A 199,222-nucleotide genomic window follows, 5' to 3' on the forward strand; every position below is an offset into this window, starting at 1 on the left:
CGATGGTACTGCGTCTTAAGACGTGGGAGAGTAGGTCATCGCCAAACCTAATAAGTTCCTAGACTACAGTATCTCTCGACGATGATCAGTATAACAAAACCGCCGCAGCTCAAAGCTGCGGCGGTTTTGTGTTTGAGGGGGGGGAGTGATGCCCAATAACTGTCTACTTTCCGCCCTTCACTTGGCGCAATGGATCAGTAACTCTTTCGCAACTGCGTAGAGAGACTGATATGACGCCCCCCATTGAAAAGGCTGCCCCTTCTTCGTCCGAGCTGGACCCCGCCGCGATGTCTGCGATTCGGAATGTTATGGTAGATGCGGAGAGTGCTCCGGACCCACGCGCCGGTTCGGGGCCGGCAGAGCCGCCGGTGGCCCCTCGGCGGCCGGGGCGCGTGGCTTTTCCGGATTTGCCGGAGCCGGAAGCCGTTGACGTTAAAATTAGGAAGGGGTCACGCCGTAGGATTCGTGCGAAACGTCCTCCGGCCCGCGCGGTGATCCTCAGCCTCCTGGCGTTGGCGGTGGTTCTACGCCCTTGGTTGGTGTTCGGCGTGGTATTCGTCACAGTGTTTGTGGCGTTGGGGGTCTTCCTCGCCCTCGGTTATGACGGGTTTTGGCAGCGAGCGATGGCGCTTGGGCGCTGGTATGCCGCGCGGCGGCCCGAGCGTGCGGCGGCGCTTCATGCGCGTTTGGATGCTTTCGCCATGAAATGGGACGCCGTGCTCGACCGATTCCCCGAAGGCACCGTCGACGGGCTGTATCTTCCCGACTTTGGCGAGATGGCAGCGGCAGAGGCGCGGCATGACGCGGCGCTTGACCGCCGGTTCGATCGTCTGCGCGACCCGGAAGCCTGAGGCGCGCGCGAAGACGTCTTGAAACTATGGGGCGGACCCGTTACATCCGCCCAATCGGGCAACAGGGAAAGATGTCATGGCCACCACCAATCCGCTTCAGTTCATCCAGCAGGTTCGCACCGAAGTTGCAAAGGTTGTTTGGCCGACAAAGCGCGAAGTGATGCTGACCACGCTGATGGTCTTTATCCTTGCCGCGCTGACAGCTGTTTTCTTTGCAATTGTCGATATCCTGATCCGCGGCGGCTTGCAGCAGATCCTTGGGATGTTCGGCTGAGCACCGCCCGCATGGGTGATTTTATCTTTACACCCTTGAAACCTGCGTCTGCGCGGGCTATTGCGCAGACCTGACCTGAAAAGGGCGTGCGGCGATTCGAGTTGCGCGCCGATTTTTTGTTCAGATGTTGCGGGGCTTGGCCCCCGTGTTGATTGACGAATTTCATGCCGGGGCAGCCCGCATGGCAAGACAGGGACCAGAGTTCAGATGGCAAAACGGTGGTATTCGGTCAGTGTCCTGTCGAACTTCGAAAAGAAGATCGCCGAGCAGATCCGCGCGTCCGTGGCCGAGCAGGAACTTGAAGACCAGATCGACGAAGTGCTGGTGCCCACCGAAGAGGTGATCGAGGTCCGGCGCGGCAAGAAGGTGACAACCGAGCGTCGCTTCATGCCCGGCTACGTGCTGGTGCATATGGAGATGTCAGACGCGGGCTATCACCTGATCAACTCGATCAACCGCGTCACTGGCTTCCTTGGCCCGCAGGGCCGTCCGATGCCGATGCGCGATGCCGAGGTTCAGGCGATCCTGGGTCGCGTGCAGGAAGGCGAAGAAGCGCCGCGCACGCTGATCCACTTCGAGGTCGGTGAGAAAGTCAAAGTCGCCGATGGTCCGTTTGAGGATTTCGACGGCATGATCGAAGAGGTCGACGACGAGAACCAGCGTCTCAAGGTTTCGGTCTCGATCTTTGGCCGGGAGACCCCGGTCGAATTGGAATTCACTCAGGTCAATAAGCAGGTCTGAGTGTGCGGCGGGGTTCGCCCCGCCATCCCGGCACCTGAGGGCGCCGGTCATTGTGGGAGGGACGGGCGCCGCGGCGCCTAGGCCCGGACCACGCAACGAAGAACCCGCGGGGCGCGCCCCAAGGGTGTTGAAAGGAGAAGGCCAATGGCCAAGAAACTCGTCGGTACGATGAAGTTGCAAGTTAAAGCGGGTCAAGCAAACCCGTCCCCGCCCGTGGGTCCCGCCCTCGGTCAGCGCGGCATCAACATCATGGAATTCTGCAAGGCGTTCAACGCCAAGACCGCAGACATGGAGCCGGGCGCACCGTGCCCCACCGTGATCAGCTACTATCAGGACAAGTCCTTCACCATGGACATCAAGACGCCCCCGGCGTCCTACTACCTGAAGAAAGCTGCCAAGGTGAACTCCGGCGCGAAAACACCGAGCCGTGAGACTGTCGGCACCGTGACCACCAAGCAGCTGCGCGAGATCGCAGAAGCAAAAGCCGCCGACCTGTCCGCGAACGACGTGGAAGCGGCGATGAAAATCATCCTGGGCTCCGCGAAGTCCATGGGCATCGAGGTGAAGTAAGATGGCAAAACTTGGAAAACGCACCCGCGCCGCCCGTGAAGCTTTTGCTGGCAAAGAAGAGATCACCGTTGAAGAAGCGGTAAGCCTCATCAAATCGAACGCCAGCGCGAAGTTCGACGAGACCATCGAGATCGCGATGAACCTCGGTGTTGACCCGCGTCACGCGGACCAGATGGTCCGCGGTGTTGTCGGCCTGCCCAACGGCACCGGCAAAACCATGCGCGTTGCCGTCTTCGCCCGTGGCGCGAAAGCTGAAGAAGCCGAAAAGGCGGGCGCAGATATCGTTGGCGCAGAAGACCTGATGGAAACCGTGCAGTCCGGCAAGATCGACTTCGATCGTTGCATTGCGACACCCGACATGATGCCGATCGTTGGCCGTCTGGGTAAAGTGCTTGGCCCCCGCAACCTGATGCCGAACCCCAAGGTTGGCACCGTGACCATGGACGTCGCTGACGCCGTGAAAGCGGCCAAGGGTGGTGAAGTGCAGTTCAAAGCCGAAAAGGGCGGTGTCGTCCACGCAGGCGTTGGCAAACTGTCCTTCGACGAAGCCAAGCTGGTTGAGAACATCCGTGCCTTCGTCGGCGCCGTGTCCAAAGCCAAGCCGGCCGGTGCCAAGGGCACCTACATGAAAAAGATCAACCTGAGCTCCACAATGGGCCCGGGCGTGTCGGTCGCTGTCGAGAACGCGACTGCCGAGTGATCCCGTGGGGTGGGGGCCAGCCTCTCACCTTACGACCCGAGATTTGGCGGCTTCGGTCGCCAGATACGCAAGGACCAGAACATCGGTCCGCGCGTCTGTCCGAGACGGAGGGTTTGGGCTTTGGCCTGAATAATTCCTTCCTGAGATGGGAAACCGGAAATTCCTGCCTTCGGGCGGTTTTGGCCGGGACCCTGACATTGGACCCGAATGGGGTGCAGAAGACCGCATCCTGAACTGAGCCGGGGGGCAACCCCCAAATTTGGAGTGAAACTGTGGATAGAGCACAAAAAGAACAGTTGGTCGACGAACTCGGCCAAATCTTTGAAAGCTCTGGCGTCGTTGTGGTTAGCCACTACGTCGGTTTGACAGTTGCCGAAATGCAGGACCTTCGGGCGCGCGCACGCGCAGCCGGTGGGGCCGTGCGTGTTGCCAAAAACAGGCTCGCCAAGATCGCCCTTGAGGGCAAGCCATGCGAAAGCATTGCTGACCTTCTGACGGGTATGACCGTTCTGACCTACTCTGAGGATCCTGTGGCCGCGGCCAAGGTTGCTCAGGAGTTCGCCAAGGAAAACAGCAAGCTTGTTATCCTCGGCGGCGCAATGGGTGAGAACGCGTTGGACGCCGCCGGTGTCGAAGCCGTGTCGAAAATGCCTTCGCGCGAGGAGCTTATCTCCTCCATCGCGGGCATGCTCGGCGCACCTGCTTCGAACATCGCCGGGGCCATTGGCGCACCTGCAAGCAACATCGCATCCATCTTGTCCACCATCGAGGACAAGGCGGCTGCGTAAGGCAAATCGTCAAACTGGCGCACGGGTTGAACACGCGCGTTGGAACACACATATCGTAACGGAAAGAGCTAAACATGGCTGATCTGAAAAAACTGGCAGAAGACATCGTTGGTCTGACTCTGCTTGAAGCACAAGAACTGAAAACCATCCTGAAAGACGAGTACGGCATCGAGCCCGCCGCTGGCGGCGCAGTGATGATGGCCGGCCCAGCTGAAGGTGGCGCTGCCGAAGAAGAAAAGACCGAATTCGACGTCGTTCTGAAGAACGCCGGCGCATCCAAGATCAACGTGATCAAGGAAGTCCGCGGCATCACAGGTCTCGGCCTGAAAGAAGCCAAAGACCTGGTCGAAGCTGGTGGCAAGATCAAAGAAGGCGTAGACAAAGCCGAAGCCGAAGACATCAAAGGCAAGCTGGAAGCAGCTGGCGCCGAAGTCGAGCTGGCCTAAGCCAGAGGTGCGTGTCCTCACGCACCACGCATGAACAAGGGCTGGACGGGAATTTTCCTGTCCAGCCTGACCTGTTTTGACGAATGTTCCCCGCGGGAGCATTTCTCTGGAGAGGTCCAAGGTCGGAAGGGGTGCAGTGGGACGCATTCCAAGAATTGACCCGGATTTTCCGCTCTTATGGGCGCGCACCACGGCCCCGGTGGTTGATGCGCTCGGCGAGAGACACGAAAGGTGACACGACACATGGCACAATCCTTCCTTGGCCAGAAACGTCTGCGTAAATATTACGGCAAGATCCGCGAAGTGCTGGAGATGCCGAACCTCATCGAGGTTCAGAAATCCTCCTATGATCTGTTCCTGAATTCCGGCGACGCCGAGACCCCCACCGATGGTGAGGGGATCACGGGCGTTTTCCAGTCGGTCTTCCCGATCAAGGACTTTAACGAGACTTCGGTTCTCGAATACGTCAAGTACGAGCTGGAAAAGCCCAAGTACGACGTTGAGGAATGCCAGCAGCGCGACATGACCTACAGCGCGCCGCTGAAAGTGACCCTGCGCCTCATCGTGTTCGATGTGGACGAGGACACTGGTGCCAAGTCCGTCAAGGACATCAAAGAGCAGGACGTCTTCATGGGCGACATGCCCCTGATGACCCCGAACGGCACCTTCGTGGTCAACGGCACCGAGCGTGTGATCGTCTCCCAGATGCACCGCTCCCCGGGCGTGTTCTTTGACCACGACAAGGGCAAGACCCACTCCTCGGGCAAGCTGCTGTTCGCCTGCCGCATCATTCCCTACCGCGGCTCCTGGCTGGACTTCGAGTTCGACGCCAAGGACATCGTCTATGCCCGCATCGACCGTCGCCGCAAGCTGCCGGTAACGACCCTGCTCTATGCCCTGGGGCTGGACCAAGAAGGCATCATGAATGCCTATTACAACACCGTCACCTTCAAGCTGGAGAAGAACAAGGGTTGGGTTGCGCCCTTCTTCCCCGACCGCGTGCGCGGCACGCGTCCGACCTACGATCTGATCGACGCCAACACCGGCGAGATCCTCTTCGAGGCCGGCAAAAAGGTCACCCCCCGTGCGGTCAAGAAGCTCTTGGACGAAGGCAAGGTCAAGGAACTGCTGCTGCCCTTCGACCACATCGTCGGCAAGTTCGTCGCGCGTGACATCATCAACGAGGAAACCGGTGCGATCTACGTCGAGGCCGGTGACGAGTTGACGCTGGAATACGACAAGGACGGCACGCTGATCGGCGGCACCGCGAAGGAGCTGATCGACGCCGGCATCACCGAGATTCCGCTGCTGGACATCGACAACGTCAACGTCGGCCCCTACATGCGCAACACCATGGCGATGGACAAGAACATGAACCGCGACACCGCGCTCATGGACATCTACCGCGTCATGCGCCCGGGCGAGCCGCCCACCGTCGAGGCCGCGTCTGCGCTTTTCGACACGCTGTTCTTCGATTCCGAGCGTTACGACCTTTCGGCCGTGGGCCGCGTGAAGATGAACATGCGTCTGGCGCTCGACAAGCCCGACACGCAGCGCACGCTGGACCGTGACGATATCGTCGCCTGCATCAAGGCGCTGGTGGACCTGCGCGATGGCCGCGGCGACATCGACGACATCGACCACCTCGGCAACCGTCGTGTGCGTTCCGTCGGCGAGCTGATGGAAAACCAGTACCGCGTCGGCCTGCTGCGGATGGAGCGCGCGATCAAGGAGCGGATGTCTTCCGTCGAGATCGACACCGTGATGCCGCAGGATCTGATCAACGCCAAGCCCGCCGCGGCTGCGGTGCGTGAATTCTTCGGCTCCTCGCAGCTGTCGCAGTTCATGGACCAAACCAACCCGTTGTCCGAAGTGACGCACAAGCGTCGCCTTTCGGCGCTTGGGCCGGGCGGTCTGACCCGCGAGCGTGCAGGCTTCGAGGTGCGCGACGTGCACCCGACCCACTATGGCCGGATGTGCCCGATTGAGACGCCGGAAGGTCCGAACATTGGTCTGATCAACTCGCTGGCCACCTTTGCCCGCGTGAATAAATACGGCTTCATCGAAACGCCTTACCGCGTTGTCAAAGACAGCACCGTCACCGACGAAGTGCACTACATGTCAGCGACCGAGGAAATGCGTCATACCGTGGCGCAGGCCAACGCCAACCTCGACGACGACATGAAGTTCGTGAACGAGATGGTCTCGACCCGTCAGTCCGGTGACTACACGCTGGCGCCGACCGAGAACGTGGACCTGATCGACGTGAGCCCGAAGCAGTTGGTCTCGGTCGCTGCCTCGCTGATCCCCTTCCTTGAGAACGACGACGCCAACCGCGCTCTCATGGGCTCGAACATGCAACGTCAGGCCGTGCCGCTTCTGCAAGCCGAGGCGCCGCTTGTCGGCACCGGGATCGAAGAGGTCGTGGCGCGCGATTCCGGGGCGGCCTACACGGCACGCCGCGCGGGTATCATCGACCAAGTCGATGCCTCCCGTATCGTGATCCGGGCCACCGAAGACCTTGAGCTGGGCGACGCGGGCGTGGACATCTACCGCATGCGCAAGTTCCAGCGCTCGAACCAGAACACCTGCATCAACCAGCGTCCGCTGGTGAAAGTGGGCGAGAAGGTCACGAAGGGTCAAGTCATCGCGGACGGTCCGTCGACCGACATGGGGGAACTGGCGCTCGGCAAGAATGTCGTCGTCGCCTTCATGCCGTGGAACGGCTACAACTACGAGGACTCCATTCTGATCTCCGAGCGGATTTCCCGCGACGACGTCTTTACCTCGATCCACATTGAGGAATTCGAAGTCGCCGCACGTGACACCAAGCTCGGGCCCGAAGAGATCACCCGCGACATCCCGAACGTCGGCGAGGAAGCCCTGCGCAACCTCGACGAAGCCGGTATCGTTTATATCGGTGCGGACGTAGAGCCGGGCGACATCCTTGTGGGCAAGATCACACCCAAGGGCGAGAGCCCGATGACGCCGGAAGAAAAGCTTCTGCGCGCCATCTTTGGTGAGAAGGCCTCGGACGTGCGCGACACCTCCTTGCGGGTGAAGCCGGGCGATTTCGGCACCGTTGTCGAAGTGCGTGTCTTCAACCGTCACGGCGTTGAGAAAGACGAGCGTGCGCTGCAGATCGAGCGTGAGGAAGTCGAACGTCTGGCCCGTGACCGGGACGACGAGCTGGCGATCCTCGACCGCAACATCTACGCGCGTCTCAAGGACATGATCCTCGGCAAGGTTGCCGTGAAAGGCCCGAAAGGCGTGAAGGCGAACAGCCAGATCACCGAGGAACTGCTGGAAACCCTGACCCGCGGTCAGTGGTGGCAGCTGGCTCTTGAGGACGAGGATGACGCCAAGATCGTCGAGGCCCTGAACGAGCAGTACGAGATCCAGAAACGGACCTTGGATGCGCGTTTCGAGGACAAGGTCGAGAAAGTCCGCCGTGGCGACGACCTGCCCCCGGGCGTGATGAAGATGGTCAAGGTCTTCGTGGCGGTGAAGCGTAAGCTGCAGCCGGGCGACAAGATGGCTGGTCGTCACGGGAACAAGGGTGTGATTTCGAAAGTGGTGCCGATGGAGGACATGCCGTTCCTCGCCGATGGTACCCCGGTCGACTTCTGCCTCAACCCGCTGGGTGTGCCGTCGCGTATGAACGTCGGTCAGATCCTCGAGACGCATATGGGCTGGGCCGCACGCGGTCTGGGTCTGAACGTTGATGAGGCGCTGCAGGAATACCGCCGCTCGGGTGACCTGACGCCGGTGCGCGAAGCGATGCAACTGGCCTATGGCGAGGATGTCTACGAAGAAGGCATCACCGGCATGGACGAGGACACGCTGCTGGAAGCGGCTGACAACGTACGCCGCGGCGTGCCGATCGCCACACCGGTCTTCGACGGCGCCAAGGAAGCGGACGTGAACGACAGCCTCAAGCGGGCCGGGTTCGACACCTCCGGTCAGTCGGTGCTCTTCGATGGTCGGACAGGCGAGCAGTTCGCGCGTCCGGTGACCGTTGGCGTGAAGTACCTGCTGAAGCTGCACCACCTGGTGGACGACAAGATCCACGCGCGTTCGACCGGGCCGTACTCCCTCGTCACACAGCAGCCGCTGGGTGGTAAGGCGCAGTTCGGTGGCCAGCGCTTTGGTGAGATGGAAGTCTGGGCGCTTGAAGCCTATGGTGCCGCTTACACATTGCAGGAAATGCTGACCGTCAAGTCGGACGACGTCGCGGGCCGGACCAAGGTCTATGAAAGCATCGTCAAGGGCGAGGATAACTTCGAAGCGGGCATTCCGGAGAGCTTTAACGTTCTCGTCAAGGAAGTGCGCGGCCTCGGCCTGAATATGGAACTCCTGGATGCGGAGGAGGATGAGTGAGGTTTAAACGGAATTTTTTAAAAATTCCGGGCCGTTTTCTTTCAAAGAAAACGGCACCCCTCACTCCCAACGCACCCCTTTCAAGGATTTGAAAATGAACCAGGAACTGACAAACAACCCGTTCAACCCGCTGACGCCGCAAAAAGCGTTTGACGAAATCAAGGTCTCCTTGGCCTCGCCCGAGCGGATCCTGAGCTGGTCCTTCGGTGAGATCAAGAAGCCGGAAACCATCAACTACCGCACGTTCAAGCCCGAGCGTGACGGCCTGTTCTGCGCGCGTATCTTTGGCCCGATCAAAGACTACGAATGCCTCTGCGGCAAATATAAGCGCATGAAGTATCGCGGCGTCGTCTGCGAGAAATGCGGTGTGGAAGTCACGCTGCAAAAGGTCCGCCGTGAGCGTATGGGCCACATCGAGCTGGCCTCGCCGGTGGCGCACATCTGGTTCCTCAAATCGCTGCCCTCGCGCATCGGCCTGATGCTGGACATGACTCTGCGTGATCTGGAGCGCGTGCTCTACTTCGAAAACTACGTCGTGATCGAGCCGGGCCTCACCGATCTTCAATACGGTCAGATGATGACCGAAGAAGAATATATGGACGCGCAAGACGCCTATGGCATGGACGCTTTCACCGCCAACATCGGCGCCGAAGCGATCCGCGAGATGCTGGCGGCGATCGACCTTGAAGCCGAAGCCGAGAACCTGCGCGCCGATCTGAAAGAGGCGACAGGCGAGCTGAAGCCCAAGAAGATCATCAAGCGTCTGAAAGTGGTCGAGAGCTTCCTTGAATCCGGCAACCGTCCGGAGTGGATGGTCATGACCGTGATCCCGGTCATCCCGCCCGAGCTGCGCCCGCTGGTGCCGCTCGATGGTGGCCGCTTTGCGACCTCGGACCTCAACGACCTCTATCGCCGCGTCATCAACCGGAACAACCGTTTGAAGCGTCTGATCGAGCTGCGCGCGCCCGACATCATCGTGCGCAACGAAAAGCGGATGCTGCAGGAATCGGTCGACGCACTCTTCGACAACGGCCGCCGTGGCCGCGTCATCACCGGTGCCAACAAGCGCCCGCTGAAGTCGCTCTCGGACATGCTGAAAGGCAAGCAGGGCCGCTTCCGTCAGAACCTTCTGGGTAAGCGCGTCGACTTCTCGGGTCGTTCGGTTATTGTGACCGGCCCGGAGTTGAAGCTTCACCAATGTGGTCTTCCCAAGAAGATGGCCTTGGAACTGTTCAAGCCGTTCATCTATTCGCGGCTTGAGGCCAAAGGTCTGTCCTCCACCGTGAAACAGGCCAAGAAGCTGGTCGAGAAAGAGCGCCCCGAGGTTTGGGACATTCTTGATGAGGTGATCCGTGAACACCCCGTCATGCTCAACCGCGCGCCGACGCTGCACCGTCTTGGCATTCAGGCGTTCGAACCCGTCCTGATTGAAGGCAAGGCGATCCAGCTGCACCCGCTGGTCTGCTCGGCCTTCAACGCCGACTTCGACGGTGACCAGATGGCCGTTCACGTCCCGCTCTCGCTGGAAGCCCAGTTGGAAGCGCGTGTTCTGATGATGTCCACGAACAACGTGTTGTCGCCTGCAAACGGCGCACCGATCATCGTACCGTCGCAGGATATGATCTTGGGTCTCTACTACACGACCCTTGAGCGTGAAGGCATGGTTGGCGAAGGCATGGTCTTCGGCTCCGTCGACGAGGTGCAGCACGCCCTCGACGCCGGTGCGGTTCACCTGCACTCGAAAATCAAGGCGCGGATCAAACAGATCGACGCTGAAGGCAACGAAGTGATGATGCGCTTTGACACGACCCCCGGTCGTATCCGTCTTGGTGCGCTTCTGCCGCTGAACGCCAAAGCGCCGTTTGATCTGGTCAACCGTCTGCTGCGCAAGAAAGAAGTGCAGCAGGTCATCGACACCGTCTACCGTTACTGCGGTCAGAAAGAGTCGGTCATCTTCTGTGACCAGATCATGACCATGGGTTTCCGCGAAGCTTTCAAAGCGGGCATCTCCTTCGGCAAAGACGACATGCTGATTCCCGACACCAAATGGCCGCTGGTTGAAGAAACCCGCGAGCAGGTGAAGGACTTTGAACAGCAGTATATGGACGGCCTGATCACTCAGGGCGAAAAGTACAACAAGGTCGTCGATGCATGGTCGAAGTGTAACGACAAGGTGACCGAGGCGATGATGGGCTCCATCTCCGCGGTGACTCACCACGAGAACGGTTCCGAGAAAGAGCCGAACTCGGTCTACATGATGGCCCACTCCGGTGCCCGTGGCTCGGTCACGCAGATGAAACAGCTGGGCGGGATGCGCGGCCTGATGGCGAAGCCGAATGGCGACATCATCGAGACGCCGATCATCTCGAACTTTAAAGAAGGTCTGACCGTTCTCGAGTACTTCAACTCGACCCACGGTGCGCGGAAAGGTCTGTCGGATACCGCTCTGAAAACAGCGAACTCCGGTTACCTGACACGCCGTCTGGTGGACGTGGCGCAGGACTGCATCGTGCGCGAGCATGACTGCGGCACCGAAACCGCGATCACCGCCGAAGCGGCTGTCAACGATGGTGAGGTTGTCTCCTCGCTGGCCGAGCGTCTGCTGGGCCGTGTTGCGGCGGATGACATTCTGGTGCCCGGCACCGAGGATGTTCTGGTGCCCGCCGGCACGCTGATCGACGAGCGCATGTCGGATGCCATCGACGAGGCCGGGGTGCAGTCCGCACGGATCCGCAGCCCGCTGACCTGTGATGCCGAAGAGGGCGTCTGCGCCATGTGCTATGGCCGTGACCTCGCACGCGGCACGCTGGTCAACCAAGGTGAGGCCGTTGGCATCATCGCGGCCCAGTCGATTGGTGAACCCGGTACACAGCTGACGATGCGGACCTTCCACATCGGCGGTGTTGCGCAGGGTGGTCAGCAGTCCTTCCTTGAGGCCAGCCAGTCGGGCAAGGTCGCTTTCGAGAACGCACAGACGCTTGAAAACAGCGCCGGTGAAGTGCTCGTCATGGGCCGGAACATGAAGCTGTTGATCGTCGATGAGAATGGTGAGGAGCGGGCCAGCCACAAGATCGGCTACGGCACCAAGCTGCACGTCAAAGAAGGCGACGACGTGGCGCGCGGTGACAAGCTGTTCGAATGGGACCCTTACACCCTGCCGATCATCGCCGAGAAACCCGGTACGACCAAATACGTCGACCTGGTCTCGGGCATCGCGGTCAAGGAAGACACCGACGAAGCTACCGGCATGACCCAGAAGATCGTGATCGACTGGCGCGCGGCCCCCAAGGGCAACGAGCTCAAGCCCGAGATCATCTTGGTGGGTGAAGATGGCGAACCGGTCCGCAACGATGCGGGCAACCCGGTGACCTATCCGATGTCGGTGGACGCGGTTCTCTCTGTCGAAGACCAGACGCAGGTACAGGCCGGTGACATCATCGCGCGTATTCCGCGTGAAGGTGCCAAGACGAAGGACATTACCGGTGGTCTGCCGCGAGTGGCCGAACTCTTTGAGGCGCGTCGCCCCAAGGATCACGCCATCATCGCGGAAATCAACGGCTACGTCCGCTTCGGCAAGGACTACAAGAACAAGCGTCGCATCGCGATCGAAAGCGCGGATGATCCGGACGTGAAGGTTGAATACATGGTGCCCAAGGGGAAGCACATCCCCGTGGCCGAAGGCGACTTCGTGCAGAAGGGCGACTACATCATGGACGGCAACCCCGCACCGCACGACATCCTCGCGATCATGGGCGTTGAAGCCTTGGCCGAGTATATGATTGACGAGGTGCAGGACGTTTACCGCCTGCAGGGTGTGAAGATTAACGACAAACACATCGAAGTCATCGTCCGTCAGATGCTGCAGAAGTGGGAAATCCAAGAAAGCGGCGACACCACGCTGCTCAAGGGCGAACACGTCGACAAGCAGGAGTTCGATCAGGCCAACGAGAAGGCGCTCAAGAAGGGTGGCCGTCCTGCCAAGGGCGAGCCGATCCTGCTGGGCATCACCAAGGCGTCACTGCAAACCCGCAGCTTCATCTCGGCCGCCTCGTTCCAGGAAACCACGCGCGTGCTGACCGAAGCCTCGGTTCAGGGCAAGCGGGACAAGCTGGTCGGTCTGAAAGAGAACGTCATCGTGGGCCGTCTGATCCCCGCCGGGACCGGTGGCGCGACGCAGGCGATGCGCAAAGTGGCGACAGACCGCGACAACGTCGTGATCGAAGCGCGCCGCGAAGAGGCCGAAGCCGCCGCCCGTTTGGCCGCGCCGGAAGCCTCTGTGGAGGACGACATCATCGGTGGCGATGTGTTCAACACGCCGGTCGGTGACGACGAGAGCCGCGATTGATCTCAGCACCTTATTGAAAAACAAAAGCCCCCGCAGTGACGCTGCGGGGGCTTTTTTATGGGGTGGGCAAATGCCGCGGCCAGACACCACCCCGGGGGGCTGGTTTCTAAGGCCAAAGCCTTATATCCGCCACATAGTCCGAATAGGTTTGCAAAAGCTTAACCGTCGTAAGGTGCTTTGATGACGTCCCGCATTCTACATATCGACGACGACCCGATCGTTCTGGAACTGGTCAAGATGATCTTTTCCGACGACAGGTCGCTGAGCTTTGTCTCCTGTCTGAACGCCCGCGATGCGCTGGCGGTGGTCGATGATCTCAAGCCTGACCTGATCATCAGCGATATTTCCATGCCGGATATGGGCGGGTTGGAACTGGCCCATCGGTTTGGCGAGAATCCGGCCATCGCCGGGACGCCGATCATCTTTCTCAGCGGGCGCACCCGCGATCTTGAGGTCTATGACGCCTTCCGCGATCTGGCGGCCACGGTGATGCAAAAGCCGGTCGAGCCGGGGTTGCTGCGCAGCACTGTGCGTAATCTGTTGGCCAGCCAGCAGCAGCCGGTGGCGCAGGCTTCGAACCAGTAGAGCGCATCAATCTGGGCGGGGCGGGCCGCCGTTCTTGACAGCCCCCGTAGCCGCTGCCAGTCATTCGGGGGCGGCAGTGATATAAGCCGCACCATTTTTCCCGGAGCGCTTTCATGTCCCCCAATACCATCGGCGCGCTGCTGATGATCGCCTCGATGGCCTGTTTCACGTTTAACGACACGCTGCTCAAAATGACCGACGGGGCGCTGCCCCTGTTTCAGCTGTTGTTCCTGCGCGGGGTGACGACTTCGGTGCTGATCTTGGCCCTTAGTCGGCAGCTTGGCCGGATCGATTTTCGGCTTCATGCACGGGACTGGCAGGTCATCGGCCTGCGTTCGGTGGCCGAGATCGCGGCGGCATATTTCTTTCTCACCGCGTTGTTCAACATGCCCTTGGCGAATGTCACCGCCATCCTTCAGGTCGTGCCGCTTTCGGTGACGCTGGCGGCGGCGCTGGTGTTCCGGCAGGCGGTCGGCTGGCGGCGTTTGGTCGCCATCGGCATTGGTTTCTGCGGCGTGCTGTTAATCGTCAAACCGGGGGCGGAAGGGTTCAATATCTGGTCGATCTACGTTCTGATCGCCGTGCTCTGCGTGACGGTCCGTGACCTGTCGACCCGCGCCTTGTCACCGGCGGTACCCTCGATGACCGTGACTTTCGTGACCGCCCTGTCGGTGATGACGGCGGCGGGCTTGGCGTCGCTGAGCGCGCCTTGGGCGCCGGTGACGCCCTCGGTCGCGGCGCTGATTGGCGGCTCAGGGGTCTTTGTGCTAGGCGGCTATTTCTTTTCGATCCAAGTGATGCGGGTGGGCGATATCGGCTTCATCGCGCCATTTCGCTACACCGGCCTGCTCTGGGCGCTCTTGCTGGGCTGGGTCGTCTTTGGTGACTGGCCGGGGGCCATGACCCTCATCGGCGCGGGGATCGTGGTGGCCACGGGGGTCTTCACCCTCTACCGCGAGCGGAAGTTAAAGGTTCAGGCCGAGAAGACGCGCCGCACCTGAGCTTGATCGATAGCGAACCGTTCCTGAAACAGCGCTTCGCCTTCGGCATCCAGCGGGGCCACCTCTACATGCCGCGCGAGCCCCTGCCGCGAATCGTTCGAGCCGTTGTGGCTGCGCACGAACATCGCCGCATCGGGCAGGCTGACGCAGGGCATGAAGCGCGGCAGTTTCTCATGGGCGAAGTTCATGATGGTGAGCGGGCTGCCGCCCTTCACATACATCGCAAGTGCCGCGACATTGAGCGGACGGTACACTTCGGCGGCGCGGATGCCCTGCGGGCCGAATTCCGCGATGTAGCCCTTGGGCCAGTCAAAGGCGACGGAGCGCTGGCCTTTCAGCAGACCCGCGCTTTGCGCGACCGTCTGGCGCAGCCGCGCGATGAAGTCGACCGAGACCGCATCGTCATCGTCGTAGCGGAATTGCAGGCAGGGTTCGGCCGGGTTGATCCGCGCGGCGTTGAGCACCTCCTTCATCACCTCCCGATGATTGCGCGGCGGCTCACGGTGAATAACCGCCTGCGGCAGGTCGGCCAGCAGCGATTCGAGGCGTCGGGCGTGTTCGGTGGGAAACTGGTCGCCGATGACGAAGACGATCGAGAAGTCCGGGTCTGTCTGCGCTTTCAGGCAGGGCAGGGCGACGGTTTCGAGAAGGCGGAAACGTTCTTCGAGCCGGGCCGCGTCATAGAGATAGGCGATGCGTTCCTCGGTGGTTTCGTGGCCGACCTGAAAGCCGCCCAAGGCCGGGTAGGAAAAGCGGCAAAGGCCGATCGCTTGCATGAAGATTTCCTTTTGTCCTTCGCCGGACTATGGCGAGCGGGGCAGGGGCGTGGCAAGGGTGGAATGTGCGACCCGGGCCCGGAACCAACCCGCAGGCGCCGGGCCATCACCCGGCAAACCTCCGCGCCCCCACCGGGGCGCACCTGTTGACAGGCCCCGCGCAACGCTCTATACGCCCGCTATCTCGGAGGTGGAGGCCGCTCTGCCAGTCCGAATTCATAACTGAAGTGGTCACGATCCGGCCTACTACTGGCCCGATCCTCTGTTAACCCACCGCGTCGTTTTCCTCGGTACGGGAACGTTGCGGTCATTTTGCTTTGTGGACGCATGAAGTAACCGAAATTAGCCGCATGGGGGATCCCCCGTGTACACAATCTGAGCGATACGGGGATATAACCGGAATGCCAACGATCCAACAGCTGATCCGCAAGCCGCGGCAGCCGAAAGTCAAACGTTCGAAATCCATGCACCTGCAGGAGTGCCCGCAAAAGCGCGGCGTCTGCACACGCGTGTACACCACCACACCGAAAAAGCCGAACTCGGCGATGCGTAAGGTTGCCAAGGTGCGCCTGACCAACGGGTTCGAAGTGATCTCCTACATCCCGGGTGAGAGCCACAACCTTCAGGAACACTCCGTGGTTCTGATCCGCGGCGGTCGTGTAAAAGACCTTCCGGGTGTGCGTTACCACATCCTGCGCGGTGTTCTTGATACGCAGGGCGTCAAAGACCGTAAGCAGCGTCGTTCGAAGTACGGCGCGAAGCGTCCGAAGTAATCTCGCACCGGTGGGGCCCGTCCCCGCCGATCCACCCGATGTTCGGTGGGGCAGCGCCCCACCACCCGCCAAGAGGAAGACACTGACATGTCACGCCGCCACGCCGCTGAAAAACGCGAAGTCCTGCCAGACGCCAAATACGGCGATCTGGTTCTCACCAAATTCATGAACAACCTGATGATCGACGGCAAGAAATCTGTCGCCGAGCGTATCGTTTACAACGCGATGACCCGCGTCGAAGACAAGATCAAGCGCGCGCCGATCGAAGTGTTCCACGAAGCGCTGGAAAACATCCAGCCCTCCGTCGAAGTCCGCTCGCGCCGTGTGGGTGGTGCCACCTATCAGGTGCCGGTCGAAGTGCGCCCCGAGCGTCGTCAGGCGCTGGCGATCCGCTGGTTGATCAAGGCCGCCCGTGCGCGTAACGAAAACACCATGGAAGAACGCCTTGCCGGCGAGCTGCTGGACGCTGTGCAGTCCCGTGGTACCGCTGTTAAAAAGCGCGAAGATACGCACAAGATGGCCGACGCGAACAAAGCGTTCAGCCACTACCGCTGGTAATTTCAACGTCGCGCCCGGTTTCGGGCGCGATCCGTTCGTACTGATATTTTCGAGGAAGCAGCCCCATGGCACGCGACTATCCGCTCCAACGCTACCGCAACTTCGGCATCATGGCTCACATCGATGCCGGTAAAACCACTTGTTCCGAACGCATCCTGTTCTACACCGGCAAAAGCCACAACATTGGTGAGGTGCATGACGGCGCCGCAACCATGGACTGGATGGAGCAGGAACAAGAGCGCGGCATCACCATCACCTCCGCCGCGACCACCACTTTCTGGCAGCGTCAGGAAGAGCCCACAGCCGATGCGACATCCGACACCAAGTTCCGGATGAACATCATCGACACCCCCGGCCACGTTGACTTCACCATCGAAGTTGAGCGTTCGCTGGCCGTTCTCGACGGTGCGGTTGCCGTTCTCGACGCCAACGCCGGTGTTGAGCCGCAGACCGAAACCGTCTGGCGTCAGGCTGACCGCTACAAGGTGCCGCGTATCGTTTTCGTCAACAAGATGGACAAGATCGGCGCGGACTTCTTCAACTGCGTGCATATGATCAAGGACCGCACAGGCGCCACGCCTGCTCCGATCCAGATCCCGATCGGCGCAGAGAACGAGCTGGAAGGCATCGTCGACCTCGTGACCATGAAAGAATGGGTCTGGGCCGGTGAAGACCTCGGTGCCGCCTGGGAACAGCGCGAAATCCGTGACAGCCTGAAAGAGACCGCCGACGAATGGCGTGCCAAGCTCATCGAGACCGCGGTCGAGATGGACGACGAGGCGATGGAAAACTACCTGATGGACGGCGCCGAGCCGGACGTCGACACCCTGCGCGACCTGATCCGCAAGGGTACCCTGGCCATCAAGTTCATCCCCGTTCTCTGTGGCTCCGCCTTCAAGAACAAGGGTGTTCAGCCGCTCTTGAACGCCGTGATCGATTACCTGCCCAGCCCGCTGGACGTTGTCGACTACATGGGCTTCAAGCCGGGCGACGAAACTGAGACCCGCAACATCCCGCGCCGCGCGGATGACGACATGGCGTTCTCGGGCCTTGCGTTCAAAATCATGAACGACCCCTTCGTCGGCTCGCTGACCTTCACCCGCATCTACTCGGGCGTTCTGCGCAAGGGCGACACGCTTCTGAACTCGACCAAGGGTAAGAAAGAGCGCGTCGGTCGTATGATGATGATGCACTCCAACAACCGCGAGGAAATCGAAGAGGCCTTCGCGGGCGACATCATCGCGCTGGCGGGTCTTAAGGACACCACCACCGGTGACACGCTCTGCGCGCAGAACGATCCGGTCGTCCTCGAAACCATGACCTTCCCCGATCCGGTGATCGAGATCGCGGTCGAGCCGAAGACCAAGGCCGACCAGGAAAAGATGTCTGCAGGTCTGGCCCGTCTGGCCGCCGAAGACCCCTCTTTCCGCGTCGAAACCGATCTGGAATCCGGTCAGACTATCATGAAGGGCATGGGCGAACTTCACCTCGACATCCTCGTCGACCGTCTGAAGCGTGAGTTCAAGGTTGAAGCGAACATCGGTGCGCCTCAGGTTGCCTATCGTGAGACCATCAGCCGCGAAGCCGAAATCACTTACACCCACAAGAAGCAGTCGGGTGGTTCGGGTCAGTTCGGTGAGGTCAAGATGATCCTGACGCCGACCGAGCCGGGCGAAGGTTACTCCTTCGAGAGCCGCATCGTCGGTGGTGCCATTCCCAAGGAATACATCCCGGGCGTGGAAAAGGGTATCAAGTCGGTTCTGGACTCTGGTCCGCTTGCGGGCTTCCCGGTCATCGACTTCAAGGTTGCCCTGATCGACGGTAAGTTCCACGACGTTGACTCCAGTGTTCTGGCCTTCGAAATCGCCGCCCGTATGGGTATGCGCGAAGGCATGAAGAAAGCTGGCGCCAAGCTGCTGGAACCGATCATGAAGGTCGAAGTTGTAACCCCGGAAGAATACACCGGTGGCATCATCGGTGACCTGACATCTCGTCGGGGCCAGGTGCAGGGTCAAGATACGCGCGGCAACGCCATCGCGATCGACGCTTTCGTGCCGCTGGCCAACATGTTCGGCTACATCAACACCCTGCGTTCGATGTCGTCGGGTCGTGCGAACTTCACCATGCAGTTCGACCACTACGAACCCGTGCCGCAGAACATTTCGGACGAGATTCAGGCCAAGTTCGCTTAAGGAAATCGGCGCGTTGGAAACCGCGCGCCGACCCAAATCGTTGGGTGTGTGCTGCGCATACACCATTGAGAAAGACCAAAAGGAGCCAACACCATGGCAAAGGCAAAGTTTGAACGCACCAAACCGCACGTCAACATCGGCACGATCGGCCACGTTGACCACGGTAAAACCACGCTGACCGCGGCGATCACCAAATACTTCGGTGACTTCCAAGCGTATGACCAGATCGACGGCGCGCCCGAAGAGAAGGCCCGCGGCATCACCATCTCGACCGCGCACGTCGAGTATGAGACCGAGAACCGTCACTACGCCCACGTCGACTGCCCCGGCCACGCTGACTATGTGAAAAACATGATCACCGGTGCGGCGCAGATGGACGGCGCGATCCTGGTTGTGAACGCGGCCGACGGCCCGATGCCCCAGACCCGCGAGCACATCCTGCTTGGCCGTCAGGTTGGCATCCCCGCCATGGTCGTCTTCATGAACAAAGTTGACCAGGTTGACGACGAAGAGCTGCTCGAGCTCGTCGAGATGGAAATCCGCGAACTGCTGTCCTCCTACGACTACCCCGGCGATGACATCCCCGTTGTTGCAGGTTCCGCTCTGGCGGCGATGGAAGGCAACAAGCCCGAGATCGGCGAAGAGTCCATCAAGAAGCTGATGGCCGAGGTTGACGCCTACATCCCGACACCTGAGCGTGCCGTGGACCAGCCCTTCCTGATGCCGGTCGAAGACGTCTTCTCGATCTCCGGTCGTGGTACCGTTGTGACAGGCCGTGTCGAGCGTGGCGTGATCAACGTTGGCGACGAAATCGAAATCGTCGGCATCCGCGACACCAAGAAAACCACCTGCACCGGCGTGGAAATGTTCCGCAAGCTGCTGGACCGTGGTGAAGCTGGCGACAACATCGGCGCCCTGCTGCGCGGCGTTGAGCGTGACGGCGTTGAGCGTGGTCAGGTTCTCTGCAAGCCCGGCTCCGTGACCCCGCACACCAAGTTCGAAGCCGAAGCCTACATCCTCACCAAAGAGGAAGGTGGCCGTCACACGCCGTTCTTCGCGAACTACCGTCCGCAGTTCTACTTCCGTACAACTGACGTGACCGGCACCGTTCAACTGGCAGAAGGCACCGAGATGGTCATGCCCGGCGACAACGTGTCCTTCGGCGTTGAGCTGATCGCACCGATCGCCATGGAAAACGGCCTGCGCTTCGCGATCCGCGAAGGTGGCCGGACTGTTGGCGCGGGCGTCGTTTCCAAAATCACTGAGTGATTTTGAAACGGACCTGGTGGGCGGCAGTCGCTCCGCAGGAGCGATGAGAGCCCATCCCCTGGCCTGACCGGGGACCACGGTTCAGATATTCGAAAGGCCGCAGCTTTTGCTGCGGCCTTTTGCTTTGGCGGGAGAGGGGCCTTTGGCGTGCGCGTGATACTGGGGGAGACGGCGCGTTTTCCGGTTGTGATTGAACGCGGACGGGGTGCGCGGTCACGCCGGGGCGGCGTGACTTTGCGCACTGGTTCTAAAAACACGGGGGTTTTTAGAACCCTCTTGCCACTTGCTTTGATTCCCCCTATAGGACGCGCATCGAACCGGGGTGCGTCAGACGCGCCCCGTTTGATTTATTACCAAGGCGCGAAGAGGGGGCCGGATGAGCCTGCTTCCTCCAATCCGTTAGAATCCCAAAACAAGGGATATGCATATGGCCGTTCAAAGCCAGAACATCCGCATTCGCCTGAAGGCGTTTGACTACCGGGTGCTCGATGCCTCCACTCAGGAAATCGTCAGCACCGCCAAGCGCACAGGCGCTTCGGTTCGCGGTCCCATTCCGCTGCCGAACAAGATCGAGAAATTCACCGTTCTTCGTGGTCCCCACGTCGACAAGAAATCCCGTGACCAGTTTGAAATCCGCACGCATAAGCGTCTGCTGGATATCATCGATCCGACCCCCCAGACCGTGGACGCGCTGATGAAGCTCGACCTCGCCGCTGGCGTGGACGTCGAGATCAAGCTGCAATCGTAAAGCCGGGAGGGTAATCATATGTTGCGCTCAGGCGTTATTGCAAAAAAAGTCGGCATGACCCGGCTGTTCATGGAAGACGGCAAGCAGATCCCTGTGACCGTTCTTCAGTTGGACAAGCTTCAGGTTGTCGCACAGCGCACCGCGGACCGCGACGGCTACACCGCTGTTCAGCTCGGTGCCGGTTCGGCGAAAGCCAAACGTACAAGCCAAGCCATGCGTGGCCACTTCGCCGCGGCGAAGGTGGAACCCAAGCGCAAGCTGGCCGAGTTCCGCGTCGATGCGGACGCGATGATCAACGTCGGTGAGGAAATCACCGCTGACCATTACTTCGCCGGTCAGTATGTTGACGTTGCAGGCACATCGATCGGTAAAGGTTTTGCCGGTGCCATGAAGCGTCACAACTTCGGCGGTCTGCGGGCGACACACGGTGTCTCCATCAGCCACCGTTCGCACGGCTCCACCGGCCAGTGTCAGGATCCCGGCAAGGTTTTCAAAGGCAAAAAAATGGCCGGCCACATGGGTGCTGCCCGTGTCACCACGCAGAACCTCGAGGTCGTCAAGACCGACAGCGCGCGTGGCCTGATCATGGTCAAAGGCGCCGTTCCCGGCTCCAAAGGTGGCTGGGTCACCGTCAAGGATGCGGTCAAAAAACCGTTCCCCGAAGATGCGATCCTGCCCGCCGCTCTGAAATCCGCCGCTGACGAAGCTGCGAAAGCCGCCGAAGAGGCCGCCGCCGCAGCCGCCGCAGAGGCAGAAGCCGAAGCCAAGCGTTTGGCCGAAGAGCAAGCCGCACAGGAAGCTGAAGCGTTGAAAGCCGCAGAAGCCGAAATCGCAGCTGAAGGTTCGGATGCCGACAATTCCGATGCCGACGCTGACAAGAAAGAAGGTGACGCATGAAACTCGATGTCATCAAACTCGACGGTGGCAAAGCCGGGTCCGTAGACTTGGACGAAGCCCTGTTCGGCCTGGAGCCGCGTGCCGACATCCTGCACCGCGTCGTGCGCTGGCAGCGTAACAACGCGCAGCAGGGGACGCACAAGGTCAAGACCCGGTCCGAGACCAGCTACTCGACCAAGAAGATCTATCGCCAGAAGGGCACCGGCGGCGCACGTCACGGTGACCGCAACGCGCCGATCTTCCGCAAGGGTGGTATCTACAAGGGTCCGACCCCGCGCAGCCACGGCCACGAGCTGACCAAGAAGTTCCGCAAGCTGGGCCTGCGCCACGCGCTGTCCGCCAAAGCAAAAGCCGGTTCGCTGGTCATCATCGACGAAGCAACCTCCGAGGGCAAAACCGCCGCTCTGGCCAAGCAGGTCTCGAACCTGGGCTGGAAACGCGCGCTGGTCATCGATGGCGCTTCGGTCAACGAGAACTTCGCACAGGCCGCGCGCAACATCGATGGGTTGGACATCCTGCCGTCGATGGGCGCAAACGTCTATGACATCCTCAAGCGTGATACTCTGGTGATCACCAAAGCGGGGATTGAAGCATTGGAGGCACGCCTGAAATGAGCGCCAAGCATCAACACTACGACGTGATCCGCAAGCCGGTCATTACCGAGAAGGCAACCATGGCGTCCGAACAGAACGCCGTCGTCTTCGAAGTTGCGATCGAAAGCAACAAGCCGATGATCAAAGAGGCCGTTGAGGCGCTCTTTAACGTCAAGGTGAAGGCCGTGAACACGACCATCACCAAAGGCAAGGTCAAGCGTTTCCGGGGCCAAATGGGCCGCCGTAAGGACGTGAAAAAGGCCTATGTGACGCTCGAAGAGGGCAACACGATCGACGTCTCCACCGGGCTCTGATTGCCGGTTAGACATTTGGAAAAGGCCTCCGCATTGCGGGGGCCTTTTTCGTTTCGGGGATGCGCCGGGGCCCGGGACAAGCCGCAGGCGCCGGGCCATCGCCTGCCCGCCCGGACGGGTAGGCGATTTGGTGAGTCTGGACGTGACCTCGCAAAAGCACATCTCGGTTGTACCATAAAGTGGCACCAAGGTCCGTCAGATCGCCGACCCGCGGGCAGGCGCTGGCCCTCGGAGCATGCATGCCACCCCGGCCATGGACTAGCCACAGGCTCAACCCTCCCCCCAAAGCAGGCTGTTTCCAGCCTAAATGCCGCGACGTAACGGCAAAGGGTGACGCGGGCGTTGCTTGCGGCGTGCTTTCCTCTACAAGACCTCGGATAACGACAAAAAGCAGGTCCATGTCCCACGAAAAATCTACCTCCGGCGCGTCTGCGGACGTGTCGAACGCGCGCGACTGGGTGCGCGTGCTGGCCCGTTACCGCGAGCCGAGCACTTGGCGCAGCAGTTTTGAACTGGCGATCACGCTCGGTCCCTTTATCCTCCTTTGGGCGCTGGCTTGGTGGGCGCTCTCAGTCAGCGGCTGGCTGGCACTCGCGATCTCGCTGGTGAACGCGGGCTTCTTGCTGCGGCTCTTCGCGATCCAACACGACTGCGGCCATGCGGCCTTTTTCAGCAGTCGCCGCACCAGCGATTGGGTGGGCCGCGCGCTCGGGGTGCTGACGCTGACGCCCTATGACGTGTGGCGTCGCACCCATTCGATTCACCACTCTTCAGCCGGGAACCTTGGCCGTCGCGGCATTGGCGATATTCACACGCTCACGGTTGCGGAGTATCGCGCGCTTGGGCTGTTCGGGCGGCTGCATTACCGCCTGTATCGGAACCCGATCGTGCTTTTTGGTCTTGGGCCGACCTATCTCTTCTTCGTGCAGAACCGCGTGCCACTGGGACTGATGGCGCAGATCCGCTATTGGCTGAGCGCGATGGGCACCAATCTGACGATCCTCGCAGCACTTGCGGTGATCTTCTATTTCGGGGGGATCATGCCCATTCTGCTGATCTTCGTACCCAGCACCCTTCTGGCGGCCACGGCGGGCATGTGGTTGTTCTATGTGCAGCACCAGTTCGAGACGACCCATTGGGAAGAGAATGACGCTTGGGACCTGCATGACGCGGCCTTTCACGGCTCCTCGCATTACATCCTGCCGCGTCCCTTGCAGTGGCTGAGCGCCAATATCGGCATTCACCATGTGCACCACCTCTACAGCCGCATTCCCTTCTATCGCCTGCCGGAAGTGCTGCGCGATCATGTCGCCTTGGCGGAGGGGAACCGGATGACCATCCGCGAGAGCCTTGCCAACGCGCGGCTGCATCTGTGGGATGAGAAAAGCAAGCGCCTGTTGTCTTTCGCGCAGGCGCGCCGCGTCGCCTGAAGCCGCAGGATTTGGCTATGATCTAGGCCCCCGCTTTGGCGGGGGTCTTTGCATTTGGAGGGCTGTCATTACCTTCGCGCGATCTTCTCGGCTGCGCGTTCAATCATGCGGCGACCCCGGAAAAGTTCCGAAAAAAAGCCATCAATTTATTCGGAACAGAGCAGAAAGCTGCCGGTTGTCTCACCGTGGAAAACGGGGTGCTGCGCGCCTCACTTATCGTAAACGAACACGGGAGAGACCTAATGATCTATACCAAAACACTCATGGCTGGCGTATCCGCCGTTGCCCTTTTCGCGGCCGCTCCGGTTCTGGCGCAGGATGCGACAGAGAACGTCGAAGAGACCATCGAGCGCAACGCCGAAGTTGAAGCCGAGATGGAAGCCGAAGTCGAAGGTGGCGCAGCCGCGACCGCGAATGTTGCTGGCGGCCAAGTGGTTGTCGAGCAGGAAGACGCCGAAGTTGACGTGACCGTTCCCGAGCCCGATGTGAACGTCTCGCAGGACGCACCCGTTGTGACCGTTGAGCAGGGCCAGCCCGAAGTGAACGTCGCCGTTCCCGAGCCGACCGTTCGCGTGCAGCAGCAGGCCCCAATCATCACGGTAGAGCAGGCACAGCCGCAGGTTACCGTGCGCATCCCCGAGCCGGTCGTGACTGTGCAGGTCCCGAAGCCGCAGGTTGACGTGGACACCGGCGAGCCGATCGTTGATCTCGAGCAGCCCGAACCCGTCGTGAAGTTCGTGCGCCCCGAACCGAAAGTGACCATCGAAGAAGCCGAGCCGCGCGTGACCGTTGAGCAGGCCGAAGCCGATGTGAACGTGGCCGAATCCGAAGAAGCCCGCGTCGACGTTGAACAGCAAGAAGCAAACGTGAACGTGCAGCAGGGCGAAGACGCGAATGTTGTCGTCGAAGAAGCCGAAGCGCCGCAGGTCAACGTTGAAGGTGCCGAAGGCGCCGAGATCGACGTTGAGCAAGAGCAAGCGCGCGTGCTGATGGAAGACTTTAACGCGGATGAGCAGGGCAATATGGCCGAAGAAGACCGTGCCCGCTATCAGGAGAACGTGCAGCGTCTGCCGATCTTCAACCTGACCGCCGAAGAACTGACTGGCCGCAGCGTTGCAACCGAGACCGGTGAAGACGTTGGCGAAATCGACTTCATCGGCGTCCGTGGTGACACCGTTGTTGCGATCATCGGCGTCGGTGGTTTCCTTGGTATGGGCGAAAACGAAGTCGCCATTCCGGTTGAGAAGCTGATCATGCGTGAAGACGAAGTCATCGTTCCCGGCGTGACCGAAGAGCGTCTGGAAAGCATGCCGGAATTCAACGAAGCCGAAGTTGAAATCCTCGACCCCGGTATGCGTCTGGCCGAGAGCGTTGGCCTTGACTAATACCCGCTTTGGGTAACTGCTAATCCAATACAAGAAGGCGCTTCGGCGCCTTCTTTTCTTTTGTGCGGGGCAGGGGGAGGATTTTCGCAATGCCCACTGGACGGGCTGTTGCGAACCTGTTAGGTCGCCACATCGGCTCAGACCCCGGATTCGTCCGGGGTTTGGCTATTTGAACGATCCCGGTGGTTGGGATGCCTGCCTCGCAAGAGATTTAAACCCATCCACCACTCCCACAGGGGACCTTCGGGGCCCTATAACCAACGCGCTTTCACCTCGGTGCGAGCGTGCCTAGCAAACGGAAGACAGAGAACATGGCACTCAAGTCGTACAAACCGACGACGCCAGGCCAGCGTGGACTGGTACTGATCGACCGTTCGGAGCTGTGGAAAGGCCGCCCGGTCAAAGCCCTTACTCAGGGTCTGACCAAATCCGGTGGCCGGAACAACACCGGACGAATCACAATGCGTCGTACGGGTGGTGGTGCAAAGCGCCTCTACCGTATCGTTGATTTCAAGCGTAACAAGCTGGACATGTCCGCTGTTGTCGCGCGGATCGAATATGACCCCAACCGCACAGCCTTCATCGCACTGATCCAGTACGAAGACGGCGAGCAGGCCTACATCCTGGCCCCGCAGCGTTTGGCCATCGGCGACAAGATCATCGCCGGCGCCAAAGTGGACATCAAGCCCGGCAACGCGATGCCTTTCTCGGGCATGCCGATCGGTACGATCGTCCACAACATCGAGATGAAGCCCGGCAAAGGCGGTCAGATCGCCCGTGCCGCCGGCACCTACGCCCAGTTCGTGGGTCGTGACGGTGGCTACGCTCAGATCCGTCTGAGCTCCGGCGAGCTGCGTCTCGTGCGTCAGGAATGCATGGCCACCGTCGGTGCCGTCAGCAACCCCGACAACTCCAACCAGAACTACGGTAAAGCGGGCCGCATGCGTCACAAGGGCATCCGTCCCTCTGTGCGTGGTGTGGTGATGAACCCGATCGACCACCCGCACGGCGGTGGTGAAGGCCGGACCTCTGGTGGTCGTCACCCGGTTACTCCTTGGGGTAAGCCGACGAAGGGTGCCAAGACCCGCAACAAGAACAAAGCGTCCAGCAAGCTTATCATCCGCTCGCGTCACGCCAAGAAGAAGGGGCGTTAATCAATGGCTCGTTCAGTATGGAAAGGTCCTTTTGTTGACTCTTATGTCCTCAAAAAGGCAGAGGCTTCCCGTGAGGGCGGTCGTAACGAAGTGATCAAGATCTGGTCGCGCCGCAGCACGATCCTGCCCCAGTTCGTGGGTCTGACGTTCGGCGTCTACAACGGTCACAAGCACATTCCTGTCAACGTCAGCGAAGAAATGATCGGTCAGAAGTTCGGCGAATACTCCCCGACTCGGACCTACTACGGTCATGCCGCCGACAAAAAAGCGAAGCGGAAATAAGCCATGAGCAAGGATAAGAATCCCCGCCGCGTGGCAGACAACGAAGCAATGGCAAAGCTGCGCATGCTTCGTACGAGCCCGCAGAAACTGAACCTGGTTGCTGCCCTCATCCGTGGCAAGTCCGTGGACAAGGCGCTGACCGACCTGACCTTCTCCAAGAAGCGGGTCGCGCAGGACGTGAAGAAATGCCTTCAGTCCGCCATCGCCAACGCGGAAAACAACCACAACCTGGACGTCGATGAGCTGATCGTGGCCGAGGCCTATGTCGGCAAGAACCTGACCATGAAGCGCGGTCGCCCGCGGGCCCGTGGCCGGTTCGGCAAGATCATCAAGCCGTTTGCCGAGATCACGATCAAAGTGCGTCAAGTTGAGGAGCAAGCCTGATGGGTAACAAAGTCAATCCGATCGGTATGCGCCTTCAGGTGAACCGCACCTGGGACAGCCGCTGGTACGCCGACACCAAGGATTATGGTGATCTTCTGCTCGAAGACCTCGCGATCCGTGACTTCATCAAGAAAGAGTGCCACCAGGCCGGTGTTGCCCGTGTGATCATCGAGCGTCCGCACAAGAAGTGCCGCGTCACGATCCACACAGCACGCCCCGGTGTCATCATCGGCAAGAAAGGCGCGGACATCGAGACGCTGCGCCAGAAGATCGCCAAGATGACCAAGTCGGAACTGCACCTCAACATCGTTGAGATCCGCAAGCCCGAGCTGGACGCACATCTGGTTGGTGAAAGCATCGCACAGCAGCTGGAGCGCCGGGTGTCCTTCCGCCGCGCCATGAAACGTGCCGTGCAGAACGCCATGCGCATGGGCGCACTGGGCATCCGCGTGAACCTCGCGGGTCGTCTGGGTGGGGCCGAGATCGCGCGTACCGAATGGTACCGCGAAGGTCGCGTGCCGCTGCACACATTGCGTGCCGACATCGATTACGCGCATGTCGAGGCGGCCACCGCCTACGGCATCATCGGGATCAAGACCTGGATCTTCAAAGGCGAGATCATGGAACATGACCCCGCCGCGCGTGACCGCAAGGCACAGGAACTCCAAGACGGCCCAGCACCTCGCGGTGCCGGCGGTCGTCGCTAAGGGGGAATGACAAATGCTTCAACCAAAGCGTACTAAATTCCGCAAGCAGTTTAAGGGCTCCATCAAGGGTCTGGCGAAGGGCGGGTCCGACCTGAACTTCGGCACCTATGGCCTGAAGGCACTGCAGCCGGAGCGGGTTACCGCCCGTCAAATCGAAGCGGCACGCCGTGCCATGACGCGTCACATGAAGCGTCAGGGCCGTGTCTGGATCCGCATCTTCCCGGACGTTCCGGTGACCTCCAAGCCCGTCGAAGTTCGTATGGGTAAAGGTAAAGGTTCCGTCGACTTCTGGGCCGCCAAGGTCAAGCCGGGCCGCATCATGTTCGAGATCGACGGTGTCGGTGAAGACGTGGCGCGCGAAGCCCTGCGTCTGGCAGCCATGAAGCTGCCGATCAAGACCCGGGTTGTGGTCCGCGAGGACTGGTAAGCCCGTAGCCCCGCAAGGGGCGGCTGAGAGAAAAGAAACCCCCGTCGAGCGATCGGCGGGGGTTTTGTTTTGTCAGTCTTCGCGGTCCAGTGCGAGCCAGAGTTTCCCGTCCCGGTAGCCGCCTTTCACCAGATGGCCCGGGGTGCGGATCTCGGGGTGGGCCTCGCTCCAATCCCGGAACTGGTCCCTGCTGACGATCCGGCCGCGGTGATCGCGGGCCGCTTTCAAAATGTAGGGATCGGCGGGCGTGCCTTTCGGGACGACCATCACGCGGCTTGCGGGCAGGTCGAGCTGGCTGCTCAACGCCTTGTCATGTTGATACCGGCCAATGAGGCGGTATCCTGCGTTGGCGTCGAAGACCACGCAAGGTGATTGTCCGCGCGCGCGGAGTTCGTCCACTACCTCGCGCACAGCGCGAATGTCAGGTGCTCCGGTTTTCCAGAACATGACGTTGGAGCCGTCGACGATGACCCAGTCTTTGTGCCCCCGGCGGAGCGATCGCAGGAGGAGGATCGCGCTGGCGATGGCGCAGGGCAGGGCGATGAGCAGCAGGTCGCGGAATGTGGGGTACAGGAAGGCGGCGACCGTGGCGGCGGCTGAGGCGAGGAAGAGCAGGCGGAGAAACATGGCGATGCGAATGACCTTTTGAAAGCGTTCAACTGTCGGTCAAGTTTTCCATCAGGGCAAGAAGCCTGTCACTGCCACCCCGGCCCGATCCGCGCCGCAGGCGCCGGGCCATCGCCTGCCCGCCCGTCACGCCAGAAGCCGTGCCAGAATATACGAGGCGCACCTTTGGTGCGACCGGGTAGGCGATTTGGTAGAGTTGGGCGCAACTTCGCGGGCGCACATCACAGTTGAGATACAAAGTGGCACGAGGCACCGGCGGATCGCCGACCCGCGGGCAGGCGATGGCCCTCGCGTGCAGGCCGCAGGTGCCGAACCTCAGCTCTCCCAGTTGTAGTTAAAACTCACCGAAACCCGATCCTCCTCGATCATGTTCATCGGCACCTCGTGCCGCAGCCAGCTTTCCCACAGCAGCACGTCGCCCGCTTCGGGGGCCACATAGATGAAAGGCCGCAGTTCCTCGCGCGCGTCCTTCATCCGGCCCGGCGCGGCCATCATCATCGGCAGGCGCGGGTCTTCGAAACGGATCGCGCTGGCGCCCTCGGGCATGGTCACATAGGTCGTGCCTGAAATCACCGAATGCGGGTGGATATGTGAGGTGTGGATGCCGCCCTCGGGCAGGATGTTCAGCCACAGCGAGTCGAGCACCAATTTACGCTCACCAAGATCGAATTGCAGGTCCTTGGCAAAGGCCGCGACATGTTTGTCGAGCGATTTGACCAAATCCTTAAAGATCGGAAAGCGGTAGGGCAGGTCATCCAGCGAGGCATAGGAGGTGTAGCCCGCATAGCCATTCTCTTCGCACCAGTCCTGACCGGCCTCATCATCCTCGGCAATCGAGAAGCAAGAGGCTGCCAGTTCATCGGTGTCGATGGGCTTGCCGTGGTCCGACAGGGCGGCGTGATAGAGGCGGGTGGCGAAAAGCGATTTGATGTTTGACATAGCTCCTCCTTACGCCGAACATACCCCTATCGCCAGCCTATTTGCGCCAAAAGCGCAGATGCGGGTCAACGGGGGTTGCCATGTGGGACCTCAACGCGTATTGGCACCTTTCATCATGAACTCCACCAGAATCATGGTCACCCTAACAGGGGCCTACTGGTGATGTTGAAAGGAAGAGGCCGTGAAAGCCAGCGAACTGCATGACAAGACGCCGGACCAGCTCCGCGACGAGCTTGTGAACCTGAAAAAAGAATCCTTCAACTTGCGTTTCCAGCAGGCCACCGGCCAGCTGGAGAACTCCGCACGTCTGAAGACTGTTAAGCGTGACGTGGCCCGTGTCCACACCGTGCTGAACCAGAAAGCCGCTGCTGCGGCAGCCGAATAATAGGAGCCTGAAACATGCCCAAGCGTATCCTTACAGGCACCGTGACATCGGACGCCAACGCACAGACAGTTTCCGTTTCCGTAGAGCGCCGCTTTACGCATCCGGTTCTGAAAAAGACCATCCGTAAGTCCAAAAAGTACCGGGCTCACGATGAGAACAACACGTTCAAGGTGGGCGACACTGTGCGCATCATCGAATGTGCCCCCAAGTCGAAAACCAAACGTTGGGAAGTTCTGACTTCGGACAAAGCCGAGGCCTGAGCCCCTTAAACGAAACCCTGGGATGAGGGCCGCATCGCCCCCCAGAAGGTCGGGAGAAACCAAATGATCCAGATGCAGACCAACCTGGATGTTGCTGACAACAGCGGCGCGCGCCGTGTTCAGTGCATCAAGGTCCTGGGTGGTTCCAAGCGTAAATACGCGTCCGTCGGCGACATCATCGTCGTGTCGGTCAAGGAAGCCATCCCGCGTGGTCGTGTGAAAAAGGGCGACGTCCGCAAGGCCGTCGTCGTTCGCACCGCCAAGGAAGTTCGTCGTGAAGATGGCACCGCCATCCGCTTCGACCGCAACGCCGCTGTTATCCTGAATAACAACAACGAGCCGGTCGGCACCCGTATCTTCGGGCCGGTCGTTCGTGAGCTGCGCGCGAAGAACTTCATGAAAATCATCTCGCTCGCTCCGGAGGTGCTGTAATCATGGCTGCTAAACTTCGCAAAGGTGACAAGGTCATCGTCCTGTCCGGCAAGGACAAAGGCAAGACGGGCACCATCTCGTCGGTTGACCCCAAGTCGAACAAGGCCATCGTTGACGGCGTGAAAATCGCCATCCGCGCCACGCGCCAGACACAGACATCTCAAGGCGGCCGCATCCCCAAGGCGATGCCGATCGACCTGAGCAACCTCGCACTGGTGGATGCCAATGGCAAAGCCACCCGCGTGGGATTCAAAATCGAAGGCGACAAGAAAGTGCGCTTTGCCAAGACCACGGGGGACGTGATCGATGCTTGATACCGCAACCTACACACCCCGCCTTCAGGCCGAATACCGCGAGAAGATCCGCGCCGCCCTGAAAGAGGAATTCGGCTACAAGAACGACATGATGATCCCCAAGCTGGACAAGATCGTTCTGAACATCGGCTGCGGTGCCGAAGCCGTGCGCGACAGCAAAAAAGCCAAGTCGGCTCAGGAAGACCTGACCGCGATTGCAGGCCAGAAGGCTCTGACAACCGTGGCCAAGAAATCCATCGCTGGTTTCCGCGTGCGTGAGGACATGCCTTTGGGTGCGAAAGTCACCCTGCGTGGCGACCGTATGTACGAATTCCTTGATCGTCTGATCACGATCGCAATGCCCCGTATCCGCGACTTCCGCGGCATCTCGGGCAAGAGCTTTGACGGCCGTGGCAACTACGCCATGGGCTTGAAAGAGCATATCGTGTTCCCCGAAATCGACTTCGACAAAGTTGACGAGACTTGGGGTATGGACATCGTGATCGCCACCACGGCGAAAACCGACGCTGAAGCCAAGGCGCTGTTGAAAGCATTCAACATGCCCTTCAATTCATAAGCGCGGGAAGGATTAGAAATGGCTAAGAAATCCATGATTGAGCGCGAGAAGAAGCGCGAAGCACTGGTTAAGAAGTACGCTGACAAGCGCGCGGCTCTGAAAGAGATCGTGAGCGACGAAAGCAAACCGATGGAAGAGCGTTTCCGCGCTTCCCTGAAACTGGCGAAACTGCCGCGCAACAGCTCTGCTGTGCGTCTGCACAACCGTTGCCAGCTGACGGGCCGCCCCCACGCCTACTATCGTAAACTGAAAATTTCGCGGATCGCGCTGCGGGACCTTGGCTCTTCCGGCCAGATTCCCGGCATGGTCAAGTCGAGCTGGTAAGGAGCGCATCAGATGAACGATCCTATCGCAGATATGCTGACACGCATCCGTAACTCTTCGCTGCGCGGCAAATTCACCGTCATGACACCGGCTTCCAAGCTGCGTGCATGGGTTCTGGATGTGCTGGCCGACGAAGGCTACATCCGCGGCTATGAAAAAGTCACGGGCGCCGATGGCCACCCCGCCATCGAGATCAGCCTCAAGTACTACGAAGGCGAACCTGTTATTCGCGAGCTCAAGCGGGTTTCCAAGCCCGGTCGCCGCGTCTACATGGCCGTCAATGACATTCCCGTCGTCCGTCAGGGCCTCGGCGTGTCGATTGTCTCCACCTCCAAAGGTGTGATGTCGGACGCATCTGCACGGTCTGCCAATGTTGGCGGCGAAGTGCTCTGCACCGTATTCTAAGGAGAAGACAATGTCTCGTATCGGTAAGAAACCAGTCGCTATGCCTTCGGGTGTCTCGGCAGAGGTGAGCGGTCAGACCATCGAAGTGAAGGGCCCCAAGGGCACCCGCAGCTTCCGTGCCACTGATGACGTGAGCCTCGCGGTCGAAGACAACGCCATCACTGTGACACCGCGCGGCAAGTCCAAGCGCGCCCGTCAGCAGTGGGGCATGTCCCGCACCATGATCGAAAACCTTGTGACCGGCGTCACCACGGGCTTCAAGAAAGAGCTTGAAATCCAGGGTGTTGGTTATCGTGCGGCCATGAACGGCAACACGCTGAAACTGAACCTCGGCCTGAGTCACGATGTCGACTACGTTGCGCCCGAGGGCGTGACCGTGACGGCACCCAAGCAGACCGAAATCGTTGTGGAAGGCATCGACGAACAGCTCGTTGGTCAGGTTGCCGCGAACATCCGCGCATGGCGCAAGCCCGAGCCCTATAAGGGCAAAGGCATCCGCTATAAGGGCGAGTTCATCTTCCGCAAAGAAGGCAAGAAGAAGTAAGGAACGGATTGATGGCAAATACCAAACGACAGCTGTTCCTGAAGCGCCGCATGCGCGTTCGGAACAAACTCCGCAAAGTCAACGCCGGGCGTCTTCGCCTGTCGGTACACCGTTCGTCCAAGAACATCTCGGCCCAGCTGATCGACGATGTGAACGGCGTGACACTGGCCTCCGCCTCCTCCATGGAGAAGGATCTGGGCGTGGTTGGCAAAAACAACATCGAAGCAGCGACCAAAGTCGGTGCCGCGATTGCCGAACGTGCCAAGAAAGCCGGCGTCGAAGAAGCATACTTCGACCGTGGCGGCTTCCTCTTCCACGGCAAGGTGAAGGCTCTGGCCGAAGCCGCGCGTGAAGGCGGTTTGAAGATCTGATTGTGCGGTGCGTGGGCAACCACGCACCCGCTTTCATACGAAGGCTATGCCCCGTGCATAGCTCTCCTGCGAAGAGGGCCGGGAAGGCCCTCTCGATGATCCGGGGGCCATCGGCTCACCAGGATTGATCCTAAGGGCCGGTGAGGCCACAGAAAAAGGAAGATGCCAGATGGCAAGAGATGACAACCGTGGGGGCAACCGCCGCAACCAACGCGACGAGACCCCGGAATTCGCTGACCGTCTGGTCGCGATCAACCGCGTGTCCAAGACCGTTAAGGGTGGTAAGCGTTTCGGCTTCGCCGCACTCGTGGTCGTGGGCGATCAGAAAGGCCGCGTCGGCTTTGGTAAGGGTAAAGCGAAAGAAGTGCCCGAGGCCATCCGCAAGGCGACCGAGCAAGCCAAGCGTCAGATGATCCGCGTGCAACTGCGCGAAGGCCGCACCCTGCACCACGATATGCACGGTCGCCACGGCGCTGGCCGCGTCATCATGCGCACAGCACCTGAAGGTACTGGTATCATCGCCGGTGGTCCGATGCGTGCCGTGTTCGAGATGCTGGGCGTGAAAGACGTTGTGTCCAAATCGGTCGGTTCGCAGAACCCCTACAACATGATCCGCGCCACTTTGGACGGTCTGAAGAAAGAGCAATCGCCCCGTTCCGTCGCGCAGCGTCGCGGCAAGAAAGTGGCTGACATTCTGCCCAAGCGTGAAGACAACGTAGAGTCCTCCGCTCAAGTGGCTGAGGAGGCATAAGCATGGCCAAGACACTCGTAATCAAGCAGGTCGGTTCGCCGATCCGCCGCCCCGCCAAACAGCGCGCAACGCTGGTCGGCCTCGGCCTGAACAAAATGGGTCGCACCCGTGAGCTGGAAGATACACCTTCCGTGCGCGGCATGATCAACAAGGTCTCGCATATGGTCGAGATCGTTGAAGAGAAAGGCTGAACCTAGGTTTCAGCGGTAGGGTCGAAGACCACCCTACGAAAGCGCCTCGCAGGGACCTGCGGGGCGTTTTGCTTTGTGGCGCAGGGGCGTCGTTCCGTGGGATCGCAGGCCCGGAAACAAGCCGAAGGCGCCGGGCCATCGGCTGCGCGTACCGGCAGGCCGGCGATTTGGTTGGGCTGGGCACGACCTTGATAGAGTACACTATCGCTGCGCCATGAAGTGGGTCGGATAGCCGTTAAGATCGCCACCCCACGGGCAGGCGCTGGCCCTCGTGGCTGCGCAAAAAGCCCTAGGCGCCATGCCCCCCTTGTCACGCCCCCCGCCATCCCCTATACGCCCCCGGTGGCCCGTGTTGGGTCGCAATGGAATCGCAACGCCGCGTTTGGCCACTCCCGTCGCTGGGGGCCATTTCCGGCATAAGGAGAAGCGACATGAAACTGCACGAACTTTCCGACAACGAAGGCGCAGCCAAGAAGCGTATGCGCGTTGGCCGTGGTCCCGGCTCTGGCAAGGGTAAAATGGGTGGCCGTGGTATCAAGGGTCAGAAGTCCCGCTCGGGTGTGAGCATCAACGGCTACGAAGGCGGCCAGATGCCCATCTACCAGCGTCTGCCCAAGCGCGGCTTCAACAAGCCGAACCGCAAATCCTTCGCTGTCGTTAACCTGGGCCTGATCCAGAAATTCATCGACGCGAAGAAACTCGACGCCGGCAACACAATCGACGCCGCAGCACTGGTCGCGTCCGGTCTGGTCCGTCGTGAGCTGGACGGTATCCGCGTTCTGGCCAAGGGTGACATCACCTCCAAGATCGACCTGAACGTTGCTGGCGCTTCCAAGTCCGCCATCGAGGCGGTCGAGAAGGCAGGCGGCAAGGTGACCGTGACCGCCCCCAAGGCGGCCGAGGCATCCGAGTAAAGCGGCCTTAAGGCTTGTGAGCGGCGCGCGAGCCGCTTACATAACCTCAAGTTTTCCCGAACGCCGCCCGCCGGAAAACGGCCCGGGCGGCGTTTTCGCAACAAGAGAAGAGACCCCTCATGGTATCTGCCGTCGAAAACATGGCCGCGAACACGAGCTGGTCCGCATTGGGCAAGGCAACAGACCTGCGCAACCGGATTCTGTTCACGCTCGGGCTGCTTATCGTTTACCGCCTTGGCACCTTCATTCCGGTTCCCGGCATCGACGGTGGCGCGCTGCGTGACTTTATGGAGAGCGCAGGCCAAGGCATCGGCGGCATGGTGTCGATGTTCACCGGCGGCGCGCTTGGCCGGATGGGGATCTTCGCTCTGGGCATCATGCCCTATATCTCGGCCTCGATCATCGTTCAGTTGCTGACCTCCATGGTGCCTGCGCTGGAACAGCTCAAGAAAGAGGGCGAGCAGGGGCGCAAGAAGATTAACCAATACACGCGCTACGGCACCGTGGCGCTGGCGACTTTGCAGTCCTATGGCCTTGCCGTGAGCCTTCAGGCCGGTGACATCGTGGCCGATGGCCAGATGGGTTTCGGCTTTATCGCGGCCTGTATGATTACCCTCGTGGGCGGCACCATGTTCCTGATGTGGCTGGGTGAGCAGATCACCGCACGCGGCATCGGCAACGGCATTTCGCTGATCATCTTCGTGGGCATCATCGCTGAGGTTCCCGCCGCCATCGCGCAGTTCTTCGCCTCGGGCCGTTCGGGCGCTATCAGCCCCGCCGTTATTGTGGGCGTCTTGGTCATGGTGATCGCGACGATCATGTTCGTGGTCTTCATGGAGCGCGCCCTGCGCAAGATTCACATCCAATACCCGCGCCGCCAAGTCGGCATGAAGATGTACGACGGCGGCACCAGCCACTTGCCGGTGAAGGTGAACCCGGCGGGCGTGATCCCGGCGATCTTCGCCTCCTCGCTGCTGCTGTTGCCGGTCACCGTCAGCACCTTCTCGGGCAATTCCACCAGCCCGGTGATGTCTTGGCTCTTGGCGAACTTCGGCCCCGGTCAGCCCCTTTACCTGCTGTTTTTCGTGGGCATGATCGTCTTCTTCGCCTATTTCTATACCTTCAACGTCAGCTTCAAACCCGATGACGTGGCCGACAACCTGAAGAACCAGAACGGCTTCGTGCCCGGCATCCGCCCCGGCAAGCGTACCGCCGAGTATCTGGAGTATGTGGTCAACCGCATCCTCGTCCTCGGCTCGGCCTATCTGGCGGCGGTCTGTGTTCTGCCTGAGATTCTGCGCGGCCAGTTCGCCATTCCCTTCTACTTCGGCGGCACCTCGGTGCTGATCGTGGTCTCGGTCACCATGGACACGATCCAACAGGTTCAGAGCCATCTGCTGGCGCATCAGTATGAAGGTCTGCTTGAGAAGTCTCAGCTGCGCGGCAAGGGCGCGGGCAAAGGCAAAGGTACACGCAAGAAACGGAGCCCCGTACGTCGATGAATATTATCCTACTCGGGCCTCCGGGCGCAGGCAAAGGCACCCAAGCACGTTATCTGGTCGAGACCCGCAACATGGTTCAGCTGTCCACCGGCGACATGCTGCGTGAAGCCAAGGACAGCGGCACAGAGATGGGCAAGATCGTGGCCGACGTGATGGACCGCGGCGCGCTCGTCACCGATGAGATCGTCATCGGTCTGATCCGCGAGAAGCTCACCGACAAGGCTGAGCATGGCGGCTTTATCTTCGACGGCTTCCCCCGTACGTTGGCGCAGGCCGATGCGCTGGCCGATCTGATGGCGCAAGAGGGCCAGACCCTCGACGCTGTGATCGAGATGAAGGTCGACGATGAGGCGCTGGTCGCGCGCATCACCGCCCGTTCCACCTGCGCAAGCTGTGGCGAGGTTTACAACGACCTGACCAAACCGATCCCCGAAGATGGTAAATGCACCAACTGCGGCGGGACCGAGTTCAAGCGCCGCGCCGACGACAATGAGGAAAGCCTCAAGACCCGTCTGATGGCCTATTACAAACAGACCTCTCCGCTGATCGGCTACTACTATGCCAAAGACATGCTTAACGGCGTGAACGGTCTGGGCCAGATCGAAGAAGTGCGCGGCGCGATCGCGCAGGTTCTCGACAAGTGACTTCCCGGCGGCGCGGGGCAGAGGGCGCTGTCCTTTGCCTTCGCGCTGCCGATCAGCCTTGAGTTTTGAGCGGGCCTTGACGCCCTCAGAAAAACCTCATAGTCACCCCTATCTCGTAAGAGAATCAAATTGCGGCGAGGGTTTCGCCCGACCCCGCAAGATCACCTGATCAGCCTTAGCCCGATGGTCTTACCGCCTCGGGCTTGTGTTGTGAAAAAAGGGTCTGGAATCACGGACCCGCAACGAAAAGGAATAGCTAACGTGGCACGTATTGCCGGCGTAAACATCCCGACTGCAAAGCGGGTTCCCATCGCCCTCACCTATATCACCGGTATTGGCAGCTCCTCCGCCAAGGCCATCTGCGAAGCTGTCGGCATCGACGAGACCCGCCGGGTCAACGAACTGTCTGACGCCGAAGTTCTGGCCGTGCGTGAGCACATCGACGCCAACTACACCGTCGAAGGCGACCTGCGTCGTGACACGCAGATGAACATCAAGCGCCTGATGGACCTCGGCTGCTACCGTGGCCTGCGCCACCGTCGCAACCTGCCGGTTCGCGGTCAGCGTACCCATACCAACGCACGCACACGCAAAGGCCCCGCGAAGGCCATTGCTGGCAAGAAGAAATAAGGGAGGGTCCGATCAATGGCACGCGATAAGACACGCACCAAGCGTAAGGTCTCCAAGAACATCGCCGCAGGCGTGGCGCATGTGAACTCGAGCTTTAACAACACCAAGATCCTGATCTCGGACGTGCAGGGCAACGCGATCTCCTGGTCGTCCGCTGGCACCATGGGCTTCAAAGGGTCGCGCAAGTCGACACCCTATGCCGCCCAGATGGCCGCCGAAGATGCGGGCCGCAAGGCGCAGGATCACGGCGTCAAGACGCTGGAAGTCGAAGTGCAGGGCCCCGGTTCGGGCCGCGAGAGCGCCCTTCGCGCCCTGGCTGCCGCCGGTTTCAACATCACCTCGATCCGTGATGTGACCCCGATGGCCCACAACGGCTGCCGCCCGCCCAAACGCCGCCGCGTTTAAGCCGGGACTGTTTTACATGGGGTCGCGCCTTGCGTGCGGCCCCATACCGCTTTTCAGAAACCTCGAGCGTTTGTGTCATTTGGACATGAGGCACAAACAAGGATGGAGGGACGCATGATCCACAAGAATTGGGCTGAATTGATCAAGCCGCAACAGCTTGACGTCAAACCGGGCAACGACCCGGCCCGTCAGGCAACCGTCATGGCCGAACCGCTGGAGCGGGGCTTCGGTCTGACCCTCGGCAACGCGCTGCGCCGCGTGCTGATGTCCTCGCTGCAGGGCGCGGCGATCACCTCCGTGCAGATCGACAACGTGCTGCACGAGTTTTCCTCCGTCGCCGGTGTGCGCGAAGACGTGACCGACATCATCCTGAACCTCAAGGGCGTCAGCCTGCGCATGGAAGTTGAAGGCCCCAAGCGCCTGTCGATCTCTGCCAAGGGTCCGGGTGTCGTCACCGCCGGTGACATCTCCGAATCCGCCGGCATCGAGATTCTGAACCGCGAGCATGTGATCTGCCACCTCGATGACGGTGCGGATGTCTACATGGAGCTGACCGTCAACACCGGCAAGGGCTATGTCTCCGCCGACAAGAACAAGCCGGAAGACGCGCCCATCGGTCTCATCCCGATCGACGCGATCTATTCGCCGGTCAAGAAGGTCTCCTACGACGTGCAGCCGACCCGTGAGGGCCAGGTGCTGGACTATGACAAGCTGACCATGAAGGTCGAAACAGACGGCTCCATCACGCCGGACGACGCCGTGGCCTTCGCCGCGCGCATCCTGCAGGATCAGCTTGGCATCTTCGTCAACTTCGACGAGCCGGAATCGGCGTCCCGTCAGGACGACGACGACGGTCTCGAGTTCAACCCGCTGCTGCTTAAGAAGGTCGACGAGCTGGAGCTTTCGGTCCGTTCGGCGAACTGCCTGAAGAACGACAATATCGTCTACATCGGCGACCTGATCCAGAAGACCGAAGCCGAGATGCTGCGCACCCCGAACTTCGGCCGCAAGTCCTTGAACGAGATCAAGGAAGTGCTGTCGGGCATGGGGCTGCACCTCGGGATGGACGTCGAAGACTGGCCGCCAGAGAACATCGAAGACCTCGCCAAGAAGTTCGAGGATTCGTTCTAAGATACGGTGCCCGGAAACTTTCAAAGTTTCCGGGGCCGATTTCTTTTAAAGAAATCGGGTGCCGTTACGACCGGGCGCACGCCCCAAGGAGAGCTCGTGACACGCATCGCGGGCCAGACAAAGCAAAACCGCCCGTAGAGGGCATCACCATTGGAGTAAGACAATGCGTCACGCACGTGGATACCGCCGCCTGAACCGTACACATGAACACCGCAAGGCGCTGTTCTCGAACATGGCAGGCTCGCTCATCGAGCATGAGCAGATCAAGACCACCTTGCCTAAAGCCAAGGAACTGAAGCCGATCATCGAAAAGATGATCACGCTGGCCAAGCGCGGCGACCTGCACGCCCGCCGTCAGGCCGCGTCGAAGCTGAAAGAAGACCAGTATGTCGCCAAGCTGTTCGACGTGCTGGGCCCGCGCTACAAAGACCGTCAGGGTGGCTACGTCCGCGTTCTGAAGGCCGGCTTCCGCTATGGTGACATGGCGCCGATGGCGATCATCGAATTCGTCGACCGCGACCGCGACGCCAAGGGTGCCGCCGACAAGGCGCGTCTGGCCGAGGAAGAAGCGGCGGAATAAGATCCCCGCCATGGTTATTCGGAAAGCCCCGCCCTCGGCGGGGCTTTTCTTTTGCAGGGGAGAGTGACGGAAAACGCAGTTGCACCGGCCCCACTCCCTGCGCATATCTGGGGCATGAGAACCCTTGCCCTGATCCTCATGCTACTGGTCGCGCCCGCGATGGCGCAGCAGGTTCCAAGCTCCGCCGCACAGATGCAGTTGAGCTTTGTGCCGCTTGTCAAAGAGGCCGCGCCGGCGGTGGTTAATATCTACGCCCGCACCATCACCAAGGCCCGCCGCACGCCGCTGCAGGCCGATCCCTTCTTCGAACGCTTTTTTCGCGATCCCTTCTCCGAGCGGCCCCGGGTGCAGAACTCGCTTGGCTCCGGCGTGATCCTCTCGGCCGACGGGATCGTCGTGTCGAACTACCATGTCGTCGGCACCGCCACCGACATCCGCGTGGTGCTGAACGACCGGCGCGAGTACAGCGCCCGGGTGCTTCTGGGCGATGCCGACAGCGATCTGGCGATCCTCAAACTCGAAGGCGCGGAGGGGCTGCCGTTTCTTGAGTTGCGCGACAGCGACGCGGTAGAGGTGGGCGAGCTGACGCTGGCCATCGGCAATCCCTTCGGCGTGGGCCAGACCGTCTCGAGCGGGATCGTCTCGGGGCTGGCGCGCTCCGGCGCCGCGGGCGGGGGCGGACAGGGCTATTTCATCCAGACCGACGCGCCGATCAACCCGGGCAATTCCGGCGGGGCGCTCATTGACATGGGCGGACGGCTCATCGGGGTGAATACCTCGATCCTGACGCGCTCGGGCGGCAGCAACGGCATCGGTTTTGCCATTCCCGCCGATCTGGTGGCCGCCTTCGTCGCACAGGCCCGCGCCGGGGAGGCCGCTTTCCAGCGCCCCTGGGCGGGACTTTCGGGCCAGCCGGTCGATGCTGACATGGCCGGGCCCTTGGGGCTGGACCGTCCGGGCGGGATCATCGTTTCCGGGCTGCATCCCGCCAGCCCCTTCAACAGCGCGGGGCTAAAGGTCGGCGACGTGATCGTCAGCGTTGACGACCAGCCGGTGAACACGCCCGCCGAGATGATCTACCGCATGTCGGTGGCAGGTCTGGGTCATTCCGCCCGCGTGGGCGTCATGCGCGAAGGGCGGCTGCATGAGGTGACTGTGGCCCTGGTCGCCGCGCCCGACGTGCCGGACCGGGCCGAGGTCACCTTGGGCGCGCGCAGCCTGCTGCCGGGGTTGAAAACGGCGCGGATCAACCCGGCGGTCATTGCCGAGATGAACTTGCCCTTGGAAAGCGCGGGCGTCGTAGTGCTCGACGCCGGGCGTTTCGGCCCGCGCGTGGGGCTCAGGGACGGCGACGTGATTGTCTCGGTCAACGGCGTGGCGGTAGCAGATACCGCCGCCCTCGTGGCGCTGCTCTCGGGGCAGGTGCGCCGCGTCCAGATGGTGATACAACGCGGTGATCGGCGCATGGCGCTGCGGTTCAGGGGGTAGCGTGGCGGATTTGTTCGGAGAGACGGAAGAGGCGGAAGAGGGCGGCCACCGCCCCTTGGCCGACCGGCTGCGGCCGAAGTCGCTTGGCGAGGTGATCGGGCAGGAAAAGGTGCTCGGCCCCGATGCGCCGCTTTCGGTGATGTTGGCCGCCGGGGCGCTGTCTTCGCTGATCTTCTGGGGGCCGCCCGGTGTGGGCAAGACCACGATCGCGCGGCTGCTGGCGGATGAGACCGATCTTCATTTCGTGCAGATCAGCGCAATTTTTTCGGGCGTGCCGGAACTGCGCAAGGTTTTTGACGCGGCCAAGATGCGCCGCCGTCAGGGGCAGGGAACGCTGCTCTTCGTCGACGAAATCCACCGTTTCAACAAGGCACAGCAGGACGGCTTCCTGCCGCATATGGAGGATGGCACCATCCTTCTGGTCGGCGCCACCACGGAGAATCCGAGTTTCGAGCTCAACGCCGCTGTGCTCAGCCGCGCGCAGGTGCTGGTGCTGGAGCGCCTGCCGCATGACGATCTGGAACGCTTGGCGCAGCGGGCGGAACGCGAGCTGGGCAAACCCCTGCCGCTGCAACCCGAAGCGCGTGAGGCGCTTTTGGAGATGGCCGATGGCGACGGGCGGGCGCTGCTCAATCTGATCGAGCAGGTGACCGCGTGGAAAGACGATGCCCCACTCGACAAGGCGGGCCTGTCGAAACGCCTCATGCGCCGCGCGGCGCAATACGACAAGTCGGGGGATTCGCATTACAACCTCATCTCGGCCCTGCATAAATCCATGCGCGGCTCGGACCCGGACGCGGCGCTTTACTGGCTGGCCCGGATGCTGGAGGGCGGCGAGGACCCGCGCTACCTGATGCGGCGCATTACTCGGATGGCGGTGGAGGACGTCGGCCTTGCCGATCCGCAGGCGCAGGCCTTCTGCCTGCAGGCATGGGAGACCTACGAGCGCCTCGGCAGCCCCGAAGGGGAGTTGGCCATCGCGCAGGCGCTGACCTACATCTGCCTCGCGCCGAAATCCAACGCCGTCTACAAGGCCTACAAGGGCGCGCGGCGTCTGGCGCGCAGCACCGGGTCGGAGCCGCCGCCGAAACATATCCTCAACGCGCCCACGAAGTTGATGAAGGACCAAGGCTACGGCACGGGCTATGCCTATGACCACGATGCCGAGGACGGGTTCTCGGGGCAGAACTACTTTCCTGACACGATGGAGCGGCCGAGCCTTTACGAGCCGGTCGAACGCGGTTTCGAGCGGGAGTTGAAAAAGCGGCAGGATTACTTTGCCGGGCTGCGCGCAAAGCGGAAAACTTGACTCCGGGCCGCGCAAGCGCGATGGGGTGTCGATGATGAAAACACTGATCATGGTGGCGCTCGGCGGCGCTCTGGGCGCGTCACTGCGCTACCTTGTCGGTCTGGCCGTCGGGTTTCCGCTGGGCACGCTCGCGGTCAACGTCGCAGGCTCGCTCGCCATCGGGTTGGTCTGGGTCGCGCTTGCCGACAAGGCGCTGCTGCTGCCCTTCCTGATGACCGGGCTGCTGGGCGGTTTCACGACCTTCTCGGCGTTTTCACTCGACACGTTGCGCCTGCTTGAGGCAGGCCGCGCCGCTGTCGCATTTTCATATGTGGGGGCCTCGGTGATCTTGTCGCTGGCCGCCTGTTTGCTGGGCCTCTGGTTGGCCCGAGAGGTATTGGCATGAGCCGCGTACAGACAGTGACCGTCGCCGAGGGTGATGGCGACCAGCGGCTCGACCGCTGGTTCAAGCGGATGTTTCCGCAGATCAATCAGGGCCTCATCGAGAAGATGTGCCGCAAAGGCGAGATCCGTGTCGATGGGGGCCGGGTCAAGGCCAACACGCGGCTCGAGGCGGGCCAGCAGGTGCGCGTGCCGCCGCTGCCCGATGCCGCGCCGCCCCCGCCGCCCAAACGGACACGCATCACCGAGGCGGATGCCAAGATGATCCGCAACTGCGTGATCTACCGCGACGACCATGTCATCGCGCTGAACAAGCCCGCCGGGCTGGCGGTGCAGGGCGGCTCCGGTCAGGCCGACCGCCACGTCGACGCGCTGTCCGAGGCGCTCATTTTCGATGCCGAGGAAAAGCCGCGCCTCGTGCACCGACTCGACCGCGATACCTCGGGCGTGCTGCTCTTGGCGCGCACCCGTGCGGCGGCCAAATCGCTGACGGCGGCAATGCGGCACCGCGAGACGCGCAAGATCTACTGGGCCATCGTCGCGGGCGTGCCCACGCCGTATTTGGGCGAGATCAAATACGGTCTGGTCAAGGCCGGCGGCCATGGCCGCAAGGGCGAGGGCGAAAAGATGATCGCCGTGCACCCGCGCGACATGGACGACACGCCGGGCGCGAAACGCGCGCATACGCTTTATGCAACGCTCTTCCGCGTCGGCTCGCGCGCGTCTTGGGTGGCGATGGAGCCGGTCACGGGCCGCACCCACCAGCTGCGGGCGCATATGGCCGAGATCGGGCATCCGATCGTCGGTGACGGCAAATACGGCGGCTCGGGGCAGGAGAACCTCGGCGACGGCTGGGGCGCGCAATTGGGCGGGATCATCTCGAAGAAGCTGCATCTGCACGCGCGGATGATGCGTTTCGAACATCCGCACACGCGCAAGGTGGTGACGATCACCGCCGAACTGCCCGACCATATGGCGCATAGCTGGGACACCTTCGGCTGGACCGAGGATCTCGCCGAAGAAGACCCTTTCGAGTCGCTGCAATGAGCAAACCGCTCCGTTTGGTGATTTTTGACGTCGACGGCACGCTGGTCGACAGCCAAGGCGATATCGTCGCGGCGATGACGGCGGCCTTCGCGGCTGTGGAGGCGCCCGCGCCAACGCGGGCCGAGATCCTGTCGATCGTCGGCCTATCGCTGGATGTGGCGGTGACGGTGCTGGCCCCCACGCGCCCGGCGGGGGATCACCTTGCGATGGTTGAAGCCTATAAGGCTGCCTATATGACACTGCGGGCCGAGGCGGGGGTGGCGCAATCCTCGCCGCTTTACCCCGGCGCGGTTGAGACGTTGCGGCGTCTTCACGCAGAGCCGGAGGTGCTGTTGGGCGTCGCCACGGGCAAGTCGAAACGCGGGTTGGATAAGCTGATCGCCGGTCACGGGCTGGAGGGGCTTTTCATCACGCAGCAGGTGGCGGATTTTCATCCCTCCAAGCCACATCCGTCGATGATCCAACAGGCGATGGCCGATGCCGGGGTGGGGCCTGAGGCCACGGTGATGATCGGCGACACCTCTTTCGACATGGACATGGCCGCCGCTGCCGGGGTGACCGGGATCGGCGTCAAATGGGGCTATCACGGCCCGGAACGGCTGGCCGCCGCCGCGCATCTGGTCGAGAATTTCGCGGCGCTGCCCGCCCTGCTGGAACAAATCTGGAGCATTCCCGCATGAGTGACTGGAAAGCCAAACGCTTTTGGAAAGACGCCGCTGTGGTCGGGGTCGAAGACGGTTTCACCGTCGAGTTGGACGGCCGCCGGGTGAAAACCCCGGCCAAGCGCCCGCTGACCCTGCCCACCCGCGCCATGGCCGAGGCCGTGGCCGCCGAATGGCAGGCGCAGGAGAAACAGATTGACCCGCGTACCATGCCGGTGACCAAGACCGCCAATGCCGCGCTCGACAAGGTGGCGGTGCAAAAGGCCGAGGTCGTCGAGATGCTCGCGGCCTATGGCGACAGCGATCTTCTGTGCTACCGCGCCGACAGCCCCGAAGGTCTGGTCGCCCGGCAAGCGGCTAAGTGGGATCCGATGCTGGACTGGGCGGCGCAAACCCTTGGCGTGCGGTTGGAGACGCGGGAGGGCATCATGCATGAGCCGCAAGCGCCCGAAGCCCTGGCCGAGTTGCACCGGCGGACGGGGGCGCTCGATCCCTTTGAACTGGCGGCTTTTCATGACCTTGTGAGCCTCACCGGCTCGCTTATCCTTGGCTTTGCCGCGCTGGAACAGGCCTTTGACCCCGAGGAGATTTGGGCCCTGTCGCGGCTGGATGAGACATGGCAGGCCGAGCAATGGGGCCGCGATGACGTGGCCGAGCAAGAGGCCGAAATCAAGCGGCAGGCGTTTTTACATGCATGTGCAATAATAGTGCTTTGCAAAGCTGCTTAACTTGATAAAAGCTTTGCAACGCGATGTGAAAACCCGCCCTGATTTTGCCCATCGCGCCCTTGACCTTCAAACCTGAATCCGCCCACACTGCTTTTCATTGAGCAGGGGAAACCCTGCACAAGATCGCTTTCGGCGTCATCTGGCGTCGGATTAACCGCCAGTGAACGTGGCGGACTATCAGGAAGAGGTAAAAATGAAAAAAACCGTAATTTTTGGCGCGCTGACCGTTGCTGGCCTTGCGGCCGGTGCTGCTGGTGCCGCCACGCTTGATGACGTCAAAGCCCGTGGCAAGCTGAACTGTGGCGTGACCACCGGCCTTGCTGGCTTTGCCGCGCCGAACGCCAACGGCGAATGGGAAGGTTTCGACGTGGCCGTGTGCCGTGCCGTTGCCGCCGCCGTTCTGGGCGACAAGAACGCCGTGGAATTCGTGCCAACAACTGGCAAGACCCGCTTCACCGCGCTGGCCTCGGGCGAGATCGACTTCCTCGCACGGAACACCACATGGACCTTCAGCCGCGACACCGACCTGAAGTTCGACTTCATCGGCGTGAACTACTACGACGGTCAGGGCTTCATGGTCCCGAAAGCGCTTGGCGTTTCCTCGGCCAAGGATCTGGACGGCGCGACCGTCTGCATCCAAACCGGCACCACCACCGAGCTGAACCTCGCGGACTTCTTCCGCAAGAACAACATTAGCTACGAGCCGGTCCCCGTTGAAACCAACGCCGAAGGCCAGCAGCAGTACCTCGCCGGTGCCTGCGACACCTACACCACCGACGCATCGGGCCTTGCCGCGACACGCGCGACCTTCGAAAACCCCGATGAGCACGTGCTGCTGCCCGAAATCATCTCGAAAGAGCCGCTGGGCCCGCTGGTCCGCCACGGCGACAACGATTGGGGCGACATCACCCGTTGGGTGCTGAACGCGCTGATCGCTGCCGAAGAACTGGGCATCACCTCGGCCAACATCGAAGAGATGACCGGCAACACCAACAACCCCGAAGTTGCCCGCCTTTTGGGCACCGAGGGCACATTGGGTGAGATGATCGGCCTCGACGCCGACTGGGCCAAGCGCGCCATCATGGCCGAAGGCAACTACGGTGAGATCTTTGCCAAGAACATCGGCGAAGAGACACCGATCGGTCTGGCACGCGGGCTGAACGCCCAGTGGACAGACGGTGGCCTGCTTTACGCACCGCCCTTCCGCTAAATAGCGAAGCGAGGGGCGCGGGAATTCCTGCGCCCCTTGCGCCTCTGGCCGGTGGGGCTGCCTGCCTCTGGCCAACAAAAGCTCCCTACTGACAAGAAGAACGGTCAAAAAACGACTGACGAAACCCCAACGAGACAATAAAAACCCACGATCGAGATAAATCGATCTACGACCAAAAATGATTCGGCCAAGGTGCGCCAAATGCACCGATAAAAAACAAGCCGGAACACAGGGATACATACATGACGACATTCTCCGACCCTCCCAAGGCGTCGTTCCGGCCATCTATGCTGTTGAGCGACACCCGCTATCGGTCGATCACCTTTCAGGTGATCGCGCTGGCGCTGCTGGTCACGGCGATCTGGTATCTGGGATCGAACCTTGCCGCGAACCTGCGCGCTGCCGGGTTGAACATCTCTTTCCAGTTCCTCGGAAATCCGGCGGGCTATGACATCAACCAGACGCTGATCCCTTATACCAGCCAATCGTCGAACCTTCAGGCGGCTTGGGTCGGGATCATCAACACGCTGCTGGTGTCCTTCCTTGCCTGTGTCACGGCCACGATCTTTGGCGTCATCGCCGGGGTTCTGCGCCTCTCGAACAACTGGCTCGTGCGCAAGCTGATGGCCGGCTACGTCGAGATTTTCCGCAACATCCCGGTGCTGATCTGGATCCTGATCATCTACACCATCATGACCGCCGCGATGCCCGCGCCTTCGGCCTTCCGCGGTGACGATCCGGCCTCGACCATGATGCTGGGCTCTTTCGCCTTCACCAACCGGGGCGTCTATATTCCCGGGCCGGTCTGGGGGCCGGGGTCGATGATCGTGGTGGCGACCTTTGTCGCCTCGGTGATCGGCGTCTTTGCCTACCGCCGCTATGCGACCAAGCTGCTTTATGACACCGGTCGCCTGCTGCCGATGCTTTGGCCTTCGGTCGCGATCCTGTTGCTGCCGACGATCATCATGTTCTTCATCATGGGCATGCCGATCGGGCTGGATTACCCCGCGCTGAAGGGCTTCAACTTCCGCGGCGGCATCCAGATCGGCGCGCCGCTGATCGCGCTGTGGTTCGCCTTGTCGATCTACACCGGTGCCTTTATCGCCGAGAACGTCCGCGCCGGCATTCAAGCGGTCAGCAAGGGCCAGTCCGAAGCCGCTGCTGCCTTGGGCCTGCGGTCGGGCCGGATCATGAACCTTGTGGTGCTGCCGCAGGCGCTGCGGGTGATCATCCCGCCGCTCATTTCGAACTACCTGAACATCACCAAGAACTCCTCGCTGGCGATCCTCGTGGGCTATGCCGACATCACCGCGACGCTGGGCGGGATCACCCTGAACCAGACCGGGCGGGCGATCGAATGCGTGGTTCTTCTGATGCTCTTCTACCTCGTCATCTCGCTGGGCATCTCCATGGTGATGAACGTCTACAACAACGCAACGAAGCTGAAGGAGCGTTAAGCCATGTCAGACACACATGCTGAATCCATCGCCTTCGTGCGTGAAACCTCGCTGCCGCCTGCGGCCCCGCCGGATAAGGTCGGCGGCCCGTTGAAATGGGTGAAGGACAACCTGTTCCCGACATGGGCGAATGCGATCCTGACGATTGTGGCGCTCTATTTCCTCTATCTTCTGGTCTCCGGCTCTCTGCCGTGGCTGTTGAACGGCGTCTGGTCGGCGAGCAGCCTGTCGGAATGTCGCGAGATTTTGGACGGCGCGACCGGGGCCTGTTTCTCGGTGCTGAGCGAGCGTTGGCATCAACTGCTCTTTGGTTTCAAATATCCCAGCGATCAATACTGGCGTCCCACCCTCGCGCTGGTGCTGCTGTTCCTTGCCGCCGCACCCGTGCTCTTCATCGACCTGCCGCGCAAGCTGCTGCTTTTCACCGGCGTTTACCCGTTCCTCGCCTTCTGGCTGATCTGGGGCGGGCCGATCTGGGGGCCGATCTTCGCGCTCTTGGGCGTCGTGGCGGGCTATGTCGTCTATAGCCGCCTGGTGCAGAAGAGCTTTGCCATGGCGCTGGCGGGCGGCGTCGTCGCTGCGGTGATCGTCTGGTATATCGGCGGCTTCATTGGGGAGGCGCTGCGCCCTGCCTCGCCGCTGCTGCAAGCGATCCCCAGCCGTGACCTTGGTGGTTTCATGCTTAACATGATGCTGGGCATCACCTGCGTGTCGCTGTCGCTGCCCATCGGCATCGCACTGGCTCTGGGGCGTCAGTCTCACCTGCCGATCGTCAAGGGCATCTGCGTGGTCTTTATCGAATTCGTCCGCGGCGTGCCGCTGATCACGCTCTTGTTCGTGGCGAACGTAATGCTGGCCTATTTCTTCCCGCCGGGCTCGGGGGTGGACCTCTTCATCCGCGTGGTGATCATGATCACCATGTTCTCCTCGGCCTATATCGCCGAGGTGATCCGGGGTGGCCTCGCCGCGCTGCCGAAGGGCCAGTACGAGGCCGCCGACAGCCTTGGCCTCGACTACCCGCAGGCGATGCGGCTGATCATCCTGCCGCAGGCGCTGAAGATCTCGATCCCGGGCATCGTGAACATCGCGGTGGGCCTGTTCAAGGACACCACGCTGGTCTCGGTGATCTCGCTGTTTGACATCATCGGCATGATCCGCGGACCGATCCTCGCCTCGACCGACTGGAACGGCGTTTATTGGGAGCTTTTCCTCTTTGCTTCCGTGCTGTTCTTCATCGTCTGCTACGGCATTTCTCAATATTCGCAGTGGCTGGAACGCCGTCTTGCGACTGACCATCGTTAAGGGAGGGTTCTCGCATGGCTGAGACCGCACAAATGAAAGTATCCGACGAAGTCGCGATCCGCATCGACAACATGAACAAGTGGTACGGGGCCTTCCACGTGCTGCGCGACATCAACCTGACCGTGCATCGGGGCGAGCGGATCGTGATCTGCGGGCCATCGGGCTCGGGCAAGTCGACGCTGATCCGCTGCATCAACGCACTGGAAGAGCATCAGAAGGGCACCATTGAGGTCGATGGCACGCTGCTAAGCTCGGACCTCAAGAACATCGACAAGATCCGCTCAGAGGTCGGCATGTGCTTCCAGCACTTCAACCTCTTCCCGCATCTGACGATCCTTGAGAACTGCACGCTGGCGCCGATCTGGGTCCGCAAGACGCCCAAGAAGGAAGCCGAAGAAACGGCGATGCATTTCCTTGAAAAGGTGAAAATCCCCGATCAGGCCAATAAGTATCCCGGCCAGCTTTCGGGCGGTCAGCAGCAGCGTGTGGCGATTGCCCGTTCGCTCTGCATGCGCCCGCGGGTCATGCTGTTCGATGAGCCGACATCGGCCCTCGACCCCGAGATGATCAAGGAGGTGCTCGACACGATGATCGAGCTTGCCGAAGAGGGCATGACCATGCTCTGCGTGACCCATGAGATGGGCTTTGCCCGTCAGGTGGCGAACCGCGTGATATTCATGGACGAAGGCCAGATTGTTGAGCAGAACGAGCCGGAGGCTTTCTTCAACAACCCGCAAAGCCCGCGCACGCAGCTGTTCCTGAGCCAGATCCTCGGGCACTGAACCGCGTAAATCGGACCAAGGTAAAACCTGCGCCCCGGCCATTTGGTCGGGGCGTTTGCGTTTCAAACCAGTTGTTTGGGGACGGTGAAGGCGTGCAGCACTCCGCTGCTGGGGGCCACCTCGGCCCAGCTCTCAACCGCGAAATCCATCACCGTCGTCGCGCCCGAGGGGTAGCGATCAAAGGCTTCCTGTTCGGGCGGCTGCTGCAACAGCCCTGCGGCGGCGGCGGCGATGCCGGGGTTATGCGCCACCAGCAGCAGCGTGTTGCCTGTGCCGCGCTGGCGCAGGCTGGTGATGATCTGATCAGGCTCGGCGAGGTAAAGTTGGCGAAGGTACTCCACCTGACAGCCCTCAGGCAGCGCCAAGCGGGCGCAGGTTTCGCGGGTGCGGGCCGCCGTTGAGCAGAGCACCGCATCAGGCAGCAGCGCCTCTGCGCGCAGCCAGTTGCCGAGGGCTTGGGCCGCCCCGCGCCCGCGGGCATTCAGGGGGCGGTCATGATCGCTGGTCCCATGGGACCAGTCCGATTTCGCGTGTCGCATCAGGATCAGGCGGCGCATGTCGTTCCTTTCACTGCTCAGCCCATCATAGGCGCGAAGCAGGGGCAGGGGGCAAGCGCTTTGGGCCTAGCCCTTGCGAATGATGCTGCCCGCGCCGTGTTCGGTGAAAAGCTCCAACAGGCAGGCATTGGGCGCGCGCCCGTCGAGGATGACCGCCGCCCGCACACCGCCTTCGAGCGCGTCCAGCGCGGTTTGCACCTTGGGAATCATCCCGCCCGCAATGGTGCCATCGGAGATCATCTCGTTGATTTGGCTCGCCGTCAGGTCGGTCACAACCTCGCCGTTGCCGTCCTTGACGCCCGCCACATCCGTCAGCAGCAGCAAGCGGTCGGCCTCCAACGCGCCCGCGATGGCGCCAGCGGCGGTGTCGCCGTTGATGTTATAGGTCTCCCCCCTGTGGCCCATGCCGAGCGGCGCGATGACGGGAATGATGCCCTTGTCGGCAAAGTCCCGCAGGATGCGCGGGTTGACCTGTGTCGGGTTGCCCACGAGGCCTAGAGCGGGGTCTTCGGGGTCGCAAACGATCAACCCGCTGTCTTTTCCCGAAACACCAACCGCGCGGCCACCTTGCTCCGAGATCGCCTGCACGATCCGCGCGTTGACAAGGCCCGAGAGCACCATCTCGACCACTTCCATGGTCGCGGCATCGGTCACCCGTTTGCCGTTCACGAATTCGGATTTGATGTTCAACCGCGCCAGCATGTCGTTGATCATCGGGCCGCCGCCATGGACGATCACCGGGTTCACCCCCACCTGCCGCATCAGCGCGACATCGCGGGCAAATTCGTCCATCGCTTCGTCGCTGCCCATCGCATGGCCGCCCAGTTTGATGACCACGGTGGCATCGGCGTAGCGTTGCAAAAAGGGCAGAGCTTGGCTGAGGGTTTGGGCGGTGGCGATCCAGTCGCGGTTCATGTCTTGCGTTCTCATCTGTTGACCCATGGGAAGCCGATAGCGGCGGGAGGTGCTATACCAGCGTGGCGATGATGGCACGCAGCGTAGGGATGCCCCAGCCCTTTTCCGAAGATGTGACGACAATCTCCGGGTAGGCGGCGGGGTGTTTGCTCAGCGCGTCTTTCACCTGTGATAGGATCTTTGCGCGTTCGGCTTCTTTCACCTTATCTGCCTTGGTCAGCACGACCTGAAAGGTGACGGCGGAACTGTCGAGCAGGGACATGATCTCATCATCGACCTTCTTGACCCCATGGCGCGCGTCGATCAGCACGAAGGCGCGGCGCAGGGTCTGGCGGCCCGAGAGGTATTGTTTCAGCAGGCGCTGCCACTTCTCGACCACTGGCAGCGGCGCATTGGCATAGCCATAGCCCGGCAGGTCGACGAGGTAGTGCTCTTCCCCGGCGGTGAAAAAGTTGATCTCTTGCGTGCGGCCCGGCGTGTTCGACGCCCGCGCCAGCGCTTTCATCCCGGTCAGCGCGTTGATCAGCGTCGATTTCCCGACGTTGGAGCGCCCGGCAAAGCAGACCTCCATCCGGTCGGGGGGCGGCAGCCCGTCCATCGCCACCACGCCTTTGACGAATGTCGTCTCACCGGCGAAAAGCATCCGGCCCTTCTCGGCGCTCGGGGCGTCCGGCTCTTCGGCGATGGTGTAGTTCACTTGCATCAGATCAGCTCCAGTTCGTCGCCCACGGCGATCTCTCCGCCCTTGGTGACGGTCAGGGTAACACCGAAATCCCGGTGACCCAATTGGTCGAGTGCGGCGAGCGTGTCCACGTCGCGCGCGCCGGTGTCGGTGTTGACGGTGGTGGCAAGGCAGCGGGTGATGCGTTTGGAGACATGCAGCCGTGCTTCGCCGATTTTCAGATCGCACCCCAGCCAGTCGAACTCGGCCCAAGGGGCCGCACCGTCAAACCAGATGTTGCCGCGCCAGCGGGCGGTTTGCAGCGGGGCAGCTGCCAATTCTTCGACGGCGCGATGGGAGGTGAGGCTGTTGAGCGAGAGCGTCGGCTCTGCGCTGTCGGTATAGCCGCGGCCATCGAGACGGAGGATATCCACCGGGGCAGCGCGGCCTTCGGCCACCAGCGGGCGCACCCAGTCGAGGAAGGCAGCCTGTTCGCGATCCGGGTGGAAGGTGATTTCCCCGCGCGTCGGGTGGCGCAGGGTGAGCATCTCAGTCGTCTCATCCAGCTTGGCCGTGATCGCCTGCAACTGCGGCGAAGAGGCCCCCCGGGTGAAATTCAAACACCGCGCCCAGTCTCCCGGCGCGGCTTTGGAGGCGTCATGGGCCACGGCCCAGAGCCGGTCATAGGGCATGGATTGCCCGGCGCGCAGGGTCACACGCTCAACCGTCTCGCGGCCATGGGCCTTGAGCGGATGCCGGTTGAGCGCGGTGACCTGCATCACTTTTTCGACTTGCCCGATTTGGGCTTGGCATCCGCATTGGCGGCAGCGCTCTTGGGCGTGCGTTTGAAGCCGCCTTTGATGTTGCCCCAGAGGTCAGGTTTGTAACCCTGGCTGCGCATGATCAGATATTGCTGGGTGAAAGTGATCGTGTTGTTGGCGATCCAGTACACCACCAAGCCGCTCGCGAAACCGCCCAGCATGAACATGAAGACCCAAGGCATCCATGCAAAGATCATCTGCTGTGTCGGGTCGGTGGGCGCCGGGTTCAGCTTTTGCTGCAAGAACATGGAGATACCCAAGAGCAGCGGCAGGATGCCGATGAAGATCAGCGCCAGCATCGAACCCGGCTCGGGCGCGGCATAGGGCAAGAGACCCCAGAGGTTCATGATCGACGTCGGATCGGGCGCGCTGAGGTCTTGGAACGGGCCAAAGAAGGGCGCGTGGCGCAGTTCGATCGTGACGAAAATCACCTTGTAGAGCGAGAAAAAGATCGGGATTTGCAGCAGGATCGGCAGGCAGCCCGCAGCAGGGTTCACCTTGTTCTTCTTATAGAGCTCCATCATGCCTTGCTGCATCTTCTGACGGTCGTCGCCCGCTTCTTTCTTCAGCTTTTCCATCTCGGGCTGAAGCTCTTTCATCCGCGCCATGGAGACGTAGGATTTATAGGCCAGCGGGAAGAGGACAGCCTTGATCAGCAGCGTCAGGCCGATGATGGCGACCCCCATGTTGCCGATAAGTTTGTTCAGCTCATGCAGCAGCCAGAAGATCGGCTTGGTCAGGAAGAAGAACCAGCCCCAGTCGATGCTGTCGATGAATTTGGCGACGCCGGAAGACTGGTAATCCTGAAGGGTTTCCCACTCCTTGGCACCGGCGAAAAACTTGCTGGAGGTGCTCACGCTTTCGCCTGCAGCGACCGAGCGGGTCGGCTGGCGGGTGAAGGCGCGGTAGGTGTCCGCGCGTGGGTCATAGGTGAGCGCCTGTTCAAAGGTTTCGCCCGCGTCGGGGATCAGCACCGCCTGCCAATAGTGATCGGTAAAGCCGACCCAGCCCTCGGTGACGCCTTCGGTGACCACGGCGGGGCGGCCCCAGGTGCTGTTCACATCGGCTTCGGCGATATCGTCCCAATCGACTTCGGCAAGTTCACCATTGGCCATGGCCACGGCGCCTTCATGCAGGATGAAGAAGCTTTTCAGGTCTTCGGGCAGCCCGTGCTGCGCGATCATGCCGAAGGGGGCGAGGTTCACTGCGCCTTCGCCGTTGTTGGTCACGCTTTGGGTGATGTCGAACATATATTGGTCATCGACCGAGATGGTGCGGGTAAAGACCTGCCCGGCGCCATTGTCCCAAGTGAGGGTCACGGGGCTGTCGACGCCCAGCGTTTCGCCCTCGCTCAGGGTCCAAAGCGTGTCGACACCCGGGACGGCATCGGGGGCGAGGCCCGAACCGGCGGCCCAACCGTGCAGCGCATAGTAAGCATCGCTCGACCCTTCGGGGGAGAGCAGGGTCACGATTTCGGCATCCGCGTCGAGCGTGGTTTGGTAATCGTTCAGTTTCAGATCGTCGATCCGACCGCCCATGAGCGAGATGGAGCCGCTGACCTTGTCGGTCGCGATTGCCACGCGGGGCGCTGCTGCCAGTGCCGCGCGGCGGCCTTCGGGGGCGGCGCCTTCGCCATCTTCCGTGCCGGGCGCGGCCGCGGTATCGGCGGTGGAGGCGGGAACCGAAGTGCCTTCGACAGTCTCGCTGATCTCGGTACCGGGTTCCAATGCTGGGTCGGCTTCAGGGGGCGGGAACAGAAGGAACCACACGAGGATGACGGCAAAGCTGAGCGCCGTGGCAAGGATGAGATTCTTGTTCTGTTCGTCCATGGGGACCGCCACCTGATGTCTTTGAATATCACGGGGGTTCAACAGAGTGCGGGGCCAAAGGTCAAGTGGAATCGGGCGGGATGAAGGGGGATGCAGGGTGGTTTTGGTCCATCTGGCATGGGTTTTGCGGAGTTTCGCCGGGGGCGGTTGCGGGGGAGCGGTGGCCTCGGCATTGAACGGGGCAGGGGGCGAAGGGTGTGACCGTAATTCGGGGCGCGGGGTGTTCTCCTCTGCCTCGGGCCTCTTCGGCAGTCGCGACCTCCGTCGCTTAATGCCCCGGGCCGGTGCTAAGCACAGAGCCCGCTAGGTGGCACGCCCATTCATGATGCGCGGCACGTCTTGCAGTTTCGCGTTGTGGCGGGCGATCCAATCGAGTGTTTGCTCAAAGGGCATGGGGCGGGCGATGCCGAATCCCTGCACATGGTCGCAGCCGAGTTGGGCGAGTAAGACATGCTCCCCCACCGTTTCCACACCTTCGGCGAGGGTCTCAATGCCCAGTCGTTCGGCCATGGTGAGAATGGCGCTGATCATGCGCTGTTGGTCGGGGTCGCGGTCGGCCTTCATGACGAAAGAGCGATCGATCTTGATCCGGCTGACGGAGAAGCGGCGGATGGATGCGATGGAGGCATGGCCCGTGCCGAAGTCGTCAAGATCGATGCGGCAACCGAGCTTGCGCAGGGCATTGATATTGCGGGTGATCACATCGTCGGCAGTCGAGGCGACGACGGTTTCCAGCACTTCGATCGCGAGCCGGTCGGGGGACAGGTCGAACCGGTCCAGCTCCCAAGTGATTTTGTCGATGAGCCGGGGGTTGGCAAGTTCACCCCCGGCGAAATTCACCCCGATCTGCGGCACCACGGTGCCGGACCCATCCCAGGCTTTGAGGGCGGCGAAGGCGTGGTACATCATTACTTCGGCCAAACGCTCCAACAGGCCTGCCTCTTCGACGGCGGGCAGGAAATCCGAAGGGGGGATCATGCCCTGTACCGGATGGTTCCAGCGCGCCAAGGCTTCAAAGCCGGTGATTTGGCCTGTGTCGGTTGAGATTTGCGGCTGGAACCATGGTTGAATTTGGCCGCTGTCCAAGGCCTGCGCGACCTCTTCGCGCAGTTCGGCGCGGCTTTCGGTTTCCCGGCGCATCTGGTCGGAAAAGGCGCGAATGGAGGAGGGGCCACGCCGCTGCGCACTGCGCAGGGCGGTGGCAGCGGCGGCAAGCCATGCGGCGGCATCCCCGCCCGGGGTGCGGGTGTTAAGGCAAAAGCCGACGGAGGCCGTGAGGTAGATCGTAACCCCATCGATGAAAAATGGTTCTTCCAAAGCGGATTGTAGCCGCCCGGCCAGTTGAATGCAGAGTTCAAGGTCAAGCTGCCGTACCGGGGCCGTGCAGACGGCGAACCGCGCCTCTCCCATTTTGCCGATGAGATCATCGTCGCGCAGGGCGCCCTGCAATCGTTCGCCGCTTTGCGGCAGGACCGTGTCGGCGGCGGTTTGACCGTGGCGTTCGATGATTTGGTCAAGCCCTTCGAGCGCGATGAAACATGTGGCCGACAAACGCCCCCGCGAATGGGTGGTTTGAAAAACTTGTTCGGCCAACTCCTCAAAAGCGCTGCGTTGTAGGATGCCGCCGCGCGCGTCTTGGGGTGTCTGAGAATTCCCGCCAAAGCGCTGCCCCGCAAGGAAAAGAAGCGGCAGCGCAGCGGAGGCGGCGATCAGGGCCATTTCGCCGCCAATCCAAAAGGCCAGCAGCATCAGCGCGGGGAGGAAGGCCAAAGCAGCCTGACCGCTGAGCAAAGCGGCGAACGACTGCCGCAGCTGCGTGAGCCCGGAAAGCCGGTGAGTTGCCATCGCGATATCCCTTCCCAATACGCGCAATGCCTGCGCTGACGGGGGAGGGATATCGCCTTTAGGGTGTGCTGTGGGTTAACAGAACCCGCTTTTTTGCGGATTATTATCTAAAATTGTTCTTGCTCCGTACCCTCAACGTTCCGCATGAGCCCGGCGAAGTCGAAAAGCTTGGGATCCAGCAGGTGCGAGGGGCGGGCGTTCATCAGCGCGCGGAACATGACTTGCCGACGACCGGGGCTATTGGCCTCCCACCCGTCGAGAATCGCCTTTACCTGCTGCCGCTGAAGCCCGTCCTGCGAGCCGCAGAGATCGCAGGGAATGATCGGGTAGTTCATCGCCGTGGCAAAACGCTCGCAATCGCTTTCCGCGACATGGGCGAGGGGGCGGTAGACAAAAAGATCGCCTTCCTCGTTAACCAATTTGGGCGGCATGGTCGCCAGTCGTCCGCCGTGGAAAAGGTTCATGAAAAAGGTTTCGAGGATGTCATCCCGGTGATGCCCCAATACCACGGCAGAGCAGCCCTCCTCCCGTGCGATCCGGTAGAGATTGCCCCGGCGCAGGCGGGAGCAGAGCGCGCAGAAGGTCCGCCCGGCGGGGACCTTATCCATCACGATTGAATAGGTGTCTTGATATTCGATGCGATGCGGCACGCCCATCTTTTCAAGGAATTCCGGCAGCACGGTCGCCGGGAAATTTGGCTGCCCCTGATCGAGGTTGCAGGCCAAAAGCTCCACCGGCAGCAGGCCGCGCCATTGCAGCTCGTGCAGAACCGCAAGCAGGGTATAGCTGTCTTTGCCGCCTGACAGGCAGACCAGCCATTTCGGCTTGGGTGCGCCTTGGGCGGTCGGCTCAACCATGCTGTATTGATCAATCGCCTCGCGGGTCATGCGGACGATGCGTTTGCGCAGTTTCTTGAACTCGGTGCTTTGCGGTGCACCGGCAAAGAGGGGGTGAATCTCGTCGGTTTCGTCCAGCATCGTCGGTCTCTCACTATCAGCTTGGCTTCACCTAGGGCATTTTGCCCCTTTGCCGCAAGCGCGGCGCTAATCGGGAACGTTGTCGATCCCGCTTTGACCCCAAGGGTGGCAACGCGCGATCCGGCGGACGGCCAGCCATCCGCCCCGCAGCCCGCCGTGTTTTTGCAAGGCTTCAAGCGCATAGGCGCTGCAGGTGGGCTGATAGCGGCAGTTATGCCCGACCCATGGGCTGAAGATCAGCCGATAGCCGCGCACGGGCAGGGCAAGAAGCGCGGCCAAGGGAGTCATTTTCGGACCCCGTGCAGAATATCCAGCGCGCGGGCCAGATCGGCGAGCAATTGATCAAAGGGCAGGGTGGCTGTCGCCTCGCGCCGCCCGACAAAGACATAGTCCATGCCCGCGCGCCCGGCCTGCGGCAGGGTGAGCCGCGCGATCTCGCGCAGGCGGCGCTTGGCGCGGTTGCGGGCCACGGCATTGCCGACCTTCTTGGAACAGGTGAATCCCACGCGAATGGGCGCCGCGCTGGGCTCATCCTCCCGGCGGGGTCGCATTTGTAGAATGAAGCCGGGGGTGGCCACGCGTTTGGCGCGGCTGGCACGTTGGAAATCCGCCCGTTTGGTCAGGGTCTCCAGACGCAGAGAAACCGCCGGGGCAGGGTTCCCCTTCGTGGCGCAAGTGCCATTCAAGGGTGCCTCCGGCGGTGTCATATTCTGGTTCCGAAGATCGAGGGCGCTTATGCGCTCAGCGATTTCCGGCCCTGTGCACGGCGTGCATTGATGATCTTACGGCCGGCTTTGGTGGCCATGCGCGCGCGGAAACCATGGCGCCGCTTGCGCACGAGGTTCGAGGGTTGAAAGGTGCGTTTCATCGCTCCGTCTCCATCTAAAGCTGGCTGGGCACGGAATCACTTGAAGGTTCCACCGCGGCCAGCGTCAATTCAAGCCCGTCCTCTAATGCGGCGGGACGCGCAAGTCAAACCCCCTGACAGGGAAAAACCGCGCTTTGCAACAAAATGCCGGTTTGCGGGGCCGGAATTGTTTCAGTTCACCCCGTAACTTGGCAAAATCGCCCTTTCCCGCACAAGTCCCATCAAGCGCGCGTGAGGAGCCTGTTCCCGCGCCCCGCTTCACGCCATCATTGAGGAAAGCGAAATTGGTCTGATGCAGGCCCAAGGAAGTGTGAAAATGAGCCGCAATGACCAAAGTAAACCCGCGCTGATGCGCTATCTGCCCCTTGCGCTGATCGCCGTCGTCGCGGCCATCGGGGCCTTAACCCTGCGCGATTACCTGAGTTTCGACGCGCTGCGTGACAATCGCGAGGCAATGATCGCCTTTCGCGACAGCAACTACCTGTTGACCGCGCTTGTCTTTGTCGCCGCCTATGTCGTGATCGTGGCCTTTTCCCTGCCGGGGGCCACGGTGGCCACTTTGACGGGCGGCTTCCTCTTCGGGCTGTTTCCGGGCGTGCTTTATAATGTCAGTGCTGCGACCTTGGGCGCGGTGGTGATCTTTCTGGCCGCGCAATGGGGCCTTGGCGCACGGTTGAAAGAGCGGATGGACGCCTCTGAGGGCATGGTGCGCAAGATCAAGGCGGGGATCGACGACAACCAGTGGTCGATGCTCTTCTTTATCCGGCTGGTGCCGGTGGTGCCCTTCTTTGTCGCGAATCTGCTGCCGGCCTTTCTCGGTGTGCCGCTGTTTCGCTTCGTGATCTCGACATTTTTCGGAATCATGCCGGGGGCCTTGGTCTTTACCTCGGTGGGCGCAGGGCTAGGTGCGGTTTTCGCCCGGGGTGAGTCGCCCGACCTTGGGATTATTTTCGAGCCGCATATTCTATTGCCCATTCTGGGCCTTTGCGTGCTGTCGCTGCTGCCCGTGGCGATCAAGACATTTACCGGTAAGAAGGACCTGCTGAAATGACCAACCGTATCAAGACCGACGTTCTGATCATCGGCGCAGGCTCTGGCGGGTTGTCGGTGGCGGCGGGGGCCGTGCAGATGGGCGCGGATGTGACCCTGCTGGAAGGGCATAAGATGGGCGGCGATTGCCTGAACTATGGCTGCGTGCCCTCCAAGGCGCTGATCAAGACCGGCAAGACCGCCTATACCCAGCAACACAGCGCGCAATATGGGGTGGAGGCTGCCGCCGGGGTGGTCGACTACGCCGCCGCCAAGGATCACGTGGCCGATGTTATCTCGCAAATCGCGCCGGTCGATTCGGTTGAACGGTTTGAGGGCTTGGGCGTGCGGGTGATCCGCGAATACGGGCATTTCATTTCCGATAGAGAGGTGCAGGCGGGCGATACCATCATCACCGCGCGGCGCATCGTCGTGGCCACCGGCTCCTCTCCGCTGGTGCCGCCGATTCCGGGGTTGGAGGATGTGCCTTATGAGACGAATGAGACCCTCTTTGATCTGCGCGAGAAGCCCGAGCATCTGATCATCATCGGGGGCGGCCCCATCGGCATCGAGATGGCGCAGGCGCATGTGCGGATGGGCTGCAAGGTCACCGTGATCGAAGGCAGCCGCGCGCTTGGCAAGGATGACCCCGAGTTGTCCGAGGTGGTGTTGCAGACCATGCGGGACGAGGGGGTGGTTTTCGAGGAAGGCAGCGATGCGGCCAAGGTCAGCGGTGCGGCGGGGGCGATCACGGTCGAGACCAAGGATGGCCGCGTGATCAAGGGCTCGCATCTGCTGATGGCCGTGGGGCGCAAGAGCAACATCGACCGGCTCGATCTGGATAAGGCCGGGGTGGAGACCACCAAGGCAGGCATCAAGGTCGACGACAGCCTGCGCAGCAGCAACCGCCGGGTCTATGCCATTGGCGATGTGGCGGGCGGGCTGCAATTTACCCATGTGGCAGGCTATCACGCCGGGGTGGTGATCCGCTCGATCCTCTTTGGTCTGCCGAGCAAGACGAAGCTGCACCATATCCCATGGGTCACCTATGCCGCGCCGGAACTGGCGCAGGTGGGGCTGACCGAAGCGCAGGCGCGCGAAGAGCATGGCGACAAGCTGGAGGTCGTGCGGTTCCACTATAACCACAACGACCGCGCGATTGCCGAGCGTCAGACCAAAGGGTTCATCAAAGTCATGGTGGTCAAGGGCCGCCCGGTTGGCGCCAGCATCGTCGGCCATCAGGCGGGCGAATTGATCACCCTGTGGTCGCTTGCGCTGGTCAATAAGATGAAGATGAGCCAGATTGCTGCTATGGTTGCCCCTTACCCCACGATCTCGGAGATTAACAAACGCGCGGCGGGGGCCTATTTCAGCCCGCGCCTGTTCGAAAGCGCTCTGGTCAAAACGGTGGTGCGCGCCGTGCAGCGCTTTTTGCCCTGAGATCGCCCATGATCCACTCGCTTTCTGGCCGCCTGCTGATCCTCACTACCATCTTTGTGATGCTGGCCGAAGTGCTGATCTTTGTCCCCTCCATCGCGCGGTTCCGCGAGGAATATATGCTGACGCGGTTGGAGCGGGCGCAGATCGCCTCGCTGGCGCTTTTGGCAGACGACATGCTCGACCCGGAGTTGGAAGAGGAACTGTTGCGCAACGCCGAGGTGTTCAACGTGGTGCTGCGCCGGGATGAGGCGCGGCAATTGGTGCTGGCGTCGCCCATGCCGCGCATGGTGTCGCAGACCTATGATTTGCGCGATGCCTCGGCGACGGTCTTGATCCGCGATGCGATGCTGCGGCTGTTCCGCCCGGGGAATGAGGTGGTCCGCGTGATCGGCGCGCCGGTGCGCGAAGCGGGGCTGTTGATTGAGGTCACGATGGAGACAGCGCCCATGCGTGTCGCCATGCTCGACTACGGGATTCGCATCCTCATCCTCTCGGCGGTGATCTCGGTCATCACGGCGGTGCTTTTGTTCTTTGCCATGCGGGCCTTGCTGCTGAAACCGATCAAACGGGTCGCAGGACATATGCAGCGCTATGCCGCCGCGCCCGAAGATGCGCGGCGGATCATTGAACCTTCCGCCAGCGTGACCGAATTGCGCGAGGCCGAAGAGGCGCTTCAGAAGCTGCAAACCGACCTCACGCAGGCGCTTAAACAGAAAGAGCGTTTGGCCCAGTTGGGCAGTGCCGTTAGCAAGATCAGCCACGATCTGCGCAACATCCTCACTTCTGCCCAACTGTTCACCGACCGGATCGAAATGTCCGAAGACCCGACCGTCAAGCGGATGGCGCCCAAGCTTGTGGGGTCGATCACCCGGGCGGTGCACCTATGCGAATCGACGCTGGCCTTCGGCAAGGCCGAAGAACCGGGGCCGACGCTGACGCTCATGCCGCTCGAAGAGCTGGTGGAAGAGGTCATAGACGGCGAACGCCTTGCCGATCCCGAAAGCATCGTGCGCTTTGCCGCTGATATTCCCGCGAATCTCACCGTGCGCGCGGACCCTGAGCAAATGTACCGCGTGCTGGCCAATCTCATGCGCAACGCCCGGCAGGCGATCACCGCCACCGGCAAACCGGGCGAGGTCTATCTGCGGGCCGAGGATATGGGCGAGGCATGGTGCATCACCGTCAGCGATACCGGCCCCGGCCTGCCGCCCAAGGCGCGGGAGTATCTCTTCACCGCCTTTCAGGGCGGAGCGCGCAAGGGTGGCTCCGGTTTGGGGCTGGTGATCGCCTCCGAACTGGTGCGTGGCCACGGCGGCAGTCTTGCGCTGCGCAACAGCGGGCCGGAGGGCACGGTTTTTGACATAACACTCCCCAAGGGGGACGGCGCCCTGTAGATTTTTGAAGAAAATTGCATTTCCTTGAAACGAGGGCTTGCAACTCCCCGGGGCTAAGACTAAACCCCCGCTCAGTGGACCGATAGCTCAGCTGGATAGAGTACCTGACTACGAATCAGGGGGTCGGGGGTTCGAATCCTCCTCGGTCCGCCACTACCCAAAATTGAAGAACACGGCCCTTTCGGGGCGTCTTATCCGTCTCGCGGCGGGTTGTAGAAACCTGTGTCGCGGTAGGGCTGGTCAAAGGCGTGGTCCATCAGTTCCAGATGGTCTTGGCCGTAATACATGTCACCATTCAGAAAATAGCTGGGCGAGCCAAAGATGCCGCGGGCAATGGCCTCTTCAGTGTTTTGGGCGTGGATTGCCTGCACATTCTCTTCCATCGCCCGTGCGATCAGCCCGTCGCAGTCGGGATCGACCGCTTCAGTCGCGCGGCGCAGATGCGCGGGATTCGCGAGATCGATATCATCGCGCCAATGGGCCTGAAGAATCGCAAAGGAAAGCGCGTCGACATCCCGCCCCGCCTGAGCGGCGGCGATCAGGTAGCCGTTTGCAAGGTTCAGTGGGTTGTCGTGGTGGGTCGGGCGGTGGTTGAGAATTTCCAGGCCGCGATACTGCGCCCAACGCTCGATCTCTCGTCCAAAGAAATAGTCTATGTAATGGGGCGTGAAACCGCGGAAATGGCTGACACGGCCTGAGACGATCACGGGGGTGAGGTCAAAGGGGCGATGCACCAGCCGCGCACCGCGGGCCGCGCAAATCTTCAAGAGCTTGCGATGCCCCAGATAGGCATAGGCGGAATGGGCGGAATAAAAATATTCAATGGTGTCCAATGTCGGCTCCCTCCGGTTTTGCCAGCATCATGGCGGAAACCGGCGGGGAGACAAGGACGGGGGCCGAAAGCCGAGTGCGGAATAGCGGGGGGGCCGTAACGGGGCGCTTCTAACCGCGCTGACGCCTCAATACCGGCGGTTATGCAATCTGTTCGCGCGGGGGCGGGGGGCGATTGCGCGGACCTTTCGAGGCTGGGGGCGTTGCTTGGCCATGAATGCCAGTGCCGCCACCGCGGCCATGATCAGGATCAAGAGTTCGTAAGTCCACATGAGCCATTCCTCCTAGGGCATGTTCATAAGGTTAACCTTAGCGATGCCCGATGGGTTCCGTCTTGGCCGGGATGGTGGCGGCCTTTGGCCGGGGCCGCAAGTCAAAAAGGCCGCCGCATTTCTGCGACGGCCTTCTTTCGGCAGTGCCCGCTCCGGGCGTCAGCCCATTTGCCGCACCACGGCCATGGTGGCGATGGCGGGCAGAGTCAGCAGCGCTTTGACCTGTTCCACGCGGGTGGGGGTGTAATAGCCCTCTTCGTGCAGGATGTTGACCGTGGCGACCATCTTGCCGCCGATGATGATCGGCAGGTTCACGACCGAGGCGCAGCCCAAACGGCCGATCAGTTCCGCATCGGGAAAGACCGCGTCGATATCGGCCAAGGTGTTGGCTACAAAGCATTCCTGCCGCCCGTGGACCTGTTCGAACCAAGTGTCGATGGTGATCTCTTTGGTGCCGGAGGTTGGGTAATTCTCGGCGTCGTCGGTATAGACCCGCCGCGCCAGCATCGCGTCCATATCCGCGGTCATCACGGTAAAGAGTTTGGCCCCCACGGTGGCCTTGGTCAGCGCGCAGAGCGCGTCGAAGGCCTGTGTTTCGGTGGTCGCCTGCTCAAGCGCTGTCTGAAAGCGTTGCATTGCGTCGGTGGTATCGGTCATGGGGCTTCCTTGCGGTCTGGATTGCCGCCCGAGGCGGCGTAGAGGGCTTGGGTATAGGGATCGGTAAAGCTGCCGTCATGCAGCGCGCTGGCCGGGGCGATCTCAACCACGCGGCCTTTGTTCATCACCGCCATGCGGTCGCACATGAAACTGACGACGGGGAGATTGTGGGTGACCATCAGATAGGTCAGCCCCTGTTCGCGACGCAGCCGTTTCAGCAGGTTGAGGATCTCCGCCTGAACCGAGACATCCAGCGCCGAGGTCGGCTCATCCAGCAGCATCACCTTGGGCTCAAGCATCAGCGCGCGCGCGATGGCCACCCGTTGCCGCTGCCCGCCGGAGAGCTGATGCGGAAAGCGGAAGCGGAAACGTTTGTCGAGGCCGACGGCCTGCAGCATCTCCACGACGCGGGCGCTGCGGTTGCCAAGCCCGTGAATCATTAGCGGCTCGGAGAGCACCCCATCCACCGTTTTGCGCGGATGGAGAGAGGCATAGGGGTCTTGAAATACCATCTGGCATTGCCCGGCAAAAGCGCGGTCGACCTTGTGACCGCGCGGCTGGCCGAGTACGGAAATCTCACCGGTCCAATCGGGGGCCAGCCCCGCGATGGCCTTGAGCACCGTGGATTTGCCCGAACCGCTTTCGCCCACCAGCGCAAAGCTTTCGCCCTCCGCCACATCGATATTCACCCCGGTGACCACTTTGGTTTGCCCATAGGAGATGTCGAGGTTCTTGAGTGTAATCGCGCTCATGTGCCGCTCCATGCGCTGCGGTCGAGGACGGGCAGTTCATCGCGCGTCTCTTCCATTTTCGGAACCGCGGCCAAAAGGCCCTTGGTGTAGGGATGGCTGGCCTTGTGCAGATCGGCGGCGGCGCAGCTTTCCACCACCTGGCCTGCGTGCATCACAAGGATCCGGTCGCAATAGCGCGCCACGAGGTTGAGGTCATGGGAGATCAGGATCAGCCCCATGCCGTGGTCGCGCACCAGCTCGTCGATGAGGTCGAGCACCTGCGCCTGCACGCTCACATCCAGCGCCGAGGTCGGCTCGTCCGCGATCAGCAGATCGGGGCGGGGGATCAGCATCATGGCAATCATGATCCGCTGGCCCATGCCGCCTGAGACTTCGTGCGGGTAAAGGTCCATCACCCGCTCCGGCTCATTAATCCGCACCGATTCCAGCATCTCCAGCACCCGCGCTTTTACGTCGCGCCGGGCGAGGCGCTCGTGGGTCAGCAGCGCCTCGGCGATCTGCGCGCCCACGGTCATCACCGGGTTCAGCGAGAACTTCGGGTCCTGCATGATCATCGAAATCCGAGCTCCGCGCAGGTGGCGCATCTGTCTTTCCGACTGGCTTTGCAGGTCGATCCCGTCAAAGCGCATGACTTCGGCCTGCTGCCGCCCCGGATGACGCACAAGCCGCAGGATCGCCCGCCCGGTCATGGATTTGCCCGAGCCGCTTTCGCCCACGATGCCAAGCCGTTCACGGCCGAGGGTGAAAGACAGCCCCTTGACCACCTCGACCCGGCCCTTGGGGGTGGGGAAGCTGACGGAGAGGCTTTTAAGTTCCAGCAGGGGCGCGGTCATGATTTGCCTCCTTGTTTGGGGTCGAGCACGTCGCGCAGCCCGTCGCCCAAAAAGCAAAAGCCGAGCGAGACAAGGATGATCGCAAAGCCGGGCATCGTCGCCACCCACCATTGATCCAAGATGAAGGCCCGCCCGCGCGAGATCATCGCGCCCCATTCCGGCAGCGGCGGCTGCGCGCCGAGGCCCAGAAAGCCAAGGCCCGCGGCGGTCAGGATGATTCCCGCCATATCCAGCGTCACCCGCACGATCATCGACGAGGTGCACAGCGGCAGCACGTGGCGCGTGATGATCCGCCCATGCGAGGCGCCCAGCAGACGCATGGCCGAGATGAACTCGGAATTGCGGAAGGTCAGCGTCTCGGCCCGGGCGATACGCGCATAGGCGGGCCATGAGGTGATGGCGATGGCGATGATGGCATTCTCGATCCCCGGCCCGAGGGCGGCGACGAATGCCAGTGCGAGGATCAGCTTGGGCATGGACAGAAACACATCCGTCACCCCCATCAAGACCCTGTCGGTCCAGCCGCCGAAATAGCCCGAGATCGCGCCGATCAGCAGCCCCAGCGGGGCGGCGATGACAGCGACCAAGGCCACGATCATCAGGGTGATCCGCGCGCCATAGATCACGCGGCTGAAAATGTCGCGGCCCAACTCATCCGTGCCCATCCAATGCGCCGCCGATGGGGGCAGCAGCCGGGCGTCGAGGTTCTGCCCCAGCGGGTTTTGCGGCGCAATCCAAGGCGCGAAGAGCGCGGCCAGGATCAGCATCAGCAGGATCACCGCCCCCACCACCGCTAGCGGATTGCGCAGCAATTGCAGCAGCATGCGATAGGCATTGCCCATATTCGCCTGCAATTTCGAAGCGGGGGAGTCGTCCAAAAGCCAGTTTCTTGCGGTGGTCATGACGGCCTCCTAGCGGCTGCGCGGGTCAAGGATGCGGTAGAGCACATCCGAAAGTTTGTTAATCAGGATGAAGACCGCGCCGATCACCAGCGTCGCCCCCAACACGGCGTTCATATCGGCGTTGAGCAGCGCTACGGTCAGGTAGTTCCCGATGCCCGGCCAGCTAAAGACCGTCTCGATCATCACCGACCCTTCCAGCAGGGCGGCGTAAGATAGGCCGATCACGGTGATCAGCGGCACGCGGATCGGGCGGAACCCATGCACCCAAAGCACCCGCCATTCGGCCACGCCCTTGACCCGCGCGGTGGTGATGAATTCTTGCCCCAGTTGGTCCAACATGAAGCTGCGGGTCATCCGCGCGATATAGGCGAGCGAGAAAAACCCGAGGATCGCGGCAGGCAGGATCAGGTGATCCAGCGCGTTCCAGAAGATGTCCCACTCACCCGCAAGGGCCGAATCCACCAGCATCAGCCCACTGCGCGGCGCCACCATGCCTTCGTAAAAGATATCGACACGGCCCGGCCCAGCGACCCAACCCAGATTGGCGTAGAAGATGACAAGTCCGACAAGCCCCAGCCAGAAGGCGGGCACCGAGTAGCCCAGCAGCGCGAAGACGCGGATGATCTGATCCACCCAAGTGCCCTGCCGCGCGGCGGCCCAGACACCGCAGGGCACGCCAAGGCCGATGCCGATCAGGATGCCCAGTGTCGCCATCTCCAACGTGGCGGGAAAGACCTTGGCGAGGTCCTGCGCCACGGGCCGGTTGGTCGAGACGGAATGCCCGAGGTCGCCTTGGAACACATCGCCGACATAGGAGAAGAATTGCATGATCAGGGGCCGGTCCAGCCCCATCGCCACGCGGGCGGCGTCATATTGTTCTTGGGTCGCACGGTCGCCGACCACGGCCAGCACCGGATCAATCGGAATGACCCGCCCGATGAAAAATGTGATCGCCATCAGCCCGATGAAGGTGAGCAATGTCACAACGGCAAAACCGCCGAGAGAGGAGACCCCCTGCGCCAGCCTGCGGTCTTTTGTCATATTCGTATTCACGGGCCACGCCCTCCCTTCCTTCGCCGATGCCATTGATAAGCAAGCCATTTCCTGCGCCGACATGCGGCCTCAGGGTGCGGTGGCACCGTTCTGGATGCTTTGTGCATAAAACAAATTTCGCCATTTGCAAAAATTTTTTTGCCAGACAAAATAATTTTTTGTAACGTCGGCACAGAACAGGGGAGATGACCAAGATGCCGCGCGACAAAGCCAAGCCCGAGCCGAACCTCGGTGCCGCGATCCGCAAAAGGCGCAAGCAGATGCAGATGACGCTGCAAATGCTCTGCGACAAATCCGGTGTGTCGATGGGCTATCTCAGTCAGGTGGAGCGGGGCAATGCCACGCCGTCGCTCGGCACGCTGGCGCAGATCGCCGATGGGTTGGATGTGGCTTTGGAGTATTTTATCGCCGCGCCCAAACCCTCGGACGGGCTGACCCGTGGCAATGAGCGCACGCAGTTCGCGCTGGCCAATTCATCACTGACCTATGAAAGCCTTGCCGCCACTTTCCCGGGCGCAGAACTGTCGAGCTATCTGCTTCACGTCCCGCCCGGCTACGAATCCGAGACGGTGAGCCATGAGGGCGAGGAGATGGTCTTTGTCCTTGAGGGAGAGATCGAGCAGACCCTCGACGGGCAGAAATTCCGCATGAGCGCGGGCGACTGTCTGCATTACAGCGGCCAGCTTCCCCATGCTTGGGCAAACCGAACCGACACGACTGCGCGCATCCTCTGGACCGGCACCTTGACGGTGCTGAACCGGGCAGGGGCCATCGAGCTGCCTGAACTGATCAAGAAAGCCTAGGCGCGCTGGGCAGATGACATTCCAACTTCAACGATCCAACAAGGAGACGACCATGAAAACACTCAGATCAACCCTATTGGCAAGCGCGCTTGCGCTGCCCTTGGCCGCGCCGCTGGCCTTGGCCGACACGCCCGAAGGCGTGCTGGTCGTGGCGCAGAACGTCGACGATATCGTGGCGCTTGACCCCGCGCAGGCCTATGAGTTCACTTCCGGTGAATTGGTCACCAACCTCTATGACCGTCTGGTGCAATATGACGCCGAGGACACCACGGTTCTGGCGCCGGGGCTCGCCGCGGAATGGGAAGCCGACGCCGAGGCCAAGACGATCACCTTCACCCTGCGCGACGGCGCGACTTTCGCCTCCGGCAACCCGGTGACTGTGGATGACGTGCTGTTCTCTTTCGCACGCGTGATCAAACTGAACCTCACCCCGGCCTTCATCCTGACCCAACTGGGCTGGACGGCTGAGAACATCGACCAGATGGTTACGGCCGAGGGCAATACCGTCACCGTGAAATACGACGGCGATTTCTCCCCGGCCTTTGTGCTGAACGTGCTCGCCGCGCGCCCTGCCTCCATCGTCGACAGCGTGCTGGTGAAAGAGCATGAAGTCGACGGCGACATGGGCAATGCTTGGCTGAACGAAAACTCCGCCGGTTCCGGCCCCTTCAAGCTGGACCGCTATGCGCCTGCGCAAATGGTCCGGATGAGCGCGAATGAAGGCTATTTCAACGGCGCGCCCGAGATCGACAGCGTGATCATCCGCCATGTGGCCGAATCCGCCACCCAGCAGTTGCTGCTTGAGAAGGGCGATATCGACCTTGCGCGCAACCTGACGCCCGATCAGATCGCCTCCATCGACAATGCAGAGATCAAGGTCGAAACCTACCCGCAGGCGGCGGTGCACTTCCTGTCCTTCAACCAAAAGACCGAAAGCCTGACCCCGCCCGCGGTGTGGGAAGCCGCCCGCTATCTGGTGGATTACGAAGGCATGACCAATTCGATCATCAAGGGTCAAATGGACGTGCATCAGGCCTTCTGGCCCAAGGGCTTCCCCGGCTCGTTCGACGAGACGCCTTTCACCTACGATCCTGAAAAGGCGGAACAAATACTCGCCGATGCCGGGATCGAGACGCCGATCACCGTCTCGCTCGACGTGATCAACGCGGCGCCGTTCACCGACATGGCCCAGTCGCTTCAGGCGAGCTTTGCCGACGCGGGGATCAACTTCGAGATCCTGCCCGGCACCGGCAGTCAGGTCATCACCAAGTACCGTGAGCGCAGCCACGAGGCGATGTTGCTGTACTGGGGCCCCGACTTCATGGACCCGCATTCCAATGCCAAGGCTTTTGCCTATAACTCGGACAACTCCGACGACTCCTATGCCGCGACCACCACATGGCGCAACGCGTGGGCCGTGCCGGAAGAGCTGAACAAGCAGACCATGGCGGCGCTGTCCGAAGCCGACCCGGAAAGGCGGCTCGAGATGTACCGCGACCTTCAGCAGAAGGTGCAAAAGGACTCGCCCATCGTGATCATGTTCCAAGCAGCCTATCAGGTGGCGATGGATGATGACGTGACCGGCTATGTGAACGGCGCGACATCGGATTTCGTCTTCTACCGGTTGGTGGAAAAGGGCTGATCCCGCTTCCCTGATCCCTGCGCGGGCCGGGGGGCTCCCCTCGGCCCGCGCATCCCAATACCCTTTTTGAATACCAAGGTCTTTGCCCATGTCCGCTTCCTCCCCCTTCGATACCCGCCTTACCAACCTGCGCGCGCGCATGGCCGAGACGGGCACCGATCTTGTCGCCCTCGGCCCGTCGAGCCATATGGCCTGGCTGTCCGGCGTGCATCCCCATGGCGACGAACGCCCGGTGATGCTCTTGGTCAGCGCCGATTACGCAGGGTTTCTGATGCCCGCCCTGAACGCCGCCGCCGCGCGCAAAGACACCGATCTGCCATTCCACGCATGGAGCGACGATCAGGGGCCGGAGGCCGCCTTGACCGAACTGCTTGACGCCTGCGGCGCTACGGCCCCCGGGCTCTCGGTGGTGCTGGATGAGACCATGCGCACCGATTTCGCCCTGCGGCTACTGGATGCGCTCGATCATCCGCGACGCCGCTTTACCGATGACACCGTCGGTCTGCTGCGCGCCAGCAAGGACAGCGAAGAATATGCCGCGATCAAAGCCGCGCATCTGTTGAACGACAGCGCCGTTCGGGCCGCTTTCGCCGCGCTGAAAGAAGGCATTACCGAGCGTGAGGTCGTGGCGCTGATTCAGGACCACTACAAAGCCAATGGCGCGCACCTTGAATTCTGCTCGGTCTGTTTCGGCGAATCCGGCGCTTTCCCGCATCACTACCCCGGCGATACGGCATTGGCCCAAGGCATGGCCGTGCTGATCGACACCGGCTGCCGGTTAGACGGTTACCCCTCCGACATGACCCGCAGCGGCTTTTTCGGCACGCCGGATGCCGAGTATGAGGAGGTTTTCGCCACGGTCGAGCGGGCAGTACAGGCCGCGCTTGATGCTGCCCGCCCCGGCGTCGCGGCACGCGAGATCGACCGCGCCGCACGCGATGTGATCACGCAGGCGGGCTATGGTGCACACTTCCTGCACCGCACCGGCCATGGCCTTGGCATCGACATCCATGAGCCGCCCTATATCGCCGCGAATTCCGATGCGGTTCTGGCCGAAGGCAATGTTTTCTCAATCGAGCCGGGCATCTATTTGGAAGGCAAATTCGGCGTGCGTCTGGAAGAGATCGTGATCTTGCGCGCCGATGGGCCTGAAATCTTCTCGGAAATGCCGCGCGAGATGCAGCGCCGCGGCTAAAAAGGCGGCCAAAGCGGCGAAAATACGCGCGCTTTGGCCTGGAGGGAGACGGAGAGAGAGAAGAGAGTGGGGCGCGCGGTCAGGAGGTGCCGCGTGGCGTGTTTTCAAAGATGCTTTTCATATGGCTGTCGAACTCGTTCCAAGTGATGACAGCCCGGTTGCCCGCATGGCCGTGATAATAGGACCGGCCCGTCGAAGTGGGCAGCCCGGCCCAGATGCGGGCGAGGTTTTCCATGAAACGATGGCGGCTGATCTTGCCCTTCATGAAGGGAGTAAATCCTGCGTCTTCGAGCAATAGATCCGCCAACAGGTCTTGGACCTGCGGGGTGAACCGATCGCTCTTGCTCAGCCCCGCTTCGGCGACGAGCGTTTTCAAAGTGTTGGGGATGAACTGGTAGCGCCCGATGGCATGGGGCTGGCCGGGGGTCGCCTTGATCCAGCGATAGATTTCGCCGATGGTCATGCTTGTGGGGCGCTTGGGCGGCTTGATCCGCGCCCCATGTTGCACCGCATCATAGCCTTTCGCGCCGGCCTCGGCAGAGGCGATGACATGGCGCACCGCCGCCGATGGGCCGCCGCGCGTGGGCAGGGTCAGTTTGCGGGGGGCCTGTGCATGTTTGGCAGGGGTCTTGATCATGCCCCGGTTGAGGTGGATCCGCGCATCCGAGGCAGAGGGCGACAGGGCGAAGTTCAGGCCGGTGACGGCGATCTTGCGGCTGTCGAAACGGGCGAAATCATTTGCATTTGCCGCGCCGGAGAGGGTGGCGGCGATCAGGCAAAAGGCAGTGCTGGCAGCGAGCTTTTTCATCGGAGTTTCCCATCGGGCTGGAGGTTTGCATTGTCCCTGATCATGCGCCTCTAAAATCGATATTTCATTAATGCGGACAGCTAGTTAGCGTCTCGAAAGGATAGTCGGCCCGGCGCTTGGAGTAGGCCGGGTCGACTTTGGAGCGACGCCGCGCTCTGAAAGAGAAATGAGCCACGTTCCAGATGCGCTTGGAACGTGGCTCTCCCTCGGGGCTGAGTCTCCCGGTCAGCTTCCGAGGAATTGGTCGAACTGGGTCCAGAGTGAGTTGTCCAACAGCAGGTTGAACCGGAAATAGAACCCTTCGTCATAGAGGCTGCTTTGCCCTGCCACCCGGCCACGGGCCTTGTTGTAGCCGAGCGCCAGCAGGACACCTTCGCGCGGGGTGAAGCCAAATTCGGCGCCGATCCCGTTGGAAGAATTGCCCTCGCTGTCCCACAGATGCGTGGCGTTGAGGCCGAGTTGGAAACGGTCGTCGCCGAATTCGTAGTTCAGACCGCCTTGGATCAACTGCGTGGTGGTGTTGGCCCGCGCGCCGGCATTGGTGCCGATCTTCTGGTACTGGCCGGCATATTTGCCGTTGATCCGCAGGTCGGCGTCGATCTCATAATTCGCGTCGATCGACCACAGATGCGTTTCCGTGCTGGCGTGTTTCTCTTCCAGCCGGTGCTCGTACCAAGCCAGCACATCCAGGCGGGCGTTGTCCTTGGGGCGATAGGCGGCCCCGATGCGGGTGCGCATGCGGCGGGAGTTCTCGCCCTCGCGGCGGTCAAGCGCGGCACGGCTGCGGGCCAGAACGGTCAACTCAGGGGTGACATTGCCCGCGATGCCGAAGCTGGCGTAATGGGTCTTGCCGCTCTCTTCCCAAGTGGTTTCCAGTTCGGCATCGCCGACCCAGTCGCCATCCGCCGATTCCCAGCTTGTGCCGATGGCAAAGGAGGTGAGCTCCCCGTCATTGGTCTCAAGGTTGCGCGAATGCTCAAGATCGGCGCGCAGATTGGTGCTTTCGTTGATGTCCCAATCGACCGACAGGCCCTGAACCATGGTGGTGTCGCTGGTGCCGCTGGCCTTGGTCATCTCGGTCCGGCCGGTGACCCATTCGTTCATCGTATAGGTGAAGCCATAGGCCGCGCGGGTGACCAGAGCGTCGCTGCCGAACTGAAGCTCGATCTCGTTATAGACGCGCCAGCCGTTCTTGGGCTCGTCGTAAAGGCCGAGGGTCAGTTCGGTGGGAGCGTCACCGCTGAGCGGGGCGCGCAGCTTGGCCTCGATCACGGTGCCGGGGCGGGCCGCTGGGGTCCAATGCGCGCCGAGGATCAGGGCGGTGTCGGTCTCGCTGCCGCTGGCGGTGCGGTCCCGGCTGTACTCAAGGCCGATCTCGCCGCGCAGGGTCTTGCTCAGATGCCGGGAATAGATCGCGCCCACGGTCAGCCGCGTGCTGTCGTTGATCCGGTCGCGGGTGTATTCCGCGCCGAAGGCGATGTCGCTGCGCCGGTCGATCTCTTCGCCATAGCTCAGGCGGATCTGGGTGGTGCCGGGGCGGGCCAACCCGCCTTGAGCGTAGAAGTCGCGGCCCGTGTGGATCGCCTCGAAAGCGAAGTGGCGGGTTTCGGTCTTCAGCTCATAGGACAGGCGTGCAGCGTTGTCCTTGTCGCCCATGGCGTTCTCCGACCGGGCCACCTCGGCCTCCCACAGCCCGCCTTGGCGGTCTTCGTGCTGAAGGTAGGCAGAGTGCATCCGCTGGCGGGCCGCGTTGCCCAAGGGGGCGTCGGCATGGACCGCACGGGCGCCCACAGAGGTCCGCTCGGACAGGGCATAGTTCACCTCACCGCCATAGAGCCAATAGGCTTCGGCGCCCTCGGCCTCAACCTCATAGGTCACGCGGATCGACACGGGGTTGCCGTCAAGGTCGAACTGGCGCACCGGGCTGTCGAAGGTGATGGTGTTGCGGAAGAAGTCGAGCAGATAGTCAGTGCCGCGCAGCAGGGGCGTGGCCGACAGGATATCGCCGCCGTCTTCGTCCCGCACGAGGATCTCCACCCGCTCGGACCCTTGCACATAGCCGCTCAGGTCAAGGTCATAGGGGCCAGAGACGCCGCGCCCGCGGATTTCCTGAATCTGCTGCTCTTGCGCGGTCCGGGCTGCGAAGACGGTGACCGAGACGCGGTCGTTCTCCCAATGGCCCTTGGCGCCGGTGGCGACACGTTGCAATCCGCCCAGTTTCAGCGCGCTGGCCTCAGGCGCGATGGCGATATCGCCGTAGAGCACATAGGAGCGGCCTTTCTCTACCTTCACAAAAAGGTTGGACGAAGATTGCGCATCGGCCCCGCGTTCGGAATTGTCGCCGTAGACGGGGTAGTATTCCTCTCCCCGGATGTCGCGGAACAGGCTGTCTTCGGTGTCCCGGTCCGAGCTGTAGCGCAGGGTCAGCAGGGCGTCGCCACGGATCACCCCTTTGAGGTAAAGCTCACCCCGGACCCCGGTGGTGGTGTCTTCGAAAGCGCTGATGCGGTCTTCTTCGATGACGTTACCTGCATCCCCGCTCAGCGAAACCGCGCCTTCGATCACACCGATCAGCACACGTTCGTTCAGGTCGGGGGTGAAGGTCACCCGCGCCTCGGCCTCGCCAAAGGAGGAGCGCACGGTGATCAGATCGGGGCCGGAGGCCTGCGGCGGGATCAGGTTGAAGGTCGCCTCGCCATTGTCGAGATAGGCCTGCACGCCGGGCGCGCTGCTGCGGATGTCGGTCACATCCCAAAGCGACCGGCGAGCGGCGAGGGTCACGGTGCCCGATGCGGGCACCGGGCGGCCCCCGGCGTCAAGTACGCGCACCACGACCGGCACCACTGAGGCGGGATTGGCCGAAGCGGTTTCCGGCATCAGGATCTCGATCCGGGCGGGTTTGCCGGGGGCGGTCAGGCGCAGCTCTTTGCGGACACGTTCGATGCCGAAACCGTCACGGCCCACCAGCGTCAGGACGTTCTCGCCCGAGGCCAGTTTCACGGCCACATATTCCAGCGCCTGCACATTGTTTTTCGCCAGATTGGTGCGTTCGCCCACCCGGTCGCCGCCCAGCTCGCGCCCGTTCACCAGAAGCGACAGCGTGAGATCGGCCTTGCCCTTGATCCGGATGTTCTGCGTGGCGCGGGTAACGGAGGTGTCTTCGGCAAAGTCGACAAAGCCCGGCGCGCTATCGAGGTTCTGGATCATGCTGTCGAGCGATTGACGCTGGGCCGAGGCACGCGCCGCTTGCGCGACAGAGGAGGGTTCACGCCCGGCCTCTTCGCTTTGTGCCGCGATCATGCCGGGGGTCAGCTGAGTGGTGGTGGCGATGCCAGCCTCACCGCGCACGGAGCGGGTGCTGCTGCGCTGGCCGTCGATCGGCAGATCGGCTGAATTCATGCCGGGGGTCTGACGTTTGCCGGCGAAATGGTCGCGGCGTTTGCCGAGTTCCTCAAGCGCTTCGGGGGTGCATTGGGCCACGGCGAAGTTCTCGGTCCGCAACTCGCCCTTCTTCAGCGGCACGATGCGCGAGCCACCCCGGCGCAGATCGTTGGTGCGGGTCACCTGCACCGCGGTTCCGGCGGGAAGGGTTTCGGGCTGCACGAGGAACGCATGGGTGACCGGGCGCATGCCGTTTAGCGAATAAGCGCCATCGATATCGGTCACGACAAAGAGGCCCTCTTGGGTCACGATGCGGACACCGGGAATGCCCGGTTCATCCTCGACGCGGTCGCGCAGGCCGTTGCCGTTGCAATCCATGAACACGGCGCCCAGCACGGTGCCCTGGCGGGCAAAGACACCGCCCGAATTGTCGAGCCGTACCATGGCGCGGGCGGTCTGCGACTGTTGCAGTACCCCGGTACCTGCTTGGCGGCCCGACAGGATTGCGGTGTTCTCGTTGCGGCCTTCGCGGGCGGCAGCAGAGAATTGCATCACATAGGACAGCTCATGGCTGGAAAGCGGCTCCAACATGCCCACGTCAAAGCGCAGGTCGCCGTTGCCGATCTCCTGCGGATCGCCCAGCAGCTCACCATTCAGGGTTACCGTGCCGGGCACGAGGTTCACGCCATAGGCAGGCCGGTCAAGGATTTCGCCACCGATCAGCGCTTGGTGCATGTTGTTGGTGAAGCTGAGCGTATAGGTGACGAATTCACCGTGACCCACGCGGTCGAGGTCGGCGGCTTTGTCCAGCGCCAGCGGCGTGCCATAATTCGGATCAACCGGGATGTCGGAGACGAACAATGCGCCGCCTGCGTGACTGAACGCGCGGCCCCAACCGGCATCCATCACATTGCGGCCCATACCGGCATAGTCCAGACGTGCGGAGGGGAAGATCCATGCGGGCGCGTCCATCACGGCATAGCGGTAGTCGCCTTCGGGCATTTCGGAGAAGGTGAAAAAGCCGCGCTGGTCGGTCTGGGTGCGGGCCATTTCGTTGCCCGAACGGGCATCGACAAGCGCCACGGCCACGCCGTCAATCGGGGCGTTGGTGACGGAGTTGAACAGAAAGTTGCCGGGGTTGATCATCAGATCGTCCTCAAGCACCGCGCTGTCGCAAGTCGCTGTCGCGATGAAGCTATCGCCAAAGTCGGTGGCCATGACCTGATCCCCGGCAACGGCGGGAGACATCTGCGCCATCGGCAGGGCGGGGGTGAGGAAGACACCGGTGTTGGCCCCAGTCTCGGTCGCGATGATGGTTTCCACATCGCCGGTCAGCATGCTGCGGATGGTCACCGTCGTGCTGTCGACTTCGGCGCTGATGTTGCAGGCGCCCGAGGTGAGGCGCAGGCGGGTGTCGCTGCCCGGCGTGCCATAGGGCTGGTCCGCGCCGGTCTCAGGGTGTTCAAAGACCAAGGTGCCGACCGTCTCTGTATCGCGGTCATAGACCACGGTGTTGGAGGTCAGCAGCAGGGTGCTTTCTTGGTTGTTGTAAAACGCCGAGGCGGTGTTCTGCACCTCTACCTTGCCCAAGTCGGCAGGCACCCGCACCGAGAAGCTGGGATCGGTCGCATGGCCGACGGCGTAGTCGCCCTCATGAAAGAAGGCCACCGCATCCACGTCATGGGAAAGCCCGGCGGGGGCGACGCTGACATAGTGGTGGTCAGGCGCGCCGCGCATGTGAACCAGCGCGGTCATGGTGCCCGAATCCTGCACCGCGTGGAACACGGTGTTCAGCGGGATCGCATCGCGCAGCAAGACGCCGGTCCGGGGCGTACCGTCGATCACGATCGGCTGGCCCTCAATCTCAGGGTAGCCAAAGGCGTCCCGCTCGGAGTCGTTCCGCAGCCGCAGGATGTAGGTGATGAGCGCGCCCGCGTCACTCTCGGCGACGACCTGCTCTTTCGAGACTTCGAGCCCGCCTTCCTCAACCCGCGAGACGCCCATCGCGTCGTCGGTCAGGCTTTGGCCATCCTCGGTCACGGCAGATGCGGTCAACATGCTGGCGAATTGGGTGCTGACGGGGGTCTCGGCGGAGATGCGGAATTCATAGATCAGCTGCAACCGCTCGCCCACGGCGAGCATGAAGGGCGCGGACATATCGAAGGCGCGGTCTTCGGTGTCGATCAGGCCGTTGCCGTTCAGGTCAGGGAAGAGCGATTGGCGCGACATCATTCTGGCGCTGCCTTGCTCGCCGATGCTGACCGATGTGGAAAGCGGCACGTTGCCGCTGTTGATGACGTCGAAATGGTAGCGGCCAAAGGCACCACGGGTCAGCAGTAGGTCGGAGTAGCCGGTCACTTCCAGCCCGGGAACCGCGGCGACTTCGGCCCGTACCGGGTTCGAAAAGACGCGTTCCATGATGCCAAGGGAGGTGTTGAAATAGCTGACTTCTGCCACGTTGCGGATGAAAGACCCACCGGGGGCCGGGGCGGCGGTGGCGGTCTGGGGCAGAAGGCTCAGGCCCAGTGCGGAGGCGCTGATCAGGGCCAGAGCCGGGCGGGCTTTAGACATAAGGAAACTGCGCATCAGCTTGCTCCTGTTGCGATCCCTGGGAAGGGCGTGAAAAATGGGGGAGACGGAAACGGGGAGAGGGGGGGCGCCCCCGGGAGAGCATCGCTCAGCCCGGGGGCGCCCGAGAGGTCGCTTAGTCGTCGACCCGCACGGTGAACTCTACCCGGGCGAAGCCGCCGGGAAGGATGCTGCCATGCGTGCTCGATACGTTGGTCGAGGTGACGGTGGCCGTGCTGGTGCCCGGGAACAGGCTTTCAGGGCAGGCGCCGCCACAGTCCGTGATCGCGGTATAGGCCGGGGCCGCGTCCGTGATGATCACGTTGTCCGCCGCAGAGGCACCTGTGTTCTCGGCTTCGACCATGTAGCGGATGCACTGGCCGGGCTCGACATCAAGACGTGTCTTGGTGAAGGTGCCCACGGTGCCATCGCAGCTTGCGTCGATGTACTGATATTTGCTCAGTGTGACATCGCCCGAGATGATGACCACGCGGTCTTCGACGGCGTTGTTGGTCTGGTCGATATCGGTCCCGACACCGTTCAACGTGTTGTTGATGGTGATGGTGCCGACTTCGGACACACCTTGGGTGGCTGTCGAAGGCGTCTGCACACGGTAGATCAGCGAGATGCTGTCGCCCGGGGCAAGTCCGTTCACACCCGGCGAGACACCATCGGTCAGGTCATTGAAGTTGTCGATCACCGGTTCGGACGGATCGATCACACCATCGCCGTTCTGATCCCAGAAGATCGCGCCGGAGAAGTTGGTCAGACCCGATTGCGTGATCGACGCTTCGGTGATGGCCACGTTCCCTTCGTTCGAGATGGTGTGGAGGATGTCCACGATACCACCCGGCGAAGCCTGCGCGCTTTGGTCTTCGATGATCTTCACGTCATAGATTTCGTTGACCGTAACTTGGTTGACGATCCGGTCACCTTGACCCGAGACGGAAGAGACGACCGCGACGTCGACCAGCGTGTCACCCGGCAGGGCGCCATCGGCTGGCGTGATCACGGCACGGATGGCCTGCGATGCGCCTGCGGGGATGGTGCCTGTGTTCGACACGATCGAGCCGTCGGGCAGTTGGAACTCAACCGTCCAGCCTGCGGGCAGGGCCTGATCCAGCGACAGGTTGAAGCTGTCCGAGGTGGGGCCGTTGTTTTCGACCAGCATCTCGAAGACGGTCGGCTCGCCCGGGTCTGTCGACTGGGTGACCCATGGGTTGCCACCGTTCGTCGGTGCCGCGCCATCGCCTTCGGAGCCGACCACGGCGTTCTCAAGATCGACCGAGGCCGCAAGCACCGCGCCGGTGAATTCGGCGGTCGACACATCGCTGACGCCGGAGTTGTCCGAGGTCGTTGTGATGACGGCGGTGTAGTTGGTGGTGGCGGTCGGTGCGACATCGGTTGGCAATGTGGCGATCAAGGTCACCTTGGCGCTGTCACCGATACCCAAGGGACCGACAGAGCCGACCACCGGTGTGATACCGTCGGCGCCCACAAAGCGGAAGGTGGTGCCAGCCGGGAAATCGCCATTGGTCACGTCGAGGGTCAGGCTGTCCGGGCTGTTGGAGAGGTTGGTCAGCACGAATTCCTGACGGATCGTGCCGCCCTGATAGACATCGCCGGATTCCGTGACGACATCGTTGTTGGCCGCGTCATCGTCGGTGGCCGAGGCAATCGCCGGGTTGGCCGTGCCGTTGGAGTTAATCGCCGTATCAGCAACCGCAACCGCATATTGGTTGTCGACGGTGACAGAGGCGGTGTTCGATGGCGGGAAGGCCACGCCGTCAACGTCCTGGGTCGCCACGTTGGTGATGATGCCCGCATTGGCGGTATCCGCGATCACGGCACGGAAGGTCACCTCACCCGAGCGGCCAGAGCCGACAGAGGAGATCAAGAAGTTAACGTTCTGAGCGTCGTCATAGTCCCAAGCAATCGTTTCGCCAGAGCCGTTTGAGGCGTCGACCACGGTGGAGCCGTTGTCATCGTTCAGCGGTGCGGCGGAGTCGGACCAACGGGCCGAGCCGGGTACATAGGTCAGGCGGCCATCAAGGACGTCCTGCACAGAGTAGTTGTTGGCGGCAGCCAGACCGGTGCTGGAGTAGGTCAGCGTGATGGTCACTTCGTCGCCCGCGTCGATGATATTGGGGTTGCCGCCCGAAGCCGGGTCCGCGGTCATCGACTTGACCAACTCGACAATCGCGTCGTTGGAGATTGTCAGCGTGTCTGTGTTGGTGCTCAGTACCGTGCCGTCGAGCGTGGAGGCTGCCGTGATGGTGATCGTGTCGGAACCGGTCGCGGTGGAGGCGACAGAGGCTTCGATCACGATGCCGAACTGCTCACCAGGGGCGAGGGTAGGGGTCACGGTCAGCGGTGTGGCGCTGTCGGCCACGCCGTCCATGTTGGCGTCGGGGTAGAAGACCAACTGCGAAGTATCGAGCGTGCCGCTGTCGGTTTCCACTGCGGTCAGCGCAAAGGCGTCCGGGCCGTTACCATCGTTGGTGATGATGTGCGGGAGGAAGGCTTTACCGCCGGGGGCGATGGTTTCGGTGTTGTCGGATGTCAGGGTGACGCCAGCGACCTGCTGAACGACTGTCTCAACGGTGTTGGAAGTCACAGTGACCGTGTCGCCCGCAGCGTTGGTATAGGTTGCTACGGCTTGGTTGCCGATGACAGAGCCCGCTTCGGGTGCCGCAAAAGCGACGGTGCCGATCACGGCGGTCAGAGCAACGGCACTTACGGAGCGCAGGAAAGTTGTATGGTGTTTCACGTTAATATTCCCTAGTTCTATAGTAGTTGGAGAGAGAGTGGAGAGAGAGGCGCCGGGATTAGTTCAGGCGCACGCGGTAGCTGTTGAAGGCGGAATCGCCTGCTTCGAGCGGTTCGGAGAGGGTCCAGCGCACGGCGGCGACGGCCTCTTCGGGGAGCGGCTCTTCGGTCATGTTGCCATCGGCATCGACGACCTTGCGGATGGCGGGAACGGTGGACCATTCCAGCCCTTCCTGTTCGGGGTCCATCTCGGCCTGGACTTCAAAGACCGCGGCGACAGAGGTCACTTCGGCACCCAATGTGATAGAGACGCCCTCGGGGACCGGTGCGGCGATGACGAGCCCTTCCATGGCGCCGTCGGTCATGTTCTGGTGGCGCAGCTCATAAGAGATGACCTCGCCCGGGCGGACCGTCTCACGCTCTACGAGGACTTCTCCGCCCTCGGCATTGGTTTCCACCACGCGGAAGGAGAATTCGCTCGTGAGCGCGTCGGCGGCAGCCGCGAAACCCGCGAGCGACAAAGCCGTGCTCGCGATGAGTGTCTTGGACAATTGGGAGATATGGATACGCATCTAGTAGTTCCCTTGTTGGCCGGTGAAGAGCCGGCGATTGCAATGAACGGACACGCTCATTGCGTTGTCCTGTTCTCATCTTCGGGGAACCGGATACCGATATCATCTGAGCGAACGGTTAACTCGCTGAGCCTGTGGTCAGGCGCTTAGCCGAAAGGATAGGTGGCCCTATCAGGTCGCGCCGCGGCCTATCATTTGGCGCGGAAATGGGGCCGGGCGCGGGCTCCGCAGATGGTTAATTTTGCTGGGAAAAATGGGGCTTCCGAATCTTTGATTCGTCCCGGGCCGCTATAGGCCGAACGCAAAAACGCCCGCACGAGGCGGGCGATTATGGTTTACACTCAGGGGGGAAACGGGGGGCGCTACAGCGCACGCGCTGGGCCGATGCCGGGGGTGGTTCAGGGGTGTGAAACGGGCCTCAAACGAAGCCCGCGTCGCGCGCAATGATCGCCGCATCGGTACGATTCTTTGCATCCAGTTTTCGGCAAAGTGTTTTGACATGCAGTTTGATCGTTACTTCCTGCAGATCGAGGTCGCGGGCGATCTCTTTGTTGGACTGCGCGTTCATCAATCCGCGCAGCACTTGGCGCTCCCGCTCGGACAGGGATTTCTCGAAATCCGTCTCTTCGGGATTGTCCTTGCCCGACATGAAGGTGACCGGGGCATAGGTCTCTCCCGCTGCCATGAAACGCACCGCGTTGACCAGTGACTTGGCGGGCAGCGTCTTGGGCAGAAAGCCGATCGCCCCCATTTCGAGCGCCTGTTCGGCAATGAGCCGAGTGGCGGTGCCGGAGATCAGCCCGACCGGGCGACCCTCATTGATATCGAGAACGGTTTGCAGACCCTGCAAGCCCTTCATGCCGGGCATCGTATAATCCAGCAGCACCAGGTCGTAGGGCGGCTCTGATTTGATCTTGTCCAGCGCTCCGGCCAGATCGCTTGCCGCTTCGGTGACGGTGGCCCCATCCGCATCAAGAAACATGGCGATGGTCTCTCGGACCATGTCGTGATCATCGGCAATTAAAATACGCAAAGACATAATAGATCTCCTGAAGCCAAAATGGCCGGCGTTCTCTAATTGGTAGAGTGTGCCCGTTCCAAAAGAAAGATGAAAGCCCAAGGGGAAAGGGGGGCAAAGGCATGCGCCGCTATCCTTTGGTATGGCAATGCGGGCCGCGCGGGGACAGGCGCACCTATCCTTTGGTATAGGGGGGATGCGCTTCTGCGCCTTCGCGCCTGTCATTCGGGCAGGGTATGGTCAGGTCACAACGCCAGATAAGGAAATTTGACATGACCTTTCAGTACCTCAGCAAGACCATCACCGCGGCCGCCCTCTCTTTGGGCCTTGCGTCGGCGGTTGCCGCCCAAGACGAAGAGGCCGTGCTCGAAGTGACGCTGGCCGAGGAAACCCATAGCTTCACCCTCTCGGACCTCAAATCAATGCCTGTCTCTAGCTTTGAGACGACGACGATCTGGACCGATGGCACGCAGGCATTCGAAGGCGTGTCGTTGAAAGACCTCTTTGAGACGCTGAACGTCGAAGAGGGCACCATCACCGCGACGGCGATCAATGACTATGCGGTGGAAATCCCCATGTCCGACGCGGTCGAAGACGGGCCGATCATCGCCTACCATACCAATGGCGAGGAGATGTCGCGCCGGGACAAGGGGCCGCTTTGGGTGGTCTACCCCTATGACAGCGACATCGCCTATCAGACGGAACTGGTCTACAGCCGGTCGATCTGGCAGCTTGACCGAATTAGTGTCGAGTAACTGGTAATGGCGCAGAGGGCTTGGATGAACGACGCAGGAAAATTCGGGCCCGCGCGCGCAAGAAGCCGACAGGTCTTGATGCTTATCCTCGTGCTGGGGATGAGCATCGCCGCCTATCTGGCCTATAACGTCTGGGACCGGATTCAGGCGCTCGACAGTGCGCAGCAAGACCACGCCGAATGGGTCTTTACGCAGATCGAGATCGAATTCCTCAAGACCGACCGCGCCTTGACCGAGGCGAAATCCGCCACGCCCGAAGCGTTGGACGAGTTCCGCAAACGATTCGACATCTTCTATAGCCGCGTTCTGCTGGCCGAACGGGTGCGCAACAACGCAAAGGCCAAGCCGAAAATCCGTGAGTTGCGGGCCCTGCTGGACGGGTTCCTGCCCGCGATCGACGGGTCCGACGCCGAACTGATCGCGGCTTTGGACGATATCGACGCCATGTTGCGCAGCATCGAAGACGTGCCCCGCGAGATTGCCCTCGCCTCCATCGCCATTGCCAGCGAGCTGTCTCAAAACGAACGCCATGAGATCGTGCGGCTGATCGAGGTGATGGCGGCAATCGTCTTGATCGTCACCCTTGCCTTGGTCGGGGCGGTCTATCGCCTCTCGCGGCAGGCCAGCCGGTTGAACCGCACATCGCAACTGGTCGAAGAAAACCACCTGCGCCTTGCGACCACCCTTCAGGCATCGCTCGACGCGATCGTCGTCATCAATGAGCGGGGGGAGATCGAAGATTTCAACGGCTCCGCCGAAGAGATATTCGGCATCACCCATGAGGCGGCGAAGGGCAGGGACTATATCAGCCTGTTGATCCCCCCGGCCGACCGCAGGATGCACCGCCAAAGGCTTGAGAGGTTCCGCATCACCGGCGAGACCGAAGTCGCCGACAAGGGCCGCCGCGAGTTTGAGATGATCGACCACGCCGGGCGCATTTTCCCGGTTGAGATGTCCGTGTCGCAATCGCCCATGGGGCAGGGGTCGCTCTTTATCGCCTATATTCGGGACATCACCGAAAAGCGCCTCCGCGAGGCCGAGATCATCGCCGCGCGGGATGAAGCCCTTGACGCCTATCAGGAAAAATCGCGTTTCTTCGCCATGATGAGCCACGAGATGCGCACGCCGCTCAATGGTGTGATCTCGGCCCTGCAACTGCTGCAAGATGACCGGCTTGATGATGAGCAAAAGCGATACCTTGATGCGGCGATGACCTCGGGTGAGATTTTGTTGGGCCATATCAATGATGTGCTGGCGATTGAGCGCAGTGAAGCGGGGACATATGAACAGGTGCGTCAGACCTGTGACATGACCGTGCTGATGGCGGGAATCATCAACACGATGGACCCTCTGGCCGAGGCCGGGGGCACCCGGCTGCATCTTGATCTGACACAGCTCGACGATAAGGCCATCGTCACGGACCCGCGGGCGATCCAGCAGATTCTGGTGAACCTTCTAAGCAACGCGATCAAGTTCAGCCCCGGCGGCGATGTGACCCTGCGCGGGTGGTTCGCCAAACCCGCGGGCGAGGGAGAAGCGTTCCACCTGCAGGTCGAAGATGACGGCTCCGGCATTCCGGCGGGGGATATCGACCGTATTTTCGAAGATTTTGTCTCGCTCGACAGCCGCTATGAGCGCCGCACTGGGGGCACCGGTCTGGGGCTCGGGATCGTGCGCCGGCTGGTCAAACGTCTGGGGGGTGAGATCACCTGCGAGTCGACCGTAGGCGAGGGGACATGTTTCACCCTGCGCCTGCCGGTAGAGCTTGCCGATCTGGCCGAGATCGACAGCGATGCGGCGCCCGACCTGCAAAAGCGCGCCGAACCCGCGGCGGCCCAGCGGCTCAACCTTCTGCTGGTGGACGACAATGAGATCAACCGCGAGCTGATCAAGGCGATGCTTGAGAAGATTGGCCATGACGTCACCCTCGCCACCGGCGGGCGCGAGGCGATCGAACTGGCCGAAGACGCGCCTTTCGATGCGATCCTCATGGATATCTCCATGCCCGAGGTGAACGGCATTCAGGCGACCAAGGCGATTCTTTCTGGCGAGGGCCCCAACCGCGAAACGCCGATCATCGCCGTGACCGCCCATGCCATGCCGAAAGAACGGGCGGAGTTCAGCGCCGTCGGGATGTCGGGGTTCATGCAAAAGCCGTTGGATATGAAGGTACTGCGCGCCAAGCTGCGCGAACTTTCGGGGCGCGCGGTAATGCCCGAACAGGCTCTGCCCGAGCGTTTGGCCAGCGCCCAGTCATCGGTACAGGCGAAATCCGCGAAACGGCCCCTGTTGAACGAACAACAAATCGCAGATCTGCTCGACCTGCTGGGCGCGGAGAAACTGCGCGAGCGGGTGGAAAAACTCGACCAACAAGTCGCGACCGATTTGCCCGACCTGATGGCAGCCGATGCTCTGCCTGACCTACAGGCCCGCGCCCATGCCATGGCCGGGATGTGCGGCATGCTCGGCGCCGACCGGCTGCATGGCCTGCTCAAAGAGATTGAGACCGCCTGCAAGACCGACAAGGACGAAGAGGCGCGCGCGCTGGCTGAGGCTTTGCCCGCCACCTGCGACGCGACGCTGGCGGCGATGAAGGCGCAGCTTGACCTCTGACAAGTCTGCTTGGGCGGGGCGGCGGAAACCTATCCTTAAGACTAGTCCGATTATACCCCCGCCCAGATGCAACGATGCGAGACGCGACCTATAGTTAGTTATGCCCGCCGATAGACGGGTCTGCACGAAGGCGTCATTGACCAGACCAATGACCGCGTCCCAAGCTGGCAACCGGTTCATTTCGACCGTTTCGCCTGAAAATATGCTTCACGACGCGGGCCTTCTCGGGAGCTGCTGCCCGTTCCCCTACCCCAGGGAGCGGCTCCCTGATAGCTTTGCAGCGATGCGCCCCACCAGTTTTCCCCGTCCCTCCCCTCGGGGGAAGACCGGGGGCGCATTTGGCGATCTGGCCAGAGCTGTTTCACCTATCCGTAAGTATATCGCGCTATCCGCAGCGGCATCTGCTTTGACCGGACGCACCTTCGCATTGGCAACGACAATTCGCGATAAATGTCCGGTAGATATTTGTTCGTATTCTCGCTGGGGGCCTCGTTTCGCGGGCTCTCCGGTTCGGACCGAAAGGTGAATTGTGAAACGTCTCTCCAACCGAAAAGCGCTGCGCGGTGTCTCCCTCGCCGTTTGCGCCGCGCTCGCTGTCTCCTCCTCTCCCGCGGATGCCGGGGATTTCTCGATTGATTGGTCCACTTTCGATTGGCCCGCAGGTTTTGCCGGGCCTTTGTTGCGGACTCTGTCGGACCAATATGGTTTCGAGATCGACACAACGGTCGAGATCACCGGCAATCTGCGCCCCTATAGCGCTGATGCGCAGGGCAATCCGATCTTCACCCCCGACGATGTGAACATTCTGGGCGGCGGTGTCGATTCGCTTGTCATCGTGGGCGATGCCGGGCCGAATGCGGGGCGGCGCGGCGATGACCGGATCACCGCCAGCGTATCGGCCAGTTCTGGCGGCGTCGCGTTCCAGGTGGACAATCTCACCGTCGACATCCTCGATGTGGATCCCACCGACACCCACAGCACCGGGGACCGCTGCGATTTCGTGACGGCCTTCGGCGATAACGGCAACCCAAGCATCACGACACTGGGTCCGGCGCCCACCGTCGTGGTCGGCCCGGGGCCGGGATCGGGGGACACCGGCCTGCTGAACGGGAACGAGGCGCAATGTCTGTTCATCGACGGCAGCGCCTTCCTCTCTCCCGGGTCGGGCGATGATACCAACGGCTCGATCCGGCTGAGCTATCCCAATGCGACCTCTAGGATTGAGATTTGGTACGACGAAAGTATTGGCGAGGTCCGCAGCTACTACAATCCGGTAACGCTGCCTTATGACGCGGGGGCGCGGGGGATCGGCATCTTTGCCGATGTGAACTTTACCACCGAACAGACCATCAGCCTTGCACGTTTCACCAGCCCGCTCTCCGCACTTCAGGGCACGACGGTCACATTTATTTATGAGGTGACCAACACCGGGGAGTTGCCCTTCAACCCGAACCAGGACGTGGTGATCGAAGACAGTCTTGTTGGCACGGTCACTTGCCCGGCCATCACCGCACCCGTGGCCCCGGGCGGCAAGGTGACCTGTACGGCGGAATATACCGTGACGGCGGCGGATGCCCTGTCGGGCGCGGTCGACAGTACGGCCACGGCGGGGATCGGCGCGATCGGCACGCCTTTCGTGTCGCGCCTGCAGTCCAATCCGCAAAACGCCAGCATCGTCGCCAATGTCCTGTCCACCGACACCGGCCCGCAAACCTGTACGCCGCGGTCGGTTTTCGCGCAGCCGCGCACGCAGCTGGCAGGGGCGGGCAGCGCGGCGGCGCTGACGACCTCGGACATCTTCGTCTTTGATAATGTCACCACCGACATCAATGGCAACGATCTGGATGTCGTGTTCCAAGCGACCCAGATCAGCAACGCCACTGCGGTCAATATCGACGGCTCGCTCGAAGCGCGGATGACGCCCGCTGACAACGGTTTCGTCACCTACCGTCTGCGCCTTGTCGAAGACGGCAGCGCCACCCCCTCGAACCCCCAAGGGCGGGCGGTTGAACAGAGCCGTATCAATGGTGTAATCGTTCAGCAGACGGATGTGGACAGCCGCGGGACATCGGATGACAGTTCGGATGTGGTCGGCCCGCTGCTCGCGCCCGATGGCATCTCGTATTTCCACACCGCCCCGCTCGCCGGTTTTCCCGCCGGGGGGCAGGCGATCACGATGGACCCCGCCAAGGTGGGTGACCCGACCAATTGGACGGAAGAGCCGAACGAGACCGGTTTCGACAACTATGCCACCTATGAATACGGCACCTTCACCGAGGGGGAGTTCATCCACGGCTATACCGGCAGCTCGCTGAACAACGCGCGGCGCGGCTCGTCGATCCGGCTTTGCGCGGTTGCGAATACCTCGGCCAGCGTGGTGGCGGGCGACGATGACTATACCGCGACGCCGCTCAACAGCCTGCTTGGCGGTACGGCGGGAGAGGTCATGTCCAACGACACGATCAACGGCTTGCCTGCCGCCTTCCCCACCGCGACGCTTGCGGTGCTGACCGAAGCCATACCCCAGAACAGCGGTGATCCAGTCCCCGTGCTGGAAACCCAAGGCGCCGATGCGGGCCGGGTGATCGTCCCGCCGGGGGTGCCCTCGGGCACCTATCTGATCGACTATGAGCTTTGTGACAGCATTGACCCCACGCAATGCGACCGGGCGCAGGTCACGGTCGCGGTCTTTGATGGGCTTGGGGTCGACTTTGGCGATGCGCCGATCTCTTACCTGACCGCCTCGCATGGGGTCAGCGATACGCCGCAGGTCTATCTTGGCGACGTGCCGCCCGATATCGAACTGGTGGCCCAGTCCGATGCCTCGGCCACGGCGGACGACCTGTTGGACAGCGATGACGAAGACGCGGTGGTCTTTCCGGTGATGACCCAAGGGATGATCAGCACGCTCAACATTCCGGTCAAAGGGGCGGGCTACCTTCAGGCGTGGATCGACTTTAATGGCGACGGGGTCTTCGAAGGGTCTTTCGGCGAAAACATCGCCCGCGACCTGCGTGACGACGGCACAGGCTTTGACGATGTGGCAGGCGACGGCGTGATCCAGATCGACGTGACCGTGCCCAGCGATGCCACCACCTCCACCACCTTTGCGCGGTTCCGCTATTCCTCTGAGGCCGGGCTGCCGGTGGCGAGCTTTGCCGTCGATGGCGAAATTGAAGACTACTCCCTCATCATCGCCGCCGCCGATCTGGTGGACCGAGGCGATGCCCCCGCCAGCTATGGCGAGCCGCGCCATATCATCGTGCCGGACATCTACCTTGGCGGTGGCCTCCCCGATTCCGAGACCGAGAGCATGTTCAGCGCCAATGCCGATGGCGACGACCTCGACGGGATCGACGACGAAGATTCCGTGGCCGAGTTCCCGGTGCTTGAGGCGGGCACCATCGTGCCGCTGACCATTCAGACCCATGAGACCCTCAGCGCGCAACTGGCCCTCGGCCTGCCGGTGACCGAAGGCATCACTAATCTTCAGCTCTGGATCGACTTCAACCAGAACAATGTCTTCGACCCGACCGAACAGGTGGCCATCAACTTTCGTGACGGCGGCTTGGGCGATACGGATGGCGCGTTCAACAACCAGATCAGCCTGAACATTCCCGTGCCGGTCGATGTGGGCAATGGCACCACCTATGCCCGCATCCGCTGGTCGACCTCTAGCGCCCTGACCCAAGACCCTTTCAGCGGTCTGAACTTCGATGGGGAGGTTGAGGATTATCTCGTGACTCTCGTCAATCTGTTGCCGCAGGGCCGGATCGGCGGAACGCTTTATGAGGACGCCGACAGTTCCGGCAGCCGCGACGGGGCCGAAGCCACGCTGCCCGCGGGCATCACCGTGACGCTTTTCGACGATGCAGGCACGCCCGGCGACCGGGCCGATGATACGCAGGTGGCGGTGACCGAAACCGATGCGGCGGGGGCCTATTCCTTCAGCAACCTCGACCCGGCCCGCGCCTATCTGGTCGAAGTGGATGAGGCCGACCCTGAGATACCGGCGGGCCTTACCCTGACCACGGGAAACCCGATCGCGAGCCTTGCTGTTGATGCGGGCAGCGGCAGCCCGGTGAGTTCTGATTTCGGTTTCGAAACCCTGCCGACTGAGGCCGATTTGGCCTTGACCCAAACCATCCTACGCGCGGCGGACTCCAGCCCCGCGACAGAGGCCACGGTGGGGGAGGCGCTCGACCTCGTGCTGACCGTGACCAACACCGGCCCCGGCAGTCCCTCGGATGTGCGGGTGCTCGATCTCATCCCCGATGGCTTCGCCTATGTCTCGGACGATGCGGCGGCGCAGGGCGATAGCTATGATGCTTCGACCGGTCTGTGGCTGCTTGGCGACGTGCCCTCGGGCAGCAGCCACAGCCTGACCATCCGCGTCACGCTGCAGGGCGAAGGCGCCACGGAAAATCAGGCAGAGATCATCGGCGCGTCGCTTCCTGACCCCGACAGCGACCCCGGCACCGGCGCGTTGGTGGATGACCTCGGCGATGGTTTGGCCGATGATGACGAGGCGCTCGCCCGCGTGGCTCGGCGCTCCAACGGTCCGGTGCTTTCTGGCGTGGTGTTCTTTGACATCGGCGCGGGGGCCGACGCCTATGACGGGGCCCAGCAGGCAGGCGAGGCGGGCACGGACCGCGCCGTGGTCGAGATTTTGGACGCGGGCGGCGCTTTGTTGGTCACGCCCGATCTGGCGGCGGACGGCACATGGCGCGCGGCCTTGCCTGAGGGGTATAGCGGCGCTGTCACCGTGATGGCCCAGCCCGGCGCGGGGCTGCTCAACGTGTCCGAGGGCGGCGCGGCTTTGCCCGGGGTGGTGAACGGCGATCCCCATGACGGGCGTTTCACCTTCACCCCCGCAGCGGGCACGGCCTACGCCGGGCTCGACTTCGGCCTCATCGAAGCGGCGCGGCTGAACCAATCGCAGGACAAGACGATCCGGGCCGGGCAGGTCTTGGCGCTGCGGCATGAATATATCGCCTCGGCCCCGGGAAGCGTGACGTTCAGCGTCGCCGCCGAAGCCTCGGCCCCCGAAGGGGCCTTCTCGACCGCGCTTTACGAGGATACGGATTGCGACGGCACGCCGGACCAAGCGATTACCGGGCCGTTGCCCACCAATGCGGGCGGGCTGATCTGTGTCCTTGCACGGGTCACCGCCTCGGGCGCGGCAACGCAGGGATCGACCTATCGCTTCGATCTGGTCGCCGACACCAGCTATGGCTCCAGCGGCCTCGCCCAGCGAAACGTCAACACCGACCGGTTGGTGGTTGAGGCGGCGCAGGGCACGTTGAAACTGACCAAAACCGTCCGCAACGTGACGCGCGGCACACCCGAAGGGGTCAGCAACGGCGCCGCTGCCGGGGATGTGTTGGAATACCGCATCTATGTCGAAACCGTGGGCACCGTGCCCGCGCGCGACATCGTCGTTTACGACAAGACACCGCCCTACACGGCTCTGGCCGCGGCGGTGCCCAGCCCGGTTACCCTGGCCGATGGAGTGACCTGCACCTTGGACGCGCCGTTGGCGAATGCGCCGGGCTATGACGGGGCGCTGCGCTGGTCCTGTACGGGGGCGCTTCAACCCGGCGCGCAGGGCTTCGTCTCCTTCGAGGTCAGCATTCAATAACCACACCCGGGGCCGCTTCGCAGGCGGCCCCGGCACAGTCCCAACCCATGATCCGATGAACTGACCTGTTGCATCCCCGCCCGCTGGGGCATAACAGGCAATAGTTTACTAAAAGAATCGGATTAAGGGGGCCGCGGTGCTCAGAACGTTGTCATTCATTTGCTTGGCCTTTGGCGCGACCGCCGCCATGGCGCAGGACTTTCCCGTTACCGTTGAACACGCCTTTGGCGAAACCACCATCGAAGAGCGGCCCGAGCGGGTGGCCTCGGTCGGTTGGGCCAACCACGAAGTGCCCTTGGCGCTTGGCATCGTGCCGGTCGGCTTTGCACGCGCCTCATGGGGGGATGACGATGGCGACGGGCTGCTGCCTTGGGTGATCGAACGGCTGGACGAATTGAACGCCGAGGTTCCTACGCTCTTTGACGAGGGCGATGGCATCGATTTCGAGGCCGTGGCCAGCACCCAGCCCGATGTGATCCTCGCCGCCTATTCCGGCCTGTCGCAGTCGGACTATGAAACGCTCAGCCGCATCGCCCCGGTCGTCGCCTACCCCGAAGCGGCATGGACAACGACATGGCGCGAGATGATCCGCCAGAACGCGGCGGGCCTCGGCATGGCCGAGGAGGGCGACGCGATGGTCGCCGAGATCGAAGAGCGTATCGCCAGCGCCCGTGCGGCGCATCCCGAACTGGCGGGCAAGACCGGTATGTTCGTGACCCACCTTGATCCGCGTGACCTCAGCACCATCGGTTTCTACGCCGCCGCCGACCAGCGGGTGCAATTCCTGACCGACCTCGGCATGGCGACGCCGCAGGCGGTGCGCGAGGCTAGCGAGGCCGGGAAATACTCGGGCCGGGTAAGCGCCGAGCGGATCGATCTCTTTGAAGACGTGGACGTTGTCGTGACCTATGGCGATCAGGCCCGGTTGGATGAACTGGCCAAGAACCCGCTGATCGCGCGTTTCCCGGCAGTCGCCCGCGGCTCGGTCGTGCTTTTGGCGAATGACCCGATGGGCACCGCCGCGAACCCGACACCGCTGTCGATCGACTATGTGCTCGACGACTACCTCGCGCGGCTGAGCGCCGCCGCCACGCGCGGCGAATAATGCAGGTGCAGCGCCCCCAACGGCTGGCAGGCCTCGCGCTTTTACTTGGCCTGCTGCTGCTGATGACCGGCCTGTCGCTGACCGTCGGCGCGCGCGCCGTGCCGTGGGGCGAGATCTGGGCGGGGATGACCGGCCGGATCGAGACCATCGGCGCCGCCGCAGTCGCGGTGCGGATGCCGCGCACGGCGCTGGCTGTTCTGGCGGGCGCGGCGCTTGGTCTTGCAGGCGCGGTGATGCAGGGCATCAGCCGCAACCCTTTGGCTGATCCGGGCATTCTGGGCGTTAACGCGGGGGCGGCGCTTTTTGTCGTGGTGGGCATCGCTTGGTTCGACATCAGCGGCGCGCAGAGCTTTCTGTGGCTCGGCATCGCCGGGGCCGCGGTCACGGCGGTTTTCGTCTATCTGATCGGCTCTGCCGGGCAGGGCGGGGCGACACCGCTCAAGCTGACCCTTGCGGGCACCGCGACCTCCGTCGCGGTTTCGGCCTTTATCATCGCGGTGGTGCTGCCGCGCAATGACATCGCGGGCTCCGTGCAATCTTGGCAGGTCGGCGGCATCGGCGGCGCGAGCTTTGAGACGCTTTTGCCCGCCATGCCCTTCGCGCTGGTCGGGCTGGCGCTGAGCCTCGCCTCGGCCCGGGTTCTCAACGCATTGGCCTTGGGCGAAGAACTGGCCACCGGCCTTGGTCAGAGCGTGGCCTTGGGCCGGGTTATGGCGGCAGCGGGGGCGGTGATCCTTTGCGGCACGGCGACGGCGCTTTGCGGGCCGATCGGCTTTGTCGGGCTGGTGGTGCCGCATCTGTGTCGGATGATCGCGGGTGTCGATTACCGGCTGGTGCTGCCGCTCTCGGCCTTGGCGGGGGCCTCCATGCTGGGGCTGTCGGACGTGCTGGGCCGAGTCATCGCCCGCCCGAATGAGTTGGACGTGGGCATCGTCACGGCCTTTGTCGGCGCGCCCTTCTTTATCTGGACGGTACGCAATCACAGGATGCGCGGGCTATGAGCGATGTGACCTTCAGCGCGCCGCGCAGTTTTCGCCCCGCCGCCGCGCGCCGCATTCAGGTGCTGGGCGCACTGGCCGCGCTTGTTTTGGGCCTGATGCTTCTGACGCTGAGCTGCGGGCGCGGCTGCCTGCCGCCGGGTGACGTCTGGGCCGCGCTGACGGGGGCGCCGGGGGCCAATGCCTCATTTGTGGTTACCGATTTGCGCCTGCCGCGCGCGGTCATGGGGCTCTTGGCCGGGGCCAGCTTTGGCTTGGGCGGGGTGGCTTTTCAAATTATGCTGCGCAACCCGCTGGCCAGCCCCGATATCATCGGCATCAGTGCCAGTGCGGGGGCGGCGGCGGTCTTTGCCATCGTCATCCTGGCCCTCGACGGTTGGCTGGTGTCGTTCGTCGCGGTCGTGGCGGGGCTTGGGGTCGCGGCGATGATCTGGGCGCTGTCCTTGCGCCGTGGGGCCGCGGGAGCGCGGTTGATCCTGATCGGCATCGGCGTCTCTGCCATGCTCGACAGTGTGACGGCCTATGTCCTGCTCGAAGCGCCCGCATGGGACCGGGCCGAGGCGATGCGCTGGCTGACTGGCAGCCTCAACGGCATGCAACTCGTCCAAGCGCTGCCCGTGGCGGGGGCGCTGTTGGTCTTCGGCGGGCTCTTGGCCGTTACCGCCCGCGATCTGGAGGTGCTGCGCCTTGGCGATGACACCGCCGAAGCGCTTGGCGTGCGTGCTGACGCCACGCGGCTGCGCGTGACACTGGCCGCCGTCGGCCTTGTGGCCATCGCCACGGCAGCGACCGGGCCGATTGCCTTTGTCGCCTTCCTCTCTGGCCCCATCGCGGCGCGGCTTTTGCCGGGCACGACCGGGTTGCTGTTGGGGGCCGGGCTGGTGGGTGCTCTGCTGGTCATCGCGGGCGATTTCGTGGGGCAGTTCCTGCTGCCCGCCCGCTTGCCCGTGGGGGTCGTCACCGGCGCGGTCGGCGCGCCCTTCCTTTTGTATCTCATCGTTCGCGCCAATAGAAATGGGGGCACGCTATGACCCACGACCACCGTCTTGAAACGCGCGATCTGGGCGCGGGCTATGAAAAGCGCGTTATTCTTGAGAATGTCACTCTCGCCGTGCCGGCGGGCAAGATTACGGCCATTGTGGGCGGCAATGCCTCGGGCAAGTCGACGCTTTTGCGGACACTGGCGCGGATTTTGCAGCCCAAATCCGGCGCGGTTCTGCTGGATGGCGAAGCGGTGCACCAGATGAAGTCGCGCAGACTGGCGCAGGTCATGGGGCTGCTGCCGCAATCGCCCATCGCGCCTGAGGGGATCGCCGTGGCCGATCTTGTGGGGCGTGGGCGGCATCCGCATCAGGGGCTGTTCTCGCGCTGGTCGGCAGAGGATGACCGCGCCGTGGCCCGCGCCCTCGCCGCGACAGGGACCGAGGAGCTGGCCGAGCGTGATCTCGACACCCTGTCGGGCGGCCAGCGCCAGCGGGTCTGGATTGCCATGGCCCTGGCGCAGGAGACCGATCTGCTGCTGCTGGACGAGCCAACGACCTTTCTGGACGTGGCGCATCAGGTCGAGGTGCTGGACCTGCTGGTCGATCTCAACATGGCGCAGGGCACGACGATCGTCATGGTGCTGCATGATCTGAACCTCGCCGCGCGCTATGCCGATCACCTGATCGCCGTGGGCGATGGCGGCATCCGCGCCGAGGGGCCGCCCGCCGAGGTCCTGACCGAGGAATTGGTGAAAACCGTCTTTGGCCTGTCGTGCCGTATCGTCAACGATCCGGTCTCGCAGACCCCCTGCATGGTGCCGATTGGGCGTCACAAGATCGGGCCGCCACGCAAAGATGCCGCGGCCTGAAAATAACTGACTAATTTGGTCAGATTGACTCTGGTCTCCTGCGTATCATAGGGGTAAGGGAATCCCGACTGATTCACTAGGTTATTACGGAGACCGCCATGTCCTCTTCCAAACTCATCCCCCTGCAACTGGGGCGCGGCTCTCTCAAGACGGCGCTTTTGTGCTGTACGGCGCTGGTGCCGGGCACGCTTTACGCGCAAGAAGCCTACCAGTTGGATGACGTGATCCTCGAAGCCGAAGCGCAGACTTCGGGCGCGGCGGATGCCGAAACGGTTGTCGCCAGCGAGATCAGCAGCGGCGGCAAACTGTCGGGTGAGATCATCGACATCCCGGCCAGCGTCTCGGTCATCACCAGCCGTGAGATCGAAGCCCGCGGCGCGGATAGCGTGGAGCAGGTGTTGAACTACACCGCCGGTGCCAGCACCGACAGCTATGGCGCAGATGACCGGTTCGACTATTTCATCCTGCGCGGGTTCGAAGCCTATACCTACCGCGATGGGCTGACATTGGGCGCGAACTTCGGATCGGTCCGGGAAGAGCCTTTCGCCTATGAGCGGGTCGAAGTGATCCGCGGCGCGTCGTCGTCGACCTTCGGCCTTTCCGATCCCGGCGGCTCGGTCAACTATGTCAGTAAACGCCCCCGCGACGAACGTTTTGGCAGTGTCTACACCTCGGTCGACTCCTATGGCAGCTTGGAAACCGGTGTGGATTTCGGCGACAAGCTGGATGAGGAAGGCACGCTCAGCTACCGTTTCACCGGTCTGCTGCGCAATGGCGAGCTTGAGTATCCCTATTCCGAGAACGATGAGATCTTCGCGATGGGTGGCCTGACATGGCGCCCCTCCGATGCGTCTGAGCTGACCGTGATCGTCGACCACCTCAACCGCGATTCCGTGCCCGGCAGCGGCGGTTTCCCGGCGGGCGGCGATTTTGACCGCAGCGATGTGTTCTATGGCGAGCCTGACTATAACTACCGCGGCACCGAGCGGACGACCGTCTCTGTTCTGGGCGCGCATGACTTTGGCAACGGGCTGAGCTTCGGCGGCACCTTGCGCTACAGCGACAGCGCCGATGACTTCGGCTATGCCTATGTCAGCGATGGAACCCCGAATGACAGCACGGTGGACCGCGCCTTTTTTGCCAGCGATGGCACGAGCGAGAGCATGATCTCCGATCTGCATCTGACCTATGAGGGGTTCCTCGGCGGGGCGGCCAGCACCACCACGGCAGGGGTCGAATTCTCTTGGTCCGACGAGTCTGACCAACGCTTCTATGGCCCGGCACCGTCGGTTGACCGCGACAACCCGACCTATACGGGCCGTCCGACCAGCGTGCCGATGTTTGCCGATCTTGACACTGAGACGGAAGGCAAGGCGATCTACGCTCAGCAAGAGCTGAACTGGAACGAGCGTTTCATCGCCTCCTTCGGGCTGCGGCACGACTGGATCGACGTGACTGAGTCCAACAACCTTGCCGGCACGGTGCAGACCAACGACATCAGCGAGACGACGGGCCGCCTGGGTCTGACCTATAAGATCAAACCCAACCTATCGGTCTTTGGGAACTACGCGCAGTCGGTCGTGCCCGCAGGCTTTGGCGTCGAGCCGGAAGAGGGCGAGCAGTTCGAGCTCGGCACCAAATGGCAGCCCATCGGCACCAACGCGCTGTTGACGGCCTCGGTCTATGACCTGTCGAAAAGCAACATCACCCGCACCAATCCGGCGACCAACCTGCCGGAAACCATCGGTGAGATCGGCGTGCGCGGCATTGATCTGGAAGCCAAGGCCGAGATGGGGGCCTATACTCTCACCGCCGCCTACAGCTATCTGGATGCCGAGATCAAAGAGAACGGCACCGCGGGCAACGTTGGCAACCGCCCCGGTCTGGTGCCTGAAAACGTCGCCTCGATCTGGGCCAGCCGGACATGGGAAAACCTTGGCCGCGGTGATCTGACCGTCGGTTTGGGCGCGCGGTTCAACAGCGGTTACTACTATAGCGACAGCAACACCGCGGGCGAGACAGGCAGCTTTGTCGTGGTGGATGCGGCCGTAAGCTATGACCTGTCGGATCAGACCACCCTGTCGGCCAATGTCACCAACCTGTTCGACGAAAAGCACACCTCCTACGGCGGTTTCTACGCTGACTTCTACAGCCCCGGCCGTGAAGTCACTGTGAAGCTGGCCCATAGCTGGTGAGCCTAGAGCGCGGCACTCCCCTCGTGTGCCGCGCTTTCTTTTGACCGGGAGGAGCCACGGATGACCATCGCCAAAGCCAAGACCACCATCCCCATGGACGCCCCGCAGGAGATGCTGTCGCAAATCCTGTCGCATCTTGTCGATGACCACGGCATGGCGTTTCGCGCCAAGGGGCCGACGGGTCATGTGTTTGAGCAAGACGGCTACCGGGTAGAGTTCGATCTTTGCCCGCGTGGGCTGGAGGTCAGCCTGCAAGCTCCCGGCGAAAACGCCATGCAATTCTCGAAAGAGGGCATGGTCCATCATGTGGCGGAGTTTGACCCCGCGCTGGCCGATCGCATCCGGTGGCAGGGTGTGGCGCAAGAGGCCGGAGAGACGCCGCAGAACTTCCGCTTGTTGGAGGTGCTGAACAGCGAAATCCTCTTCGAAGGGATGCAGCGTGTTACCCTGCATTACCCCGACATTGCCGAACTTGCCCCGCAGGGCATCCACCTGCGTCTGATCCTGCCGCGCGATGCCAGCCGCACGCCGGTCTGGCCGGTGATGGGCGCCAATGGGGCGCCGGTTTGGCCCAAGGGTGCGGATGAGTTGCACGCGCGTTATGTCACGCTCAAGAACATCCGCCCCGAGCGCGAAGAGGTCGATATCGACGTGGTTCGCCACGGCTCTGGCCTGATCTCGCAATGGGCGCAGAACGCCCATGCCGGGCAGCGGATCGGCGCAATGGGGCCGGTGGGCATCAGCGCTTTGCCCGAAGCCTCTTCCTATTTCCTCGCCGCCGATGGCACGGGGCTGCCCGCCGTGGCGCAGCTTTTGGCGCGGCTGCCGGAGGATGCGGTGGGCGATGTGGTGGCGGCCCTGCCGCGCGGGGTTCCTTATAGCGACTACCTGCCCAAGACCAAGCTGCGCGTCCATGCCCTGCCGCCCGCCGTGTTCGAGGCCGAAGTGCTTGGCCATGCGCAGGCGCTGACGGATGACGGTTTGGGCTATGCCTTTTTCGCCGGAGAGTTCCAGAACGCGCAGCAATTGCGCGGGCATTTCAAAACCCATCTCGGCATGGATAAAACCCGCCAGATTTGCACCGCCTACTGGCGGCGGGGCTAAGCGCGGCCTAGCGCCACGGCCCCGCGTCGCGGCGTCTGCCGGTTTTCGGGATGCGGCTGCTGCTGGTGGTCGCGCTGATGGTGGGGCGCGGGCTTTCGGCGCGCCCTCGCGCGGCGTCGGGTGTCATCGCACGCAGGGCCGCGATGCGGTTCTCCGTCGCCGGGTGCGTGGCGAAAAGATTGTCATGTTTATGCGCGTGTAGCGGGTTGATGATGAACATATGCGCCGTGGCCGGATTGCGCTCTGCCGCGTGATTGTCGATCCGCGCGGCCCCCATAGCGATCTTCTCGAGCGCGGAGGCGAGCCAGAGCGGATGGCCGCAGATCTCGGCCCCCGCCTTATCGGCGGCATATTCCCGTGTCCGGCTGATCGCCATCTGCACCAGCGCGGCGGCCATGGGGGCGAGGAACATCATCATCAACGTCCCGATCATCCCCATCCGCTCGCGTGCGCCGCCGAAGAACAGCGCGAAATTCGCCAGCATCGAAATCGCACCGGCGAAAGTGGCCGTCACGGTCATGATCGCCGTGTCATGGTTGCGGATATGGGCCAGCTCATGCGCGATGACGCCCGCCAGTTCCTCGCGGCTGAGGCTTTGCATCAGCCCTTTGGTCACCGCCACGGCAGCATTGGCCGGATTGCGCCCGGTGGCGAAGGCGTTGGGCTGGGGCGTGTCGATCAGATAGACTTTGGGCTCGGGGAGGCCCGCATTCCGCGCAAGCTTTGCCGTCATGGCGTAGAGCCCCGCGCGGTCCCCCGGCGAGACGGGCTGCGCATTGTGCATCTTGAGCACCATGCGGTCGGAGTTCCACCAGGTGAAGGCGTTCATCCCCGCCGCCACCACCAGCGCGATCAGCGCACCGCCCGATCCGCCGATCAGATAGCCGACCCCCATGAAAAGCGCGGTCATCGCCGCCATCAGCATCGCTGTCTTCACATAGCCCATCTTGGTCTCTCGCGGTTGTCCTTTGCAAAGAGATATGGGGCAGCTTCCGCGTCGTGCAAGGTAAGCGGGGGAGGGGGGGCACGGTTCCCCCCGCCGGATGATATACTCGGATACGGGGGCCGAGAGGGCGTCACACAGGCGACACCCCTCGACACACCGCCACTACTGGCTGGCCATCCCCGCCAGCATCGCCCCCATGGCAACGAGGTGAACCAGCGTGATCGCCCGGTCATTCCAAAGCAGCCCGACGATCAGCCAGCCCAGAACCCCCACCACGAAGAGGTAGAGGTTCCACGGCGTCCAGCCGAAACCTGTGGCGGCATAGCCGAGGATCTGGATCACCGAGGCGATCCATTTGACCAAAAAGGCCAGCCGCTGCGGCGTGGCGGGCGCAAGCGCTTCAGACGCCACGGGTCAGCCCGCCGTCGATGCGCCAGTTCTGCCCGGTGACATAGGCCCCGCCCTCGGAAGCGAGCCAGCCGATCAGCGACGACACCTCGGCCTCGGTGCCGTAGCGCCCCATGGGAATGCGCGCGCGCCGGTCCTCGGTCTCGGGCAGGCTGTCGATAAAGCCGGGCAAGATGTTGTTCATGCGGATGTTCTGGCCCGCATATTGATCGGCGTAGAGTTTGGTGAAACCCGCCAGCCCGGCGCGGAAGACGCCCGAGGTGGGAAAGAGCGGGTCCGGCTCGAAGGTGGCGAAGGTCGAGATGTTGATGATCGCACCGCCGCCCTGCGCCGCCATGATCGGCGTTACCAAACGGGTGGGCCGGATCACGTTCATCAGATAGACATCCATCCCATCGTGCCAATCTGCGTCGCTCATTTCCAGAATGTCGCCCTTCGGCCCATGCCCGGCGGAGTTCACCAGCACATCGACGCGGCCCCAACGGTCCATCGCGCCATCCACCAGCTGCGCCAGCGCGTCTGGCGATTGGTTCGAGCCGGTGATGCCAAAGCCGCCAAGTTCGGTGCCGAGCGCCTCCCCCTTGCCGGAGGAAGACAGGACACCGACCTTAAAGCCATCTGCCGCCAGTTTGCGGGCCGCGCCGGCGCCCATGCCGCTGCCGCCTGCGGTGATAAGGGCTACTTTTTCTGCTGTCATCGGGTATGCTCCATATACTAGGCAGCGATTGTGCTGCGGGGATATGCTGCGTCATTTAGGCGCTGTGATCCCGTGCAGCCAGCCAGATGCTTTGTTGTGTGACTGTAGGAAATCTATTGTGCCGAATGAGATGCCCCTGCCGCCCTTGAACGGGCTTCGTGCCTTTGCCGCCGCCGGGCGTCACCTGAATTTCCGGGCCGCGGCGGATGAGTTGGGCGTGACCCAAGGCGCGGTCGCCCAGCAGGTGCGCGGGCTGGAGGATCATCTGGGGCTGCGTCTGTTCCTGCGCGAGCCGCGGGGGCTGGCCTTTACCGACGAGGGGCGCGCCTATCATCTGTCAGTGTCGCGTGCTTTCGATCAATTGGCGGAGGCGACGGATGCCCTGCGCCACGCGCCCGCGCGGGTGACGATCAGCGTGACGCCGACCTTCGCATCCAAATGGCTGATCCCCCGGCTTTCGGATTTTACCCAAGCCCACCCCGGCATTGACTTGCGTATCACGGCGACAGAGCGGGTGGCGAGTTTTCATGCCGACGGGATCGACCTTGCCGTGCGGCAGGCGCGTCCGCCCTTTGGGGCGAGCCTGAGGGCGACCCTGCTTTTCGCGCAGGAGGTGGTGGCCGTATGCTCTCCGGCGCTGCTTGCGGGGGAGGGGCCGGTCGATGCCGCCACACTGGCGCGCATGACCCTGCTTCACGACACCCATGACCTCTGGCCGCGCTTTGCTGAAGAGGCTTTTGGCGGCAGCGTCAAGCCGGCCCGTGCGCTGCGGTTCAATCAAACGACGCTGAGCCTTGATGCTGCTTTGGCGGGGCAGGGGGTGGCGCTGGCAAGCCGCTTTTTGGTGCAGCGCGATCTTGAGGCGGGGCGGCTGCTGCGCCCGGTGCCGCATGTGATGGAAGGCGGGCTGGATTTCTACTTGCTTTCGCCCCGGCAGGGGGTGTCGAGCGCGGCGATCATTGTGCGCGATTGGCTCTGTGCGGTGGCCAAGGGCGAGGCGGGTTAATCCTGCGCGCGGGCTTTCAGCCGCAGGAAGCTGTCTTCTCCGGCCAGAACGTAGCGCAGCAGCAAAAGCTCCACCTTGGCCGCATCACGGGCAGTGAAGGCGCGCAGCATGTCGCGGTGCAAGTCGACGAGGGTTTCATGCGCGACCGCGTCGCGCAGGGTGGCCATGCGAACGGCCTGGATTTGGGCCATGTAGCGCAGGATTGTGTCGCGCAACTCGATGTTGGGCACGGCCATGATCCATGTGCGGCGGATGTCTTCGGAGGCCGCATAGAGGCTTTCGATATCGCCGGTTTCCAACGTGCGCTCGGATTGCTCAACCGCGCGGGTCAGGGTGGCGATGTCCTCATCGGTCAGCTGGTTGGTGGCCAGCGCCGCGGCGCGCGGTTCCAGCAGGCGGCGCAACTCGAAAATCTCGCAGATCTGGCGCATCGACAGGTTGGGCAGGGTGAAGCCCCGTGTCGTGCTGTCGAGGTAGCCCTCATGCGACAGGCGCATCAGCGCATCGCGCACCGGCATTCGCGAGACGTTGAACTCTTCGGCGACGGCGGTGTCGACAAAGCGGTCGCCATGGCTGATCTCGCCCCGCTGAATTCGCCCGAGGAAGATGTCGTAAATCTGATCTTTCATGTGGCGCTTGGCTGAGCGGGGCATTCCGACCTCTCCGAAAAGTATGCGATTGCGGGCCGAGCATGCGCAAGAAATATGCTTATGGCTAGGTATAAGTTTGCATACTTGAAAAATTAAATTGAATTCGTATACGAAAACTGGCAGCCAATAGGGGAAAGCTTGCCGCGCTGCGCGGGGGTGTTCACAGGGAGCAAAACATGAATCTGAAAAATAATCTGATCGTTGGCCTCACCGTCGCGGCGCTGACGACACTGTCGGGCGTCTCTGCCATGGCGCAGGACGTGCTGAAAATCGGCTCTTACCCGGCGAACCCGCCATGGGAGTTCAAGAACGAAGCGGGCGTCTTCGAGGGGTTCGAGGTCGACATCATCAATGAGGTCGCGACCCGGCTTGGCAAGACGACCGAGATCAGCGGCTACGACTTCCGCGCGCTTTTCGTGGCCACTGCCTCGGGCCGGGTCGATGCGGTGATCTCATCGCTCACCATCACCGATGAACGGCTTGAGGCGCAGTCTTTCACGCAGCCCTATTTCTCGGGCGCATTGGGGGTCGGCACCAAGACCGACGCCGGGATTGCCGATCTCGACGGGCTGGAGGGCAAACGCATCGGTTCCATCGCCACCTCTTTCCCGGAGAATTGGTTGAAAGAGCGGGAGGATGAGCTCGGCTATAAATCCTATTCCAGCTATGACACCACCGCCAATATGCTGACCGATCTGCGCAGTGGCCGGATCGATGCGGCGGTGAATGATATCGTCAGCCTGCGCTACGCCTTTGCCCAGCCGACGATGCAGGGCTTGCAGGTCTCGGTCGAGATTCCGACGGGCGATAAATTCGCGATCATGATGCCCAAGGGCTCTGAGCATCTGGAGGCGGTCAACGGTGCGATCTCTTCGATGAAAGAGGATGGCACCATGGCGGCCCTCTATGAAAAATGGCTCGGCGTGGCCCCTGCCGAGGGCAGCCTTGCGGTGACCCCGCTGCCGGTGCCCACCTCGGCGGACTGATACCTTTGGGCCGCGGGTGGGGCGCCGCTCTGCCTGCGGCCCAAAGCTCGCCCCCTGCGATCAAACTGACGGACTGCGCAATGGAAATCATCGACATCTTCTTCAATCTCGACGTGATGCGCCGCGCTTTCCCGATCTTGATGCGCGGGCTGCTCAACACCATTCTGCTGGGCGCTTCGGCGATTTTCTTTGGCGGTATCCTTGGCGTGCTGGTCTGTCTGGTGCGGCTCTATGCGGCCAAGCCGTTCCGGCTGCTGGCGGTTCTGTATACGGATATCTTCCGCGCCATTCCGGTGCTGGTGGTGCTGATCCTCGTCTATTACGCACTGCCCTTCGCGGGCATCGTCTTTTCCTCATTCGTGGGGGCGACCATTGCGCTGGCGCTGGTGCTGGCGGCCTATACGGCAGAGGTCGTGCGCGCCGGGATCGAAGCCGTACCGCGCGGGCAGTTCGAAGCCTGCGATGCGCTTGGCCTGTCTTTCTTTACCACCATGCGCAAGGTGATCCTGCCGCAGGCGTTTCGGATGATGATCCCGCCGCTTGCCTCCTATGCGGTGGCGATTATGAAAGACACCTCGCTGGCTTCGGTCGTGGCGATGGATGATCTGCTGAAACAGGCCACCGACGCGCAGGCGCTTTTCGCCAACCCCACACCGCTGCTGCTGGCCGCGCTGATCTACATCGCGATCCTTTGGCCAATGGTGCGTTTCACCGGCTGGCTAGAGCAGCATTACAAGCGCGGCTACCGCTGAGCCGAAGCGGCCCCGTCCCCCACAAAATTACCGTCCCGCGCGCCTGCGCGGCCAACACCCTACGGAGATTACAATGTCCACAGAAACAGGAACGGGCGACGCCTATCTCCTTTATCACTCCATCGGCCAATACCCCGGCAAACATGCGGATATGCTGGCCGGTCTCACCGATTTCACCGATGCCTGGGCCGCGCCCAACGGCGACCAATGGGCGGATGTGTTGCCCAAACGCCAGCAGTTCATCGACCTCTGGGCCGAGCTTATCGGCGCGCCGAAGGGCACCGTCACCACGACAGAGAGCGTCACCACCGGGCTGATGGCCGTCATCGGTGCGCTGCCCGAAGGCACCCTGCGCGGCAAGAAGGTCTTGGTGGCTGAGGATGGTTTCCCCTCTCTGCACTTCCTGCTCACCGGCCTGTCGAAGCGTTTTGGTTTCACGTTGAACACTGTGCCGATCCGCCAAGGGGGCCATTGGGTCGAGGCCGAAGACATCATCGCCCATTGGGATGAGGAGGTGGCGCTGGCCCTGCTCACTTGGGTCAGCTCGACGACCTCGCACCGGTTGGACATCCCGCAATTGGTGGCGCATGGCCGCAAGATGGGGTCGCTCATCGGGGTGGATATGACGCAGGCCGTGGGGCTGCTGCCCTATGACGTGACCGCGCCGCGCGTCGATTTCGCCCTGTCGACCAGCCTCAAATGGATGTGCGGCACGCCGGGCGCGGGGATCGTCTATATGGATGCCGAACTGATCCCGCAGTGCCAGCCCGAGATGCGCGGCTGGTTCTCTCAAGGCAATCCGTTCTCATGGGACCTCGACGCTTTCGAATTCGCGCCCGACATTCGGCGGCTCGACAGTGGCACGCCCTCAACCGTTCCTGCGGTGGCCAGCCTACCGGCGATGAAATGGCGCATGGGGCAAAACACCGAAGTCTTGGCAGCGCATAACCGCAAGCTAACCGCGCAGCTACAGGCGGGGCTTGAGGGGATGGGCCTGACCCTCGCCAGCCCGGCGGACCCGGACCAGCGGGGCGGCAGTCTCATGGTCGTTCTGCCCGATCACATCGACGCGGCGGATGTGGTGGCGCAATTGGCGGCGCTGGAGATCTACGTCGACAACCGCAGCCAGACCCTGCGCATGTCGCCGGGGGTGCTGACCACCGCCGCCGGGATCGACCGCACCCTGCACGCGCTTCGGGCTTTTCTGACCTGACGCCCGCCGGGGCCGCGATGCGCCGTCAGGAGGCGGCCATCGCATCCGGCCGCCCTTCGAGCGGCGGGAAGTCTACGAAAAAGGTCGTGCCTTCGCCCTCGGCGGTTTCAAAGCGGATTTCCCCAAGGTGCTGGTCGACAATGGCTTTGACGATGCTCATTCCCAGCCCGTGCCCCTCTTTGACCCGGTAGCTGGAGCCGCGGGAAAACCGTTCGAAAAGAACCGGTTGCAGCTCCAAAGGCAGACCGCTGCCGTGGTCTTTGACCCAGAACCCGGTGCCATCTTCCGAAAGGCCAAGCTGAACCGTGCCGCCTTCGTCCGAGGCTTTGATCGCGTTGGACAACAGGTTTGACAACAGCCGCGTGAGCCGCCCTTCGTGCAGCCGCAACAGCGGTGCGGGGGCCTCGGAGGGGGTCATTTCCAAGCCGACGCCGCGCTCTTTCGCGTAGGAGACCAAGGTCTCTGAGGCTTGGGCCAAGAGCGGTGCCAAGGCGCGTTCGGAGAACCCCGATTGATCCGGTCTGCGCAGGGTTTCGACATCCAGAATATCCCCCACCATCTGATCGATCGCCCGCGCGTTGCGCATCGCAAGCTGCAACAGTTTGCGCTTTTGCGGCGGCAGATCGTCCGGGTTCAACTCAAGCAGGCGCAGCGCCCCGGTCAGCGCGGTCAGCGGTGTTTTCATCTCATGGCTGACGGTGGCGATAAGCTGGTCCTTGGCGCGTTCAAACTCGCGCTGCTCACTGACGTCGCGCACCACGCCGAGATAGCCCAGATGCTCACCGCGGTCAGTCTCGACCTTGGCGGTGGCGACTTGCCCCTCGAAAGTAGAGCCATCGGCGCGGCGGCAGGCGACGGTAAAGCCGCTTTCCTTGCTGGCCGTGCCTGCATTCGAAAGCTCTTCGCCCATACGTTCGTAGCTGCCGAGGGTCTCGTAAAGAACCGCCGTCTGCCGCCCCAAAAGCGCGTCGGGGCTGTAGCCGAACAGTGTTTCGACCGCCGGGTTCACCATGGCCACGCGGCGGTTGGGATCGGCCATGATGATGGCCTCGGGCACGGCATCGACCATCGCCTTGAGCAACCCGCGCTGTTCGCGCAACGAGCGGCGCTCGGATTGCCGCGAGAGCTCGCTGCTCAGCCAGCGGGCGAGGAACTGGACGAATTGGGTCTGCGCCTTGCTGAACGGGGCGGGGCGCGGGGCGGTACCGGAAAAGTTCAACGTCCCAAAGAGCGCATCGCCGATTTTCAGCGGTGCCCCAATGTAGCTTTCCAGCCCAAAGTTCTCGTAGCAGGGGTGGGCCGAAATCTCTTGCTGGCCCGCGTGGTGAAAAGAGGTCACATCGTCGTTGCCAAGCGTATGCAGGCAATAGGTGCCATTGATGTCGAAGGTGCTGCCGGGGGCGGGTGCCCAATCGGGCCCATGGACATAGACGCATTCATAGACCGGGTGATCCACGCGGGAGACGATGCCAAGTTCGAGGTCAAGCGCCTCTGTGCCCAGTTGTAAAAGCTTGGCGATCTTGTCTTCGACAGAGAGGTCAGGTTCGACAGCAAGCATATAGAGTTGCCGCAGCGGATCGTCGAAATCCGCCAGAGCGTTGTAAAAGTCGTTCATATTTGCCTCTGTCGTGGTCTTTGCATCTGTCTTGGCGCGTGGGCAGATGTTCACCCAACGTATCCCCCTCGGGCACCGCTGCCAATGCCGCAACGGCTAAATTGGGGCAAGAACAAGACTTTTCACCCCGATAAGCAGACGGATGCCGATTGGCAGAGACGGCGTGCGCCACTTTGCAAAGCGGTGGCCATCGTAAATCCAGCAGCTATGGTACGGCCAACGAGGGTTGCGAAGAGGGGAGATTTGACCATGCGATTGATGCGATACGGGGCGCGGGACGGCGCGAAAACGCCGGTGGTGTTGGATGCGGCAGGGCAGGCGCGGGATGTCAGCGCCCTTGTGCCAGACTTCACGCCCGAGACGATCCCGACGTTGCGCGATGTGTTTGAGGGCGTCGATCTGGAAGGGCTGCCGCTGGCCCAGGCCCAAGGCCAGCGCATCGCCGCACCGGTCAGCCAGCCGCGCAACATCTGGGGCGTCGGGTTGAACTATTCCGACCATGCGGCGGAATCGGGCATGGAGGTCCCGCGCGAGCCGATCCTGTTCAACAAGGCCAGCCGCACCTATTGCGGGCCGAACGATCCGCTTCTCTATTCCAAGGGGATGAGCAAACTTGATTGGGAGGTCGAGTTGGGCGTGGTGATCGGGCGTACCACCTTGAACGTCAGCCGCGATCAGGCGCTGGATTATGTGCTTGGCTATTGCGTCGTCAACGACGTGTCCGAGCGCGCGTGGCAGGCCGAGCGGGGCGGGCAATGGGTCAAGGGCAAGAGCTTTCCCAACTTTTGCCCCACAGGCCCAGTGCTCGTGACGGGGGATGAGCTGGGCGATCCGGGCAAGCTGTCGCTTTGGACCGAGGTCAATGGCGAGCGGCTGCAGGACGGCTCTACCGAAAAGATGATCTTCGATGTGGCGACGATTGTCTCCTACATGTCCGAATTCATCCAGTTGGAGCCGGGCGACCTGATCTGCACGGGCACCCCGCCGGGCGTGGGCATGGGGCTGAAACCGCAACGCTATCTCAACCCCGGCGACCGGGTTCGGCTGGGCGTGCAAGGGCTGGGCGAGCAGGAGCAAGTGGTGGAGCACCTGCCGGCGCGGTAAGCCGCGATCTCGAAGCGCCGACGCGCGGCCTTCAGGCCAATTCGGCCTCCCGCGCTTCGGCGGCGGCGAGGGCAATGGCAGGGCGCAGGGGCAGGGTCAGCAGAAAGCTACTGCCCTTGCCCATGATGCTGGTGGCGACAAGGCTGCCGCCATGGGCGGTGGCGATGTCGCGCGAAATGGCAAGGCCCAGCCCGGTGCCGCCAAAGCGCCGGGTGGCGGTGGAATCGACCTGATGGAAGGGTTCGAAAACGCGCTCAAGCTCATCTTCGGGGATGCCGATGCCGGAATCGGTCACGCGGAATTCCACCACCTCCCCCCGGATGCGGCAGGTCAGCGAAATGGTCCCTTCGTCGGAGAATTTCGTCGCATTGCTCAGCAGGTTGATCAACACCTGCTGAATGCGTTTGCCATCCGCCAGCATCACGCCGCTGGCCGATTTCACTTTTAACTCCAGCCCTTTGTCTTCGACCATCGGGCGCAGCTGATCTGCGGTCGGGGTGACGATATCGTCGATCTGCACCGGCTCCATCGCGATGGACAGGCTGCCCGCGTCGATCTTGGCAAAGTCGAGCACCTCGTTGATCAGGGTTAGCAGGTGATTGCCCGATCGCTCGACCGTTTGCATGATGTCACCCAGTTTGGCCATCGTCGCCGAAAGCTTGGGGGAGAGCGTTTCGCGGGTCTGGGGATCAGCCTCGATGGCGGTGCATAGGTCACGCGCCGCCGGGGTCCGGTCGAAATGCCGCGCAAGGCGGACATGGCCCAGAATGACGGTTAGCGGCGTGCGCAGTTCATGGCTCAGCACGCCCATGAAATCGGTCTTGGCCTTGTTCGCGTCCTCGGCGGTCAAAAGCGCCTTTTTCAGATCGGTCACGTCGATCCGTAGACCCACGACGCTGCCATCTTTCATCCGCCGGTCCGAGGTGCGGATGATGCGGCCATCGGGCATGCGCTGCTCGGTCTCGAAGGCGCCGTTCTCTCGCTTTTCCAGCCAGATGCGGATCCATTCCTCTTCCTTGCCGATGGCATCGGGGACCATGCCGCGGCGGATGCTGTCCCGCACGATCTGTTCATAGGTCGAGCCGGGCTTCACCACGTCGCTATAGCCATGAATCTCGCGGTATTTTTCGTTGCAAAGCACCAAGGTGCCCTTGGCGTCATACATGACGAAACCGTGGTCCAAGGCTTCGACACCGGTGCGCAGCCGTTCTTCGGCAAGTTTGCGGTTGTCGGCCAGACGCATGATGTACCACGCAAAAATCGTAACGCCGAGCGCGCCTTGCAGACGCAAGAGCCAGTTCAGCCAGAAGTCCGGGCGGTGCTCTGGCCAGCCACCTTTGACCGTGGCGGCCAGTTGCCACGTGCCAAAGGCAAAGCTGAAGTCGAGCTTGATCGGGTCGACCAAGGTCAGTTCGGGGTCGCCGATGATGGTCTGTTCGACCTCTCCCTCTGGCGTCAACTCGCGGATGGCCAGATCGTATTTCTCGGTCAGTTCGGGGATTTGCAACCGGGTGACGAGGGCGTCGTAATCGACCACCATCGAGAGGATGCCCCAAGGCGTGTCCGGCGCGGGATTGGTGCCGGTTGAATCAAAGATCGGATGCCGCAGGATCAGCCCGCGCCCGCCCTGTACCAGATCGACCGGGCCGGTCACCAGCCCCTCACCGCTTTGCAAAGCCTGTTCGACTTTCGGCAATTGCGCCGCGTTCTGGCGGTAGTCCAGCCCCAGCACGCCGCGATTGGCCTCATAGGGGTGGACGATGGTGACAACGAGGTCGGGTGCCACGGCGAGGTTGATGACATCCGGGTTCTCGGCCATGAACTCTGCCGCACGGGCGCTGAATTCGGATTGGGTGATCGTCGGGTTCTCGCTGATGACGGTGGCCAATTCGCGCAGTTTCAGGATCTGCTCGAAAATATCCGCACGGATCCGTTCGCGGACTTCGATCAGCTCCAAGGTGGTGTCGAGTTCCAGATCCTGCATGTAGGTCTGGTAGGACAGCGTCTCGATCCGATGGCCAAAGCCAAGGACAACGGCGCAGAGCGCGACCAGCACGACAATCCGTTTCGCGCGCTGAGACAGCGCATTTCTGATCTTTTCCATGCCGGCTTTGCCCAAAGTGGTCCCTGTCCTCCACGCTCCGGCCTTCTGAGGGCCGGATACGCCCCGGGGGCATTAGACCGCACAGTTCTTTGTTGACGCAAGGAAAATACCCGGATGCATGCAAATGCCGGGGCGGTAGCGTCAATTTTGCATAAATCGCGCCTATGAGGGTGCGGATTGTCCCAGCAATTCAACCAGAACGCGACGCAGCAGGGCAATGTCTTGGGGGTTGGACATGCTTGGGGCATGGCCGCAGCCGGGGAATTCGGTCATGTCGGGCCGGGGGCCGCTTTGTGTCATGCGCTGTGCGGCCTTGGGTTGCAGCAGGTCCGACTGCGCGCCGCGCAGCAGATGGGTGGGCGTGCGGGTCCGTGACCAACGGTCCCATGTCGATAGCTCATGCGCCGAGGCGGTGAATTGCACGGTGATGCGCGGATCATAATGCAGGGTCAGCCGCCCATCTCCACGGCGCCGCAGCGACGTGCGCGCCATGCGCTGCCAATAGGCATCTGCCGCCGGGCCGAAGGGGGCATAGGTCTGGCGCAGCCAGGCTTCTCCTTCCGCGAAACTGTCGAAGGCGGGCAGGCTGCCCACATAAGAAAGAATCCGCTGCACCGCCGCCTCGGGCAGTTCGGGGCTGATGTCATTCACCACCAAGGCGCTGACCCGCCGCGCCTCGGGGCTGGAGGCCACATGCATCCCGATCATGCCGCCCAAAGAGGTGCCGAACCACGCGGCGCGGTCGATCTGGAAGTGATCCAAGAGCCCCGTCGCGATCTGCGCGTAATGTTCGACGGAATATTCCACCTCAGGGTCTCGCGCCCAACTCGACCTTCCGCGCCCGATCATGTCGGGACAGAGCACATGGAAATCTCGCGACAGGGCGGCGGCGGCCTCATCGAAATCGCGCCCTGTGCGGGCCAGACCGTGCAGCATTAGCACTGCAGGTTTCTGGCGATCGCCCCATTCGGCGACATGCACCTCATGGCCCATTACGGGGACAAAGTGGAAATGGGGGGCGGTCATTTGCGCGCGCCTTTCCGGATCACCATGGGCATAGCGCGGGTGATGCCACCCGCGCCCTTGCCCCCTGCCAGCCGTACCCGCGCGACCGCGGCCCGCGCGATCATGGCGCGTCCGCCATGCGCTTGCGTGTTAGCATCGCGTCCTCCCTGCACGGGCCAGCGCCGTGTTGCGCCGCCTCCTCCCGTCGACTAGCTTGCGGTTTCAGCATCGGAAATAGAGTTAAACGGAGCAAGATGGTGGAAATACGTACCGACGATTGCTTTGCGCAGGGGCGCTTTGAAGAGCTTGCCTTTGTTCATGCGCCCGTCGGGCTTGTGGTGACCGAGAACCGCTGCATCCGCGACTGCAACAACGCCTTCGCGGCGATGTTCGGCTATGCGCGCGGCGATCTGCGCGACCAGCTTTTCGCCATTCTCTACCCCTCGGATGAAGAGTTCGTAAACATCCGCGACCGCGGCGTGGACCAGCTGCGCAAGACCAATACCTATTGGGACGAGCGCATCATGGCACGGCGCGACGGCAGCCTGTTCTGGTGCCGGGTGCGCGGCCATTCCTTCACCCCCGAACGCCCGCTCGACCGCGCGGTCTGGAGCTTTGCGGACCTTTCTGCCGAGCGGCCCTACCTGCCGCTGACCCGGCGCGAGCGCGAGATCCTGAGCCATCTGGCAGAGGGGCTGACCAGCAAGCAGATCGCGCTCAACCTTGATATTTCGCACCGGACGGTAGAGGTTTATCGCGCCAAATTGCTCAAGAAATTCGGGGTCAGCAATACGTCTGGCCTGTTTCATTCGCTGGGCGGGATCGACAGTGACCATGTGGTGTCCAACAGTACGAAGTGAGCGGTCTCGGCGCTTAGCCCGCGTCATTTCGTTCATCGCCCTGTTCGGCGCTTTGTGGGGGCGGGGCCGCGGCAGGCTGCTCTTCACCGTCGGATTTGCCCGATTTCTCAGCGGCTTCGGCCATCGCGTCGGCCTGAGCGTAGAGGCTGCGGATCTCCATCAGATCGGCCTGCGTGGGCGTCTTGCTTTCTGCCTTTTCGTCAGAGGGCTTCGAGGGTGGGGTTTCACTATCTGTCACTGCAAAATCCGCGTTTTGACCATAAAACACACGGCCAATTCCGTGGGGTGAGCACAAGCTACCGGCCTGAAATTGCGCCGCCAATTGGGCAAAGCCCCAGCCGGGTCAGGGTTATCCCCTATAGTCGGGAACAAGCTGCTGAAATTGGGGCAGATATTTTCACGGATTTATGGCGCGCCGTCGTATACCCGTTTTGCGAGGCGGTTTAATCGGCCCTTGTCAGGGTTTCCCCCAATAGACAGGGGAGCCGAAAAAGCAGACCTTTTGAGGGAAAGTAGAGGTGCGCATGAGCTTGGTCGCGGCGTTTACATTGATTGCGCTGTGCGGGATCGTCTTGTCCGGCATGATGATCTCCAAGCAGATCGGCGACGCGATCAACCGTTTCGCCGTGGGGGGCGCTGTTGCGGTCTTGGCACTTTATATCGTCGTGGTCTTGGCATCGGCCCCGCGCGGCGGCGCCTATGGCGACCCGATCGAACTGGTCTTTGCGGTGGCGGCGCTTGCGGTGCTGGCGGCGCAGGTCTGGCGCGTGATGCGCAACCGGCGCAAGCTGCGAAACACCGCCAACACCGATGAGACACGGCGCAGATTGCCCGACTTCCTCGACCATTTGCCGGTGCAGGCGGCCTTTCTCACGCCCGATATGACCTATGCTTTCGTCAATGACGCCTATAGCGCGTCCTTCGGCAGGCCAGCGGATGAGATCGTGGGCAAACACCTGTCGCAGATCGTCCCTCCGGACCTGCTGGACGAGATTTCGGACAACCTTGAAAAGGCCTTGGCCGGGCGGCAGGTCACATGGCATTTCGATTTCTCTCGCCCCGTGCTGGACCGCACCCAAGGGGCGGCGGTCTATCAGCCGCTGTCCGACCGGGGGCAGGTGGTGGGCGTTTTGGTCATGATCATGGACCGCTCCGCCGTGCAGGACGCGGTGCATGAGGCAGAGGTCAGCGCGGCGAAACATGCGCTTGCGGCAGAGGTGGCGGGGATCGGCTATCTGGAATGGGATCAGCAGGGCGCGCTGGTCGATGCCTCGCCCGAGGTGGAGGCGCTTTTGGGCCGCGACGCGCAGAACCTGCGCGAGATGTGGCAGCAGGGGCAAAGTTTCGTGGAGCCGCGCAGCCGCGCCACGATCCGCAACAACCTGCATATGGCAGGCAGCCGTCCGCGCGATGTGGTGGAGAACGTCAAGTTTCTTGCCGCCAGCGGACGCCAGATCGAAGCGCGGGCCTGCATTCGCCGTTTGGACCGGGGCCGTCATGTGCATCTGCTGGCCGCGATCCAAGATGTGACGGATCAGCAGAACGTGCTGACAGAACTGGTGGAAAGCGAAACCCGCTTTCGCGACTTCACCGAAAGCGCGACCGATTGGGTCTGGGAGATGGACGCCGAAGGGCGTTTCACCTTTCTGTCTGGCGGGGGCCGTCAGACCGATGCGGAGACCCCAATCTTCGATCTGGGCAAGACCCTTGCCGAAGCCGATGTGGCGAAAGACCAAGGGGATTACGACCTGCTGAAACAACGCCTCGCCGCGCGAGAAGCCTTTCGTGATCTGCGGTTGGTCCTGCCCTTGGGCAAGGGGCGGACACGGCAGATCGACATGTCAGGCAAACCTTTCTTCGATGCCCAAGCAGAACTGGCAGGCTATCGCGGCACCTGTTTCGACATGACCGAAATCGCCACCGCCGAGACCGAGCGCAAAAGCGCGCTGGAGGCTCTGGCGCTGGCTTTCGAGAATATCTCGACCATGGTGGCGCTTTTCGACAGCAGCGACCGTCTGGTCTATTGCAACGAGGAATATCGCGCGACCTATGCTGGGATGGAGGGCGATATCATCGGGAAACATTTCGATGAACTGTTCGCCCATTTCACCCAGACCGGCAAAATGGCAACGACCACCGAAGGCAAAGTCCGCTGGAGCGCGCAGCGGCGCGACCGGCGCAACACCCCGGCCAAGTTCTTTCGTGCGCGGACATCGACGGGCCGTTGGTTAGAGGTGACGGATTACCCCGTGGCCGCGGGCGGGCTTTTGACCATCGCTTCCGACATCAGCGAAAAGGTCGAGCGCGAAGAGCGGCTGCACCAGCATGAAACGGCGCTGCAACTGCTCAACCGGCGCGAAACTCTGGGCCAGATGACCGCCGCCATCGCCCATGAATTGAACCAGCCTTTAGCCGCTATTCACAATTTTGCCGCAGGCTGCGTGCTGCGTGCCAAGAACGACCAGCTTGAGAGAGAGGATATGATCGCCGTGCTCAACAATATGCAAAGCCAATCTGAACGGGCCAGCGCCATCCTGCGCTCCATGTCGAACTATCTGCATAGCGACGATGCCGACCGCAATGCGGTCCGCTTTGATGAGATCCTCCGCTCGGTACAACTGCTGATCCAGCCCGAAAGCTCGACCACCGGGGTCATCGTGGCCATCAACGATCAATGTGGCGAAGTCGCCCTGCATTGCGCCCGGATCGAGATCGAGCAGCTGTTGATCAACCTCATCAAGAACGGCATCGACGCCTGTCGGGAGGCGGAGCGTGCGGATGCCGAAGTCTCGGTCACCGCGCGCTGCGAAGCCGGGGAGATCGTGATCGACGTGGCCGATGCGGGACGCGGCTTTGCCCCGGACATGCCCGCGCAGACGGCTTTCAGCGCCTTCCGCTCGACCAAGGACAAGGGGCTTGGCGTGGGGCTGGCGATTTGCGAAACGATCGTTCTGTCCCATGGCGGAACGATCGCCGTGACGAAATCCGATGCCGAGGGCGCCTGCCTGACTGTGCGTCTGCCGTTGGAGGTGCAAAAGTAGAATGTCGGAAGAAGGGATCGTTTACGTCGTCGATGATGACGCCGCGGTGCGGGAATCTCTGGTGTGGTTGCTGGGCTCCGTTGGGCTGCGCGCCATTCCCTTTGCATCGGCGGCGGCGTTCCTTGACAGCTATGAGGACAGCGGTTGCTGCTGCCTTGTGAGCGACGTGCGGATGCCGGGGATGAGCGGTTTGGAATTGCAAAAGGCGCTGAACGCGCGGGGGATCAAACTGCCGCTGATCCTGATGACGGCCTTCGGCGATGTCTCTACCGCCGTGACGGCGATGAAGGCGGGGGCGGTGGATTTCATCGAAAAACCCTTTAACAACCAAAACATGCTCGACCTGATCAACGCGGCCCTTCAGTCCGATGCGGCCCGGCGCAAGAGCAAGGCGGCAGAGGTCGAAAATGCGCAGCTTTTGGCCCGGCTCACCCCGCAGGAGCACCGGGTGTTCGAACGGGTGGCGGCGGGGCTTTCGAACCGTGAGATCGGCAGCGAGATGGACATCTCTATCAAGACGGTCGAGGTGCACCGCGCGCGGGTGATGCGCAAGCTTGAGGCGAATTCCGTGGCGGAACTAGTGCGGTTCCATATGCACAATGCGCCCTCAGGCGAAGGTGACGGCGGCGAGGGGACGTAAAAAGCCCCGGCAGTGCAGGACCACCGGGGCAGGCTGCCCAGCCCCCGGCGAGGGCGAAGGGCTGGGGCTTCCCGGCGGCATGAGGGGCGCCGGGAAGGCATGGATCACGCCGGCTTGGGTTCCAGCGCGCCCACGGTCACGTCGAGGGTCTGTTCAGACCCTTTGCGCAGCACGACGACCTCTGCCGCGCTCTCGGGCGTGGTGGTGGCCACCGCACGGGTCAGGTCGCGCAGATCGTCCACCTCTGTGTCGCCGAAGGACAGGATGATGTCGCCCTTTTTGAGGCCCGCTTTGGCGGCGGGGCTTTCATCGGTGATGGCTTCGATCACCGCGCCGCGCGGCTCGTCATAGCCCAGCACATTGGCGACCTCGGGGGTCATGGGCCGGATTTGCACGCCCAGCCAGCCCCGCTCGACCGACCCGTCATCGGCCAGATCGGCGACGATGGTCTGCACCAGATCCGAGGGCACCGAGAAGCCGATGCCGACCGACCCGCCCCCGGGGCTCAGGATTGCGGTGTTCACGCCCACGACCTCGCCCTCGTTGTTGAACAGCGGCCCGCCGGAGTTGCCGCGGTTGATCGCCGCGTCGGTCTGGATAAAGTCATCGAAGGGGCCTGCCTGAATGTCCCGCGACAGGGCCGAGACGATGCCCGAGGTCACGGTGCCGCCAAGGCCGAAGGGGTTGCCCACGGCCACGACCTCATCCCCCACGCGCAGGGTGGAGGAGGTGCCGAACTCGACCGTCGGCAGGTCCACGTCGGCAGTGACTTTCAGCAGCGCGATGTCGGTCATCGCGTCGCTGCCCACGACCTCGGCGTCGAACTTGCGGCCATCGGCGAGCTTCACGGTCACCTTCTCGGCACCTGCGACGACGTGGTGGTTGGTCACGATCTGGCCGTCTTCAGAGATGATGAAGCCCGAGCCCAGACCCTGACGCGGGGCGGGGGCGGCGCCATCCTGACCGGGCAGCATGTGCTCGAACCGGCGGCGCAGTTCCTCGGGCATGCCGGGGGGCAGTTGGTGCTGGGCCACGGCCTGCTGCTGCTTGCCGGTCACCTCGATGAAGACGACGGCCGGGGAGACGGCCTCGACCAGGTCGGCATAGCCGCCCGGCGGGACCGCAAGCGCGGCCGAGGGGGCCAGCGCCAGCATCGGCGTCGCGGCCATCGCGGCGCTCAGCGCAAGGGCGGCGGCGCGGGGGGCTTTGGAAAGGGTCTTGGTCATTGCATGCTCCTTGCTGTGCATTCGGTCGTTTCGGGAGCCTATCTGGACCTGCGGTTTTACAGTGCCTTGCCGTGCCCTATACAAATTTGTGAGATTGCCGCCTCTGGGCTGCACGGGCGGCGAATTTGGCATAATTCATCGGCAATCCTACATGAGGACACGATGAAACTGCTTGTTGTCGAAGACGATACCACCACCAGCACCTATATCGCGCGTGGCCTGCGCGAGGAGGGGCATGCGGTGGATGTGGTCGCGGATGGCCGCGACGGGTTGGTGCAGGCCACCACCGGGCAATATGACGTGCTGATCCTTGACCGGATGCTGCCCGAGTTGGATGGGCTGGCGCTGCTGAAAACCCTGCGCGGGGCGGGCAATACCACGCCGGTGCTGCTGCTGACGGCCATGGGCGCGGTGGAGGACCGGATCGACGGGCTCAATGCCGGGGCGGATGACTATCTGGTCAAACCCTTCGCCTTCGGAGAGCTTTCGGCGCGGGTCAACGCGCTGGCCCGCCGTCCGCAGGCGCTGGAGCAGGAGACCACCCTGCGCGCGGGCGACCTGACCATGGACCTCATCAGCCGCCGGGTGACGCGGGCGGGCCAAGAGATCGACCTGCTGCCGCGCGAGTTTGCCCTCTTGGAGCATCTTTTGCGCCGCAAGGGCCGAGTTCAGACCCGCACCATGCTGCTGGAGGCGGTCTGGGACATTTCCTTTGACCCAATGACCAATGTGGTGGAGACCCATATCAGCCGGTTGCGCGCCAAGGTCGACCGGCCCTTTGACAGCGAACTCATCCAGACCGTGCGTGGCGCTGGCTATAGGATCGACGCATGAAGGCGCGGCTGGCGGGGCTCTGGCGGTCGATGCCGCTGCGTCTGGCGCTTTTGCTGGTGCTTTTGTTCACCATCGTCAGCCTGCTCAGCCTCGCGGCCAGCTATGCCGTCACCCAGCGGTCCTTCGAGCAAGCGATCCGCGCCGATCTGGCGCAGGACATGGCGGGCTTTCGTGCCGCCCCTGGTGCCGCCGCCCTCGCGCGGCTGGTCGAGGCAGAATCGCGTGAGACCGACCCGAACCGCCTGATCCTCAGCTACATCGGCCCCAACGGGCGTATCTACGGCAACGGGGCCATCGCGCGGGATAACGAGGGCTATCACATCGTCTCGATCGGGGCGGCGCGGGCGGAGTATCGGGGTGTTTACCTGACCCTGACCGACACGCTCTATGGCGGGCTTTTGACCATCGCGCGCAGCCGGGCCGAGATCACGGCCCTGCGCGAGGTTTTCGTCAATATTCTGCTGGTAAGCCTGCTGCCCACGGTGCTGATCGCGCTGTCGGGCGGGCTGATCCTTGCCCGCCGCTCCAAACGCCATGTGGAGGTGATCCGTGCCACGCTGGACCGGCTGACGACGGGTGATCTGGCCGCAAGGGTCGCGCCGGGGCCGCGCTGGTCGGACGACCTGCTGCGCATCGGTGAGGCGGTGAACCAGATGGCCCGGGCGCAGGAAACCTCTGTCGCGGCGCTGCGGCAGGTCTCTCTCGATATCGCGCATGACCTGAAGACCCCGATTCAGCGTGTCTCCGTCCATCTCGACGATCTGGACCGGGCCGAAGCCACGGACGCTGACCTTGCCGAACCGCTGGCCCGCGCGCGTGCCGAGTTGGACGGCATCGCCGCAATCTTTCAATCGCTTCTGCAATTGGCGCAGGTGGAGCAGGGCGAGGCCCGCGCCCATTTCGCCTCCGTCGACCTCACCGCGCTTTGCCGCACCATGGTCGAGCTTTACGAACCCGCAGCAGCGGAGCAGGGCAAACACCTGCTTTGCGACCTGCCCGAAACCCCTGTTCATGTCACCGGTGACCGCGCGCTTTTGGGGCAATTGCTGGCCAATCTGATTGAGAACGCCCTGCGCCATTCCGGCGATGCCGAGGCGGTGGAGGTCGCGCTGAAACAGGCGGCGGGGCAGGTCACGCTCACGGTGGCGGACGGCGGTCCCGGCATTCCGGCTGAGGACCGCGACAAAGTGTTGCAGCGCCTTTACCGGCTGGATCGCAGCCGGGGCACGCCGGGTCATGGGCTGGGTCTGGCGCTGGTCGATGGGGTGGCGAAACTCCATGGGGCAAGGCTGGAGCTTGCCGACAACGCGCCGGGGCTGCGCGTCGTGGTGACGTTCGACAGCTAGAGCGCGGGCCAAGCACTGCGGCAATTTAGCCTGTGCCGCTCCCGCCGCCCGGTCCTATATAGGTCAGGAAACAATACGCGGGGGCTTCATATGCTCGACGGTTACACCGCCGAAATCCTAGCGCGGGTGCAATTCGCATTCACGGTTTCGTTCCACATCATCTTCCCGGCTTTTTCGATCGGGTTGGCGAGCTTTCTGGCCGTGCTCAACGCGCTCTGGCTGTGGAAACGCGAAGAGACCTATCTGAAGCTCTTTAACTACTGGAAGAAAATCTTCGCCGTGGCCTTTGGCATGGGGGTCGTCTCGGGCATCGTGATGTCCTACCAGATCGGCACCAACTGGTCGGTCTTCTCTGACAAGGCGGGGCCGGTGGTCGGGCCGCTGATGGCCTATGAGGTGCTCTCGGCCTTTTTCCTTGAGGCGGGCTTTTTGGGCATCATGCTTTTTGGCCGCAAGCGGGTGGGCGACGGGCTGCATATGTTCGCCACAGCGCTGGTCGCGCTTGGCACGCTGGCCTCGGCCACATGGATCTTGTCGGTGAATTCTTGGATGCAGACGCCTGCGGGCTTTGCCATCAATGACGTGGGCCAGTTCGTGCCCGAGGATTGGTGGGCGATCGTGTTCAACCCGTCCTTCCCCTACCGTTTGCTGCATATGGTGCTTGCGGCCTATCTGACCACGGCGTTGGTCGTCGGCGGGGTCGGGGGCCTGCACCTGCTGCGCGATCGTGCGGATGCGGCGGCGCGGCGGATGTTCTCCATGGCGATGTGGATGCTTTTGCTGGTGACCCCGCTGCAAATCCTTGCGGGCGACATGCACGGCCTCAACACGCTGGAGCATCAGCCCGCCAAAGTCATGGCGATGGAGGGGCATTACGACAGCCACCCAGAGGGCGCGCCGCTGATCCTCTTCGGCATCCCGAACCCCGAGGAAAAGCGCATCGACTACGCGGTGGAGATCCCCAAACTGTCGTCGCTGATCCTCAAGCACGATCTGAACGCGCCGCTCGACGGGCTGGATACGATCCCAGACGCGGATGAGCCGCCGGTGGCCATCGTCTTTTGGTCTTTCCGCATCATGATCGCGCTTGGCTTTGCGATGCTGGGGCTGGGGCTTTGGGCGGCCTTCGCGCGGCTGCGCGGGCGGCTTTACGATGCGCCGATGCTGCACCGTCTGGCGCTGCTGATGGGCCCCACCGGCTTTGTCGCGGTGCTGGCGGGCTGGATCACGACCGAGGTCGGGCGGCAGCCCTTCACCGTCTATGGGCTGCTGCGGACCTCTGACAGCCTTGCCCCGATCGAGGCGCCGGCGGTCGCGACCTCGCTGATCGCCTTCATCGTGGTGTATTTCTTCGTCTTCGGCGCGGGCACTTGGTATATTCTGGCGATGATGCGCAAGCCGGTTGTCGGTCATGTGCTGGAGGATGAACGCGACGACGTTCAGGGGGACGACGCACAAGACGGGGCGGCGCAGAACGACCCGGCGCGCGGCGAGGGGCCGATCCTTGCTGTCGGCGAAGAGGCGGCGGTCAGAGACAAGACCGTGCATAACAAAGGCGAGGAGAGCTGAGATGTTTGGACTTGAACTTTCGTTCATCTGGGCCGGGATCATCGCCGGGGCGGTGCTGATCTACGTCATCCTCGACGGCTTCGATCTGGGTGTTGGGCTGCTCTTTCCGATGACCAAGGATGAGGGCGAGCGCAATGTGATGATGAACTCGGTTGCGCCGATCTGGGACGGCAATGAGACGTGGCTGGTGTTGGGCGGCGGCGGGCTCTTTGCCGTTTTTCCGCTGGCCTATGCGGTTGTGATGCCCGCGCTTTACATGCCGATCATCCTGATGCTGCTGGGGCTGATCTTCCGCGGCGTCGCCTTCGAGTACCGCTGGCGCACGAAACGCTGGAAACCGCTTTGGGACATGGCATTCTTTGGCGGCTCGCTGGTGGCCTCCTTCTGTCAGGGCATCGCCTTGGGCGCGCTGGTTCAGGGGATCGAGATCGAAGGCCGCGCCTATGCGGGCGGCTGGTGGGACTGGCTCACGCCCTTCTCGATCCTGACCGGTGTGGCGGTGACCACGGGCTATGCGCTCTTGGGCGCCACATGGCTCAACATGAAGCTTGAGGGCCGCATCCAAGCGCATATGCGCCGCCTTGCATGGCCGCTGGCGGTGGCGACACTGGTCTTCATGGGGCTGGTCAGCCTTTGGACGCCCTTCACCGATGCGGTCTATTTCGAACGCTGGTTCGCATGGCCCACCGCGCTCTTCAGCGGCATCGTGCCACTTTTGGTGGCGCTGGCGGCTTTCGGCATGCTGCGCGGGTTGCAACGCCGCGGCGACAAGCAGCCGTTCTTCTGCGCGCTGGCGCTTTTCGTGCTGGGCTTCATCGGCATCGGGATCAGTTTCTACCCGCATATGGTCCCGCCGAGCTTGACCATTGCAGAGGCTGCCGCCCCGGATGAGAGCCTGATGTTCGCGCTGGTCGGCACGCTGGTGTTGCTGCCGCTGATCCTGAGCTACACCGCCTATGCCTATTGGGTGTTCCGCGGCAAGATCGACCCCGAGGAGGGCTATCACTGATGCGCCATTGGCTTAAACGCGCGGGCTGGTTCGTGGCGCTTTGGCTGGCCAGCGTCGCCCTGCTGGCGGTGGTGGCCTATGGCATCCGGCTGGTGATCATGCCCGGCTAACGCAGCGGCGCGGGCCACGGGTCTTGCCAAGCGCGCTGGCTTCTGGCCTCTTCGGGCCAAAGCAGCACGAAAGGACAGCCCGATGCGCGCCATGCAAGTCACCGCCTATGACGAACCGCTTACCCTGCAAAAGCTTGAGATGCCCATGCCGGGGCAAGGCGAGGTGCTGGTGCAGGTCGAGACCTGCGGGCTGAACTTTGGCGATCTGTTGATCATCAAAGGCACCTATCAGGAAAAACCGCCGCTGCCCTTCACGCTGGGGATGGAGATGGCGGGCACGATCACCGCTTTGGGCGCGGGGGTGGATCACCTGAAGGTCGGCCAGCGCGTGGCGGCCTATACCGGCTTTGACGGTCTGGCCGAATATGCCGCCATTCCGGCGGCAGTCTGCGTGCCGATCCCCGAAGAGATGACAGCGGTCGACGCGGCGGCCTTTCTGATCGCCTATGGCACCAGCCATGTGGCCTTGGACTACAAAGCGCGGTTGCAGCCGGGTGAGCGGCTGCTGGTCTTGGGCGCATCGGGCGGCATCGGGCTGACAGCGGTGGAACTTGGCAAGCTGATGGGGGCCGAGGTGATCGCCGTGGCGCGCGGCGAAGATAAGCTCGCCGTCTGTAAAGAGGCGGGCGCCGATCACCTGATTAATTCTGAGACCGACGACATCCGCGCCATCGTCAAGGAATTGGGCGGGGCCGATGTGGTCTATGACCCGGTGGGCGGTGATCAGTTCAAAGCCGCCATGCGCGCCTGCAACCCCGAAGCGCGGCTGATCCCCTTGGGCTTTGCCAGCGGCGAGGTGCCGCAGATCCCGGCCAATATCCTGCTGGTCAAGAACCTCACCGTTTTGGGCTTTTACTGGGGCGGCTATGCCAAGATCAAACCTTCGGTCCTGACCGACAGTTTCGCCGAGCTGATCAAATGGTATGTGGCGGGCAAGCTGAAACCCCATGTCAGCAACGTGATGCCGCTGGAACAGGCGAATGAGGCGCTGGCCCTGCTGCGCGACCGCAAGGCGACGGGCAAGGTGGTGGTCGAGGTGGCGGCTTAAGCCCGCCGCCCGCCCTGCAAACGGGTCACGCGCAGCGCCTTTTGGCGCTCGCGTAGATAGACGAACAGACCCGAGGCGAGGATCAGCGCGATCCCGACCCAGACCTCCCAGACCGGGAGGTCGCCAAAGATCACGAAACCCCAGAACACCGCCAGCGGCAGGCCGATATATTCGAACGGGGCGACGGTGGCGGCATCCCCCAGCCGGTAGGCTTGGCTGAGGCAATAGCCGATCAGCGCGATGTTCAGCCCGATGCCGAGGAAGGTGAGGTAATCCTCCCGTGCAGGCCAAATCCACGCGCGCAGCAGAAACTGGAGCGAGGCACTGCTGCCCTCATCCACGAACCGCCCATCACCCGCGATCACGAAGAACCCCAGCGACACGGCGACAAAGGCGGCTTGAATATAGACCATCAGCGCCGAGGCTTTGGAGTTCACGCCCAGCTTGCGGGTCATTAATTGGTTCAGCGCATAGGTCAGCGCCGCCAGCACCGGCAACAGCAACACCCAGCGGGAGACTTCAAGCGTTGCCGTGCTGGCCCAAGGGCGCATCATGATGACAACGCCGATGAAGCCTACAATCACCGCGCCAAGGCGCAGCGGGCCGACCTTTTCGCCCAACAGCGGGATCGACAGCACCGTGATGAAGAGGGGGGCTGCAAAGAACAGCGCCGTCGCCTCGGCCAGCGGCAGGACCGAGAGCGCCAGAAAGAACGACATGTTCGAGATCACGATGAGCAGCCCGCGCAGCAGATGCAGCCCCGGTTGCCGCGTCTTGAGCAGGTGAAACCCGCCTTCGAGTTTGACCAGCACCAGCCCCAGCAGAATCCCGATGGCCGAGCGGGTAAAGACGATCTGATGCAGCGGATAGCCGCCCGACAGACGTTTGATCAGCATGTCATTGACCGAAATCGCGGCGACGCCGAGAAGGATCAGCCCGATCGCCAGTCCGGCGCGGTTATGGGAATTACTTGTCATGGCAAAGACCTATCAGCCCGGGGCGAGAGGTCCAGCGCTTTGACATTGGTTTGCGTAGAATTACCCGCTAGACTGTTGCGATACGCCAAAGGGAGAGCCAGCCATGCAGATGTCCGACACCCGCCAGATCGCCGCCACCCCCGCCGAGGTTTACGCGGCATTGCTGGACCCGGAGATGCTGCAAACCTGCGTGCCCGGCGCGCAAGACGTCTCAGGCTCGGTCGAAGAGGGCTATGACGCGACGGTGGTGCAAAAGGTCGGCCCGGTGAAGGCGACGTTCAAGGGCCATGTGACGCTCTCCGATCTGGTGCCGAACGAAGCGCTGACCATCACCGGCGAGGGCAAGGGCGGTGCCGCCGGTTTCGCCAAGGGCGGGGCCGAGGTGCGGCTGGCCGAAAAGGACGGCGGGACCGAGCTGAGTTATGATGTCGAGGCCAAGGTCGGCGGCAAGCTGGCGCAGCTTGGCAGCCGGATCATCGACGGTTTCGCCAAGAAAATGGCGGATCAGTTTTTCGACAATCTGCAATCCTCGCTCGAAGGTCCGGCGGAGGAAGAGGCAGAGCCCGAGACCACCGAAGAAGACGCGCCCGCCAAAAAGGGCTGGTTCGGCCGCGCCAAGACCTGAAGGCATCTGTTCAGCCGGTGCAAAGCCGGTTAGGTTGCGCGCCTTACCAAAGCGGAGACGACCATGCCGACAATCGTGGATATTCAGAACCTGCGTAAATCCTACGCGGGCGGTTTCGAGGCGCTCAAAGGGGTCAATCTACAGATCGAGAAGGGCGAGATTCTCGCGCTTCTGGGCTCGAACGGGGCGGGGAAGACGACGCTCATCTCGACCATCTGCGGCATCACCACCGCGACCAGCGGCAAGGTGACCGTCGGCGGCCATGACATTCGGGATGATTTCCGCGCGGCCCGTTCCATGATCGGGCTGGTCCCGCAGGAGATCAATCTCGAACCCTTTGAGAAGGTCATCAACACTGTGCGCTTCTCGCGCGGGCTGTTTGGCCGTTCGGCGGATGAGGCGGTGTTGGAGAAAATCCTGCGGCAACTCTCGCTCTGGGACAAGAAAGACAGCCAGATCCGCGACTTGTCGGGCGGGATGAAACGCCGCGTGCTGATCGCCAAGGCGCTGGCGCATGACCCCAAGGTGCTGTTTCTCGATGAGCCGACCGCGGGCGTCGATGTGGAACTGCGCAAGGATATGTGGGAAATCGTGGCGGGGCTGAAAGCCTCGGGCGTGACGATCATCCTGACCACCCATTACATCGAAGAGGCCGAGGCCATCGCCGACCGGATCGGCGTCATCGCCAAGGGCGAATTGCTGCTGGTCGAAGAGAAACACGCGCTGATGGCGCGCATGGGCAAGAAGCAACTCGAAGTCCAACTGACCGAGCCGATCACCGAAGTGCCGCTGGCGCTGCAATCGCCGGACGTGGAATTATCCGCCGATGGGCAATCGCTGATCTACACCTATGACACCAATGCCGAGCGGACCGGCATCACCAAGCTGCTCTCCAAGGTCGCGGAAAGCGGTCTGGTGCTGCAAGACGTGGCGACACGGCAAAGCAGCTTGGAAGATATCTTTGTCGACCTGCTCAAGGAGGATGCGGCATGAACTGGACCGCGATAAAAGCCATCTACGCTTTTGAAATGGCGCGTTTCTTTCGCACCATCACGCAAAGCATCATCTCCCCGGTGCTCTCAACTTCGCTTTATTTCGTGGTCTTCGGCGCCGCCATCGGCAGCCGCATTGATGAGGTCGAGGGCGTCAGCTACGGCGCCTTCATCGTGCCAGGGCTGATCATGCTCAGCGTCATCACGCAGTCGATCTCCAACGCCTCTTTCGGGATTTATTTCCCGAAGTTCATCGGCACGGTTTACGAGTTGCTTTCGGCGCCGATCAACTTCTTCGAGATCGTCATCGGCTATGTCGGCGCGGCGGCGACCAAGGCGCTCTTTATCGGCACGATCATCCTGATCACGGCCTTCTTCTTTGTCGACATCACGATCCAGCACCCCATCGCCATGGTGGCCTTCCTGATCCTGACTTGCATCAGCTTTGCGCTGATGGGCTTTATCATCGGCATCTGGGCGGGCAATTTCGAGCAGTTGCAACTGGTGCCGCTGTTGATCGTCACGCCGTTGGTCTTCCTTGGCGGGTCTTTCTACTCGATCTCGATGCTGCCGCCGGTCTGGCAGGTGATCTCGCATTTCAACCCGGTGGTCTATCTGATCTCGGGCTTTCGCTGGGCGTTTTTCGGCGCGGCGGATGTGCCGATCATCACCAGCCTTGCCGCCATCGCGCTGTTTACGGCGCTTTGCCTCGGCGTGATCTGGTGGATTTTCCGCACCGGCTGGCGTCTGCGGGCCTGAGCCTACGAAACTTGGGCGTCCGCCTTGTTTGCGCGGGGTGGGCGTTCTACATGAAGGGCATGAGAATTCGGCTGCCCTTCCTGAAATCCCCGCCCAGCGTTTCCGTAATCCGGCTTTCCGGCATGATCGGCGCGCAGGGCCGCGCGGTGTTGAACGATGCCACCATGGGTCCGGTCATCGAAAAGGCTTTTGCCAAGGGCAAGCCCGCCGCTGTCGCCTTGGAAATCAACTCCCCCGGTGGCAGCCCGGTGCAATCGTCGTTGATCGGCGCGCGCATCCGGCGGCTGTCCGAGGACAAGAACATTCCCGTCATCGCCTTCGTCGAAGATGTAGCCGCCTCGGGCGGCTATTGGCTGGCGGCGGCGGCAGATGAGATCTACGCGGACCCAAGCTCGGTCGTCGGCTCCATCGGGGTGATTTCGGCCTCCTTCGGGGTGCATGAGTTCATCCGCGAGCATGGGGTCGAGCGGCGCGTCTATACGGCAGGGCAGAGCAAATCGATGCTCGACCCGTTCCGCCCCGAAAATCCCGAGGATGTTGCCCGGCTGAAGGTGCTTCTCGAAGACATCCATGAGAACTTCATCGACTATGTGAAGACCCGCCGCGCGGGCAAGCTGCCTGAGGGGCAAGATCTCTTCACCGGGGAAATCTGGCTGGCGAAACGCGCTGCCGAACTGGGGCTGATTGACGGGATCGGCCATTTGAAACCGCTGCTGAAAGACCGCTTTGGCGACAAGGTCAGGCTGCGCCGCTATGGCGTGAAACGCGGGCTGTTGTCGCGCTTTGGCGTGCAGATGATGCAGGACGCGGTGCAGGGCATAGAGGAACGCGCGGCCTTTGCGCGGTTTGGACTCTAGCCCATGGTTTTTAAGATCGTCCTGCTGTTTCTGGTGGCCATGGGCCTGATGGCTTGGTTTGGAAAGATGCATTGGCTGGGGGGCAAGCGCCTGACCCGGTCCAAATGCCGTGACTGCGGACGTTACCGCATTGGCAAAGGCGATTGTGCCTGTAAGGGAGGGCGTTGATGCTGATGCCATGGCTACTTTCGGGGCTTGGCCTCGTGATCCTGCTGTTTGCGGGGGATGCGCTGGTGAAAGGGGCGGTGAACCTGTCGCTGCGCCTTGGCGTGCCTGCGTTGATCGTCAGCCTGACCATCGTGGCCTTTGGCACTTCGGCGCCGGAGTTGCTGATCTCGGTCAAGGCGATCTTGGACGGGGTGCCGGGGCTGGCGCTTGGCAATGTGGTGGGGTCAAATACGGCCAATATCCTGATGGTGCTGGGCATTCCGGCGCTTTTGGCGACGATGCACACCTCGGAATGCAGCACCCGCAAGACCTATAACCAGATGATTGCGGCCTCCCTGTTGTTTATCGCGCTGGCCTTCCGCGGCGTCTTTGACTGGATCGCCGGGCTGATCCTGCTCGCCGGGCTGGCCTATATGCTTTATGACGCTTTCCGCGATGCCAAAGACCACCGCCACGCCTGCCGCAGCGGCGCGGCAGAGGATGAGGAAGAGCCCGAAGGCGCGGACCCCGATATGGCGGGCTGGCAGATCGCGATGTTCCTGATCCTCGGGCTGATCGGCCTGCCCTCGGGGGCGAGCCTTTTGGTGGATAACGCCACGATCATCGCCCAGACCTATGGGGTCAGTGACACGGTGATCGGCCTGACGCTGGTGGCCGTGGGCACGTCGCTGCCTGAGCTTGCGACCACGGTGATGGCAGCGCTGCGCCGTCAGGCGGATGTGGCGCTTGGCAATGTGATCGGCTCCAACATGTTCAACCTGTTGGCGATCATCGGCATTGCGAGCCTTGTCGGTCCGATCTCGGTCGACGAAGCCTTCTTGCGGATTGACCTTTGGGTGATGTTGGGCGCGTCGCTCTTGCTGATCCCCTTCGTCTATCTGGGACGCGATATCACCCGGCTATGGGGCGTGGTGCTGAGCGCGCTTTACGGGCTTTATTTATTTATCATCCTGATCTGAGGAGGGCGGCAGATGCGGCGGGCATTGGTGACCGGAGCCGGGCAACGTCTGGGCCGCGCCATGGCGCTCTACCTCGGGCAGCGCGGCTTTGATGTGGCGGTGCATTTTGCCACCTCGCGTGCCGGGGCTGAGGCGACCGTCGCCGAGATTGCGGCCATGGGCCGTAGTGCTGTGGCTCTGCAAGCTGACCTTCTCGACGACACCGCAGCCGCGGCGCTTTTGCCCCGCGCGGCCAAGGCGCTCGGCGGGCCGATCACCTGCCTTGTGAACAACGCCTCGATTTTTGAGCAGGACGATATCGCCAGCGCCACGCGCGAAAGTTGGGATCGCCATATGGGCAGCAACCTGCGCGCGCCCTTCGTGTTGACGCAGGCGATGGCGGGGCAGGGGCTGCTGCCCGAGACTGACGCCGCAGGAGAGCCGCGTGCAAGTGGTTTGATCGTCAATATGCTCGACCAACGGGTGCGTAACCTCACGCCGGAGTTCACCACCTATACGATCGCCAAGATGGCCCTATGGGCGATGACACGCACCACCGCGCAGGCGCTGGCCCCCGCGATCCGCGTGAACGGCATCGGGCCCGGCCCGACGTTGCAAGGCCCGCATCAAGACCCCGATGACTTTGCCGCGCAGCGCCGTGGCACGGTTCTGGGACGCGGCGCGAATCCTGCGGATATCACGGCGGCACTGGGGTATTTCATCGATTCGCCGGGGGTCACGGGGCAGCTTATCTGCACCGATGGCGGAGAGCATTTGCAATGGGAAACAAGCCCTAAAAGCCCCCGAAACTGACGGCCATGCGGGAAGTTTTGCACGTCCTTAACCTATGTAACCAAAGTGTTACCGAAACCCTTTTGTTTTCAGGGGCTTGTTTCATGGTAAACAAAAGAATGAGGAAAATCAGGATATTATGGGCGCGCCTAAAAAATAGGCAAATCAGCGAACCATGTTAAAAACAAAGAGAAATCCAAGATGCCCAGAAGTTATCGGCAGAGTTATCCACATGTTTGGTGGACATGTTAAAGCTTGCCCCCATTGCCGTCCTATTGCAGCGAAGCACGAGAATCAGCGCCTGAGATGACCACGCCCAACGACAACCCTCCGCCGCAAGGCCGCAAGGTGATTCAAGCCTATCTGAGGTCGCTCGATTCCTCGCCGGGCGTCTATCGGATGCTCGATTCGGAAAGCCGCGTGCTTTACGTTGGCAAGGCGCGGAACCTGCGGGCGCGGGTGTCGTCCTACGCGCGGCCCACGGGGCATTCGGCGCGCATTTCGCGGATGATCGCGAACACCGCCTCGATGATGTTCCTGACGACCAAGACCGAGACCGAGGCGCTGCTGCTCGAACAGAACCTGATCAAGCAGCTCAAGCCCAAGTTCAACGTGCTGCTGCGCGACGACAAGAGCTTTCCCAATATCCTTGTCACCGCCGATCACGACTACCCTCAGATCAAGAAGCATCGCGGCGCGAAAAAGGAGAAGGGCAGCTATTATGGCCCCTTCGCCAGCGCGGGCGCGGTGAACCGGACGCTGAACCAACTGCAACGGGTGTTCCTGTTGCGGGACTGCTCCAACGCGATGTTCGACAGCCGCACGCGGCCCTGTTTGCAGCATCAGATCAAACGCTGCTCCGCCCCCTGTGTCGGCAAAATCTCGGCCGAGGATTACCGCGAGACCGTGCGCGATGCCGAGCGGTTTCTCAGCGGCAAGTCGACGGATATTCAGGGCCGTTTGGCGCGGGACATGGAAGAGGCGTCAGAGGCGATGGAGTTCGAACGCGCCGCCGCCCTGCGCGACCGGATCAAGGCGCTGACGCAGGTTCAGACCGCTCAAGGCATCAACCCGCAGGGGGTGAACGAGGCCGACATTATCGCGCTGCACATGGAAAGCGGTCAGGCCTGCGTGCAGGTCTTCTTCATCCGCGCCAACCAGAACTGGGGCAACCACGACTATTACCCCCGGATCGGGAGCGAGATCGACGCCGCCGAGGTGCTGGAGGCTTTCATCGGCCAGTTCTACGACACCCGAGAGCCGCCCCGGCAGTTGATCCTCAGCAATGAGATCGAGAACCCCGATCTGATGGCCGAGGCGCTGAGCGGCAAGCTAGGCCGTAAGGTCGAACTGTTGGTGCCGAAACGGGGCGAGAAGGCCGAATTGGTCGACGGGGCCCTGCGCAATGCGCGCGAAAGCCTTGCCCGCAAGATGGCCGAGACAGCGACCCAGACCAAGCTCTTGCAGGGGCTGGCCGATGCCTTCGACCTGCCCAAGCCGCCCGAGCGGATCGAGGTTTACGACAACTCGCATATCCAAGGCACCAATGCCGTCGGCGCGATGATCGTGGCGGGGCCGGAAGGCATGATGAAAAACCAGTACCGCAAGTTCAACATCCGCGGCGATGACCTGACCCCGGGCGATGACTTCGGCATGATGAAAGAGGTGCTGCACCGCCGCTTCAAACGGCTCATCAAAGAGGACCCGGACCGCAGCCGCGGCCTTTGGCCCGATCTGCTGCTGATCGACGGCGGCGCGGGGCAGGTGAGCGCCGTGGCCTCCATCATGGCGCAGCATGGGGTTGAGGATATTCCGATGGTCGGTGTGGCCAAGGGCATCGACCGCGATGCGGGCAAGGAAGAATTCCACCGCGTCGGCAAGCGCCCCATGGCGCTGCGCCACAACGATCCTGTGCTTTATTTCGTGCAACGCTTGCGGGATGAGGCGCACCGTTTCGCCATCGGCACTCACCGTGCCAAACGGGCCAAAGGGGTCAGCGCCACGCCGCTCGACGATGTGCCGGGCGTCGGCGCTGCGCGCAAGCGTGCGCTGCTGGCGCATTTCGGTTCGGCCAAGGCTGTGAGCCGCGCGAACCTCAGCGATCTCAAGGCGGTCGAGGGTGTGTCGGATGCGCTGGCCGAGACGATCTACGGCTATTTCCATGAAAAAGGCTAAGGCGGGCGGCCCCGTGGTGGCGACGGCCCGCAGGCGGGGCTGTTTCGTCCTTTCAGCCACGAACGGCGCAAGATAGGATAACGTCATGAAATGGAATTTGCCCAATATCCTGACCCTGCTCAGGCTGGTCGCGGCCCCCGGTGTGGCGGTCATGTTTCTCTATTTTACGCGTCCCTATGCCGATTGGTTCGCCCTGCTGCTCTTTGTTGGGGCGGCGGTGACGGATTGGTTCGATGGCTACCTTGCCCGCGCTTGGGCGCAGGAAACCAAACTCGGCGCCATGCTCGACCCGATTGCCGACAAGGCGATGGTCGTGATCGCGCTGATGGTGATCGTCGCCTTCTCAAGCTGGTCGCCATGGCTGGTGCTGCCCGCCACGCTGATCTTGTTTCGTGAGGTCTTTGTCTCGGGCCTGCGGGAGTATTTGGGCGATGTCGCCGGCACGTTGAAGGTGACTCAACTGGCCAAGTGGAAGACGACATTGCAGATGATCGCCATCGCCGTGCTGTTTTCGCAAGGCGTGTTCGAGCATTACCTCGGGATGAGCGTTTTCGGCATGGACCAGCAGATGATCGAAGCGATCCTTGATGGCGAGGTCGAAGATCATCTCGGGCTGGGCTGGAAACTCGCCGGGATGGAATGGGCCGGGCTGCTGGGGCTGGCGCTCTTGTGGGTCGCCGCCGTGCTGACCGCCATCACCGGCTTTGACTATCTGCGCAAGGCGCTGCCGCATCTGAAGGAGCCACGCTAATGGACGTTTTGTATTTCGCATGGGTCCGCGAACGCATCGGCCTGCCCCGCGAACGGGTTGAAAGCACCGCCGCCACGGTGGCCGAATTGGTTGAAGAATTGCGGGGCCGGGAGGAGCGCTACGAAGTGGCCTTTTCCGACCTTTCCGCGCTGCGGGTTGCCGTGGATCAGGAACTGACCGATTTCGACGCCCCGCTGCAAGGCGCGCGCGAGGTGGCCTTCTTCCCTCCGATGACCGGGGGCTGAGCGATGCGCGTTTTGGTGCAGGAAGCGCCCTTTGATCTGGGTGAGGAAGCCGCGCGCTTTGCCAAGGGCGAGGGGAGCAGCGGCGCGATCGTGACCTTTACAGGCGTGGTGCGCGACAATGATGCGGGCACGTTGAGCGCGATGGAAATCGAGCATTACCCCGGGATGACCGAAAAGGCCCTGCGCGAGATCGCGCAGCAAGCGATGGCACGGTTCGATCTGCAGGATGCGCTGGTGATCCACCGCTATGGGCGTCTGGTGCCGGGGGAGCAGATCATGATGGTCGCCACCGCCGCGCGGCACCGCCGGCATGCGTTTGAGGCGGCGGAGTTCCTGATGGATTACCTCAAATCCCGCGCGCCCTTTTGGAAGCGCGAGATCACGGCAGAGGGGGACACTTGGGTCGCCGCGAAAGACGAAGACGAGGCCGCTTTAGAGCGTTGGTGAGCCTTCGGCTCAGGCGAAACGCCCGCCTTTTTCGATGACTTCGATCTGGTAGCCATCGGGGTCTGCCACGAAAAAGAACTTCGCCACGGTCTCTCCGGCGGGGCGGAAATCAACGATCTCGCGCGGGGTGGCACCGGCTTTGATCGCGGTATCGCGCGCTGCTTCAAGGTCGTCGACCACGAAGGCCAGATGGCCATAGCCGTCGCCCAGATCGTAAGCGGTCTCGCGGTCCTTGTTGACGGTCAATTCCAGCTCGAAGGCGCCCGTGGCATCGCGCAGGTAGATCAGGGTGAAGCTGTCGAAATCCAGACGGTCCGCGATTTTCAGCCCGAACACGTCTTCGTAGAACTTTACCGATGCCGCCTCATCAAAGACGCGGATCATGGAATGGGCGAGTTTGGCCATGGCAGGGCTCCGAAGGTCTGGGGTTAGGCTTTCTGACGTTCGATATAGGCGCGCATTTCCTCGGCCTCATGGCGCGCGTCGCGCAGCCCGTCCATCGCGGCGCGCAGCTCGGCCTCGGTCTGGGCCAGTTGGTTGGTCAACTCGGCCTCGCGCTGTTGCAGATAGGTGATCGCCTGATCGCGGGTTTCCTCGGCTTCGTGCAGCTCTTGGCTCATCCGGTCCAGCTGGGCCACATCATCGGCGGCCACGCGGGTAAAGCGGTTCAGCAGCCAATTGGCGAACCATCCCATGCAGAAGGCCACGAAAAGAATGATGGCTGTTGCCAGGACAAACTCAGTTCTGCTCATCACCGCTGCCTTCTTCGGTTTCGTCGGATTCCCCGATCTCTTCTGCCGTGGTATCGCCCGTTTCTTCAGCAGATTCCAGCGCTGTTTCGTCCTCGGGGGTCTCGGCCTCGGGCTGGATCAGGCGGAATTCGATGCGGCGGTTGGCTTCGCGGCCTTCTTCGGTCTTGTTGTCTGCGATGGGGTTTTCCTCGCCATAGCCCTTGGCCACGAAGGAGGAGGTCAGCACCCGGCGCGCGCGTAATTCGTTCAAAACCGATTCCGCGCGGCTTTGCGATAGCGACAGGTTCATCGATTCGCGGCCCTGACTGTCGGTGTAGCCCTGAATCTCCAGCCGGATGTCGCCGCAGTTTTTCAGCACCTCGGCGATATCGTCCATCGTCCCAAGCGCGGAGGCGTCGATCGTGGCGCTGCCCGGCTCAAAGGTGATCTTGCCAATTTTCAGGATCTCGCGAATTTCGGCTTCGCATTCTTCAGGCGTCGGCAGACCCGCGATGGGGTCGAGCTTTTCTTGATAGGTGATGTCGATGCTGTAATCGGCGCCTTCGCCCAGCTTGTCGGCCAAAAGCGAGGCGACGGTGGTGTTGGCGTCCTTGTTGCCGGTGTTGCCCATCACCTCAAGCCGGTCGGGGGTAACTTTGACAGAGCCATTGGCGAGTGAGGCCATGGCCTCAAGCCCGGTCAGGACGCGGGTGGCCCAATCGCCCGGCAGGGTCTCGTCCAGCCGCGCGGCGGTATAGACGTTGGCCGAGCCGAAATGCGATTTCGCGTAGCTGTCGGCCAGATCGCGCAGCCCCTCGGTCGAAAGTCGTCCGCGCAGTTGCACCTGCCCCTCGGGCGAGAGGGTCGCGGTGAATTCGGGCGGGCCTGCTTCTGGGTCTTCGACCTCGGGCAGTTTCGCGGTCAGGGCAAAGACATCGGGAAGCGCGTTTTCCAATTCGCCCACCACGCGGTCGAATTTGGTGGACTCGGTGCCCGGCGCGGCCAGCAGGGTGATGTCCGCATCGGCAAAAGAGATGCTGCCTTGGCCCAGGCGGCGCAGCGCGTCGATGGTCAGCGCCACGGCGCGGCCCCAGTTCGGGCTGGGCACGCCCAGACCGATGGTGCAATCGGCATTCTCAGGCGCGCCGGCGGTGATGCCCGCTTTCAAGATACGGTCGGCGGCGGCTTCGGTATCGGCAGAGCAGGCATCGAAACGGGCCCCTTCCGCGTCGATCTCAAACCGCAGTGTGAAGGGAGTGATCACCGGGCGCGGGGCCGCGATGTCCAGCCGCAGCCGCAGGCTGGGCGGGGCCGCACGTTGCAGCTTGCGCTCCATCTGCGCCTTGGCGGCGGCGCTGTCGGCAATGGCGGTGATGGTCACGCGCCCCGCATCAACCGAGGCTTTAGCCCGGGGCAGGTCGGCCATCGCCTGCACGGCAAAGCTCAGCGCGTCTTCCCAGCCTTCGGGGGCGGGATAATCTGCGGATTCCAAAAGGTCGGTGACCGAGGCGTCGCCCGCCATGTCGCCAAAGGCGTCGATCACCGCCTCGCGGTCGGTGCTGGTGGGGATCAGGCCGATGATCGAGATGCCCGCGTCATTGCGCAGCACCTCGGCAGAGAAACGCGGCGGGGCGATGCCGGATTGGGCCTCGACCTCCATTTCGTCGATGACGCGGGCGGCGTCGACCACGGTGCCTGCGGTCGACAGGGCGCGAAAGCGCACGGCCTCGGTCGGCGCGATCCCGGCGAGGGTGACCTGCAAGCCATCGGCCTGCACTTCGGCCCATGTCATGCCCTGCGCGTCCAGCGCGTCACGCACGCCGATTTCCGAGGTGTCTTCGATCAGTTGTACCGAAAAGCTCGCCGCCACCAGAGAGACCACCGCTGCGGCTGCAAAGGTCAGGGCGATCGTGAAAATGGCGGAGAGGCGCATGGGCGGACTTCTGATTGTTAAGCTTGCGACTTGATACGCGCGTCCTGCCGGGGGTGCAATCAGGCCAGCAGGCTTGCCGCGAAAAACAACAGCGGGATCATGCCGGTATCGCGGTTGGCCCGGAAGAGCTGCAATAGCTTGGCATTGTCCTTGGTATCCAGCCCGCGCAGCTGCCATGCCATATGCCATCCCATCGCCCAAGGCCCGCCAAGGGCCAGCGCCAGCGCCAGCACCGAGGCTTGGGGCAGCCCGGCATAGATCACGGCAATTCCCATCAGCCCCACCGTGGCCATCAGAAAGCGCCGCAGCCATTTGCCGGAATTCTCACCAAAGAGCCGTGCGGTGGATTTTACGCCGATCAGCGCGTCATCCTCGGCATCCTGATGGGCATAGATCGTGTCATAAAACAGCGTCCAAGCGATGCCAGCGAGGTAGAGGACCACGGCAGGCGCATGCAGCGTCCCCGCATGGGCCGTCCAAGCCAGCATGGCGCCCCAGTTAAAGGCGAGGCCCAGAAAGACCTGCGGCCACCAAGTGAAGCGTTTGGCAAAGGGGTAGACCGCCACCGGCAAAAGCGCCAGCACGCCCATGGCGATGGCTGCTTGGTTGAAGGACAGCAGGATCAGCAGCGCCAGCAGCATCTGCCCCACCATCCATGCCAGCGCCTGTTTCACCGATACCGCGCCCGAGGGGATGGGCCGCAGCCGGGTGCGGGCGACCTTGCCGTCGATATGCCGGTCGGTGATGTCGTTCCACGTGCAGCCTGCGCCGCGCATCAGGAAAGCGCCGATGCCGCAGCCTGCGAAGATCCACAGATCCTCCCACCGCGGCGACTGGTCGAAGAGGATCGCAAGGCTCAGCCCCCACCAGCAGGGCAGCAGCAGCAGCCATGTGCCAATGGGCCGATCCGCGCGGCTCAGCCGCAGGTAGGGGCGCAGCCCCGCCGGGGCGTGACGGTCGACCCAATTGTCGGCCACCGCATCGGCAACAGGCGCATCGGGCGTAGCATCTGGCGAAGGCGGCTGGTTGTGCATATATCTGGCCCTATGAACGCGAAAATCAGATTGTATGTAGATCAGCCCTTGGGGCAGGGGCAAACGGTTCCTTTGGCGCGCGAGCAGGCGCATTACCTCTTTGGGGTGATGCGGCTCACGGTCGGGGCCGGGGTGCTTTTGTTCAACGGGCGCGATGGCGAATGGCTGGCCGATGTCGCCGAGGCGGGCAAGCGCGGCGGGGTGCTGACCTGTGTCGAACAGACCCGGCCTTTACAAATGCCGCCGGATCTATGGCTGCTCTTTGCCCCGATCAAAAAGACCCGCACCGACTTCATCGTCGAAAAAGCGGCTGAGATGGGGGCCGCGCGCATCGTGCCGGTGATGACCGAGTTTACCAACGCAGGCCGCGTGCAGCAGCCGCGCCTACAGGCCCATGCGGTTGAGGCGGCAGAGCAATGCGGCGGCACCTATGTGCCGGAAGTGGCCGAGGCTGAGAAGCTGGGGCGGTTGCTGGATCAGTGGGACAGCAGCCGTCAGATCATGTTCTGCGATGAGGCTCTGGCCGGGGAGAGCGGCGCCCTGCCGCCGGATGCGCAGGGGCCATGGGCCATCCTGATCGGCCCCGAGGGCGGCTTTTCCGAGGGCGAGCGCAAACGGCTGCATGGTTGCGATCACGCCCATGCCGTCACACTTGGCCCGCGCATCCTGCGGGCCGATACGGCGGCCGTGGCGGCGATGACCATGTGGCAGCAGGCTTTGGGAGATTGGTGATGCGAATGGTGGCCCGATGAGTTTCCTGCGCCAAGGCGCCCGCGACCAGCTTTGGCGCTGGCGCGAAGCGATTGTCGGCGGCGGGCTGATGGGCCTTGGCCTTTGGCTGGTGGCGGGGCCGGGTTTCCTGCTGGCGGTGCCGGGCTATGCGGCGCTGGCAGGCGGTGCCGCGCTGATCTGGCTTGGTGTGCAACGCGCGCGCTTTCGCGGGAAGGGCGATGGCGCGGGCGCGGTGCAGGTCGTCGAAGGGCAGATCACCTACTTTGGCCCGCTGACCGGCGGCACGGTCGCTCTGCGCGAATTGCAGCGGCTCAGCCTCGACCGGCAGATGTTTCCGGCCCATTGGCGGCTTGAGCCGCGCGACGATGAGCCGCCCCTGTTGATCCCGGTGAATGCCGCCGGATCCGAGGCGCTGTTTGATGCTTTCGCCGCCCTGCCGGGCCTGCGCACCGAGAGGATGCTCTTTGAGCTACGCAAGACCCGCCATGACGCCGTTGTGATCTGGGAGCGCGCGCCGCTGCGCCCGGCGCATGTCTTGCTGCATTGACAGCCCCGGCAAATCCGCCCATCCCTGCTAGACGCGACGCCACGTCGACAACTTAGAAGACACCCAAGACGATCCTTCAAAACGGAGCCCTCGCATATGTCCATTCCTCAATCCGGCGGCGGCCCGATCGAACATCACGACCAGATGGCGCAGTATCTGGCGGACGGCTGCAAGCCGCGCGAGCAGTGGCGCATCGGCACCGAGCATGAGAAGTTCGGCTATTGCAAGGACACGCTCAAACCGCTCCCCTATGAGGGGGAACGCTCGATCCGGGTGATGCTGGAAGGGCTGCGCGACCGCCACAATTGGTCCCCTGTCGAAGAGGGTGGCAAGCTGATCGGGCTTGAGAAAGACGGGGCCAACATCAGCCTTGAGCCGGGCGGCCAGTTGGAACTCTCGGGCGCCCCTGTCGAGACCATTCACGAGACCTGCGACGAGGTGAACACCCACATGCGCGAGGTGAAAGACGTGGCGGATGAGATCGGCGTCGGTTTCATCGGTCTGGGCGCCGCGCCCGAGTGGTCGCATGAGCAGATGGATCTGATGCCCAAGGGCCGTTACAAATTGATGGACGGCTATATGCAAAAGGTCGGCACCATGGGCACCACCATGATGCGCCGCACCTGTACCGTTCAGGTCAACCTCGACTTCGCGAGCGAGGCCGACATGGTGCAGAAGATGCGCGTCGCCGTGGCGATGCAGCCCATCGCCAATGCGCTTTTCGCTAATTCGCCTTTCCTCGACGGCAAGCCCAACGGCGTGAAATCCACCCGCGGTCTGGTCTGGCGCCATCTCGATGACGCGCGCACGGGCATGATCCCCTTCGTTTTTGATGAGGGCTTCGGCTTTGAGGCTTGGGTGCAATACGCGCTCGATGTGCCGATGTATTTCGTCTACCGCGACGGCAAGTATATCGACGCGCTCGGCCAGTCCTTCCGCGACTTTTTGAAAGGCGAGTTGCCCGCGCTGCCCGGCGAGAAGCCGACGCTGAGCGATTGGGCCGACCACCTCACCACGCTCTTCCCCGAGGCGCGGGTCAAGAAGTTCATCGAGATGCGCGGCGCCGATGGCGGCCCGTGGCGGCGGCTCTGTGCCCTGCCGGCCTTCTGGGTCGGGTTGATGTATGACCAAAGCGCGCTGGATGGCGCGTGGGATTTGGTCAAAGGCTGGGATGCCGAGACACGGGAAGAATTGCGCATCGCCGCCTCCACCCACGGCCTTCAGGCCGAGGTGGGCGGGCTCAAGATGCATGATCTGGCGCGCGAGGCCGTGGCCCTGTCAGAGGCGGGGCTGAAAGCCCGCGCCCGTCCCGGCGCCGGTGGGCTGGTGCCGGATGAGACGCATTTCCTCAACGCCCTGCGCGACAGCATCGAGACGGGCCGCGTGCCCGCTGACGATCTGTTGGCGGATTACCACGGCCCATGGAACGGCGATCTGAGCCGTATCTACGCGGAATATTCCTACTGAAGGGTAAAGAGGCTGATGCCGCCCTCGGGCGGTGTCAGCCTTTTTGGCCGATGCGCGATTCCGTGCCTGCGCGGATCCGGCGGATATTGTCGCGGTGCCGCCAAAAGATCAGCAAAGTCAGGGCGATGCCCAAAAGCAGCATTTCCCCGTAGCCAAGGAAGACGAGCAGAAAGGTCGAGCTTGCTGCCGCCGCCAGTGCGGATAGGGACGAGATGCGCGAGAGTGCCGCCGTTGCCAGCCAGACCGCACAGCAGGCCAGCCCGACGGGCCACGCCAGCGCCAGCATAAGGCCCAGAAAGGTCGCCACACCCTTGCCGCCGCGAAAGCCCAGCCAGACAGGGTAGCAATGGCCGATCATCGCACCAAGCGCCGCCGCCTGCGCCCCATCCTCGCCCGCAAAGGCGCGGGCCAGCAGCACCGCCACGGCCCCTTTGGCACCGTCCAGCAACAGGGTCAGCGCCGCCGCTTTCTTGTTGCCGGTGCGCAGAACATTGGTCGCGCCGATGTTGCCCGATCCGATATCGCGCAGGTTGCCCAGCCCCATTAGCCGCGCCAGCAACATGCCAAAGGCGATGGAGCCGATGACATAGCCTGCCAGCGCCCAGAAAAGGATCAATTCAACGGAAGTCTCGATAGGGGGCATCAATTCGCCTCGTAAACGCAGGAACCTGCTACATAAGTTGCCACGACCTTACCCTGCATCCGCATCCCGTCAAAGGGCGTGTTGCGGGATTTCGACCGCAGCGTCGCGCGGTCCAGCACGAAGGGCGCCTCGGGGTTGAACAGCACCATATCCGCAGGTGCGCCGACGGCAATCCGCCCGCCGGGCAGGCCGAGGCGTTTGGCCGGGTTCAGCGACAGCGCGCGCCAGAGCGTGGGCAGGTCCATCATCTCGGCATGGACCAGACGCATCGCGGCGGGCAGCAGCGTCTCCAGCCCTACCGCGCCGCTGGCGGCCTCCTCGAAGGGCAGGCGTTTGCTCTCTTCGTCCTGCGGGGTGTGCATGGAACAGATGATGTCGATCAGGCCGCTTGCCACGGCTTCGACCACGGCAAGGCGGTCTTCCTCATCGCGCAGCGGCGGCTTCACCTTGAAGAAGGTGCGGTAGTCGGCCACGTCGAGCGCGTTCAACGTCAGGTGGTGGATGCCGACACCGGCGGTGATGTCGAGCCCGTTGCGCTTGGCGCGTTCCAGCGCGGGCAGGGCGCGGGCGGTGGTGATCTGATCCGCGTGATACCGCGCCCCGGTCATCTCAATGAGGGCGATGTCGCGGTCCAGCCCCATCCGCTCGGCCATGGGCGAGACGGCAGGCAACCCGCGCAGTGAGGCGAATTTGCCGGAGGTGACGGTCGCCCCCTTGCTCAGCCCCGGATCCTGCGGGTGGGCGATGACCAGCGCGCCGAGGCTGCGGGCATAAGTGAGCGCGCGGGAGAAGACCTTGGTATCCGTCACCACGCGGTCGCAATCGGTGAAGGCAGCGGCACCTGCGTCCATCAGGAAGCCAATCTCGGTCATTTCGCGCCCTTCGCGGCCTTTGGTGAGCGCGGCCATCGGGACCACATTCACCGGGGCGGCTTCATTGGCGCGGCGGGTGACAAATTCCAGCGTCTCGGGGCTGTCGATGGCCGGATCGGTGTCCGGGCGCGTGACCATGGTGGTCACCCCGCCCGCCGCCGCGGCAAGGCCTGCAGAGCGGTAGCTTTCCTTGTGCCGCTCGCCCGGTTCGCAAACTTTGACGCCGATGTCGACGATACCGGGGGCGAGGATATGGCCACCGCAATCGACCAGTTCCGCGCCCTCGGGCGTTGTGGCCCCATCGGCCAGCACCTCGACAATCACCCCGTTGCGGACCAGAACCGCAGCAGGCTCAAGCGTGCCAGCCTGAGGGTCGAGAAGGCGCAGATTGGTGAAGAACTGGGTCATGGGCGGGCCTTTGGTGCGATAGCGGATGCGCCGCTGTCATGCCCCAAATCGCCCCCCAAACCAAGCGGTCTTTTGGGCGCAGGCGCGGCGCGCGCGCCGCTAGCCGCCAATCCAAATCATCAGCCCGACCACACCAAAGGCCACCAAAAGGGCGACCATGGCGATACGGCCAGACATTTTCGGATCGTGTTCAGGTTCTTGCATGGGCTAGATGTAGCCCGCCAGCCCCAAGGGTGCCAGCGGTTTTCGCGCTTAGGCCAGCAGCCACCAGATGATGAGTAGGATCAGCACGGCCACTGCGACGATCACCATGGTCTTGCCGCCGCCGCCCTTGGCGGGCTCGGACGGGGCGACGCGGGGGATGCCGGTATAGGGCTGGGCGGCTTCGGCCTCCATCGCCTGCACCGGTGTGTCGGGGCCGCCTTCGGTATAGGTGCCGATATGGGTCAGCGCGGGGATCGGAGCCAGTTGCAGCGACTGCCCGGCGAAGACGCGGGAGTAGACGATCATTACCCAACCGTCGAGCGCGGCAAGCTTGCTGCGGTCCGTCTCAATCTGGTCGGGGTTCACGCCATTGCCGTCGCGCAGATAGCCCGCAAGCCCCAGTTGATCGAGGTCAGCCACCCGGAAGACCTCCGTATAGGCCGCGTCGATCCGATCGACCCCGAGGGCCGCGGCCTGTGCGGTCTCATCATCGCGCATCGCCCGCGCCTCGGCATCCGAGAGCGAGAGGGCATAGACGCGGACCTTGCCAGCTTCTTGGGGGGCGACTTCTGTATGGGGCATGACGGCTTCCTTTGACTGTTCTCAGGAAAACGCCGCTTGGCCCGTCGGGGTTCCGGTCAGGCCGCGCCGGGTTGGGCGGCGATGTGATTGCGCGCGAGCAGGTCCATCGCGGCCATGCGCACGGCGACGCCCATCTCGACCTGATCTTGAATGACCGAACGGTTGATGTCGTCGGCCAAGGTGCCGTCAATCTCCACCCCGCGGTTCATCGGGCCGGGGTGCATGACGATGGCGTCGGGGCTGGCATGGGCCAGCTTTTCGGCGTCGAGCCCGTAGCGGTGGTAATACTCGCGCTCCGACGGGATAAAGCCGCCATCCATCCGCTCTTTCTGAAGTCGCAGCATCATCACCACGTCGACACCTTCGAGGCCCTTTTTCATGTCGTCGAAGACCTCGACCCCAAACTGGTCGATCTGGCTGGGCATTAGGGTCGGCGGGCCGACAAGGCGGATGCGGTTTTCCATCTTGCCCAAAAGCAGGATGTTCGACCGTGCCACGCGGCTGTGAGCGATGTCACCGCAGATCGCGATGCTGAGCCGGTGCAGCCGCCCCTTGGCGCGGCGGATCGTCAGTGCGTCCAAGAGCGCCTGCGTGGGGTGCTCGTGCCGCCCGTCGCCCGCGTTCAGCACGGCGCAGTTCACCTTTTGGGCCAGCAGGTCCACCGCGCCCGATTGCGGGTGGCGCACGACCAGCAGATCGGGGTGCATGGCATTCAGCGTCATCGCCGTGTCGATCAGCGTCTCACCCTTTTTGATCGAACTGGCCTGCATCGCCATATTCATCACATCCGCGCCAAGGCGTTTGCCCGCGATCTCGAAACTCGCCTGCGTGCGGGTGGAGTTCTCAAAGAACATGTTGATCTGGGTCAGCCCGCGCAGCGCGTCGGAATGTTTGTTCGGCTGGCGGTTCCGGTCGGCATAGGTGTCGGCCAAGTCCAGAAGGGTGGTAATGTCGGATTGCGAGAGCTGCTCGATGCCAAGCAGGTGGCGATGGGCGAATGACATGGTGGCGATCCCTTCTGCTGTTGCCGCCTTATAGGCGCGGGGGGCTTGGCGCGTAAAGCGCGGCGATAGGGCATTTCGCCCCCCGTCCTCAGGGCGTAAGCTGCGGGTCATGGAATCATTCGATTATCATCAGGCGGCAGAGATGCTGGCGTGGCAGGTCGAGCTTGGCGCGACCGAGGCGATCTGCGACGCGCCGGTCAACCGCTATGAAGTGCCCGCAAGCCCGCCCAAGGCCAGCGCCAAGCTGGCCAAAGGGCCGCAGCCCCTGCAAGCCTCTGAGCAACCCGACCCGGTGGCACTGGCCCGCCGCGCCGCGCAGTCCGCGCAGACATTGGAAGAGCTGCGCGCCGCGATCCAAGGGTTCGAGCATTGCGAGCTGCACAAGGGCGCGCGCAATCTGGTTTTCGCCGATGGGGTGCCCGGCGCGCCATTGATGATCTTGGGCGAATCCCCCGACCGGGACGAAGACCGCGCGGGCAAGCCCTTCGTGGGGCGGGCGGGTCAGATGCTCGATCGGATGCTGGCGGCGATCGACATGGGGCGGGACCGCAATGTCTATCTGTCGAACATCTTGCCGTGGCGCACGCCGCAGGGGCGCGACCCGAAGCCAGATGAGATCGCGATGATGCGCCCCTTTGTGCAGCGTCATATCGAATTGGCCAAGCCCAAGGTGCTGGTGCTCTTTGGCAATTGGTCTTGCCAATCGCTTTTGGAGAAACGCAGCATCATGCGCCTGCGCGGCAATTGGACCAAGGCCGCTGATCTTTCTTGCATGCCGATGGTGCATCCCGGCTACCTGCTGCGCAATCCCGAGGCCAAGCGCGAGGCTTGGGCCGATCTGCTCAGCGTTCAGGCAAAGCTGCGCGATGGTTGATGCGCTGACCCTTCTGGCCTTCGTGCCCGCCGCCTTGGCGCTGAACCTCACGCCGGGGGCGGATATGATGTTCTGCCTTGGGCAGGGGCTGCGCTCGGGCCCGCGGGCTGCATTGGCGGCGAGCGCGGGGATTTCGGCGGGCGTGCTGGTGCATGTGGCTTTGGCCGGGTTGGGGCTGGGCGCGGTCGTCGCGGCGCTGCCTTGGGCGCTGGACATGATCCGCTGGCTCGGCGTGGCCTATCTGCTCTGGCTTGCGGTGCAAACGCTGCGGCAGGCTGGAAAGCCGCGCGATACGACGCCCGGCATGGGCGGTTGGCGCGCTTTCAACACCGGTTTCGCCGTCAATCTGACAAACCCCAAGGTGATTCTTTTCGTGCTGGCCTTCTTGCCGCAATTCGTGGTGCCCGAGGCCGGGCCGGTCTTGGCGCAGTTCCTGACCTTTGGTGCGGTGCTGGCACTGGGCGGTTTCGTCATCAACGGCGCGGTGGGGGTCTTTGCCGCCGGGATCGGGCGACGACTGGCCGGGGGCGGACGGCTGCTGGGCTGGATCAGCAGTGGTATTTTCGTGGCTTTGGCCGCGCGTTTGGCAATGATGGAGAGGACATGAGCAGGATCGACGACAGCCGGGCGTTCATCCCCGTAAGAATTGCCGTGCTCACCGTCTCGGACAGCCGCAGCTTGGCCGAGGACCGTTCGGGCGATGTGCTGGTCGCGCGGATCGAAGCGGCGGGCCATGTGCTGGCCGCGCGCGAGATCGTGACCGACGACCGCCCCGCCATCGCGGCGCAACTCCGCGACTGGTGCGCGGACCCTGAGATTGACGTGGTAATCAGCACCGGCGGCACTGGCCTCACGGGGCGCGACGTGACGGTCGAGGCGCACCGCGATGTCTATGAGAAAGAGATTGACGCCTTCGGCACGGTCTTCACCATGATCTCAATGGAGAAGATCGGCACCAGCGCGGTGCAAAGCCGTGCGACGGGCGGCGTGGCGCAGGGGACATATCTATTTGCGCTGCCGGGCAGTCCGGGTGCCTGTAAAGATGCGTGGGACGGCATCCTGCTGAAACAGTTAGATTACCGCCACATGCCCTGCAACTTCGTTGAGATCATGCCGCGGCTGGACGAGCATCAGCGCCGCAAGTAGCGCGCGGGTTTAGCTTGAGGTGCAGCCCGTGACCTCGACCGCGTGGTTCTTGCCGATCACCGTGATCCGAATGGCGGAACGATCCAGCGCCAGAGCGGTGCCGTTCTCGGCGATCATCTCGCCGCTGGCGACAAGCATATTTCCCGACCGCTGGCTTACGGTCTCGCTCATCCACATGTTGGGATTGCCGGGTTCGATCACCACGGTCTCCTTACCCCCGGCAGAGGGCAGGGCCAGCCGGGTTTCGATCTCCAGCCCCCGCGCGGTGGGGCGCAGACTACAATGGGCGCTTTTTAATCCGGCCTCGGCCCCGGAATAGGGCCGCGCGGCAAAGGCGGCGGCGATGGCCGGGGTGGGCTTGCTGTCGCGGGTGTCGAGCAGGGCGCGCAGGTGGATGGTCTGCGGCAGGCAGATGTCGCTGCAGACGCCAAGGTCGATGCTGGTGTCTAATGTCACCGGCGCACCGGGGCTGCGCGGGGTGATGGTCAGCGGCAGGATCACCTCGCGGGCATAGCCGATGGAGTTCACCCCGCCTTGGTCAAAGACCTTGGGCGCGGGCCATGTGATCTGCACATCGCGCAGGTTGTCCGAGCCGGACCAGTCAAACTCCGGCGGGATGCCTGCGTCACCGGGGCTGCGCCAATAGGTCTTCCAGCCCGGTGCCATGCGCAGCCGGATCGCCGCCACCCGCCGCCCGTCAGACTGTTGCCAACCAGTGAGCAGATCGCCCCGCAAGGGCGTGCCGACAGCATCCTGCGCCGTGGCGGGCAGGGCGAAGGCGAGACAGGAGAGAAGGGCGGAAAAGAAGCGCGATATGGTCATGCGGACTTGATGCGGTATCCTTTCGCGCCTGCCAAGTCACATTTGCATCATCCATGTTTCGCCGATGCGGCGGACGGTGGGGCGCCTCTCTTGTTTTGTGGGGCGCAAGCGGCCATGTTCAAAGAAAGGTTACCTTCAGGAGGTGGGCGTTGACGGGGCAGACGATGGAACTGACGGGCAAGCTGCTGGTCGCGATGCCGGGCATGGGCGATCCGCGTTTCGCGCATTCGGTGATCTATCTTTCCGCGCATTCCGAACAGGGGGCGATGGGGTTGATCGTCAACAAACCCGCCCCGGAACTGCGCCTGTCGGATGTGCTGGATCAACTGGTCGAAGACACACCGCCGCAGGCCAAATCGCTGGCCGTTCATTTCGGCGGGCCGGTCGAGACGGGGCGCGGCTTTGTGTTGCATTCCGACGAATACCGCTCGGCCATTGAGACGCTGCGCGTGGGCGATGGCATCGCCCTGACCACCACCCGTGACATCCTCGAAGACATCGCCACCGGCAAGGGCCCGGCGCAGGCGCAGTTGATGCTGGGCTATGCGGGCTGGGGGCCGGGGCAGTTGGAGGGTGAGATCGCCCAGAACGGATGGCTGACTTGCGAAGCCTCGCCCGAGGTGATTTTCGACTTGCCGGATCCCGAGAAATGGGGCGCGGCGCTCAAGACGCTGGGGATCGACCCCTTGGGGCTGTCGGCCTCAGCCGGGCACGCCTAACGCGGTGCTGCGGCGCGGGCCAATCGGTCGTTGATCGCGCGGCCCAGCCCGTGATCGGGGATCGGTGCCACGGCGATGGTCTGACCGGTGGCGTCCAACTGGTGCAGGTGGTCGAACAGTTTCGCCGCCGCCTCGGTTAGATCGCCGGAGGGGGAGAGGTTGAGGTCGCAGATCATCTCGCCAAACCCAAGCAGCACTTCACCCGGCCCCGCCGTTCGCGCATTCAGCCGCACCGCCGCGCCGGGAGCGTAATGCGAGGCGAGCTGCCCCGGCGCGATGATCTCGGCCCCATTGACAACCTCCAGCCCTTGGCCAAGCGCGGCCTCAATCGCCTCGCTCGGCAGGCCGCCTGCGCGCAGCAGGGCAGGGCGGGGGCTGGTCAGGCCGATGATCGTGCTTTCCAATCCAACGGGGCAGGCACCGTCGTCCAGCACCGCCGCGATCTTACCGTCGAGGCCCGCCCGCACATGATCCGCCGTGGTCGCGCTGATTTTGCCCGAGGGGTTGGCCGAGGGCGCGGCGACGGGCCCACCGAGCGTCTGTAAGACTTGCCGCATGGCGGGATGGGCGGGCACCCGCACCGCAAGGCTCGGCAGCCCCGCCGTGACCAGCGACGACAGCCCGCTGTCGGCCTTCAGCGGCAGGACCAGCGTGAGCGCGCCGGGCCAGAAGGCCTGCGCCAGACGGTCGGCCTCCTCGGTCCAGTCGACATAGCGTTTGGCGGTGTCGATATCCGGCAGATGCACGATCAGCGGGTTGAAACTGGGCCGCCCCTTGGCAGCATAGATGCCCGCGACAGCCTCACCGTTGCGGGCATCCGCGCCGAGGCCGTAGACCGTCTCGGTCGGCAGGGCGACCAGCGCGCCGTCTTGCAGCAGGCGTGCCGCGCGGGCGATGCCTTGGGGCGTGGCGGTCAGGGTCTCGGTCGGCTGGGTCATCGGGTGTTTCGGCCTGTCGGATCATGCAGCATCCCGTGACGCCGCGTTTGGGTTGCGGGGGGCGGCCGGGCATTTCATGCTGGCGGCAACATAAACCAGCCTTTATCAGGGCCATGTCAGGCTTGCCAGAACAAGCGCGCCTTTCAGGAGGATATGATATGCCGTACCGCGCCGCCGTGGATGACTACCGTTTTCTGATCGAGGACGTGTTGGATTTCGCAACGCTTCGCAGCACCGACCGTTTCGCTGAGGCCAGTGAAGACGTCACCGGCGCGATCCTGTCAGAGGCCGGACGGCTTTGCGATGACGTGTTGGCGCCGCTGCAACGGGGCGGGGATTTGCACCCTGCCAAGCTGGAAAACGGCGTCGTGCGCACTTCTCCCGGATTTGCCGAAGGTTTCGCCGCGATTGCCGAGGGCGGCTGGATCGGCATGTCGGCGGACCCGGAGTTTGGCGGCATGGGCTTGCCGATGACCCTGACCAGCGCGGTCAACGAGATGATGAGCGGCGCTTGCCTGTCGCTGCAACTCGCCCCCCTGATGAGCCAAGGGCAGATCGAAGCATTGGAGCACCACGCGAGCGACGCGATCAAGGAATTGTACCTGCCCAAGCTGATCTCGGGCGAATGGACCGGCACGATGAACCTGACCGAGCCGCAGGCAGGGTCGGACGTGGGCGCGCTGAGCAGCCGGGCCGAAGACAATGGCGACGGGACCTATGCCGTCTCTGGTCAGAAGATCTACATCTCTTGGGGTGACAATGATTTCGCAGGCAATGTCTGCCATCTGGTTCTTGCGCGCCTGCCGGGGGCACCGGCGGGGACCAAGGGGATCAGCCTTTTTCTCGTGCCGAAGTTCATCCCCGATGAGAATGGTGCGCCGGGCCAGCGCAATGGCGTGAATGTGGTCAGCCTTGAGCATAAAATGGGCCTGCACGGCTCGCCCACCGCGGTGATGCAATATGACAAGGCCACCGGCTGGCTGGTGGGCCGCGAGGGCGGCGGCATGGCGGCGATGTTCACCATGATGAACAACGCACGGCTTGGTGTCGGCGAACAGGGCATCGGCGCGGCCGAAGGGGCCTATCAACTGGCGCTGGACTATGCGTTGGAGCGCAAGCAGGGCCGTTCCCCCGTCGAAGGCGGCACCGGTACCATCGTGGATCACGCCGACGTGCGCCGGATGCTCTTGAGCATGAAGGCCGATATCTTTGCCTCCCGCGCGATTGCGCTGAGCTGTGCCTATGCCAGCGATATGGCGCGCGCCGGGCAGGGGGATGAATGGGGCGCGCGGGCCGCGTTCCTCACCCCGATCACCAAGGCATTCGGCACCGACGTGGGCATCAGCGTTGCTGAAATGGGCGTGCAGGTGCATGGCGGCATGGGCTTTATCGAAGAAACCGGCGCGGCGCAGTTCAGCCGCGATGTGCGCGTGACCGCGATCTACGAGGGCACCAACGGCATTCAGGCGATGGACCTTGTGGGCCGCAAGATGATGGACGGCGGCGAGGCGGCGAACCGGCTCTTGGATGAGATCGAAGCCCATGCCGAATCCGCACGCGGCCCTTTCCCGCGCATGGCCGATGCGGTCTGGCAGGCCAGCGAGACCCTGCGCGAGGCGACCGAGTGGATGACCGCGCAGAAGGACATGAACGCCCGTTTCGCCGGTGCCGTCCCCTACCTGCGCGCCTTCGCCCGCGTGATGGGCGGGCATCTGCATCTGCAAGCCGCCATGGCCGAGAAGGCCGCCGGCGCAGGCGATGCGCGGGCCAAGCTGGCGCGGTTCTATATCCAACGTCTCTTGCCCGAGCATCAGGGCCTGCTGGCCCATGCACAGGCCGGGGCAGAAGACCTCTATGCGCTTGATGTTGAAGAACTGAAAAGCAGATGACAGAGCAGGCCACCCTCTCCACCGCTTCGCCGAAACCGCCCAAGGGGCTGCGCTATCCTTGGGAGGTGCCGCCCGCCGAGGGGGAGGCGATTGAGGTGGCGCCGGGGGTGCTTTGGTTCCGCCTGCCGCTGCCGATGAAACTGGATCATGTCAACGTTTATGCATTGGACGAGGGCGATAGCTGGACGGTGATCGACACGGGCTTTGCCTCGCGCCGGGCCAGGGAGATTTGGCGCGGGCTGATGGCAGGGCCGCTCGGCGGCAAGCCGATCTCGCGCGTGGTCGTCACCCACCACCACCCCGATCACGTCGGCCTTGCCGGATGGTTGCAGACCGAATTTGGGGCGGAACTGGTCACCACACGCACCGCGTGGTTGACCGCGCGGATGCTGACGCTGGATGTCCAAGAGGTGCCGGTCGCCGAAGCCCTTGCGTTCTACCGCAAAGCGGGGATGGCCGCGGCGCTCTATGACAAACGCGCCAGCGAGCGGCCTTTCAATTTCGCCGATGTGGTGGCCCCGCTGCCGCTGGGGTTCACGCGGATCCGGCAGGGCGATTTGATCCGCATGGGCGGGCGCGATTGGGAGGTGCATATCGGCAATGGCCACGCCCCCGAACACGCGACCTTTTGGAGCCGCGATGACAATCTGGTGATCGCGGGGGATCAGATCCTGCCCTCCATCAGCCCCAACATCGGCGTCTACCCGACCGAGCCGATGGCCGATCCCATCGGCGAGTGGTTGGAGGCTTGCGAGCGTTTTCTGCCCTTGGCGCGGGAGGATCATCTGGTGCTTGGCGGCCACAAACTGCCCTTCACCGGCCTGCCGACGCGGCTGAAGCAGTTGATCGAAAACCATCACAGCGCCCTGCGCAGGCTTCTGGCCCATATCGACACGCCGAAATCGGCCTCGGAATGTTTCGCGCCGCTGTTCAAACGCAATATCGGTGAGGCGGAATATGGCCTCGCGCTGGTTGAAGCCGTCGCCCATCTGAGCCACCTTTACCAAGCCGGAGAGGCCACGCGCAGCTTGCGCGCGGCGGATGGCGCATGGGTGTATCAGCGTAAGGGGTGAGCGATGGGCGATGAGGTGAAAACGGCAGCCGAGGCCTATGAGGCTGCGGCATTACCGCGCATGCATGAGGTGCACACCGGCGCGGATCAGCCCAAGTCTGGCGACCAACCCCTGCCCAAATCCGTCACCGACAAGCCGGTGAAGCAGAAATCCCCCGCCCAATGGGCCTATGAGCGGGTGGTGCTTTATCTCAAGAATTTCGAGGAAAAGCTCGACAACGACCACGAGGCGGCCATCGGCTTTGCCGGGGGCGACGCCGGGGTGCTGCGGATCGAAGGCATGGGGTATTTCGACCCCGATATCATCACCTTTTACGGCGTCGATCCAGCAGGGGCGCGTGCGCAACTGGTGCAGCATGTGGGGCAGTTGAACGTGATGCTGCGGGCCTTGCCGAAAAAGGTGCCGGATGCCGCCCCGCAACGGATCGGCTTTCGGCTGGTCGCCGATCTGGAAGACGGCGAAGTCTGAGAGACTCTATAGCGTGCGGGGAAGCGTAGGATTCCCCTATAGCGCGTAATGCGGCGCAAAGCTAGTATGGTTTTCTGCGCATCAATCCCTCGTGACAGGGTGATGCGAATAGGTTAATCAGCGCCAACAAATTGTCTTAGGGAGACGAAAATGGCTGAACATGAACACGGCAGCATGAATTACGAAGAGCAGCAAAAGACCTTTGACGGATTCATGTCCTTCGTGACACGCGGCACCGTCGTCATCCTCGTGATTCTTGTTCTGCTGGCGATCTTTGCCGGTTGATCACGTCCTATCCCTAGGCGCGAGGGTCGTCCTTTGAGAGCACTCTTGGCGTCGATTGCGCTTGTTGGCGTTCTGGCTGGCTGTTCGGTGGATCAAAGCCCCGATAGCCCGCCCGACGTCGTGGCGCGTGCGGCCTATCGCGCGCCTGAGCCGCCGTCCCTCACATTGTTGACCATGGTGAACAACCGCACCGGCAGCGGCGGCCATAGCGCGCTGATGGTGAACGGCTCGCAGCGGGTGATCTTTGACCCCGCGGGATCCTTTCGGGACGCGCGGATGGCCGAGCGGGGCGATGTGCTCTACGGGGTGACGCCCGCTTGGTTGCAGGCCTATAAATCCGCTCATGCGCGCAGCACCTTTCATGTGGTCAGTCAGGAAATCCCCGTCAGCCCCGAGGTGGCCGAACGCGCGCTCGAACTGGTGACCGCCAATGGCGCGGTGCCCGGTGCCTTTTGCGCCAATGCCACCAGCGGCATTCTCAGCCAGTTGCCGGGGTTTCAAAGCGTCGGGTCGACCTTCTATCCCGTCAAGCTGCAAGAGCGGTTCGAGGCCCTGCCGGGTGTCACCACGACGAAATATTACGAAGACGATGAGGGCGATGTGATCGACGCCCTGCGCGCGGCGCAACTGGCCCATCAGTAGCGCCCGCGCTTACCCCACAAGATAGAGCATCCCATAAAGCGCCGCGGCCCCCGACAGGATCGCGGCGAGGACGTTCTTGGTCACCAGCCCCATGCCCAATGTCACCGCCGCCGCGGTAACGCGCGGCAGATCGAATTGCCCCCCGGTGGCCGAGGGCCAGATCACCTGCGGAGCCACCAGCGCGGGCAGAATCGCCACGGCAGTATAGCGCAGATGCCGCAGAAGCCACGCGGGCATCTGTTTGTTGCCGACCAATCCGGTAAAGACAAAGCGCAGGAAAAAGCTGCCCAGCCCGAGGCCGATGATCACGACCCAAAGTGCGGTTCTATCGATCATCATGCCGTGCTCCCCGGTTTGCGCCGTTCCATCCATGCCTCGACCTGCGCACCGGTGATCATGCCCGCAAGCCCCGCGATGATCAGCCCAAGCGCATAGGGCACCTCGACGGCGAAAAGGCTGACGACCACCGCAACCAGCGCCGCCGCCACATGGGCCAGCGTTCGGAACATCGGTGCGATCATGGCGAGGAAGGTGATCGGAATGGCAAAATCCAAGGCCCAGCTGTCAGGCACGCTGGAGCCGACCATCGCCCCGATCAGCGTGAAGATATACCAAAGCGGCACCACCGGCGTCACGGTCCCAAAGAAATAGGCCATGCGCTGCGGCACGGTCATCTCAGGGTCGCGCTCATATTGCGTCATCGCCGCCACATAGGATTGATCGACCGTCATATAGGCCGCCAACGCCCGCTGCCACAGCGGCGCGCCGCCAATCCACGGGGTGAGAGAGGCCGAATACATCGCCATGCGCAGGTTCACCGCCAGTGCAGAGGCGAGGATGATCGCCGTGGGCACGTCTTCTTGCAGCAGTTGCAGCGCCGTGAACTGCGCGGCCCCGGCGATCACCACGATCGAAAATGTCAGCGTTTCGAACACGTTCAACCCGGCCTCGGTGGCCAATAGGCCAAAGAGCGAGGCGAAGGGGATGATCACCAGCACAAAGGGCAGCGCGTCGACGATCCCTTTGCGATAGGCGGATTTGGTGGTGGTGATGGCCATGGCGAACTCTTAAATATAATGTCAAAGGCTTAGACCTAACCGCAGGGGGATACAATTGGCCCGAGACAATGAACTTAGCAATTATCTGATCACCCCGGATCCGACTGCTGTTCGGCTGACGCGCAGCGTCTCTGGCGTGGATCACACCGGGGCCGAAGTGGCGATCAATGTGGTCGAAGAGCGCCCCCTGACGATATTCCTCAACCGGCAAGAGATCGTGACCGCCATGACCATTGGCGACTATCCGGCCTATCTGGCGCTTGGGTTCCTGCGCAATCAGGGGATGCTGCGACCGGACGAAGAGATCACTGGCGTCGACTATGACGAAGAGCTTGAGACCGTCGTTGTTCGCACCAAACGGGCCACCGATTACGAAGATAAGATGCAGCGCAAGACCCGTACCAGCGGTTGCGCCGTGGGCACGGTCTTTGGCGATATGATGGAGGGGCTGGCGGAGGTGAGCTTGCCCGAGACCCCGGTACGCACATCCGACCTCTATGCGCTGGCGGCCAAGATCAACCGCACGCCGAGCCTCTATCTGGAGGCCGGGGCGATCCACGGCACGGTGCTCTGCCAAGGCGACCGGCCTTTGGTCTATATGGAGGATGTGGGCCGTCACAACGCGGTCGACAAGATCGCGGGTTGGATGCTCTCCGAAGGGGTCGGGGTCGAGGATAAGGTGCTTTATACCACCGGGCGGCTGACCTCTGAGATGGTGATCAAGACGGCGATGATGGGCATTCCGGTGTTGGCGTCCCGCTCGGGCTTTACCGCTTGGGGGGTGGAGATTGCGCAACAGGTGAACCTGACCCTGATCGGGCGGATGCGCGGGCAGCGCTTTACCTGTCTGGCCGGGGAGGGGCGGCTGATCCGCGATGCGGATCCGGCCAGCGTGGCGGATGAGCCGCGCAAAAGCGGGCGCAAGGGCGCGAAGGATTGACCACATGAAACAACCACTTGGCGTCATTCTGGCGGGCGGGCAGGCGACCCGTATGGGCGGCGGCGACAAGGGGCTGCTGCCGCTGGGGCAGGGCACGCTTCTGTCCTCGGTGATCGACCGGCTGGAGCCGCAGGTTGCGGGGCTGGCGCTTAATGCCAATGGCGATCCGGCGCGGTTTGCCGACCTCGGCCTGCCGGTGCTGGCCGACAGTATCGAAGGCTTCGCCGGGCCGCTGGCGGGGGTGCTTGCTGGGCTCGACTGGGCCGCCGAACAGGGGGCCGAGAGCATCGTGACGGCTGCCGCCGACACGCCTTTCTTCCCTTGCGATCTGGTGCCGCGTCTGCTGCTGGCTGCCGATGGCATGGCCCATCCGCTCGCCCTCGCCGCCACGCCGGACGCGAAACGCGGCACCGCGCGGCATCCGACCTTTGGCCTCTGGCCCGTGGCGCTGCGCGACGATCTGCGCAGCGCTTTGGCCGGCGGGCTGCGCAAGGTGGTGCTCTGGACGGACCGCCACGACGGGCGCGAAGCACTCTTCCCCGATGAGGCGGCATTCTTCAACGTGAACACGCCCGAAGATCTGGCGAAAGCAGAGGCGATGGTATGAAGGTTTACGGCGTTGTCGGTTGGAAAAACGCAGGCAAGACCGGGCTGATGGAGCGGCTGGTGGCCGAGATCACGGGCCGCGGCTTCACCGTCTCAACCGTCAAGCACGCGCATCACACGTTTGACGTGGACCACCCCGGCAAAGACAGCCACCGCCACCGCATCGCCGGCGCGCGGGAGGTGCTCTTGGCCTCGGGTGCGCGTTTCGCCCTGATGCATGAGCTGCGCGGGGCCGATGAGCCGCCGCTGCAGGCGCATCTGGCGCGGCTCTCGCCCGTCGATCTGGTGCTGATCGAAGGCTACAAACGCGACGGCCATCCGAAGGTCGAAGCCCATCGGGCCGAGACCGGAAACCCATTGATCGCGCCGGATGATCCGACGGTGCGGGCACTGGCCAGCGATGTGCCGCTTGAGGCGGATCGGCCCGTTTTCGATCTGAACGACACCGCCGCCCTTGCCGATTTCATTCTGCGCGACGTGGGGCTGATCGCCACCCCGGCGGCCGCCGCCACGCCCGCGCCGCCGCCCTTGCGCAATGACTGTTTCGCCTTGCCGCCCGGCGTGCATTGGACCCCGGTGAATGAGGCGCTGGACCTGCTGCGCGCGCGGCTTCACGCGGTGACAGAGGCCGAGACACGGCCCGCCGCCGATGCCGGGGGGCGCATCTTGGCCGAAGATGTTTCTGCCATCCGCGCCAACCCGCCGCTGCCCAATACGGCGGTCGATGGCTATGGCTTTGCCGGGGGGCGGAGCGAGGGGCTGCATGAGATGCCGCTGGTGCCGGGCCGCGCGGCGGCGGGCGGCCGCCCCGGTGCGGTGCCTGCGGGGCAAGCGATCCGCGTGTTGACCGGCGCGGCACTGCCCGAAGGCGTCGATACCGTCATTTTGCAAGAGGATGTGACCGCTGAGGAGGGCGTGCTGCGCTTTCACGGGCCGGTCAAACAGGGGGGCAACACCCGCAAGGCCGGGGAGGATGTGCAGACGGGGGACGTGATCCTCGCCGCGGGCACGCGCATCGGTCCGGCGGAACTGGCGCTTCTGGCCGCCGCCGGTGTGGCGGAGGTGTCTTTGCGCAAAAGGCTCAAGGTCGGCGTGATCTCAACCGGGGATGAATTGGTCGAAATGGGCGATACGGCCCGCGACGGGCAGATTTACGACGCCAACCGCCCGATGCTGCTGCAACTTGCCGCCGATTTTGGCCATGAGGCGGTCGATCTGGGCCGCGTGGCCGACGACCGCGCCGCGCTGCGCGCGCGACTGGATGCGGCGGCAGGGCAAGTCGATGTGATCCTCACCAGTGGCGGCGCATCGGCGGGGGACGAAGACCACGTCTCGGCCCTGTTGAGCGAAGCGGGGGCGATGCAGCTTTGGCGGATCGCGGTGAAGCCGGGGCGGCCCTTGGCGCTTGGGATGTGGCAGGGGGTGCCGGTCTTTGGCCTGCCGGGCAATCCGGTGGCGGCGATGGTCTGTTCGCTGATCTTCGCCCGGCCCGCCATGGCGCTTTTGGCCGGGGGCGGCTGGCAGGAGCCGCAGGGTTTCGATGTGCCTGCCGCCTTCGAGAAGCGCAAAAAGGCCGGGCGGCGGGAGTACCTGCGCGCGCGGATGCGCGATGGCCAGGCCGAGGTCTTTGCCTCCGAAGGGTCGGGGCGCATCAGCGGGCTCAGCTGGGCCGAAGGGCTGGTCGAATTGGACGAGGCCGCCCGCGACATCATGCCGGGCGATACCGTCCGTTTCATCCCCTACGGCAGTTTTACCGGCTAGGCCCGCGCGTCAATCGAAGGTGCCCGCGCAGCGGCCCAACAGCATGAAGGCGCGGGCGGTGCGGGTGTCGGCCAGCATCGAGATTTCCTCATCCGTGGCCTGTTTCTCGAACTCGGCAAAGGTCCGGTCAAAGCGGCGCAGGAAGTGATGCGCGGCGTCGCGGAAGATCGGGTCTTGCCGCATCCGCGCATTGGCCAGCGCCAGCGAGGAGCGATCCCGAATGCCGCCCAAAGGCGCGATGGTCCGGCCCCGCGCGCCGCTGGCGAATTGCCGCCAGACTTCGGGGCGGGCGCGGTCGGGGCGCAGGTCGTCCATATAGATGCCGTCTTGGCTGAGCAGGGTCAGCACATCCTGCGCGGCTTGCACAAGCTGCGCGGCGGACCGGTCTTTCAATGCGCGGCGCAGGGCGTCGAAACCGGCCTGATCCTCCGCCGTTTCGGGGAAGTTGAGGGCGCGGGTGAAATCCTCGGCAGAGAGCGGCTGCGCGCTGTCGCCCGCCTGCGTGCCAAGGGCCAGCGTCGGCTGGTCTTCGGCGGCGGGCGGTGTGGGCGCGGGGGCCGGATCGACGGGGCGCGATGGCGCATCGCGGCCCTGAAGCCCGGCCAGTGCGATTTCGGTCTTGCGGAGGCTGGCGGCGAGTTCATCAAGCTTGCGTGCAATGCTGCCCTCGCCCGCCGGTTTGTTGCCCTGCTGTTGCGAGATATAGGAATGCCGGATTGCGTCAATCGCGGCTTGCAGGCGTTGGCTCTCCTCACGCATGACCCGCCCGGCGCGGGCGGCAGTGGCCCCAACCCAGATCATCGCCACGGGCATGATCACCACCAGCAGGATCAACAGCCCGCGCAGCCCGCTGTCGGGCGTGCCCTCGGGCACCTCGGCGGCGATGAAGGTGAAATAGATCGCCGTGCCAAGCAGCCAGAGCGCCGAAAGCGCGCCTGCGATGACCTCGATCTCGGTGATGCTATTGGCCTTGGGCCGGTCGTAGATGCCCATCGGCGTGGGCCGTGCCGCGCCGGTCCCGCCGCGCGGAGCGCGGGGGGCTTGCTCAGGGGATGCGGAAGCGTCGGGCTCTGCCATGTCAGCTTTCCCGTTCAAGCGTAGACGATCTTGAGAACCTCATAGGATTTCTGCCCGCCGGGGGCGCGCACCTCGACGGAATCACCCTCGTCCTTGCCGATCAGCGCCCGCGCGATGGGGGATTTGATGTTCAAAAGACCCTTTTCGATATTGGCCTCATATTCGCCAACGATCTGATAGGTTTTCTCTTCGTCCGTGTCCTCATCGACCAGCGTCACCGTGGCACCGAATTTGATCGAGCCCGACAGTTTCTTGGGGTCGATCACATCGGCGAGCGAGATCACGCCCTCAAGCTCTTTGATGCGGCCTTCGATGAAAGACTGCTTTTCCTTGGCCGAGTGATATTCGGCGTTTTCCGACAGGTCACCATGTTCGCGCGCCTCGGCGATGGCCTTAATGATGGCGGGGCGTTCAACCGTTTTAAGCTGCTTGAGTTCGACTTCGAGCGCGGTGTGACCGTCGCGGGTCATCGGGATTTTTTCCATGGCGGTGTGCCTACATAATGAGGGCCGCACCCGGGTTTTCGCCGGGGGGCGGCCAATTGCGTGTTAACTTGGCAGATACCTGACCCAAACTGCCCGCCAATTGCAAGGGGCTAACGGCGCTGAGATCGGCGGTTGACTGCCGCCGATCCGGTCCCGTTTTCGCCGTGCGGGCCGCAGCGCTTGGGTGGTGAAACCGGGCGCGGCAGCACTACCTCAAGGGGGAAGAGCCGGCGATCCGCAAGGTCGCGCGTCATGTTATGTCGTGGAGCCCACGTTTTGCGCAATAAACGCAGGGTCGCGATTGCATTGCGCGCGGCGGTGGTTTAGCCAAATCCAAACCGAATTTGCCGTGAGGGAGCACCAAAATGGCCGAGATTGAACGCGAAGCGATGGAATATGACGTTGTGATCGTCGGCGCCGGGCCTGCTGGCCTGTCGGCTGCGATCCGGCTCAAGCAGTTGGACGCCGATTGCAATGTTGTGGTGCTGGAAAAGGGCTCGGAAGTCGGCGCGCATATCCTGTCGGGCGCGGTGCTTGACCCCTGCGGGCTGGACGCGCTGATCCCCGATTGGAAGGAAAAAGGCGCGCCGCTGAACGTGCCGGTGAAGGAAGACAACTTTTACCTGCTGGGCGAGGCGGGCAAGCTGCGCATCCCCGAGTTTCCGATGCCCCCGCTGATGAAGAACCACGGCAACTACATCGTGTCGATGGGCAATGTCTGCCGTTGGATGGCCGAACAGGCCGAGGAACTGGGCGTCGAAGTCTTCCCCGGCATGGCCTGTTCTGAGCTGGTCTTTGGCGAGAATGGCGAAGTCAAAGGCGTCGTCGCCGGTGAGATGGGCAAGAACGCCGATGGCACCCCTGGCCCCAGCTATGAGCCGGGGATGGAGCTTCACGGGAAATATGTCTTCCTCTCCGAAGGCGTGCGCGGCAGCCTGAGCAAGCAGGTGATCGCGAGATACGGTCTGGACGAAGGCAAGGAGCCGCAGAAATACGGTCTTGGCATGAAAGAGATCTGGGAGATCGACCCCGCCAAGCACCGCGAGGGCACCGTCACCCACACGATGGGCTGGCCGCTGAACAGCAATGCGGGCGGCGGGTCGTTCATCTACCACCTTGAGAACAATCAGGTATACGTCGGCTTCGTCGTCCACCTCGGCTACAAGAACCCGCATGTCTTCCCATACATGGAATTCCAGCGGTTCAAGCATCACCCGATGGTGGCCGAACTGCTCAAGGGCGGCAAACGCGTGGCCTATGGCGCGCGGGCGATCACCGAGGGCGGCTATCAGTCGATGCCCAAGATGGTGGCCCCCGGCGTGGCGCTGCTGGGCTGTTCGGTGGGCATGGTCAACGTGCCGCGCATCAAGGGCAACCACAACGCCATGCTCTCGGGCAAGGCAGCGGCTGAGGCCGCCTATGCCGCGATCCAAGCGGGCCGTGGCGGTGATGAGCTGACCGAATATGAGACCGATGTTCGTGAAGGGCCGATCGCGACGGACCTTAAGAAGGTGCGCAACGTGAAACCGCTGTGGTCGAAATACGGGCTCACCGCGTCGCTGGCGCTTGGTGGCTTTGACATGTGGACCAACACGCTCGGCTTCTCGCTCTTGGGCACGCTGAGCCATGGCAAATCCGACGCCGAGGCGACCGAGCCTGCGGATAAGCACAAGAAGATCGACTACCCCAAACCCGATGGCAAGCTCAGCTTTGACCGTCTGACCAATGTGGCCTTCTCCTTTACCAATCACGAGGAGAGCCAGCCTGCGCATCTCAAGCTGAAAGACCCGAGCATTCCGGTCGAGGTGAACCTGCCGAAATACGCGGGCCCCTCGGCCCGCTATTGCCCGGCGGGGGTTTACGAGTTCGTCGAGGATGACAAAACCGGCGAGACGCGGTTCCAGATCAACTTCCAGAACTGCGTGCATTGCAAGACCTGCGACATCAAGGACCCGACGCAGAACATCGTCTGGACCACTCCGCAGGGCGGCGACGGGCCGAACTACCCGAATATGTGAGCCATCGCCAAAGGCACAGTTAAAGGACCGGCACGCGCAGGCGTGCCGGTCTTTTTCGTCTTTTCGGCGAAATCCTGTCTGCCCCGGGCGACATCACCGCCCCGCCATTGCGCCCCGGCACGAAGATGATAGCCTGCGTGCAAAGCGATATGAGGCGGTTTGCATGTTTCGGAATGTCCTAGGTTTCACCAGCGTTGCGGCGCTTTGCATCGGCCTGTCGGCGCCGCTGATGGCGCAATCGGTCGCAGGCCCCTATCTGGCGGGGCGTCATGCCGCCGTGAACAGCGACTACCCCGAGGCCGCGCGATACTACACCGAAGCGCTGGCGCGGGACCCGAAGAACATCGAACTGATGGAAAGCGCGGTGCTGTCCTATCTCTCGCTCGGGCGGGTGGACAAGGCGCTGCCGCTGGCACGCAATATGATCACCCTCGGCACCAAGAGCCAAGTGGCCGAGATGACCCTCGTGGCCGCTTTGGCGAAAGAGGGCGATTACATGGCCCTGCTTGAACGCGATACTTCGGCCATCGGCCCTTGGGTCGGCGGGCTGGTGCAGGCTTGGGCGCATATGGGGGCGGGAGATGTCACCGCCGCGCTAAAGGCTTTCGACAGCCTGAGCGAAGAGGCCGGGATGCAGGGCTTCGTGATGTATCACAAGGCCCTCGCGCTGGCGAGCGTCGGCGATTTCGAAGGGGCGGAGGCGATCTTTGCCAGTGGTGAGGCAGGGGCCGCAGGCCAGACCCGGCGCGGCGTGATGGCCCATGCCGAGATTCTTGGCCAATTGGGGCGCAGCAAGGATGCGCTGGCCGTGCTATCGGACGGTTTTGGCGCGGATAGCGACCCCGAAATCGCGCGGCTGATCGAAGGTTTGCAGCAGGAAACGCCCGCGCCCTTCAGCCATATGCCCGACGCCCAAGCGGGTATGGCCGAGGTGTTTTTCACCTTCGCCGCCGTGCTGCGCAATGAGGCGGCGGGGGACTACTACGTTCTGCTTTATTCCCGCATCGCCCGCTATCTTCGCCCCGAACATATCGACGCGCTGCTGCTGACGGCGAGCCTGTTGGAAAACCTTGGCGAGCATGATCTGGCGATTGCCGAATATAAATCCCTGCCTGCCGACAGCCCGGCCTATCACGCCGCCGAACTGGGCCGCGCCGATGCGCTGCGCCGCTCGGGCAAGACCGCGCAGGCGATCGAAGTGCTGGAACAACTCGCGCGCAGCCATGGTGATCTGGCCGTGGTGCATTCCACGCTAGGCGATATGCTGCGGGCCGAAGAGGACTATGAGGCGGCCATCGCCTCCTACGACCAAGCGCTCGCGCTGACGCCCGAAACCGCCCGTGCCCGCTGGGTGCTGTTCTACGCCCGCGCCATCGCCAAGGAGCGTAGCGGCGATTGGGAAGGCTCCGAAGCCGATTTCCGCGCCGCGCTTGAGTTGAATCCCGAACAGCCGCAGGTGTTGAACTACCTCGGCTACTCGCTGGTCGAACAGCAGCGCAACTTGGACGAGGCGTTGGACATGATCGAACGCGCCGTCGCGGCCAGCCCCGACAGCGGCTATATCGTCGATTCGCTGGGCTGGGTCTTCTACCGGCTGGACCGCTACGAAGAAGCGGTGGAGCAGATGGAACGCGCGGTCGAGTTGGAGCCGGTCGATCCGGTGGTGAACGATCACCTCGGGGATGTTTATTGGGCCGTGGGCCGCAAGCGCGAGGCCGAATTCCAATGGCGTCGGGCGCTCTCTTTCGTTGACCTGACGGATGCGGATTCGGAGGCCGACCCCGAGCGGATGCGCCGCAAGCTGGAAGTCGGGCTCGATGCCGTGCTGGCCGAAGAGGGCGCGGCCCCGCTCAAGGTTGCTGCGGACGAATGAGCCTTTCAAAGGATGGGGCGCCCGCCGACCCCGGCGCTGCGGCGTCGCGGATGGCTTGGGCCAAGGTGAACCTGACCCTGCATTGCACCGGCCAGCGGGCCGACGGCTATCACCTGCTGGATTCGCTGGTGGTGCGGGCCGGTGTGGGTGATCGGTTGGATGTGGCTGCCGCGGATGATCTGACCCTGACGGTCAGCGGCCCGCGGGCCGAAGGGGTGCCGACCGATGCGCGCAACCTCGTCCTGCGCGCGGCAGAGATGCTGGACGCAGGCGCGGGCCGTGGCGCCGCACTGCATCTTGAGAAACACCTGCCCGCTGCGGCGGGGATCGGGGGCGGCTCTGCCGATGCGGCGGCGGCCTTGGACTTGCTTGCGGCGCATTGGGGCGTTCCGCTGCCCACAGACACCGCGCAGCTCGGGGCGGATGTGCCGGTCTGCCTGACACGCCGCCCGCAGCGGATGCAGGGGGTGGGGGAGGTCCTTACGCCGCTCTCCGCGCTGCCGCCTTGCCATATGGTGCTGGTGAACCCCGGCGTCGATGTGCCGACACCTGCTGTCTTCTCGGCGCTCAGCGACAAGAACCAGTCGCCGATGCCCGAGGTGATCCCGAGCTTCACGGGCTTTTCCGACTTCATTGATTTTCTGAGCGCACAACGCAACGACCTTGCCGCGCCCGCCATCGCGCGGGAGCCGGTCATCGGGGCCTGTCTAGAGGCGCTGAGCGATGCGGCGCTGGCGCGAATGTCCGGCTCGGGCGCGACCTGTTTCGGCCTCTACGCCATGGCGGCGCAGGCCGAGGCCGCGGCCCATCGCATCGCCAGCGCCGCGCCGCGATGGTGGGTCGCCGCCGCGCCGATCTTGGCCGCTTAGCTGATCCGGGCGACGACGTAGTCGGCCAGATCGATCAACATGTCTTTCAACTCATGGTCGGGCAGGGGGGCAAGCGCCGCTTTGGCCTTCTCCGCCCAGTCACAGGCATCGCGCTGCGTCGCGGTGAGCGTGTCGTGTTTGGCCAAAAGCATCAGCGCATGGTCGAGGTCGCCCTCTTCCTGTTTGCCCTTCTCAATGGTGCGGGTCCAAAAGGCGCGCTCATCCTCGTCGGCCTTGGCCACGGCTTTGATCACCGGCAGGGTCAGCTTGCGCTCGCGGAAATCGTCGCCGACGTTCTTGCCCGTGGCCCCTGTATCACCCTGATAATCCAGCAGATCGTCGACGATCTGAAAGGCGATGCCAAGGGCGTCACCATAGTCATAGAGCGCCTTGACCTGATCCTCCGGCGCATCGGCGATCACGCCGCCCACCTCAGTCGCGGCTGAGAAGAGCGCCGCCGTTTTGCCGCGCACGACTTGTAGATAGACCTGTTCATCCGTGGCCAGATTCTGCGCGGCGGTCAGTTGCAGCACCTCGCCCTCCGCGATGGTCGCGGCGGCGTTCGACAGGATGCGCATGACGGGCATCGAGCCCGGCTCGGTCATCAACTGAAAGCTGCGGGCAAAGAGGTAGTCCCCGACCAGCACCGACGACTGGTTGTCCCACAAAAGGTTCGCCGTGGGCCGCCCGCGCCGTTGGGCGCTTTCGTCCACCACATCGTCGTGCAGCAGGGTCGCGGTGTGAATGAACTCAACCGTGGCGGCCAGATGGACGTGATAGGGCCCGTCATAGCCGCACATCCGGGCCGCGGCCAGCGTCAGCATCGGGCGCAGGCGCTTGCCGCCCGCCTCGACCAGATGGGCGGTGACCTCGGGTATGCGGGGCGCGTGTTTCGACGCCATCCGCTCACGGATCAGGGCGCTGACCGCCGCCATATCATCGCTTAGATAGGCCGCCATGCGGTCGTGCGGTTTGCCCGTTGCATCACTTTTCATCATCATTTCCCGCGTCCCGCTCGACATGCCGGTGATCCGGCTCTACATCTTTGATATGAAGGAACTTTTGCGCAGCACCGACATGACCATCATCGCCTTTGCCACCGCCCTTCTCAGGGGGGAGGATATAGACTGCTTTGAAATGGACGTAAACATGAGCGTGCTCGAAGGGGGCATCGGGATTTTCCCGCGCCGCCTGATGGTGCATCCTGATGACCATGACGCCGCCCTGCGGGTGATGCGCGACAATGAGATTCCGCTGGGGCTGTGACCCGTTTCACCGAAAACGACCTGACCTGCGACGCTTTTCTCGGCGGCAAGCTGCACCTCTGGCAGCCGCGCCGGGGGCGGGGCTATCGCGCCGGGGTGGACCCGGTTTTGCTGGCCGCGAGCATCGAGGCCGAGGCAGGGCAGAGCGTGCTGGAGCTTGGCTGCGGGGCCGGTGCGGCGGTGCTTTGTCTGGGGGCGCGGGTGCCGGGGCTGACGCTGACGGGTTGTGAGCTGCAACCCGCCTATGCTGAACTGGCGCGGCGCAATGGCGGCGCGGCGCTGGAGGTGGTGGAGGCCGATCTGACCGAGATGCCCCTGCATCTGCGCCAGCGACAATTTGACCACGTTCTGGCCAATCCGCCCTATTTCGACCGGGCCGCTTCGGTCCAGTCCCGCGATCCGGGGCGCGAGACGGCCTTGGGCGAGGCGACACCCCTGCGACAATGGGTCCGCACCGCCGCGCGGCGGCTAAAGCCCAAGGGGCAGGCGCATTTTATCCATCGCGCCGAACGGCTGCCCGAGATTCTGGCGGCGCTGCCGCATGAGATGGGATCGGTTGAGGTGCTGCCGCTCGCCTCGCGCGCGGGGCGGATGCCGGAGTTGATTCTCTTGCGTGCGCGCAAGAACGGACGCGGTGCTTTTCGGCTCTATCACAGCTTTGTCATGCACCTCGGCGCGCGGCATGAGGGGGATGGCGATAGCTATGTGCCGGAAATTGAAGCGGTCCTGCGTCGGGGGGCGCCGCTGGTCTATCCTACTTCTTAAGCGTTTTTTTACCAACTTCACCCCTATGCTGCGGTGCTGCGTGACTTGTGGGTCGCGCTGTGGTCCACTGAAATTCCACACACCAATCATGGAGGATTGTATGGCTTTGAACGCACATCTGGACACCCTGAAGCGCAAGCATCAGGCGATGAGTGAGGCGGTGGAAACCGCGCAACGCGCCCCCGGTATGGACGATTTGAAAGTGGCTTCCATGAAGAAGGAAAAACTGCGTTTGAAAGAGGAGATTAGCCGCCTGTCGAGCTGACCCTTACCGCGCAATGCGGCGCTTTTGATCGCTGTCTTTCCGCTTTGGCGGGGCGGCAGACTGGATGGCCAGTAAGTGCCGCATTCGGCTTTCATTTGTCGCATTAAATAAGGCCAGTCTTTGGAAAAGACTGGCCCATTAAATTTCCAGAACATCGGCCCGTCAGACGACGAATTGCGCCCCATTGGCCGAGATGGTCGAGCCGTTGATGAAACCCGCATCGTCGGAGACGAGGAAGGCCACCGCGCGGGCGATTTCTTCGGGCTCTCCCAAACGTCCGGCGGGGATCTGCGCGATGATGCTTTCGCGGACCTTTTCGGGCACGGCCATGACCATATCGGTCGCGATATAGCCGGGGCAGATGGCGTTGGCGGTGATGCCCGCGCGCGCGCCTTCTTGGGCCAGTGACTTCACGATGCCCAGATCACCCGCCTTGGTCGCGGCATAGTTCACCTGTGCGAACTGCCCCTTTTGCCCGTTGATCGAAGAGATCACGACAACGCGCCCGAACTTGCGTTCGCGCATGCCGGGCCAGACCGGGTGGATCGTGTTGAAGACGCCGGTCAAATTGGTGGCGATGACTTCATTCCACTGGTCGGGGGTCATTTTGTGAAAGGGTGCGTCGCGGGTGATGCCTGCATTGGCGACCACCACCTCGATGGGGCCAAGCTCGGCTTCGACTTGTTCGATCCCCGCTTTGGAGGCGTCGTAATCTGCCACGTTCCATTTATAGGTCTTGATGCCGGTCTCTTCGGTGAATTTCGCGGCGGCTTCGTCATTGCCGGCATAGGTGGCGGCGACGGTATAGCCTTTGTCCTTCAGCGTGGTCGAAATGGCCGCGCCAATCCCGCGACTTCCCCCGGTGACCAAAGCGATGCGTGACATGTAATCCCTCCCTCAAGGTAATGTTCTTGCAAATGCATGTTTCGGCGCGCAAGAAAGTTGCGCGCCGATTTAGTCTTAGGGGCGCTCTAGGCACATGGCAACACCCATACCGCCGCCGATACACAGCGTCGCCAAACCTTTCTTGGCGTCACGGCGCTGCATTTCGAACAGCAGGGTGTTGAGCACCCGCGCGCCCGAGGCACCAATGGGGTGGCCGATGGCGATGGCGCCGCCGTTGACGTTCACGATTTCCGGATCCCAGCCCATTTCCTTGTTCACGGCGCAGGCCTGTGCGGCGAAGGCTTCGTTGGCTTCCACCAGATCAAGGTCTTCGGGCGACCAACCGGCTTTCTCCAGCGCCTTGCGCGACGCATAGACGGGGCCGACGCCCATGATCGACGGGTCGAGACCGGCAGTGGCATAGGAGGCGATGCGTGCCAGCGGCTGAATGCCGCGCTTTTCGGCCTCATCCGCGCTCATCAGAAGCGCACCCGCCGCACCGTCGTTGATGCCCGAGGCATTGGCCGCGGTGACGGAGCCGTCCTTGGTGAAGGCCGGGCGCAGCTTCTGCATCGCTTCGATATTGGCGCCGTGGCGGATGTATTCGTCCTGATCGACAACCGTCTCGCCCTTGCGGGTCTTGATGGTGAAGGGAACGATCTCATCGGCGAATTTGCCAGCCTTCTGCGCGGCTTCGGCCTTGTTTTGCGAGGCGACGGCGAATTCGTCCTGCTGGTCGCGGCTGATCTGCCATTTCTCGGCCACGTTCTCGGCGGTTTGGCCCATGTGGTAGCCGTTGAACGCATCCCAGAGGCCGTCGCGGATCATCGTGTCGATGAATTGCAGATCGCCCATCTTCTGGCCCGCGCGGAGGTTTTGCGCATGGGGGCTGAGGGTCATGTTCTCTTGCCCGCCAGCGGCCACGATATTCGCGTCCCCCAGTTGGATATGCTGAGCCGCCAGCGCCACGGCGCGCAGGCCCGAGCCGCAGACCTGGTTGATGCCCCAAGCTGCGCTCTCTTTCGGCAGCCCTGCGTTGATATGCGCCTGACGCGCCGGGTTCTGACCTTGGGCGGCGGTCAGCACCTGCCCCAGAATGGTCTCGGAGACTTCGGACGGGTCCACCCCGGCGCGGGCCACCAGTTCTTTCAGAACGGCGGCACCAAGGTCATGGGCGGGCGTATTGGCGAACGCCCCGCCGAAACTGCCCACGGCGGTCCGGGCGGCGGATGCGATGACGACATTGGTCATGATGTGACTTTCCTCTACCTTGTTGGGCGGGGGCACACCGACACGCGCCATCGTCGGGCGTGGGCGCTCCCGTCCCTCTGAGGTAGTGATAGCGGATGCGCTGCAATGCGGCAACTGAGCAGGCAGCCCGCCGCCGCAGCCCCGGCGGCCTGCCCGCGCGGGCCTAGCCGGTGGCCCGCACCCGGTCGAAATTCAGCCATGGGGGCCGGGTGGTTGGCGCGGCGAAGTGGTAGCCTTGCAGGCAGTCGACGCCCATCTCGGTCAGCACCGCCGCATCGGCGGCGTTCTCGACGCATTCGGCCACGGTGAGCATGTCGAAATGCGTGGCGATGGACATCAGCGCGGCGGTCAGGGCGCGGTTGTCGGGGTTGGTGGCGATGCCCCGAATGAACTGCCCGTCAAGCTTCAGGACATCAAAGTAGAAATCCTTGAAATAGCGGATCGCCGTTTGCCCCGCCCCGAAATCATCCATGGCAAAGCAGATGCCGTGGGGCTGCAACTGGTTCATGAAGCTTGTCACCAGTTCCGGCACCATCATGGCCGAGCTTTCCGTGATCTCAAGGATCAGCCGTTCGCCCAAGGTCGCGTCGCGGGCCAGCCAGTGGCGCAAGACGCGGGTCCATTCCTGATACCCGATGGAGCGGGCGGACATATTGATTGACAGCCGCAGCCCGGGATGGTGGTGCAGCGCGTTCAGCCCAAGACGCAGGGCCAGAACATCCACCTGCCGCCCGGTATCCGTGTCCTCGATTGCGGGCATGAAATCCTTGGCCGGAATCACGCGACCCGTGGGATCAAGCAGGCGGATCAGCCCCTCGTGAAAGGCCACATTTGTCGGATCGCTGGCCAGCATGACGGGCTGGAACGCCAGCAGCGTTTGGCGATGGGCCACGGCCTCGCGCACCATTTCAAGCGTCGCGGCATCGCGCTGCATCACCGCATGGTTCAGCGGGCTGTCCCCACCGGGGGGAACGTCGGCGAAAGGGCGTTGGAATCGACGGGGCACGGCGGTACTCTCTTGCTGTCCTGTGATTGGTATGGGCGCAAAGGTGATAATACGGTCTTAATCGGCGGCGATTTCCGCGGTGGATCGCGCAGGGGGAGAGCCGAAGATGCAGCGCTGTGACTGGGCCGGGGATGACCCGATTTACCGAGACTACCACGACACCGAATGGGGCGTGCCCGAATATGACAGCCGCGCGCTTTGGGAAAAGCTGATCCTTGACGGGTTTCAGGCGGGGCTAAGCTGGATCACGATCCTTAAAAAGCGCGATAATTTCCGTGCGGCCTTTGCCGGGTTCGACCCGCATCAGATCGCCGAATGGGGCGAGGCGGATGTGCTGCGCCTGCTGGGTGATCCGGGCATCATCCGCCACAGGGGCAAGATCGAGGCCGCCATCACCAACGCGCGCGCATGGCAGGAGGTGGAGGCGCGCGAGGGGTTCGACGCCTTCATGTGGCGCTATGTTGATGGCAAACCGCTGCAAAACCGCTTTGCCACACAGGCCGAGGTGCCGCCGAAGACCGCCTTGTCCGAGCAGGTGAGCAAAGACTTGAAGAAAGCCGGTTTCAAGTTCTGCGGGCCGACGATCACCTATGCTTGGATGGAGGCCTGCGGGCTGGTGAATGATCATATCCTGACCTGTCACCGCCACGCGCCCTGCGCTGCGATGGCACGGTAGGGGCGGGGCGTATCAAAATCGCCGAAAATCCCCCGTTGACTCCCCGCCATGGCCCCGTATAAGCGCCCCTTCATTGGTGTTGGTGGACCCCGCAAGGGGAAGCCTGTCGGGCTTCGGCCAAAGGACAACGCCCTTTACCGCCCCTCGGGGCCTTATAAAGGAGATCAGCCGTGACAAAACGCACAGCTGCCAAGCACAAACTAGACCGCCGTATGGGCGAAAACATCTGGGGTCGTCCGAAGTCCCCGGTGAACCGTCGTGAATACGGCCCCGGCCAGCACGGCCAGCGCCGCAAGGGCAAAATGTCGGATTTCGGCATCCAGCTGCGTGCCAAGCAGAAGCTCAAAGGCTACTACGGCGACCTGACTGAGAAGCAGTTCCGTCGCATCTTCGGCGAAGCCGAGCGTGTTAAAGGCGACACCGGTGAAAACCTGATCGGCCTGCTGGAGCGCCGTCTGGACGCCGTTGTTTACCGCGCCAAATTCGTGCCGACCGTTTTCGCCGCACGCCAGTTCGTGAACCACGGCCACGTCAAAGTGAACGGCCGCAAGGTCAACATCCCCTCCTACCGCGTGAAAGAGGGTGACGTGATCGAAGTGCGTGACCGTTCCAAGCAGCTGACCTCGGTTCTCGAAGCCGTGCAACTGCCCGAGCGTGACGTGCCCGACTACCTTGAGTGCGACCACTCCAAAATGACCGCGACTTTCGTGCGCACACCGAGCCTCGGCGACGTGCCGTATCCGGTCGTCATGGAGCCGAACCTCGTCGTGGAATTCTACGCGAAGAACTAAGCTTCTTCGCCTGTCGAATACCAAAGGCCGCGTGGTGCAGACCACGCGGCCTTTTTCGTTGCGCGCGAGGGGGAGGGGGCGCAGCAATGCAACAGCCCGTCCGCGGGCGCCGCGGATGCAGAATGATTCTGGCATCACCGCGACACCCCCGATAGAAGGGCGGCAGTAGCGTGAGGATGAGAGCGAGATGACACAGATCGCACCGCAACCGGGCATTATGGAGATCGACCTTTATCAAGGGGGTGCGGCGCATGTCGCGGGCCTTGAGAATGTGGTCAAGCTCAGCTCGAACGAGAACCCGCTGGGCCCCAGCCCCGCCGCCGTCGAAGCCTATCGCCGCGCGGCCTATGACCTGCATCGCTACCCGTCCTCCGACCATAGCGCCCTGCGCGCCGCCATTGCCGAGGTTCTGGACCTCGATGCCGAGCGGATCATCTGCGGCGCGGGTTCGGATGAGATCATCGCCTTCCTCTGCCAAGCCTATGCCGGACCGGGGACCGAGGTGGTGCATACCGAGCACGGCTTTGCCATGTACCGCATCTCGGCGCTGGCCGCAGGTGCGACGCCCGTTGAAGTCCCCGAGCGTGAGCGGGTGACCGATGTCGATGCCATCCTCGCCGCCTGCACCGAGGCGACGCGGCTGGTGTTCATCGCCAACCCCAACAACCCCACCGGCACGATGATCGGTCTGGCCGAGCTTGAACGGCTGGCCGAGGCACTGCCGCCGCAGGCGCTTCTGGTGCTCGACGGGGCCTATGCCGAATATGTTGAGGGCTATGACGGGGGTGCCGCCTTGGTGGACCGCCGCGACAACGTGGTGATGACGCGCACCTTCTCCAAGCTCTATGGGCTGGGCGGGCTGCGCATCGGCTGGGGCTATGGGCCGGGCCATGTGATCGACGTGCTGAACCGGGTGCGCGGGCCGTTCAACCTGTCGCAGGCCGCGCTTAACGCCGCCGAGGCGGCGATGCGCGACCGCGCCTATACCGACCATTGCCGCGCCGAGAACGCCCGCTGGCGCACCTGGCTCGCCGATGCGCTGGCCGAGATCGGCGTGCCCTCAGACGTCTCGCTCGCCAATTTCGTGCTGGCTCGTTTCGCCAACCAGGCCGAGGCCGAGGCTTGTGACGACTACCTCAAGACCCAAGGGCTGATCGTGCGCCGGGTGGCGGGCTACAACCTGCCCAACTGCCTGCGCATCACCGTGGGCGATGAGAGCGCCTGCCGCCGCGTCGTCCATGCGGTGCGGCAGTTCAAGGGGGGCAACTGATGGCGCAGATCTATGACAGGGTCGCCCTGATCGGGTTGGGGCTGATCGCCTCCTCGCTGTTCTGGGCGATGAAGCGCGGCGGTCTGGCGGGCGAAGTCACCGGCTATGCCCGCAGCGACGAGACCCGCGCCACGGCGCGCGAGATCGGCCTCTGCGACCGGGTCTGCGACAGTGCCGCCGAGGCTGTCGCGGGCGCCGATCTGGTGGTGCTCTGCGTGCCGGTGGGTGTCATGGGCGCCGTGGCCGCCGAGATCGCGCCGCATTTTGCGCCGGGTGCCACGGTGACGGATGTGGGTTCGGTCAAGGCCGACGTGATCGCGCAGGTCGGGCCGCATCTGCCCGATGGCGTGCATTTTATCCCCGGCCACCCGCTGGCGGGGACCGAGCATTCCGGCCCGCGCAGCGGCTTTGCCGAGCTCTTCGACAACCGCTGGTGCCTTCTGGTCCCGGTGGAAGGCACCGACAAGGACGCCATCGCGCGGCTGCGCGCGCTCTGGGAAGGGGCGGGTGCCAATGTGGAGGAGATGGACGCCGAGCATCACGATCTGGTGCTGGCTGTCACCTCGCACGCGCCGCACCTCATCGCCTATACGATGGTGGGCGTGGCCGACGACCTGCGCCGGGTGACCGACAGCGAGGTGATCAAGTATTCCGCCGCCGGTTTCCGCGACTTCACCCGGATCGCGGCGAGTGATCCCACGATGTGGCGCGATGTCTTTCTGACCAACAAGGACGCGACGCTGGAAATCCTTGGCCGTTTCACCGAGGAGCTTTTCGCCCTGCAACGCGCCATTCGGACCGGCGACGGCGAGCATCTGCACGCCTATTTCACTCGTACCCGCGCGATCCGGCGCGGCATTATCGAGGCGGGGCAGGATACCGACGCGCCCGATTTTGGCCGGGGCGCGCCCAAGTCATGAAGGGCTGGGCTGTCCTGCCGCTGATCATGCTGGGGCAAATCGCCTTGGCTGCGGGGCCGGACAGTTCTGAGCGCCCCGTGGCGCGTCAGCAGGGGGATAGCTTGCCGGTCAGCGTCGCCCCCGGCGGCGCGATCGCCCCGCCCGAACGTGACCCCGCCGCCCGTGCCGCCGCCGAGGGCGGGCAGGGGATGAAAGCATCGCTCCGTCCCACCCTGCGCAGCGCCAAGGTCGAACAGGCCGCCCGTGCGCGGCAGCGGATGTTGGCCAAGGGCGCGGTCTGCGGCGATCTGGCGATACAGGGCAGCCGGGTGGGCCGGGTGCCGGGCCGGATCAGCGGTTGCGGGGTTGAGAATGCGGTCAAGATACGCTCGGTCTCGGGCATCCGGCTTGGCACCGCGGCGGTGATGGATTGCACCACGGCCAAGGCGCTGAACACATGGGTGCGCCAATCGGCGGTGCCCGCCTTGGCGGCGCAGGGCGGGGGGCTGAGGGAGCTCAAGGTCGCCGCGCATTACGCCTGCCGGACGCGGAACAACCGCAAGGGCGGTAAGATCTCCGAACATGGCAAGGGCCGCGCGATCGACATTTCCGGGTTTGCTCTGGCGGACGGCAGCACGATCAGCCTGTTGAAGGGCTGGCGCGCGCGGCGCAGCAGCGCGGCTTTGCGACGGATGCACCGGGGCGCCTGCGGGCCGTTTGGCACGGTGCTGGGGCCAGAGGCAGACCGCTTTCACCAAGACCACTTTCACTTCGACACGGCGCGCTATCGCAGTGGCAGCTACTGCCGCTAAGCGGCCGTTAGGGCTGAACCAACCGCGGCGCGGGGCCAAGCGGAATCCCTGCCAGCATCATCTGACCGTCCGTAAAGATCAGGTCGAGGTCCAATCCGCCCGGCGTGCCGCCCCGCGCTTCCAACAGCCGCAGCATGGTGTCGACCTGCCCGCGCATCGACGGCGGCAGAAAGCCCGCGCGTTCGCCCGCGTCCAGCAGTTTGGTCCAATTAGTGACCCGCAGGCTCAGCACCCCATCGGGAATGCCCGCGGCGTCAAAGGTCAGCGCCCCCTCGGCGCCCAAAGCCACCTCGCCCCAAGCGGCATCCACATTCTCAACCGTCAGCGCGTCGATCTGCGGCAGGGTGCCCGCCATCGCGCTGTGCCGGTCCAGCGGGCGGGCAAAGGTCACGGCCATCCGCGCCGAGAGGATCGGCTGCCCGCCGGGCTGGCCCGCGCCATCGCCCAAGACCTTGCGCAGCAAGGGGCCGGGGTTGATGCCGCCGAGCAGCAGCGCGATGTCATAGTCCCGCGCCGCACTGCCCGATTGCGCGATCCGCATCCGCGGCTCTTCGGCCTTCAGCAGCAGCCCGTCGGGGCCGTCGACCTCCAGATGCGTGCTGCGAAGCTCCATCGCCTCCAGCTGAAGCGAGGTGCCGGGATGCAGTTCCAGATCGGCGCGCAGGTCGCGCATCTTCAGCGTCAGGGGCAATGCGCCTGCGGGCAGGTCGGCCGCCGCAACGGGCGCGCGGGCGGAGAGATCACCGGGCCACCAGACCGGGGCGGAGAGATCAAGCTGCGGGGCTTCGAATGCCAGACCGCGGGCCGGGTCTGCCACGGCAAACCCGCTCAGCCGGTTTTGCAAGGACAGGGGAAAGCCCGCTTTGTCGATGTCTTTGAGCGTCACCTCCCAACCCGCCGCGCGGCGGGTGTCGAGCAGGCGGGTCAGGGTGCTTTGCATCTGCGTCGTGGCGGCAGCCCACCACGCGCCCCAAAGTGCGGCGAGCACAATCAGCAGCCAAACCAATTTCCGCATTTCGATAGCCCTTCAAATCGTGCTTCAGATGCGGTTTACCGAAGGCCAGCAGAAAGGACCAGCAGGATGACAATGTGGGTATTTGGCTATGGCAGCCTCTTGTGGAACCCCGGTTTCGAGGTAGCGGAAAGCGTGATCGCCACGCTGCCGGGCTATGCGCGATCGTTCTGCATGCGCTCGATCCATCACCGGGGCACGGTCGAACAGCCGGGGCTGGTGCTGGCGCTTGACGAATCCGTCCGCTCGGCCTGCGAAGGCATGGCGATGCGGGTGACTGCGGGGCAGGAGGCGCAGACGTTGGAGTACCTGCGCGAGCGTGAGCTGATCTCTTCGGCCTATGTCGAGAAGAACCTTACCGTGCATCTGACCGATGGCCGCGACGTGGAGGCGGTGACCTATGTGATCGACGCGGCGCATGAGCAATATTGCGGCGGGCTGCCCTTGGAAGAACAAGCGCAGATCATTGCCCGCGCCGTAGGCGGACGCGGACCAAATACCGAGTATTTGATCAACACCGCCGTGCATCTGTCCGAAGTGGGCTTGCATGACCCCGCGTTGGAGTGGTTGCATGGTCGGGTGAAGGCTTTGACCTCATAAAAACTTGGCAACTCTTTGCCGTTTCAGTGTAAGCTGCGGCAAGAGCAGAACAAAGGGTCAGGAAAGGCCGCATGGCACAGCCAGACCGCAAGGCAAAACCGCAGTTTTCACAACCGGTGCGTCAGATTTCTCTGATGCTGATCGCGCTCGGCCTCACGGGGGCCGGGGTTTTTCTGGCGCTGCCCCGGGTGCTGCCGATCTTTGCCGCGAACCCATGGCTGAATGGGGTCATCATCTTTGTCTTCATCGTCGGTGTGCTGGCCTGTTTCTATCAGGTGATGCAGCTTATCGGCTCGGTCCGCTGGATCGAGGATTTCGCCGCTGGCAATGCCGAACCCGATGCCAAACCGCCGCAGTTGCTGGCGCCTTTGGCGTCGCTTCTGCGCCAACGCGGCGCGCGGATGCAGGTCAGTACGACCTCCACCCGGTCGATCCTCGATTCCGTCGCCTCGCGCATCGACGAAGTGCGCGAAATCACGCGCTATATCGTCAATATGTTGATTTTCCTCGGCCTTCTGGGGACGTTTTACGGGCTGGCCACGACCGTTCCGGCGGTGGTCGATACGATCCGCTCCCTCGCCCCCGGTGAGGGGGAGGCGGGCGTCGATGTCTTTGGCCGTTTGATGACCGGGCTTGAGGCGCAGTTGGGCGGCATGGGCGTGGCCTTCGGCTCCTCGCTTCTGGGGCTTGCGGGCTCACTCGTGGTGGGGTTGTTGGAGCTTTTCGCGGGCCACGGCCAGAACCGTTTCTATCAAGAGTTGGAAGATTGGCTGAGTTCCATCACGCGGGTCGGGCTGACCTCGGGCGATGACGTGAGCGACCAGAACATCATGGCCAGCGTGATGGATCAGATGGTCGAACAGATGGCCGAAATGCAGCAAATGTTCACCCAATCAGACGTCAGCCGCGCCATGGTCGACGACAAGCTGGGCAAGCTGGCCGATGCCGTGGACCGGATGACCACGCGGATGGAGCATGATACCACCACCAATAGCGTGCTGGAGCGGGTGGCCGATGGGCAGGACCGGTTGATCGCCACGCTCGAAGGTCAGGTCGCGGGCGAAGGGATCGACGCAGAAAGCCGGATGCGCCTGCGCTCCATTGACGTGCAGATGCTGCGTATCTTGGAAGAGATTTCTGCCGGGCGGCAGGAAACCATGGCCGAATTGCGCAAAGATATCTCTCTGCTGGCCAAGGCGCTTTCCGGGCAACGCGCCCCTGAGGCCCGCCGCCTGCGGGCCAGCGATATCCCCGGTGGCGGGGACCAGTAATGGCACTTTCCCGGCGGACAGGCGCACGGTTTCAGGGCTCCATCTGGCCGGGGTTCGTCGATGCGATGACCGGGCTTTTGCTGGTTTTGATGTTCGTGCTGACTATCTTCATGGTGGTGCAATTCGTCCTGACAGAGCGGATCAGCGGGCAGGAAAGCGAGCTTAACGAATTGGCCGGAGAGGTCGCGGCCCTTGCCCAAGCGCTTGGCGTCGAGGAACGCACCACCGCGCGGTTGGAGGCGCGGCTTGGCGCGCTGAATGCCTCACTGAACGACGCGCGTGATGAGGTGTCGCGACAAGAGGCGGTGATCGCTGGGCTGACCTCTGAACGCGACGCGCAAGCGGCTGCCTTGCAGGCGGCGGAGGCCGAGATCACCGGGTTTGAGGCGCGGGTGGCCGCGCTCTTGGCCTCGCAGGCGGAAGATCAGGCGCGCATCGGTGACTTGGAAGACCGCGAAGCCGCGCTGTTGGATGAGCAAGAGGCGCTGAACCTCGCGCTTAGCACCGCGCGGGAGGAGATCGACGCGCAGGCGGAAACGGCCCGGCTTGCCGCCGCGAAACGCGAGGCGTTGGATGCGCTGGTGGCCGATCTGCGGGCGCAAAACGCCGAAGCCGAGGCCGAAGTCGCCGCCCTCAATGCCGAGGTGGCGGAGGCCGAAGAGGCGCTCAGCGCCGAGGAAGCCGCCCGTCTGGCCGAAGCCGCAGCGGCGCAGGCGCTGCGCGACCGGCTGGAGGATGCGGATGCGGAATTGACAGCCATGACCCTTTCGCTTGAGACGCAGCGCAAGAAGGCCGAAGAGACGCTGACCCTTTTGGCCGCCGCCCGCGCTGCGCGAAGCGATCTCGACAGCGAACTCGCCGCAGCGCTTCTGAGGTTGGAGACATTGGAGGAAAGTGGCGAAGTGTTGGAGGCCGAACGCGCCGCGCTCGCCGAAGAGTTGGAAGCAGCAGAAGGCACCGAAGAGGACTTGCGCGCGCGGTTGGCGCAGGCCAAGGCGACCGAGCAGGAATTGAACGGCCGCTTGGCCGAGGCGCTGGCCCGTGTGCAATCCCTTGAGGAAGAGGGCGAAGCGCTGAGCGGCACGCAGTCGGATCTGCGCGAACGTTTGGCGCAGGCGCTGGCGGCAAAACTCGCGGCGGAGACTTTGGCCGAGGATAAGACCACTGCCGCGGAACGTCGCGCTGCCCTTTTGGCGCAGGCCGAAGAAACGCTGGCCGAGGAGAAAGCCGTGAGCGCCGCGGCGCAGCGGCAGACCGAGTTGCTGAACCAGCAAGTCGCGGAACTGCGCGCGCAACTGGGGAACCTACAGGCGCTGCTCGATGACGCGGTGGCGCGGGATGCGGCGAAATCGGTGGAATTGCAATCGCTTGGCTCCGAGTTAAACACCGCGTTGGCGCGGGTCGCGGCGGAGGAACGCCGCCGCGCCGAATTGGAAGCGGCAGAGCGCAAGCGGCTTGAGGAAGAGAGCAAGAACCTCGCCCAGTACCGCTCAGAATTCTTTGGGCGGTTGCGTGATCTGCTGGGCAATCAGGAGGGTGTGCGGATCGAAGGCGACCGTTTCGTCTTCTCCTCCGAGGTGCTTTTCGCGCCGGGCAGTGCGGTGCTGAGCCAAGACGGGCAGGGTGAGATCGCCAAGGTCGCGGGTATTCTCCGCAGCGTGGTGGACGACATCCCGCCCGAGATCGATTGGGTGATCCGCGTCGATGGTCACACCGACAATGTACCGCTTTCCGGCTTTGGAGAGTTTGCGGACAACTGGGAACTCAGCCAAGCGCGGGCGCTGTCGGTGGTCAAATATATGGTCAATTTCCTCGACATCGCGCCGGATCGTTTGGCCGCCAATGGCTTTGGCCAGTATCAGCCCGTGGCCGAGGGCAATACCGAAGCCGCGCGGGCGCAGAACAGGCGGATCGAGTTGAAGTTTACCGAGAAGTAGGCAGGCAGCCCCGGCCTATCGCAGGGTCAGAGCGCCGGTCTTTTCGTCGATCACACGGTCCTCGCGCAGCAGGGTGAGCTTGCCCGTATAGCGCCCGGCTGGCCATGGCGCAGAAGCCGCGCGTTTGCCAATGGCGCGGAAGGCTTGCGCCTGCGGCTTCTCCATCACCACATCCCTTTCGATGACCGTGCCGTTTGGTCCCGCGAGGCTGAGGCGCAGCACGTCATCCTTTCGCGTGCCATAGCTGTAGCCGTAGATAACCAAAGCAGGGGCCTCTTTGGGCAGGCTGTCGCGATGGGCTTCGCCCGCCTTGATCTCATCATAGCTGGGCACGCGGTCGGCAAAGCCAAGCGCAATCAGCCCGCCGGGGCGGTAGGGCGGGGTGTCTTGCCAGAGGGTTTTGCGCGGTTCGACGTCACAACTATGGTCTTCGGGGGCGAATGGATCGACGGGCTGGCCGTGATGGCGCAGCGACAGGTGCAGATGCGGAAAGGCCGCTTTGCCGGACTGGCCAACGAGCCCGAGAGCGTCGCCAACCGCCACCTCTTGCCCTTCCTGCACGCGGAGCGAGCCGCCGCGGAGGTGGCAGTATTGCGTCTCCCATCCCTCGCCGAGGTCGATCACCACGCCGTTGCCGCATTCGCGCCCTTGGACTTCCAAAAGCGGCGCGCCATCTGGCATCCCGTCCCGGAGCCCTCTGACCACCCCCGTCGCCGCCGCGCGAACGGTGACACCCGCCGCCATCGCCGCGCGGTCGGGCAGGGCGAAATCCGTGCCCTTGTGGCCGTCATAGGTCAGGCCGGAACAGCGGTAGTCCTCTGCGCCGCCGCTCGGGTCGCGGTCCATATATTGTTGGATGTGGCAGTCCTGCCCAAGGGTGCAATCCAGCGGGAAGGCCAATTGCAAATCCTCCGCCAGCGCAGGGCTGGCGGAGGAGAGGATCAGGGCCAGTGCGGCCCGATAGATCATTCCGCGGTGAGCAGCGGGGGCCGATCACCGGAAAGACGCTTGCTTTCGCTGCCCAAGACTTTGAGAGTCAACTCATCATCCTTGACGCCGACCTTGACGACACCGCCCTTGGCCAGCTTGCCAAAGAGCAGTTCCTCGGCCAGCGGCTTCTTGATGTGCTCTTGGATCACGCGGCCCAAGGGACGCGCGCCCATCTTGTCGTCGTAGCCCTTGTCGGCGAGCCATTCGGCGGCCTTCTTCGACAGTTCGATGGTCACGTTGCGGTCCATCAGCTGCGCTTCGAGTTGCAGCACGAACTTCTCGACCACCCGCAGGATCACCGACTTCGGCAGCGGTGCGAAGGAGATCACGGCGTCCAGACGGTTGCGGAACTCTGGCGTGAAGGTCCGCTCGATGGCGGCGGTATCCTCGCCCTCGCGGCGGTCGCGGCCAAAGCCCACAGCCGCTTTAGCCTGTTCGGAGGCGCCCGCGTTGGAAGTCATGATCAGCACCACATTGCGGAAATCCACCGTGCGGCCATTGTGATCGGTCAGTTTGCCGTGGTCCATCACCTGCAACAGGATGTTGTAGACGTCCGGGTGCGCCTTCTCCATCTCGTCGAGCAGCAGCACGCAATGCGGATGCTGGTCCACGCCATCGGTGAGCATGCCGCCTTGGTCAAAGCCGACATAACCCGGAGGGGCGCCGATCAGACGGCTAACTGCGTGTTTCTCCATATATTCCGACATGTCGAAACGCAGCAGTTCCACGCCAAGGGTGTCGGCCAATTGCTTGGCCACCTCGGTCTTGCCGACACCGGTGGGGCCAGCGAAGAGGTAGTTGCCGATGGGCTTGTCCGGCTCGCGCAGGCCCGCGCGGGACAGTTTGATCGCCGAAGACAGCGCCACGATGGCGTCGTCCTGACCGAAGACCACCCGCTTGAGCGAGCTTTCCAGATCCTTCAGCACCACCACATCGTCTTTGGAGACATTCTTCGACGGGATGCGGGCGATCTTGGCCACCACGGCCTCGACCTCCTTGGTGCCGATGGTCTTGCGGCGCTTGGAGGCGGCGACGAGGTGCTGTGCGGCACCAGCCTCGTCTATCACGTCAATCGCGCTATCGGGCAGCTTGCGGTCGTTGATGTAGCGATGCGCCAGTTCGACGGAAGTCTTGATCGCGTCAGAGGTGTATTTGACGCTGTGATGCTCCTCGAAATAGGGCTTGAGACCCTTCAGGATCTTGGTGGCGTCTTCGACCGAAGGCTCGCTCACGTCGATCTTCTGGAACCGGCGGCTCAGCGCGCGGTCCTTCTCGAAGTGCTGGCGGAACTCTTTATAGGTGGTGGAGCCCATGGTGCGCAGCTTGCCGCCCTGAAGCGCGGGCTTCAGCAGGTTGGAGGCATCCATCGCGCCGCCCGAAGTGGCACCGGCGCCGATCACAGTGTGGATCTCATCGATGAAAAGCACCGCGTCCTTGTGATCCTCAAGCTCGGTCACCACGGCCTTGAGCCGCTCTTCGAAGTCACCGCGGTAGCGGGTGCCCGCCAAGAGCGCGCCCATGTCGAGCGAGTAGATCGTGGTATTGGCCAGCACCTCGGGCGTTTCACCGGCAACGATCTTGCGCGCCAGACCTTCGGCGATGGCTGTCTTGCCCACGCCCGGATCCCCCACCAGCAGCGGGTTGTTCTTGCGTCGGCGGCAGAGCACTTGGATGCAGCGCTCGACCTCGCCCTCTCGGCCGATCAGCGGGTCGATGTCGCCTTCGCGGGATTTGGCGATAAGGTCCACGCAGTATTTCGCCAGCGCGGATTCCTTCTTGTCGCCATCGGTGACGCCTTGGGCCTCTTCCTCGGTCTCGGGCGCGCCTGTGACGGGGCGGGATTCCCCATATGCCGGGTCTTTGGCGACACCATGGGCGATGAAGTTCACCGCGTCATAGCGGGTCATATCCTGCTCTTGCAGGAAATAGGCGGCGTTGCTCTCACGCTCGGCAAAGATGGCGACCAGCACGTTGGCGCCCGTCACCTCGGTCCGGCCCGAGGATTGCACATGGATCGCGGCGCGTTGGATCACGCGCTGGAAAGCCGCCGTTGGCACCGCTTCGGAACCGTCGATGTCGGTGATCAGATTGCTGAGATCATCGTCGACGAATTCCACCAGCGTATCGCGCAGGTCGGAGACATCGACGGAACAGGCTTTCATGACCTGCACGGCATCGGGTTCATCGAGCAAGGCCAGCAACAGATGTTCAAGCGTTGCGAATTCGTGGCGGCGGGCATTGGCCAGCGCGAGGGCCGCGTGGATTGCCTGCTCAAGTGTAGTCGAGAATGAAGGCACGGGCGTGCTCCTTTTCGATCGGGGTCGGTGAGGTGCTGAGATGTCTCAGGCCTCGGTCCGACCATGGCCTCATAGTATTAGAGTTTGGTTGATCATGGCCCATCTTCAAGAAGATTCTGGTCCGAATCGGTCACATTTGCCGTGAGCGAGGACTTTAAGCCATGATTGCAGGCGCTCAGAACTGGTCTTTTCGCCTGCGGATTTCGGTGAACACTTCCGTGTCGGTGGCGTCTGGCATCCCCAAGGTCGCGCGGATGGCCGGGTCGGCGGGGCGCAGGAAGGGATTGGTTTCTAGTTCCAGTGAAAGCGACGAGGGGACGGTCGGCTGTCCATTGGCACGGGCGCTGTCGATGTCCTTGGCCCTTGATATAAGGGCGGGATTGTCCGGATCAACGGTCAGGGAGAATTTTGCGTTGGCGGCGGTGTATTCGTGGCCCGAGCAGATCGTCGTGTCACGGGGCAGGGCGGCGAGCTTTTGCAGGCTTTCCCACATCTGCGCGGGCGTGCCCTCGAACAGGCGGCCGCAGCCAAGCGCCATCAGGCTGTCTGCGGTAAAGGCTGCTTTGGCCTTGGGCACATGAAAGGCGATATGGCCGACGGTGTGGCCAGATACGTCGAGCACTTGGGCCGCAAGCGCGCCCAGCTCAATGCTGTCACCCTCGGCCACCGCGCGGTCGAGCGGGGGCAGGCGGTGGGTGTCGGCCTTGGCGCCGATCACCTCGGCGGGGAAGCGGGTGAGCAGTTCGGCCAGACCTTGAACGTGGTCGGGGTGGTGGTGGGTCAACCAGACTTGGCTCAGCGTCCAGCCGCGGCGGTCAAGCTCTGCCATGATCGGCGCGGCCTCGGGTACATCGACCAGCGCCACCGCGCCGCTGTCATGGTCACGCAGCAGAAAGGCGTAGTTGTCCGACAGACAGGAAATCGTGACCAGATCAAAGGCCATGGCGTCTTACCTCGCTGTGTTGTTATGGTCCGGTAAGAGTGACACTCACCAAGGCGGGCTGCAATGCATCTTGATGTACAGGATCTGCGCAATTTCTATTATCGCAGCGCGTTGGGACGTGCGGCGCAGAAATCCCTGCGCGGGCGGTTGTTGGAGCTTTGGCCCGAAGCGAAGGGCCAGACCGTTGTCGGCTTTGGCTTTGCCGCACCCCTGCTGCGCCCCTATCTGGCGGATGCGCGGCGGGTGATGGTCTTGATGCCCGGCCCGCAGGGGGTGATGCCTTGGCCGGCGGGGATGCCCAACACCTCGGTCCTGACGGAAGAGACGCTTTGGCCGGTCGAGACGGGGGCGGTGGATAAGCTGGTGCTGATGCACGGGCTCGAAACCTCCGAACGGCCCAGCGAGCTGCTGGACGAATGCTGGCGTGTGCTGGGGCCGGGGGGCAAGGCGCTGTTTATCGTGCCAAGCCGCGCGGGCATGTGGGCGCGGCGCGACCGCACGCCTTTCGGCTATGGGCGGCCCTATTCGCCGGGGCAGCTAGAGACGCAGTTGCGCAAGCATCAGTTCCTGCCGGAACGGCACCTTGGCGCGCTTTATCAGTTCCCTTCGCAACAGCGAATCTGGATGAAATCGGCGCCTTTGTTCGAAAAAATCGGACGTCAGATGCCGACGATGATGGGCGGCGGCGCGATCTTGGTGGAGGCCACGAAACTGGTTTACCCGCCGCGAGGCCGCCCGCAACGCAGCACCGCGAGGCGTGCCATCGGGGTGTTGGAGGGGATGGCAGAGCCGCAGGCCAAACCGGTCTAAACGCCTCAGCGCCTTGTAGACTTAGCGCATGCAGCGGGCGAGGGGACTGGATTCGTGGGCCCGCTCCAGCGGTGAGTGGGGTGGCATTTTTCTGCGGCAAAGAGCCGCGATAGGCCGCAGCCCTTGCAATATTGCAGCACGCCGCGACATTACCTGCCTATACTGTGTTGCCGGGCGTGAACCTGTCTGCTACATCGCCCCTGATTTAGACGTCTTGGGTAACTTCAAGCCGCGCCAACTGCTGGTGACGCGACATCTTCGCATATCCGGCGCTTATTGAACGAGAGGATGGACGTGTCCGAACCTGCTTCCATTTCCACCGGTATCGCGGAACGTTATGCGACAGCCGTGTACGATCTGGCCCGCGAGGCCAATCAGGTCGATGCCATCGAGGGCGATCTTACAGCGCTTGAAGCGGCATTGAACGACAGCGACGATTTTCGCCGCCTGACCACTTCGCCGCTCTATACCCGCGAAGAGCAGGAGCAGGCGATCAAGGTGCTGGCCGAAAAGATGGGCCTGACCAAGACCATGGCGAACACGCTGCAACTGATGGCGCAAAAGCGCCGCCTGTTCGCGCTGCCCGCGCTGGTTAAAGCGCTGCGCGAGACCATTGCCGAAGCCAAAGGCGAAATCACTGCCGAGGTCACAACGGCCAAAGCACTGACGAAGACACAGTCGGACAAGCTGGCGAAATCGCTGACCGCTTCCACCGGCAAAAAAGTATCACTTCATGCGACCGTTGATGAAAGCCTCATCGGCGGTCTTGTCGTCAAAGTGGGCTCGAAGATGATCGACACCTCGATCCGCTCCAAGCTCAATTCCCTCCAGAATGTAATGAAAGAGGTCGGATAAATGGGTATCCAAGCAGCAGAGATTTCTGCGATCCTGAAGGACCAGATCAAGGATTTCGGTCAGGAAACCGAAGTGGCCGAAGTGGGTCGCGTTCTCTCCGTCGGTGACGGTATCGCCCGCGTCTATGGTCTGGACAACGTTCAGGCCGGTGAAATGGTAGAATTCCCCGGCGGCATTCAGGGCATGGCCCTGAACCTCGAAGCCGACAACGTGGGTGTCGTTATCTTCGGCTCCGACCGCGACATTACCGAAGGCGACACCGTCAAGCGCACCAACTCCATCGTGGACGTGCCAATCGGTGACGAACTGCTGGGCCGCGTTGTTGACGGTCTGGGCAACCCCATCGACGGCAAAGGCCCCATCGGGGCCACCAAGCGCGGCATCGCCGACGTGAAGGCACCGGGCATCATCCCGCGTAAATCCGTGCACGAGCCGATGGCCACTGGCCTCAAGTCCGTCGACGCGATGATCCCGATTGGCCGTGGCCAGCGTGAGCTGATCATTGGCGACCGTCAGACCGGCAAGACCGCCGTCGCGCTCGACGCAATGCTGAACCAAGCTCAGGTCAACGAAGCCGCTGGCGACGACGAGAGCAAGAAGATGTACTGCGTCTACGTCGCGATCGGCCAGAAGCGCTCGACCGTGGCGCAGCTGGTGAAAAAGCTCGAAGAGACCGGCGCCATCGACTACTCCATCGTCGTGGCCGCGACCGCTTCCGAGCCCGCGCCGATGCAGTTCCTCGCACCCTATGCCGCCACCGCGATGGCCGAGCATTTTCGCGACAACGGCCGCCACGCGCTGATCATCTACGATGACCTCTCCAAGCAGGCCGTGTCCTACCGTCAGATGTCCCTGCTGCTGCGCCGCCCGCCGGGCCGCGAAGCTTACCCGGGCGACGTTTTCTACCTCCACTCCCGCCTGCTCGAGCGCTCCGCGAAGCTGGGTGACGAAGCTGGCAACGGCTCGCTGACGGCGCTGCCGATCATTGAGACCCAAGGTGGCGACGTGTCCGCGTTTATTCCGACCAACGTGATCTCGATCACTGACGGTCAGATCTTCCTTGAGACCGAATTGTTCTACCAGGGCATCCGTCCCGCCGTGAACACCGGTCTGTCGGTGTCCCGCGTGGGCTCCTCGGCCCAGACCAAGGCGATGTCCTCGGTCGCTGGTCCGGTGAAACTGTCGCTGGCCCAGTACCGCGAAATGGCGGCCTTCGCCCAGTTTGGCTCCGATCTGGACGCCGCGACCCAGCAGCTGCTGAACCGTGGTGCGCGTCTGACCGAGCTGATGAAGCAGCCGCAGTACGCGCCGCTGACCAACTCCGAAATCGTCTGCGTGATCTACGCCGGTACCCACGGCTATCTCGACAAGGTGGACATCTCGGACGTCGGCCGTTTCGAAGCGGGTCTGCTGGCGCATCTGCGCAGCAAGCATGACGACCTTCTCAAGGACATCACCAACAATGACCGTAAGGTCAAAGGCGAGTTGGAAGAGAAGATCAAAGCCGCCATCGACGGTTTCGCCGCCGACTTCGCTTAAACGGGAGATAAGGCAATGCCAAATCTCAAGGACCTGAAGAACAGGATCTCGTCGGTCAAATCGACCCGCAAGATCACCAAGGCCATGCAAATGGTTGCCGCGGCGAAACTTCGCCGCGCGCAGGAGGCTGCCGAGGCTTCGCGTCCCTATTCTGAGCGGTTCAATGCCGTGATGGCAGGGCTCGCGGTCAGCGTCGGCGGTTCCGACAGCGCGCCCAAGCTGCTCAGCGGCACGGGTGAAGACAAGGTGCATCTGCTGGTGGTCATGACCGCCGAACGCGGGCTGTGCGGCGGCTTCAACAGCAACATCGCGAAGAAGGCCAAGGCCCATGCGCGCGATCTGCTGGCCCAGGGCAAAGAGGTGAAAATCCTCACCGTTGGTAAGAAAGGCCGCGACGCGCTGCGCCGCGATCTGGGCGTTCATTTGGTGGGCCATGTTGACCTCAGCGAAGTCAAAAAGATCGGCTACGGCGACGCGCAGAACATCGCGCAGGACGTGCTGAACCGCTTTGACGCGGGCGAATTCGACGTGGCGACGATCTTCTACGCGAAGTTCGTCAACGTGGTCATGCAGACGCCGACGGCGCAGCAGATCATCCCCGCCAAATTCGACGGCGAAGAAGGCGACGACAGCGCAGCGTCCACATTGTTTGACTATGAACCCAGCGAGGAGGCGGTCTTGGCCGATCTTCTGCCGCGCGGGGTCGCCACGGCGATCTTCTCGGCCCTGCTGGAGAACGGTGCATCCGAACAGGGTGCCCGGATGTCGGCGATGGACAACGCCACACGCAACGCGGGTGAGATGATCGACAAGCTGACCATCGAGTACAACCGCTCGCGTCAGGCTGTCATCACCAACGAGCTGATCGAAATCATTTCCGGCGCGGAAGCGCTGTAAGCAAATCGGAGACACGACATGGCAAAAGCTGTCGGTAAAATTACACAGGTCATCGGCGCTGTCGTTGACGTTCAATTCGAGGGCGACCTGCCCGAGATTCTCAACGCGCTCCACACCGAGAACCAAGGCAAGACGCTGGTTCTCGAAGTGGCGCAGCACCTTGGCGAAAACACCGTGCGTGCCATTGCGATGGACGCCACCGAAGGTCTGGTCCGCGGTCAGGACGTGACCGACACCGGCGACCAGATCCGCGTGCCCGTCGGCAACGCGACCCTGGGCCGCATCATGAACGTCACCGGCGAAGCCGTGGACGAGCAGGGCCCGGTCAACGCGGACAACTCCCGCGCCATTCACGGCGAAGCGCCCGAATTCGCGGCCCAGTCGACCGAGACCGAGATCCTCGTCACCGGCATCAAGGTCATCGACCTGCTGGCTCCCTACACCAAAGGTGGTAAGATTGGCCTCTTCGGCGGTGCCGGCGTGGGCAAGACCGTTCTCATCATGGAACTGATCAACAACATCGCCAAGGTGCACTCGGGTCTCTCCGTGTTCGCGGGCGTGGGTGAGCGGACCCGTGAGGGCAACGACCTCTACCACGAGATGATCGAATCCGGCGTTATCGTTCCCGACAACCTCGTCGATTCGAAAATTGCGCTGGTCTACGGCCAGATGAACGAGCCTCCGGGTGCGCGTATGCGGATCGCCCTGACCGGCCTGACATTGGCCGAGCAGTTCCGCGACGAATCCGGTTCCGACGTTCTGTTCTTTGTCGACAACATCTTCCGCTTCACACAGGCCGGTTCCGAAGTGTCCGCCCTTCTGGGCCGTATCCCTTCGGCCGTGGGCTACCAGCCGACGCTGGCGACCGACATGGGCGTCATGCAGGAACGTATTGCCTCGACCAAGAACGGCTCGATCACCTCGGTGCAGGCCGTCTACGTTCCCGCGGACGACCTTACCGACCCCGCGCCGGCGACTTCCTTTGCGCACCTTGACGCGACGACGGTTCTCGACCGTTCGATCTCGGAAAAGGGCATCTACCCGGCGGTTGACCCGCTCGGCTCCACCTCGCGTCTGCTCGACCCGCTGATCATCGGCGACGAGCACTACAAGGTGGCGACGGACGTCCAGCAGGTGCTGCAGCGCTACAAGTCGCTTCAGGACATCATCGCCATTCTCGGCATGGACGAGTTGAGCGAAGAGGACAAACTGACCGTGGCCCGCGCCCGTAAGATCGAGCGTTTCCTCAGCCAGCCCTTCGACGTGGCGAAAGTCTTCACCGGGTCCGACGGCGTTCAGGTGCCGCTGGAAGAAACCATCGCGTCATTCAAGGCCGTGGTTGCCGGTGAGTATGACCACCTGCCCGAAGGTGCCTTCTACATGGTTGGCGGCATCGACGAAGTGAAGGCGAAAGCCGAGAAAATGGCGGCAGACGCCGCTTAAGGAGCGCTGACAATGGCAGACACAATGCAATTCGACCTCGTTTCGCCGGAACGGCGGCTGGCATCGATGCAGGTGACGGCCGTGCAGATTCCGGGCACCGAGGGCGACATGACGGCCATGGCCGATCATGCGCCCACCATCACCACCCTGCGTCCGGGCCTTCTGCGCGTGGAAGGGCCGGAGGGCACGACCGAATATGTCGTGACCGGCGGCTTCGCCGAAATCGGCGGTCAGGGCGGCGTGTCTGTGCTGGCGGAACGTGCCGTGGCGCGTGCCGACATGACGCAGGAGCAGATGGACAGCATGGTGGCAGAGGCGCATGCCGTCTACACCCGCGCCAAGGGCAACTGGGAGAATGAGCCCGGTCCCGTGGATGACGCCGCCAAGCTGCTCTCCGATATGGTTGCCGTTGGCGATCACATCGGATTGTCAAGCAAGCAGCCCAACCTGTAATGCGTTGAAAATTCGTAAAAAGCCCCGCTTCGGCGGGGCTTTTTGCTTTTCTGCCTCTCGCTGCTGCGGCATCATTGTGCAGTGAACAAAAAAGCGGGCAGGCTAGGGATATGAAACGACTGCGCAGCCATACCATCGGCGTGGACAACGGCGATGTCATGCTGTTTTCAGAGTTCGAAGACGGCGGTTCGATGTGGACGGGCCATGGCCAGCGTGAACGCCGCCGCCGGATCAATTTTTCCGAACCCTTCCGAGAGCCGCCGCATGTTCAGGTCACGATGTCGCTTTGGGACATTGATGCCAGCACCGTCACCCGTGCCGACATCTGCGCCGAGGCGGTGACCGAGGCAGGCTTTGACATGGTGTTCCGCACATGGGGAGACACCCGCGTCGCACGGGCGCGGCTGGCTTGGACGGCGATTGGATCACTGGGGGAGGAGGATGACTGGGTCATCGGCTAGGCCCGTCGCTTCGGCGGGAGGGGCCTAGAAGGCGCGGGCGGCCCGTTGGGGCCGGCCCTAGATCACAGCACGCGGCTTAGCTCGCGGCATACATCCCGTCATAGATCGGGCCCAGCGTTTCCGCCTCGAACAGCGAGGAGACGGAGGTGCCGTTCCAGATGTTCAGGATCGCTTGGGCGAACATCGGCGCGGTGGGCACGATGCGGATATTCGGCGCTTTCTTGACCGCGGGGGTCGGCGCGATGCTGTCGGTGATGACCAGCGATTTCATGACCGAATTGGCCACACGTTCGACCGCCGGGCCGGACATGACGCCATGGGTGATGTAGGAGTGTACCTCCTTGGCGCCGTTCTCCAGCAGCACTTCGGCGGCTTTGCAGAGCGTGCCTGCGGTGTCGCAGATGTCGTCCACGATCAGGCAGGTCTTGCCTTTCACGTCGCCGATCACGGTCATCTCAGCCACTTCGCCCGCTTTCTCGCGGCGTTTGTCGACGATCGACAGGGGGGAGTTGATCCGCTTGGCCAGCTCACGCGCGCGGGCCACGCCGCCGACGTCGGGGCTGACGACCATCAGCTCATCCATACGGTCTTTGAAAGCGTCCTTGATATCCAGCGCAAAGATCGGGGAGGCGTAGAGGTTGTCGACCGGAATGTCGAAGAAACCTTGGATCTGCGCGGCGTGCAGGTCCATGGTCAGGATCCGCTCGATCCCGCTGCCGGTCAGCATGTTGGCGACCATTTTGGCGGTGATCGGCGTCCGTGCCTTGGTGCGGCGGTCCTGACGGGCGTAGCCGAAATAGGGCAGCACCGCAGTGACCCGCGCGGCCGAGGACCGGCGCAGCGCGTCGGCCATGATCATCAGTTCCATCAGGTTGTCGTTCGCGGGGTTCGACGTGGGCTGGATGATGAACATATCCTCGCCGCGCACGTTCTCATAAACCTCGACGAAAATCTCGCCGTCGTTGAACCGTTCGACCCGCGCATCGACAAGGCCGACATTGACGCCGCGGTGCAGCGACATGCGCCGCGCGATGGCCTTGGCAAGCGGCATATTGGCATTGCCTGAGATCAGTTTAGGTTCTGAAGTGCGTGGCATAGGGGCTCCGGGGCAGCGGTAGGTTGCAGATTCGTGACGTTGACACCGCTTAGCATGCGCTTACGGTCGGGCAAAGCTGCACCGCCCCCGAAGGAGAGCCAAATGGCCCGGATCGACTATTTTTTCGCAACGCTGTCACCCTATTGCTACCTCGCCGGGAATCGGCTTGAGGCGATTGCCGAAAAGCACGGGGCCGAGATCGTTTACAAACCTTTCGACATCGTGGCCGCTTTCCCGCGCACCGGCGGGCTGCCTCCGGCAGAGCGTCACCCCAGCCGAAATGAATACCGCGCTCAAGACCTGCCGCGGCAGGCGCGCAAGCTGGGCCTGCCGTTCAACCTCAAGCCCGCGCATTGGCCGACGAATGGCGCGCCTGCGGCCTATGCGGTGATCGCGGCGCAGAATGCGGGCGGGGGCGATTTGGGCAAGCTGACCCATGCCATCACCCGCGCGGTCTGGGCCGAGGAAAAGGACATCGGCCATGACGATGTGGTCCGCGCCTGTCTGAGTGAGGCGGGGTTCGATCCCGCACTGGCCGACAGCGGCTTGTTGCAGGGGGCCGAAACCTATGCCGCGAACCTTGAAGAGGCTGTCGCGCAGGGTGTCTTTGGTGCACCGTTCTATATCGTCGGGGATCAGAAGTTCTGGGGGCAGGACCGTTTAGAAGACCTCGACCTGCACCTCGGGGGCAAGCTGTGATTCCAGCGATTAACGCGCGCCGTTTTGGTCACGGCCCGCGCCCGGCCTTGGCGATCCATTGCTCGCTGGCGCATTCCGGCGCCTGGCGGGGCATCGGGGCCGCACTGTCGGATGAGCTGACCCTGCGCGCTTTCGACCTGCCGATGCACGGGCGGTCGGGCGATTGGGACGGGCAGGGGAATATCCACGACGTGGCGACCGAGATGGCGCTGAGCCTGCTCGAAGCGCCGATGGACCTGATCGGCCATTCCTTTGGCGCAACCGTGGCGATGCGGTTGGCGATTGAACATCCCGAACTGGTGCGCAGCATCACACTGATCGAGCCGGTCTATTTCGCCGCCGCCAAACAGGATGACCCCGAGGCGATGGCCGAATACAACGAACAGAACGCGGCCTTTGAGGCGGCTTTGGCCGGCGGCGACGCGGAAACCGCCGCGCGGCTGTTCAACCGCGTTTGGGGCGATGGCACGAAATGGGATCAAATCCCCGAGCCGACCCGCGCCTATATGGTCGATCGCATCGGCTTCATCCCCGCCTCTTCGCCCTTTTTGGGCGAGGATAGCGCGGGTTTGCTGGCGCCGGGCATGTTCGACCGCGCGTCGATGCCCGCGCTTTTGGTCGAGGGCAGCGCCTCTCCCAAAGCGGCCCATGCGATCAACGCGTCGCTGATGCGCCGCTTGCCGGACGCGCGGCGCGTCTCGGTCGAGGGGGCCGGGCATATGGTGCCCATTACCCATGCCGCCGAGGTCGCCGAGGCGATCCGCGATTTCCTGAAGGACGTGCCGCTGGCGTAAACGTCTAGAAGTGGCTTAGGAACTGGTCGATCCGCTCACGGCTGATCGACCAGTCGCAGACCATACGCGCCGCGACCATCTCGTCGTCATCGCCGTCGAGCGTGCCGTCCCACAGATAATAGCGCGCGCCCGCTTCATGCAGCTTGCGGTGAATGGCGCGGGGGAAGCGGGCGAAGATCATGTTCGCCGCAGGCTCATGCAGGAATTCCGCCCCCGCCGCGCGCAGCCCTTGGGCAAGATGGGCCGCATTGGCATTGGCCGCCTTGGCTGTTTCCAACCATGTGCCATCTGCAAGGTAGCCCGCCATCTGGGCCGAGAGATACCGATGTTTGGAGAAGAGATGCGCCCCGCGCTTGCGGCGCAACTCGAACTCCCATGCCTTCTTGGGGTCGAAGAAGACCACAGCTTCGACACCCATGCAGCCGTTCTTGGTGCCGCCAAAACTCACCACATCGACGCCCGATTTCCACGTCATCTCAGCCGGGGTGCAGCCCAAGGCCACCAGCGCATTGGCAAAACGCGCGCCGTCCATATGGACGGGCAGGTCGTATTCCTTGGCCACCGCGGTCAGCGCGCGCAGCTCTTCAAGGCTGTGCACCCCGCCGCGTTCCGTGACTTGCGTGATCGACACCGGGCCGCGTTGGGGTGTGTGCACATCGCCCGCCACCCGCGCGACGATGGCGCGGCGCAGCGCCTCGGGGGTCATCTTGTCCTCGGTCTCCACCAGCGTCAGCTTGGCCGCCCCGGCGTAGAACTCGGGCGCGTTGCACTCATCCTCTTCGATATGCGCGACCTTGGAACAGAAGATCGTCTGCCACGGCTGGGTGTAGCAGGCCAGCGCCAGCGCATTGGCCGCGGTACCGGTGGCGACGAGGTAGACCTCGGCCTCTGGCGCCTCGAACTGCTGCCTGATTTGGTCGCGGACCTCATCCATGATCGGGTCTTTGCCGTAGGGCATCGCGTAATCGGTATTGGCGGCGATCACGCGTTCCATCACCTTGGGGTGGACGGGACCGGCGTTGTCAGAGGCGAAAAACATCAGGTGGGCTCCTCGATAATATGGTCTTCCCATTCCTCGAACGGGGTATCAAATTCGGACACGGTATCAAATTGCACGCTGACCCCGGCGTCATGCACGCTGTCGGGCGTGCCGGTCTTAAGCGGGTGCCATTCAGGCAGCGGTTTGCCCTCCCACAGCAGGCGGTACGCGCAGGTTTGCGGCATCCAGTAGGCGTGTGTATCAAGGTTGTCGGGGCGCAGCACGATGCAGTCGGGCACGAATTCATGCCGGTTCTCGTAATGCACACAGCGGCAGCTGCTGTCGTCGAGCAGGCGGCAGGCGACGCGGGTCAGGGCCACTTCGCCGCTGTCTTCGTCTTCGAGCTTGTTGAGGCAGCATTTGCCGCAACCGTCGCAGAGCGCTTCCCATTCGGTCTGGGACATTTCCGTCAGGGGTTTCTTCTCCCAGAACTTCGGGGTCAGGCCCTTGCGGGGGATCGGATCGCTCATAACGCCGCCAGAATGGTCCGGGCGCGGTCGCAGTCCTGCCCCATCTGGGCGATCAGCGCATCGAGGCTGTCATACTTCTCTTCGCCGCGCAGATGTTCGACCAACCCGACTGAGAGAGGTGCGCCATAAAGGTCGCCTTTGAAGTCAAAGACATAGGTCTCGATATTGGCCTTGTTCTCACCGAACATCGGGCGGGTGCCGATGCTGGCCGCACCGTGGTAGCTGCCCTTATGCGGCCCCTCCAACACGTCGACCAGCACGGCATAGACGCCGAAGGCGGGCGGGTGCAGACCGTCGATGGACATATTCGCGGTGGGAAAGCCCAACTCGCGGCCACGCTGCTCGCCCGAGATCACGGGCCCATCGATGCGGTGCCAATGGCCCAGCATGGCGGCGGCCTCACGCGGCGCGCCGCGGGTCAGTGCTTCGCGAATGGCGGTCGACGACACGGTCAGCTCATCGCGGGCCATCAGCGGGGCGATGGTGACGCCAAAGCCATATTGCGCGCCGAAGCGGACCAGATCCTCAGCGGTGCCTTCGCGGCCCTTGCCAAAGCAAAAGTCAGCGCCGACGACCACATGGGCCAGCCCCAGCCCTTCGTGCAGCACGTCGCGGGCAAAGGCCTCGGGCGAGAGGCCCGCAAGCGTGCTGTTGAAGGCCAGTTCATAGAGCCGTTTGACGCCGATCTTCTCCAGCCGGTGCGCGCGGGCCTCGCGGCCCATCAGGCGAAAGGGCGGGGCGTCGGGGGCGAAATATTCGCGGGGATGCGGCTCAAAGGTAACGACGCCAAGCGGCGCGGCGGGGGCCGCCTGCTGCGCCAGTTCGATCACCGACCGGTGGCCAAGGTGGACGCCATCAAAATTACCGATCGCGGCGGTGGCACCGCGATCTGGCAGGTCGACGAATTGATAGTCTCGGATGATCCGCATGCGCCTTGCCTAGCCGTGCAGCGGGGCAAGAGCAAGATGCACAGGCGGCGAAAACCGCCCGCTCAGTCGAGCTTGGCCGAGGGCGCGAGCACCGTGGCCTCTCCGGCCAGCACGGGTTTGCCGTCGACCGTACAACGGCAGTCCATTTTCACGCGGCGTTTGGCGATGTCCATGTCGGTCACGGTGACTTCGGCCAGCACCATATCGCCGGGGCGCACGGGGCCGAGGAATTTGAGCGATTGCCCAAGGTAGATCGTGCCATGACCGGGCAGCTGTTCCCCGATTACCGCCGAGATCAGCCCGGCGGTCAGCATCCCATGGGCGATGCGCCCTTCGAATATCGTCTCGCGGGCATAGTCGTCATCCAGATGCACCGGGTTGCGGTCGGTCGAGACCTGCGCGAAAAGTTCGATATCCATATCGGTCACGACTTTGCGCAGATGGCGCGACATGCCGATTTCGATATCTTCGATGCAGATCGTCCCGCGTGGCATATTGTCCAACATGACGGCTCCTTGGTAACAAAGTGACGCTAAGCTGCGTCGAGTTGCAACTTTATTACTTCGCAGGCGCAGAAAATCAAGCTCTTTTTGGGTTAGCGCAGGAATCCGATGGCATAGGGCGGGGCCGATGCCTCGCGGTCGAGATAGGCGCGGAGTTTGGCTTCGTCGGGCTGCTCGGTCGTGGCGGTTTCCGCGGCGGCCAGTCCGCCGGTGATGAAGAGCGAATCGATGCCTTCGTCCATCGCGCCTTTGACATCCGTCAGGATGCCATCGCCGATGGCAAGGATGCGATTGTCGGGGATGTCGACCTCAAGCGCGGCAAGACGGCGGCGGGCGAGGTCATAGATCGGGGCGTGGGGCTTGCCGAAATAGAGGCTTTCGCCCCCCATTTCCGTATATAGCGCAGCCAGCGCCCCGGCACACCATTCGCGCACCTCGCCCCGGTCGACCACGATATCGGGGTTGGCGCAGAGCAGCTTCAGCCCGCGGGCGATGGCCTGCTCAAACTCGGGGCGCATGACTTCCGGGTCGGCCATGGCATCGACGGGGCCGGTGCAGACGATGCCCTCGGCCTGCGCCAGCGGGACGGTCTCGATCTCAACCGGGTCTTTCAAGATGGTCAGCGGCTCGAAAAACTTGCGCTCTCCGGGATGGCCGATGAACCAGACCTTTTCGCCCACGGCCCCCCGGAACATCGCCGACCGCGCGGAATCGCCGGAGGTGGCGATGCTGTCCCATGCGTCTTGCGGCACGCCGAATTGCTGCAACTGTTTCTCCACGCCTTCGCGGGGGCGGGGGGAGTTGGTGACCAAGACGACCTTGCCGCCGGTCTTGCGATAGGCCTGCAAGGCCGCCACCGCCGCGGGCAGCGCTTTGCGCCCGTCATGCACGCAGCCCCAAAGATCGACGAAAAGCGCGTCATATTGATCGGATACGTCGGGCAGGGCAGAGATAATGCGGGTCATGGGGCGGCCTTTCAAAAAGTGAGGGCGGGCACTGGGCCCGCCCGATTGGCTTACATCTTGAGGTTCGGGATGATCTGCTTTTTACGGCTCATCACACCGGGCAGCACGACCGTGTCGCCGGAGACCTCAGCGCCAAAGCTCTGCTCGGCAATATGTTTGACCATGTCGTTGGGCACCAAGAGGGTCGCCTCTTCTTTCAGAATGTCGACGATGAACAAAAGCACCTGCGCGGCACCGTCGGCTTCGGCCACTTTGGGCATCTCGGCCATCAGCGCGTCCTTACGCTCGAGCAGCGGCGCGGGGGAGGTGGTTTCCAACACGCTCACGCGCAGGTTGGTGCCGTCAAGGTCAAAGCCCTTGCTGTCCATGCGCAGCAGTTCCGCTTCGCTGAAGGCAGAGACATCGGATTTCGCGGCGAACATTTCGGTCGCATAATCCGTGATATCGACGCCGAGATCCTGCGCGATGTCATGGGCGATGGCGCGGTCTTCTTGGGTGGTGGTCGGGCTGCGGAACTCAAGCGTGTCCGACAGGATGCAGGACAGGGCCGCGGCCTTCACACCGCGCGGGGCCTGCGCCCAATCCTTGCCGATCATCTTGTACATGATCGTCGCGGTGCAGGCGAGCGGCTGGATGTTGATCTCGATCGGGCCGCGTGTCTCAAGCCCCGCCACCAGACGGTGGTGGTCGATGATGCCGGTGATATCGGCGTCATTGATGTTGTCGGGCAGTTCGGCGGGGTTGTTGGTGTCGACGATGACAACCTTGGTGTCGGCCTCAAGCTCGGTCAGGATTTCGGGCTTTTCGAGGTCCCATTTGTCGAGCACGAAGAGCGCTTCGGTATTCGGCTCGCCCAGCAGGACGGGTTTGGCTGGGATGCCTTTGATCTCATTAAGATACCACGCCCAAACGATCGGGCTGCCGGTGCTGTCGGTGTCGGGGGATTTATGGCCAAAAACAAGCGTTGTCATGGGGCGGTCCTGTCTGTTCGGGTGGATTTGCGCGCCTTATAGCAGGTTGAATAGGCTTGTCACCTGCGCGCGCTGCAATGCGGCATTGCGCGGCACTTTCAGACGCCGCCGCCCTTTGCATAGCGCCGCGCGATGGGGCAAGTTGCGCGCCATGAGCAATCCGCGCGAAACCGATCTTTACCTGCCGATCAAAGCCTTCCTTGAGGATCAGGGCTATGTGGTGAAGGCCGAGGTCGGCGCGGCGGATGTGGTGGCCGTGCGCGGGGCAGAGCCGCCGGTGGTGGTGGAGTTGAAGCTCGGCTTCTCGCTGGCCCTGTTCCACCAATGTCTGGCGCGGCTGAAAGTGGCGGATGATGTTTACCTTGCCGTGGCGCGCCAACCGGGCAAGCGCTTTGCCAAGGCGGTGAAGGACAACGTCACGCTGGCCCGGCGGCTGGGGCTGGGGCTGATCACCGTGCGGCTGTCGGATGGGCTGGTCGAGGTGCATTGCGATCCCGGTCCCTATGCGCCGCGCAAGAATGCCAAACGGGCAGCGCTGCTCTTGCGAGAGTTTGCCCGGCGGCAGGGGGATCCGAACGACGGCGGCCAGACCCGGGCGGGGTTGGTGACGGCCTACCGACAGGATGCGCTGAAACTCGCGGTCTACCTCTTCGAAGCGGGCGCCAGCAAAGGCGCGGATGTGGCCCGGGCGACTGGCGTCTCGGCGGCGACCCGCATGATGCGGGACGATCACTATGGTTGGTTTGAAAAGGTCGACAAAGGCATATACGGGCTGACCCCAAAGGGGGCCGAGGCTGTCGCGACTGCGGGGCGCATTTTAGGGGCCGAATAATGGTTCCAATGCGCTCAAAATTTTTCAACGCCGTTGTTGACAGGCCGCGGGCCGCTCCTTAGCTATGCATCGTTATCACTCACATGGGTCGAGTGCTAACGGCTACACCCCTCGCCCGGAGGGGGTGGCTTGGAAGAGTAACTTTGAGCCTTAAGGAGCTGCAAAGATGGCATTGAAACCGCTTCATGACCGTGTGCTGGTCAAGCGCACAGAAAGCGAAGAGAAAACCGCCGGCGGGCTGATCATCCCCGATTCCGCCAAGGAAAAGCCTTCCGAAGGTGAAGTCGTGGCTGTCGGCACTGGCGCCCGCAAAGACAACGGCGAGCTGATCGAAATGGCCGTCGCACCCGGCGACAAAATCCTGTTCGGCAAGTGGTCCGGCACAGAGGTCACCGTCGACGGCGAAGAAATGCTGATGATGAAAGAAAGCGACATCATGGGGATCATCGCGTAAGCCACTTGGCTTGCCGACCCTTTGAAGACGCTGACATCAATCCAAGATTTTAGGAGAAGACAACATGGCTGCTAAGGACGTCAAATTTGACACCGATGCCCGCAACCGGATGCTCAAAGGTGTGAACATCCTTGCCGATGCGGTGAAAGTCACACTCGGCCCCAAAGGCCGGAACGTGGTTCTGGACAAATCCTTCGGCGCACCGCGCATCACCAAAGACGGTGTATCCGTGGCGAAGGAAATTGAACTGGAAGACAAGTTCGAAAACATGGGCGCGCAGATGGTCAAGGAAGTCGCTTCCCGGACCAACGACGAAGCCGGTGACGGCACCACCACCGCGACCGTTCTGGCCCAAGCCATCGTGCGCGAAGGCATGAAATCGGTTGCCGCTGGCATGAACCCGATGGACCTCAAGCGCGGCATCGATCTGGCGACTGCCAAGGTCGTCGACGCGATCAAAGCCGCCGCACGTGACGTGTCCGACAGCGACGAAGTCGCGCAGGTTGGCACCATCTCCGCCAACGGCGAGCGTGAAATCGGCCGCCAGATCGCGGACGCGATGCAGAAAGTCGGCAACGAAGGTGTGATCACCGTCGAAGAGAACAAAGGTCTGGAAACCGAGACCGATGTCGTCGAAGGCATGCAGTTCGACCGTGGCTACCTGAGCCCCTATTTCGTCACCAACTCCGACAAGATGACTGTCGAGCTGGAAGACGCGATCATCCTGCTGCACGAGAAGAAACTGTCGAGCCTTCAGCCGATGGTGCCGCTGCTCGAGCAGGTGATCCAGTCCCAGAAGCCGCTTCTGATCATCGCCGAAGACGTCGAGGGCGAAGCCCTGGCGACCCTCGTCGTGAACAAGCTGCGTGGTGGTCTGAAAATTGCTGCTGTGAAGGCACCGGGCTTCGGTGACCGTCGCAAAGCGATGCTGCAAGACCTCGCGATCCTGACCGGTGGTCAAGTGATCTCCGAAGACCTTGGCATGAAGCTCGAGTCCGTGACCATGGACATGCTGGGTTCGGCCAAGAAAGTGTCGATCACCAAAGACGAGACCACCGTTGTTGACGGCGCTGGCGAGAAGGCCGAGATCGAAGCCCGGGTGGCTCAGATCCGTAACCAGATCGAAGAGACAACCTCCGACTACGACCGTGAGAAGCTGCAAGAGCGCGTTGCCAAACTGGCAGGCGGTGTTGCTGTGATCCGCGTTGGCGGCATGACCGAAGTCGAAGTGAAAGAGCGCAAGGACCGCGTCGATGACGCGCTGAACGCGACACGTGCCGCTGTTCAAGAAGGCATCGTCGTTGGCGGTGGTGTGGCTCTGGTTCAAGGCGCCAAGAAGCTGGAAGGCCTCACAGGCGACAACAACGACCAGAACGTCGGTATCTCCATCGTCCGTAAGGCGCTGGAAGCACCGCTGCGTCAGATCGCTGAGAACGCTGGTGTGGACGGTTCGGTTGTGGCCGGCAAAATCCGCGAAAGCGACGACCTGAAGTTCGGCTTCAACGCACAGACCGAAGAATATGGCGACATGTTCTCCTTCGGCGTCATCGACCCGGCGAAAGTGGTGCGCACCGCACTGCAAGACGCAGCTTCAATCGCAGGTCTGCTGATCACCACCGAAGCGATGGTTGCCGACAAGCCCGCCAAAGAGGGCGCAGCCCCCGCAGGCGGCATGCCCGACATGGGCGGCATGGGCGGCATGATGTAAGCCAGTCCTTTCGGCTAAGGTTCCGGAGGCGCGCCAGCAATGGCGCGCCTCTTTTCGTCTCGGGGGGCTTTGACTGGCGTTTATCCGGTTCTCATCGGGCTAACTGGGCAGCTCGACGATCCGCGCGTAGGTGTTAAGCATGTCGAGCGCATTGGCAAAGGTCTCTGACGGGTTCTCCTTCACGGTAAACCTCCGGCGACGCTTGCAGTTACCCATAAGTCTCTTGTGGCTGTGCCTCTGCGATACGAACGCCTTCGGCAAGATCAGCGAGGCGGGAT

Annotated in this window: 197 protein-coding genes and 1 tRNA gene; 135 read left to right on the plus strand and 63 right to left on the minus strand. The window is 62.8% G+C overall.

What is annotated here, in order from left to right:
- The first annotated feature begins 491 nt into the window (after positions 1-491).
- From ACGYKA_RS14145 to ACGYKA_RS14195, 11 genes are all read left to right on the plus strand, one after another.
- Positions 492-851, plus strand: a complete 360-nt coding sequence (locus ACGYKA_RS14145) for a hypothetical protein (RefSeq protein ID WP_394439067.1) — start codon at positions 492-494, stop codon at positions 849-851.
- Between the two features lie 76 nt (positions 852-927).
- Entirely contained in the window at positions 928-1,125 is a 198-nt protein-coding gene (secE, locus tag ACGYKA_RS14150; RefSeq protein ID WP_394415137.1) for a preprotein translocase subunit SecE, read from the plus strand.
- Positions 1,126-1,332: 207 nt separating this feature from the next.
- Positions 1,333-1,866, plus strand: coding sequence for a transcription termination/antitermination protein NusG (nusG, locus tag ACGYKA_RS14155; protein ID WP_067264099.1), 534 nt, complete (start codon positions 1,333-1,335; stop codon positions 1,864-1,866).
- 144 nt (positions 1,867-2,010) lie between these two features.
- The gene (gene rplK / locus ACGYKA_RS14160; RefSeq protein ID WP_067267940.1) at positions 2,011-2,436 is read left to right on the plus strand and encodes a 50S ribosomal protein L11; all 426 of its coding nucleotides are present in this window, start codon (positions 2,011-2,013) and stop codon (positions 2,434-2,436) included.
- A 1-nt stretch (position 2,437) separates the two neighbouring features.
- Positions 2,438-3,136, plus strand: a complete 699-nt coding sequence (rplA, locus tag ACGYKA_RS14165) for a 50S ribosomal protein L1 (protein WP_209219800.1) — start codon at positions 2,438-2,440, stop codon at positions 3,134-3,136.
- 272 nt (positions 3,137-3,408) lie between these two features.
- Positions 3,409-3,924: a 50S ribosomal protein L10 gene (rplJ, locus tag ACGYKA_RS14170; protein WP_067267943.1), complete on the plus strand. Its 516-nt coding sequence runs from the start codon at positions 3,409-3,411 to the stop codon at positions 3,922-3,924.
- A 74-nt stretch (positions 3,925-3,998) separates the two neighbouring features.
- Positions 3,999-4,370: a 50S ribosomal protein L7/L12 gene (rplL, locus tag ACGYKA_RS14175; protein WP_067267945.1), complete on the plus strand. Its 372-nt coding sequence runs from the start codon at positions 3,999-4,001 to the stop codon at positions 4,368-4,370.
- 243 nt (positions 4,371-4,613) lie between these two features.
- A complete protein-coding gene (gene rpoB / locus ACGYKA_RS14180) occupies positions 4,614-8,750 on the plus strand; it encodes a DNA-directed RNA polymerase subunit beta (protein ID WP_394418357.1) in 4,137 nt (1,378 codons plus the stop codon).
- A gap of 94 nt (positions 8,751-8,844) precedes the next feature.
- A complete protein-coding gene (rpoC, locus tag ACGYKA_RS14185) occupies positions 8,845-13,095 on the plus strand; it encodes a DNA-directed RNA polymerase subunit beta' (protein ID WP_394415143.1) in 4,251 nt (1,416 codons plus the stop codon).
- A gap of 180 nt (positions 13,096-13,275) precedes the next feature.
- Entirely contained in the window at positions 13,276-13,680 is a 405-nt protein-coding gene (locus ACGYKA_RS14190) for a two-component system response regulator (RefSeq protein WP_067267950.1), read from the plus strand.
- A gap of 113 nt (positions 13,681-13,793) precedes the next feature.
- Complete coding sequence (locus tag ACGYKA_RS14195) at positions 13,794-14,681, plus strand: DMT family transporter (RefSeq protein ID WP_394415146.1); 888 nt, start codon at positions 13,794-13,796, stop codon at positions 14,679-14,681.
- On the opposite strand, the gene ACGYKA_RS14200 is transcribed toward ACGYKA_RS14195, so the two are convergent.
- Positions 14,654-15,457, minus strand: coding sequence for a putative rhamnosyl transferase (locus tag ACGYKA_RS14200; protein ID WP_394415149.1), 804 nt, complete (start codon positions 15,455-15,457; stop codon positions 14,654-14,656). The genes ACGYKA_RS14195 and ACGYKA_RS14200 overlap by 28 nt on opposite strands.
- Before the next feature lie 401 nt (positions 15,458-15,858).
- Here ACGYKA_RS14200 and rpsL point away from each other — a divergent pair, with 401 nt between their 5' ends.
- The 15 genes from rpsL to rplP all read left to right on the plus strand — a co-directional run bounded on the left by rpsL (position 15,859) and on the right by rplP (position 28,570).
- Positions 15,859-16,230, plus strand: a complete 372-nt coding sequence (rpsL, locus tag ACGYKA_RS14205; protein ID WP_007118826.1) for a 30S ribosomal protein S12 — start codon at positions 15,859-15,861, stop codon at positions 16,228-16,230.
- Between the two features lie 87 nt (positions 16,231-16,317).
- Positions 16,318-16,788, plus strand: coding sequence for a 30S ribosomal protein S7 (rpsG, locus tag ACGYKA_RS14210; protein WP_067267956.1), 471 nt, complete (start codon positions 16,318-16,320; stop codon positions 16,786-16,788).
- Positions 16,789-16,853: 65 nt separating this feature from the next.
- Positions 16,854-18,980: an elongation factor G gene (gene fusA / locus ACGYKA_RS14215; protein ID WP_209219795.1), complete on the plus strand. Its 2,127-nt coding sequence runs from the start codon at positions 16,854-16,856 to the stop codon at positions 18,978-18,980.
- A 93-nt stretch (positions 18,981-19,073) separates the two neighbouring features.
- On the plus strand, positions 19,074-20,249 hold the full coding sequence (tuf, locus tag ACGYKA_RS14220; protein WP_067260569.1) for an elongation factor Tu: 1,176 nt from the start codon (positions 19,074-19,076) through the stop codon (positions 20,247-20,249).
- Positions 20,250-20,676: 427 nt separating this feature from the next.
- Positions 20,677-20,997 carry a 30S ribosomal protein S10 gene (gene rpsJ, locus ACGYKA_RS14225; protein ID WP_067267998.1) on the plus strand — a complete coding sequence of 107 codons (321 nt, stop codon included), beginning with the start codon at positions 20,677-20,679 and terminating at the stop codon, positions 20,995-20,997.
- Between the two features lie 18 nt (positions 20,998-21,015).
- Entirely contained in the window at positions 21,016-21,894 is an 879-nt protein-coding gene (gene rplC / locus ACGYKA_RS14230; RefSeq protein ID WP_209218388.1) for a 50S ribosomal protein L3, read from the plus strand.
- Positions 21,891-22,508 (plus strand): 50S ribosomal protein L4, encoded by a 618-nt coding sequence (gene rplD / locus ACGYKA_RS14235; RefSeq protein ID WP_067267960.1) that lies wholly within the window; start codon positions 21,891-21,893, stop codon positions 22,506-22,508. Before rplC ends, rplD begins: the two co-directional genes overlap by 4 nt.
- Entirely contained in the window at positions 22,505-22,801 is a 297-nt protein-coding gene (locus ACGYKA_RS14240; protein WP_394415153.1) for a 50S ribosomal protein L23, read from the plus strand. The genes rplD and ACGYKA_RS14240 overlap by 4 nt, the downstream gene beginning before the upstream one ends.
- Before the next feature lie 398 nt (positions 22,802-23,199).
- The gene (locus tag ACGYKA_RS14245; protein ID WP_394418355.1) at positions 23,200-24,231 is read left to right on the plus strand and encodes a fatty acid desaturase; all 1,032 of its coding nucleotides are present in this window, start codon (positions 23,200-23,202) and stop codon (positions 24,229-24,231) included.
- 242 nt (positions 24,232-24,473) lie between these two features.
- On the plus strand, positions 24,474-25,616 hold the full coding sequence (locus ACGYKA_RS14250; protein ID WP_271688303.1) for a PRC-barrel domain-containing protein: 1,143 nt from the start codon (positions 24,474-24,476) through the stop codon (positions 25,614-25,616).
- 311 nt (positions 25,617-25,927) lie between these two features.
- A complete protein-coding gene (gene rplB, locus ACGYKA_RS14255) occupies positions 25,928-26,770 on the plus strand; it encodes a 50S ribosomal protein L2 (protein WP_067267965.1) in 843 nt (280 codons plus the stop codon).
- A 3-nt stretch (positions 26,771-26,773) separates the two neighbouring features.
- The gene (gene rpsS, locus ACGYKA_RS14260) at positions 26,774-27,052 is read left to right on the plus strand and encodes a 30S ribosomal protein S19 (RefSeq protein WP_067267967.1); all 279 of its coding nucleotides are present in this window, start codon (positions 26,774-26,776) and stop codon (positions 27,050-27,052) included.
- A 3-nt stretch (positions 27,053-27,055) separates the two neighbouring features.
- Complete coding sequence (gene rplV / locus ACGYKA_RS14265) at positions 27,056-27,436, plus strand: 50S ribosomal protein L22 (protein WP_067267968.1); 381 nt, start codon at positions 27,056-27,058, stop codon at positions 27,434-27,436.
- Positions 27,436-28,143, plus strand: coding sequence for a 30S ribosomal protein S3 (rpsC, locus tag ACGYKA_RS14270; RefSeq protein ID WP_174859664.1), 708 nt, complete (start codon positions 27,436-27,438; stop codon positions 28,141-28,143). Before rplV ends, rpsC begins: the two co-directional genes overlap by 1 nt.
- 13 nt (positions 28,144-28,156) lie before the next feature.
- Positions 28,157-28,570 (plus strand): 50S ribosomal protein L16, encoded by a 414-nt coding sequence (gene rplP / locus ACGYKA_RS14275; protein ID WP_007118841.1) that lies wholly within the window; start codon positions 28,157-28,159, stop codon positions 28,568-28,570.
- Positions 28,571-28,642: 72 nt separating this feature from the next.
- Here rplP and ACGYKA_RS14280 read toward each other — a convergent pair whose 3' ends face one another.
- The gene (locus ACGYKA_RS14280) at positions 28,643-29,197 is read right to left on the minus strand and encodes a hypothetical protein (RefSeq protein WP_394411757.1); all 555 of its coding nucleotides are present in this window, start codon (positions 29,195-29,197) and stop codon (positions 28,643-28,645) included.
- Positions 29,198-29,512: 315 nt separating this feature from the next.
- Positions 29,513-30,136, minus strand: a complete 624-nt coding sequence (locus ACGYKA_RS14285; protein WP_394411754.1) for a TIGR02466 family protein — start codon at positions 30,134-30,136, stop codon at positions 29,513-29,515.
- A gap of 181 nt (positions 30,137-30,317) precedes the next feature.
- Between ACGYKA_RS14285 and rpmC the strand changes: the two genes are divergently transcribed.
- The 28 genes from rpmC (at position 30,318) to ACGYKA_RS14425 (ending at position 50,841) form a co-directional block, all read left to right on the plus strand.
- Positions 30,318-30,521: a 50S ribosomal protein L29 gene (gene rpmC, locus ACGYKA_RS14290; protein WP_209218384.1), complete on the plus strand. Its 204-nt coding sequence runs from the start codon at positions 30,318-30,320 to the stop codon at positions 30,519-30,521.
- 14 nt (positions 30,522-30,535) lie between these two features.
- Positions 30,536-30,781 (plus strand): 30S ribosomal protein S17, encoded by a 246-nt coding sequence (rpsQ, locus tag ACGYKA_RS14295; RefSeq protein WP_067267977.1) that lies wholly within the window; start codon positions 30,536-30,538, stop codon positions 30,779-30,781.
- A gap of 63 nt (positions 30,782-30,844) precedes the next feature.
- Positions 30,845-31,213 (plus strand): 50S ribosomal protein L14, encoded by a 369-nt coding sequence (rplN, locus tag ACGYKA_RS14300; RefSeq protein ID WP_005621870.1) that lies wholly within the window; start codon positions 30,845-30,847, stop codon positions 31,211-31,213.
- Positions 31,214-31,215: 2 nt separating this feature from the next.
- Positions 31,216-31,527 (plus strand): 50S ribosomal protein L24, encoded by a 312-nt coding sequence (rplX, locus tag ACGYKA_RS14305; RefSeq protein ID WP_067267981.1) that lies wholly within the window; start codon positions 31,216-31,218, stop codon positions 31,525-31,527.
- On the plus strand, positions 31,520-32,083 hold the full coding sequence (rplE, locus tag ACGYKA_RS14310; RefSeq protein WP_209218383.1) for a 50S ribosomal protein L5: 564 nt from the start codon (positions 31,520-31,522) through the stop codon (positions 32,081-32,083). The genes rplX and rplE overlap by 8 nt, the downstream gene beginning before the upstream one ends.
- 18 nt (positions 32,084-32,101) lie before the next feature.
- A complete protein-coding gene (rpsN, locus tag ACGYKA_RS14315; protein ID WP_136720403.1) occupies positions 32,102-32,407 on the plus strand; it encodes a 30S ribosomal protein S14 in 306 nt (101 codons plus the stop codon).
- A 12-nt stretch (positions 32,408-32,419) separates the two neighbouring features.
- Complete coding sequence (gene rpsH, locus ACGYKA_RS14320; protein ID WP_394411751.1) at positions 32,420-32,812, plus strand: 30S ribosomal protein S8; 393 nt, start codon at positions 32,420-32,422, stop codon at positions 32,810-32,812.
- Positions 32,813-32,822: 10 nt separating this feature from the next.
- On the plus strand, positions 32,823-33,356 hold the full coding sequence (gene rplF / locus ACGYKA_RS14325) for a 50S ribosomal protein L6 (RefSeq protein WP_067267988.1): 534 nt from the start codon (positions 32,823-32,825) through the stop codon (positions 33,354-33,356).
- Positions 33,357-33,367: 11 nt separating this feature from the next.
- Positions 33,368-33,727, plus strand: coding sequence for a 50S ribosomal protein L18 (gene rplR, locus ACGYKA_RS14330; protein WP_067267990.1), 360 nt, complete (start codon positions 33,368-33,370; stop codon positions 33,725-33,727).
- Positions 33,728-33,896: 169 nt separating this feature from the next.
- Entirely contained in the window at positions 33,897-34,478 is a 582-nt protein-coding gene (rpsE, locus tag ACGYKA_RS14335; RefSeq protein WP_067267992.1) for a 30S ribosomal protein S5, read from the plus strand.
- Positions 34,479-34,480: 2 nt separating this feature from the next.
- Positions 34,481-34,669 (plus strand): 50S ribosomal protein L30, encoded by a 189-nt coding sequence (rpmD, locus tag ACGYKA_RS14340; protein WP_067267994.1) that lies wholly within the window; start codon positions 34,481-34,483, stop codon positions 34,667-34,669.
- Positions 34,670-35,100: 431 nt separating this feature from the next.
- Positions 35,101-35,583, plus strand: coding sequence for a 50S ribosomal protein L15 (gene rplO / locus ACGYKA_RS14345; protein ID WP_067263142.1), 483 nt, complete (start codon positions 35,101-35,103; stop codon positions 35,581-35,583).
- 119 nt (positions 35,584-35,702) lie between these two features.
- A complete protein-coding gene (gene secY, locus ACGYKA_RS14350) occupies positions 35,703-37,085 on the plus strand; it encodes a preprotein translocase subunit SecY (protein ID WP_209218380.1) in 1,383 nt (460 codons plus the stop codon).
- A complete protein-coding gene (locus tag ACGYKA_RS14355) occupies positions 37,082-37,729 on the plus strand; it encodes an adenylate kinase (protein ID WP_394411747.1) in 648 nt (215 codons plus the stop codon). The genes secY and ACGYKA_RS14355 overlap by 4 nt, the downstream gene beginning before the upstream one ends.
- Before the next feature lie 261 nt (positions 37,730-37,990).
- Complete coding sequence (gene rpsM / locus ACGYKA_RS14360; protein WP_067263150.1) at positions 37,991-38,359, plus strand: 30S ribosomal protein S13; 369 nt, start codon at positions 37,991-37,993, stop codon at positions 38,357-38,359.
- A 15-nt stretch (positions 38,360-38,374) separates the two neighbouring features.
- Positions 38,375-38,764, plus strand: coding sequence for a 30S ribosomal protein S11 (gene rpsK / locus ACGYKA_RS14365; RefSeq protein WP_067263152.1), 390 nt, complete (start codon positions 38,375-38,377; stop codon positions 38,762-38,764).
- Between the two features lie 114 nt (positions 38,765-38,878).
- Positions 38,879-39,895 carry a DNA-directed RNA polymerase subunit alpha gene (locus ACGYKA_RS14370; protein WP_007118862.1) on the plus strand — a complete coding sequence of 339 codons (1,017 nt, stop codon included), beginning with the start codon at positions 38,879-38,881 and terminating at the stop codon, positions 39,893-39,895.
- A 163-nt stretch (positions 39,896-40,058) separates the two neighbouring features.
- The gene (gene rplQ / locus ACGYKA_RS14375; RefSeq protein WP_067263154.1) at positions 40,059-40,475 is read left to right on the plus strand and encodes a 50S ribosomal protein L17; all 417 of its coding nucleotides are present in this window, start codon (positions 40,059-40,061) and stop codon (positions 40,473-40,475) included.
- Positions 40,476-40,589: 114 nt separating this feature from the next.
- Positions 40,590-41,963: a trypsin-like peptidase domain-containing protein gene (locus ACGYKA_RS14380; protein WP_394411744.1), complete on the plus strand. Its 1,374-nt coding sequence runs from the start codon at positions 40,590-40,592 to the stop codon at positions 41,961-41,963.
- Between the two features lies 1 nt (position 41,964).
- Positions 41,965-43,272 (plus strand): replication-associated recombination protein A, encoded by a 1,308-nt coding sequence (locus ACGYKA_RS14385; RefSeq protein WP_394411741.1) that lies wholly within the window; start codon positions 41,965-41,967, stop codon positions 43,270-43,272.
- Between the two features lie 31 nt (positions 43,273-43,303).
- A complete protein-coding gene (locus tag ACGYKA_RS14390; protein WP_394411738.1) occupies positions 43,304-43,657 on the plus strand; it encodes a fluoride efflux transporter FluC in 354 nt (117 codons plus the stop codon).
- A complete protein-coding gene (locus ACGYKA_RS14395) occupies positions 43,654-44,700 on the plus strand; it encodes an RluA family pseudouridine synthase (protein ID WP_394411735.1) in 1,047 nt (348 codons plus the stop codon). The genes ACGYKA_RS14390 and ACGYKA_RS14395 overlap by 4 nt, the downstream gene beginning before the upstream one ends.
- Positions 44,697-45,380, plus strand: coding sequence for an HAD-IA family hydrolase (locus ACGYKA_RS14400; protein WP_394411732.1), 684 nt, complete (start codon positions 44,697-44,699; stop codon positions 45,378-45,380). Before ACGYKA_RS14395 ends, ACGYKA_RS14400 begins: the two co-directional genes overlap by 4 nt.
- Positions 45,377-46,090 (plus strand): ATP12 family chaperone protein, encoded by a 714-nt coding sequence (locus ACGYKA_RS14405; protein WP_394411729.1) that lies wholly within the window; start codon positions 45,377-45,379, stop codon positions 46,088-46,090. The genes ACGYKA_RS14400 and ACGYKA_RS14405 overlap by 4 nt, the downstream gene beginning before the upstream one ends.
- A 193-nt stretch (positions 46,091-46,283) precedes the next feature.
- Positions 46,284-47,300: an amino acid ABC transporter substrate-binding protein gene (locus tag ACGYKA_RS14410; RefSeq protein ID WP_209218372.1), complete on the plus strand. Its 1,017-nt coding sequence runs from the start codon at positions 46,284-46,286 to the stop codon at positions 47,298-47,300.
- Between the two features lie 242 nt (positions 47,301-47,542).
- Positions 47,543-48,757, plus strand: a complete 1,215-nt coding sequence (locus ACGYKA_RS14415) for an amino acid ABC transporter permease (protein WP_067263100.1) — start codon at positions 47,543-47,545, stop codon at positions 48,755-48,757.
- Positions 48,758-48,760: 3 nt separating this feature from the next.
- Positions 48,761-50,059, plus strand: coding sequence for an amino acid ABC transporter permease (locus ACGYKA_RS14420; protein ID WP_271692981.1), 1,299 nt, complete (start codon positions 48,761-48,763; stop codon positions 50,057-50,059).
- A 14-nt stretch (positions 50,060-50,073) separates the two neighbouring features.
- A complete protein-coding gene (locus ACGYKA_RS14425) occupies positions 50,074-50,841 on the plus strand; it encodes an amino acid ABC transporter ATP-binding protein (protein WP_067263096.1) in 768 nt (255 codons plus the stop codon).
- A 62-nt stretch (positions 50,842-50,903) separates the two neighbouring features.
- Here the strand turns inward: ACGYKA_RS14425 and ACGYKA_RS14430 are convergent, their stop codons facing one another.
- The 10 genes from ACGYKA_RS14430 to rpmH all read right to left on the minus strand — a co-directional run bounded on the left by ACGYKA_RS14430 (position 50,904) and on the right by rpmH (position 59,314).
- Positions 50,904-51,398 carry a SixA phosphatase family protein gene (locus tag ACGYKA_RS14430; protein WP_394411726.1) on the minus strand — a complete coding sequence of 165 codons (495 nt, stop codon included), beginning with the start codon at positions 51,396-51,398 and terminating at the stop codon, positions 50,904-50,906.
- 66 nt (positions 51,399-51,464) lie between these two features.
- Positions 51,465-52,328: an acetylglutamate kinase gene (argB, locus tag ACGYKA_RS14435; protein ID WP_394411723.1), complete on the minus strand. Its 864-nt coding sequence runs from the start codon at positions 52,326-52,328 to the stop codon at positions 51,465-51,467.
- Between the two features lie 37 nt (positions 52,329-52,365).
- Positions 52,366-53,016: a ribosome biogenesis GTP-binding protein YihA/YsxC gene (gene yihA / locus ACGYKA_RS14440; protein WP_067263087.1), complete on the minus strand. Its 651-nt coding sequence runs from the start codon at positions 53,014-53,016 to the stop codon at positions 52,366-52,368.
- On the minus strand, positions 53,016-53,753 hold the full coding sequence (locus ACGYKA_RS14445; protein WP_394411720.1) for an MOSC domain-containing protein: 738 nt from the start codon (positions 53,751-53,753) through the stop codon (positions 53,016-53,018). Before ACGYKA_RS14445 ends, yihA begins: the two co-directional genes overlap by 1 nt.
- The gene (yidC, locus tag ACGYKA_RS14450) at positions 53,753-55,624 is read right to left on the minus strand and encodes a membrane protein insertase YidC (protein WP_394411717.1); all 1,872 of its coding nucleotides are present in this window, start codon (positions 55,622-55,624) and stop codon (positions 53,753-53,755) included. Before yidC ends, ACGYKA_RS14445 begins: the two co-directional genes overlap by 1 nt.
- Before the next feature lie 303 nt (positions 55,625-55,927).
- Positions 55,928-57,469 (minus strand): putative bifunctional diguanylate cyclase/phosphodiesterase, encoded by a 1,542-nt coding sequence (locus tag ACGYKA_RS14455; protein WP_394439073.1) that lies wholly within the window; start codon positions 57,467-57,469, stop codon positions 55,928-55,930.
- 107 nt (positions 57,470-57,576) lie between these two features.
- A complete protein-coding gene (ttcA, locus tag ACGYKA_RS14460; RefSeq protein WP_394411711.1) occupies positions 57,577-58,446 on the minus strand; it encodes a tRNA 2-thiocytidine(32) synthetase TtcA in 870 nt (289 codons plus the stop codon).
- Positions 58,447-58,512: 66 nt separating this feature from the next.
- On the minus strand, positions 58,513-58,734 hold the full coding sequence (gene yidD, locus ACGYKA_RS14465) for a membrane protein insertion efficiency factor YidD (RefSeq protein ID WP_394411708.1): 222 nt from the start codon (positions 58,732-58,734) through the stop codon (positions 58,513-58,515).
- The gene (gene rnpA, locus ACGYKA_RS14470; RefSeq protein WP_067267461.1) at positions 58,731-59,153 is read right to left on the minus strand and encodes a ribonuclease P protein component; all 423 of its coding nucleotides are present in this window, start codon (positions 59,151-59,153) and stop codon (positions 58,731-58,733) included. The genes yidD and rnpA overlap by 4 nt, the downstream gene beginning before the upstream one ends.
- A gap of 26 nt (positions 59,154-59,179) precedes the next feature.
- Positions 59,180-59,314: a 50S ribosomal protein L34 gene (gene rpmH / locus ACGYKA_RS14475; protein WP_007118882.1), complete on the minus strand. Its 135-nt coding sequence runs from the start codon at positions 59,312-59,314 to the stop codon at positions 59,180-59,182.
- A 316-nt stretch (positions 59,315-59,630) separates the two neighbouring features.
- On the opposite strand from rpmH, the gene ACGYKA_RS14480 reads away from it, so the two are divergent.
- The 4 genes from ACGYKA_RS14480 (at position 59,631) to ACGYKA_RS14495 (ending at position 63,330) form a co-directional block, all read left to right on the plus strand.
- A complete protein-coding gene (locus tag ACGYKA_RS14480; RefSeq protein ID WP_394418351.1) occupies positions 59,631-60,365 on the plus strand; it encodes a TVP38/TMEM64 family protein in 735 nt (244 codons plus the stop codon).
- Positions 60,362-61,783 carry a dihydrolipoyl dehydrogenase family protein gene (locus ACGYKA_RS14485; RefSeq protein ID WP_394411702.1) on the plus strand — a complete coding sequence of 474 codons (1,422 nt, stop codon included), beginning with the start codon at positions 60,362-60,364 and terminating at the stop codon, positions 61,781-61,783. Before ACGYKA_RS14480 ends, ACGYKA_RS14485 begins: the two co-directional genes overlap by 4 nt.
- A gap of 8 nt (positions 61,784-61,791) precedes the next feature.
- Entirely contained in the window at positions 61,792-63,177 is a 1,386-nt protein-coding gene (locus ACGYKA_RS14490; RefSeq protein WP_394411699.1) for a sensor histidine kinase, read from the plus strand.
- 76 nt (positions 63,178-63,253) lie between these two features.
- A tRNA-Arg gene (locus ACGYKA_RS14495) sits at positions 63,254-63,330 on the plus strand.
- A 38-nt stretch (positions 63,331-63,368) separates the two neighbouring features.
- Here ACGYKA_RS14495 and ACGYKA_RS14500 read toward each other — a convergent pair.
- The 6 genes from ACGYKA_RS14500 to ACGYKA_RS14525 all read right to left on the minus strand — a co-directional run bounded on the left by ACGYKA_RS14500 (position 63,369) and on the right by ACGYKA_RS14525 (position 68,465).
- On the minus strand, positions 63,369-64,010 hold the full coding sequence (locus ACGYKA_RS14500; protein WP_394411696.1) for a 2-hydroxychromene-2-carboxylate isomerase: 642 nt from the start codon (positions 64,008-64,010) through the stop codon (positions 63,369-63,371).
- 429 nt (positions 64,011-64,439) lie between these two features.
- Positions 64,440-64,937 carry a GAF domain-containing protein gene (locus tag ACGYKA_RS14505; RefSeq protein ID WP_322328370.1) on the minus strand — a complete coding sequence of 166 codons (498 nt, stop codon included), beginning with the start codon at positions 64,935-64,937 and terminating at the stop codon, positions 64,440-64,442.
- The gene (locus ACGYKA_RS14510) at positions 64,934-65,689 is read right to left on the minus strand and encodes an ABC transporter ATP-binding protein (protein WP_209218359.1); all 756 of its coding nucleotides are present in this window, start codon (positions 65,687-65,689) and stop codon (positions 64,934-64,936) included. Before ACGYKA_RS14510 ends, ACGYKA_RS14505 begins: the two co-directional genes overlap by 4 nt.
- Positions 65,686-66,525, minus strand: a complete 840-nt coding sequence (locus ACGYKA_RS14515) for an ABC transporter ATP-binding protein (RefSeq protein WP_394411794.1) — start codon at positions 66,523-66,525, stop codon at positions 65,686-65,688. The genes ACGYKA_RS14510 and ACGYKA_RS14515 overlap by 4 nt, the downstream gene beginning before the upstream one ends.
- A complete protein-coding gene (locus ACGYKA_RS14520; protein WP_168613199.1) occupies positions 66,519-67,424 on the minus strand; it encodes an ABC transporter permease in 906 nt (301 codons plus the stop codon). The genes ACGYKA_RS14515 and ACGYKA_RS14520 overlap by 7 nt, the downstream gene beginning before the upstream one ends.
- A 9-nt stretch (positions 67,425-67,433) precedes the next feature.
- Positions 67,434-68,465: an ABC transporter permease gene (locus tag ACGYKA_RS14525; protein WP_394411692.1), complete on the minus strand. Its 1,032-nt coding sequence runs from the start codon at positions 68,463-68,465 to the stop codon at positions 67,434-67,436.
- Between the two features lie 206 nt (positions 68,466-68,671).
- Here ACGYKA_RS14525 and ACGYKA_RS14530 point away from each other — a divergent pair, with 206 nt between their 5' ends.
- The 3 genes from ACGYKA_RS14530 (at position 68,672) to ACGYKA_RS14540 (ending at position 72,117) form a co-directional block, all read left to right on the plus strand.
- Complete coding sequence (locus ACGYKA_RS14530) at positions 68,672-69,280, plus strand: helix-turn-helix domain-containing protein (protein WP_394411791.1); 609 nt, start codon at positions 68,672-68,674, stop codon at positions 69,278-69,280.
- A 52-nt stretch (positions 69,281-69,332) separates the two neighbouring features.
- Positions 69,333-70,922, plus strand: a complete 1,590-nt coding sequence (locus ACGYKA_RS14535) for an ABC transporter substrate-binding protein (protein WP_394439078.1) — start codon at positions 69,333-69,335, stop codon at positions 70,920-70,922.
- Between the two features lie 88 nt (positions 70,923-71,010).
- Positions 71,011-72,117: a M24 family metallopeptidase gene (locus ACGYKA_RS14540; protein WP_394411686.1), complete on the plus strand. Its 1,107-nt coding sequence runs from the start codon at positions 71,011-71,013 to the stop codon at positions 72,115-72,117.
- A 79-nt stretch (positions 72,118-72,196) separates the two neighbouring features.
- Here ACGYKA_RS14540 and ACGYKA_RS14545 read toward each other — a convergent pair whose 3' ends face one another.
- The 5 genes from ACGYKA_RS14545 to ACGYKA_RS14565 form a co-directional block, all read right to left on the minus strand.
- Positions 72,197-72,925, minus strand: coding sequence for a hypothetical protein (locus tag ACGYKA_RS14545; protein ID WP_394411683.1), 729 nt, complete (start codon positions 72,923-72,925; stop codon positions 72,197-72,199).
- Positions 72,926-73,150: 225 nt separating this feature from the next.
- Positions 73,151-78,892, minus strand: coding sequence for a hypothetical protein (locus ACGYKA_RS14550; protein WP_394411680.1), 5,742 nt, complete (start codon positions 78,890-78,892; stop codon positions 73,151-73,153).
- Positions 78,893-79,010: 118 nt separating this feature from the next.
- Positions 79,011-81,644 (minus strand): beta strand repeat-containing protein, encoded by a 2,634-nt coding sequence (locus ACGYKA_RS14555; RefSeq protein WP_394411677.1) that lies wholly within the window; start codon positions 81,642-81,644, stop codon positions 79,011-79,013.
- Positions 81,645-81,702: 58 nt separating this feature from the next.
- Positions 81,703-82,215 (minus strand): hypothetical protein, encoded by a 513-nt coding sequence (locus ACGYKA_RS14560; RefSeq protein ID WP_394411675.1) that lies wholly within the window; start codon positions 82,213-82,215, stop codon positions 81,703-81,705.
- A gap of 418 nt (positions 82,216-82,633) precedes the next feature.
- Entirely contained in the window at positions 82,634-83,254 is a 621-nt protein-coding gene (locus ACGYKA_RS14565; RefSeq protein ID WP_067267389.1) for a response regulator transcription factor, read from the minus strand.
- 251 nt (positions 83,255-83,505) lie between these two features.
- On the opposite strand from ACGYKA_RS14565, the gene ACGYKA_RS14570 reads away from it, so the two are divergent.
- The 9 genes from ACGYKA_RS14570 (at position 83,506) to ACGYKA_RS14610 (ending at position 99,496) form a co-directional block, all read left to right on the plus strand.
- The gene (locus ACGYKA_RS14570) at positions 83,506-83,988 is read left to right on the plus strand and encodes a molybdopterin-dependent oxidoreductase (protein ID WP_209218349.1); all 483 of its coding nucleotides are present in this window, start codon (positions 83,506-83,508) and stop codon (positions 83,986-83,988) included.
- Between the two features lie 78 nt (positions 83,989-84,066).
- Positions 84,067-86,601 carry an ATP-binding protein gene (locus ACGYKA_RS14575; RefSeq protein ID WP_394411788.1) on the plus strand — a complete coding sequence of 845 codons (2,535 nt, stop codon included), beginning with the start codon at positions 84,067-84,069 and terminating at the stop codon, positions 86,599-86,601.
- A gap of 529 nt (positions 86,602-87,130) precedes the next feature.
- Entirely contained in the window at positions 87,131-92,242 is a 5,112-nt protein-coding gene (locus tag ACGYKA_RS14580) for a GEVED domain-containing protein (RefSeq protein WP_394411672.1), read from the plus strand.
- 187 nt (positions 92,243-92,429) lie between these two features.
- The gene (locus ACGYKA_RS14585) at positions 92,430-93,347 is read left to right on the plus strand and encodes an iron-siderophore ABC transporter substrate-binding protein (RefSeq protein ID WP_394411785.1); all 918 of its coding nucleotides are present in this window, start codon (positions 92,430-92,432) and stop codon (positions 93,345-93,347) included.
- Positions 93,347-94,348 carry a FecCD family ABC transporter permease gene (locus ACGYKA_RS14590; RefSeq protein WP_394411669.1) on the plus strand — a complete coding sequence of 334 codons (1,002 nt, stop codon included), beginning with the start codon at positions 93,347-93,349 and terminating at the stop codon, positions 94,346-94,348. Before ACGYKA_RS14585 ends, ACGYKA_RS14590 begins: the two co-directional genes overlap by 1 nt.
- On the plus strand, positions 94,345-95,376 hold the full coding sequence (locus ACGYKA_RS14595; protein WP_394411666.1) for a FecCD family ABC transporter permease: 1,032 nt from the start codon (positions 94,345-94,347) through the stop codon (positions 95,374-95,376). Before ACGYKA_RS14590 ends, ACGYKA_RS14595 begins: the two co-directional genes overlap by 4 nt.
- Positions 95,373-96,197 (plus strand): ABC transporter ATP-binding protein, encoded by an 825-nt coding sequence (locus tag ACGYKA_RS14600; protein WP_394411663.1) that lies wholly within the window; start codon positions 95,373-95,375, stop codon positions 96,195-96,197. The genes ACGYKA_RS14595 and ACGYKA_RS14600 overlap by 4 nt, the downstream gene beginning before the upstream one ends.
- A gap of 98 nt (positions 96,198-96,295) precedes the next feature.
- Entirely contained in the window at positions 96,296-98,392 is a 2,097-nt protein-coding gene (locus ACGYKA_RS14605) for a TonB-dependent siderophore receptor (RefSeq protein WP_394411660.1), read from the plus strand.
- 60 nt (positions 98,393-98,452) lie between these two features.
- A complete protein-coding gene (locus tag ACGYKA_RS14610) occupies positions 98,453-99,496 on the plus strand; it encodes a siderophore-interacting protein (RefSeq protein ID WP_394411657.1) in 1,044 nt (347 codons plus the stop codon).
- 7 nt (positions 99,497-99,503) lie between these two features.
- Here ACGYKA_RS14610 and htpX read toward each other — a convergent pair whose 3' ends face one another.
- The 3 genes from htpX to ACGYKA_RS14625 all read right to left on the minus strand — a co-directional run bounded on the left by htpX (position 99,504) and on the right by ACGYKA_RS14625 (position 101,547).
- Complete coding sequence (gene htpX / locus ACGYKA_RS14615) at positions 99,504-100,442, minus strand: zinc metalloprotease HtpX (RefSeq protein WP_394411654.1); 939 nt, start codon at positions 100,440-100,442, stop codon at positions 99,504-99,506.
- Positions 100,443-100,604: 162 nt separating this feature from the next.
- Positions 100,605-100,853 carry a DUF6552 family protein gene (locus tag ACGYKA_RS14620; RefSeq protein WP_394410644.1) on the minus strand — a complete coding sequence of 83 codons (249 nt, stop codon included), beginning with the start codon at positions 100,851-100,853 and terminating at the stop codon, positions 100,605-100,607.
- Positions 100,843-101,547, minus strand: a complete 705-nt coding sequence (locus tag ACGYKA_RS14625; protein WP_394411651.1) for an SDR family oxidoreductase — start codon at positions 101,545-101,547, stop codon at positions 100,843-100,845. The genes ACGYKA_RS14620 and ACGYKA_RS14625 overlap by 11 nt, the downstream gene beginning before the upstream one ends.
- Positions 101,548-101,677: 130 nt before the next feature.
- Between ACGYKA_RS14625 and ACGYKA_RS14630 the strand changes: the two genes are divergently transcribed.
- Complete coding sequence (locus tag ACGYKA_RS14630; protein WP_394411782.1) at positions 101,678-102,553, plus strand: LysR substrate-binding domain-containing protein; 876 nt, start codon at positions 101,678-101,680, stop codon at positions 102,551-102,553.
- On the opposite strand, the gene ACGYKA_RS14635 is transcribed toward ACGYKA_RS14630, so the two are convergent.
- Positions 102,550-103,206, minus strand: a complete 657-nt coding sequence (locus ACGYKA_RS14635; protein WP_209218339.1) for a GntR family transcriptional regulator — start codon at positions 103,204-103,206, stop codon at positions 102,550-102,552. The genes ACGYKA_RS14630 and ACGYKA_RS14635 overlap by 4 nt on opposite strands.
- Positions 103,207-103,379: 173 nt before the next feature.
- Here ACGYKA_RS14635 and ACGYKA_RS14640 point away from each other — a divergent pair, with 173 nt between their 5' ends.
- From ACGYKA_RS14640 to ACGYKA_RS14650, 3 genes are all read left to right on the plus strand, one after another.
- Positions 103,380-104,189 carry an ABC transporter substrate-binding protein gene (locus ACGYKA_RS14640; RefSeq protein ID WP_394411647.1) on the plus strand — a complete coding sequence of 270 codons (810 nt, stop codon included), beginning with the start codon at positions 103,380-103,382 and terminating at the stop codon, positions 104,187-104,189.
- Between the two features lie 80 nt (positions 104,190-104,269).
- Entirely contained in the window at positions 104,270-104,941 is a 672-nt protein-coding gene (locus ACGYKA_RS14645) for an amino acid ABC transporter permease (RefSeq protein ID WP_067265504.1), read from the plus strand.
- Between the two features lie 73 nt (positions 104,942-105,014).
- Positions 105,015-106,154: an aminotransferase class V-fold PLP-dependent enzyme gene (locus ACGYKA_RS14650; protein ID WP_271693005.1), complete on the plus strand. Its 1,140-nt coding sequence runs from the start codon at positions 105,015-105,017 to the stop codon at positions 106,152-106,154.
- 25 nt (positions 106,155-106,179) lie between these two features.
- On the opposite strand, the gene ACGYKA_RS14655 is transcribed toward ACGYKA_RS14650, so the two are convergent.
- The gene (locus tag ACGYKA_RS14655) at positions 106,180-107,769 is read right to left on the minus strand and encodes an ATP-binding protein (RefSeq protein WP_394411644.1); all 1,590 of its coding nucleotides are present in this window, start codon (positions 107,767-107,769) and stop codon (positions 106,180-106,182) included.
- A gap of 249 nt (positions 107,770-108,018) precedes the next feature.
- On the opposite strand from ACGYKA_RS14655, the gene ACGYKA_RS14660 reads away from it, so the two are divergent.
- A complete protein-coding gene (locus ACGYKA_RS14660) occupies positions 108,019-108,873 on the plus strand; it encodes a fumarylacetoacetate hydrolase family protein (RefSeq protein WP_394411641.1) in 855 nt (284 codons plus the stop codon).
- 31 nt (positions 108,874-108,904) lie between these two features.
- Here ACGYKA_RS14660 and ACGYKA_RS14665 read toward each other — a convergent pair whose 3' ends face one another.
- Both ACGYKA_RS14665 and ACGYKA_RS14670 read right to left on the minus strand, forming a co-directional pair.
- A complete protein-coding gene (locus ACGYKA_RS14665; RefSeq protein ID WP_394411638.1) occupies positions 108,905-110,977 on the minus strand; it encodes an ATP-binding protein in 2,073 nt (690 codons plus the stop codon).
- Positions 110,978-111,139: 162 nt separating this feature from the next.
- Positions 111,140-112,003, minus strand: coding sequence for an alpha/beta fold hydrolase (locus tag ACGYKA_RS14670; protein WP_394411635.1), 864 nt, complete (start codon positions 112,001-112,003; stop codon positions 111,140-111,142).
- A 233-nt stretch (positions 112,004-112,236) separates the two neighbouring features.
- On the opposite strand from ACGYKA_RS14670, the gene ACGYKA_RS14675 reads away from it, so the two are divergent.
- Positions 112,237-112,842 (plus strand): helix-turn-helix transcriptional regulator, encoded by a 606-nt coding sequence (locus tag ACGYKA_RS14675; RefSeq protein ID WP_067265514.1) that lies wholly within the window; start codon positions 112,237-112,239, stop codon positions 112,840-112,842.
- A gap of 13 nt (positions 112,843-112,855) precedes the next feature.
- Here the strand turns inward: ACGYKA_RS14675 and ACGYKA_RS14680 are convergent, their stop codons facing one another.
- A complete protein-coding gene (locus tag ACGYKA_RS14680; RefSeq protein WP_394411632.1) occupies positions 112,856-113,080 on the minus strand; it encodes a hypothetical protein in 225 nt (74 codons plus the stop codon).
- Between the two features lie 286 nt (positions 113,081-113,366).
- On the opposite strand from ACGYKA_RS14680, the gene ACGYKA_RS14685 reads away from it, so the two are divergent.
- Together ACGYKA_RS14685 and ACGYKA_RS14690 are read left to right on the plus strand one after the other, a co-directional pair.
- Entirely contained in the window at positions 113,367-115,883 is a 2,517-nt protein-coding gene (locus ACGYKA_RS14685; protein WP_394417159.1) for a PAS domain-containing protein, read from the plus strand.
- A 1-nt stretch (position 115,884) separates the two neighbouring features.
- A complete protein-coding gene (locus tag ACGYKA_RS14690; protein ID WP_394411626.1) occupies positions 115,885-116,523 on the plus strand; it encodes a response regulator transcription factor in 639 nt (212 codons plus the stop codon).
- A 104-nt stretch (positions 116,524-116,627) separates the two neighbouring features.
- On the opposite strand, the gene ACGYKA_RS14695 is transcribed toward ACGYKA_RS14690, so the two are convergent.
- Positions 116,628-117,749 carry a Do family serine endopeptidase gene (locus ACGYKA_RS14695; protein ID WP_394411623.1) on the minus strand — a complete coding sequence of 374 codons (1,122 nt, stop codon included), beginning with the start codon at positions 117,747-117,749 and terminating at the stop codon, positions 116,628-116,630.
- Between the two features lie 162 nt (positions 117,750-117,911).
- On the opposite strand from ACGYKA_RS14695, the gene ACGYKA_RS14700 reads away from it, so the two are divergent.
- From ACGYKA_RS14700 to ACGYKA_RS14725, 6 genes are all read left to right on the plus strand, one after another.
- Positions 117,912-118,583, plus strand: coding sequence for a response regulator (locus tag ACGYKA_RS14700; RefSeq protein WP_394411620.1), 672 nt, complete (start codon positions 117,912-117,914; stop codon positions 118,581-118,583).
- Positions 118,580-119,929, plus strand: coding sequence for a sensor histidine kinase (locus tag ACGYKA_RS14705; protein ID WP_394411617.1), 1,350 nt, complete (start codon positions 118,580-118,582; stop codon positions 119,927-119,929). Before ACGYKA_RS14700 ends, ACGYKA_RS14705 begins: the two co-directional genes overlap by 4 nt.
- A gap of 90 nt (positions 119,930-120,019) precedes the next feature.
- Positions 120,020-121,498: a cytochrome ubiquinol oxidase subunit I gene (locus ACGYKA_RS14710; protein ID WP_394411614.1), complete on the plus strand. Its 1,479-nt coding sequence runs from the start codon at positions 120,020-120,022 to the stop codon at positions 121,496-121,498.
- A gap of 1 nt (position 121,499) precedes the next feature.
- On the plus strand, positions 121,500-122,507 hold the full coding sequence (gene cydB, locus ACGYKA_RS14715; RefSeq protein ID WP_394411611.1) for a cytochrome d ubiquinol oxidase subunit II: 1,008 nt from the start codon (positions 121,500-121,502) through the stop codon (positions 122,505-122,507).
- Positions 122,507-122,617, plus strand: coding sequence for a DUF2474 family protein (locus ACGYKA_RS14720; RefSeq protein ID WP_136720396.1), 111 nt, complete (start codon positions 122,507-122,509; stop codon positions 122,615-122,617). Before cydB ends, ACGYKA_RS14720 begins: the two co-directional genes overlap by 1 nt.
- A gap of 82 nt (positions 122,618-122,699) precedes the next feature.
- Positions 122,700-123,665: an NADPH:quinone oxidoreductase family protein gene (locus ACGYKA_RS14725; protein ID WP_394411608.1), complete on the plus strand. Its 966-nt coding sequence runs from the start codon at positions 122,700-122,702 to the stop codon at positions 123,663-123,665.
- On the opposite strand, the gene ACGYKA_RS14730 is transcribed toward ACGYKA_RS14725, so the two are convergent.
- Complete coding sequence (locus ACGYKA_RS14730; protein WP_394411606.1) at positions 123,662-124,642, minus strand: DMT family transporter; 981 nt, start codon at positions 124,640-124,642, stop codon at positions 123,662-123,664. The two genes, ACGYKA_RS14725 and ACGYKA_RS14730, sit on opposite strands and share 4 nt — an antisense overlap.
- Before the next feature lie 103 nt (positions 124,643-124,745).
- Here ACGYKA_RS14730 and ACGYKA_RS14735 point away from each other — a divergent pair, with 103 nt between their 5' ends.
- From ACGYKA_RS14735 to ACGYKA_RS14780, 10 genes are all read left to right on the plus strand, one after another.
- Entirely contained in the window at positions 124,746-125,267 is a 522-nt protein-coding gene (locus ACGYKA_RS14735) for a CoxG family protein (protein ID WP_394411603.1), read from the plus strand.
- Positions 125,268-125,330: 63 nt separating this feature from the next.
- On the plus strand, positions 125,331-126,260 hold the full coding sequence (locus ACGYKA_RS14740; protein ID WP_394411601.1) for an ABC transporter ATP-binding protein: 930 nt from the start codon (positions 125,331-125,333) through the stop codon (positions 126,258-126,260).
- Positions 126,257-127,018 (plus strand): ABC transporter permease, encoded by a 762-nt coding sequence (locus tag ACGYKA_RS14745; RefSeq protein ID WP_067265544.1) that lies wholly within the window; start codon positions 126,257-126,259, stop codon positions 127,016-127,018. The genes ACGYKA_RS14740 and ACGYKA_RS14745 overlap by 4 nt, the downstream gene beginning before the upstream one ends.
- 59 nt (positions 127,019-127,077) lie before the next feature.
- Entirely contained in the window at positions 127,078-127,875 is a 798-nt protein-coding gene (locus ACGYKA_RS14750) for a S49 family peptidase (RefSeq protein WP_394411780.1), read from the plus strand.
- A 167-nt stretch (positions 127,876-128,042) separates the two neighbouring features.
- The gene (locus ACGYKA_RS14755) at positions 128,043-129,002 is read left to right on the plus strand and encodes a calcium/sodium antiporter (protein ID WP_394411598.1); all 960 of its coding nucleotides are present in this window, start codon (positions 128,043-128,045) and stop codon (positions 129,000-129,002) included.
- A gap of 12 nt (positions 129,003-129,014) precedes the next feature.
- A complete protein-coding gene (locus tag ACGYKA_RS14760; RefSeq protein ID WP_394411596.1) occupies positions 129,015-129,794 on the plus strand; it encodes an SDR family oxidoreductase in 780 nt (259 codons plus the stop codon).
- 285 nt (positions 129,795-130,079) lie between these two features.
- Positions 130,080-131,948: an excinuclease ABC subunit UvrC gene (uvrC, locus tag ACGYKA_RS14765; protein WP_394411593.1), complete on the plus strand. Its 1,869-nt coding sequence runs from the start codon at positions 130,080-130,082 to the stop codon at positions 131,946-131,948.
- Positions 131,949-132,033: 85 nt separating this feature from the next.
- Complete coding sequence (gene pgsA / locus ACGYKA_RS14770) at positions 132,034-132,699, plus strand: CDP-diacylglycerol--glycerol-3-phosphate 3-phosphatidyltransferase (RefSeq protein ID WP_067265553.1); 666 nt, start codon at positions 132,034-132,036, stop codon at positions 132,697-132,699.
- Positions 132,699-132,944 carry a molybdopterin converting factor subunit 1 gene (moaD, locus tag ACGYKA_RS14775; RefSeq protein ID WP_394411590.1) on the plus strand — a complete coding sequence of 82 codons (246 nt, stop codon included), beginning with the start codon at positions 132,699-132,701 and terminating at the stop codon, positions 132,942-132,944. Before pgsA ends, moaD begins: the two co-directional genes overlap by 1 nt.
- Positions 132,945-132,947: 3 nt before the next feature.
- The gene (locus ACGYKA_RS14780) at positions 132,948-133,391 is read left to right on the plus strand and encodes a molybdenum cofactor biosynthesis protein MoaE (RefSeq protein ID WP_394411587.1); all 444 of its coding nucleotides are present in this window, start codon (positions 132,948-132,950) and stop codon (positions 133,389-133,391) included.
- A gap of 9 nt (positions 133,392-133,400) precedes the next feature.
- Here the strand turns inward: ACGYKA_RS14780 and ACGYKA_RS14785 are convergent, their stop codons facing one another.
- From ACGYKA_RS14785 to ubiA, 4 genes are read right to left on the minus strand one after another with little or no spacing between them, the layout of a single operon-like run.
- Positions 133,401-133,796 carry a VOC family protein gene (locus tag ACGYKA_RS14785; protein ID WP_394411585.1) on the minus strand — a complete coding sequence of 132 codons (396 nt, stop codon included), beginning with the start codon at positions 133,794-133,796 and terminating at the stop codon, positions 133,401-133,403.
- Positions 133,797-133,819: 23 nt separating this feature from the next.
- A complete protein-coding gene (locus ACGYKA_RS14790) occupies positions 133,820-134,143 on the minus strand; it encodes a hypothetical protein (RefSeq protein WP_007118939.1) in 324 nt (107 codons plus the stop codon).
- Complete coding sequence (locus ACGYKA_RS14795; protein ID WP_394411582.1) at positions 134,130-136,055, minus strand: OmpA family protein; 1,926 nt, start codon at positions 136,053-136,055, stop codon at positions 134,130-134,132. Before ACGYKA_RS14795 ends, ACGYKA_RS14790 begins: the two co-directional genes overlap by 14 nt.
- A 59-nt stretch (positions 136,056-136,114) precedes the next feature.
- Positions 136,115-137,089 carry a 4-hydroxybenzoate octaprenyltransferase gene (gene ubiA / locus ACGYKA_RS14800; RefSeq protein ID WP_271688214.1) on the minus strand — a complete coding sequence of 325 codons (975 nt, stop codon included), beginning with the start codon at positions 137,087-137,089 and terminating at the stop codon, positions 136,115-136,117.
- A 12-nt stretch (positions 137,090-137,101) separates the two neighbouring features.
- On the opposite strand from ubiA, the gene ACGYKA_RS14805 reads away from it, so the two are divergent.
- The 3 genes from ACGYKA_RS14805 (at position 137,102) to ACGYKA_RS14815 (ending at position 139,835) form a co-directional block, all read left to right on the plus strand.
- Complete coding sequence (locus ACGYKA_RS14805; RefSeq protein ID WP_394411579.1) at positions 137,102-137,821, plus strand: 16S rRNA (uracil(1498)-N(3))-methyltransferase; 720 nt, start codon at positions 137,102-137,104, stop codon at positions 137,819-137,821.
- A 16-nt stretch (positions 137,822-137,837) separates the two neighbouring features.
- Positions 137,838-138,368, plus strand: coding sequence for a hypothetical protein (locus ACGYKA_RS14810; protein WP_394411576.1), 531 nt, complete (start codon positions 137,838-137,840; stop codon positions 138,366-138,368).
- Positions 138,369-138,464: 96 nt separating this feature from the next.
- Positions 138,465-139,835: a glutamate--cysteine ligase gene (locus tag ACGYKA_RS14815; RefSeq protein ID WP_394411573.1), complete on the plus strand. Its 1,371-nt coding sequence runs from the start codon at positions 138,465-138,467 to the stop codon at positions 139,833-139,835.
- Between the two features lie 34 nt (positions 139,836-139,869).
- Here ACGYKA_RS14815 and plsY read toward each other — a convergent pair whose 3' ends face one another.
- From plsY to ACGYKA_RS14835, 4 genes are all read right to left on the minus strand, one after another.
- Positions 139,870-140,478, minus strand: a complete 609-nt coding sequence (plsY, locus tag ACGYKA_RS14820) for a glycerol-3-phosphate 1-O-acyltransferase PlsY (RefSeq protein WP_394411570.1) — start codon at positions 140,476-140,478, stop codon at positions 139,870-139,872.
- Entirely contained in the window at positions 140,478-141,758 is a 1,281-nt protein-coding gene (pyrC, locus tag ACGYKA_RS14825) for a dihydroorotase (RefSeq protein ID WP_394411567.1), read from the minus strand. Before pyrC ends, plsY begins: the two co-directional genes overlap by 1 nt.
- A 252-nt stretch (positions 141,759-142,010) precedes the next feature.
- Complete coding sequence (locus ACGYKA_RS14830; RefSeq protein ID WP_394411564.1) at positions 142,011-142,544, minus strand: hypothetical protein; 534 nt, start codon at positions 142,542-142,544, stop codon at positions 142,011-142,013.
- 56 nt (positions 142,545-142,600) lie between these two features.
- Positions 142,601-143,548 (minus strand): aspartate carbamoyltransferase catalytic subunit, encoded by a 948-nt coding sequence (locus tag ACGYKA_RS14835; RefSeq protein WP_067265620.1) that lies wholly within the window; start codon positions 143,546-143,548, stop codon positions 142,601-142,603.
- A gap of 109 nt (positions 143,549-143,657) precedes the next feature.
- On the opposite strand from ACGYKA_RS14835, the gene ACGYKA_RS14840 reads away from it, so the two are divergent.
- The 3 genes from ACGYKA_RS14840 to moaB are packed head-to-tail and all read left to right on the plus strand — an operon-like array spanning position 143,658 to position 145,568.
- Positions 143,658-144,422 carry a uracil-DNA glycosylase family protein gene (locus ACGYKA_RS14840; RefSeq protein ID WP_271688207.1) on the plus strand — a complete coding sequence of 255 codons (765 nt, stop codon included), beginning with the start codon at positions 143,658-143,660 and terminating at the stop codon, positions 144,420-144,422.
- On the plus strand, positions 144,415-145,029 hold the full coding sequence (locus ACGYKA_RS14845; RefSeq protein ID WP_067265585.1) for a LysE family translocator: 615 nt from the start codon (positions 144,415-144,417) through the stop codon (positions 145,027-145,029). Before ACGYKA_RS14840 ends, ACGYKA_RS14845 begins: the two co-directional genes overlap by 8 nt.
- On the plus strand, positions 145,026-145,568 hold the full coding sequence (gene moaB / locus ACGYKA_RS14850) for a molybdenum cofactor biosynthesis protein B (RefSeq protein WP_394411562.1): 543 nt from the start codon (positions 145,026-145,028) through the stop codon (positions 145,566-145,568). The genes ACGYKA_RS14845 and moaB overlap by 4 nt, the downstream gene beginning before the upstream one ends.
- Positions 145,569-145,577: 9 nt before the next feature.
- Here the strand turns inward: moaB and ACGYKA_RS14855 are convergent, their stop codons facing one another.
- Positions 145,578-146,390, minus strand: coding sequence for a protein-disulfide reductase DsbD domain-containing protein (locus ACGYKA_RS14855; RefSeq protein WP_394411559.1), 813 nt, complete (start codon positions 146,388-146,390; stop codon positions 145,578-145,580).
- 164 nt (positions 146,391-146,554) lie between these two features.
- Here ACGYKA_RS14855 and ACGYKA_RS14860 point away from each other — a divergent pair, with 164 nt between their 5' ends.
- The gene (locus tag ACGYKA_RS14860; RefSeq protein WP_067265595.1) at positions 146,555-147,109 is read left to right on the plus strand and encodes a YqgE/AlgH family protein; all 555 of its coding nucleotides are present in this window, start codon (positions 146,555-146,557) and stop codon (positions 147,107-147,109) included.
- On the opposite strand, the gene ACGYKA_RS14865 is transcribed toward ACGYKA_RS14860, so the two are convergent.
- Positions 147,106-148,047: an L-threonylcarbamoyladenylate synthase gene (locus ACGYKA_RS14865; RefSeq protein ID WP_394411557.1), complete on the minus strand. Its 942-nt coding sequence runs from the start codon at positions 148,045-148,047 to the stop codon at positions 147,106-147,108. The two genes, ACGYKA_RS14860 and ACGYKA_RS14865, sit on opposite strands and share 4 nt — an antisense overlap.
- A 158-nt stretch (positions 148,048-148,205) precedes the next feature.
- Here ACGYKA_RS14865 and ACGYKA_RS14870 point away from each other — a divergent pair, with 158 nt between their 5' ends.
- The 5 genes from ACGYKA_RS14870 to ACGYKA_RS14890 all read left to right on the plus strand — a co-directional run bounded on the left by ACGYKA_RS14870 (position 148,206) and on the right by ACGYKA_RS14890 (position 152,404).
- Positions 148,206-149,936, plus strand: coding sequence for an acyl-CoA dehydrogenase (locus ACGYKA_RS14870; protein WP_394411554.1), 1,731 nt, complete (start codon positions 148,206-148,208; stop codon positions 149,934-149,936).
- A complete protein-coding gene (locus ACGYKA_RS14875) occupies positions 149,933-151,009 on the plus strand; it encodes an MBL fold metallo-hydrolase (protein ID WP_394411551.1) in 1,077 nt (358 codons plus the stop codon). The genes ACGYKA_RS14870 and ACGYKA_RS14875 overlap by 4 nt, the downstream gene beginning before the upstream one ends.
- Positions 151,010-151,012: 3 nt before the next feature.
- Positions 151,013-151,477: a DUF6173 family protein gene (locus ACGYKA_RS14880; protein ID WP_394411548.1), complete on the plus strand. Its 465-nt coding sequence runs from the start codon at positions 151,013-151,015 to the stop codon at positions 151,475-151,477.
- A 150-nt stretch (positions 151,478-151,627) separates the two neighbouring features.
- Entirely contained in the window at positions 151,628-151,762 is a 135-nt protein-coding gene (locus tag ACGYKA_RS14885; RefSeq protein ID WP_067265607.1) for an aa3-type cytochrome c oxidase subunit IV, read from the plus strand.
- Between the two features lie 33 nt (positions 151,763-151,795).
- Positions 151,796-152,404, plus strand: coding sequence for a hypothetical protein (locus ACGYKA_RS14890; RefSeq protein WP_394411545.1), 609 nt, complete (start codon positions 151,796-151,798; stop codon positions 152,402-152,404).
- A gap of 9 nt (positions 152,405-152,413) precedes the next feature.
- On the opposite strand, the gene ACGYKA_RS14895 is transcribed toward ACGYKA_RS14890, so the two are convergent.
- Both ACGYKA_RS14895 and ACGYKA_RS14900 read right to left on the minus strand, forming a co-directional pair.
- Entirely contained in the window at positions 152,414-152,740 is a 327-nt protein-coding gene (locus ACGYKA_RS14895; protein ID WP_394411777.1) for an AzlD domain-containing protein, read from the minus strand.
- Positions 152,740-153,462 carry an AzlC family ABC transporter permease gene (locus ACGYKA_RS14900; protein ID WP_394411543.1) on the minus strand — a complete coding sequence of 241 codons (723 nt, stop codon included), beginning with the start codon at positions 153,460-153,462 and terminating at the stop codon, positions 152,740-152,742. Before ACGYKA_RS14900 ends, ACGYKA_RS14895 begins: the two co-directional genes overlap by 1 nt.
- Before the next feature lie 55 nt (positions 153,463-153,517).
- On the opposite strand from ACGYKA_RS14900, the gene ACGYKA_RS14905 reads away from it, so the two are divergent.
- Genes ACGYKA_RS14905 through ACGYKA_RS14915 form a run of 3 tightly spaced genes read left to right on the plus strand, consistent with a single transcriptional unit; the run spans position 153,518 to position 156,769 of the window.
- Positions 153,518-154,402: a formate dehydrogenase accessory sulfurtransferase FdhD gene (locus ACGYKA_RS14905; RefSeq protein WP_394411540.1), complete on the plus strand. Its 885-nt coding sequence runs from the start codon at positions 153,518-153,520 to the stop codon at positions 154,400-154,402.
- Positions 154,403-154,406: 4 nt separating this feature from the next.
- A complete protein-coding gene (gene mobA / locus ACGYKA_RS14910; RefSeq protein WP_394411537.1) occupies positions 154,407-155,009 on the plus strand; it encodes a molybdenum cofactor guanylyltransferase MobA in 603 nt (200 codons plus the stop codon).
- Positions 155,006-156,769 (plus strand): bifunctional molybdopterin-guanine dinucleotide biosynthesis adaptor protein MobB/molybdopterin molybdotransferase MoeA, encoded by a 1,764-nt coding sequence (locus ACGYKA_RS14915; protein ID WP_394411534.1) that lies wholly within the window; start codon positions 155,006-155,008, stop codon positions 156,767-156,769. The genes mobA and ACGYKA_RS14915 overlap by 4 nt, the downstream gene beginning before the upstream one ends.
- A gap of 9 nt (positions 156,770-156,778) precedes the next feature.
- Here the strand turns inward: ACGYKA_RS14915 and ACGYKA_RS14920 are convergent, their stop codons facing one another.
- The gene (locus tag ACGYKA_RS14920) at positions 156,779-157,846 is read right to left on the minus strand and encodes a hypothetical protein (RefSeq protein WP_394411531.1); all 1,068 of its coding nucleotides are present in this window, start codon (positions 157,844-157,846) and stop codon (positions 156,779-156,781) included.
- A gap of 14 nt (positions 157,847-157,860) precedes the next feature.
- On the minus strand, positions 157,861-158,331 hold the full coding sequence (gene greA, locus ACGYKA_RS14925; RefSeq protein WP_394411528.1) for a transcription elongation factor GreA: 471 nt from the start codon (positions 158,329-158,331) through the stop codon (positions 157,861-157,863).
- A gap of 365 nt (positions 158,332-158,696) precedes the next feature.
- Between greA and ACGYKA_RS14930 the strand changes: the two genes are divergently transcribed.
- From ACGYKA_RS14930 to ACGYKA_RS14940, 3 genes are all read left to right on the plus strand, one after another.
- Positions 158,697-160,349, plus strand: coding sequence for an electron transfer flavoprotein-ubiquinone oxidoreductase (locus ACGYKA_RS14930; protein WP_271688195.1), 1,653 nt, complete (start codon positions 158,697-158,699; stop codon positions 160,347-160,349).
- A gap of 163 nt (positions 160,350-160,512) precedes the next feature.
- Positions 160,513-162,222 (plus strand): tetratricopeptide repeat protein, encoded by a 1,710-nt coding sequence (locus ACGYKA_RS14935; RefSeq protein ID WP_394411525.1) that lies wholly within the window; start codon positions 160,513-160,515, stop codon positions 162,220-162,222.
- Positions 162,219-163,091 (plus strand): 4-(cytidine 5'-diphospho)-2-C-methyl-D-erythritol kinase, encoded by an 873-nt coding sequence (locus ACGYKA_RS14940; RefSeq protein ID WP_394411522.1) that lies wholly within the window; start codon positions 162,219-162,221, stop codon positions 163,089-163,091. Before ACGYKA_RS14935 ends, ACGYKA_RS14940 begins: the two co-directional genes overlap by 4 nt.
- On the opposite strand, the gene ACGYKA_RS14945 is transcribed toward ACGYKA_RS14940, so the two are convergent.
- Positions 163,088-164,086 (minus strand): polyprenyl synthetase family protein, encoded by a 999-nt coding sequence (locus ACGYKA_RS14945; RefSeq protein ID WP_394410506.1) that lies wholly within the window; start codon positions 164,084-164,086, stop codon positions 163,088-163,090. The two genes, ACGYKA_RS14940 and ACGYKA_RS14945, sit on opposite strands and share 4 nt — an antisense overlap.
- A gap of 55 nt (positions 164,087-164,141) precedes the next feature.
- Here ACGYKA_RS14945 and ACGYKA_RS14950 point away from each other — a divergent pair, with 55 nt between their 5' ends.
- The 3 genes from ACGYKA_RS14950 (at position 164,142) to ACGYKA_RS14960 (ending at position 165,386) form a co-directional block, all read left to right on the plus strand.
- Positions 164,142-164,357: a DUF2007 domain-containing protein gene (locus ACGYKA_RS14950; protein ID WP_040700850.1), complete on the plus strand. Its 216-nt coding sequence runs from the start codon at positions 164,142-164,144 to the stop codon at positions 164,355-164,357.
- Complete coding sequence (locus ACGYKA_RS14955) at positions 164,354-165,121, plus strand: tRNA1(Val) (adenine(37)-N6)-methyltransferase (RefSeq protein WP_394411519.1); 768 nt, start codon at positions 164,354-164,356, stop codon at positions 165,119-165,121. The genes ACGYKA_RS14950 and ACGYKA_RS14955 overlap by 4 nt, the downstream gene beginning before the upstream one ends.
- Positions 165,122-165,221: 100 nt before the next feature.
- On the plus strand, positions 165,222-165,386 hold the full coding sequence (locus tag ACGYKA_RS14960; protein WP_082852182.1) for a YdcH family protein: 165 nt from the start codon (positions 165,222-165,224) through the stop codon (positions 165,384-165,386).
- 162 nt (positions 165,387-165,548) lie between these two features.
- Here ACGYKA_RS14960 and phbB read toward each other — a convergent pair whose 3' ends face one another.
- From phbB to ACGYKA_RS14975, 3 genes are all read right to left on the minus strand, one after another.
- The gene (gene phbB, locus ACGYKA_RS14965; RefSeq protein WP_209218289.1) at positions 165,549-166,271 is read right to left on the minus strand and encodes an acetoacetyl-CoA reductase; all 723 of its coding nucleotides are present in this window, start codon (positions 166,269-166,271) and stop codon (positions 165,549-165,551) included.
- Positions 166,272-166,346: 75 nt separating this feature from the next.
- Positions 166,347-167,522 carry an acetyl-CoA C-acetyltransferase gene (locus ACGYKA_RS14970; RefSeq protein WP_209218288.1) on the minus strand — a complete coding sequence of 392 codons (1,176 nt, stop codon included), beginning with the start codon at positions 167,520-167,522 and terminating at the stop codon, positions 166,347-166,349.
- Between the two features lie 163 nt (positions 167,523-167,685).
- Positions 167,686-168,528: an EAL domain-containing protein gene (locus tag ACGYKA_RS14975; protein WP_394411516.1), complete on the minus strand. Its 843-nt coding sequence runs from the start codon at positions 168,526-168,528 to the stop codon at positions 167,686-167,688.
- Between the two features lie 106 nt (positions 168,529-168,634).
- Between ACGYKA_RS14975 and ACGYKA_RS14980 the strand changes: the two genes are divergently transcribed.
- The 5 genes from ACGYKA_RS14980 to ACGYKA_RS15000 all read left to right on the plus strand — a co-directional run bounded on the left by ACGYKA_RS14980 (position 168,635) and on the right by ACGYKA_RS15000 (position 172,976).
- Positions 168,635-169,204, plus strand: a complete 570-nt coding sequence (locus tag ACGYKA_RS14980; protein WP_271688190.1) for a DNA-3-methyladenine glycosylase I — start codon at positions 168,635-168,637, stop codon at positions 169,202-169,204.
- A 170-nt stretch (positions 169,205-169,374) separates the two neighbouring features.
- Complete coding sequence (gene rpsD, locus ACGYKA_RS14985; protein WP_067262232.1) at positions 169,375-169,995, plus strand: 30S ribosomal protein S4; 621 nt, start codon at positions 169,375-169,377, stop codon at positions 169,993-169,995.
- Positions 169,996-170,182: 187 nt separating this feature from the next.
- A complete protein-coding gene (gene hisC, locus ACGYKA_RS14990; RefSeq protein ID WP_067262230.1) occupies positions 170,183-171,265 on the plus strand; it encodes a histidinol-phosphate transaminase in 1,083 nt (360 codons plus the stop codon).
- Complete coding sequence (locus tag ACGYKA_RS14995; protein WP_271688189.1) at positions 171,265-172,185, plus strand: prephenate/arogenate dehydrogenase family protein; 921 nt, start codon at positions 171,265-171,267, stop codon at positions 172,183-172,185. Before hisC ends, ACGYKA_RS14995 begins: the two co-directional genes overlap by 1 nt.
- Positions 172,182-172,976 carry an extensin family protein gene (locus tag ACGYKA_RS15000; protein WP_271688188.1) on the plus strand — a complete coding sequence of 265 codons (795 nt, stop codon included), beginning with the start codon at positions 172,182-172,184 and terminating at the stop codon, positions 172,974-172,976. The genes ACGYKA_RS14995 and ACGYKA_RS15000 overlap by 4 nt, the downstream gene beginning before the upstream one ends.
- Before the next feature lie 7 nt (positions 172,977-172,983).
- Here ACGYKA_RS15000 and ACGYKA_RS15005 read toward each other — a convergent pair whose 3' ends face one another.
- A complete protein-coding gene (locus ACGYKA_RS15005; protein WP_394411513.1) occupies positions 172,984-173,991 on the minus strand; it encodes a DUF2125 domain-containing protein in 1,008 nt (335 codons plus the stop codon).
- Positions 173,992-174,057: 66 nt separating this feature from the next.
- Between ACGYKA_RS15005 and ACGYKA_RS15010 the strand changes: the two genes are divergently transcribed.
- The 3 genes from ACGYKA_RS15010 (at position 174,058) to ACGYKA_RS15020 (ending at position 177,796) form a co-directional block, all read left to right on the plus strand.
- Complete coding sequence (locus ACGYKA_RS15010) at positions 174,058-174,588, plus strand: gamma-glutamylcyclotransferase (protein WP_394411510.1); 531 nt, start codon at positions 174,058-174,060, stop codon at positions 174,586-174,588.
- 71 nt (positions 174,589-174,659) lie between these two features.
- Positions 174,660-175,859, plus strand: coding sequence for a biopolymer transporter ExbB (locus tag ACGYKA_RS15015; RefSeq protein ID WP_394411507.1), 1,200 nt, complete (start codon positions 174,660-174,662; stop codon positions 175,857-175,859).
- Positions 175,859-177,796, plus strand: coding sequence for a peptidoglycan -binding protein (locus ACGYKA_RS15020; protein WP_394411504.1), 1,938 nt, complete (start codon positions 175,859-175,861; stop codon positions 177,794-177,796). The genes ACGYKA_RS15015 and ACGYKA_RS15020 overlap by 1 nt, the downstream gene beginning before the upstream one ends.
- 15 nt (positions 177,797-177,811) lie before the next feature.
- On the opposite strand, the gene ACGYKA_RS15025 is transcribed toward ACGYKA_RS15020, so the two are convergent.
- From ACGYKA_RS15025 to gloB, 3 genes are all read right to left on the minus strand, one after another.
- Positions 177,812-178,765 (minus strand): M23 family metallopeptidase, encoded by a 954-nt coding sequence (locus ACGYKA_RS15025; protein WP_394411502.1) that lies wholly within the window; start codon positions 178,763-178,765, stop codon positions 177,812-177,814.
- Positions 178,762-181,083, minus strand: a complete 2,322-nt coding sequence (gene clpA / locus ACGYKA_RS15030; RefSeq protein WP_394439102.1) for an ATP-dependent Clp protease ATP-binding subunit ClpA — start codon at positions 181,081-181,083, stop codon at positions 178,762-178,764. The genes ACGYKA_RS15025 and clpA overlap by 4 nt, the downstream gene beginning before the upstream one ends.
- 175 nt (positions 181,084-181,258) lie before the next feature.
- Complete coding sequence (gloB, locus tag ACGYKA_RS15035; RefSeq protein ID WP_394411496.1) at positions 181,259-182,026, minus strand: hydroxyacylglutathione hydrolase; 768 nt, start codon at positions 182,024-182,026, stop codon at positions 181,259-181,261.
- A 63-nt stretch (positions 182,027-182,089) separates the two neighbouring features.
- On the opposite strand from gloB, the gene ACGYKA_RS15040 reads away from it, so the two are divergent.
- The 7 genes from ACGYKA_RS15040 to ACGYKA_RS15070 all read left to right on the plus strand — a co-directional run bounded on the left by ACGYKA_RS15040 (position 182,090) and on the right by ACGYKA_RS15070 (position 188,484).
- A complete protein-coding gene (locus ACGYKA_RS15040) occupies positions 182,090-182,836 on the plus strand; it encodes a class I SAM-dependent methyltransferase (protein ID WP_067262215.1) in 747 nt (248 codons plus the stop codon).
- Between the two features lie 294 nt (positions 182,837-183,130).
- Positions 183,131-183,691: a F0F1 ATP synthase subunit delta gene (locus ACGYKA_RS15045; protein ID WP_067262214.1), complete on the plus strand. Its 561-nt coding sequence runs from the start codon at positions 183,131-183,133 to the stop codon at positions 183,689-183,691.
- A complete protein-coding gene (atpA, locus tag ACGYKA_RS15050) occupies positions 183,692-185,230 on the plus strand; it encodes a F0F1 ATP synthase subunit alpha (RefSeq protein WP_209218275.1) in 1,539 nt (512 codons plus the stop codon).
- Between the two features lie 15 nt (positions 185,231-185,245).
- Positions 185,246-186,127: a F0F1 ATP synthase subunit gamma gene (locus ACGYKA_RS15055; RefSeq protein ID WP_394411493.1), complete on the plus strand. Its 882-nt coding sequence runs from the start codon at positions 185,246-185,248 to the stop codon at positions 186,125-186,127.
- An 18-nt stretch (positions 186,128-186,145) separates the two neighbouring features.
- On the plus strand, positions 186,146-187,570 hold the full coding sequence (gene atpD / locus ACGYKA_RS15060) for a F0F1 ATP synthase subunit beta (protein WP_209218274.1): 1,425 nt from the start codon (positions 186,146-186,148) through the stop codon (positions 187,568-187,570).
- Between the two features lie 12 nt (positions 187,571-187,582).
- A complete protein-coding gene (locus ACGYKA_RS15065; RefSeq protein WP_394439104.1) occupies positions 187,583-188,023 on the plus strand; it encodes a F0F1 ATP synthase subunit epsilon in 441 nt (146 codons plus the stop codon).
- A 110-nt stretch (positions 188,024-188,133) separates the two neighbouring features.
- Positions 188,134-188,484 (plus strand): H-type lectin domain-containing protein, encoded by a 351-nt coding sequence (locus ACGYKA_RS15070; RefSeq protein ID WP_067262736.1) that lies wholly within the window; start codon positions 188,134-188,136, stop codon positions 188,482-188,484.
- 76 nt (positions 188,485-188,560) lie between these two features.
- Here the strand turns inward: ACGYKA_RS15070 and ACGYKA_RS15075 are convergent, their stop codons facing one another.
- On the minus strand, positions 188,561-189,580 hold the full coding sequence (locus ACGYKA_RS15075; RefSeq protein ID WP_067262737.1) for a ribose-phosphate pyrophosphokinase: 1,020 nt from the start codon (positions 189,578-189,580) through the stop codon (positions 188,561-188,563).
- A 102-nt stretch (positions 189,581-189,682) separates the two neighbouring features.
- Here ACGYKA_RS15075 and ACGYKA_RS15080 point away from each other — a divergent pair, with 102 nt between their 5' ends.
- Together ACGYKA_RS15080 and ACGYKA_RS15085 are read left to right on the plus strand one after the other, a co-directional pair.
- Positions 189,683-190,279, plus strand: coding sequence for a 2-hydroxychromene-2-carboxylate isomerase (locus ACGYKA_RS15080; RefSeq protein WP_067262740.1), 597 nt, complete (start codon positions 189,683-189,685; stop codon positions 190,277-190,279).
- Entirely contained in the window at positions 190,276-191,073 is a 798-nt protein-coding gene (locus ACGYKA_RS15085) for an alpha/beta fold hydrolase (protein ID WP_394411487.1), read from the plus strand. The genes ACGYKA_RS15080 and ACGYKA_RS15085 overlap by 4 nt, the downstream gene beginning before the upstream one ends.
- Positions 191,074-191,077: 4 nt before the next feature.
- On the opposite strand, the gene ACGYKA_RS15090 is transcribed toward ACGYKA_RS15085, so the two are convergent.
- The 6 genes from ACGYKA_RS15090 to ACGYKA_RS15115 form a co-directional block, all read right to left on the minus strand.
- Positions 191,078-192,112: a threonine aldolase family protein gene (locus tag ACGYKA_RS15090; RefSeq protein ID WP_394417165.1), complete on the minus strand. Its 1,035-nt coding sequence runs from the start codon at positions 192,110-192,112 to the stop codon at positions 191,078-191,080.
- Complete coding sequence (locus ACGYKA_RS15095) at positions 192,112-192,582, minus strand: YcgN family cysteine cluster protein (RefSeq protein ID WP_067262747.1); 471 nt, start codon at positions 192,580-192,582, stop codon at positions 192,112-192,114. The genes ACGYKA_RS15090 and ACGYKA_RS15095 overlap by 1 nt, the downstream gene beginning before the upstream one ends.
- Entirely contained in the window at positions 192,579-193,511 is a 933-nt protein-coding gene (locus ACGYKA_RS15100) for a bifunctional riboflavin kinase/FAD synthetase (RefSeq protein ID WP_394411481.1), read from the minus strand. Before ACGYKA_RS15100 ends, ACGYKA_RS15095 begins: the two co-directional genes overlap by 4 nt.
- A gap of 62 nt (positions 193,512-193,573) precedes the next feature.
- Positions 193,574-194,017: a MaoC family dehydratase gene (locus ACGYKA_RS15105; RefSeq protein ID WP_067267345.1), complete on the minus strand. Its 444-nt coding sequence runs from the start codon at positions 194,015-194,017 to the stop codon at positions 193,574-193,576.
- 89 nt (positions 194,018-194,106) lie between these two features.
- A complete protein-coding gene (locus ACGYKA_RS15110; RefSeq protein ID WP_394417168.1) occupies positions 194,107-194,979 on the minus strand; it encodes a TIGR01459 family HAD-type hydrolase in 873 nt (290 codons plus the stop codon).
- A 50-nt stretch (positions 194,980-195,029) separates the two neighbouring features.
- Positions 195,030-195,950, minus strand: a complete 921-nt coding sequence (locus tag ACGYKA_RS15115; RefSeq protein ID WP_394411476.1) for a manganese-dependent inorganic pyrophosphatase — start codon at positions 195,948-195,950, stop codon at positions 195,030-195,032.
- Positions 195,951-196,101: 151 nt separating this feature from the next.
- Here ACGYKA_RS15115 and ACGYKA_RS15120 point away from each other — a divergent pair, with 151 nt between their 5' ends.
- The 3 genes from ACGYKA_RS15120 (at position 196,102) to groL (ending at position 198,944) form a co-directional block, all read left to right on the plus strand.
- On the plus strand, positions 196,102-196,782 hold the full coding sequence (locus ACGYKA_RS15120) for a DUF2161 domain-containing phosphodiesterase (RefSeq protein ID WP_394411473.1): 681 nt from the start codon (positions 196,102-196,104) through the stop codon (positions 196,780-196,782).
- A gap of 166 nt (positions 196,783-196,948) precedes the next feature.
- Positions 196,949-197,236 (plus strand): co-chaperone GroES, encoded by a 288-nt coding sequence (gene groES, locus ACGYKA_RS15125; RefSeq protein WP_067267338.1) that lies wholly within the window; start codon positions 196,949-196,951, stop codon positions 197,234-197,236.
- Positions 197,237-197,300: 64 nt separating this feature from the next.
- Positions 197,301-198,944 (plus strand): chaperonin GroEL, encoded by a 1,644-nt coding sequence (gene groL, locus ACGYKA_RS15130; RefSeq protein ID WP_067267336.1) that lies wholly within the window; start codon positions 197,301-197,303, stop codon positions 198,942-198,944.
- Positions 198,945-199,222: the final 278 nt, after the last annotated feature.

Origin of the sequence: Sulfitobacter sp. 1A15106, assembly GCF_043556995.1 — a bacterium.
GTDB lineage: Bacteria > Pseudomonadota > Alphaproteobacteria > Rhodobacterales > Rhodobacteraceae > Sulfitobacter > Sulfitobacter faviae.

Bases quoted from the DNA above. Each gene is read 5' to 3' on its own strand.
- secE (WP_394415137.1), top strand. From the start codon at position 928: ATGGCCACCACCAATCCGCTTCAGTTCATCCAGCAGGTTCGCACCGAA.
- nusG (WP_067264099.1), top strand. From the start codon at position 1,333: ATGGCAAAACGGTGGTATTCGGTCAGTGTCCTGTCGAACTTCGAAAAG.
- rplK (WP_067267940.1), top strand. From the start codon at position 2,011: ATGGCCAAGAAACTCGTCGGTACGATGAAGTTGCAAGTTAAAGCGGGT.
- rplA (WP_209219800.1), top strand. From the start codon at position 2,438: ATGGCAAAACTTGGAAAACGCACCCGCGCCGCCCGTGAAGCTTTTGCT.
- rplL (WP_067267945.1), top strand. From the start codon at position 3,999: ATGGCTGATCTGAAAAAACTGGCAGAAGACATCGTTGGTCTGACTCTG.
- rpoB (WP_394418357.1), top strand. From the start codon at position 4,614: ATGGCACAATCCTTCCTTGGCCAGAAACGTCTGCGTAAATATTACGGC.
- rpoC (WP_394415143.1), top strand. From the start codon at position 8,845: ATGAACCAGGAACTGACAAACAACCCGTTCAACCCGCTGACGCCGCAA.
- ACGYKA_RS14190 (WP_067267950.1), top strand. From the start codon at position 13,276: ATGACGTCCCGCATTCTACATATCGACGACGACCCGATCGTTCTGGAA.
- ACGYKA_RS14195 (WP_394415146.1), top strand. From the start codon at position 13,794: ATGTCCCCCAATACCATCGGCGCGCTGCTGATGATCGCCTCGATGGCC.
- ACGYKA_RS14200 (WP_394415149.1), bottom strand. From the start codon at position 15,457: ATGCAAGCGATCGGCCTTTGCCGCTTTTCCTACCCGGCCTTGGGCGGC.
- rpsL (WP_007118826.1), top strand. From the start codon at position 15,859: ATGCCAACGATCCAACAGCTGATCCGCAAGCCGCGGCAGCCGAAAGTC.
- rpsG (WP_067267956.1), top strand. From the start codon at position 16,318: ATGTCACGCCGCCACGCCGCTGAAAAACGCGAAGTCCTGCCAGACGCC.
- fusA (WP_209219795.1), top strand. From the start codon at position 16,854: ATGGCACGCGACTATCCGCTCCAACGCTACCGCAACTTCGGCATCATG.
- tuf (WP_067260569.1), top strand. From the start codon at position 19,074: ATGGCAAAGGCAAAGTTTGAACGCACCAAACCGCACGTCAACATCGGC.
- rpsJ (WP_067267998.1), top strand. From the start codon at position 20,677: ATGGCCGTTCAAAGCCAGAACATCCGCATTCGCCTGAAGGCGTTTGAC.
- rplC (WP_209218388.1), top strand. From the start codon at position 21,016: ATGTTGCGCTCAGGCGTTATTGCAAAAAAAGTCGGCATGACCCGGCTG.
- rplD (WP_067267960.1), top strand. From the start codon at position 21,891: ATGAAACTCGATGTCATCAAACTCGACGGTGGCAAAGCCGGGTCCGTA.
- ACGYKA_RS14240 (WP_394415153.1), top strand. From the start codon at position 22,505: ATGAGCGCCAAGCATCAACACTACGACGTGATCCGCAAGCCGGTCATT.
- ACGYKA_RS14245 (WP_394418355.1), top strand. From the start codon at position 23,200: ATGTCCCACGAAAAATCTACCTCCGGCGCGTCTGCGGACGTGTCGAAC.
- ACGYKA_RS14250 (WP_271688303.1), top strand. From the start codon at position 24,474: ATGATCTATACCAAAACACTCATGGCTGGCGTATCCGCCGTTGCCCTT.
- rplB (WP_067267965.1), top strand. From the start codon at position 25,928: ATGGCACTCAAGTCGTACAAACCGACGACGCCAGGCCAGCGTGGACTG.
- rpsS (WP_067267967.1), top strand. From the start codon at position 26,774: ATGGCTCGTTCAGTATGGAAAGGTCCTTTTGTTGACTCTTATGTCCTC.
- rplV (WP_067267968.1), top strand. From the start codon at position 27,056: ATGAGCAAGGATAAGAATCCCCGCCGCGTGGCAGACAACGAAGCAATG.
- rpsC (WP_174859664.1), top strand. From the start codon at position 27,436: ATGGGTAACAAAGTCAATCCGATCGGTATGCGCCTTCAGGTGAACCGC.
- rplP (WP_007118841.1), top strand. From the start codon at position 28,157: ATGCTTCAACCAAAGCGTACTAAATTCCGCAAGCAGTTTAAGGGCTCC.
- ACGYKA_RS14280 (WP_394411757.1), bottom strand. From the start codon at position 29,197: ATGTTTCTCCGCCTGCTCTTCCTCGCCTCAGCCGCCGCCACGGTCGCC.
- ACGYKA_RS14285 (WP_394411754.1), bottom strand. From the start codon at position 30,136: ATGTCAAACATCAAATCGCTTTTCGCCACCCGCCTCTATCACGCCGCC.
- rpsQ (WP_067267977.1), top strand. From the start codon at position 30,536: ATGCCCAAGCGTATCCTTACAGGCACCGTGACATCGGACGCCAACGCA.
- rplN (WP_005621870.1), top strand. From the start codon at position 30,845: ATGATCCAGATGCAGACCAACCTGGATGTTGCTGACAACAGCGGCGCG.
- rplX (WP_067267981.1), top strand. From the start codon at position 31,216: ATGGCTGCTAAACTTCGCAAAGGTGACAAGGTCATCGTCCTGTCCGGC.
- rplE (WP_209218383.1), top strand. From the start codon at position 31,520: ATGCTTGATACCGCAACCTACACACCCCGCCTTCAGGCCGAATACCGC.
- rpsN (WP_136720403.1), top strand. From the start codon at position 32,102: ATGGCTAAGAAATCCATGATTGAGCGCGAGAAGAAGCGCGAAGCACTG.
- rpsH (WP_394411751.1), top strand. From the start codon at position 32,420: ATGAACGATCCTATCGCAGATATGCTGACACGCATCCGTAACTCTTCG.
- rplF (WP_067267988.1), top strand. From the start codon at position 32,823: ATGTCTCGTATCGGTAAGAAACCAGTCGCTATGCCTTCGGGTGTCTCG.
- rplR (WP_067267990.1), top strand. From the start codon at position 33,368: ATGGCAAATACCAAACGACAGCTGTTCCTGAAGCGCCGCATGCGCGTT.
- rpsE (WP_067267992.1), top strand. From the start codon at position 33,897: ATGGCAAGAGATGACAACCGTGGGGGCAACCGCCGCAACCAACGCGAC.
- rpmD (WP_067267994.1), top strand. From the start codon at position 34,481: ATGGCCAAGACACTCGTAATCAAGCAGGTCGGTTCGCCGATCCGCCGC.
- rplO (WP_067263142.1), top strand. From the start codon at position 35,101: ATGAAACTGCACGAACTTTCCGACAACGAAGGCGCAGCCAAGAAGCGT.
- secY (WP_209218380.1), top strand. From the start codon at position 35,703: ATGGTATCTGCCGTCGAAAACATGGCCGCGAACACGAGCTGGTCCGCA.
- ACGYKA_RS14355 (WP_394411747.1), top strand. From the start codon at position 37,082: ATGAATATTATCCTACTCGGGCCTCCGGGCGCAGGCAAAGGCACCCAA.
- rpsK (WP_067263152.1), top strand. From the start codon at position 38,375: ATGGCACGCGATAAGACACGCACCAAGCGTAAGGTCTCCAAGAACATC.
- ACGYKA_RS14370 (WP_007118862.1), top strand. From the start codon at position 38,879: ATGATCCACAAGAATTGGGCTGAATTGATCAAGCCGCAACAGCTTGAC.
- rplQ (WP_067263154.1), top strand. From the start codon at position 40,059: ATGCGTCACGCACGTGGATACCGCCGCCTGAACCGTACACATGAACAC.
- ACGYKA_RS14380 (WP_394411744.1), top strand. From the start codon at position 40,590: ATGAGAACCCTTGCCCTGATCCTCATGCTACTGGTCGCGCCCGCGATG.
- ACGYKA_RS14390 (WP_394411738.1), top strand. From the start codon at position 43,304: ATGATGAAAACACTGATCATGGTGGCGCTCGGCGGCGCTCTGGGCGCG.
- ACGYKA_RS14395 (WP_394411735.1), top strand. From the start codon at position 43,654: ATGAGCCGCGTACAGACAGTGACCGTCGCCGAGGGTGATGGCGACCAG.
- ACGYKA_RS14400 (WP_394411732.1), top strand. From the start codon at position 44,697: ATGAGCAAACCGCTCCGTTTGGTGATTTTTGACGTCGACGGCACGCTG.
- ACGYKA_RS14405 (WP_394411729.1), top strand. From the start codon at position 45,377: ATGAGTGACTGGAAAGCCAAACGCTTTTGGAAAGACGCCGCTGTGGTC.
- ACGYKA_RS14410 (WP_209218372.1), top strand. From the start codon at position 46,284: ATGAAAAAAACCGTAATTTTTGGCGCGCTGACCGTTGCTGGCCTTGCG.
- ACGYKA_RS14415 (WP_067263100.1), top strand. From the start codon at position 47,543: ATGACGACATTCTCCGACCCTCCCAAGGCGTCGTTCCGGCCATCTATG.
- ACGYKA_RS14420 (WP_271692981.1), top strand. From the start codon at position 48,761: ATGTCAGACACACATGCTGAATCCATCGCCTTCGTGCGTGAAACCTCG.
- ACGYKA_RS14425 (WP_067263096.1), top strand. From the start codon at position 50,074: ATGGCTGAGACCGCACAAATGAAAGTATCCGACGAAGTCGCGATCCGC.
- ACGYKA_RS14430 (WP_394411726.1), bottom strand. From the start codon at position 51,398: ATGCGCCGCCTGATCCTGATGCGACACGCGAAATCGGACTGGTCCCAT.
- argB (WP_394411723.1), bottom strand. From the start codon at position 52,328: ATGAGAACGCAAGACATGAACCGCGACTGGATCGCCACCGCCCAAACC.
- yihA (WP_067263087.1), bottom strand. From the start codon at position 53,016: ATGCAAGTGAACTACACCATCGCCGAAGAGCCGGACGCCCCGAGCGCC.
- ACGYKA_RS14445 (WP_394411720.1), bottom strand. From the start codon at position 53,753: ATGCAGGTCACCGCGCTCAACCGGCATCCGCTCAAGGCCCATGGCCGC.
- yidC (WP_394411717.1), bottom strand. From the start codon at position 55,624: ATGGACGAACAGAACAAGAATCTCATCCTTGCCACGGCGCTCAGCTTT.
- ACGYKA_RS14455 (WP_394439073.1), bottom strand. From the start codon at position 57,469: ATGGCAACTCACCGGCTTTCCGGGCTCACGCAGCTGCGGCAGTCGTTC.
- ttcA (WP_394411711.1), bottom strand. From the start codon at position 58,446: ATGCTGGACGAAACCGACGAGATTCACCCCCTCTTTGCCGGTGCACCG.
- yidD (WP_394411708.1), bottom strand. From the start codon at position 58,734: ATGACTCCCTTGGCCGCGCTTCTTGCCCTGCCCGTGCGCGGCTATCGG.
- rnpA (WP_067267461.1), bottom strand. From the start codon at position 59,153: ATGACACCGCCGGAGGCACCCTTGAATGGCACTTGCGCCACGAAGGGG.
- rpmH (WP_007118882.1), bottom strand. From the start codon at position 59,314: ATGAAACGCACCTTTCAACCCTCGAACCTCGTGCGCAAGCGGCGCCAT.
- ACGYKA_RS14480 (WP_394418351.1), top strand. From the start codon at position 59,631: ATGAGCCGCAATGACCAAAGTAAACCCGCGCTGATGCGCTATCTGCCC.
- ACGYKA_RS14485 (WP_394411702.1), top strand. From the start codon at position 60,362: ATGACCAACCGTATCAAGACCGACGTTCTGATCATCGGCGCAGGCTCT.
- ACGYKA_RS14490 (WP_394411699.1), top strand. From the start codon at position 61,792: ATGATCCACTCGCTTTCTGGCCGCCTGCTGATCCTCACTACCATCTTT.
- ACGYKA_RS14505 (WP_322328370.1), bottom strand. From the start codon at position 64,937: ATGACCGATACCACCGACGCAATGCAACGCTTTCAGACAGCGCTTGAG.
- ACGYKA_RS14510 (WP_209218359.1), bottom strand. From the start codon at position 65,689: ATGAGCGCGATTACACTCAAGAACCTCGACATCTCCTATGGGCAAACC.
- ACGYKA_RS14520 (WP_168613199.1), bottom strand. From the start codon at position 67,424: ATGACCACCGCAAGAAACTGGCTTTTGGACGACTCCCCCGCTTCGAAA.
- ACGYKA_RS14525 (WP_394411692.1), bottom strand. From the start codon at position 68,465: ATGACAAAAGACCGCAGGCTGGCGCAGGGGGTCTCCTCTCTCGGCGGT.
- ACGYKA_RS14530 (WP_394411791.1), top strand. From the start codon at position 68,672: ATGCCGCGCGACAAAGCCAAGCCCGAGCCGAACCTCGGTGCCGCGATC.
- ACGYKA_RS14535 (WP_394439078.1), top strand. From the start codon at position 69,333: ATGAAAACACTCAGATCAACCCTATTGGCAAGCGCGCTTGCGCTGCCC.
- ACGYKA_RS14540 (WP_394411686.1), top strand. From the start codon at position 71,011: ATGTCCGCTTCCTCCCCCTTCGATACCCGCCTTACCAACCTGCGCGCG.
- ACGYKA_RS14545 (WP_394411683.1), bottom strand. From the start codon at position 72,925: ATGAAAAAGCTCGCTGCCAGCACTGCCTTTTGCCTGATCGCCGCCACC.
- ACGYKA_RS14550 (WP_394411680.1), bottom strand. From the start codon at position 78,892: ATGCGCAGTTTCCTTATGTCTAAAGCCCGCCCGGCTCTGGCCCTGATC.
- ACGYKA_RS14560 (WP_394411675.1), bottom strand. From the start codon at position 82,215: ATGCGTATCCATATCTCCCAATTGTCCAAGACACTCATCGCGAGCACG.
- ACGYKA_RS14565 (WP_067267389.1), bottom strand. From the start codon at position 83,254: ATGTCTTTGCGTATTTTAATTGCCGATGATCACGACATGGTCCGAGAG.
- ACGYKA_RS14570 (WP_209218349.1), top strand. From the start codon at position 83,506: ATGACCTTTCAGTACCTCAGCAAGACCATCACCGCGGCCGCCCTCTCT.
- ACGYKA_RS14575 (WP_394411788.1), top strand. From the start codon at position 84,067: ATGCTTATCCTCGTGCTGGGGATGAGCATCGCCGCCTATCTGGCCTAT.
- ACGYKA_RS14585 (WP_394411785.1), top strand. From the start codon at position 92,430: ATGGCGCAGGACTTTCCCGTTACCGTTGAACACGCCTTTGGCGAAACC.
- ACGYKA_RS14590 (WP_394411669.1), top strand. From the start codon at position 93,347: ATGCAGGTGCAGCGCCCCCAACGGCTGGCAGGCCTCGCGCTTTTACTT.
- ACGYKA_RS14595 (WP_394411666.1), top strand. From the start codon at position 94,345: ATGAGCGATGTGACCTTCAGCGCGCCGCGCAGTTTTCGCCCCGCCGCC.
- ACGYKA_RS14600 (WP_394411663.1), top strand. From the start codon at position 95,373: ATGACCCACGACCACCGTCTTGAAACGCGCGATCTGGGCGCGGGCTAT.
- ACGYKA_RS14605 (WP_394411660.1), top strand. From the start codon at position 96,296: ATGTCCTCTTCCAAACTCATCCCCCTGCAACTGGGGCGCGGCTCTCTC.
- ACGYKA_RS14610 (WP_394411657.1), top strand. From the start codon at position 98,453: ATGACCATCGCCAAAGCCAAGACCACCATCCCCATGGACGCCCCGCAG.
- htpX (WP_394411654.1), bottom strand. From the start codon at position 100,442: ATGGGCTATGTGAAGACAGCGATGCTGATGGCGGCGATGACCGCGCTT.
- ACGYKA_RS14625 (WP_394411651.1), bottom strand. From the start codon at position 101,547: ATGACAGCAGAAAAAGTAGCCCTTATCACCGCAGGCGGCAGCGGCATG.
- ACGYKA_RS14630 (WP_394411782.1), top strand. From the start codon at position 101,678: ATGCCCCTGCCGCCCTTGAACGGGCTTCGTGCCTTTGCCGCCGCCGGG.
- ACGYKA_RS14635 (WP_209218339.1), bottom strand. From the start codon at position 103,206: ATGCCCCGCTCAGCCAAGCGCCACATGAAAGATCAGATTTACGACATC.
- ACGYKA_RS14640 (WP_394411647.1), top strand. From the start codon at position 103,380: ATGAATCTGAAAAATAATCTGATCGTTGGCCTCACCGTCGCGGCGCTG.
- ACGYKA_RS14645 (WP_067265504.1), top strand. From the start codon at position 104,270: ATGGAAATCATCGACATCTTCTTCAATCTCGACGTGATGCGCCGCGCT.
- ACGYKA_RS14650 (WP_271693005.1), top strand. From the start codon at position 105,015: ATGTCCACAGAAACAGGAACGGGCGACGCCTATCTCCTTTATCACTCC.
- ACGYKA_RS14655 (WP_394411644.1), bottom strand. From the start codon at position 107,769: ATGAACGACTTTTACAACGCTCTGGCGGATTTCGACGATCCGCTGCGG.
- ACGYKA_RS14660 (WP_394411641.1), top strand. From the start codon at position 108,019: ATGCGATTGATGCGATACGGGGCGCGGGACGGCGCGAAAACGCCGGTG.
- ACGYKA_RS14665 (WP_394411638.1), bottom strand. From the start codon at position 110,977: ATGGAAAAGATCAGAAATGCGCTGTCTCAGCGCGCGAAACGGATTGTC.
- ACGYKA_RS14670 (WP_394411635.1), bottom strand. From the start codon at position 112,003: ATGACCGCCCCCCATTTCCACTTTGTCCCCGTAATGGGCCATGAGGTG.
- ACGYKA_RS14675 (WP_067265514.1), top strand. From the start codon at position 112,237: ATGGTGGAAATACGTACCGACGATTGCTTTGCGCAGGGGCGCTTTGAA.
- ACGYKA_RS14685 (WP_394417159.1), top strand. From the start codon at position 113,367: ATGAGCTTGGTCGCGGCGTTTACATTGATTGCGCTGTGCGGGATCGTC.
- ACGYKA_RS14690 (WP_394411626.1), top strand. From the start codon at position 115,885: ATGTCGGAAGAAGGGATCGTTTACGTCGTCGATGATGACGCCGCGGTG.
- ACGYKA_RS14695 (WP_394411623.1), bottom strand. From the start codon at position 117,749: ATGACCAAGACCCTTTCCAAAGCCCCCCGCGCCGCCGCCCTTGCGCTG.
- ACGYKA_RS14700 (WP_394411620.1), top strand. From the start codon at position 117,912: ATGAAACTGCTTGTTGTCGAAGACGATACCACCACCAGCACCTATATC.
- ACGYKA_RS14705 (WP_394411617.1), top strand. From the start codon at position 118,580: ATGAAGGCGCGGCTGGCGGGGCTCTGGCGGTCGATGCCGCTGCGTCTG.
- ACGYKA_RS14710 (WP_394411614.1), top strand. From the start codon at position 120,020: ATGCTCGACGGTTACACCGCCGAAATCCTAGCGCGGGTGCAATTCGCA.
- cydB (WP_394411611.1), top strand. From the start codon at position 121,500: ATGTTTGGACTTGAACTTTCGTTCATCTGGGCCGGGATCATCGCCGGG.
- ACGYKA_RS14720 (WP_136720396.1), top strand. From the start codon at position 122,507: ATGCGCCATTGGCTTAAACGCGCGGGCTGGTTCGTGGCGCTTTGGCTG.
- ACGYKA_RS14725 (WP_394411608.1), top strand. From the start codon at position 122,700: ATGCGCGCCATGCAAGTCACCGCCTATGACGAACCGCTTACCCTGCAA.
- ACGYKA_RS14730 (WP_394411606.1), bottom strand. From the start codon at position 124,642: ATGACAAGTAATTCCCATAACCGCGCCGGACTGGCGATCGGGCTGATC.
- ACGYKA_RS14735 (WP_394411603.1), top strand. From the start codon at position 124,746: ATGCAGATGTCCGACACCCGCCAGATCGCCGCCACCCCCGCCGAGGTT.
- ACGYKA_RS14740 (WP_394411601.1), top strand. From the start codon at position 125,331: ATGCCGACAATCGTGGATATTCAGAACCTGCGTAAATCCTACGCGGGC.
- ACGYKA_RS14745 (WP_067265544.1), top strand. From the start codon at position 126,257: ATGAACTGGACCGCGATAAAAGCCATCTACGCTTTTGAAATGGCGCGT.
- ACGYKA_RS14750 (WP_394411780.1), top strand. From the start codon at position 127,078: ATGAGAATTCGGCTGCCCTTCCTGAAATCCCCGCCCAGCGTTTCCGTA.
- ACGYKA_RS14755 (WP_394411598.1), top strand. From the start codon at position 128,043: ATGCTGATGCCATGGCTACTTTCGGGGCTTGGCCTCGTGATCCTGCTG.
- ACGYKA_RS14760 (WP_394411596.1), top strand. From the start codon at position 129,015: ATGCGGCGGGCATTGGTGACCGGAGCCGGGCAACGTCTGGGCCGCGCC.
- uvrC (WP_394411593.1), top strand. From the start codon at position 130,080: ATGACCACGCCCAACGACAACCCTCCGCCGCAAGGCCGCAAGGTGATT.
- pgsA (WP_067265553.1), top strand. From the start codon at position 132,034: ATGAAATGGAATTTGCCCAATATCCTGACCCTGCTCAGGCTGGTCGCG.
- moaD (WP_394411590.1), top strand. From the start codon at position 132,699: ATGGACGTTTTGTATTTCGCATGGGTCCGCGAACGCATCGGCCTGCCC.
- ACGYKA_RS14780 (WP_394411587.1), top strand. From the start codon at position 132,948: ATGCGCGTTTTGGTGCAGGAAGCGCCCTTTGATCTGGGTGAGGAAGCC.
- ACGYKA_RS14785 (WP_394411585.1), bottom strand. From the start codon at position 133,796: ATGGCCAAACTCGCCCATTCCATGATCCGCGTCTTTGATGAGGCGGCA.
- ACGYKA_RS14790 (WP_007118939.1), bottom strand. From the start codon at position 134,143: ATGAGCAGAACTGAGTTTGTCCTGGCAACAGCCATCATTCTTTTCGTG.
- ACGYKA_RS14795 (WP_394411582.1), bottom strand. From the start codon at position 136,055: ATGCGCCTCTCCGCCATTTTCACGATCGCCCTGACCTTTGCAGCCGCA.
- ubiA (WP_271688214.1), bottom strand. From the start codon at position 137,089: ATGCACAACCAGCCGCCTTCGCCAGATGCTACGCCCGATGCGCCTGTT.
- ACGYKA_RS14805 (WP_394411579.1), top strand. From the start codon at position 137,102: ATGAACGCGAAAATCAGATTGTATGTAGATCAGCCCTTGGGGCAGGGG.
- ACGYKA_RS14810 (WP_394411576.1), top strand. From the start codon at position 137,838: ATGAGTTTCCTGCGCCAAGGCGCCCGCGACCAGCTTTGGCGCTGGCGC.
- ACGYKA_RS14815 (WP_394411573.1), top strand. From the start codon at position 138,465: ATGTCCATTCCTCAATCCGGCGGCGGCCCGATCGAACATCACGACCAG.
- plsY (WP_394411570.1), bottom strand. From the start codon at position 140,478: ATGCCCCCTATCGAGACTTCCGTTGAATTGATCCTTTTCTGGGCGCTG.
- pyrC (WP_394411567.1), bottom strand. From the start codon at position 141,758: ATGACCCAGTTCTTCACCAATCTGCGCCTTCTCGACCCTCAGGCTGGC.
- ACGYKA_RS14830 (WP_394411564.1), bottom strand. From the start codon at position 142,544: ATGCCCCATACAGAAGTCGCCCCCCAAGAAGCTGGCAAGGTCCGCGTC.
- ACGYKA_RS14835 (WP_067265620.1), bottom strand. From the start codon at position 143,548: ATGTCATTCGCCCATCGCCACCTGCTTGGCATCGAGCAGCTCTCGCAA.
- ACGYKA_RS14840 (WP_271688207.1), top strand. From the start codon at position 143,658: ATGGAATCATTCGATTATCATCAGGCGGCAGAGATGCTGGCGTGGCAG.
- ACGYKA_RS14845 (WP_067265585.1), top strand. From the start codon at position 144,415: ATGGTTGATGCGCTGACCCTTCTGGCCTTCGTGCCCGCCGCCTTGGCG.
- moaB (WP_394411562.1), top strand. From the start codon at position 145,026: ATGAGCAGGATCGACGACAGCCGGGCGTTCATCCCCGTAAGAATTGCC.
- ACGYKA_RS14855 (WP_394411559.1), bottom strand. From the start codon at position 146,390: ATGACCATATCGCGCTTCTTTTCCGCCCTTCTCTCCTGTCTCGCCTTC.
- ACGYKA_RS14860 (WP_067265595.1), top strand. From the start codon at position 146,555: ATGGAACTGACGGGCAAGCTGCTGGTCGCGATGCCGGGCATGGGCGAT.
- ACGYKA_RS14865 (WP_394411557.1), bottom strand. From the start codon at position 148,047: ATGACCCAGCCGACCGAGACCCTGACCGCCACGCCCCAAGGCATCGCC.
- ACGYKA_RS14870 (WP_394411554.1), top strand. From the start codon at position 148,206: ATGCCGTACCGCGCCGCCGTGGATGACTACCGTTTTCTGATCGAGGAC.
- ACGYKA_RS14875 (WP_394411551.1), top strand. From the start codon at position 149,933: ATGACAGAGCAGGCCACCCTCTCCACCGCTTCGCCGAAACCGCCCAAG.
- ACGYKA_RS14880 (WP_394411548.1), top strand. From the start codon at position 151,013: ATGGGCGATGAGGTGAAAACGGCAGCCGAGGCCTATGAGGCTGCGGCA.
- ACGYKA_RS14885 (WP_067265607.1), top strand. From the start codon at position 151,628: ATGGCTGAACATGAACACGGCAGCATGAATTACGAAGAGCAGCAAAAG.
- ACGYKA_RS14895 (WP_394411777.1), bottom strand. From the start codon at position 152,740: ATGATCGATAGAACCGCACTTTGGGTCGTGATCATCGGCCTCGGGCTG.
- ACGYKA_RS14900 (WP_394411543.1), bottom strand. From the start codon at position 153,462: ATGGCCATCACCACCACCAAATCCGCCTATCGCAAAGGGATCGTCGAC.
- mobA (WP_394411537.1), top strand. From the start codon at position 154,407: ATGAAACAACCACTTGGCGTCATTCTGGCGGGCGGGCAGGCGACCCGT.
- ACGYKA_RS14915 (WP_394411534.1), top strand. From the start codon at position 155,006: ATGAAGGTTTACGGCGTTGTCGGTTGGAAAAACGCAGGCAAGACCGGG.
- ACGYKA_RS14920 (WP_394411531.1), bottom strand. From the start codon at position 157,846: ATGGCAGAGCCCGACGCTTCCGCATCCCCTGAGCAAGCCCCCCGCGCT.
- greA (WP_394411528.1), bottom strand. From the start codon at position 158,331: ATGGAAAAAATCCCGATGACCCGCGACGGTCACACCGCGCTCGAAGTC.
- ACGYKA_RS14930 (WP_271688195.1), top strand. From the start codon at position 158,697: ATGGCCGAGATTGAACGCGAAGCGATGGAATATGACGTTGTGATCGTC.
- ACGYKA_RS14935 (WP_394411525.1), top strand. From the start codon at position 160,513: ATGTTTCGGAATGTCCTAGGTTTCACCAGCGTTGCGGCGCTTTGCATC.
- ACGYKA_RS14940 (WP_394411522.1), top strand. From the start codon at position 162,219: ATGAGCCTTTCAAAGGATGGGGCGCCCGCCGACCCCGGCGCTGCGGCG.
- ACGYKA_RS14945 (WP_394410506.1), bottom strand. From the start codon at position 164,086: ATGAAAAGTGATGCAACGGGCAAACCGCACGACCGCATGGCGGCCTAT.
- ACGYKA_RS14950 (WP_040700850.1), top strand. From the start codon at position 164,142: ATGAAGGAACTTTTGCGCAGCACCGACATGACCATCATCGCCTTTGCC.
- ACGYKA_RS14960 (WP_082852182.1), top strand. From the start codon at position 165,222: ATGGCTTTGAACGCACATCTGGACACCCTGAAGCGCAAGCATCAGGCG.
- phbB (WP_209218289.1), bottom strand. From the start codon at position 166,271: ATGTCACGCATCGCTTTGGTCACCGGGGGAAGTCGCGGGATTGGCGCG.
- ACGYKA_RS14970 (WP_209218288.1), bottom strand. From the start codon at position 167,522: ATGACCAATGTCGTCATCGCATCCGCCGCCCGGACCGCCGTGGGCAGT.
- ACGYKA_RS14980 (WP_271688190.1), top strand. From the start codon at position 168,635: ATGCAGCGCTGTGACTGGGCCGGGGATGACCCGATTTACCGAGACTAC.
- hisC (WP_067262230.1), top strand. From the start codon at position 170,183: ATGACACAGATCGCACCGCAACCGGGCATTATGGAGATCGACCTTTAT.
- ACGYKA_RS14995 (WP_271688189.1), top strand. From the start codon at position 171,265: ATGGCGCAGATCTATGACAGGGTCGCCCTGATCGGGTTGGGGCTGATC.
- ACGYKA_RS15000 (WP_271688188.1), top strand. From the start codon at position 172,182: ATGAAGGGCTGGGCTGTCCTGCCGCTGATCATGCTGGGGCAAATCGCC.
- ACGYKA_RS15005 (WP_394411513.1), bottom strand. From the start codon at position 173,991: ATGCGGAAATTGGTTTGGCTGCTGATTGTGCTCGCCGCACTTTGGGGC.
- ACGYKA_RS15010 (WP_394411510.1), top strand. From the start codon at position 174,058: ATGACAATGTGGGTATTTGGCTATGGCAGCCTCTTGTGGAACCCCGGT.
- ACGYKA_RS15015 (WP_394411507.1), top strand. From the start codon at position 174,660: ATGGCACAGCCAGACCGCAAGGCAAAACCGCAGTTTTCACAACCGGTG.
- ACGYKA_RS15020 (WP_394411504.1), top strand. From the start codon at position 175,859: ATGGCACTTTCCCGGCGGACAGGCGCACGGTTTCAGGGCTCCATCTGG.
- ACGYKA_RS15025 (WP_394411502.1), bottom strand. From the start codon at position 178,765: ATGATCTATCGGGCCGCACTGGCCCTGATCCTCTCCTCCGCCAGCCCT.
- gloB (WP_394411496.1), bottom strand. From the start codon at position 182,026: ATGGCCTTTGATCTGGTCACGATTTCCTGTCTGTCGGACAACTACGCC.
- ACGYKA_RS15040 (WP_067262215.1), top strand. From the start codon at position 182,090: ATGCATCTTGATGTACAGGATCTGCGCAATTTCTATTATCGCAGCGCG.
- atpA (WP_209218275.1), top strand. From the start codon at position 183,692: ATGGGTATCCAAGCAGCAGAGATTTCTGCGATCCTGAAGGACCAGATC.
- ACGYKA_RS15055 (WP_394411493.1), top strand. From the start codon at position 185,246: ATGCCAAATCTCAAGGACCTGAAGAACAGGATCTCGTCGGTCAAATCG.
- atpD (WP_209218274.1), top strand. From the start codon at position 186,146: ATGGCAAAAGCTGTCGGTAAAATTACACAGGTCATCGGCGCTGTCGTT.
- ACGYKA_RS15065 (WP_394439104.1), top strand. From the start codon at position 187,583: ATGGCAGACACAATGCAATTCGACCTCGTTTCGCCGGAACGGCGGCTG.
- ACGYKA_RS15070 (WP_067262736.1), top strand. From the start codon at position 188,134: ATGAAACGACTGCGCAGCCATACCATCGGCGTGGACAACGGCGATGTC.
- ACGYKA_RS15075 (WP_067262737.1), bottom strand. From the start codon at position 189,580: ATGCCACGCACTTCAGAACCTAAACTGATCTCAGGCAATGCCAATATG.
- ACGYKA_RS15080 (WP_067262740.1), top strand. From the start codon at position 189,683: ATGGCCCGGATCGACTATTTTTTCGCAACGCTGTCACCCTATTGCTAC.
- ACGYKA_RS15090 (WP_394417165.1), bottom strand. From the start codon at position 192,112: ATGTTTTTCGCCTCTGACAACGCCGGTCCCGTCCACCCCAAGGTGATG.
- ACGYKA_RS15095 (WP_067262747.1), bottom strand. From the start codon at position 192,582: ATGAGCGATCCGATCCCCCGCAAGGGCCTGACCCCGAAGTTCTGGGAG.
- ACGYKA_RS15100 (WP_394411481.1), bottom strand. From the start codon at position 193,511: ATGCGGATCATCCGAGACTATCAATTCGTCGACCTGCCAGATCGCGGT.
- ACGYKA_RS15105 (WP_067267345.1), bottom strand. From the start codon at position 194,017: ATGTTGGACAATATGCCACGCGGGACGATCTGCATCGAAGATATCGAA.
- ACGYKA_RS15110 (WP_394417168.1), bottom strand. From the start codon at position 194,979: ATGACCCGCATTATCTCTGCCCTGCCCGACGTATCCGATCAATATGAC.
- ACGYKA_RS15115 (WP_394411476.1), bottom strand. From the start codon at position 195,950: ATGACAACGCTTGTTTTTGGCCATAAATCCCCCGACACCGACAGCACC.
- ACGYKA_RS15120 (WP_394411473.1), top strand. From the start codon at position 196,102: ATGAGCAATCCGCGCGAAACCGATCTTTACCTGCCGATCAAAGCCTTC.
- groES (WP_067267338.1), top strand. From the start codon at position 196,949: ATGGCATTGAAACCGCTTCATGACCGTGTGCTGGTCAAGCGCACAGAA.
- groL (WP_067267336.1), top strand. From the start codon at position 197,301: ATGGCTGCTAAGGACGTCAAATTTGACACCGATGCCCGCAACCGGATG.